Origin of the sequence: Agrobacterium deltaense RV3, from assembly GCF_900013505.1 — a bacterium.
Lineage (GTDB): Bacteria > Pseudomonadota > Alphaproteobacteria > Rhizobiales > Rhizobiaceae > Agrobacterium > Agrobacterium leguminum.
The window spans coordinates 305,192-535,877 of record NZ_LT009746.1; the positions used below are offsets into that span (position 1 = coordinate 305,192).

204 protein-coding genes, 1 pseudogene and 1 riboswitch (2 of these 206 cut by a window edge) are annotated in these 230,686 nt (G+C 60.4%); of the genes and pseudogenes, 82 read left to right on the forward strand and 123 right to left on the reverse strand.

Features of this window, described 5'->3' with window-relative positions:
- Positions 1-1,882, reverse strand: partial view of a UDP-forming cellulose synthase catalytic subunit gene (bcsA, locus tag AGR7B_RS15770; RefSeq protein WP_080857271.1) — the 5' portion only. It extends 308 nt beyond the left edge of the window; the window shows 1,882 of its 2,190 coding nt (coding positions 1-1,882); the start codon lies at positions 1,880-1,882; its stop codon lies beyond the left edge, outside the window.
- 94 nt (positions 1,883-1,976) lie between these two features.
- Complete coding sequence (gene bcsN, locus AGR7B_RS15775; RefSeq protein WP_078052597.1) at positions 1,977-2,879, reverse strand: cellulose biosynthesis protein BcsN; 903 nt, start codon at positions 2,877-2,879, stop codon at positions 1,977-1,979.
- A 432-nt stretch (positions 2,880-3,311) separates the two neighbouring features.
- On the opposite strand from bcsN, the gene AGR7B_RS15780 reads away from it, so the two are divergent.
- A complete protein-coding gene (locus AGR7B_RS15780; RefSeq protein WP_080857272.1) occupies positions 3,312-4,496 on the forward strand; it encodes an AGE family epimerase/isomerase in 1,185 nt (394 codons plus the stop codon).
- Positions 4,497-4,550: 54 nt separating this feature from the next.
- Here the strand turns inward: AGR7B_RS15780 and AGR7B_RS15785 are convergent, their stop codons facing one another.
- Genes AGR7B_RS15785 through AGR7B_RS15805 form a run of 5 tightly spaced genes read right to left on the reverse strand, consistent with a single transcriptional unit; the run spans position 4,551 to position 9,986 of the window.
- Positions 4,551-5,513 carry a glycoside hydrolase family 26 protein gene (locus tag AGR7B_RS15785; protein WP_065656277.1) on the reverse strand — a complete coding sequence of 321 codons (963 nt, stop codon included), beginning with the start codon at positions 5,511-5,513 and terminating at the stop codon, positions 4,551-4,553.
- Positions 5,514-5,526: 13 nt separating this feature from the next.
- Positions 5,527-6,030, reverse strand: a complete 504-nt coding sequence (locus AGR7B_RS15790) for a DUF995 domain-containing protein (protein WP_003523821.1) — start codon at positions 6,028-6,030, stop codon at positions 5,527-5,529.
- Between the two features lie 14 nt (positions 6,031-6,044).
- A complete protein-coding gene (locus tag AGR7B_RS15795) occupies positions 6,045-7,982 on the reverse strand; it encodes a glycosyltransferase family 2 protein (protein ID WP_080857273.1) in 1,938 nt (645 codons plus the stop codon).
- Positions 7,979-8,962 (reverse strand): UDP-glucose 4-epimerase GalE, encoded by a 984-nt coding sequence (galE, locus tag AGR7B_RS15800; protein WP_080857274.1) that lies wholly within the window; start codon positions 8,960-8,962, stop codon positions 7,979-7,981. Before galE ends, AGR7B_RS15795 begins: the two co-directional genes overlap by 4 nt.
- Position 8,963: 1 nt before the next feature.
- The gene (locus AGR7B_RS15805; RefSeq protein WP_080857275.1) at positions 8,964-9,986 is read right to left on the reverse strand and encodes a UDP-glucuronic acid decarboxylase family protein; all 1,023 of its coding nucleotides are present in this window, start codon (positions 9,984-9,986) and stop codon (positions 8,964-8,966) included.
- Positions 9,987-10,369: 383 nt separating this feature from the next.
- Between AGR7B_RS15805 and AGR7B_RS15810 the strand changes: the two genes are divergently transcribed.
- Complete coding sequence (locus tag AGR7B_RS15810; RefSeq protein ID WP_065656281.1) at positions 10,370-10,720, forward strand: hypothetical protein; 351 nt, start codon at positions 10,370-10,372, stop codon at positions 10,718-10,720.
- Between the two features lie 59 nt (positions 10,721-10,779).
- On the opposite strand, the gene AGR7B_RS15815 is transcribed toward AGR7B_RS15810, so the two are convergent.
- Positions 10,780-11,553 carry a helix-turn-helix transcriptional regulator gene (locus AGR7B_RS15815; protein WP_080857276.1) on the reverse strand — a complete coding sequence of 258 codons (774 nt, stop codon included), beginning with the start codon at positions 11,551-11,553 and terminating at the stop codon, positions 10,780-10,782.
- A gap of 911 nt (positions 11,554-12,464) precedes the next feature.
- Between AGR7B_RS15815 and AGR7B_RS15820 the strand changes: the two genes are divergently transcribed.
- From AGR7B_RS15820 to AGR7B_RS15840, 5 genes are all read left to right on the forward strand, one after another.
- Positions 12,465-13,430: a fibrinogen-binding protein gene (locus AGR7B_RS15820; protein ID WP_080857277.1), complete on the forward strand. Its 966-nt coding sequence runs from the start codon at positions 12,465-12,467 to the stop codon at positions 13,428-13,430.
- 152 nt (positions 13,431-13,582) lie between these two features.
- Entirely contained in the window at positions 13,583-15,601 is a 2,019-nt protein-coding gene (locus AGR7B_RS15825; RefSeq protein WP_080857278.1) for a hypothetical protein, read from the forward strand.
- An 81-nt stretch (positions 15,602-15,682) separates the two neighbouring features.
- Complete coding sequence (locus AGR7B_RS15830; protein WP_065656285.1) at positions 15,683-17,887, forward strand: type I secretion system permease/ATPase; 2,205 nt, start codon at positions 15,683-15,685, stop codon at positions 17,885-17,887.
- 8 nt (positions 17,888-17,895) lie between these two features.
- Positions 17,896-19,254, forward strand: coding sequence for an HlyD family type I secretion periplasmic adaptor subunit (locus AGR7B_RS15835; protein ID WP_080857279.1), 1,359 nt, complete (start codon positions 17,896-17,898; stop codon positions 19,252-19,254).
- An 85-nt stretch (positions 19,255-19,339) separates the two neighbouring features.
- Positions 19,340-19,834, forward strand: a complete 495-nt coding sequence (locus AGR7B_RS15840) for a hypothetical protein (protein ID WP_035262271.1) — start codon at positions 19,340-19,342, stop codon at positions 19,832-19,834.
- Positions 19,835-19,912: 78 nt separating this feature from the next.
- Here AGR7B_RS15840 and AGR7B_RS15845 read toward each other — a convergent pair whose 3' ends face one another.
- From AGR7B_RS15845 to AGR7B_RS15865, 4 genes are all read right to left on the reverse strand, one after another.
- Positions 19,913-21,223 (reverse strand): O-antigen ligase family protein, encoded by a 1,311-nt coding sequence (locus AGR7B_RS15845; protein ID WP_080857280.1) that lies wholly within the window; start codon positions 21,221-21,223, stop codon positions 19,913-19,915.
- A 7-nt stretch (positions 21,224-21,230) separates the two neighbouring features.
- Positions 21,231-22,487 carry a polysaccharide biosynthesis/export family protein gene (locus tag AGR7B_RS15850; protein WP_078052538.1) on the reverse strand — a complete coding sequence of 419 codons (1,257 nt, stop codon included), beginning with the start codon at positions 22,485-22,487 and terminating at the stop codon, positions 21,231-21,233.
- A gap of 193 nt (positions 22,488-22,680) precedes the next feature.
- Positions 22,681-23,361, reverse strand: a complete 681-nt coding sequence (locus AGR7B_RS15855; protein WP_003523803.1) for a sugar transferase — start codon at positions 23,359-23,361, stop codon at positions 22,681-22,683.
- Positions 23,362-23,980: 619 nt separating this feature from the next.
- A complete protein-coding gene (locus AGR7B_RS15865; protein ID WP_003523802.1) occupies positions 23,981-24,529 on the reverse strand; it encodes a cupin domain-containing protein in 549 nt (182 codons plus the stop codon).
- Between the two features lie 145 nt (positions 24,530-24,674).
- Between AGR7B_RS15865 and aptA the strand changes: the two genes are divergently transcribed.
- Both aptA and AGR7B_RS15875 read left to right on the forward strand, forming a co-directional pair.
- Entirely contained in the window at positions 24,675-26,009 is a 1,335-nt protein-coding gene (gene aptA, locus AGR7B_RS15870) for an omega-aminotransferase AptA (protein WP_078052536.1), read from the forward strand.
- A gap of 142 nt (positions 26,010-26,151) precedes the next feature.
- Positions 26,152-27,972 carry a methyl-accepting chemotaxis protein gene (locus AGR7B_RS15875; protein WP_080857281.1) on the forward strand — a complete coding sequence of 607 codons (1,821 nt, stop codon included), beginning with the start codon at positions 26,152-26,154 and terminating at the stop codon, positions 27,970-27,972.
- A gap of 94 nt (positions 27,973-28,066) precedes the next feature.
- On the opposite strand, the gene AGR7B_RS15880 is transcribed toward AGR7B_RS15875, so the two are convergent.
- The 4 genes from AGR7B_RS15880 to AGR7B_RS25950 form a co-directional block, all read right to left on the reverse strand.
- Positions 28,067-28,852, reverse strand: coding sequence for a L,D-transpeptidase (locus tag AGR7B_RS15880; RefSeq protein WP_020811492.1), 786 nt, complete (start codon positions 28,850-28,852; stop codon positions 28,067-28,069).
- Between the two features lie 19 nt (positions 28,853-28,871).
- A complete protein-coding gene (locus AGR7B_RS15885) occupies positions 28,872-29,927 on the reverse strand; it encodes a L,D-transpeptidase family protein (RefSeq protein ID WP_162934173.1) in 1,056 nt (351 codons plus the stop codon).
- 175 nt (positions 29,928-30,102) lie between these two features.
- Positions 30,103-30,888 carry an SDR family oxidoreductase gene (locus AGR7B_RS15890; RefSeq protein ID WP_080857282.1) on the reverse strand — a complete coding sequence of 262 codons (786 nt, stop codon included), beginning with the start codon at positions 30,886-30,888 and terminating at the stop codon, positions 30,103-30,105.
- Positions 30,885-31,268, reverse strand: coding sequence for a hypothetical protein (locus AGR7B_RS25950; protein ID WP_065656293.1), 384 nt, complete (start codon positions 31,266-31,268; stop codon positions 30,885-30,887). The genes AGR7B_RS15890 and AGR7B_RS25950 overlap by 4 nt, the downstream gene beginning before the upstream one ends.
- Positions 31,269-31,365: 97 nt before the next feature.
- Here AGR7B_RS25950 and AGR7B_RS15900 point away from each other — a divergent pair, with 97 nt between their 5' ends.
- Positions 31,366-31,947, forward strand: a complete 582-nt coding sequence (locus AGR7B_RS15900) for a DNA-3-methyladenine glycosylase (RefSeq protein ID WP_080857283.1) — start codon at positions 31,366-31,368, stop codon at positions 31,945-31,947.
- Here AGR7B_RS15900 and AGR7B_RS15905 read toward each other — a convergent pair.
- From AGR7B_RS15905 to AGR7B_RS15915, 3 genes are all read right to left on the reverse strand, one after another.
- The gene (locus AGR7B_RS15905) at positions 31,897-32,211 is read right to left on the reverse strand and encodes a hypothetical protein (RefSeq protein ID WP_245317749.1); all 315 of its coding nucleotides are present in this window, start codon (positions 32,209-32,211) and stop codon (positions 31,897-31,899) included. The genes AGR7B_RS15900 and AGR7B_RS15905 overlap by 51 nt on opposite strands.
- Positions 32,212-32,338: 127 nt before the next feature.
- Entirely contained in the window at positions 32,339-32,536 is a 198-nt protein-coding gene (locus AGR7B_RS15910; RefSeq protein WP_003523793.1) for a hypothetical protein, read from the reverse strand.
- A 174-nt stretch (positions 32,537-32,710) separates the two neighbouring features.
- Positions 32,711-33,724, reverse strand: coding sequence for a substrate-binding domain-containing protein (locus AGR7B_RS15915; RefSeq protein WP_065656296.1), 1,014 nt, complete (start codon positions 33,722-33,724; stop codon positions 32,711-32,713).
- Positions 33,725-33,993: 269 nt separating this feature from the next.
- Between AGR7B_RS15915 and AGR7B_RS15920 the strand changes: the two genes are divergently transcribed.
- The 6 genes from AGR7B_RS15920 (at position 33,994) to AGR7B_RS15945 (ending at position 40,072) form a co-directional block, all read left to right on the forward strand.
- Positions 33,994-35,259 carry an ABC transporter substrate-binding protein gene (locus tag AGR7B_RS15920; RefSeq protein ID WP_080857284.1) on the forward strand — a complete coding sequence of 422 codons (1,266 nt, stop codon included), beginning with the start codon at positions 33,994-33,996 and terminating at the stop codon, positions 35,257-35,259.
- 64 nt (positions 35,260-35,323) lie between these two features.
- Entirely contained in the window at positions 35,324-36,304 is a 981-nt protein-coding gene (locus AGR7B_RS15925) for a carbohydrate ABC transporter permease (protein ID WP_080857285.1), read from the forward strand.
- A complete protein-coding gene (locus AGR7B_RS15930) occupies positions 36,301-37,134 on the forward strand; it encodes a carbohydrate ABC transporter permease (RefSeq protein ID WP_078052529.1) in 834 nt (277 codons plus the stop codon). Before AGR7B_RS15925 ends, AGR7B_RS15930 begins: the two co-directional genes overlap by 4 nt.
- Before the next feature lie 10 nt (positions 37,135-37,144).
- Positions 37,145-38,173, forward strand: a complete 1,029-nt coding sequence (locus tag AGR7B_RS15935) for an ABC transporter ATP-binding protein (protein WP_078052528.1) — start codon at positions 37,145-37,147, stop codon at positions 38,171-38,173.
- A 57-nt stretch (positions 38,174-38,230) separates the two neighbouring features.
- A complete protein-coding gene (locus AGR7B_RS15940; RefSeq protein ID WP_046801358.1) occupies positions 38,231-39,016 on the forward strand; it encodes a ThuA domain-containing protein in 786 nt (261 codons plus the stop codon).
- Between the two features lie 6 nt (positions 39,017-39,022).
- Positions 39,023-40,072, forward strand: coding sequence for a Gfo/Idh/MocA family protein (locus AGR7B_RS15945; RefSeq protein WP_080857286.1), 1,050 nt, complete (start codon positions 39,023-39,025; stop codon positions 40,070-40,072).
- 162 nt (positions 40,073-40,234) lie between these two features.
- Here the strand turns inward: AGR7B_RS15945 and queE are convergent, their stop codons facing one another.
- From queE to queC, 3 genes are read right to left on the reverse strand one after another with little or no spacing between them, the layout of a single operon-like run.
- Positions 40,235-40,990 (reverse strand): 7-carboxy-7-deazaguanine synthase QueE, encoded by a 756-nt coding sequence (gene queE / locus AGR7B_RS15950; RefSeq protein ID WP_080857287.1) that lies wholly within the window; start codon positions 40,988-40,990, stop codon positions 40,235-40,237.
- Positions 40,987-41,343, reverse strand: coding sequence for a 6-carboxytetrahydropterin synthase QueD (queD, locus tag AGR7B_RS15955; RefSeq protein ID WP_020811477.1), 357 nt, complete (start codon positions 41,341-41,343; stop codon positions 40,987-40,989). The genes queE and queD overlap by 4 nt, the downstream gene beginning before the upstream one ends.
- The gene (gene queC / locus AGR7B_RS15960) at positions 41,343-42,053 is read right to left on the reverse strand and encodes a 7-cyano-7-deazaguanine synthase QueC (protein WP_065656300.1); all 711 of its coding nucleotides are present in this window, start codon (positions 42,051-42,053) and stop codon (positions 41,343-41,345) included. The genes queD and queC overlap by 1 nt, the downstream gene beginning before the upstream one ends.
- A gap of 224 nt (positions 42,054-42,277) precedes the next feature.
- Between queC and AGR7B_RS25955 the strand changes: the two genes are divergently transcribed.
- Both AGR7B_RS25955 and AGR7B_RS25960 read left to right on the forward strand, forming a co-directional pair.
- A complete protein-coding gene (locus AGR7B_RS25955) occupies positions 42,278-42,415 on the forward strand; it encodes a hypothetical protein (protein ID WP_162934174.1) in 138 nt (45 codons plus the stop codon).
- Positions 42,408-42,578, forward strand: coding sequence for a hypothetical protein (locus AGR7B_RS25960; protein ID WP_162934175.1), 171 nt, complete (start codon positions 42,408-42,410; stop codon positions 42,576-42,578). Before AGR7B_RS25955 ends, AGR7B_RS25960 begins: the two co-directional genes overlap by 8 nt.
- A 98-nt stretch (positions 42,579-42,676) precedes the next feature.
- Here AGR7B_RS25960 and AGR7B_RS15965 read toward each other — a convergent pair whose 3' ends face one another.
- From AGR7B_RS15965 to AGR7B_RS15990, 6 genes are all read right to left on the reverse strand, one after another.
- Positions 42,677-43,810 (reverse strand): Gfo/Idh/MocA family protein, encoded by a 1,134-nt coding sequence (locus AGR7B_RS15965; protein ID WP_080857288.1) that lies wholly within the window; start codon positions 43,808-43,810, stop codon positions 42,677-42,679.
- Between the two features lie 24 nt (positions 43,811-43,834).
- The gene (locus tag AGR7B_RS15970; protein WP_065656302.1) at positions 43,835-44,599 is read right to left on the reverse strand and encodes a sugar phosphate isomerase/epimerase family protein; all 765 of its coding nucleotides are present in this window, start codon (positions 44,597-44,599) and stop codon (positions 43,835-43,837) included.
- Between the two features lie 57 nt (positions 44,600-44,656).
- A complete protein-coding gene (locus AGR7B_RS15975) occupies positions 44,657-45,745 on the reverse strand; it encodes an ABC transporter ATP-binding protein (protein ID WP_031234120.1) in 1,089 nt (362 codons plus the stop codon).
- 5 nt (positions 45,746-45,750) lie between these two features.
- On the reverse strand, positions 45,751-46,692 hold the full coding sequence (locus AGR7B_RS15980; RefSeq protein ID WP_080857289.1) for a carbohydrate ABC transporter permease: 942 nt from the start codon (positions 46,690-46,692) through the stop codon (positions 45,751-45,753).
- On the reverse strand, positions 46,685-47,587 hold the full coding sequence (locus AGR7B_RS15985) for a carbohydrate ABC transporter permease (RefSeq protein WP_059758547.1): 903 nt from the start codon (positions 47,585-47,587) through the stop codon (positions 46,685-46,687). Before AGR7B_RS15985 ends, AGR7B_RS15980 begins: the two co-directional genes overlap by 8 nt.
- A gap of 144 nt (positions 47,588-47,731) precedes the next feature.
- Positions 47,732-48,964, reverse strand: a complete 1,233-nt coding sequence (locus tag AGR7B_RS15990; RefSeq protein WP_080857290.1) for an ABC transporter substrate-binding protein — start codon at positions 48,962-48,964, stop codon at positions 47,732-47,734.
- Positions 48,965-49,186: 222 nt separating this feature from the next.
- Between AGR7B_RS15990 and AGR7B_RS15995 the strand changes: the two genes are divergently transcribed.
- Complete coding sequence (locus AGR7B_RS15995; protein WP_080857292.1) at positions 49,187-49,909, forward strand: CPBP family glutamic-type intramembrane protease; 723 nt, start codon at positions 49,187-49,189, stop codon at positions 49,907-49,909.
- Positions 49,910-49,974: 65 nt separating this feature from the next.
- On the opposite strand, the gene AGR7B_RS16000 is transcribed toward AGR7B_RS15995, so the two are convergent.
- Entirely contained in the window at positions 49,975-51,405 is a 1,431-nt protein-coding gene (locus AGR7B_RS16000; RefSeq protein WP_080857293.1) for a mannose-1-phosphate guanylyltransferase/mannose-6-phosphate isomerase, read from the reverse strand.
- A gap of 397 nt (positions 51,406-51,802) precedes the next feature.
- On the opposite strand from AGR7B_RS16000, the gene AGR7B_RS16005 reads away from it, so the two are divergent.
- From AGR7B_RS16005 to AGR7B_RS16035, 7 genes are all read left to right on the forward strand, one after another.
- A complete protein-coding gene (locus tag AGR7B_RS16005) occupies positions 51,803-54,091 on the forward strand; it encodes an NADP-dependent malic enzyme (protein WP_003524555.1) in 2,289 nt (762 codons plus the stop codon).
- 401 nt (positions 54,092-54,492) lie between these two features.
- Positions 54,493-55,332, forward strand: a complete 840-nt coding sequence (locus tag AGR7B_RS16010) for a transporter substrate-binding domain-containing protein (protein ID WP_080857294.1) — start codon at positions 54,493-54,495, stop codon at positions 55,330-55,332.
- Positions 55,333-55,525: 193 nt separating this feature from the next.
- On the forward strand, positions 55,526-56,269 hold the full coding sequence (locus AGR7B_RS16015) for an amino acid ABC transporter permease (RefSeq protein WP_003524557.1): 744 nt from the start codon (positions 55,526-55,528) through the stop codon (positions 56,267-56,269).
- On the forward strand, positions 56,266-57,048 hold the full coding sequence (locus AGR7B_RS16020) for an amino acid ABC transporter permease (RefSeq protein ID WP_080854538.1): 783 nt from the start codon (positions 56,266-56,268) through the stop codon (positions 57,046-57,048). Before AGR7B_RS16015 ends, AGR7B_RS16020 begins: the two co-directional genes overlap by 4 nt.
- Positions 57,049-57,060: 12 nt before the next feature.
- Positions 57,061-57,861, forward strand: coding sequence for an amino acid ABC transporter ATP-binding protein (locus tag AGR7B_RS16025; RefSeq protein WP_078052519.1), 801 nt, complete (start codon positions 57,061-57,063; stop codon positions 57,859-57,861).
- A 4-nt stretch (positions 57,862-57,865) separates the two neighbouring features.
- Positions 57,866-59,212, forward strand: a complete 1,347-nt coding sequence (locus AGR7B_RS16030) for an MmgE/PrpD family protein (RefSeq protein WP_080858129.1) — start codon at positions 57,866-57,868, stop codon at positions 59,210-59,212.
- A gap of 18 nt (positions 59,213-59,230) precedes the next feature.
- Positions 59,231-60,547, forward strand: a complete 1,317-nt coding sequence (locus AGR7B_RS16035) for an LLM class flavin-dependent oxidoreductase (RefSeq protein ID WP_065657273.1) — start codon at positions 59,231-59,233, stop codon at positions 60,545-60,547.
- An 82-nt stretch (positions 60,548-60,629) separates the two neighbouring features.
- On the opposite strand, the gene AGR7B_RS16040 is transcribed toward AGR7B_RS16035, so the two are convergent.
- Positions 60,630-62,366 carry a methyl-accepting chemotaxis protein gene (locus tag AGR7B_RS16040; protein ID WP_080857295.1) on the reverse strand — a complete coding sequence of 579 codons (1,737 nt, stop codon included), beginning with the start codon at positions 62,364-62,366 and terminating at the stop codon, positions 60,630-60,632.
- 319 nt (positions 62,367-62,685) lie between these two features.
- Here AGR7B_RS16040 and AGR7B_RS16045 point away from each other — a divergent pair, with 319 nt between their 5' ends.
- A complete protein-coding gene (locus tag AGR7B_RS16045) occupies positions 62,686-63,930 on the forward strand; it encodes an NAD(P)/FAD-dependent oxidoreductase (protein WP_080857296.1) in 1,245 nt (414 codons plus the stop codon).
- Between the two features lie 16 nt (positions 63,931-63,946).
- On the opposite strand, the gene AGR7B_RS16050 is transcribed toward AGR7B_RS16045, so the two are convergent.
- Together AGR7B_RS16050 and AGR7B_RS16055 are read right to left on the reverse strand one after the other, a co-directional pair.
- The gene (locus tag AGR7B_RS16050; protein ID WP_208616049.1) at positions 63,947-64,480 is read right to left on the reverse strand and encodes a hypothetical protein; all 534 of its coding nucleotides are present in this window, start codon (positions 64,478-64,480) and stop codon (positions 63,947-63,949) included.
- Between the two features lie 69 nt (positions 64,481-64,549).
- Positions 64,550-64,774, reverse strand: coding sequence for an aa3-type cytochrome c oxidase subunit IV (locus tag AGR7B_RS16055; protein ID WP_003524572.1), 225 nt, complete (start codon positions 64,772-64,774; stop codon positions 64,550-64,552).
- Positions 64,775-65,188: 414 nt separating this feature from the next.
- On the opposite strand from AGR7B_RS16055, the gene AGR7B_RS16065 reads away from it, so the two are divergent.
- Positions 65,189-65,728 carry a TRAP transporter small permease subunit gene (locus AGR7B_RS16065; protein ID WP_065657269.1) on the forward strand — a complete coding sequence of 180 codons (540 nt, stop codon included), beginning with the start codon at positions 65,189-65,191 and terminating at the stop codon, positions 65,726-65,728.
- A gap of 32 nt (positions 65,729-65,760) precedes the next feature.
- Positions 65,761-67,230, forward strand: coding sequence for a TRAP transporter large permease (locus tag AGR7B_RS16070; RefSeq protein WP_080857298.1), 1,470 nt, complete (start codon positions 65,761-65,763; stop codon positions 67,228-67,230).
- Positions 67,231-67,618: 388 nt separating this feature from the next.
- Here the strand turns inward: AGR7B_RS16070 and AGR7B_RS16075 are convergent, their stop codons facing one another.
- A complete protein-coding gene (locus tag AGR7B_RS16075) occupies positions 67,619-68,716 on the reverse strand; it encodes a TRAP transporter substrate-binding protein (protein WP_003524575.1) in 1,098 nt (365 codons plus the stop codon).
- 304 nt (positions 68,717-69,020) lie between these two features.
- On the opposite strand from AGR7B_RS16075, the gene AGR7B_RS16080 reads away from it, so the two are divergent.
- Entirely contained in the window at positions 69,021-69,776 is a 756-nt protein-coding gene (locus AGR7B_RS16080) for a gamma-glutamyl-gamma-aminobutyrate hydrolase family protein (protein WP_003524581.1), read from the forward strand.
- An 81-nt stretch (positions 69,777-69,857) separates the two neighbouring features.
- Here the strand turns inward: AGR7B_RS16080 and AGR7B_RS16085 are convergent, their stop codons facing one another.
- The 20 genes from AGR7B_RS16085 to AGR7B_RS16180 form a co-directional block, all read right to left on the reverse strand.
- Positions 69,858-70,889, reverse strand: a complete 1,032-nt coding sequence (locus tag AGR7B_RS16085) for an ABC transporter permease (protein WP_003524582.1) — start codon at positions 70,887-70,889, stop codon at positions 69,858-69,860.
- 32 nt (positions 70,890-70,921) lie between these two features.
- The gene (locus tag AGR7B_RS16090; protein WP_080857299.1) at positions 70,922-72,463 is read right to left on the reverse strand and encodes a sugar ABC transporter ATP-binding protein; all 1,542 of its coding nucleotides are present in this window, start codon (positions 72,461-72,463) and stop codon (positions 70,922-70,924) included.
- Positions 72,464-72,703: 240 nt separating this feature from the next.
- Positions 72,704-73,633, reverse strand: a complete 930-nt coding sequence (locus AGR7B_RS16095; RefSeq protein WP_003524584.1) for a sugar ABC transporter substrate-binding protein — start codon at positions 73,631-73,633, stop codon at positions 72,704-72,706.
- 280 nt (positions 73,634-73,913) lie between these two features.
- Positions 73,914-74,072 (reverse strand): hypothetical protein, encoded by a 159-nt coding sequence (locus tag AGR7B_RS25965; protein ID WP_158080268.1) that lies wholly within the window; start codon positions 74,070-74,072, stop codon positions 73,914-73,916.
- 78 nt (positions 74,073-74,150) lie between these two features.
- Positions 74,151-75,593, reverse strand: coding sequence for a M20 family metallopeptidase (locus tag AGR7B_RS16105; RefSeq protein WP_080857300.1), 1,443 nt, complete (start codon positions 75,591-75,593; stop codon positions 74,151-74,153).
- A 126-nt stretch (positions 75,594-75,719) separates the two neighbouring features.
- The gene (locus tag AGR7B_RS16110; RefSeq protein WP_162934177.1) at positions 75,720-77,264 is read right to left on the reverse strand and encodes an ABC transporter substrate-binding protein; all 1,545 of its coding nucleotides are present in this window, start codon (positions 77,262-77,264) and stop codon (positions 75,720-75,722) included.
- 29 nt (positions 77,265-77,293) lie between these two features.
- The gene (locus AGR7B_RS16115) at positions 77,294-78,136 is read right to left on the reverse strand and encodes a serine hydrolase (RefSeq protein WP_162934178.1); all 843 of its coding nucleotides are present in this window, start codon (positions 78,134-78,136) and stop codon (positions 77,294-77,296) included.
- A 13-nt stretch (positions 78,137-78,149) separates the two neighbouring features.
- A complete protein-coding gene (locus tag AGR7B_RS16120) occupies positions 78,150-79,784 on the reverse strand; it encodes an ABC transporter ATP-binding protein (protein ID WP_080857303.1) in 1,635 nt (544 codons plus the stop codon).
- Positions 79,781-80,599, reverse strand: coding sequence for an ABC transporter permease (locus AGR7B_RS16125; RefSeq protein ID WP_035221040.1), 819 nt, complete (start codon positions 80,597-80,599; stop codon positions 79,781-79,783). Before AGR7B_RS16125 ends, AGR7B_RS16120 begins: the two co-directional genes overlap by 4 nt.
- A complete protein-coding gene (locus tag AGR7B_RS16130) occupies positions 80,596-81,540 on the reverse strand; it encodes an ABC transporter permease (RefSeq protein WP_080857307.1) in 945 nt (314 codons plus the stop codon). The genes AGR7B_RS16125 and AGR7B_RS16130 overlap by 4 nt, the downstream gene beginning before the upstream one ends.
- A 180-nt stretch (positions 81,541-81,720) precedes the next feature.
- Positions 81,721-82,626, reverse strand: a complete 906-nt coding sequence (locus tag AGR7B_RS16135) for a LysR family transcriptional regulator (RefSeq protein ID WP_080857310.1) — start codon at positions 82,624-82,626, stop codon at positions 81,721-81,723.
- 115 nt (positions 82,627-82,741) lie between these two features.
- Positions 82,742-83,686, reverse strand: coding sequence for an isoaspartyl peptidase/L-asparaginase family protein (locus AGR7B_RS16140; RefSeq protein WP_080857314.1), 945 nt, complete (start codon positions 83,684-83,686; stop codon positions 82,742-82,744).
- A 45-nt stretch (positions 83,687-83,731) separates the two neighbouring features.
- Entirely contained in the window at positions 83,732-85,270 is a 1,539-nt protein-coding gene (locus AGR7B_RS16145) for a hydantoinase/oxoprolinase N-terminal domain-containing protein (protein ID WP_080857315.1), read from the reverse strand.
- Positions 85,267-86,343, reverse strand: coding sequence for an S-methyl thiohydantoin desulfurase family protein (locus AGR7B_RS16150; protein WP_080857316.1), 1,077 nt, complete (start codon positions 86,341-86,343; stop codon positions 85,267-85,269). Before AGR7B_RS16150 ends, AGR7B_RS16145 begins: the two co-directional genes overlap by 4 nt.
- Positions 86,344-86,460: 117 nt before the next feature.
- Positions 86,461-88,056 carry an ABC transporter substrate-binding protein gene (locus AGR7B_RS16155; protein ID WP_162934179.1) on the reverse strand — a complete coding sequence of 532 codons (1,596 nt, stop codon included), beginning with the start codon at positions 88,054-88,056 and terminating at the stop codon, positions 86,461-86,463.
- Positions 88,057-88,099: 43 nt separating this feature from the next.
- Positions 88,100-89,233 (reverse strand): S-methyl thiohydantoin desulfurase family protein, encoded by a 1,134-nt coding sequence (locus tag AGR7B_RS16160; protein ID WP_004438394.1) that lies wholly within the window; start codon positions 89,231-89,233, stop codon positions 88,100-88,102.
- Complete coding sequence (locus AGR7B_RS16165; protein WP_065657296.1) at positions 89,226-90,782, reverse strand: hydantoinase/oxoprolinase N-terminal domain-containing protein; 1,557 nt, start codon at positions 90,780-90,782, stop codon at positions 89,226-89,228. Before AGR7B_RS16165 ends, AGR7B_RS16160 begins: the two co-directional genes overlap by 8 nt.
- 17 nt (positions 90,783-90,799) lie before the next feature.
- Positions 90,800-92,446 carry an ATP-binding cassette domain-containing protein gene (locus AGR7B_RS16170; RefSeq protein WP_080857317.1) on the reverse strand — a complete coding sequence of 549 codons (1,647 nt, stop codon included), beginning with the start codon at positions 92,444-92,446 and terminating at the stop codon, positions 90,800-90,802.
- Positions 92,447-92,450: 4 nt separating this feature from the next.
- Positions 92,451-93,332, reverse strand: coding sequence for an ABC transporter permease (locus tag AGR7B_RS16175; RefSeq protein WP_020813268.1), 882 nt, complete (start codon positions 93,330-93,332; stop codon positions 92,451-92,453).
- Entirely contained in the window at positions 93,332-94,360 is a 1,029-nt protein-coding gene (locus AGR7B_RS16180) for an ABC transporter permease (RefSeq protein WP_059753288.1), read from the reverse strand. Before AGR7B_RS16180 ends, AGR7B_RS16175 begins: the two co-directional genes overlap by 1 nt.
- Before the next feature lie 136 nt (positions 94,361-94,496).
- On the opposite strand from AGR7B_RS16180, the gene AGR7B_RS16185 reads away from it, so the two are divergent.
- On the forward strand, positions 94,497-96,848 hold the full coding sequence (locus tag AGR7B_RS16185) for a helix-turn-helix transcriptional regulator (protein ID WP_162934180.1): 2,352 nt from the start codon (positions 94,497-94,499) through the stop codon (positions 96,846-96,848).
- A 3-nt stretch (positions 96,849-96,851) separates the two neighbouring features.
- Here AGR7B_RS16185 and AGR7B_RS16190 read toward each other — a convergent pair whose 3' ends face one another.
- Genes AGR7B_RS16190 through AGR7B_RS16235 form a run of 10 tightly spaced genes read right to left on the reverse strand, consistent with a single transcriptional unit; the run spans position 96,852 to position 107,753 of the window.
- Complete coding sequence (locus tag AGR7B_RS16190) at positions 96,852-97,562, reverse strand: ribonuclease activity regulator RraA (protein WP_065657222.1); 711 nt, start codon at positions 97,560-97,562, stop codon at positions 96,852-96,854.
- A gap of 34 nt (positions 97,563-97,596) precedes the next feature.
- Entirely contained in the window at positions 97,597-98,394 is a 798-nt protein-coding gene (locus AGR7B_RS16195) for an NAD-dependent epimerase/dehydratase family protein (protein ID WP_080857318.1), read from the reverse strand.
- A 9-nt stretch (positions 98,395-98,403) separates the two neighbouring features.
- Entirely contained in the window at positions 98,404-100,128 is a 1,725-nt protein-coding gene (araD, locus tag AGR7B_RS16200) for an L-arabinonate dehydratase (protein ID WP_080857319.1), read from the reverse strand.
- 37 nt (positions 100,129-100,165) lie between these two features.
- Positions 100,166-101,245, reverse strand: a complete 1,080-nt coding sequence (locus AGR7B_RS16205) for an ABC transporter ATP-binding protein (protein WP_080857320.1) — start codon at positions 101,243-101,245, stop codon at positions 100,166-100,168.
- Positions 101,246-101,267: 22 nt separating this feature from the next.
- Positions 101,268-102,311 carry a carbohydrate ABC transporter permease gene (locus AGR7B_RS16210; protein ID WP_121490429.1) on the reverse strand — a complete coding sequence of 348 codons (1,044 nt, stop codon included), beginning with the start codon at positions 102,309-102,311 and terminating at the stop codon, positions 101,268-101,270.
- The gene (locus AGR7B_RS16215; protein ID WP_020011947.1) at positions 102,304-103,272 is read right to left on the reverse strand and encodes a carbohydrate ABC transporter permease; all 969 of its coding nucleotides are present in this window, start codon (positions 103,270-103,272) and stop codon (positions 102,304-102,306) included. The genes AGR7B_RS16210 and AGR7B_RS16215 overlap by 8 nt, the downstream gene beginning before the upstream one ends.
- Positions 103,273-103,328: 56 nt before the next feature.
- On the reverse strand, positions 103,329-104,600 hold the full coding sequence (locus AGR7B_RS16220) for an ABC transporter substrate-binding protein (protein ID WP_080857321.1): 1,272 nt from the start codon (positions 104,598-104,600) through the stop codon (positions 103,329-103,331).
- Positions 104,601-104,621: 21 nt separating this feature from the next.
- Positions 104,622-105,695, reverse strand: coding sequence for a Gfo/Idh/MocA family protein (locus AGR7B_RS16225; protein ID WP_080857322.1), 1,074 nt, complete (start codon positions 105,693-105,695; stop codon positions 104,622-104,624).
- Positions 105,692-106,708: a Gfo/Idh/MocA family protein gene (locus AGR7B_RS16230; RefSeq protein WP_080854518.1), complete on the reverse strand. Its 1,017-nt coding sequence runs from the start codon at positions 106,706-106,708 to the stop codon at positions 105,692-105,694. Before AGR7B_RS16230 ends, AGR7B_RS16225 begins: the two co-directional genes overlap by 4 nt.
- A complete protein-coding gene (locus AGR7B_RS16235) occupies positions 106,701-107,753 on the reverse strand; it encodes a Gfo/Idh/MocA family protein (protein WP_065657215.1) in 1,053 nt (350 codons plus the stop codon). Before AGR7B_RS16235 ends, AGR7B_RS16230 begins: the two co-directional genes overlap by 8 nt.
- A gap of 103 nt (positions 107,754-107,856) precedes the next feature.
- Here AGR7B_RS16235 and AGR7B_RS16240 point away from each other — a divergent pair, with 103 nt between their 5' ends.
- Both AGR7B_RS16240 and AGR7B_RS16245 read left to right on the forward strand, forming a co-directional pair.
- A complete protein-coding gene (locus tag AGR7B_RS16240) occupies positions 107,857-108,570 on the forward strand; it encodes a GntR family transcriptional regulator (RefSeq protein ID WP_080857323.1) in 714 nt (237 codons plus the stop codon).
- 33 nt (positions 108,571-108,603) lie between these two features.
- Positions 108,604-109,524 carry an SMP-30/gluconolactonase/LRE family protein gene (locus AGR7B_RS16245; RefSeq protein WP_161987816.1) on the forward strand — a complete coding sequence of 307 codons (921 nt, stop codon included), beginning with the start codon at positions 108,604-108,606 and terminating at the stop codon, positions 109,522-109,524.
- A gap of 24 nt (positions 109,525-109,548) precedes the next feature.
- On the opposite strand, the gene AGR7B_RS16250 is transcribed toward AGR7B_RS16245, so the two are convergent.
- The 6 genes from AGR7B_RS16250 to AGR7B_RS16275 form a co-directional block, all read right to left on the reverse strand.
- Positions 109,549-110,862 (reverse strand): HlyD family type I secretion periplasmic adaptor subunit, encoded by a 1,314-nt coding sequence (locus AGR7B_RS16250; RefSeq protein ID WP_080857324.1) that lies wholly within the window; start codon positions 110,860-110,862, stop codon positions 109,549-109,551.
- Positions 110,849-112,696, reverse strand: coding sequence for a type I secretion system permease/ATPase (locus tag AGR7B_RS16255; RefSeq protein ID WP_080857325.1), 1,848 nt, complete (start codon positions 112,694-112,696; stop codon positions 110,849-110,851). The genes AGR7B_RS16250 and AGR7B_RS16255 overlap by 14 nt, the downstream gene beginning before the upstream one ends.
- Positions 112,697-112,710: 14 nt before the next feature.
- A complete protein-coding gene (locus AGR7B_RS16260; RefSeq protein ID WP_080857326.1) occupies positions 112,711-113,466 on the reverse strand; it encodes a hypothetical protein in 756 nt (251 codons plus the stop codon).
- 104 nt (positions 113,467-113,570) lie between these two features.
- Positions 113,571-116,339 carry a TonB-dependent receptor gene (locus AGR7B_RS16265; RefSeq protein ID WP_080857327.1) on the reverse strand — a complete coding sequence of 923 codons (2,769 nt, stop codon included), beginning with the start codon at positions 116,337-116,339 and terminating at the stop codon, positions 113,571-113,573.
- 149 nt (positions 116,340-116,488) lie between these two features.
- Positions 116,489-117,484, reverse strand: coding sequence for a FecR family protein (locus tag AGR7B_RS16270; protein WP_065657210.1), 996 nt, complete (start codon positions 117,482-117,484; stop codon positions 116,489-116,491).
- A gap of 111 nt (positions 117,485-117,595) precedes the next feature.
- Complete coding sequence (locus AGR7B_RS16275) at positions 117,596-118,096, reverse strand: RNA polymerase sigma factor (protein WP_003524633.1); 501 nt, start codon at positions 118,094-118,096, stop codon at positions 117,596-117,598.
- Positions 118,097-118,379: 283 nt separating this feature from the next.
- Here AGR7B_RS16275 and AGR7B_RS16280 point away from each other — a divergent pair, with 283 nt between their 5' ends.
- Positions 118,380-118,694 carry a hypothetical protein gene (locus AGR7B_RS16280; RefSeq protein WP_078052493.1) on the forward strand — a complete coding sequence of 105 codons (315 nt, stop codon included), beginning with the start codon at positions 118,380-118,382 and terminating at the stop codon, positions 118,692-118,694.
- Positions 118,695-118,769: 75 nt separating this feature from the next.
- Here the strand turns inward: AGR7B_RS16280 and AGR7B_RS16285 are convergent, their stop codons facing one another.
- From AGR7B_RS16285 to AGR7B_RS16300, 4 genes are all read right to left on the reverse strand, one after another.
- The gene (locus AGR7B_RS16285) at positions 118,770-119,522 is read right to left on the reverse strand and encodes an ABC transporter ATP-binding protein (protein ID WP_003524635.1); all 753 of its coding nucleotides are present in this window, start codon (positions 119,520-119,522) and stop codon (positions 118,770-118,772) included.
- Positions 119,516-120,583 (reverse strand): FecCD family ABC transporter permease, encoded by a 1,068-nt coding sequence (locus AGR7B_RS16290; protein ID WP_078052492.1) that lies wholly within the window; start codon positions 120,581-120,583, stop codon positions 119,516-119,518. Before AGR7B_RS16290 ends, AGR7B_RS16285 begins: the two co-directional genes overlap by 7 nt.
- On the reverse strand, positions 120,580-121,719 hold the full coding sequence (locus AGR7B_RS16295; RefSeq protein ID WP_059753331.1) for an ABC transporter substrate-binding protein: 1,140 nt from the start codon (positions 121,717-121,719) through the stop codon (positions 120,580-120,582). The genes AGR7B_RS16290 and AGR7B_RS16295 overlap by 4 nt, the downstream gene beginning before the upstream one ends.
- Before the next feature lie 96 nt (positions 121,720-121,815).
- Positions 121,816-122,949, reverse strand: a complete 1,134-nt coding sequence (locus AGR7B_RS16300; RefSeq protein ID WP_078052491.1) for an ABC transporter substrate-binding protein — start codon at positions 122,947-122,949, stop codon at positions 121,816-121,818.
- Positions 122,950-123,062: 113 nt separating this feature from the next.
- Here AGR7B_RS16300 and AGR7B_RS16305 point away from each other — a divergent pair, with 113 nt between their 5' ends.
- Entirely contained in the window at positions 123,063-123,887 is an 825-nt protein-coding gene (locus tag AGR7B_RS16305; RefSeq protein ID WP_080857328.1) for a class I SAM-dependent methyltransferase, read from the forward strand.
- Positions 123,888-124,085: 198 nt separating this feature from the next.
- On the opposite strand, the gene AGR7B_RS16315 is transcribed toward AGR7B_RS16305, so the two are convergent.
- The 5 genes from AGR7B_RS16315 to AGR7B_RS16335 all read right to left on the reverse strand — a co-directional run bounded on the left by AGR7B_RS16315 (position 124,086) and on the right by AGR7B_RS16335 (position 128,690).
- Positions 124,086-124,529 (reverse strand): pseudoazurin, encoded by a 444-nt coding sequence (locus AGR7B_RS16315; protein WP_080857330.1) that lies wholly within the window; start codon positions 124,527-124,529, stop codon positions 124,086-124,088.
- Positions 124,526-125,326, reverse strand: coding sequence for an ABC transporter ATP-binding protein (locus AGR7B_RS16320; RefSeq protein ID WP_080857331.1), 801 nt, complete (start codon positions 125,324-125,326; stop codon positions 124,526-124,528). The genes AGR7B_RS16315 and AGR7B_RS16320 overlap by 4 nt, the downstream gene beginning before the upstream one ends.
- Positions 125,323-126,351, reverse strand: coding sequence for a FecCD family ABC transporter permease (locus AGR7B_RS16325; protein WP_080857332.1), 1,029 nt, complete (start codon positions 126,349-126,351; stop codon positions 125,323-125,325). The genes AGR7B_RS16320 and AGR7B_RS16325 overlap by 4 nt, the downstream gene beginning before the upstream one ends.
- Positions 126,348-127,379: an ABC transporter substrate-binding protein gene (locus AGR7B_RS16330; protein WP_080857333.1), complete on the reverse strand. Its 1,032-nt coding sequence runs from the start codon at positions 127,377-127,379 to the stop codon at positions 126,348-126,350. The genes AGR7B_RS16325 and AGR7B_RS16330 overlap by 4 nt, the downstream gene beginning before the upstream one ends.
- Positions 127,380-127,537: 158 nt before the next feature.
- Positions 127,538-127,772: riboswitch (cobalamin riboswitch) on the reverse strand.
- Positions 127,773-127,811: 39 nt separating this feature from the next.
- Positions 127,812-128,690, reverse strand: coding sequence for a GNAT family N-acetyltransferase (locus tag AGR7B_RS16335; protein WP_078053506.1), 879 nt, complete (start codon positions 128,688-128,690; stop codon positions 127,812-127,814).
- Between the two features lie 203 nt (positions 128,691-128,893).
- On the opposite strand from AGR7B_RS16335, the gene argE reads away from it, so the two are divergent.
- The 9 genes from argE to AGR7B_RS16380 all read left to right on the forward strand — a co-directional run bounded on the left by argE (position 128,894) and on the right by AGR7B_RS16380 (position 140,077).
- Complete coding sequence (gene argE / locus AGR7B_RS16340) at positions 128,894-130,018, forward strand: acetylornithine deacetylase (RefSeq protein WP_078053505.1); 1,125 nt, start codon at positions 128,894-128,896, stop codon at positions 130,016-130,018.
- Between the two features lie 23 nt (positions 130,019-130,041).
- Positions 130,042-130,965 (forward strand): 2-hydroxyacid dehydrogenase, encoded by a 924-nt coding sequence (locus AGR7B_RS16345; protein WP_078053504.1) that lies wholly within the window; start codon positions 130,042-130,044, stop codon positions 130,963-130,965.
- 26 nt (positions 130,966-130,991) lie between these two features.
- Entirely contained in the window at positions 130,992-131,348 is a 357-nt protein-coding gene (locus AGR7B_RS16350; protein ID WP_035264219.1) for a cupin domain-containing protein, read from the forward strand.
- Positions 131,345-131,800 carry a GNAT family N-acetyltransferase gene (locus tag AGR7B_RS16355; RefSeq protein WP_078053503.1) on the forward strand — a complete coding sequence of 152 codons (456 nt, stop codon included), beginning with the start codon at positions 131,345-131,347 and terminating at the stop codon, positions 131,798-131,800. The genes AGR7B_RS16350 and AGR7B_RS16355 overlap by 4 nt, the downstream gene beginning before the upstream one ends.
- A 128-nt stretch (positions 131,801-131,928) precedes the next feature.
- Entirely contained in the window at positions 131,929-133,971 is a 2,043-nt protein-coding gene (locus AGR7B_RS16360; protein WP_080857334.1) for a hydantoinase/oxoprolinase family protein, read from the forward strand.
- Positions 133,972-133,974: 3 nt separating this feature from the next.
- A complete protein-coding gene (locus AGR7B_RS16365; protein WP_080857335.1) occupies positions 133,975-135,942 on the forward strand; it encodes a hydantoinase B/oxoprolinase family protein in 1,968 nt (655 codons plus the stop codon).
- A 141-nt stretch (positions 135,943-136,083) separates the two neighbouring features.
- Positions 136,084-137,547, forward strand: coding sequence for an aldehyde dehydrogenase family protein (locus tag AGR7B_RS16370; RefSeq protein ID WP_031234532.1), 1,464 nt, complete (start codon positions 136,084-136,086; stop codon positions 137,545-137,547).
- Positions 137,548-137,560: 13 nt separating this feature from the next.
- Positions 137,561-138,604 (forward strand): tartrate dehydrogenase, encoded by a 1,044-nt coding sequence (locus AGR7B_RS16375; protein ID WP_059753366.1) that lies wholly within the window; start codon positions 137,561-137,563, stop codon positions 138,602-138,604.
- Positions 138,605-138,619: 15 nt separating this feature from the next.
- Positions 138,620-140,077 (forward strand): NAD-dependent succinate-semialdehyde dehydrogenase, encoded by a 1,458-nt coding sequence (locus AGR7B_RS16380; protein WP_080858134.1) that lies wholly within the window; start codon positions 138,620-138,622, stop codon positions 140,075-140,077.
- A 274-nt stretch (positions 140,078-140,351) separates the two neighbouring features.
- Here AGR7B_RS16380 and AGR7B_RS16385 read toward each other — a convergent pair whose 3' ends face one another.
- Genes AGR7B_RS16385 through AGR7B_RS25970 form a run of 3 tightly spaced genes read right to left on the reverse strand, consistent with a single transcriptional unit; the run spans position 140,352 to position 142,669 of the window.
- Positions 140,352-141,626 (reverse strand): NAD(P)/FAD-dependent oxidoreductase, encoded by a 1,275-nt coding sequence (locus AGR7B_RS16385; RefSeq protein ID WP_080857336.1) that lies wholly within the window; start codon positions 141,624-141,626, stop codon positions 140,352-140,354.
- A 15-nt stretch (positions 141,627-141,641) separates the two neighbouring features.
- Positions 141,642-142,310 carry a haloacid dehalogenase type II gene (locus AGR7B_RS16390; protein ID WP_080857337.1) on the reverse strand — a complete coding sequence of 223 codons (669 nt, stop codon included), beginning with the start codon at positions 142,308-142,310 and terminating at the stop codon, positions 141,642-141,644.
- Positions 142,307-142,669, reverse strand: coding sequence for a hypothetical protein (locus AGR7B_RS25970; RefSeq protein ID WP_143240745.1), 363 nt, complete (start codon positions 142,667-142,669; stop codon positions 142,307-142,309). Before AGR7B_RS25970 ends, AGR7B_RS16390 begins: the two co-directional genes overlap by 4 nt.
- On the opposite strand from AGR7B_RS25970, the gene AGR7B_RS16395 reads away from it, so the two are divergent.
- The 7 genes from AGR7B_RS16395 (at position 142,634) to AGR7B_RS16425 (ending at position 151,082) form a co-directional block, all read left to right on the forward strand.
- On the forward strand, positions 142,634-143,470 hold the full coding sequence (locus AGR7B_RS16395) for a GNAT family N-acetyltransferase (protein WP_080857338.1): 837 nt from the start codon (positions 142,634-142,636) through the stop codon (positions 143,468-143,470). The two genes, AGR7B_RS25970 and AGR7B_RS16395, sit on opposite strands and share 36 nt — an antisense overlap.
- A gap of 14 nt (positions 143,471-143,484) precedes the next feature.
- Positions 143,485-144,858, forward strand: coding sequence for an aspartate aminotransferase family protein (locus tag AGR7B_RS16400; protein WP_080857339.1), 1,374 nt, complete (start codon positions 143,485-143,487; stop codon positions 144,856-144,858).
- 257 nt (positions 144,859-145,115) lie between these two features.
- Entirely contained in the window at positions 145,116-145,829 is a 714-nt protein-coding gene (locus tag AGR7B_RS16405) for an HAD-IA family hydrolase (RefSeq protein ID WP_162934181.1), read from the forward strand.
- 93 nt (positions 145,830-145,922) lie between these two features.
- Positions 145,923-147,533 (forward strand): ABC transporter substrate-binding protein, encoded by a 1,611-nt coding sequence (locus tag AGR7B_RS16410; RefSeq protein ID WP_080857341.1) that lies wholly within the window; start codon positions 145,923-145,925, stop codon positions 147,531-147,533.
- Between the two features lie 92 nt (positions 147,534-147,625).
- On the forward strand, positions 147,626-148,576 hold the full coding sequence (locus AGR7B_RS16415; protein WP_003524664.1) for an ABC transporter permease: 951 nt from the start codon (positions 147,626-147,628) through the stop codon (positions 148,574-148,576).
- Positions 148,576-149,427, forward strand: a complete 852-nt coding sequence (locus AGR7B_RS16420; protein ID WP_059753371.1) for an ABC transporter permease — start codon at positions 148,576-148,578, stop codon at positions 149,425-149,427. Before AGR7B_RS16415 ends, AGR7B_RS16420 begins: the two co-directional genes overlap by 1 nt.
- On the forward strand, positions 149,427-151,082 hold the full coding sequence (locus AGR7B_RS16425) for an ABC transporter ATP-binding protein (protein WP_080857342.1): 1,656 nt from the start codon (positions 149,427-149,429) through the stop codon (positions 151,080-151,082). The genes AGR7B_RS16420 and AGR7B_RS16425 overlap by 1 nt, the downstream gene beginning before the upstream one ends.
- A gap of 43 nt (positions 151,083-151,125) precedes the next feature.
- On the opposite strand, the gene AGR7B_RS16430 is transcribed toward AGR7B_RS16425, so the two are convergent.
- Positions 151,126-151,602: an Lrp/AsnC family transcriptional regulator gene (locus AGR7B_RS16430; RefSeq protein ID WP_003506856.1), complete on the reverse strand. Its 477-nt coding sequence runs from the start codon at positions 151,600-151,602 to the stop codon at positions 151,126-151,128.
- A gap of 230 nt (positions 151,603-151,832) precedes the next feature.
- Between AGR7B_RS16430 and AGR7B_RS16435 the strand changes: the two genes are divergently transcribed.
- On the forward strand, positions 151,833-153,158 hold the full coding sequence (locus AGR7B_RS16435) for an NAD(P)/FAD-dependent oxidoreductase (protein ID WP_080857343.1): 1,326 nt from the start codon (positions 151,833-151,835) through the stop codon (positions 153,156-153,158).
- Positions 153,159-153,165: 7 nt separating this feature from the next.
- On the opposite strand, the gene AGR7B_RS16440 is transcribed toward AGR7B_RS16435, so the two are convergent.
- Genes AGR7B_RS16440 through AGR7B_RS16450 form a run of 3 tightly spaced genes read right to left on the reverse strand, consistent with a single transcriptional unit; the run spans position 153,166 to position 155,982 of the window.
- Entirely contained in the window at positions 153,166-154,317 is a 1,152-nt protein-coding gene (locus tag AGR7B_RS16440) for an NAD(P)/FAD-dependent oxidoreductase (protein ID WP_080857344.1), read from the reverse strand.
- Positions 154,310-155,692 carry an FAD/NAD(P)-dependent oxidoreductase gene (locus tag AGR7B_RS16445; protein WP_080857345.1) on the reverse strand — a complete coding sequence of 461 codons (1,383 nt, stop codon included), beginning with the start codon at positions 155,690-155,692 and terminating at the stop codon, positions 154,310-154,312. Before AGR7B_RS16445 ends, AGR7B_RS16440 begins: the two co-directional genes overlap by 8 nt.
- A complete protein-coding gene (locus AGR7B_RS16450; RefSeq protein WP_080857346.1) occupies positions 155,671-155,982 on the reverse strand; it encodes a (2Fe-2S)-binding protein in 312 nt (103 codons plus the stop codon). The genes AGR7B_RS16445 and AGR7B_RS16450 overlap by 22 nt, the downstream gene beginning before the upstream one ends.
- A gap of 113 nt (positions 155,983-156,095) precedes the next feature.
- On the opposite strand from AGR7B_RS16450, the gene AGR7B_RS16455 reads away from it, so the two are divergent.
- Complete coding sequence (locus AGR7B_RS16455; RefSeq protein ID WP_080857347.1) at positions 156,096-157,019, forward strand: LysR family transcriptional regulator; 924 nt, start codon at positions 156,096-156,098, stop codon at positions 157,017-157,019.
- A 67-nt stretch (positions 157,020-157,086) separates the two neighbouring features.
- On the opposite strand, the gene AGR7B_RS16460 is transcribed toward AGR7B_RS16455, so the two are convergent.
- The 7 genes from AGR7B_RS16460 to AGR7B_RS16490 all read right to left on the reverse strand — a co-directional run bounded on the left by AGR7B_RS16460 (position 157,087) and on the right by AGR7B_RS16490 (position 165,152).
- Positions 157,087-158,022, reverse strand: coding sequence for an ABC transporter substrate-binding protein (locus AGR7B_RS16460; protein ID WP_080857348.1), 936 nt, complete (start codon positions 158,020-158,022; stop codon positions 157,087-157,089).
- A gap of 140 nt (positions 158,023-158,162) precedes the next feature.
- On the reverse strand, positions 158,163-159,101 hold the full coding sequence (locus AGR7B_RS16465; RefSeq protein WP_078053487.1) for an ABC transporter substrate-binding protein: 939 nt from the start codon (positions 159,099-159,101) through the stop codon (positions 158,163-158,165).
- A gap of 23 nt (positions 159,102-159,124) precedes the next feature.
- Positions 159,125-160,921: an amino acid ABC transporter permease/ATP-binding protein gene (locus tag AGR7B_RS26445; protein ID WP_080857349.1), complete on the reverse strand. Its 1,797-nt coding sequence runs from the start codon at positions 160,919-160,921 to the stop codon at positions 159,125-159,127.
- A gap of 14 nt (positions 160,922-160,935) precedes the next feature.
- Positions 160,936-161,493, reverse strand: a complete 558-nt coding sequence (locus tag AGR7B_RS16475) for a GNAT family N-acetyltransferase (protein ID WP_080857350.1) — start codon at positions 161,491-161,493, stop codon at positions 160,936-160,938.
- 21 nt (positions 161,494-161,514) lie between these two features.
- Positions 161,515-162,702 (reverse strand): M20 aminoacylase family protein, encoded by a 1,188-nt coding sequence (locus tag AGR7B_RS16480; RefSeq protein ID WP_080857351.1) that lies wholly within the window; start codon positions 162,700-162,702, stop codon positions 161,515-161,517.
- 82 nt (positions 162,703-162,784) lie between these two features.
- Entirely contained in the window at positions 162,785-164,125 is a 1,341-nt protein-coding gene (locus tag AGR7B_RS16485) for an LLM class flavin-dependent oxidoreductase (RefSeq protein ID WP_078053483.1), read from the reverse strand.
- A 22-nt stretch (positions 164,126-164,147) separates the two neighbouring features.
- Positions 164,148-165,152 (reverse strand): LLM class flavin-dependent oxidoreductase, encoded by a 1,005-nt coding sequence (locus tag AGR7B_RS16490; RefSeq protein ID WP_162934182.1) that lies wholly within the window; start codon positions 165,150-165,152, stop codon positions 164,148-164,150.
- 301 nt (positions 165,153-165,453) lie between these two features.
- On the opposite strand from AGR7B_RS16490, the gene AGR7B_RS16495 reads away from it, so the two are divergent.
- Positions 165,454-165,903, forward strand: a complete 450-nt coding sequence (locus AGR7B_RS16495; protein ID WP_059753414.1) for an RrF2 family transcriptional regulator — start codon at positions 165,454-165,456, stop codon at positions 165,901-165,903.
- A gap of 31 nt (positions 165,904-165,934) precedes the next feature.
- Here AGR7B_RS16495 and AGR7B_RS16500 read toward each other — a convergent pair whose 3' ends face one another.
- The 5 genes from AGR7B_RS16500 to AGR7B_RS16520 form a co-directional block, all read right to left on the reverse strand.
- Complete coding sequence (locus AGR7B_RS16500; protein ID WP_080857352.1) at positions 165,935-166,879, reverse strand: acyl-CoA dehydrogenase family protein; 945 nt, start codon at positions 166,877-166,879, stop codon at positions 165,935-165,937.
- Positions 166,880-166,929: 50 nt separating this feature from the next.
- Positions 166,930-167,475 carry a flavin reductase family protein gene (locus tag AGR7B_RS16505; protein WP_003524682.1) on the reverse strand — a complete coding sequence of 182 codons (546 nt, stop codon included), beginning with the start codon at positions 167,473-167,475 and terminating at the stop codon, positions 166,930-166,932.
- Between the two features lie 189 nt (positions 167,476-167,664).
- Positions 167,665-168,834, reverse strand: a complete 1,170-nt coding sequence (gene ssuD / locus AGR7B_RS16510) for an FMNH2-dependent alkanesulfonate monooxygenase (protein ID WP_020808882.1) — start codon at positions 168,832-168,834, stop codon at positions 167,665-167,667.
- 167 nt (positions 168,835-169,001) lie between these two features.
- Positions 169,002-169,199: a hypothetical protein gene (locus AGR7B_RS25975; protein ID WP_080857353.1), complete on the reverse strand. Its 198-nt coding sequence runs from the start codon at positions 169,197-169,199 to the stop codon at positions 169,002-169,004.
- Positions 169,200-169,386: 187 nt separating this feature from the next.
- Positions 169,387-169,989, reverse strand: coding sequence for an alpha/beta hydrolase (locus AGR7B_RS16520; RefSeq protein WP_080857354.1), 603 nt, complete (start codon positions 169,987-169,989; stop codon positions 169,387-169,389).
- Positions 169,990-170,388: 399 nt separating this feature from the next.
- On the opposite strand from AGR7B_RS16520, the gene AGR7B_RS16525 reads away from it, so the two are divergent.
- The gene (locus AGR7B_RS16525; RefSeq protein ID WP_080857355.1) at positions 170,389-171,459 is read left to right on the forward strand and encodes an LLM class flavin-dependent oxidoreductase; all 1,071 of its coding nucleotides are present in this window, start codon (positions 170,389-170,391) and stop codon (positions 171,457-171,459) included.
- A 54-nt stretch (positions 171,460-171,513) separates the two neighbouring features.
- On the opposite strand, the gene AGR7B_RS16530 is transcribed toward AGR7B_RS16525, so the two are convergent.
- From AGR7B_RS16530 to AGR7B_RS16540, 3 genes are all read right to left on the reverse strand, one after another.
- Complete coding sequence (locus AGR7B_RS16530; protein ID WP_080857356.1) at positions 171,514-172,692, reverse strand: acyl-CoA dehydrogenase family protein; 1,179 nt, start codon at positions 172,690-172,692, stop codon at positions 171,514-171,516.
- Entirely contained in the window at positions 172,689-173,720 is a 1,032-nt protein-coding gene (locus tag AGR7B_RS16535) for an ABC transporter substrate-binding protein (protein WP_078053477.1), read from the reverse strand. The genes AGR7B_RS16530 and AGR7B_RS16535 overlap by 4 nt, the downstream gene beginning before the upstream one ends.
- A 69-nt stretch (positions 173,721-173,789) precedes the next feature.
- Complete coding sequence (locus AGR7B_RS16540) at positions 173,790-175,397, reverse strand: ABC transporter substrate-binding protein (protein WP_078053476.1); 1,608 nt, start codon at positions 175,395-175,397, stop codon at positions 173,790-173,792.
- Positions 175,398-175,666: 269 nt separating this feature from the next.
- Between AGR7B_RS16540 and AGR7B_RS16545 the strand changes: the two genes are divergently transcribed.
- The 7 genes from AGR7B_RS16545 to AGR7B_RS16575 all read left to right on the forward strand — a co-directional run bounded on the left by AGR7B_RS16545 (position 175,667) and on the right by AGR7B_RS16575 (position 182,947).
- Complete coding sequence (locus AGR7B_RS16545) at positions 175,667-176,656, forward strand: ABC transporter permease (RefSeq protein ID WP_078053475.1); 990 nt, start codon at positions 175,667-175,669, stop codon at positions 176,654-176,656.
- Positions 176,653-177,648 carry an ABC transporter permease gene (locus AGR7B_RS16550; RefSeq protein WP_080857357.1) on the forward strand — a complete coding sequence of 332 codons (996 nt, stop codon included), beginning with the start codon at positions 176,653-176,655 and terminating at the stop codon, positions 177,646-177,648. Before AGR7B_RS16545 ends, AGR7B_RS16550 begins: the two co-directional genes overlap by 4 nt.
- Positions 177,645-178,643, forward strand: coding sequence for an ABC transporter ATP-binding protein (locus AGR7B_RS16555; RefSeq protein WP_080857358.1), 999 nt, complete (start codon positions 177,645-177,647; stop codon positions 178,641-178,643). Before AGR7B_RS16550 ends, AGR7B_RS16555 begins: the two co-directional genes overlap by 4 nt.
- A complete protein-coding gene (locus AGR7B_RS16560; protein WP_080857359.1) occupies positions 178,621-179,556 on the forward strand; it encodes an ABC transporter ATP-binding protein in 936 nt (311 codons plus the stop codon). The genes AGR7B_RS16555 and AGR7B_RS16560 overlap by 23 nt, the downstream gene beginning before the upstream one ends.
- Positions 179,557-179,574: 18 nt before the next feature.
- The gene (locus tag AGR7B_RS16565; RefSeq protein ID WP_080857360.1) at positions 179,575-180,630 is read left to right on the forward strand and encodes an aldo/keto reductase; all 1,056 of its coding nucleotides are present in this window, start codon (positions 179,575-179,577) and stop codon (positions 180,628-180,630) included.
- Between the two features lie 69 nt (positions 180,631-180,699).
- A complete protein-coding gene (locus tag AGR7B_RS16570; RefSeq protein WP_080857361.1) occupies positions 180,700-181,938 on the forward strand; it encodes an acyl-CoA dehydrogenase family protein in 1,239 nt (412 codons plus the stop codon).
- A 37-nt stretch (positions 181,939-181,975) separates the two neighbouring features.
- Positions 181,976-182,947 (forward strand): LysR substrate-binding domain-containing protein, encoded by a 972-nt coding sequence (locus AGR7B_RS16575; RefSeq protein WP_080857362.1) that lies wholly within the window; start codon positions 181,976-181,978, stop codon positions 182,945-182,947.
- 16 nt (positions 182,948-182,963) lie between these two features.
- On the opposite strand, the gene AGR7B_RS16580 is transcribed toward AGR7B_RS16575, so the two are convergent.
- The 8 genes from AGR7B_RS16580 to AGR7B_RS16620 form a co-directional block, all read right to left on the reverse strand.
- On the reverse strand, positions 182,964-184,316 hold the full coding sequence (locus AGR7B_RS16580) for an LLM class flavin-dependent oxidoreductase (protein WP_080857363.1): 1,353 nt from the start codon (positions 184,314-184,316) through the stop codon (positions 182,964-182,966).
- A 45-nt stretch (positions 184,317-184,361) separates the two neighbouring features.
- Positions 184,362-185,957 (reverse strand): ABC transporter substrate-binding protein, encoded by a 1,596-nt coding sequence (locus AGR7B_RS16585; RefSeq protein ID WP_080857364.1) that lies wholly within the window; start codon positions 185,955-185,957, stop codon positions 184,362-184,364.
- 39 nt (positions 185,958-185,996) lie between these two features.
- Positions 185,997-186,347, reverse strand: a complete 351-nt coding sequence (locus tag AGR7B_RS16590; protein WP_080857365.1) for a DUF3088 domain-containing protein — start codon at positions 186,345-186,347, stop codon at positions 185,997-185,999.
- A gap of 430 nt (positions 186,348-186,777) precedes the next feature.
- Entirely contained in the window at positions 186,778-188,367 is a 1,590-nt protein-coding gene (locus AGR7B_RS16600; protein WP_162934183.1) for an ABC transporter substrate-binding protein, read from the reverse strand.
- A gap of 34 nt (positions 188,368-188,401) precedes the next feature.
- Complete coding sequence (locus tag AGR7B_RS16605) at positions 188,402-189,601, reverse strand: M20 aminoacylase family protein (RefSeq protein WP_078053465.1); 1,200 nt, start codon at positions 189,599-189,601, stop codon at positions 188,402-188,404.
- Positions 189,602-189,693: 92 nt separating this feature from the next.
- Positions 189,694-190,878, reverse strand: a complete 1,185-nt coding sequence (locus AGR7B_RS16610; RefSeq protein ID WP_078053464.1) for an LLM class flavin-dependent oxidoreductase — start codon at positions 190,876-190,878, stop codon at positions 189,694-189,696.
- Positions 190,869-191,759: an NmrA family NAD(P)-binding protein gene (locus AGR7B_RS16615; protein ID WP_078053463.1), complete on the reverse strand. Its 891-nt coding sequence runs from the start codon at positions 191,757-191,759 to the stop codon at positions 190,869-190,871. The genes AGR7B_RS16610 and AGR7B_RS16615 overlap by 10 nt, the downstream gene beginning before the upstream one ends.
- Before the next feature lie 7 nt (positions 191,760-191,766).
- Positions 191,767-192,834, reverse strand: coding sequence for an ABC transporter substrate-binding protein (locus AGR7B_RS16620; protein WP_078053462.1), 1,068 nt, complete (start codon positions 192,832-192,834; stop codon positions 191,767-191,769).
- Between the two features lie 359 nt (positions 192,835-193,193).
- On the opposite strand from AGR7B_RS16620, the gene AGR7B_RS16625 reads away from it, so the two are divergent.
- Complete coding sequence (locus AGR7B_RS16625; protein ID WP_065657154.1) at positions 193,194-194,501, forward strand: NtaA/DmoA family FMN-dependent monooxygenase; 1,308 nt, start codon at positions 193,194-193,196, stop codon at positions 194,499-194,501.
- Between the two features lie 78 nt (positions 194,502-194,579).
- Here the strand turns inward: AGR7B_RS16625 and AGR7B_RS16630 are convergent, their stop codons facing one another.
- Complete coding sequence (locus tag AGR7B_RS16630) at positions 194,580-195,608, reverse strand: LLM class flavin-dependent oxidoreductase (protein ID WP_080857368.1); 1,029 nt, start codon at positions 195,606-195,608, stop codon at positions 194,580-194,582.
- Positions 195,609-196,043: 435 nt separating this feature from the next.
- Here AGR7B_RS16630 and AGR7B_RS16635 point away from each other — a divergent pair, with 435 nt between their 5' ends.
- The 3 genes from AGR7B_RS16635 to AGR7B_RS16645 all read left to right on the forward strand — a co-directional run bounded on the left by AGR7B_RS16635 (position 196,044) and on the right by AGR7B_RS16645 (position 199,508).
- Positions 196,044-197,192 (forward strand): mandelate racemase family protein, encoded by a 1,149-nt coding sequence (locus AGR7B_RS16635; RefSeq protein WP_065657151.1) that lies wholly within the window; start codon positions 196,044-196,046, stop codon positions 197,190-197,192.
- Positions 197,193-197,198: 6 nt separating this feature from the next.
- Positions 197,199-197,828, forward strand: a complete 630-nt coding sequence (locus AGR7B_RS16640) for an SGNH/GDSL hydrolase family protein (protein ID WP_080857369.1) — start codon at positions 197,199-197,201, stop codon at positions 197,826-197,828.
- An 81-nt stretch (positions 197,829-197,909) separates the two neighbouring features.
- Positions 197,910-199,508, forward strand: a complete 1,599-nt coding sequence (locus tag AGR7B_RS16645; RefSeq protein WP_080857370.1) for an ABC transporter substrate-binding protein — start codon at positions 197,910-197,912, stop codon at positions 199,506-199,508.
- Between the two features lie 384 nt (positions 199,509-199,892).
- Here the strand turns inward: AGR7B_RS16645 and AGR7B_RS16650 are convergent, their stop codons facing one another.
- Genes AGR7B_RS16650 through AGR7B_RS16665 form a run of 4 tightly spaced genes read right to left on the reverse strand, consistent with a single transcriptional unit; the run spans position 199,893 to position 203,401 of the window.
- Positions 199,893-200,651 (reverse strand): ABC transporter ATP-binding protein, encoded by a 759-nt coding sequence (locus AGR7B_RS16650; RefSeq protein ID WP_065657148.1) that lies wholly within the window; start codon positions 200,649-200,651, stop codon positions 199,893-199,895.
- Positions 200,651-201,487 (reverse strand): ABC transporter ATP-binding protein, encoded by an 837-nt coding sequence (locus AGR7B_RS16655; protein ID WP_065657147.1) that lies wholly within the window; start codon positions 201,485-201,487, stop codon positions 200,651-200,653. The genes AGR7B_RS16650 and AGR7B_RS16655 overlap by 1 nt, the downstream gene beginning before the upstream one ends.
- 4 nt (positions 201,488-201,491) lie before the next feature.
- Positions 201,492-202,379 (reverse strand): ABC transporter permease, encoded by an 888-nt coding sequence (locus AGR7B_RS16660; RefSeq protein ID WP_003524723.1) that lies wholly within the window; start codon positions 202,377-202,379, stop codon positions 201,492-201,494.
- On the reverse strand, positions 202,379-203,401 hold the full coding sequence (locus AGR7B_RS16665) for an ABC transporter permease (protein ID WP_020813122.1): 1,023 nt from the start codon (positions 203,399-203,401) through the stop codon (positions 202,379-202,381). The genes AGR7B_RS16660 and AGR7B_RS16665 overlap by 1 nt, the downstream gene beginning before the upstream one ends.
- A 312-nt stretch (positions 203,402-203,713) precedes the next feature.
- Here AGR7B_RS16665 and AGR7B_RS26210 point away from each other — a divergent pair.
- Positions 203,714-203,898 (forward strand): annotated as a pseudogene (locus AGR7B_RS26210) (LysE family translocator); the annotation flags it as partial.
- A gap of 50 nt (positions 203,899-203,948) precedes the next feature.
- Here AGR7B_RS26210 and AGR7B_RS16675 read toward each other — a convergent pair.
- Together AGR7B_RS16675 and AGR7B_RS16680 are read right to left on the reverse strand one after the other, a co-directional pair.
- Positions 203,949-204,680: a FadR/GntR family transcriptional regulator gene (locus AGR7B_RS16675; RefSeq protein ID WP_035261197.1), complete on the reverse strand. Its 732-nt coding sequence runs from the start codon at positions 204,678-204,680 to the stop codon at positions 203,949-203,951.
- 96 nt (positions 204,681-204,776) lie between these two features.
- Positions 204,777-205,763 (reverse strand): GlxA family transcriptional regulator, encoded by a 987-nt coding sequence (locus tag AGR7B_RS16680; RefSeq protein WP_078053457.1) that lies wholly within the window; start codon positions 205,761-205,763, stop codon positions 204,777-204,779.
- Positions 205,764-205,893: 130 nt separating this feature from the next.
- Here AGR7B_RS16680 and AGR7B_RS16685 point away from each other — a divergent pair, with 130 nt between their 5' ends.
- The 7 genes from AGR7B_RS16685 to AGR7B_RS16715 all read left to right on the forward strand — a co-directional run bounded on the left by AGR7B_RS16685 (position 205,894) and on the right by AGR7B_RS16715 (position 210,786).
- Positions 205,894-206,721, forward strand: a complete 828-nt coding sequence (locus AGR7B_RS16685; protein WP_080857371.1) for an alpha/beta fold hydrolase — start codon at positions 205,894-205,896, stop codon at positions 206,719-206,721.
- 26 nt (positions 206,722-206,747) lie between these two features.
- Entirely contained in the window at positions 206,748-207,539 is a 792-nt protein-coding gene (locus AGR7B_RS16690; RefSeq protein WP_080857372.1) for an SDR family NAD(P)-dependent oxidoreductase, read from the forward strand.
- A gap of 13 nt (positions 207,540-207,552) precedes the next feature.
- On the forward strand, positions 207,553-208,038 hold the full coding sequence (locus AGR7B_RS16695) for a hypothetical protein (protein ID WP_003524730.1): 486 nt from the start codon (positions 207,553-207,555) through the stop codon (positions 208,036-208,038).
- 264 nt (positions 208,039-208,302) lie between these two features.
- A complete protein-coding gene (gene blh / locus AGR7B_RS16700) occupies positions 208,303-209,598 on the forward strand; it encodes a bifunctional sulfur transferase/dioxygenase Blh (RefSeq protein WP_080857373.1) in 1,296 nt (431 codons plus the stop codon).
- On the forward strand, positions 209,592-209,948 hold the full coding sequence (gene bigR / locus AGR7B_RS16705; RefSeq protein ID WP_059753505.1) for a sulfite-sensing transcriptional repressor BigR: 357 nt from the start codon (positions 209,592-209,594) through the stop codon (positions 209,946-209,948). Before blh ends, bigR begins: the two co-directional genes overlap by 7 nt.
- Entirely contained in the window at positions 209,945-210,352 is a 408-nt protein-coding gene (locus tag AGR7B_RS16710) for a YeeE/YedE family protein (protein WP_121490430.1), read from the forward strand. Before bigR ends, AGR7B_RS16710 begins: the two co-directional genes overlap by 4 nt.
- A complete protein-coding gene (locus AGR7B_RS16715; RefSeq protein WP_078053452.1) occupies positions 210,349-210,786 on the forward strand; it encodes a YeeE/YedE family protein in 438 nt (145 codons plus the stop codon). Before AGR7B_RS16710 ends, AGR7B_RS16715 begins: the two co-directional genes overlap by 4 nt.
- Before the next feature lie 74 nt (positions 210,787-210,860).
- On the opposite strand, the gene gpmI is transcribed toward AGR7B_RS16715, so the two are convergent.
- From gpmI to AGR7B_RS16750, 6 genes are all read right to left on the reverse strand, one after another.
- On the reverse strand, positions 210,861-212,378 hold the full coding sequence (gpmI, locus tag AGR7B_RS16720; protein WP_080857374.1) for a 2,3-bisphosphoglycerate-independent phosphoglycerate mutase: 1,518 nt from the start codon (positions 212,376-212,378) through the stop codon (positions 210,861-210,863).
- A 347-nt stretch (positions 212,379-212,725) separates the two neighbouring features.
- Positions 212,726-213,997 carry a dihydrolipoamide acetyltransferase family protein gene (locus tag AGR7B_RS16730; protein ID WP_080857375.1) on the reverse strand — a complete coding sequence of 424 codons (1,272 nt, stop codon included), beginning with the start codon at positions 213,995-213,997 and terminating at the stop codon, positions 212,726-212,728.
- A gap of 2 nt (positions 213,998-213,999) precedes the next feature.
- On the reverse strand, positions 214,000-215,013 hold the full coding sequence (locus AGR7B_RS16735; protein ID WP_080857376.1) for an alpha-ketoacid dehydrogenase subunit beta: 1,014 nt from the start codon (positions 215,011-215,013) through the stop codon (positions 214,000-214,002).
- Between the two features lie 3 nt (positions 215,014-215,016).
- Positions 215,017-216,255 carry a 3-methyl-2-oxobutanoate dehydrogenase (2-methylpropanoyl-transferring) subunit alpha gene (locus tag AGR7B_RS16740; protein WP_078053448.1) on the reverse strand — a complete coding sequence of 413 codons (1,239 nt, stop codon included), beginning with the start codon at positions 216,253-216,255 and terminating at the stop codon, positions 215,017-215,019.
- Positions 216,256-216,299: 44 nt separating this feature from the next.
- Positions 216,300-217,427, reverse strand: coding sequence for an acyl-CoA dehydrogenase family protein (locus tag AGR7B_RS16745; protein ID WP_080857377.1), 1,128 nt, complete (start codon positions 217,425-217,427; stop codon positions 216,300-216,302).
- 12 nt (positions 217,428-217,439) lie between these two features.
- The gene (locus AGR7B_RS16750) at positions 217,440-218,555 is read right to left on the reverse strand and encodes an acetyl-CoA C-acyltransferase (RefSeq protein ID WP_245317742.1); all 1,116 of its coding nucleotides are present in this window, start codon (positions 218,553-218,555) and stop codon (positions 217,440-217,442) included.
- A gap of 231 nt (positions 218,556-218,786) precedes the next feature.
- On the opposite strand from AGR7B_RS16750, the gene AGR7B_RS16755 reads away from it, so the two are divergent.
- The 8 genes from AGR7B_RS16755 (at position 218,787) to panB (ending at position 227,672) form a co-directional block, all read left to right on the forward strand.
- Positions 218,787-219,260, forward strand: coding sequence for an Lrp/AsnC family transcriptional regulator (locus tag AGR7B_RS16755; RefSeq protein WP_035221263.1), 474 nt, complete (start codon positions 218,787-218,789; stop codon positions 219,258-219,260).
- A gap of 80 nt (positions 219,261-219,340) precedes the next feature.
- On the forward strand, positions 219,341-220,513 hold the full coding sequence (locus AGR7B_RS16760; protein WP_080857379.1) for an isovaleryl-CoA dehydrogenase: 1,173 nt from the start codon (positions 219,341-219,343) through the stop codon (positions 220,511-220,513).
- 7 nt (positions 220,514-220,520) lie between these two features.
- Positions 220,521-222,122: a carboxyl transferase domain-containing protein gene (locus tag AGR7B_RS16765; protein WP_080857380.1), complete on the forward strand. Its 1,602-nt coding sequence runs from the start codon at positions 220,521-220,523 to the stop codon at positions 222,120-222,122.
- A gap of 7 nt (positions 222,123-222,129) precedes the next feature.
- Entirely contained in the window at positions 222,130-224,121 is a 1,992-nt protein-coding gene (locus tag AGR7B_RS16770; RefSeq protein WP_080857381.1) for an acetyl-CoA carboxylase biotin carboxylase subunit, read from the forward strand.
- 1 nt (position 224,122) lies between these two features.
- Positions 224,123-225,049: a hydroxymethylglutaryl-CoA lyase gene (locus AGR7B_RS16775; RefSeq protein WP_080857382.1), complete on the forward strand. Its 927-nt coding sequence runs from the start codon at positions 224,123-224,125 to the stop codon at positions 225,047-225,049.
- Complete coding sequence (locus tag AGR7B_RS16780) at positions 225,039-225,809, forward strand: enoyl-CoA hydratase-related protein (protein WP_080857383.1); 771 nt, start codon at positions 225,039-225,041, stop codon at positions 225,807-225,809. Before AGR7B_RS16775 ends, AGR7B_RS16780 begins: the two co-directional genes overlap by 11 nt.
- Positions 225,810-225,957: 148 nt before the next feature.
- Positions 225,958-226,836 carry a pantoate--beta-alanine ligase gene (gene panC, locus AGR7B_RS16785; RefSeq protein WP_080857384.1) on the forward strand — a complete coding sequence of 293 codons (879 nt, stop codon included), beginning with the start codon at positions 225,958-225,960 and terminating at the stop codon, positions 226,834-226,836.
- Positions 226,833-227,672, forward strand: coding sequence for a 3-methyl-2-oxobutanoate hydroxymethyltransferase (gene panB, locus AGR7B_RS16790; protein ID WP_080857385.1), 840 nt, complete (start codon positions 226,833-226,835; stop codon positions 227,670-227,672). The genes panC and panB overlap by 4 nt, the downstream gene beginning before the upstream one ends.
- 139 nt (positions 227,673-227,811) lie before the next feature.
- Here panB and rhaI read toward each other — a convergent pair whose 3' ends face one another.
- The gene (gene rhaI / locus AGR7B_RS16795) at positions 227,812-229,104 is read right to left on the reverse strand and encodes an L-rhamnose catabolism isomerase (RefSeq protein WP_080858136.1); all 1,293 of its coding nucleotides are present in this window, start codon (positions 229,102-229,104) and stop codon (positions 227,812-227,814) included.
- A 233-nt stretch (positions 229,105-229,337) separates the two neighbouring features.
- Positions 229,338-230,686: the 3' portion of a bifunctional rhamnulose-1-phosphate aldolase/short-chain dehydrogenase gene (locus AGR7B_RS16800; protein WP_080857386.1), read on the reverse strand. It continues 748 nt past the right edge of the window; only the last 1,349 of its 2,097 coding nucleotides appear in the window; its start codon lies off the right edge, out of view — the gene reads right to left on this strand; its stop codon occupies positions 229,338-229,340.

The following is a 230,686-nucleotide window of genomic DNA, read 5'->3' on the forward strand; positions in this document are numbered from 1 at the left end:
CGCTATGCGGCTTGACCTTCACGATGGCCGTCGCGCCTTTTTCGATGGTTGTCGCGTTGTCGAAGAGATTGATCAGCAGGCCATGCACCGAGACGTTATCGATGGAAGCCGGCACCCAGGCGTCGCTACCCTCGAGCTTGACTTCGCAACGCCGTTTAACCGTGATGCGCCGCGACGCGGATTTGTCGCCACGCTCGGAAACGACACCGAGCGCACAGCCCGCAAAGATCAGATTGAGTAGGTTCCAGCCGCCGACCACAAGCGTGACATCCGCCTTGTAGGGCTCGCTGTAGATGCGCCAGGCGGCAAAGGCCATCGCCACCAGCAGCAGCGCGAAAATGACGAAGAACGGCCGGCTGATTTCCGAAAGCCGTGCCTCGGCAATGGATTCATCCTTCGCCGTCACCTTGAAGGTGGGCTTGCTGGGATTGAAAATCACCGAAACGACGGCAGGCAGGAGGTGAACCGTCTGCACATATTCGTAAAGTTCCGAAATCCACGGCCAGCGGAAGCTGCCATAGAGATAGTTCTGCATCATCAGGTTCACGAGCATATAGGCCGCCGTATAGGCCAAAAACTCGCCGCCCGAGGCCACGAAAATCTGAAGGTCGAAGAACAGGTAGAACAGCGGTGCGAACAGGAAGATGGTGCGCGGGAACGGAAACAGCCAGAACAGCGTCGACGACATGTAGCAGAGACGCTGCGTAAACGAGAGACCGCGCCGGAAAAGGGGCTGGCGGAAGATCAGGATCTGCATCATGCCCTGCGCCCAACGGCTGCGCTGGCCGATGAAGCTTGCGAAGGTGGCCGGCTGCAACCCGGCGATCAGCGGCTTGTCGACATAGATACTGTTCCAGCCGCGCGAATGCAGCGCCAGCGCCGTTTCGCAATCTTCCGTGATGCTGACGCCACTGAAACCTTCGGTATCCTGCAATGCCTCACGCCGCAGCACGGCGGCCGAACCGCAGAAGAATGCACCGTTCCACTTGTCGAGGCCGCGCTGGATGATGCCGTAAAACATCTCGTTTTCGCTCGGCATCGTCTCGAAGGTGCGCAGATTGCGCTCGATGGGATCGGGATTCACGAAGAAATGCGGTGTCTGCACCAGAAAGAGCCGCGGATCCTCTTCGAAATAACCAACCGTTTCCAGAAGGAAGTCGCGGGCGGGCGCGTGGTCGGCGTCGAACACGGTCACGAGCTCGCCGGTCGAATGGGCAAGACCGTTATTGAGATTTCCGGCCTTGGCGTGGACGTTGCGCTCGCGCGTCAGATAGCGCACGTCGAGGTCCTCGCAGAGCTTCTTCAACTCCTCGTGGCGGCGCTGCGCTGCCTGCGCCTCGACGATATTGCTGGCGTTGCGCTTCTGCACCGAGCCGCCATCGTCCAGCAGCCAGACGGTGAACCGGTCGGCCGGATAATCCATGTTCTTGGCCGCTGCGAGCGTGTTGGCGAGAAGCTCAGCGTCCTCGTTATAGCTCGGCACGAAGACGTCGACCGTCGGCCGGTAGTCGGGTGAACCGGGCCTCGTCTTGCGCGACGGCAGCGGCATCGACACGATGACGAGACTGAGCGCCAGCATCACAACGCTGTACATTTCCGCCAGATAGAGCAGAAAACCGGGAATGAAGTTCTCGAGCTGGTTGACGGGCGGCAACGTGCTGGTGGTGCGCCAGTAGACATAGCGCAGCACGATGGCCGTGCCGAAACCGAGCGCTACCAGACGCCAGGCCCCCTGCCCATTGAAGCTCTTGATCGTCGCCAGCAGGATGAGCGAAATCGCCGTAGCGACCAGATGCGTCTGCAGGCTGACCGGCATCGTGACGATGGCCAGAACGCAAAGCGACACAAGTAACCAGACAATGATTGTGATGGCCTTGCTCATCCAGAAACTTTCCGTTGTCTTCCCCACCCGGAATTTTGGTCCGGAATTTTTGCGATCTGCGCCTTGGCGTGCTCTTTCCCGCTGGTTCCGGCAATCACCTGCATCCTGACGCCACCCCCGAACCGGACAGACATGCGGGCGACGGAATGGAAACCTGCGGGACCTGCGACGGTTGCCGGCCACTATCTGCCGGCACACCATCCAGGCGCCTGCCCGCCACCGTGGGCCTTGCAGGCTGGAGGGGTGCGCCAGCCGATGCGGGCGACGGGATACTGACTGCAGCAACGGGTGGAAGCGGCTGCGGTTCCGGCTGGGCGGGCGGTGCAACGGCAGCCGTGCGACGAACGGGCCGGGGCGGCACGCTCGCGGTCACCTCGCTGCCGGGCCGCATCGGCACCTCATCCGCCTTTATGGGATAGACCGGATGGCCCGGACGCCCGAGATTTTTATCCACCGCCTGCGGCGTGCCGTAAGGGTTCCAGCTGGGCGAGGCATAGGTGCCGGTGATCGTGTAATTATACATGACCGCCAGCAGCCGCTCGACGCTGGCGCCCGACTGGCAAAGGCGCAGCCTCACCTTGATGCGCCCGAGATTGCGGAAATCCTGCCGCATGCTTTCCGGCGAGCGTATGTCCTGCCAGCCATAAAGGCAGGTATCGTCGCCACGGCCGCTGCCGGCGGCATAGGAGAACGCGCCATAACCGTTTTGCAGGTAATTTGCCGACATGGCGATATTTTCGCCCGGAAACTCGGCGCGGATTTCCCGCGCGACGGAAGATGCCCTGAAACCGGAAAAAGCCAAAGCGTCGCCATCGGTATCGCCGGCTTGTTGCGGGCCGAAAAACTCCGCCTTGATGTAGTTCTGCCCGGGGGTGGTGGCCTCGGAGCGCAAGATGACCTGCTGCGCCACGGCATTGGAATAGGTGCGGTTGACCACGGTCACGATTTCAGGACCACCGGGCGGCGGGAAAACCAGCGCCTCGGAAGGAGACAGCATCTGGGATCCCCCGAAGGACCGAACGCCCGCGGGAGTATTGCAGCCCGATAGAACCGCAATGGAGAACAGCAATAAAGTATAGGCAGAAAAATTCACTGCCTTACGCCCCTTTATTTCCCCAACGCCGCCCAGGTTACAAGGAGACCGAATCACTAATGAGCAGACCATCGTTACGAAATACGTGAGGACTACGAATAAGCAATCTTAAATTTGCGTTGTAATTTCTGACACTTTATGGCTGGCGAATCGCCATTGCCGCCCATGTTCGCCATGGAACAAGGTGGAACCAATCGCGCTGCCGGGGGTTGGCTTTCTGTCAGGTCGATAATTTTACGGTTGCAGCGCAATATGTCCCATGGTCTACTTGCCTGCATAATGACGTATTTTTATTGGTCCGCTTTTTATTCAACTGTAAAAACAGAGAGTTGACGCATGACATTGCAATTTCCGAGCATCGCGCAGACGCTTGCCGAAGAGATCGGAAGATTACGCAAATGGCTGGATGAGGACGCCCTGCCCCTGTGGTGGGAGGCGGGTTCGGCCCGGCCGGATGGCGGCTTTTACGAACGTCTCGGTCAGGATGCGAAACCGGTTTTTTCCGATGACCGCCGCGCCCGCGTACAGCCGCGCCAGGCCTATTGTTTCGCCGCCGCCGGCCAGCATGGCTGGCAGGGACCGTGGAAGGACGCGCTCCTGCACGGGCTTTCCTGGTTCGAGAAGGTCTATCGCCTTGAAAACGGCCTTTACGGCAACCTTGCCGACCAGACGGGCCGGCTGATCGATCCCTCCTTCGATCTCTACAATCAGGCCTTTGCGCTGTTTGCCGCCGCACAGGCGGCTGCAAGCCTTCCCGAGCGCCGGGACGAGATGCGCGGCCGGGCGCTCGATATCCTTGCCATCCTCGAACGCGACTACAGACATCCGGTCGCCGGCTTCGAGGAAGCGAACCCGCCGCGCACCCCGCTCTGCTCCAATCCGCACATGCATCTCTTCGAGGCGATGCTGGCCTGGGAAGTGCAGGATCCGGACGGCCCGTGGTCGGCACTTGCGGACGAGATTGCCGGCCTTGCACTTTCCCGCTTTATCGATGGCACCAATGGCGGCCTGCGCGAATTCTTCGCCCATGACTGGACGCCCTATGAGGGCGAGAAAGGCCGCATCATGGAGCCGGGGCACCAGTTCGAATGGGCCTGGCTTCTGGTGCGCTGGGGCAGCCTGCGCGGGAATGATGAAGCGATCAGGAAGGCAAAACGCCTGTTCGAGATCGGCGAAGAACACGGCATATGCCCGCGCCGCAAGGTGGCGATCATGAGCCTCTACGACGATTTTTCGGTGCATGACGGGCTGGCGCGGCTATGGCCGCAGACGGAATGGCTGAAGGCTTCGGTGCGGCTTGCGAGCGTCACGGGCGGTGAGGAGCGTCAGCGTTACCTCGCCTCCGGTCTCAGCGCCATCGGCGCGCTGCAGCCTTTCCTCGACACGCCGGTCAAGGGCCTGTGGTTCGACAAATGGCCGGCCGACAGGCCGATGCTCGACGAACCGGCGCCGGCAAGCACGTTTTATCACATCGTCTGCGCCATATATGAGGCAGAGGCTGTGCTGGCGACGGCCAACTAGTATCGCGCCACCGGACGGACGAGCGGCATCGCCGCTCGCCGGTTTGGGCGTAGATCAGACCTTGGCCGGGCGCACGACGCGCCAGTCCGGTCTGCCGAGATTGTGCGGCCAGGGGTGAACATCCTTATCGTTAAAATAGACGACCTCTTCCAACTTCGGAAAATCCGCCTGTTTCAGCGTCACATCATTCATCCACGGACGAACATAGGAATCGCCGCCTTCATAACCCAGTTCGGCAACCCAGACCGGCTTGTTGAAGGTTTCGACAAGTCCATAGCCCTTGCGCAGCAGATCGGTGAAGGTCTTCGGTCCGCCATATTCGATCTTGTCGTACTCCTCGAGACCGAAGACCGAGAGGCCCACCAGATCGGCGTAGCTGTCACCGGGGTAGTAGGCCTGCAGACCGTCCAGACCTTTCGGTGACCACATCACCTTGACGCTGGGAACCGCCTTGCGGGTCATGTCCACCATGCGCTTATACGCCGTGATGTAATCACGCGGGTTCCAGCCCGACCACGAGAAGCGGCCGGACGTGTCTTCCATTTCCTGTCCCCAGCGCAGGATCAGCGGACTTTTCATCGCCGACATGCGTGCGGCGATCGCCTGCATGTTCTGGTCGTAGTCGCCTCTCATCACTTTGCGGCGCAACTCGTCGGAGGTGAGCCGCCAGTTAACGTCCCAGGACCAGGGTTCTACGGTGATCAGCACGTTGCGCTTGCGCTCCAGAGCGTAGGCATCCGCAAGTGCGAGACTGTCGAGATCCACGTCTTCCCAGGGCAGGAACAGATGTTCCGTCGCCACCCCGGTCTGGGCCGTGAAATCGCCGTGCGGATCGTACGCACCGAAACGGATGCCGTCCGCATGCAGTGTCGGTCTTTTGTCGGCAAGTGTCTTCATGCCCGTCGACGTCATGGGGGCGACACCCTGCGCGTCGAGCTTGAGCACCGGATACATGCCGGCGGTAAAGGCTGCGGCGGCACCACCTGCGAACAGAAGTTTTCTTCTTGTTATCTGCATGACACCTTACTCCCTACCTTGTTGCCGTCATCGCCTTGTCGTAAGCGGCGATCTGCGGCGTGACATCGTCCTTGCGGACGAGCTTGAGGAATTCATCGCCAGGGCGTGGCGGGTTGTGCCGGAACACGTACCATGGCCCGCCCTGCTTGCGCTGGTAGAGCACCTTGCCAATGCGACCGTGGTCGAAGCAGGTATCGGCCTTGCCGTTTCCTGCCGCGCTTTTCCAGGTGGCGCGCATGCACAGGGTGCCGTTGGCATCGACGGTCCAGCGGCCTTCACCGATGGACTTCTTGCCCTTTTCTTCCGTTGCGGCGATGAACTTGCGGTCTTGGGCGATGAAGCGTCCACCGCCCGTTTCCCATTTCCAGGTCTTGTCGAAGTACATGTCCACGACTTCGCTGGTTCTGAGCGGTTTCGGCGTCTTCGTGCCGCCTGCAGCGTGGACCGCGCTTGGCACGACCACCGCAAGACAGAGTACGAAAGCGGAGAATCCGCATTTGCTTATTGTTGTTTTCATCACAGCCTCCTCCTTCATTGTCCGACCCTATTGTCGGCCAGCATGATCTCTCCGGTCGCCACCGCCGGCGGCGGCGCCACGATGGGTTCCGCCTGCATTTCCTGCGGTCCGCGCAATCCCGGTACGGTAATGCGCAGTTTCAGACGCACCGATCTCGCACCTTCCACGCCCGCACCGGCGACCGTGAACCGCGTTTCGGTAAAACTGACATAGGGCTGCCCGTGCGACAGGGCCTCCAGCCCGCCGATCGCATGGGAGCTGAGCTGTACGGCACTGCCCGCCACCAGCAGCAATGAACAGGCGGCGGCAGTCGCTCCCCCGCGCAATGCCGGCAGCTTTGGCAAGCCGTTTTCCATCGCATGGCGGATGAGCAGAAACACCGAAAGGCCCGCATAGATCGCCACATTGATGGCGGCGAAGACGAAGAAGCCCTCCGCCCCGTTTTCCCGCGGCGCCAGAACCATGGCCACGAGGCTGAGCGCCGCCAGAAGAATGTAGGGTGCCACGACCCTCAGCGGCAGCGGCGGTTTTGCCTGCGTGCCCTTGGGGGTGATGCGGAAATCGACGAAATCGCCACGGATCGTGTCTCGTATCGCTGCCAGCACGCCCATCAGCGACCAGGGCCAGCGCAGGAACAGAAATACCATGGCCTCCCAGCTGAAGAGCTTCGCATCATGCGGGCGGAACGCGCCCGTGGCCCGCCAGAAAAAGGCAAACACGATCATGATCAGCGAAACCGGCAGGAAATGCGCCAGGAACGCCGGATAGGATGCGTTGACCAGCACATCGCCGCGCATCAACGCAACGGCGGGAAGCACGAACATCAGCGCCATGAAGCCGGAAAACAGCGGATACCAGAGCTGCGAAAACAGGAACTGGAACTTCAGCCGCGGCGGCAGCTTCGGCACATAGTGCCTTGAATATTGCAGCAGAATGGTCATCAGGCTGCGCGACCACTGAAATTCCTGCACGATGAGATCGGCAAAGGTCACCGGTCCGTCGCCATGGGCGATGGCGTTGACGGCGTGAACGCCACGCCAGCCGCCGGCATTCATCAAAAGCGTGGTGGAATGATCCTCGGCAAGCTCCGGCCCAAGGCCGCCGACCTCCCGCAGGGCTTTCGTGCGCACGGCATAATGAGAACCGATACAGAGAGGCGCCCAGCCATTATTGTAACCCAGTTGCAGCGCGCCATGCAGGCTCGCCTCAGCATAAAGCCTGCCGCGCGCGGCCCAGCTTTCACCGGCATTGGCGTCGCAGATGCTCGGGGCCGAAACATATCCAACCTTCGGATCGGCAAAGGGACGAATGATCTCGCGCAGATAATCCGGTTCCGGAACATGATCCGCATCGAACTGGGCGACGAAATCATAACGCTCGTAACCGTAGTGATCGTAGAAATAAGCGAGATTGCCTTCCTTGCAGCGTGTGCGCCGCGGCCAGGTCTTGCGATGATACTCCGCAACGCCCTGTCGGGTGGAAACGAAAACGCCGTGCGCTCCACACCATTTCAGCGTTTCCGCATCCGGAGCCTCATCCGCGAGCCAGACATCGAATTCCAGACCCTTTTGTTCGAGCATGGCCAGCAGCGTCTTCTGCACCACCGAGAAAGGTTCCGACGGCGCCTTGGTGACGACCATCGCCACCCTGCCCCGTGGCAGAGGGGAGCGCCGGTCGACAACCTTCGCGTTCAGAAAGATGAAGATGAAATAGGATGGCAGAAGCGTGATCCACGCGAGCGTTATCGTCACGACGGTATAATAGGGCCAGTCGATGACGCGATCGCGATCGAGCCACCAGATCCAGAAATAGGCGAGCGTCACCAGCCAGCCGCCAATGCCGAGAAGATAGGCCGTGCGGTTCCAGCCGGCAAAGACCGGCAGCATTCGCAAGTCACTGGCGACTGCAACCGCACTGGCCGATGGAACGGAAGGGGTGGAATGGGCTTTCATGACCGCACCTCCAGTCCGAAACCGGGACCTGCCGTCCGGATGATGGTGTCGATATCCGAACGCTTCGGTATAAAACCGAGCGTTTCTTCCGCACGTTTGATATCCGCAAACAGGGCTGGCGGATCTCCGGCGCGCCTTGCGCCGAAATGCACCGGAACTTCCTGCCCCGTCACGCGGTGGATCGCCCGGATGATATCGCCGACCGATGTACCGTGACCTGAACCGAGATTGACGCGCAGCGTCTCTCCGCCCTCGGCAAGATAATTGACGGCAGCCACATGGGCATCGGCCAGATCGCTGACATGGATATAATCGCGAATGCAGGTGCCGTCGCTGGTGTCGTAATCCGCCCCGAAGACATCCAGTTGCGGAAGCTTTGCGGCAGCCGCCATCAGTGCCCGCGGGATCAGATGGGTTTCAGGTTCATGGCGCTCGTAAAGCTCACCGTCCGGGTCGGCCCCGGCGGCATTGAAATAACGCAGCGCCACGAAACGCAAACCATAGGCAGCGGCATAATCCTCCAGCGCCATTTCGAAGATCAGCTTCGTGCGCCCGTAAGGATTGACCGGCATTTGAGCCGTTTCCTCACGGATGGGCAATTGCGGCGGCACGCCATAGGTGGCGCAGCTGGAAGAAAACACCAGCCCGCCGATATTCTGGTCGAGACAGGCATCCAGCAGCGCAAGACTGCCGCCGACATTGTTGCGGTAATATTTGCGTGGATCCTCGACGGACTCACCGACATAGGCATTGGCGGCGCAATGGATAACGAAGGCCGGCGAGAACTCCTTGAGCGTGGCTTTCAAGAGGCCACGATCCAGAATGTCGCCGTCGATGAAGGGACCCCACCGAACCGAATCCGCGTGACCCGTCGAGAGATTGTCGTAAGCGATAGGCTTGAAGCCGGATTGGGCCAGCGCCTTGCAGATGTGGCTGCCTATGAATCCGGCCCCGCCCGTGACGAGGATTGTGCAAGGCATCTCATACGGCCTCCGCCACAGCCTTGCCGGCCAGCAATGCATCGAAATAGACGATGGTTTTTTCCAGGCCGATTTCGAGCGGCACGCGCGGCTGCCATCTCAACAATTCCTTTGCCCGCGAAATATCGGGGCGGCGCTGCTGCGGATCGTCGATCGCGGCGGGCAGATGCACGATGCGCGAACGGGAACCCGTCATGCGGATGACGATATCGGCGAGCTGCCGCACCGGAATTTCGCTCGGGTTGCCGAGATTGATCGGCCCGGTGCAATCCTTCGGCTTGGCCGAAAAGCGCAGGAAACCGTCGATCAGGTCATCGACATAGCAGAAGGAACGGGTCTGGCTGCCATCGCCGTAAATGGTGATGTCGGTGCCCTTCAGCGCCTGGACGATGAAGTTCGAAACCACACGCCCGTCATCGGGTCGCATGCGCGGCCCATAGGTGTTGAAGATGCGTCCCACCTTGATATCGACACCGAAACTACGGTGATAATCGAAAAACAGCGTTTCGGCGCTGCGCTTCCCTTCATCGTAACAAGCTCGCGGCCCGATTGTATTTACATTGCCGAAATAGGTTTCCGGCTGCGGATTGACGTGCGGATCGCCATAGACTTCCGATGTCGACGACTGCACGACGGTTGCACCACATCTGCGCGCCACTTCCAGCACATTGACCGCACCAAGGACATTGGTGAGCAGCGTGCCGACCGGATCGCGCTGATAGTCGGGCGGTGAAGCCGGCGAAGCGAAGTTGAAGATCAGCGAGACATCGATGTCATACGGTTTGCGCACATCGTGCTCGACCAGCAAAAACCGCTTATTGTCCCGCAAATGCGCCACATTCGCGGTGCGTCCGGTCGAAAGATCGTCGAGACAGATCACCTCGTGGCCGCAGCTCAACAGGCGTTCGCAAAGATGGGAACCGAGAAAACCGGCGCCGCCATTGACGAGAACGCGTTGGCCAGGTCTCCATTCGGAGTAGATGGTGACGCCGTTGTCGTGTTCGTTGGGAACGAAATTACGCATTACACACTCCTCCCCATGAGGAATCAGCGCAGCTGATTCATCTAAACTGGATCAAACTCCCGATTGTACGATATCCTGAATATCATCCTCCGGTTTTTACTTCTTCTGGAGGTTTAATATTTCGGTCAGATAAATTTCAACTTTCATGATAGGCGCAGAAGAAAACAGGTCAACTTCATTTTATCAAAATATTACAATTGATTACCCAAAATAGCCCCTTGATTTAATACTTTTTAACTATGCCTCTATTATGCCTTTCTTATTGAGCATTAGCGCAAGCTTCGCTCAACCAGTCGGGGCTATCCTGGTTTTGTAAGGCTCGGTCCACCGGGAGCAAAACCGCCCGGCGAGATGCGACAGACAGTCGATTTCAGGGGACACACATGACGAATGAAATGCCTTATTCCCATAGCGGCAAAGCAGCCCGCCATTGTCGCTTCGCGCTTGTTGCCGCAGCACTTGTAACTTTCACCTTCGCGACGGCTTCATGCTCCGTGGTTGAAGACGCCGTTCTCATCAAGACCGCGTCGGCCAATACCGCCACGACCAAAAGCAGCGTCGTTCCGGCGAAGGCGTCCTACGGTTATCAAAAACCCGGCAACGCGGCCGTTACGCTTGTTGCCGATGCCTCGGGCGCACCCGCGGTATCTCGGCAGTCTTACTCGGGCTCCTCTCCCTACATCTGCTCACCGAGCGGATTCGGGCAGAAATCCCGCTGCTTCCTGAGGCCCTGAGCCTCCTGGAGAAATACCGGAGGGAACTGGCGTCCGGACGGCCCTAGCCGCCCTGACGCTCAGTTCTTCCAGCCGCCGGAGAACGTCGTGTCTTCATCTTTGTTGAAGAAGCGCGACGCCGCTTCCGTGCGGTTGCGCACGTTCATTTTCTTATAGATATTGCGAACGTGAACCTTGACGGTGTTCTCGGACAGATGCAGCCGATCAGCGATGATCTTGTTTTGCGTTCCCTTGCAAAGCAGGTCGAGGATTTGCACCTCGCGTGTCGTCAGCGCCGCCACGTCGCCCCTGCTTGCGGCAAGGGCATCGGCGCGGTTGGCGATCACGGCATCGCTTTGAACGCTCTTGCTGTTGACCGAAGGCGAATAGGGCGTGAGCTTGCCGAGAAGAGCGGCAGGAAAATGTTCCCCGCCCTTCATGAGCAGATCGACAGCCGCCATGAAAACATCGAGCCTGAGATTGAGCGGCAGCACGCCATCGATAACGCGCATTCCCACCAGCCTTTTCAGCGGCTCCTCGAATTTATCGATGGTTTCGACGACGAGCGCGATCGGCGCATCGGGATGTTTTTCCCGAACCTCCGAAAGAACGGCATGAAGACGGTCCCCCGACATCCTGTAAGGCAAAACCAGCCGTACATTGTTACCGTAGTCGTCCTCGATGCCCGCCGACGACCTTACGCCCACCACCGCGAATGTGGGGAACTTTTTGCCCAGCGCCTCCATGAGGCACTCGGAAAACAGGTCCGGATCCGCTATGACCAATAAAGTTCCATTTATAGGAGCAACGGCGTTTTTTTGTTTTGCCGCATAATCTGACGTTCCCATGAACATTGACGCCTCCCTCAAGCGCTTACGCATTACTTTCTTTTGGTTGTGCAGTCTGTCGTCCGCCGGCTATCTTTCCCCTGAATACTTGGGGGCGATTCTCCGCTTTAGGCCATGTCAACTATCATTAATTACCCGTTAATTAACACACGCTAATACGAAAAGCTGTGTAAATAAATGGCCCAAACGGGTTATTTTTTACAATTGACATACAAAATAGGTTACACGGGGATAGAATCATTCATTCTGTAACCGCTGCAAAAACAAACACATCGGAAAAGCTTTCGCTGTGGTTTTGCCTTCCGGGAAAATATAACTTTTAGTTGATATCCCTTTACATAGCTCGCCGGCGAAGCACGCTGCAGCCTGTTCCTTTTCGGGATAAAGGCCTTTGTCCACCGAAATAAACCATGTTTCTGGAAAACGCCGCCTTGCCCTGACGAAGCGGCATTTTTTTGAGGCCAGACCGGCGAAACGACCCGCCGGACAATCTCCTGCGACATATATATTCGGGTAAAGCGCCGATATGTTTAACCCGAATTGATATCTAGGAAGCGCAATTTTTCTACGGCACAGTCTGACCGTCGCTGAACGGCGGCCGATGGAAAGACACCTCCGGCCTTACGTGTGTTTGAAAAACGCCGGTCCCTTTTCAAGAAAACATGCAAGCGAAAAGACGAAGCCACCGCGCTCTCCTTATGGAGCGAGGAACGGATTTGTGCGCCGTTTTACCGAGTAGCGCACAAGGGCTGAACGAAAAGAGCCCGATCACGGGCCACTACCGAACCGCAGATGATGCGTACCGAGTGCATCTGCAAACATCAATCTTCATGCTACCCGGGGCAAGCGCGAAAAAATCCCGTTTGAGATGAGAGGGATTTCGAAAGCTGCTCCGAGCTTTTTCGGAGGAAATCGAAATGGGTTACGATCACAAGGCATCCGGCAGCGACGACGACATCACCAAGATCGGCGCGCTTTCCGATGGTTTCGCCAACACGTCTACCAATGACGCCAAGGTGGAAGACAGCAACGTCGGCACCGCAAACGGTGAAAACCGCAACAACGACAACAGCGACAACAGCACCAATGTGGATGTTGACGCCAAGATCGATGTTGAAGCCAATAACGGTGACAATCGCGACAACGACTATGACTGGAGCTATGACAGCAAGTCCTATAGCGACAACGACACGACCACCAAGACCAGCACCGAAACCAACACCGATATCAAGGTCGACTACGACTGGAGCTATGAAAGCAAGTCGTACAGCGACAACGACACCAATGTAAAAACGATCACGGATACGGACACAAAGACGTCCAACTATTCCGACAACGACACCTCCACCAAGACCACGACGACCTCCGACAGCTTCAACTCCGCAGACAGTTTCTACAAGTCGGATGACGACTTCGGCAACATCACGGGCGTCAAGGATGTCGGCAATCTCGGCATCGCCGGCGGAGACCTCACCTTCAATCTGGGTGACGACTTCTCGTTCACTCTCGATGTCGACAATATCCTCAACGGCTCGCTCAATGGCGATGGTAACGACACCGGCTTCAGCATGGTGCAGGCCAACCACCTGGCAGACCAGGATGAGGCCTACGACATCAAGATGCAGAATGGCGGTGCGGAAAACCACCTCAGCGCCAATGCCGGTGACGCCTATGGCGCCGAGGGCATCGACGGCAAGGGATGGGATCTCAAGGCCGGCGACGACGCAGCAGGTACCAGCACTGCGGATGCATCGGCAATCCTTGCAAATTCCGGCTTCCATCTGGAACTGGTGCAGGGTGCCAACATGCTCTCCAACGCAGTTGATGTCACGATCACAGGCGGTAACTCGCATGTGTCTGATGTCGGTGAGGATCACTCCTGATAACCACCTCTTGACGAAAAGAGCTGCACCGGCACCCGCCGGTGCAGTTCGCGGTTGAAGGACCGGGGTTGCGTAAAACGAAGCACCGCCTCCAGGACGTGTGCCATCCGCAGCCTTAAGGCTCTGCCGCGATGATCAGGGAGGGACCTCCAATGCATATCGACAAGATTTCGGACATGATTGCGCATTTCATCGGCCTGTTCGACACGGTGATCGAGGAAGCGCGTCTGAGAGCCAACTATACCGAAGGCCCGGCGCATTCCAATCCGGACCGTTTGCCGGACGATGAAGCAGCAAAGCTGCTCGACAAGAACTATGACGTTGCGCTCAAGGACTACGATCCCGGCGTCAACTACCGCGCCGGCTATTATGATTTCGATTATCTGCAGCCGCATTTCGCGCGCATGGTCGAACACGACATGCAGCGGCTCGCAGATGCCATCCCTGTCGATATTGCCGGCGTCAATTTCCGTTTTCCCGGCCGTCTTTCCTTTGAGGAGGAATATGAACTGGTGGTTCACACCGGTCCCGGTTCGGTCATCGCGCATGTGGCGCAGGTCAATATTCTTCAGGACGACGACTATCTGAACATGACGGACGGCCCTTTTGTGTGGCGCGACACCAGCTTCGCCACAGAGCGCGCCGTCGAGTTCTACAATGAAGCGTCCGTCTTCACACCTTTTTCCAATTTCCAGCGGACCGACAGCTACGACGCCCTGCAGGCGCTCGCCAAATCCGCGCACGACTATATCGACCATGCCCGCGAAAACGACGTGACGTCGCTCGGCACCGGTGCGGATCAGGATTTCGTTTTGGCCGGCAATGACATCGACGGGCTTTACATCAATGGCTCGATAGCCAGCGAAAAGCCAATGCTCGACGACTACATGCCCGATCGCGGCATCGCCAAGCCGGCGGAAGAGCCGGAAAAGAGCGATGTTTCGCTGCATGAGGACAGCCCTGCCGGCAACAGCCTCGATGTCGCCGCAGGCGCCAATGTGGTCGCCAACATCGCCACGCTGGTCAATACCGGCGTCATGACGTCGGTAACCGCCGTCATGGGCGACTATCATCAGATCGACGCGATCACCCAGGCCTATATCTATAGCGACCGGGACGAGATCGACTCCGTTTTCACACGGTCGGAAGATCAGGCGTCAACGGTAGCCTTCAATATCGCCAGCTTCGAGCGCAGCGTCTATCCGGGCGCGGAAAACACGGAAAACAGCAGCCAGGAAAACGGCGAACCGCCGATATTTCCCACCGCCTGGCGCGTCAGCGTGCTGGAAGGCGACGTTTCCTTCGTGCACTGGATCGAGCAATACCAGTTCGTCAGCGACAACGACACGATGACGATAACGACCTCGGGCGCCACCGTCAGCCTGCTGACCGGCGGCAACGCCGCCCTCAACATTGCGAATTTCCTCGGCATCGGCATGCAATACGACCTGATCATCGTCGGCGGCAATGTGCTGGACATGAACATCATCAGCCAGATCGCCGTGCTCTACGACAATGACTGGGCACGCGCCAATCCCGATGCGCCGGAAGGCGCCACCATCCAGTCCGGCAACAACCTGCTGTGGAACGACGCCGCCATTCACAATGTCGGCAGCAACGACCGTTTCGAAACCATGCCGGACTATATGAACCAGACGGTGAACGCCATCAACGAGCGCGATCCCAACATGCCGGATGCGCTTGCCCATGACGTCAATTTCGCCGGCTATGAGGGTCTGAACGTCCTCTATATCACCGGCAATCTCTACGATGTCAGCATCATCAAACAGGTGAGCGTGCTCGGCGATTCCGACGATGTGACGCAGGCCGCCGCCAAGGTTCTCGAAAATAACGAGGGCGCCACCATTCATATCGATACCGGCAGCAACGCCGTGGTCAATCTGGCGCAGATCGTCGACTATGACAGCTTCGGCTCCACCACCTATGTCGCCGGCGGCGTTTATTCCGATGCCATACTGATACAGGGCGGCATCATCGAAAACGACACCTCGCAACCCCAGCAAGGCCAACTGGCGAACGAGGTCATCGCCTTTCTTCACGACGATCCCGCCACCATCGAAAACGAATCCAATGGCGTCATCAATGCCGGTCACGACCTGTCATGGTCGAACGGGCATTCGGCCGACGTCATGCAGGCGGTGACCGCGTAGATTTGGCTGGCGGGGCGATAACCGCGTCCCGTCACGGCCGAACCGCAAACACCGTGAGATCACCGAGGGGACAGATATAAAATGGATCATATTTCTAGAAAAACCATTGCCGACGGACGCTCGCTGGACTTGCCGCTGGATCAGGACGCGGAAGACAGCAAACTGACGGACGCCTGTATTTCAGCAATTAATGAAGCCGTCGAAAACCTGCGCCAATTATCCGGCGCGGAACAGACGGCAAAAGAAGTTTCCACCCCTGCACAGACCGCCTCCCCACAAGTTCTCTCCCAACCGCATGCAAAAACGGAGCAGGCGGAACAGTTGCGGGATGTTCCCGCAGAAAGGCCGGCGCCGCAACGGGACCGGCAACCCGCCTCCCCGCCGGAACCGCAGGCCAAGATCGACAATGCCGACCTGCCTTTCGTCAAGACCATCGACAATAATGACGGACCGATCCGTGAAAACGAACGCCGGCCGGTGACGGGCGGCGGCGGCAAGGAGCCGACGGACAATGGCGGTGGCGGCGGTGGTGGCGGCGGCGGTGGAAGCCAGAGCGGTTTTCACAAACGCAGCGAGCCGATCAATTTCGCCGCAAGCCTTGCCAAGGGCATCGCCGCCGTGCGGCGCAACATGGTGGTGGTGATGCTGTTCACGGTCGCCATCAATGTCCTGCTGCTCGCCATCCCGCTTTATCTGTTCCAGATTTCCGACCGGGTGCTGACCAGCCGCTCGATGGATACCCTGGTGATGCTGACGGTCGCCGTCCTCGGCGCGGTTCTGCTGCAGGCCTTCATGGACGCCATTCGCCGCTTCATCCTGATGCGCACCGCCGTCGAACTCGAGGTACAGCTTGGCGCGCCGATCCTGTCCGCCGCCGCCCGCGCTTCCCTGCATGGCAGCGGCAAGGACTACCAGACCTTGCAGGATCTCCAGCAATTGCGCTCCTTCCTCACCTCCGGCACGCTCATCGCCTTTCTCGATGCGCCGCTGATGCCGCTCTTCATCGTGGTGGTCTATCTCGTCCATCCACATCTCGGCATCATCATCATGGTCTGCTGCGCCGTGCTGTTCGGCATCGCCTGGCTGAACCAGCGCTTCACCGCAAGACAGTTCTCCGAGGCTTCCGGTTATTTGAGCCGCGCCAACTTTCACCTCGATTCCATGTCGCGCAATTCGCAGATCATCAATGCGCTCGCCATGATCCCCGAAGCGGTGAAGATGTGGGGCCGCGAAACAGCAGGCTCGCTGAAATCGCATGTGGCGGCGCAGGATCGCAACATCATGTTCTCCGGCGTATCGAAGGCGGCGCGCATGATTACCCAGGTGGCGCTGCTCGGCTGGGGCGCGCATCTGTCGCTATCCGGCGAACTGACCGGCGGCATGGTGATTGCAGCCTCCATCATTTCCGGCCGGGCGCTGGCGCCCATCGAAGGCGCCATAGAAGGCTGGCACCAGTTCAACAAATCTGCCGCCTCCTATGGCCGCATCAAGCAGCTTCTCATCAATTCGCCGCTCAATTTCCCGCGTCTGCGCCTCCCCAATCCGGAAGGGCGTCTCGATGTGGAGCGCATCCTCTTCGTGCCGCCGCCGCAGAAGAAGGTGATTTTGAATGGCATTTCCTTTTCGCTGAAAAAGGGGGAGTCGCTCGCCATCATCGGCAATTCCGGCTCCGGCAAGACGACGCTCGGCAAGATGCTGGTCGGCTCCATCCTGCCCACGTCAGGCAATGTGCGCCTCGATCTCATGGATCTGCGCAACTGGGACCAGCGGCAATTCGGTGAAAGTATCGGTTATCTGCCACAGGACGTGCAGCTTTTCCCCGGCACCATCAAAGCCAATATCTGCCGCATGCGCGACGATATCGAGGACCGGCAGATTTATGAGGCGGCGGTGCTGGCCGATGTGCACGAGCTGATCGCCGGTTTCCCGCAGGGCTATGAAACCGTGGTCGCCGCCGATGGCGCCCCGCTTTCCGGCGGCCAGAAACAGCGCATCGCGCTTGCCCGCGCCTTTTTCGGCGATCCGAAATTCGTGGTGCTGGATGAGCCGAACTCCAATCTGGATACGCAGGGCGAACAGGCGCTGGCCAAGGCGCTGCTGCATGCCAAAAGACAGGGCATCACCACCGTCACCATCACCCAGCGGCCGGCGCTGCTTCAATGCGTCGACAAGATCATGGTGCTCAAGGACGGATCGGTCGCCATGTTCGGCGAAAGGATGGACGTGCTGAAGGCGCTTTCCGGCAATGGCCGCCAGGCCAACCAGTCCCCGCAGATCGAGGGTTGAGAACCGTCATGTTCAAAAAGAAAAACGCCATTGCCGAAGTCAAACCCCAGGGCCAGCTCGAATGGTACACCGAGGTGCCGCGCTCGATCCGCCTGCATAGCTCGATCGGTCTTGCCGTGCTGCTCGCCTCCTTCGGCGGTTTCGGATTCTGGGCCGGCACCGCACCGCTCTCCTCCGCCATCATCGCCCAGGGCAGTTTCGTCGCCACCGGCAACAACAAGGTGGTCCAGCATCTGGAAGGCGGCATCATCAAGGAAATGATGGTCAGCGAAGGCGACACGGTCAAGGAAGGCGACGTTCTTCTGACGCTGGACAAGACGGCGGCGCTTGCCAACGAGCGCATGTTGCAGTTGCGGCGGCTTCGCCTAGAAACCATCGTGGTGCGCCTGCGCGCCGAGGCCCAGGGCGCAAAAAGCTTCAAGGTGCCGGATATCGTCATGAAGGAAGCCGGCGATCCGGATATCAATTCCATCATCCAGAGCCAGAACATCGTGTTCCACAGCAAGCTCATCAAGCTTGAGGAACAGATGAACCTGATCGACAAGAATATCCGGTCGCTGGAGTTCCGCTATGCGGGCTATGACGGCCAAAAACAGTCCTTCGACCGGCAATTGGCGCTTTTGACACAGGAGCGCGACTCCAAGGAGCGGCTCGCCAAGGACGGCGTCATCCGCAAGACCGACATGCTGGCGCTGGAGCGCGCCATCGCCGACGCCATGGGCGATATCGCCCGGCTGAGCGGCGAAATGAACCAGAGCGAGGCGGAAATCGCCAAGTTCCGGCAGGAAGCGGTCATTGCCGTCAACGCCAACAAGCAGGCGGCGCTCGATGCGCTGGAAACCGCCGAGTCCGATCTGGACAGCGTGCGCGAACAGGTGCGTGGCGCCGCCGAAGTGCTGGAACGCACCGTCATCCGCTCCCCCGTCAACGGAACCGTGGTGCGCGCCTATTATCATACGCCCGGCGGCGTTATCACCACCGGCAAGCCGATCATGGAAATCCTGCCCGCTCATGTGCCCCTTATTCTGGAGGCGCAGGTGCTGCGAACCTCCATCGACCAGCTGCATGAGGGGCAGACGGCCGCGATCCGCCTTTCGGCGCTCAACCGCCGCACCACACCGGTTCTGAACGGCAAGGTCTTTTACGTTTCAGCCGACAGCATCGAGGAAAATGCCGGCCTTCAGGTCAAGGACGTCTACATCGTGCGGGTGCAGATACCCGACGAGGAAATCGCCAAGGTTCACAATTTCCACCCCGTGCCCGGCATGCCGGCCGACGTGCTGATCCAGACTTCGGAGCGCACTTTCTTCGAATATCTGACCAAGCCGATCTCCGACAGCATGTCCCGTGCTTTCAAGGAAAGATGAAGAAATATCAGTAACCTACACTGTCTTTTCCGCAGCGGTCGGCATATAATATCCAAATATGTTTCGTCGGGGCGGGAGAAGCAGCATGGCGGCGATGTCGGATGTATTGCTGCTGGTCGGCAGGCTGAATTACGTGTGGACCAACACGGAAAGCCTGATGATCTATCTGATCGTCCATCTCCTGAAAGTGGAAAAGGAAGCGGCCATCGTCGTGTTCCTGACGCTCAACACCACGCGGGCGCGCATGGATCTGATCGAGCGCCTGGCGAAGCTTCCCTCCACCGATGCGAAGGACCGCAAGACCATCCTCTCCATCATGGCGCGGCTGAAGAAGGAAGCGAAGACGCGCAACAAATATAATCACTGCATCTATTCCTTCGACGAAAAAGGCGAAATCGCCAGCACGCAGCTCATGCGGCTGGTGGAGGATGACAGCCAGGTGCGCTACGGCAAGGTGGAGCGCATGGACGAGAAGGAAATCGGACAGCTTGAAAAATCGATCGCCGACATCGTCGAGGTCAGCAAGGACATGTGGAGTTTCATCCATGCCAGTCCGCATGTCTCGGCGGATTATCTCTAAAACCACCTCGCCTTCGTCATCCCGGCCTTGAGCCGGAATTCAGCCGACGCGGCTCGCGCGCGGCGAAGACGGGTTCTTTCAGCCCAAGGACTTGGGCTGGCTGGATACCGGCTCAAGGCCGGAATGACGGAGAGAGAAGCCGCCACGAACTCCAGTTAGGTGAACGCTGCCTTCCGCAGCCCTTGCCGGAAGGCACAGTTTACCGGCTGCGAAATAAAGCAGGAACGAGCCGATCTGGTAGGGGAAGATGATGTCGATCTCCACGAAGGAACGCACGACAAACAGGGCGCAGATCGAAAACAGGATGACGCCCTGCGGATCGCTCTTGCGCATCAGCACCGAGCGCAGATGCCCGAGCAACGTTCCGTAAAGCACCATGCCAAGCAGCAGCATGCCAACGAAGCCGTTTTCCACCACGGTTTCGATATAGGTATTATGGAAATGGAAGCCGCTGCGGCCGGTAATGAAGAAATCGTTCCACAGACGTTCGGCATCGGGAAAACCCGCGACCCAGAACCCCTGATAACCGACGCCGAGGATCGGCGTCTGTTTCGCCGCCTCGATGCCCTGCTGCCAGAGGTAAGTTCGGCCGGTCAGCGTCGAATCCTTGCCGAAAATGCCGAGAATTGCGTCCAGCAGGCCGAATTGCAGGGATGCGACAGCCAGCAATGCGCCGAGACCACCGAGCACAAAAAACGTCATCTTTCGGTTCGCCGGCGAAAGCATGCCGATGGGAATGAAGCCGATGATGAGCGCGACCACCGCCGCCGTGGTAATCGTGGATGTGGCCGATTGGGACGCAAGGAGGCTATAGGCCGACAGGAGCCCGGTGACGCCGGCAATCGGCAACCAGATGCCCCTTTGCTTGAGCACCAGTACCGATGCGGCGGCAAAAATGACGCCGAGCGAGGCATAAAAACCGAGCTGGTTCTTGGAAGAGAAAGCGCCGACGAAACTATAGGTGCCATCCAGCGCATCGAAGAGATAAATGCCGAACAGCAACGAATAGAGCAGAACGACGGCGATGCCGATCAGCGCACCGCGCGTCAGCGTCCGGATGGAGATCACCCGCATGGCGATCAGCGCGCAGACGATATGTGTCATATACTGGATGGAAGCGCGCATGGTCACCGACGCCGCTTCCGACCAGAAGCTGGACAGAACCGTCAAGATGCCGAAGGCGAATATCCAGAGATAGCGCGGATAATTGCCGAGCACGCGCCGATAATCGACCACCACCAGCGGCAGCCACATGCCATAATAGGCCAGAACCGAGATTTGCCCGAAACGCGACGAGTAAGCGAAGACGAAGAATGACAGCGCAACCGCTGCCATTCCATAAATCTCATTGCGTTCGGGATCGATCAGCGCCGATTTGGCGATCCGCATTGGAACCTCACTGCATCAGGATTTCAGACGAGACCTTGATGACATCGCCGGGCTGGAGCATGGCGTTTTCATCCACCTTCAGCTCCTTCGGCTTGCCGTTTTCCTCACGCACCACGACATAGCTGATTGTCGCTGATTTGCCCGAGGGATCGAAACGGATCGCCTCGGCCGATTGCGCCAGCGCTTCCGACATCAATTCGCGGCTGGTGGTCAGTTGCAGATTGAGCTTGTCCAGTTCCGCTTCCGTGTCCTGCAATTCCTTGGAGCGCTGCGCCACCCAATCGTTACGCAGGTTGATCTCGTCCTGCGTCGCCTTGTTGATATCCTGTTTGGCGCGCAGCGACTGCGTATCGATATCGAGCAGGTTGGATTCCACTTCGGCCGCGCGTTCTTCCGCGGAAATACGCCGCTGCGACAGCGCGAGCCCCTGCTCGTTCAGCCGGTTGACCCGATCGCGGTCCTCGTTGGCAAGCTGGAGCTGACGATTCTGCGTCTCTGATTTCTTCTTCAGGGATTCGACTTCGCTCTGCAGAAGGGCGTGCAGGTCCGTCAGCGCCTTGAGCTGCAGGGTGTAACGTTCGGTGCGCGATTTCATCAGCGCGCTTTCGCTGGCCAGCAGCACGTCGATCTCGCCGATCTTTTCCATTTCAGGCGTCTTGGCGATGGTCGCATCACCCTTGACCTCGGCGACCAGCCGCGCCTGACGGGCGAGCAGCCTTGCGCGCTGGTTGTCATAGACGGCGGCGTCACCGCGGGCATTGATGAAGTCGCGGGCAAAACGCTGCCCGGCATCCGAGCGCCGCAGGCCGCCGGCAAGGCTGACGGCCTTCAGCACGGTGAGATTGGCGGCATAGGGATATTCGCCCGGCGTCTGCACGTCGCCGCTCAAGAAGATCGGTCGGAACTGTGCGATCTCGACGGAGGCCGAAGGCAGGTTGCGAAGGGCGAACTTGCTCTGAAGCTGGGCTCCAATCTCTTCGCTGACCTCCGATGGGGTCTTGCCCGCAACATCCAGCTGACCGATGAAAGGCAGCGACAGCGCCCCAGACGGACCGACGGAATAATCGCCGTTGATCACATCCCAGTTGCGGATGCTGCCATCCGCCGGCTGCCATTCGGCAACACGGATACGCAGCTTGTCAGCGGTACCGAGCTTATATTGAGCGCCATCCGCAGCCATGGCGGAGAGCGGCGCGGTAAGGGCGACGGAAGCGGCAAATACGAAGGCCACAAACGGGCGGCGGGCGGCAGACAAGCCGTTCATCGGGAAACTCCCTGTTAGCGGATCGCCACACGGGCGATCCGGCCGTCGCGCAACTGGGCAGGGCCGGCTGCACAGTGCCGCGAAAACGGCCGGTATGATTAGCACCAATGACGCACCCAAAGACCGGACTTGGGATCCCGGTCGGGGTGCGTGTCGAAACGAAGATCGATAAAGCCGAACTCAATATCGGTTTTCAGTAGCTTCCGCGTGAAAGGCACACGGCGGGAATGGTCTTGACGATGATGAAGACATCCTGCCGCATCGACCAGTTCTGCACATAGTGCGTGTCGAACGCGACGCGGGTCTTGTAGGATACGTCGTTGCGACCGCTGATCTGCCACAGGCCGGTCAGGCCAGGACGGGTGCTGAGATAATAAGCGGCAGCGCTTTCATAATAGCTCAGTTCCTCATCCACGACCGGGCGTGGACCAACCACGCTCATTTCACCGCGAATAATGTTGAGGAGCTGCGGCAGTTCGTCGAGCGAGAGCTTGCGCAGCACGGCGCCGACAGCCGTAACACGCGGGTCGTTCTTGAGCTTGCGGGTAGCGCGCCATTCCTCGGCGGCTTCCGGATTGGCGGCAAGATACTGCCGCAGAATTTCATCGCCGTTCATCGCCATCGTCCTGAATTTCAGGCAATGGAAATAGCGGCCATTATGTCCCACACGCCGGTGGCCATAAAAGATCGGGCCGGGATCGGACAATTTCACCAGCGCGGCGATCAACAGGAATATCGGGCTGAAGATGAGCAGCGCAAGCGCAGCCGATGTCATATCGAAGCTGCGCTTTGCGATGCCCCCGATAGGGAAACTGACATCGAAGTCTTCGGAGCTGCTGAGTGTCTGTTCAGCCGATTGGGTCGCGGACTTCATAGAGAGAACTCCATTTATGTTTTGCGATTGGTCGGTGCCCGGAGGCGCGTCTTTCCGTCTAAAAGAGATAACAAGTCTGTGTTCGGAATTTGATGCTAATGGATTTTTTGTAAGGCACATTGGCCATAACCGTCTATGCGATTTCTTGCGCGAGCGGCCGATCAACGTCCGGGCAATATTAACGGTTGCATAAAAAAGCAACAAATGTGCCGGCGGCCATGTGTTGAGAGCATGGGTACCGGCCCGGCATGTATTGGGTTTTGTGCCGGCGACAGTCTTTTCTTATGTGTTTCTTATGACTTGGCGAGATGAGACAGGAACGTTAAGAACAGCCGCGTCCGTAACAGACTATAAAAATTTTTTGCATCGCAGCAAGATTGTGGCAATGCATATAAAATTTGACATATCGGTAAGGATTTTTTTGCCGGACATTGCCAAGCCGCCAAGAAAAAGCGATGGAAAAATTGCTAAAAGGGCGCAAACACGGCAAAAGAGTGGCAAGAAACTGCATTCTAGTCATGGCAGCCACGCAAAATTGCCGTAGCTGCCGGCCATTTTTTACCGAATCGCCGCGACCTGGCCGTTCTATGCGCGTTACGAAGCGCAAAAACCGCTGGAATCAGAAGGTTGGCGGTGTGCAGGCGCTGATGACCTCACACGGCACGGGACCGACGCAACGGAAACGATGCGGCCTGCGGCTTTCGAAATAATAGGCGTCGCCCGGCCCGAGCACCCGCCTCTCCTCGTCGACCGTCACTTCCAGCCGCCCGGAGAGAATGATTCCTCCTTCCTCGCCATCGTGAACGAGCGGAACCTTGCCGGTATCGGCGCCCGGCTGGTAACATTCCTTGAGGATTTGCAGGCTGCGGCCGAAGACATTCTCGCCCACCTGCCGGAAGGATATCGGCCCCTTGCCGATTTCAACCAGCTCATCCGCCCGGTAAAAAGCCTTGCGGCTCGTCTCCGGCTCGAAAGCGAAAAACTCAGCAAGGCCGATCGGTATGCCGTCGAGAATGCGTTTCAGCGCGCCGACGGAAGGGTTCGAGGTATTGGATTCGATCAGAGAAATCGTCGAATTGGTGACACCGGCACGCCTTGCCAGTTCTCGCTGGGAAATATTGTGGCGCAGCCGCAAATGGCGCAAACGCCCGCCTATATCCACCGACATGCCTGAGCCCCCGTTGCCCTTGTTCGAAATATCGAAAACCCGAGTTCAGGCCTATAGCATTTTCAATGGCTTGGCCACAGAGAGAAAAGGGCTTGTTCAGTCGCGAAAATAGCATTCAATCACCGGCAACGAACAGGAGACCACCATGGACAACCCGAGCCGATCCAATTCCACCTCGCTTGACAGCTACTGGATGCCGTTTACCGCCAACCGGCAGTTCAAGGCCAATCCCCGCCTGCTGACGAGCGCCGAAGGCATGTATTACACCAGCAATGACGGTCGCCAGGTTCTCGACGGCACGGCTGGCCTTTGGTGCGTCAATGCCGGCCACGGCCGCCAGCAGATCGCGTCTGCCGTCAAGCACCAGCTTTCGACAATGGATTACGCGCCCTCCTTCCAGATGGGCCACCCGGTTGCCTTTGAATTCGCCGAGCGGCTGGCGGAGATTGCGCCCGGCCCGGAAGGTGCGAAACTGGACCGTGTCTTCTATACGGGCTCCGGATCGGAATCGGTCGATACGGCGCTGAAGATCGCCATTGCCTATCAGCGCGCCATCGGCCAAGGCACCCGCAGCCGGTTGATCGGTCGTGAGCGCGGTTATCATGGCGTCGGTTTCGGCGGCATCTCCGTGGGCGGCCTCGTCAACAACCGTCGTGTTTTCCCGCAAATTCCCGCAGACCACCTGCGTCATACCCATGATCCTGCGAAGAACAGCTTCGTGAAGGGCCAGCCCGAGCACGGCGCCGAGCTTGCGGACGATCTGGAACGTCTGGTCGCCCTGCATGGCGCGGAAACCATCGCCGCCTGCATCGTCGAGCCGGTCGCCGGCTCCACCGGCGTGCTGGTGCCGCCGAAGGGTTATCTGGAGCGGCTGCGCGCCATCTGCGACAAGCACGGCATCCTCTTGATCTTCGATGAGGTCATCACCGGTTTCGGCCGCATGGGCTCCACCTTCGCCACCAAATATTTTGGCGTTACGCCAGATATCGTCACCACCGCCAAGGGGCTGACCAACGGCGCGATCCCGATGGGCGCGGTCTTCACCAGCCGCAAGGTGCACGATGCGCTGATGCATGGGCCGGAAAACCAGATCGAGCTGTTCCACGGCTATACCTATTCCGGCCACCCCGTCGCCTGCGCCGCTGGCATCGCGACGCTCGACATCTATCGCGATGAGGGCCTTTTCACCCGCGCGGCCGAATTGCAGGATGTCTGGCACGACGCCATCCATTCCCTGAAGGGCCTGCCGAATGTCATCGACATCCGCACCATCGGCTTCATCGCCGGCATCGAGCTGCAATCGCGCGACGGTGCTACCGGCGCACGCGCCTATGATGTCTTCGTGGATTGCTTCGAGCGCGGCCTGCTCATTCGCGTCACCGGCGACATCATCGCCCTTTCGCCGCCGCTGATCGCCGAAAAATCCCATTTCGACGATATTGTTTCGATCCTCGGCGACGCCCTGAAACGCGCGCAATAAAAGTACAAATTCTAATATAGAAAGGGCTGCAATACAAAATGCAGCCTTTTTTGCATTTATCGAGCCTTCAGCGGAAATAGAACATTTATTAAGCATGTTCTATTATGTTCCTAAAGTATAACAATTGCGTGGGAACGCTCATATGGCCTCGATTCAAAAAAAGATAATATTGGCAGGCATTGCAATCTTTTCCATCACCGGCAGCGCCGCGGGTGTCGGCATATGGGCGGCGGAGACGTTGAACCGTAACAGCGAATATGTGGCGCTTTCGGCGGACGTGCTTCGCAACCACATGCAGGCGGACATGATGCATGACGCGCTGCGGTCAGACGTGCTTGCCGCCATTCTTTCCGCCGATGCCAGAATGGACCTCGACCTCAAGGCCGTTAAGGCCGATCTTGCCGAACACGAAGCCAGTTTTCGCGAAGTGATCGAGGCAAACAAGTCACTGTCATCAGACACGAATGTCAAAGCCGTCATAGACGGGGTCGAAAAGCCGCTTCTCGCCTATATTGATGCCGCCAACGCGGTGGTCGGACTTGCCGAATCCAGCCCCGAAGAGGCCATCAAGCTGATGCCGGAATTCATGCAGCAATTCTCCGCGCTTGAAAAAGCGATGGAAGCGGCTGGCGACCAGATTCAGGCGCTTTCCGACACTGCATCGGCCGAAAGTGAAAAGACCAAGGCGGCAATCAACCTCGCCTTACAGGGACTTCTGGTTCTGGCGGCGCTTTTCTCCACCGGGCTTTTTCTGCTCACCCGCAAATCGATTATCCGTCCCATCCTGCAATTGTCGAAAAATATGGAGACGCTGGCGGGCGGCGATACGTCTCAACCGCCCTCAGGCACGGACCGCAAGGACGAGATCGGCTCCATGTCCAGCGCTGTCGAGATTTTCCGACAGGCCGCCATCGCCAACCGGGCACTAGAGGAGCAGGCAGCGGCGGCCCGCAGGCAGGCGGAAGCCGATCAGGAAGCAACGCGGCGGCAGGCGGAAGAAGACGCTTCGGAAAGGCTGCGCATCGCAACCTCCGGCCTTGCGGCCGGCCTCAAGCGGCTCGCCTCCGGTGATCTGGCCTTCCAGTTGAATGACGCCTTCGCCCCACAATTCGAGGCCCTGCGTCATGATTTCAACACCTCGGTCCGGCAATTGGCCGAGACCCTTTTTGCCATTTCCGACGGGATAGGCACAATCGACGGCAGCAGCCGGGAAATCGCCGCAGGTGCCGGCGATCTTTCCCGCCGCACCGAAAATCAAGCCGTTTCCCTTGAGCAGACGGCAGCGGCGCTCGATGAAATCACCGTCAATGTCTCGAATGCCAACAAGCGGGCCGCAGAAGCGCGGCTCGCTGCCACCGATGCCAACCATAGCGCCCTGAAATCGGTGGAGGTGGTAAGCCATGCCGAGGAAGCGATGCGCCGTATCGAGGCCTCGTCGCGGCAGATCACCGGCATCATCGGCGTCATTGACGAAATCGCCTTCCAGACCAATCTTCTGGCGCTGAATGCCGGGGTTGAGGCTGCCCGCGCCGGCGAGAGCGGCAAGGGCTTTGCGGTTGTTGCACAGGAGGTGCGTGATCTCGCCCAGCGCTCGGCAAAGGCCGCAAGCGAAATCCGTGACCATATTCGGCAATCGTCCGTGGAGGTCGAGAGCGGCGTGAAGCTGGTTCTCGATACCGGCACAGCACTGAAGGATATCAGTGAACGCATCGCCGGCATCGACCGCCATATGAATGCCATCGCCACATCGGCCACCGAGCAATCGACCGGTCTGTCCGAAATCAACGCGGCGGTGAACTCCATGGATCACGCCACCCAGCAAAATGCGGCCATGGTGGAGCAATCCACCGCCGCGTCAGCCACGCTTGCCTCGGAAACAGCAAAGTTGCGTGCCCTGGTGTCGCGCTTCCGCCTGGAAATGGAAACGGCCGGCAGTCAGGATCAGCCACGCCGAGTAGCTTGATGTCTGCGACGAGGCGCGGATATCTCCGCCAGATGCAGGAAATCAGCCAGCACGCACCCACGGCGAGCCTCCGCCGTGGGTGGAACTCCAGCGATCAATAAGTCTGCATCGGTTGCGAGAGGCCGTCGCCGATCACGCCGTTACCATATTGCGCCACAGGCACACCTTCCTGGCCGATCGGCACGCCCTGCTGTGCGGGGCCGAGCGCCGTCACCACGATCGGCGTGCCATCGGGCACACGGTTGTAAAGGTCGATGATATCCTGGTTGAGCAGGCGCACGCAGCCGGAGGATACCGACTTGCCGATGGTCCACCATTCCGGCGAGCCATGCAGGCGGTAGATCGTGTCCTTGCCATCCTTGAAGATATAGAGCGCACGCGCACCGAGGGGGTTCTTGAGCCCCGGCTCCATGCCGCCGTTGCGGCTGCTATAGGGTTCCAGTTCCGGCTGGCGCGCAATCATCTCATCGGGCGGCGTCCAGCGCGGCCATTGCCGCTTGTACTGAATGACACCGCGACCGGCCCATTCAAAGCCCGCGCGGCCGAGGCCGACGCCATAACGCATGGCCTGATTGTTCTCATAGGTGAGATAGAGGAAATGATTGGCTGTATCGACGACGATGACGCCGGGGCGTTCACCCGTCGGGTTCGCCACCATCTGCCGCAGGAACTGACGCGGAATCCGCTTGTAGGGGATTTCCGGCAGCGGGAACTGCTCGTCCGGCTTGGGACCGTACATCAGGGCATACATCGGGTCGTCCGCGGGTGCTGCAGGCCGGGCGGCCTCACGCGCAGTTGTGTTGCAGCCCGCAAGGCCGGCAAGCGCCAGTCCACCTGCTCCAAGCAGGAAACCCCGCCGGGTCGTCGTCGTCTCGTTCAATTGAAAAACCTCATTTACGTCATCTCACGCCGGCAAAGGGATCTGCCAGCGCCGCCTCTGGGCGGCTGATAGGGTACTTCGTGCCGGAAACCTGCGATGCCATGGCCTTGGCGCCGTTCGATTTCAAAATGGCCCGGAAGCTCGGATGCATGCCGCCGTCTACATACGCGCTGAGCGGGCTGGAAGTTCCCTCACTCATGGCGGCGGCAAATTTTTGTTGCTCTTGGGCCAGTTTCGAAGCCACCAGCGGATCCTGCTGGTTGATGGCCGGCGGGCAAGCCGCCAGCGGATCGGCAGGTTCGCCTTCGGCAAATTCACTGTTGAAGACATAACGACGGCCGCAGACGGAAACCTTGGGCTGGCGGCGCGTCACCTCGAAATAGTCATAGCCTTCCTTCAGCGTCTTCCAGAACGGCATATTGGGGTCGTCCCGATGCGCCACCATATTCCGGGCGCTCATGCGGAAGGGATAGGCCTGTACCTGAAAGCGGTCCTGCCCGCCCTGAAGTGCCCGCGCCACGATGGCGTAGATCTCGCCGACCTGCTGGTCGGTCATGGCGTAACAGCCGGAAGAGGAGCAGGCGCCATGCACCATCAACGCCTCACCGGTGTAACCGAGCGCCGATTCCAGCCGGTTGGGATAACCGAGATTGAAGGAGACGTAATATTGTGAATTCGGGTTCAACATGCCGGCCGAGACGTGATAAAACCCTTCCGGCGCCTGCCGGTCGCCCATCTTCATCTTGGGGCCGAGCTTTCCGGACCAGCGGCACATGGGATAGGCCTTGAGCAAGGCGTAATTTCCGGTCTTGTCGACCTTCCAGACCTCAAGCTCGCTTTCCTGCTTGAAAATGCGAACGAGAACCGGGCTTTCCGGGCGCATGCTCTTGGCCGACATCTGCGCCATCATCTTGGACGACAGTTTCGGCGGGTCTTTCTTGACACTGTCGAGCCCCATGGAAGTGCACGCGGCAAGGCCGCCACCGATCGCAACGATCGCGGCCATTCTTGCCCCTGCCCTTACCTTCTGCCGCAACCCCGCAACCGCGAAATCCAGCCATGCCTGCATGCCCATGGATCGTTCTGCCCGCCTGATTTGCCCGCCTTTCCGGCAGACGCTTAGCTATCGAAGGTGGCCACAACACGGCAACCTCGCTCATGGACAAAGTCTCGTGAACAGACGTTACCCATTCGTTAATCATAAGGACACAAGCCCGTGATGGGGTGGCCAATGAAAGTGCGAGCCGCGATTATCGCAGCAGCCCCTGGCCCCCATCGATCCATACCGGCGTGCCGGTAATGTGGCGGGACGCATCCGACGCCAGGAAACCGATCAGCGCGGCGACATCGTCGCTCGTCCCGGCCACGCCGCCGGTTACCGGAATATCCCCAGCCGGAAAACGAACTGGAACCTCCGTTTTTTCCCGCCCGCGTATATCGGTATTTTCATCGATTGCCGTTTCGATTTCGCCCGGACACACCGCATTGACGCGGATACGGTGACGCCCCAGTTCCAGCGCCAGTTGTTGCGCCATGGCGAATTGCCCGGCCTTCGTCACGGAATAGGCCGTGGCACCGGGCGATGTGAAGGTGCGGGTGCCATTGATCGACGAAATGATGACGATGGACCCGCCACCGGCCGCTTTCAGATGCGGCACGCTGACGTGGACGGTGAGATAGGTGCCGCGCAGGTTGATGCGGATCGTATCGTCCCATTCGGACGGTTTCAGCTCATCGATGGGCGCCCAGACGCCGTTGACGCCGGCATTGGCCACCACGACATCAAGCCGGCCGAAATTCTCAACCAGCGCTGCGACCGCGTGAGGCATCGCCGCTTCATCCGCCACATCGGCGACGAGCACCTTCGAAGAACCGGATGCGGCACCTATTTCCCGGGCCACATCGTTCAATTCCGATTCGGTGCGGCCCAACAGACCGACCGCGAAACCCTGCGCCGACAGATGACGAGCGGCGGCGCGCCCAATGCCGGAGCCAGCGCCGGTTACCAGAGCAACTTTGCGAACGGTCAATGTCATTGCCCTCCTTTTCGGGAAGCAATGGATGTGACCGTCGCCGAGACGGGATCACTCGCCGGAAAGCTGTCCTCCAGCCCCTCTTCCAACTCTTCCTCCAGAATGTCGCGATCCTTCGATGTGCGGGCGCTCGCCTGTCCGTGCGGAGCTTCATCCTGCGCCGTACCTAGAGCGGAAAATTGCGAAGGCGCATCTGCCCCATGGCGCGTTCCGAACGCGGTCAGTTGCACCATCACCGCGCTCGCCCGTTTGATGGCCTCGGCATCGTCGATCCCTTCAAGACCGTCGGCAAGGCGAACCGAGACCTGATCGCCGTCGTTGCCGACGAACTCGATTGAGATAACCCCGTTATTGCGTTTTACATAGGTCGTCGAAAGTTGCATGACATGCCCTCCGGCTTGGAAAGCACCGGTACGAGTCCGATGCTGGAAAACGGTTAGAACCTGAATTCCAAACGACGGCAGAGCGGAAGGGTTCCAGATGAATCAGGCCTTTGGCCCGGAAATCCAGGAGAGTTTTTTCCTGCGCGACGCGCTGGATGTGGCCCGCGCCCTCATTGGCGCGGAGTTCCGCATCGGCAATACCGGCGGCATCATCGTGGAGACCGAAGCCTATCATCCGGACGACCCGGCATCCCACAGTTTTAACGGGCAGACCCCGCGCAACAGGGCAATGTTCGGCCCGGCCGGCCGTCTTTATGTCTACCGGTCCTATGGTATTCACTGGTGCGCCAACTTTGTCTGCGCCCCGGGTTCCGCCGTACTTCTGCGCGCCATCGAACCCCTGACCGGCATAGACTTGATGAAACTGCGACGGGGAACTGACAAGCCAAAACTTCTCTGCTCAGGCCCGGGCAGGCTCTGTCAGGCGCTGGCGATTACGGGGGAAATGGACGGCGCGCCACTGAACGCAGCGCCGTTTTTGCTGCGGTTGCCGAAAGAAGCCGCAGCCGTCACCAGCGGCAGACGAATCGGCATCAGCCGCGCGACGGAATATCCGTGGCGCTTCGGCCTAAAGGGCTCGGCTTTCGTCAGCAAGAAATTCGAGAACGGAGAGACCTGACAGGCGCAGCACCTTCGGCGGCCCGTCATTTTCGTCGGGATTGGGTGTCGGCACCTCGTCCGGCAACCGGTCGGGTTCCGGTTCTTCCACCGGCGGGATATCCGGCTGCGGCGGCACGGGCATCGGCGGTTCGGGATAGGGTTCGACGGGAACGGCTGGCATCGCGGCCTCCTGATAAACACGCTTGGCCACGATGGGCACAAGCTGCGTTTTTATCTCGTGCGACAGCGCCTTTGCGCTGTCGTCAATCAGGCGGCGCAACACCCAATTCGCCCACCGGTCAAATGCCGGTCAGGTCCTTTCGGTCCGGTTGCGCCGCCCTGCGGGTCGTCCAGGAAAACGCGGGCACGGCCTGTCCGTTCCGTTTTTTTAGGAATGTTTTTGAAATGGCTCAGGCGAAACCGAGGGCGCTGCGGGAAATATCTCGATTTTCGCAATAGTCGCGGGAGTGAGCCTCGTGACCATGCTCGCGGGCGGTCGAACGGTTTAGTTCCGGGCTCGGAACGTTGAGCAGCGCATCGGCATAGGTGCCGGTCGCCTCGACATCATCGATCACAGTCTGCTGTTGCGGTTTTAAAAATTCAAACATCCGTCCACCTCCTTAGACACGTCCCCTCAACGCGCCGGCCCGGGTCCTGTTCCATAACGCCCGTGACTGTTCCGATTATACATGAGACGGCGCGGACGTATAGATGACGAAAGGCGAACGTTATCAACTGACGTTCACAAAATGGAGTGGAATCAGTGAGCTATGGCGACAAGTTCAGGCGGGGCCGACGGATTCCCGCAAGATGAGTTCGACCGGCCACAATTCCTGAACCTCGCGGACGGGACGGCCGCCGATGATCTGCAAAAGCAGGTCCGTCACCCGCATGCCCGCCATGCGCATGGGCGAGCGGGTGGTGGAAAGCGGCGGCATCATGCTTTCCGGCGTAAGATAAGGAAACACGTCGTCATGGGCGATGACGGAGACATCCTTGCCGATCGTCAGCCCCATCTGCGTCGCGGCGCGATAGACACCCTGCGCCGTCATCATCGCACCCGCCACAAAGGCCGTCGGGCGCGGCGTCTGTTCCAGCAGCGAGCGGGCGAAACGAAAGGCCGTCTCCTCGCTGAAGTGCTCATTCATCATGAAACGCGGATCCGGCGTAATGCCGTGCGTGGCCAGCGCCTCGCGAAAACCCTGCTCGCGGTCCTGCACAAAGGTGCGGCCGACCGGACCATTGATAAGGGCGATGCGCCTGTGTCCGCGCTCCAGAAAATGGATCGTCGGACGATAGGTCACATCGTGATTGTCGATATCGAGCCAGGCATGTTCGAACGGCGTCTTTGAGCGACCATGCACGATGAAGGGCACGCCCAACCGGTTGAGCAGCGCGATGCGTTCATCTTCCGGACGCGGCGAATGCACGATGATGCCATCCACCCGGCCGCTCGCCGCCAGCCGGCTGAAAATCGCCAGTTCCTCATCGAGATTATTATCGACGGTAACGCTGACGAGAATATCGGTCTCCTCCCGTTCCAGACGCGTCGCCATGCCGCCCATGAATTCGGAGAAGAAGTGCCCGCCGCCCGAACGGCCCATGACGACACCGATGGCGCCCGCCCTGCCCGTCGCCAGCCTGACAGCATTGGCATTCGGCCGGTAGCCATATTTCAGCGCAGCCTCCATCACCCGCTGGCGCGTTTCCTCGCGCACCTCGGGGTAGCCGCCCAGCGCCCGGCTGACGGTGGTGGGCGAGAGCCCGACTTTCTCTGCGAATTCCTTGAGCTTCATAATTTTTTGCCAATTTGCCCCTGCATGCGTCGCCGCCGCGGATTTTTCAAGCCGACAAAAATTGAAAACGATTTCAATTTTCCTCCACCTGAAACCTTACAGTTGATCATTCCCAAAGGCAAACGCCGAAAAATTGCAGGCGAAAACGGCCGATTTCCGGGGGATTAGAAAGAGTATTGACAGATTGCTCGGCTTTTGAGAGCCTCGCGTCGGTCAAAAGCGCTTTCAATTTTGAGGACAATCGGAAGCGTCAACGGAGGAGTTTGACAATGAATATTTCCATGAAGACTTTGTTCCTGTGCGGAGCGGCGTTTTCCGCCGCTGTTTCGGCTGAGGCGGCCGAGCTTTCCATCGCCGCCAATTCGACAGGCAAGAACGTCGCGTTCTTCCGCGAACGGATCGCCGCCTTCGAGAAAGAGACCGGTCACAAGGTCAATCTCGTCACCATGCCGTCATCGTCCAGCGAACAGTTCAGCCAGTACCGGCTGTGGCTTGCCGCCGGCAACAAGGATGTCGACGTCTACCAGACGGACGTGATCTGGGCGCCGCAGCTGGCCGACCAGTTCGTGGATCTGACCGCAGCGACGAAGGATGTCATCGGCGATCATTTCCCTTCCATCGTCGCCTCGCAGACGGTTGACGGCAAGCTCGTCGCCATGCCGATGTTCACCGACGCGCCGGCGCTTTTCTATCGCAAGGACCTTCTGGAAAAATACGGCAAGCAGCCGCCGAAGACCTGGAAGGAACTGAGCGAGACCGCCAAGGAAATCCAGGACAAGGAGCGCGAGGCAGGCCAGAAGGACCTCTGGGGCTTCGTTTTCCAGGGCAGCGCCTATGAAGGCCTGACCTGCAACGCGCTGGAATGGATCGCTTCCGCCGGCGGCGGCCATATTGTCGAGACCAACGGCGATATCTCCATCAACAATGAGAAGGCCGCAGCCGCCATCGAAACCGCCAAGGGCTGGGTCGGCACCATCGCGCCGCAGGGCGTGCTCGCTTATAAGGAAGAGGAAGCGCGCGGCGTCTGGCAGACCGGCAATTCCGTCTTCATGCGCAACTGGCCCTACGCCTATGCACTGGGTAATGGCGACGACAGCGCCATCAAGGGCAAGTTCGGCGTCACCCCGCTGCCGGCGGGCGCGGAAGGCGAAGCCCCTGCTTCGACACTTGGCGGCTGGAATCTCGCCGTTTCGAAATATTCCGACGATCAGGAAGCGGCCATTCAGCTCGTGAAATTCCTGGCATCAAAAGACACCCAGAAGATGCGCGCGATCCAGCTTTCCAACATGCCGACCATCGCATCCCTTTACGACGACAAGGATGTCGCTGCTGCGCAGCCCTTCATGCCGACATGGAAGCCGATCTTCCAGACCGCCGTTCCGCGTCCTTCCGCCTCGGCCAAGGTGAAATATAACGAGGTTTCCGCCAAGTTCTGGGGCGCCGTGCACAACACGCTCTCCGGCAACGGCACGGCAGCGGAAAATCTCGAACTTCTCGAGGTTGAACTGACCGATCTCAAAGGCAACGGCTGGTAATCCGCCCCGCGCGGGAGGCGGTCTTGACTGATCGTCTCCCGCGCCCCAACCGCGAGATATCCCCATGAACGACATCGCCCTTCAAAGACCGGTCGCGGCATCCGACGCCGGCACCGGCTCTGACCTGCAGTCGGAAAGACTGAAATCCGCCTGGCTGTTTCTTGCCCCTACATTTATGGTGCTGTCGCTGGTGGCGGGCTGGCCGCTGGTGCGCACCGTGTGGTTCAGCCTCACCGACGCCTCGCTTACCAATCTCGACGGGGCGCAGTTCGTCGGCCTCAAGAACTACCTCGCCTGGATCACGCTCAGCAGCGGCCGCACCATCTATCGCGGCCTGCTTGCCGATCCCGCATGGTGGGGCGCGGTTCTCAACACGCTCAAATTCACCATCCTTTCCGTCAGCTTCGAAACCGTGCTCGGCCTCATCGTCGCACTGGTACTGAATGCCGAATTCAAGGGACGCGGCCTCGTGCGCGCCGCGATCCTCGTGCCCTGGGCCATTCCCACCATCGTTTCGGCGCAGATGTGGGCGTGGATGCTGAACGACCAGTTCGGCATATTGAACGACCTGTTCCTCAATCTCGGGCTGATCTCCAACAAGATCGCCTGGACGGCCAATCCCGAAACCGCGATGATCGCCGTGCTGATCGTCGATATCTGGAAGACCACGCCCTTCATGGCGCTGCTCATCCTCGCCGGTCTACAGATGGTGCCGAAGGACATGTATGAGGCGGCAAAGGTGGATGGCATTCATCCCATCAAGGTGTTCTTCCGCGTCACTTTGCCGATGATCCGCCCGGCCCTCATGGTCGCCGTCATCTTCCGCATGCTGGATGCGATGCGCGTCTTCGATCTCATCTATATCCTGACGCCCAACAACGCCCAGACTCGCACCATGTCGGTGCTGGCGCGTGAGAACCTGTTCGATTTCGACAAGTTCTCCTATGGCGCCGCCGCCTCAACCATGCTGTTCCTCATCATCGCCTCGATCACGGTCATCTATATGTGGCTCGGGCGCGTCAACACCGATGGAGCCGCGCGATGACCCTGCCAAGCATCCTGAAAACCACCGCTTTTTATGCGCTGGTCGCCATCATAATGGTGATTTCGGTATTCCCGTTTTATTACGCGATCCTGACGAGCCTGAAATCCGGCTCGGCGCTGTTCCAGGTCAATTATTGGCCGCGTGACTTCTCGCTGACCAATTACAGCTTCGTCATCGGCAACGGCACGTTTCTGCGCAATCTCGGCAATTCGCTGTTCGTTGCATCTTCGGTTGTCGTGCTATCGCTGTTTCTTGCGGTAACGGCCTCCTATGCTCTCGCCCGCGTCCGCTTCCGTGGCCGCGCGCTGCTTCTGCTTACCATCCTGTCGGTTTCGATGTTCCCGCAGATCGCCGTTCTCGCCGGCCTGTTCGAACTGATCCGCTGGGCTGGAATCTTCAACACGCCCTTGGCGCTGATCTTTTCCTACATGATCTTCACCCTGCCCTTCACGGTCTGGGTGCTGACAACCTTCATGCGCGACCTGCCGATCGAGATCGAGGAAGCGGCGATTGTCGATGGTGCAACGCCGTGGGTTATCATCACCCAGGTATTCATGCCGCTGATGTGGCCGGCGCTTGTTACCACAGGGCTTCTCGCCTTCATCGCGGCGTGGAATGAGTTCCTCTTCGCGCTCACCTTCACCTCATCGAACGAGCAGCGCACGGTGCCTGTCGCCATCGCGCTTTTGTCGGGCGGCTCGCAGTTCGAAATTCCATGGGGAACGATCATGGCAGCGTCCGTCATCGTCACAGCACCCCTCGTCGTCCTCGTTCTGATCTTCCAGCGACGCATCATCTCCGGCCTCACCGCCGGCGGCGTCAAAGGCTAGGAGAAACCAAATGACCACCATTCAACTGCGCGATCTTCGCAAATCCTTCGGCGCCTTCGATGTCATCAAGGGCATCGACATGGATATCCGCTCCGGCGAATTCATGGTCTTCGTCGGCCCTTCCGGCTGCGGCAAGTCCACGCTGCTGCGCCTCATCTGCGGGCTGGAGGAAATTACCAGTGGCACGCTCTCCTTCGATGGCGAGACGGTGAACCGCCTGCCGCCCGCCAAGCGTGGCGTCGCCATGGTCTTCCAGTCCTATGCGCTTTATCCGCACATGACCGTGTTCGAGAACATGGCCTTCGGCATGAAACTGTCAGGCGCGGACAAGGAACAGCGCAGGAAACGCGTGGAAGCGGCGGCCGAGATGCTGCAGCTCACACCCTATCTGGAACGTCTGCCGAAGCAGCTTTCCGGCGGCCAGCGCCAGCGTGTCGCCATCGGCCGCGCCATCGTGCGCGATCCGAAGGTCTTCCTGTTCGACGAGCCGCTCTCCAACCTCGATGCGGCATTGCGCGTTGCCACGCGTCTGGAAATCGCCAAGCTGCATCGCTCGATGCATGACACGACGATGATCTACGTCACCCACGACCAGGTGGAGGCGATGACACTCGCCGACCGTATCTGCGTTTTGCGGGACGGCAGGGTCGAGCAGATCGGCACGCCGCTGGAGCTTTACGAAAGCCCGGTCAACACCTTCGTCGCCGGCTTCATCGGCTCACCGAAGATGAACTTCCTCACCGGCAAATATGCGGAGGCCGAAGGGGCGAAAACCATCGGCATCCGCCCCGAACACATCACCATCGCCACCGATGGCAGCGGCTGGAGCGGCGAGATCGTGCATTCGGAAATGCTGGGATCGGACAGCTATATCTATGTCGAGATCGGCGCGGGTGAACCCGTCGTCGTTCGTGAAGAGGGCGTGACCGGCCGCACGGCCGGTGAACGCATCGCCATTGCGCCGGATGCGGCGCAGATACATCGTTTCGACGCAGACGGCCGGGCGCTTGCCCGCAACCCTGCCCGGGGTGCCGCCTGAACATTCAACTTTCGCCGGGCTCACCCAAGGTCCCGGCTTTCACCGAGGAGCATGACAATGACCATCAACACCGTTGTATGGGGCGAAAATATCCACGAACACATCAATGAGACGGTGCGTTCTATCTATCCGAACGGCATGCACAATACCATTGCCGACGCGCTGAACCAGAATCCTGAGATCAACGCCACGACCGCCACGCTGCAGGAGCCGGAACACGGGCTTTCGCAGGAGCGCCTCGACAAGACCGACGTGCTGGTCTGGTGGGGCCACAAGGACCATGGCGCGGTGCAGGACGAGATCGTCGAGCGTGTCGCCAAGCGCGTTTGGGAAGGCATGGGCCTCATCGTCCTGCATTCCGGCCACTTTTCCAAGCCGTTCAAGCGCCTGATGGGCACGCCTTGCGCGCTTAAATGGCGTGAGGCGGGCGAGCGTGAACGCCTGTGGACCATCAATCCGCGCCACCCGATTGCAGCCGGCCTGCCCGAGCATTTCGAGCTGGAAAACGAGGAAATGTATGGCGAGCAGTTTTCCGTGCCGGAGCCGCTGGAAACCGTCTTCATCTCCTGGTTCCAGGGCGGCGAAGTCTTCCGGTCCGGTCTTACCTGGCGCCGTGGTGCAGGCAATATCTTCTATTTCCGCCCCGGCCACGAGACCTATCCCACCTATCACGACGCCAATGTGCAGAAGGTCATCAGCAACTCGGTGAAATGGGCCTATAATCCGGTTGGCGCACTGAAAAGCATTCACGACGCCCCCAATGTTCCCGTCGACAAGGCGCTGGAGCCCATCGAAGAACGCGGCCCCAAGCTGCACAAGGCAGGCGAAGCAGGTTACAGGTAAAAAGCCATGAGACTTCTCATTCTCGGAACCGGCGGCATGGCCAACAACCATGCCACCTATTTCTCGCAAATCCCCGGCGTCGAACTGGTCGCGGCAGTGGATGTGGACGATGTGGTGGTGCGGGGCTTTGCGCTGCGCCACAACATTCCACTCTCCTTCACCTCACTGGATGACGCCATTGCCTGGGGTGAATTCGATGCGGCGGCGAATGTCACGCCGGACGCGATCCACCACCCCACCAGCCTTAAACTGCTGGCGGCCGGCAAACATGTCTTCTGCGAAAAGCCGCTGGCGGAAAACTACGCCAAGGCGGCCGAAATGGCCGATGCCGCCGAAAGGGCCGGCCTCATTGCCATGGTCAACCTCACCTATCGCAACGTTGCCCCCTTGCAGGCGGCGCGTGAGATGGTGCTGGCAGGCAAGATCGGCAAGGTGCGGCATCTGGAAGCCTCCTATCTCCAGAGCTGGCTCGTTTCCAAGGCCTGGGGCGACTGGATGACGGAGAGCAAGTGGCTGTGGCGGCTTTCCACCAAGCATGGCTCGAACGGCGTGCTGGGCGATGTCGGCATCCACATTCTCGACTTCGCATCTTACGGTGCGGGCAGCGATGTGGAACGCATCTTCACGCGGCTGAAGACCTTCGACAAATATGAAGGCAACAAAATTGGCGTCTACGACCTCGACGCCAATGACAGCTTCACCATGACCGCCGAGCTTGAAAACGGTGCCATGGGCGTCATCCATGCCAGCCGCTGGGCGACGGGTCACTTGAACGAACTTCGTCTGCGTATCCATGGCGACAAGGGAGCATTGGAAGTGATCCACACCCCGGATTATTCCAGCCTGCGCGCCTGCATCGGCGAGGATGTGGAAAAGGCGATCTGGAAGACCATCGATGTCGACCCGGTGCCGACGAATTACGAAAAATTCGCCAGGGCCGTCATGGAAGGCGGCCCCGCCGATCCGGATTTCCGTCATGCCGCCAATCTGCAGAAGGTGCTCGATCTGTCGATCATTGCGGATCGGGAACGGCGCGAGCTGGCCGTTTCGGCTTGATTTGCGAAAGTGCGGCGGCACAAACCGCCGCATGGATTGCTGCAAAGGGCGCTCCTCGCTCTCCGTCAGCGAGGACTTGATCCGGGGTCCAGCCACGGCGCAGACGCGCCTTGGCTGGATGCCGGATCAGGTCCGTCATGACGGAGGGAACTTATAACTCCCTCAAACCCCGCGCTTATTCCCCCACAACAGCACATGCAGCTGCGGCAGCACCCGGGCGGAAAACCAGCGGTCTTCGCTCACCTTGTCCACCAGCCACAACATCCGGTCCATCACCCCGTCGATATCCACCCGCGCATCGTCGTCATCCGGCGGCGGCGGAGTATGGTTGCCGGGCTGGAGATAGACAGGCAAATGCGGGAAACGCGCGGATGCCGCCTTGGCATAGGCATAATCCGCATCGTCGAACACCACGATCTTTAGCGCCACCTGCGGTTCGTCGCCGGCGGCGGCAAGACAGTCTTCGAAGGCCTGCCAGTCCGTTTCCATGCCGCTCGATGGCGGCTTGGGGCTCAGCACCAGATGGTCGAGATCGGCAAACCAGTCTTTCGCGATGCTGCCCTGCGTTTCCAGCGCGAAACGATACCCTTCGCCCTGCCCCTTCGCAATCAAGGCTCCGAGCGGTTGAATGGCCGGGTTGCCGCCTGAAAGCGAGACCGTCAGCGGCACGCCGCCCGAGAGCCGCCGTACCTCCTGCCAGATCGCCTCGACCGGCATTGGCTTCCATGTATCGCGGTACTCGCTGTCAACGGCATGCAGCGTATCGCACCAGGAACAACGATAGTCGCAGCCACCGGTGCGCACGAAAACGGTCGGCAGACCGATCAGCAGGCCTTCACCCTGAATGGTCGGGCCGAAGATTTCGCTGATGCGGATCGTGGTCTCCTTGGCTGCAATCTTGTGTGCAACCGCCGTCATGGCCGGTATTCCGCCCAGGTCTTGGCGGTTTCGCTGACCCGCACGGCGCTGGTTTCCGGCAGGCGATCCTTGCACCAGTCGTAAAAATGCTTCGCCAGACATTCCGCCGTCACCCGGTCATGGCCAAGAACGTCGTTCAGGTGGCGATGGTCGAAATGATCGTCGATATAGCGTTTCAGCGGTGCAAGCTCGTGATAGTCGCGCACAAAACCGTGCTCGTTCAGCGCTTCGCCTGCCAGCTCGATCTCGACGATGTAATTATGCCCGTGGAGGCGATTGCATTGGTGATCCGACGGCAGGCTTTTTAACTGGTGCGAGGCGGAGAAGTGAAATTCCTTGGTGATGCGGAACATCAGCGCACCTCCTGCGCCGCATAGGCATGGGTGGCCGCCACCCAGAAATCCGGGTCCTCATAGTCGGTCGGATCGGTGACACCGGCCAGATGAAAGGCCTCGCGCCGTTCCACGCAGGTGCCGCAGCGGCCGCAGTGGCGCAAGCCGCCCTTGTAACAGGACCATGTTTCGCCAAAGGGCGTGCCGTATTTCGCACCATCGGTCACAATCGCCGCCTTGGAAACGGTGACATAGGGGGCGAAGAGCTTGACGTCGGCATAACCTTCCAGCGCATGCGCCTGCATGGCATTGAAACTGTCGATGAAACCCGGCCGGCAATCGGGGTAGATGAAGTGATCGCCGCCATGCACGGCAATCGCCACGGCATCCGCCTGCTGCGCGGCGGCCAGCCCAAAAGCGATGGTGAGCATGATGGCGTTGCGGTTCGGCACCACGGTGGAGCGCATGGTCTCTTCCGCATAATGCCCGTCCGGCACCTCCACGTCGTCGGTCAGCGCCGAACCGGTGAGATGGGCGCCGATGGTTCTGATATCGATGATATGATGCGGCACGCCGAGACGCCTTGCGCAATCGGCCGCGTATTCCAGCTCCTTCCTGTGGCGCTGGCCATAATCGAAGGAGACGAGAGCAAGAAGTTCGTGTTCCGCCGCGATTTTATGCGCAAGCGAAACGGAGTCCAGTCCGCCGGAGCAGATGACGATGGTTTTCATAATTTGGGATCCCTTGTTTTGACCGGGTGGGCTGCGACCGGATTACGGGGAGCGGCTTTAAACCAAACCGACGGGCTTGTGAAGGGCTTTGCGGAAATCGCGCAAAGCCACGCCATCACGAAAACGCCCCTCGGCAGCAACAAGATGAAACAATCGGGACATATGCGGGAAACCGGCACGATCTAGAACGATGCGAAATCTGCTGTTCTTGAAGGGTCTTGCCAATGGTGGCGGCTGATACATTTCTGTTTTCGCTGAGCAACCTCAGCTCTCTCGGCACCGGCCTGCTGATGGCGATGGCGGGCATGCTTTATGTCACGCTCACCATTCGCGGGCTGATCACCGCCATACGTCATGGATAAGGCTCTCGACACAAAACGCCACCGGTTCAAGCGCAATCTCACCACAGCGCTCGTTGTCGCCTCGGCGGCGCTCGTCGCGGCTGTTGGCATAGCCCCTTTCGTGTTCCTGATCTGGATGGTCAGGACCGTTGCGCGCTGGCTGGGTCTTTTTGTCGGCCTATGAAAATCTGATGAACACGCGACGCTCGCCATTAAATGGCTGAGCGGAAAAGGCCCGGCGAACTGGCAGTGCGCCGGGCCTTTTTTGCGTTGGCTTTGCGCTCAGCGCAGCAGCGCCTGCGCCTCCTCGATGCCGAGTGCCGCCGGCTGGGTGCAGGTCGTCGTCATTTCGATGAAACGGCCCTCCTCCCCGGATTTGAGGATCGAGGTCATCACATCGATACCGTGCAGGGAGCGATCCAGCGAGCAGCGGGCATCACGCCCCTCCAAAATCGCAATCGCCATATCGGCAAGGCCCGCCGTGCGGTAATTGGCGCGCGGACCGTTCGGGCTTTCCTGATTGGCAATGCCGAAGGGATGCGCCCAGTCTTCCAGCGGCTGGATATTCTTGTCGCGACCGCTCGCTTCCACCGCGCCGCCGAAGAAGTTCGGGTCCGGTACGTAGATCGAGCCTTCCGTGCCGTAAAGCTCCATATTGGCGTGGCGATGCGACCAGACATCCCAGCTTGCCGAAAGCGTGATCGTCGCGCCGTTCACGAATTCCAGCAGGGCATGGATATTGGTCGGTGTTTCGACCGGGATGATTTCGCCGTTCAGCGGCTGGCTGGTCACCGTACGGGTGGGGTTCGCCATGCTGGTCAGCGCACCGACGCGCTTCACCGGACCGATGAGGTTGATGAGATTGGCGACGTAATAGGGACCGAGATCGAGGATCGGCCCGCCGCCCTTCAGGAAGAAGAAGCCCGGATTGGGGTGCCACATCTCCATGCCGGGGCTCATCACATGGCAGGTGCCTGATGTGATGCGCCCGACCTTACCGTCATCGATATATTGCCGGGCAAGCTGATGCGCGCCGCCGAGGAAGGTATCCGGCGCGCAGCCGACGGAGAGGTTCTTCTCCCGGGCGATGCGCCGCAGCTCCTCGCCTTCCTCGAGCGAAAGCACCAGCGGCTTTTCCGAATAGACGTGCTTGCCCGCCTCCAGGGCGGCTTTCGACACCGGAAAATGCGCGGCGGGAATGGTGAGATTCACCACCACATCGATATCCTTGTTGGCGAGCAGTTCATCGATGGACTGCGCGACAACACCGAATTCTTCCGCCCTCAGCTCCGCCGCATTGCGGTTGAGATCGGCGCAGGCAAGCACCTTGATGCCCTTGAAGAGCGGTGCCAGCGAAAAGTAAGCAGACGAGATATTGCCGCATCCGATGATGCCGACGCCAAGATCCCTGGCCATGATGGAAACTCCGAAAATTGAAACTTAGTAGGTTTTGAAAGATGCGATCGAGCGGGTGATCAGCCGGTCGATATCCTTGGGATTGTCGTGCTCGACCACGAAATGTTTCGTGGCGGATTTCGCCTTCAGCGCCGCGACGAGGCCCTTCCAGTCCACGGTCCCATGGCCGACATCGGCCCAGCCATCCTCGTCCGCATTCTCGCCTGCTGGTGCGATATCCTTCACATGTACCGCAGTAATGCGCTTGCCGTAGCTTTCGATCCAGGCGAGCGGATCGGCATTGCCGCGAATGATCCAGGCGATATCCGCCTCCCATTTCAAATCCGGGCCACCGGCAAAAATCTGCTCCTGTGGGGTGGAACCGTCACCAAGCGTCTTGAACTCGAAATCGTGGTTATGCCAGCCGAAGACCAGCCCGGCATCGACGAAAGGCTTGCCCGCTTCCTGCAGGCGCTTGCCGAAAGCGAACCAGCCTGCGGCATCTGTCGGGCGCTGGTCAGGCATCAGATAAGGGCAATAGATCGCCTCAACACCCAGAACTTTCGCAATGTTCAACGCCTTTTTCGGGTCGCCCTCAAGAAGATCGAGGCCGAAATGGCCGGTCGGCATGGCAAGGCCATTGGCGTCGAGTTCGGCGCGCAGGCCTTTCAAACCGGCATCATCCAGCGAAGCGTACATCGCGCCATAACCTTCGACATGTTTATAACCCGCCGCCGAAAGCTTCTTCAGAATGTTGGAAAAAGGCTGGAAATTACGGGCGCTGTAAAGCTGGAAACCGAGTTCTGTCATTGTCTCCTCCATAGAGATCTGGGTCTTGGGATTGTGTGGGGGTAAATGGAAGCTGTTCTAGAGCCGGTCCTCGCTTTGTGCGTCGAACAGCGAGGCCATCGTCATGTCGAGGCCGAGGCGCACCTTGGTGCCGGGTGAAAACCGCCTGTGGCCGCCGACACGCACGGACATGGTATGCCCGGCATGTTTCAGCCAGATCAGATTGTCGGCGCCCATCGGTTCCTCGATATCGACAACCGCCTCATGCACTTCACCGCCGACAATATCGGCATCGACGCGCACATGTTCGGGGCGGACACCCAGAACCACGGCACGGCCGGCGGCGAGCGGCGTTTCCGCATGATAGCCATCCAGCGCGAAAGTCACGCCATTGGTGGTGAAGACCACCTTGCCGTCCTTTTCGATCAACTCGCCGCGCAGGAAATTCATCGACGGCGAGCCGATGAAACCGGCGACGAAGAGGTTTCGCGGCTTGTTGTAGATGGTGACGGGATCGGCAAGCTGCTGGATGACGCCGCTTTTCATGATGGCGATGCGGTCCGCCAGCGTCAGCGCCTCGATCTGATCATGCGTCACATAGATCATGGTGTTCTTCAGCGACTGGTGCAGCCGCTTGATTTCGACGCGCAGTTCCGAGCGCAGCTTGGCGTCGAGGTTGGAGAGCGGCTCGTCGAACAGGAAAACATCCACATCCCGCACCAGCGCCCGGCCGATGGCCACACGCTGACGCTGGCCGCCGGAAAGCTCGGCGGGCTTGCGCTTCAACAGCGGCTCGATCTGCAATATGCCGGCCGCCCTTTTGACGCGGCGGTCGATTTCCTCTTTCGGCACCTTGGCGACCTGAAGGCCGAAGGACAGGTTTTTCTCCACCGTCATCTGCGGATAAAGCGCATAGGACTGGAACACCATGCCAATGCCGCGATCCTTCGGCTCTTCCCAGGTTACGTTGCGGTCCTTGATGAATATCTGTCCGTCGGTCGGCTCCAGAAGACCCGCGATGCAGTTCAGAAGAGTCGACTTTCCGCAGCCGGAAGAACCGAGCAGCACGAGGAATTCGCCGTCGTAAATATCGAGATTGAGGTCTTTCAGCACGGTAACGGCGCCGAAGGACAGGGAAAGATCGCGGATGGAAACGCTTTTGTTCATATAGCTCAACCTTTTACTGCGCCTGCGGCAATGCCGCGGACGAAAAGTCTGCCGGAGACGAAATAGACGATCAGCGGCACGGCACCCGTCAGAAGGGTTGCGGCCATGTTGACGTTATATTCCTTCACGCCCTGCACGGAGTTGACGATATTATTGAGCTGCACCGTCATCGGGTAATATTCCGGCCGCGTGAACACCACGCCGAACAGGAAGTCGTTCCAGATGCCGGTCACCTGCAGGATCATCGCCACGACGAAGATCGGCAGCGACATGGGCAGCATGATGCGGAAATAGATCTGCCAGAAATTGGCGCCATCGATGCGCGCCGCCTTGAACAATTCCTCCGGCAGCGAGGCGAAGTAGTTACGGAACAGCAGCGTCAGGATCGGCATGCCGAAAATGGTGTGCACGATGACGAGGCCGGTCAGCGTGCCATAAACACCCATTTCGCGCAGCACGATGACGATCGGATAGATCATCACCTGATAGGGAATGAAGGCACCGATGATGAGGATGGAGAAGAACAGTTCCGATCCCTTGAACTTCCAGTTCGCCATGGCGTAGCCGCTGACGGAGGCGACGACGATCGAGATCACCACCGAAGGCACGAGGATGCGCACCGAATTCCAGAAGCCGCGTGAAAGCCCGTCGCAGTTCAAGCCCGTGCAGGCATTGGCCCAGGCCTTTACCCAGGGCTCGAAAGTGATTTCCACCGGCGGCGCGAAGATGTTGCCGAGCCGGATTTCCGGCATGCCCTTCAGCGAGGTGACGACCATCACGTAAAGCGGCAGCAGGTAATAGGCGGCGGCCACAAACAGCGTGCCGTAAAGAATGATGTTGCGGCGGGAAAAGGTTTTCCTCGGCTTCCTGCCGCGCGGGCCGGAAAGGTCTTTGGCAACCGCATCGCTGGCGGCAACAACCGTGTTCAATGTGCTGATATTAGCCACGCTTCTTGCCTCCGAATTCGAGGTAGGCCCATGGAATGATGATGATCGCGACGGTCAGAAGCATCATGGTCGAGGCGGCAAAGCCCTGCCCCAGATTCTGTGCCTGGAACATGTAGTCATAGACATATTTCGCCGGCACTTCAGATGCGATACCCGGCCCGCCGCTGGTCTGCGCCACGACGAGATCGTAGACCTTGACGATGCCGCTGGCGATGATGACCAGCGTGGTGATGAAGACCGGCCGCATCATGGGAATGATGATGAGAATATAGGTCTTCCACATCGGAATGCCGTCGACACGCGTCGCCTTCCAGATGTCCTCATCGATACCGCGAAGGCCCGCCAGCATCAGGCACATGACGAGCCCCGTGCCCTGCCAGAGTGCCGCGATCAGGATGCCGTAGATAACGATCTGGGAATTATAGAGCGGATCGAAGGTGAAACTTTCCCAGCCCATCGAGCGAACCACGGACTGGATGCCGAATTCCGGATTCAGCAGCCATTGCCAGACGAGGCCGGTGACGATGAAGGACAGGGCGAAAGGATAGAGGAAAATGGTGCGGAAGGTGTTTTCGAAACGAATTTTCTGATCCATCAGCGCCGCCAGAACGAAACCGATGACGAGGCTGAAAATAAGCGACAACACGCCGTAGATCGCCAGATTCTGGATGGATACGATCCAGCGTGGTGCTGCCCACAAACGCTCATATTGATCGAAACCGATGAAACTCGCGCGCGGCAGAAGCTTTGAATTGGTGAAGGAATAAACCACCGTCCAGATCGTTCCGCCGAGGAAGATCACCATGGCGGTCAGTATCATGGGAATGGAGGCAATCTTGGAATTGAGATTGCGGAAAAGCTGGTTGGGGCGCCCCGAGCGCGCTTGACCTGCCATGTTACCTCCTCCTGTAACGTTACAGTCAACAGTCAGGCAAAAAGCCTCACCGCATGAAACCCCTGCCCGTGCTGATGATTGTTGCACAGGCAGGACGCTGGGAAGGAAAGCGGCGAACCGCTTTCCCACCCGGAGAGATCACACTCAGTCCGCTGAACCGATAATGTCCGCGAAGCGCTTCTGCCCGTCTTCCGCTGACATCGAGCCCGCGAAGAATTCCGCCATCAGGTCTTCCTTCTGTTTCTGCGTATCGGCGGAAATCAGCTGGTCGGTGCTGGTGAGGGCATTGCCCTTGGCCAGAATTGCCAGACCCTTTTTCATGCAGTCATTGGCTGCATTCAGATCGACGTCGCCGCGGATCGGCAGCGAGCCTTTCTTCAGGTTAAAGGCCACCTGCGTTTTTGGATCGACGATGGTTGCGGCGAGAACGTCCTGCGCCTTGGTTTTCGCCTCGTCCTTCAAAACAGGGAAATAAAAGGCGTCGCCACCCGTGGTGAGATATTCACTGAGGCCAAGACCGGGAAGGCAGGAATAATCCGTGCCGGCCTTCTGGTTGGCCAGCTGGAATTCACCCTGCGCCCAGTCACCCATGATCTGGCCGCCGGCCTTGCCGGTGATGACCATGTTGGTGGCCTGGTTCCAGTCCTGAACATTGGTGCCCTTGGCCATGTCGCGCGCCTCGACAGCAGCCGCGAAAATCTTCGCCATCTCGGGCCCGGCTGCCGCCTCGGCATCCTTGTCGCCATAGACCTTCTGATAAAGGTCCTTGCCACCGATCGAAAGCGTCAGCGTGTCGAACAGGCCGTTGGCCTGCCATGCCTGCCCACCGAGCGCGAGCGGCTGGATGCCGGCCTTTTTCAGCGCCGGCGCGGCGGCAACGAATTCCGTCCAGCTCTTCGGAACTTCGACGCCCGCCTTCTTGAAGGCTTCATTGGAAAGCCATAGCCATTGCCAGGAATGGATGTTTACCGGCGCGCAGTAAATCTTACCGTCGATAGTGCAGCTGTCGAGCAGGCTTGCCGGCTTGATGACGTCCTTCCAGTTGCCCTTTGCGGCAACATCGGACAGGTCGCGCATCAGGCCCGCCTGCACCAGCTCTTCCGCCTGACGGCCGTGGTTGAACTGGGTCGCGCCCATCGGGTCGCCGCCGGTGATACGGCTGATCATGATCGGACGGGCCGTGCCGCCCGAACCGGCAATCGCGCCATCCACCCATTTGTTGCCGGTTGCGTCGAAAGCCTTGGCCAATTCGGCGACCGCTGCGGCTTCGCCGCCCGATGTCCACCAATGGGTCACCTCAAGATCGGTGGCCCCGGCGATACCCGCCGGAATCATGACGCTGGCCAGAAAAGCCGCAGAAATAACACGCATTCGCATGAGTCTCCTCCCTCACTGAAACGTTGCAGTTGGAACGTATGCGAAGATTTTTGATTAGGCAACCGCCTAAAATACGAATCTCACAGCGCCCCTCAGGAGGTATTTCGAAAGATTGGAAAATGCGTCGGATAGGTATGCGGCACAGGGGATTGCGCTGCGTAATGCACACGCAATGCCAGTCGCTTACAAAACTTCGAGGTGAGTAAAACAGGCGAAGAGACCATGAAGCGCTGGCATATTCTTTTGGTCATCGGACTAGCCGGCGTCGCATCGCTTTTATTGGCGACATTTGAGCAGCTTGTACCGGGACAGCAAGTTTCATTCGGAATGCGCCTGCTGATCCTCATCCAGCCAACAATACTGACCGTTGCGGCGGTTGCAATCGGTCAGGCTCTGGCCGCAAAACTCGGGCTTGGCGCGCCCTTGGTCGATAGCTGGCTGACGGGCGGCAACCCGCGCGCGGTGCTGCGAACACAGGTGCCGCCCGCACTGGCGGTGGGCATTGCCGTCGGCCTGCTGATGATCGCCTATTCATCGGCGATCCTGCCATCGGTCGCGGATGCGACCACCATGGCAAAAATGACCGCTTTTAATGTCCCGCTGGCGACCCGGATTCTCTATGGCGGAATAACGGAGGAGCTATTGACCCGATGGGGCCTGATGTCGTTTCTCGCCTGGGCTCTCTGGCGCATGACAGGAAGAGGACAGATTAGACCGGTGATTTTGTGGGCCGCCATCCTTCTGGCGGCGGCGCTCTTCGCCGCCGGTCATCTGCCGTTTCTGTTTGCGATTGTCGCTCGGCCGCAGGCGGCGCTGATCCTTGCGGTCCTGCTCACCAATTTCATTCCCGGCCTGCTGTTCGGATGGCTGTTCTGGCGTCGGGGGCTGGAGGCGGCGATGCTTTCCCATGCCCTTGCCCATTGCGTGAACGCGCTGATCTCCTGAGCCGAAAAGGTGAGCCGGACAATATCCGTCTCACCTTCCCTAACCCTTCGGCGCTGGCAGCAATTCTATTGCCTTTTATAATCGTCCTCGATGCGGATGACATCGTCCTCGCCGATATAGGCTCCGGTCTGGATTTCGACCAGTTCGAGCGGGATCTGCCCCTCATTGGCAAGCCGGTGCGGCTGGCCGATCGGGATATAGACCGACTGGTTCTCCGTCAGCAACTTCGTCTCTTCGCCGATCGTCACCGTCGCCGTACCCTTGACGACGATCCAGTGTTCCGAGCGGTGATAATGTTTCTGGAACGAGATGCGGTGGCCGGGATCGACCGTGATATGACCCACCCGGTAACGCTCGTCCACATACATGTGTTCGATATAACCCCAGGGGCGATAGACGCGCTTGTGGGTCTGCGTCTGCGGCGCATGTTCGCCGTCCTTCAGCGTCTCCACCAGACCCTTCACATCCTGCACCCGGTTTTTCGGCACCACCAGAACCGCATCCTTGGTGGCCACCACCACCATGTCCTTCGCGCCAACCACCGTCGTCAGCAATTGCGTCGAATGGATGAGGCAGCCTTCGGAATCGATGAAGACGCCGTTGCCTTCCAGCGCATTGTCGTTGCCGCGCTTGCCGGCAATTTCCCAGATCGCATCCCAGCTGCCGATATCCGACCAGCGGAAATGACCATGCACCACCGCCATGCGTCTGGTCTTCTCGATCACCGCATAGTCGATGGAGTTTTTCGGGGAAGCCTCGAAGCTTGCCTGATGCAGGCGCACGAAACCGAGGTCGCTTTCATATTGCTCGACCGCCTGCGTCACCGCCGCCAGGATTTCCGGGGCGAAGGCCTTCAGTTCGGCGATCATCACATCGGAGCGGAACAGGAAGTTGCCGGAATTCCAGAGATAACCCTTTTCCAGATAGGAGATCGCCGTCTTCATATCCGGCTTTTCCACGAAGGCATCGACGGTGCTGAGGTCTTTTTCGCCATCGATCGCCTCACCCGGCTTGATATAACCGTAGGAGGTGCGCGGTTCGGTCGGCACCAGGCCGAAGACGACGATATTGCCCTGATCGGCGGCTTTTGCGCCGAGTTTCACGGCCTCTGAAAACTTGTCGGCATCGAGCACCACATGGTCGGCGGCAAGCGCCAGCACCAGGCATCCGGGCTCGCGGCGCTCGGCCAGCACGGCGGCGGCGGCCATGGCGGCGGCGCTGTCGCGGCGGGCGGGCTCCAGCACCACCGTTGCCGGCAGATCGATCTCTTCGGCCTGACGGCGGGCGAAGAACCGGAAATCCTCATTGGTGATCACCAGCGGCTCGGCATAAAGGCCCTTGTCGCCCACCCGCTGCAGTGTCTGCTGATAGGTCGAAAGATTGCCGACCAGCGGCTGGAACTGCTTGGGCAACTGATCGCGCGATACCGGCCAAAGCCGCGAACCAGCACCGCCAGCCAGAAGAACCGGCGTGATCTTTCGAGAGTGTTCCTTCACAACAAAACCTTTCCAACTCTAAAAATTTCCCGGCGCGCCGGACAATATACATATTTCGAAATACCGCCATCATCGGTTCACGGGCGGATAAGCGCAAGCTCATAAATTCGCCTTGTGAAAGCTTGGTGAACGGACGATGGTGCATTTAGAGGCATGTCGATTGCCTGCTGACCCACCCCGCTAACGCCAGGCGGCGGGCGAGGTTCCACGCGTGACAGGCACGGCAGGCGGCGAAGCGGATGGTGAGCGAGAATTAATCGATTGAATCGGCCGCAAATTTCATCACGCTTAAATTTGCTGCACTGAACAACATTCAAGGCTTGGCAGGCGCGCGAAAAATACAATAACAACGGCGGATATTTTTACACTGTTATCGACACGAAAGCACGCTCAGCCCATGTCCGACACAACGAAACCCGCCAGCACCCGAACATCGGTTACGGATCAGGAAGCCCTGGATTTCCACGCGGAAGGCCGGCCGGGGAAACTGGAAATCACCCCGACCAAACCGATGGCGACGCAGCGGGACCTGTCGCTCGCCTATTCGCCGGGCGTGGCCGTGCCGGTGAAAGCCATCGCCGAAAATCCGGCGACCGCTTACGATTATACAACGCGCGGCAACATGGTTGCGGTCATCTCCAACGGCACCGCCATCCTCGGCCTCGGCAATCTCGGCGCGCTCGCCTCCAAGCCGGTCATGGAAGGCAAGTCGGTCCTTTTCAAGCGCTTCGCCGATGTCGATTCCATCGATCTCGAGGTCGATACCGAAGACGCCGATGAGTTCATCAACTGCGTGCGTTACCTCGGCCCCTCTTTCGGCGGCATCAATCTGGAAGACATCAAGGCGCCGGAATGTTTCATCATCGAAAGCCGCCTGCGCGAGCTGATGGACATTCCCGTCTTCCATGACGATCAGCATGGCACCGCCATCATCGCCGCCGCTGGCCTCATCAACGCCATCGAACTGACGGGCCGCGACTTCAAGACAACGAAGCTCGTCTGCAACGGCGCGGGTGCGGCGGCAATCGCCTGTATGGACCTCATCAAGGCCATGGGGTTCAATCCTGAAAACATCACGCTCTGCGATACCAAGGGCGTGATCTATCAGGGCCGTACCGAAGGCATGAACCAGTGGAAATCCGCCCACGCGGTGAAAACCAACAACCGCACGCTGGCGGAAGCCATGAAGGGCGCTGATGTGGTATTCGGCCTCTCCCAGAAGGGCGCGTTCAGCGAAGAGATGATCCGTTCCATGGCGCCGAAGCCGATCATCTTCGCCATGGCCAATCCGGACCCGGAAATCACCCCCGAGGAAGTATCGCGCATCCGCGACGACGCCATCATGGCGACCGGGCGTTCGGATTACCCGAACCAGGTCAACAACGTCCTCGGCTTCCCCTATATCTTCCGCGGCGCGCTCGATGTCCGCGCCAGCCAGATCAATGACGCGATGAAGATCGCGGCGGCACAGGCGCTGGCCGATCTTGCCCGCGAGGATGTTCCTGATGATGTGGCCGCCGCCTATCAGGGCAACCGCCCGCGCTTCGGATCGCAATATATCATTCCGGTTCCCTTCGATCCGCGCCTGATCTCGGCCATTCCGGTGGCCGTGGCCAAAGCCGCCATCGAAACCGGCGTCGCCCGCCGCGAATTGCCCGATCTCGACGCCTATGCCCGCGAGCTTTCCGCCCGCCGCGACCCGATGGCCTCCACCACGCAGCGCCTTTACGAGCGGGTGCGCCGCTCGCCGAAGCGGGTCGTTTTTGCGGAAGCCGAAGAAGAACAGGTCATGCGCGCGGCGATTTCGTTCACCGCGCAGGGCCTCGGCACCGCCATCCTGCTCGGCCGTGACGATATCATCAAGGCCAATGCGGAACGCGCGGGCATCGATCTCGACCGCGCCAATATCGAGATTACCAACGCGCGCCTTTCCAGCCGCGTCGATGCCTATGTCGATTATCTCTATGCGCGTTTGCAGCGCGGCGGTTTCCTGCTGCGCGACGTGCAGCGTCTGGTCCACAACGACCGCAACCATTTCGCCGCCTGCATGGTGGCGATGGGCGATGCGGACGCCGTGGTGACCGGCGTTACCCGTAACTATTCAACGGCGCTGGAGGATATCCGCCGCTGCATCAACACCAAGCCTGGCCATCGCGTCATCGGCGTTTCGCTGGTCGTCTCGCGCAACCGCACCGTCTTCGTTGCCGATACCGCCGTGCATGATATGCCGAATGCGGAAGACCTTGCCGATATCGCCGAAGAAGCAGCCGGCCTCGCCCGCCGTTTCGGTTACGAGCCGCGCGTTGCCATGCTCGCCTATTCCACCTTCGGCCAGCCGACCGGCGAACGCTCCGACAAGGTGCGCGAGGCGGTGAAAATTCTCGACAGGCGCAACGTCAATTTCGAGGTCGACGGCGAAATGTCGGCCGATGTGGCGCTGAACCATCACCGCATGCAGAGCCAGTATCCCTTCGCCCGGCTTTCCGGCCCGGCCAATGTGTTGGTCATGCCCGCCATCCATTCCGCCTCCATTTCCACCAAGATGCTGCAGGAACTGGGCGGCGCAACCGTCATCGGCCCGCTTCTTGTCGGTCTCGACAAATCGGTACAGATCACCTCGATGGGCGCGAAGGACAGCGACATCGTCAACATGGCGGCAATCGCGGCCTATAATGCCGGACGATAAGAACAGGGCGTGCGGCTTTTTTCTTCTCCCCGCCGGGGAGAAGATGCCCCAAAGGGGCAGATGAGGGGGCACGCTCTCCGCATATCGCTGGCCTCGCCCCCTCATCCCGCTGCCGCGACCTTCTCCCCGACGGGGAGAAGAGACGAGCCGGATGCGCTCGCTCCGCACATGGCCATCCGGTCCTCAGCGACATCCGGACTACTCTCCCGCTCCTGACAAACCGGCACATAGCAAGGGAGGAAAAGAACAAGATTCTACAATTCAAAATTATTAGGATAATTTTTCCCTCCAAAAGATTTATTGGAACCGGATTTTATTCATACTATTTTTCACGCAATGCCAATTCTCGCTCTTGGCGGGTGCCTCATGTAGTTTCCACCTACAATCAAAAGGAAATATCCATGGCCCTCTCTTTCTCCAGATTTGCCGCAAAACTCATTGCCGGAACCGTTGTCATCGCTTCGATGGCCACTGCCGCTCACGCGGATGCAACGCTCGACCGGATTAAGGGTCGCGGCAAGCTCACTGTCGGCGTTATCCTTTCCGGCGCGCCTTTCGGCTTTATCGATCCGAAGACGCAGGAGCAGAAGGGTCTCAACATCGACGTCGCCAAGGCGCTGGCCGCCGGCCTCGGTGTCGAGCTGGTCACCGAAACCGTGACCCCGCCCAACCGCGTGCAGTTCCTGCAGCAGGGCAAGGTCGATATTCTGATCGCCAACATGCAGTACACGGAAGAGCGCGCCAAAACGCTCGATTACGTACCGACCCCCTATGACCGCCAGGGCGGCGCCGCCATCGGCCGCAAGGACAGTGGCATCAAGGACTGGTTGGACCTGAAGGGCAAGATCGCCTGCGTTTCGCAAGGCTCCAACTACACCCAGCCGCTGATCGAGCAATATGGCGCGCAGGTAAAGGCGCTGCCAAGCCAGCCGGAATCGCTGCTGGCGCTCAAGGGCGGCAATTGCGACGTCTCCGTTCACGTCAACGGCACGCTGAGCCTGATGCTTCAGGACCGCGCCGATGAGTGGAAGGATTACGGCATCCTCATCCCGACCGACCTCATCCCGTCGGACTCCGTGATCTGGCTGCGCAAGGGCGAAAGCGACACGCAGGCCGCTCTCGACAAGATCGTCAAGGAACTGCACGCCTCCGGCAAGATGCTCGAATTCGCCAAGGCCAACCGTCTGCCGAGCATCGGCTATATGGAAGAGCAGCAGAAGAAGCTTTCTGCCGCCCAATAAGGACAGGTGCAGGACTTTTCCGTTATCTGCACGTCCCCATCGCAGGTGAGGACGGCGGCAAAAGGGCGGAGTGATTTCCCCTGACCATCAGGAACGGCCGGTTTCGCCTGCCGTTCTTTTCTGCTTTATAACAAGGCAGGCCATTCTGGCGCCGCCCGCCGGGCGGCACCCGCAATAACAGCATGGATTTCCGATGCAGGATGGATTTACAGCGCGCTTCATAGAACTGGCCGCGCATCTGGGCCTCAACTATGACTTTCTGAACAGCGGTTACGAGGTTCAGATCTGGCTCGACGGCATGAAGATGACGTTGATCCTCGTCGCCGTCACTTTGCCGCTCAGCCTCGTCTTCGGCTTCATTTTCGCGGCCATGCTGACTTCGGGCAAGGTCTGGCTTGCCGGCCCCGTCCGCGCCTATGTGGAACTGACGCGCAACACACCGACGCTGGTGCAGCTGATGTGCGGTTTCCTCGTGCTCAACATGCTGATTTCCAATGCGCTGGGCGGCGCGCAGAACAATCCGCTGACACCCTTTTTCTGGGTGGTCGCCATCACCGGCCTGCACATTGCCGCTTTCCATGCGGAAGCGTTGCGCGGCGGCATCGAGGCGGTGCCGGCCACCACCATCGAGGCGGCGCGTGCAATCGGTTTCAGTTCCTTCGAGATTTTACGTTATGTGGAGTTTCCGCTGGCCATCCGCACGGCGCTGCCCTCCATCATCAACAACCTCGTCAATCTGGTGAAGCTCACCACGGTCGGCTCGGCAATTGCGGTGGGTGAAATCACCTATGCCTCGATCCTGATCTGGACACAGCGCGACAATGTGGTCGAGCTGATGATCGTCATCCTGATCTTCTTCAGCGTCATCAATTTTATCGTCGCAAGGGCCGGTCTCTGGCTTGAGCGGCGTCTTGCGGTTCCGGGGTTCGGTCAATGAGTGCGGTGGTCTCTCCAACACAGGCGGTGAAGAAGCCCCCTTTCGGCACCATTCTGCTGCTCGGCGTGTTGATTGCCGTCATTCTGTGGCTGATCCTCGACCCGTCCCTCGGTCAGGTGCTGCTGCAATGGCTGCCCTATCTGGCCAAGGGTTTTGCCATGAATGTGCTGATCAGCATCCTTGCAATCGCCATCGGCACCTTCATCGGCGTCCTCCTCGGCATCATGGAGCTTGCGCCCTACCGCCTCGTGCGCGCGCCTGCGCTCACCTATGTGCAGATATTCCGCAATGCCCCGCATCTGGTGCTGATCTTTGCCGCGACCTACATCTTCCCCTTCGAGATCGTCGCTTTCGGCAACTACATTCCGTTTCCGGACTGGATCAAGGCCGTCGTCGGGCTTGCCATTCCGGCCAGCGCCCATATCGCCGAAATCACCCGTGGCGCCATCCAGTCCATTCCGACGGCGCAATGGGAAGCGGCGCAGGGGCTGGGCTTTTCGCGCAACCAGACACTGCGCTGGATCATCCTGCCGCAATGCGTGAAGCGCTCGCTGCCGCCATGGATGAACCTTTATGCGTCGATCACCATGGGTACGGCGCTCGCCTCGCTGGTCGGCGTGCATGAACTTCTGCACGCCGCGACAGACGCCAGCACCGCCGTGCAGCGCAACGATTTTACCGTCGTGGTCTATCTCACCGTTCTGATGGCGTTCTTCCTGTTCTGCTATCCCGTATCCCGTTTCACGCAGCGCCTCGAGCGGCGCTTCGCTTCCCGCTGATTGGAACAAGCCATGTCCGCACCCGCACCACAAACCGCCGCAAAAGCACTGGTTGAACTGGAAGGCATACACCTGTCCTTCGGTGACAATCAGGTCCTGAAGGGCATCGACCTCACCGTGAACAAGGGCGACGCCGTCTCCATCATCGGCCCTTCCGGCTCCGGCAAGTCCACCATCCTGCGCTGCATCAACGGCCTGCTCATTCCGCAATCGGGCAAGATCACCGTCGGCGGCACACGAGTGGACCTGCTGAAAACCGAGGCTGAACGCATCGCGCTGCGCAAGCGCATCGGCATCGTGTTCCAGCAATTCAACCTCTTTCCGCATCTGACGGTGATGGAAAATATCACCATCGCGCCCATCAAAATCCTCGGCACGCCGAAAGCTGAAGCCGAGCGCCATGCCCGCGAATTGCTGGAAAAGGTCCGCCTTTCCCAGAAGGTCGATGCCTATCCCGGCCAGCTTTCCGGCGGCCAGCAGCAGCGCGTGGCCATTGCCCGCGCGCTTGCCATGCGGCCGGAACTGGTGTTGTTCGATGAGGTCACATCCGCACTCGACCCCGAAACCGTGGGCGAAGTGCTCGCCGTCATCCGCGATCTCGTCAATGATGGCATGACCAGCATTCTCGTCACGCACGAAATGCGTTTTGCCGAAGAAATCAGCGACAATATCGTCTTCACCGAAAATGGCCTGATCGTCGATCAGGGCACGCCCGAGCACATCTTCTACAAGTCGACAAATCCGCGCATCAACGCCTTCGTCAAGGGTCTTGGCGGACAGGTGGCACGGGTGAATGACGGCGAAGGGATCTGATGCCATGACCGCAGACGAAAAGCTCACCCTTCATCTTGCAGAAGCGATTGCCGCCTCCGATCCCCTGCGTGATGAGGATGCGGTGGCCATCGCCCGCACGGCGCTCATCGATTTTTTCGCCTGCGTGCTGGGCGGCGCTGCCGACAGAAGCACGAAAATCCTGATCGACAGCTTTACACCCGGAACGTCAGGCACGGCGGGCATTATCGGCCACGATCTGCGCACGGATACCTTCACCGCCGCCCTCATCAACGGCCACGCCGGGCATGTGCTTGACTATGACGATGTGCACGGCAGCGTGCGCGGCCACCCGACTGTCGCCATCATTCCCGCTTTGCTGGCTGTCGCGGTCGAAGAGGGCTCCACGGCGGATGCCTTCATTGCCGCCTATATTGTCGGGCTGGAAACCATGGCGCGTCTCGGCCTCTCGCTAGGAACGAAGCATTACGAAAACGGCTTCCACGCCACCGCCACGCTCGGCCCCATCGGCGCTGTAGCAGCGATTGCCCATCTCCTGAAATTCGATCCGCAGACAACGGCCGTTGCGCTCGGCCTTGCCGCCACGCAATCGGCCGGGCTTCGCCTGCAATTCGGTTATGACGCCAAGCCGCTGCATGCCGGGCTTGCCACGCGCGCCGGCCTCACCGCCGCGCGGCTGGCGCGATCCGGCTTTCAGGGCGCTCCGGATTTTCTGGAAAACCCCATCGGTTTTTATTCCGCCTTCGCCTTTGGCGCCGAGCAGCCGAAACGCGTTCTCTCCGGCTGGGGCGCACCCTGGCAGATCGTCTCGCCCGGCCTCACCCTAAAGGCCTTTCCCTGCTGCACCGCCAGCCATCCCGTTGCCGTCGGCGCGCTGGCGCTGCGCAACAGCAATAATCTGACGCCGGACGAGATAGAGACGGTCACCATCACCTTCCCGCCGGGCGGCGATGCCGCCCTCGTCGGGCCGGCAACGCCCACGACCGGCATCGATGCGCGCTTCAGCGCCGAATATGTCTTTGCCGCAGCGCTGACGGAGGGAGCGCTCGGCATCGGCCATTTCGACGAACGCCCGACGCGCGACGACCTGCTTGCCCTTTCCGCCAAAGTCTCACGCCGGCATGACGAGACCGCCCGCCGCCTCTCGCCCGATCCGACCACCCGGTTCGTGGTCATCGACGTGACGAGGAAGGACGGCACGGTGCTGTCGCGCCGTGTCGACGGCCTTCCTGGCATCGATGACCCGACCGAAAAATTTGCCGACGCGACCGGCGGCAATGAGAAATTCGCCGGCATTCCGGCACTGGTGCGGTCCATGAAAACCGCAGCTGACCTCAGAAAGCTCGAAACGCTTCTGGTATCGCAAATATAACTCGACCGACATGAAGGCATGATCACCATGACCACCACGACACGCAAAAGACAGATGCATCTCGGCCTTTTCCTGCAGGGCGCGGGGCACCACGTTTCCGGCTGGCGTCACCCCGATGCCGAAGCCGGCAGCGAAAATTTCGATCTCCTCACCCGTGTTACGAAAATGGCCGAAGCCGCGAAGTTCGACATGGTATTCTTGGCCGATGGCCTTACCAGCGGCGTCGACGCCCATCCCTCGATGATCGCGCGTTTCGAGCCGTTGACCCTGCTTGCCGCGCTGGCCATGGTCACCGACAAGATCGGGCTGGCCGCGACCGCCTCCACCACCTATGGCGAGCCCTACCACACCGCCCGCGCCTTCGCTTCCATCGATCATCTGAGCCACGGCCGCGCGGCGTGGAACATCGTCACCACATCCTATGCCCGCACGGCGGCGAATTTTTCCAAGGACCATCCCGAGCATGACGAGCGTTATGCGGTGGCGGAAGAATATGTGAATGTCGTTCGCGGCCTGTGGGACAGCTGGGATGACGACGCCTTTGTCAAGGACAAGCAGGCGGGCCGCTACGTCGATCCGGAAAAGGTCCATATCCTCAACCACGAGGGCAAATATTTCACGGTCAAGGGACCGCTCAATATTCCGCGTTCGCCGCAGGGCCACCCGGTTCTCATCCAGGCCGGATCTTCCGGTCCGGGGCAGGATCTCGCCGCCCGCACCGCCGATATCGTCTTCACCGCCCAGCAGGCGATTTCCGAAGCGCAGGCCTTCTATACGAGCCTTAAAGCCCGCGTGGAAAAATTCGGCCGCGATCCGGCGAGCGTCGCCGTGATGCCCGGCTTCATGCCGATCATCGGCAGGAGCTTTGAAGAGGCTGGCGAAAAACTGAAGGAACTGAACCGCTGGACCGATATCAAGAGCGCAATGCCGCTGCTTGAAGAACGCATCGGCCACAGCCTCACTGATTACGATCTCGACGGTCCGCTGCCGGACCTGCCGATTTCCGACCAGCTGCGCAGCCGCGCCGAACTTCTGACCGAACTGGCGCGCCGCGAAAAGTTGACGATCCGGGAGCTGGCGCTGCGCGTCGCCGCCGGCCGCGGCCACCATATCGTCATGGGCACGGCCAAGGATGTGGCGGACCGAATGCAGGAATGGTTCGAAAACGGTGCGGCCGACGGTTTCAACGTCATGCCGCCCTTCTTCCCCGGCGGGCTGGAGGAATTCAACCGCGAGGTCGTTCCCCTGCTGCAGGAGCGCGGCCTGTTCCGCAAGGACTACGAAGGCTCGACGCTGCGCGACCACCTCGGTATCGAACGACCGGCGCTGCGGTGAAAAAGCAATGCGGATGCCCGTTCAAAGGCATCCGCATCCACCGAATCTCATTCTCAAGCTGAAGCGGGCCTGAGCCCGCTCCTTACGCGGCCGCTCTTGCCGACGTCTGGTCGCGCCGGGCCGTATTCGGAGCATCCGGGCGGGTGGACGATCCGTCTTCCCGCTGCACCGTACGGCGGTTCAGCTTGAACAGGCTGACAAGCTGCGCCAGCGCATCCGCGCCCTGCGCCAGCGTCGTGCTGATCACCGTGGTACGGGCGCTCATCGCCGCATTCTCCTGCGTCATCCGGTCCAGCCGGCTGACCGCCTTGTTGATCTCGCTGATGCCGACGGCCTGCTCGTCCGCCGCCTTGGCGATCATGTCGACATTGCCGTCAATGTGCCTGACCAGCGCGTCGATCTGCTTCAGCGCTTCGCCGGTTTCGCCCACCAGCCTGACGCCTTCCAGAACCTCGGTGCCGGAATTGTTGATCAGCGCCTTGATTTCCTTCGCGGCATTGGCGGAACGCTGCGCCAGCTCGCGCACTTCCTGCGCCACGACAGCAAAACCCTTGCCCGCGTCACCCGCACGCGCAGCTTCCACGCCGGCATTCAGCGCCAGCAGGTTCGTCTGGAAGGCGATTTCGTCAATCACACCGATGATCTGGCTGATTTCCCGCGAAGCCGTCTCGATACGCTGCATGGCATCGACCGTCCGCTCCACGACCTCGGTGGAAGCCACGGTAGATGTCCGCGCGCTCTGAACGAGCTTGCGCGTCTCTTGCATATTTTCTGTCGAGGAACGGACCGTCGCGGTGATTTCTTCGAGTGCTGCCGAAGTCTCCTCGAGCGCCACGGCCTGCTCACGCGAACGTTCGGCGAGATTGACGGAGGCTTCGCTGACTTCCTGGCTGCTGCGGGTCAGGTCTCCGGTCTGGCCGAGAACGTTTTCCAGCGTCTTCTGGAATTCGGCGATGGATTTATTGAAATCGTGGCGCAGCCGTTCGAACTCGCCGACGAAGGGTTTGTCCAGCGTAATACGGATATTGCATTGAGAAAGCCGCTCGAGCGCAGCACCAAGTTCCTCGACCGCATGCATCCGGTCCGTCACATCGAAAGCGAATTTCACTACCTTGAAGACGCGGCCTCGATCATCGATGATCGGATTATAGGAGGCCTGAATGAAGACGCGTTTGCCATCCTTGCCAAGGCGCATGAACTGCCCCGTCGAGAAGTGGCCCTTTCCGAGTTCCTTCCAGAAATCCCGATAGTCCTGAGACTGGGCATAGGCAGGCTCGCAGAACATCGAATGATGTTTGCCGATGATGTCTTCCGCCGTGTAACCGAGCGTCGCGAGGAAATTTTCGTTGGCGCTGAGAATTTTCCCTTCGGGCGTAAATTCGATTATGGCCTGCGCGTGGGAGAGCGCCGCCAGTTTCCCGTCATCCTCAGCGCTCTTGCGCTTGATCGAGGTGATGTCGGTTGCAATCTTGACCACCTTGTAGGGCTTGCCGAAACGGAACACGGGATTGTAGGAAGCTTCGATCCAGATTTCGTCGCCATTCCGGGCCCGACGTCGATACTGACCCTGATCGTATTCGCCACGCGACAGTCTCGCCCAGAAGCTCTTGTATTCAGGCGAGGCCGCATCTTCGGGAGACAGGAACATGCTGTGGGTACGCCCAACGATTTCAGACTGCTGATAGCCGACGGCCTTGCAGAAATTATCGTTCGCTTTCAAAATCTTGCCGGTCAGATCGAACTCGATGATGGCCTGTGAGCGGCTAAGCGCATCAAGCACCGCAGAAGCGTCAAGACCAAGTTTAGAAAAGTAAGACATCTTTTTGAAACCCCCAAACAGTAATCCATATGCAGACCTGCTCCACCCTCGAAATATAGAGATGAAAAACGGTCGGCCCGCCTGCACGCGAAACTAGCCGGACACTGTTAAATAGCGATTAATAATGAACTATAACTATTGATCCGGAACATCAATCGACCGCGAGTATGCTTCATCGCGAATATATTCGCCTTGTTTATTTCGGACCGCTTATTTGCCACAGTGCTGATATTTCTGCGCCGGCAATACGATACGGCCTTTCATCGGGGCGGCATTCATTGTTATGCGGGGTTGAAAGATTTGTGTTGCAGGAGCGCCGATGACCAAAACCCTGAAATGCGATGTGCTGGTGATCGGCACCGGCATTATCGGTTCCATGGCGGCGCTTTATCTGCAGAATGCCGGACGCGAGGTGGTGCTGCTGGAGCGCGGCGAGGTTGCCCGGGGCGCGAGTTCCGGCAATGCCGGCATTCTGGCCTTCCCCGAAATCATCCCCATTCCCGCTCCCGGCATCATGAAAAAAGCGCCGCGCTGGCTGTTCGATCCGCTCGGCCCGCTCAGCGTGCCGCCCGCCTATGCGGCACCCTGGCTGTGGCGTTTCTGGCGCGCGAGCGCCGAGCGCAACTTTCGCCATGGGCTGAAGTCACTCACGGACATCAACCGGCTGGCTGCCATGGAAATGGCCCATGTCGCGGCGATGCCGGAACTCTCGCATCTCGTTTCGAAAACCGGCACGCTCGATCTTTATGACAGCGAGGCAAGTCTCAATGCTGCCCGCAGGGACTGGGACGAAAAGGAAAGCGCAGGCTTCACCTTTCAGCACGTCGGCCGCCCCGAAATCGAGGAACTGCAGCCGGGTCTCGCGCCCCAGTTCCGCCATGCCATGTTTTCGCCGGATGGCCTGCAGGTCTCCGACCCTTACGATTTCACCCGCGCCATTTTCGATCTGGTAATGGCCCGCGGCGCCAGCCTGCGCAAAGGCGAGGCCGAACGCATCGATGCCGTGGGCGAAAGTACGATCGTGACGCTGGAAAATGGCGACAAGATCGATGCCGACAAAGTGGTGATCGCCTGCGGCGCCTGGTCGAGAAAACTTGCCGCGACGCTCGGCAACGTCGTGCCGCTGGAAACCGAACGTGGTTATAACACCACGCTTTCCCCCGAGGCTTTCAACCTGACGCGCCAGCTTTATTTCAACGATCATGGCTTCGTCGTCACTCCGCTATCGACGGGCATCCGTATCGGCGGCGCGGTCGAACTCGGCGGGCTGGAACTGAAGCCGAATTTCCGCCGTGCGGAAGCCATGCTGAAGAAAGCAGGACGTTTCCTGCCCGGCCTCAAACTGGAAGGCGGGAAACAATGGATGGGGTTCCGCCCATCCATGCCGGACTGTCTTCCCGTCATCGGCACGGCACGCGCCACGCCCTCCGTCATCTATGCCTTCGGCCATGGCCATCTGGGGCTGACACAATCGGCAGCAACCGCCCGTCTGGTGACGCAACTGGCCAGCGGAGAGGAGACGGAAATCTCGATCGATCCTTTCCGGCCGGGACGTTTTTCCTGAGTTCGGGAAAAAGAACCTATTTCACCGGCTGCATGGAACCGTCCGGAAACACCACCTCGGCGAAGGACGGATAGACCTTGCGCAGGATCGTGACCTGCTGCTGGTCGCTCACCCGCAGCAAATACCAGTCCGCACCGTCCATCAGCGCCAGCGTGTGGGATTTCGCCTCTATCGTCTGGCCGCCGGTTTCCATCACCGTCCTGGTCGGAATGAGCGCATAGGGCGTTCCATCAGACGTTTGCGCAAGGCTGATCGCCTGCGTATCCATGGTAAACTCGGTTATCTTGACCGCCGCGAGCGTCATCTGCATCTGCGCGGTCAAGGCGCCACGCAATTGCTCTGCGGTAATACCCGCTTCGCCTGCGATGAATTCGAAGATTTTCGGCGGCGCCGTCTTGCCGACGACATCGAAATCCTGCGTGCTCAAAGCCGTCTGAAATCGCTCTATCTGCGTGCGAAGACTATCCTGCTCGGCAGGTGAGAGATCGCGTGACAAAGCGGGATGCGCAATCGCCACCAGCAGAAACAGACAATATAACAGACGCTTCATGGCTTGGCCTTTCCGGTTATCCGGCATCGCCCGGTCCCCGGCACGGGAACCGCTCATGAACGGGATCGTTCAGCGCAGCAAAAAGAAACCCGCAGCCGACAGCACGACGAAGACGACCAGGCCACCAAGGAAGCCGGCGGTGGTGAAGAAACCCGCGACCATGGCCAGCATCAGCACGCACAGCATCATGGTGCCGTACTTCGTCAAGGCCAGAAAACCGTTATAGGTCTTTTCGTGCTCGGCATAGTTCATCTCGGCGCCGACTTCGACAGGACCCGTGTGGTGTTCGCTCATTCCGCTTCCCCTTGTGCTCCATCCGTCATGCCCGTCACACGGTAAATCTGCCCGTGGACGATCACGGGCCAATGCCGGATTCTCCGTAACCAGAGGTAACATGAAGTCGCCGAAAAGCGCAATGCGTTCTCAGCGAAAGAGCGGCAATGGCATGCACCGTGACAGCTCAACCGGGCAAAACATGTCATTGGGCAACATTCTTTCGCAAACGGTTGAAAACGGCTGTCCGCCAAGCTGTTTCATGGTGGTTTTGGTTGCTTTTCGAACCGCCTGACCATACACGGGATTCTGTGGGGAGGAACTCTGGAGCCTGTGGCAGCGGAAGCACGTGGAGGCGTGGCCGCAGCAGGGGCACCGGGCTTTGCTCTCCGCCATAAACCCGCAAAGGGCCCGAAAAGGGAAGAGGGGAAAGTTATGAAATCGCTTTTAAAACTAAGCGCGCTGATAGACCTTGCAAGCGAAGCTCTGGGCAAGGTTGCCGGTTATCTCGTGCTCATCTGCTGCCTCGTCAGCGCCGGCAATGCCATGGTCCGTTATGCCTTCAATTACAGTTCGAACGGCTGGCTGGAAATCCAGTGGTACATGTTCGCTTTCATCGTGCTGATCGGCGCATCCTACACGCTGCGCATGAATGAACATGTGCGAGTGGACATCATTTATGGCGCGATTTCACCGCGCAGCCGCATCTGGGTGGACATTATCGGCATCGTGCTGTTCCTGCTTCCCGGCTGCTTTTACCTCGCCTGGCTTTCCTGGCCTATGTTCACGCTATCCTGGCATCAGAGCGAAATGTCCTCCAATGCCGGCGGCCTCATCCGCTGGCCGGTGAAATTCATCATCTTCGCCGGTTTCGCACTTCTGGTTCTTCAGGGTTTTTCCGAACTCATCAAGCGCATAGGCGCCCTCAACGGGCTTTATGCGCTCGATACGAAGTACGAAAAACCCCTGCAATGATCGCACCGATCTGAACCTTCAGGATATTTCCCATGTTCGAATATGGTATTCTTCCGCCACTGATGTTCCTCGGCATGATCATCTTCATGCTTTACGGATTTCCGGTTGCTTTCTCGCTCGCCACCGTAGGTCTCGTTTTCGGTGTCATCGGCATCTTCACGGAGCATTTTTCGCCGGCCTTTCTTCAGGCCCTGCCGCTGCGCATCTTCGGCATCGTCTCGAACGACCTTCTGCTGGCCATCCCCTTCTTCACCTTCATGGGCGCGATCCTCGAGCGATGCGGGCTTGCGGAAGATTTGCTTGAAGGGACGGGCAAGCTGTTCGGCGCCATTCCCGGCGGTCTCGCCTATGCCGTCATCATCGTCGGCGCGATCCTTGGTGCGATTACCGGCACGGTTGCCGCCTCGGTCATCACCATGGGCGTCATCTCACTGCCGATCATGCTGAAATATGGTTACAACCCGCGACTTGCCACCGGCGTCATCGCCGCATCGGGAACGATCACGCAGGTCATCCCGCCTTCGCTGGTGCTGATCGTGCTTGCCGACCAGCTCGGCAAATCCGTTGGCGACATGTACCTGGGCGCCATCGGCCCCTCGATCCTGCAGGTCGCCATCTTCATGCTCTTCATCCTGTTCATGTCGGTCGTGCGGCCGAAGGACCTGCCGGCGCTGCCGCCGGAAGCGCGGGGAGAACTCAACCGGGCGCTGGTGTTCCGCGTGCTGGCGGGCATGATCCCGTCCATCGTGCTGATCTTCCTCGTGCTGGGCACCATCTTCCTCGGCCTCGCAACGCCCACCGAAGCCGGTGCGCTCGGGGTCGTGGGCGCCATGGCGCTGGCCGCCGCGCACCGCCGCCTCACCTGGGACCTCATCAAGCAGGGCATGCATTCCACCATGCATATCACCTCCATGGTGGTGTTCATTCTGGTCGGCGCCACCTGCTTCTCCCTCGTCTTTCAGGGCATGGACGGTTCGCTCTGGATCGAGCATATGCTGTCGGGCATTCCGGGCGGCCCCATCGGCTTCCTGATCTTCGTCAACATCTTCATCTTCTTCCTCGCCTTCTTCCTCGATTTCTTCGAAATCGCCTTCATCGTCATTCCGATGCTGGCGCCGATCGCCCAGTCGCTCGGTATCGACCTCATCTGGTTCGGCGTTCTGATCTGCATCAACATGCAGACGAGCTTCATGCATCCGCCCTTCGGATTTGCGCTGTTCTACCTGCGCTCCATCGCGCCGGGCACGGTCAAGACATCGGATATCTACATGGGCGCGATTCCCTGGCTCGGCATGCAGCTCATCCTCGTCGCCATCGTGATCTTCTGGCCGGAATCCGTCACCTACTGGCTGGACAAGGCGCCCGAAGTCGATCTGAATTCCATCAAGATCGAAGTGCCCGCCTTCGGCAATCAGGGTGGCAACACCATGCCCAATTTCAGCCAGCCGGGTGGGTTACCGGGCATGCCGAATCTTGGCGAGCCCCCGAAGATCGGACCCTGATCGGCGTCTTGTAAGGGCTAGGCGAAACGCTTATAGTTGCGGAGTGGAAGACGGGAGTGCACACCCGTCTTCCGTTTGCTTATCTGCTTAGAAAATTGAACCGGACGGAGACAGACCAGCCCGTCCGGTTCTTCCTAAACCAAAGCGTAATGCTCAGCGTTTTCCACATCGCATCACCTCCACAGTTGAGAGCAAGGCCTTTGCCGAGGTCGGCGTGGCCAATCCTCGCCGACACTCCGGCTGGCCCCGGAGCCTGCTGCTTTTGCCCACAACGGAATTGATCGTAAATCATCCTTTGTTGTCGGATGCGTGAAGGCATGCGCACACAACAAAAACCCCGGAGACCGAAATCCCCAGGGCCTTTGCTCGGTCCGCCGTCACCGAATAATCAGAGCTTGCCGTTACGCTGCTGGATCATCATGAAAGTATCGAACGTGTATTCCGCAAGCTGCATCCACAGATAACCTTCGCGCTTGAAGGCGACCTGATCTTCGTAGATCTTCTTGAAGTCCGGATTGGAGGCCGAAATATTGGCATAGACCTCCAGCGCAGCCTTGTAGCAAGCCTCGAGGATTTCCTGGCTGAACGGCCTGAGCACCGCACCTTCAGAGACGAGCTGCTTGATGGCGATCGGGTTTTTCGCGTCGTATTTCGCCATCATGCTCGTGTTGGCGAAGGCGCAGGCGTCCTGCAGCGCCGTCTGGTAGTTTTTCGGCAGGCTGTTCCACTTCTCCAGATTGACGAAGGAATGGATGACCGGGCCACCTTCCCAGAAGGCGGGATAATAGTAATATTTCGCCACCTTCTGGAAGCCGAGCTTGTGGTCGTCATAGGGACCGACCCATTCCGCCGCGTCGATGGTGCCTTTTTCCAGCGCCGGATAGATATCGCCGCCGGCGATCTGCTGCGGCACCACGCCGAGCTTTTCCACCACCTTGCCGGCGAGACCGGCAATGCGCATCTTCACGCCCTTGAAATCGTCGACGGTGTTGATTTCCTTGCGGAACCAGCCGCCCATCTGCGCGCCGGTATTGCCAGAAATCATGCCGTAGAGATTGTGCTTGGCGTAAAACTCGTTGAGCAGCTTGTTGCCGTTGCCTTCATAGAACCATGAGTTCGTGAGGCGGGCATTGAGGCCGAAAGGTATTGCCGTGCCGATGGCGAAGGTCGGGTCCTTGCCGACGTAATAATAGGAGCAGGTGTGGCACATTTCCACCGTGCCGGACGATACAGCATCGGCCGCCTGCAGGCCGGGCACGATTTCACCGGCGGCAAAGGGCTGGATAGTGAAATTGCCGTCGGTTGCGGCGGCGACATGCTTGGCAATATCTTCCGCGCCGCCATAGATCGTGTCGAGCGACTTCGGAAACGACGACGTCAGGCGCCAGTTGATCTTGGTATTCTGCTGTGCAATGGCGGGCGCGGCCAGCGCTGCCGTAGCAGCTCCCGCAAGCGCACCTTTTTTCATAAAGGAACGGCGATCCATCTATATCCTCCCAGATATGAACGCTGCCCGCAGCTTTGAATTCCCCTCGTTGCTGTTCAGGCATCGCAGCAAAGTAAGCACGGTTACGGCCCGGCTGACAAGCACCCGCACCAAGAATTAATCGCGGAAAAACCGGCCTTTCGGGGAATTTTCGGAAACTCTGCTTCGTATTTTATTTCCAACTGAAATATCCCGGCATCGCCTTATACTTTAGGCGCATAAAGGATCCTCATAACGCAAAACGCGTGCTTGACTTGGTCAGCCGGCAGTCGCACAAATTTCGAAGATTCGTCCCGGAGCCACCATGCCAAAACCCATTATTGCCGTTCCCGCCGACATCCGGCATTTCACCGGAGCCGACTGGCACGCCGCGCAGAACCAGTATGTTTCCGCCGCGCTGAAGGTGGCTGGTGTCATGTCCTTCATTGTCCCGGCCTTCGAGGACGGAAACGAGGTCGACGCTATTCTCGACCGGGTGGATGGCCTGCTCGTGTCCGGCTCCGCCACCAATGTGCATCCTTCCCTTTACGGAAAAGAGGCGCAGGAAAGCGACGGCCCGTTCGATCAGGCCCGCGACGCCACCAGCCTGCCGCTCATTCGCCGCGCTATCGAACGCGGCATCCCGATGCTGGCCATCTGCCGCGGCATTCAGGAGCTGAACGTCGCGCTGGGCGGTACGCTTGCGTCCGAAATTCAGGAGCAGCCTGGCATATGGGACCACCGCAAGCCGGAACATGACGACCGCGACGTGGCCTTCGCCATCCGCCAGCCGGTGCATGTGCGCGAAGGCTCCTGCATCGCGCAGCATCTCGGCATGTCGGGCGAAATCCAGATCAATTCGCTGCACCGGCAGGCAATCGCCGAGACCGCTCCACGCCTGCAGGTGGAGGCGACGGCGGCGGACGGCACAATCGAGGCCGTTTCAGTCATCGACGCCAAAGGATTTGCTGTCGGCGTGCAATGGCATCCGGAATATTGGGCTGAGACGGACGCGCCCTCCCGGGCACTGTTCGAGGCCTTCGGCAAGGCCGTCCACGACTATCGGAACAGCAAGGCATGAACCTTAGCCGATCCCCCTCGGCTCACGGGAACACAAAAAAGGGGCAAGCCTGAAGGCCTGCCCCAAGTCTGGGAGGAGGATTTAGCGCTTTGCGCGTTTCTTCTGTCGGTAGACGTCGGCAACGACCGCGGCCACGATGATCAGGCCCTTGACGATTTCCTGGTAATAGGCGTCCACCCGGAGGAAGGTGAAGCCCGACGTCATGACACCGAGGATGATGGTGCCGATCACCGTTCCGGTGATGCGGCCTGCACCGCCGGCGAGCGATGTGCCGCCGATAACGGCTGCGGCGATGGCGTCGAGTTCATACATCACGCCCATGCCGGCCTGCGCCGTCTGTGCGCGGGCGGCGGTGACGACACCGGCGAGACCGGCGAGCAGGCCAGCAATGGCATAGACCTTGATCAGATGCGCCTCGATATTGATACCGGACACGCGTGCCGCCTGCTGGTTGGCGCCGATGGCATAGGTGAACTTGCCGTAGCGGGTGTAACGCAGCGCCACGTGGAAGATGACGGCGACGACGAGGAACACCACGACCGGCCAGATGCCCGTGCCGATGAAGTTGAAACCGTCCGTCAGACCGGAGATCGGCTGACCCTTAGTATACCACTTGGAAAGACCACGCGCCGTCACCATCATGCCAAGCGTTGCGATGAAGGGCGGAATTTTGGTGCGGGCGATGAGTTGCCCGTTTATGAAGCCCGCAAGGGCGCCAGCCAATATGCCGACGGCGAGCGGTATGAAGAAGGGCAGATCGGTCAACCCCGGATAAAGCGCCCGCGGCCATGTGGACGATTGCGCCACGCTGGCGGACAGCATCGCCGTCAGGCCGACGACGGAACCGGAAGAGAGATCGATACCCCCGGTGATAATGACCTGCGTGACACCGACCGCGATGATGCCGATCACCGAGACCTGCAGGATCATGATCGTCAGGCGCTGCTGGTTCATCAGGAAGCTCTGGCCGATGAAAATCCAGCCGAGAATTTCATAAACCAGCGCGATGCCGATCAGCACGAAAAAGATATTGGCCTCCGGCGGGATGCGCCGGTGCGGCTTGCGTCCGGATTTTGCGTCCAACTCTGTGTTGGCGGCGGCGTTCGTATTCATAGTCATTCCTCCTCGAGAAATCCCGGCGCGCCTCACCGCGATGCGAGATCCATCACTTTAACCTGCGTGGCTTCACTTCTATCAAGGAAGCCCGTCACCCGACCTTCATGCATGACCATGACACGGTCGCTCATACCCAGAACCTCCGGCATTTCGGAGGAAATCATGATGACGGCGACGCCCTGGCGCGCCATCTCGCAAACCAGCTTATGAATTTCCGCCTTGGCTCCGACATCGATGCCGCGTGTCGGCTCATCCAGAATCAGAATGCGCGGCTTGGTCAGCATCCAGCGGCCGATCAGCACCTTTTGCTGGTTCCCGCCCGAGAGATTCTCGATGCGCTCGTAAAGATGCGGCGTCTTGACCCGGAGCTTGCGGCACATCTCCTCGCAGGCATCCGACAGCGCATTTTCCTGCACAAAGCCATTGGCGACATATTTGTCCTGCAGGACGGCGATCTGCATGTTCTCCAGAATATTCAGGATCAGCAGGCATCCCGTATCCTTGCGATCCTCCGTCAGAAACGCCATGCGGTGACTGATCGCCTTCGTCGGGCTGTCGATCGATACCGGCTTGCCGTCGATTGCAATCGTGCCCGAGGATGCGGGCGTTACACCGAACACCGTTTCCGCCACATTGGAGCGGCCCGATCCGACAAGGCCGGCAACGCCGAGAATTTCGCCGGCGCGCACCTCGAAGGAAACGTCGTGGAAAACGCCGTCGAGCGTGAGATTCTTGACCGAAAGCACCACGTCGCCGATCGGAACCTCTTCCTTCGGGAACATCTGGGTTATTTCACGGCCCACCATCATGCGGATAATGTCGTCACGCGTTACATCGGTCGAGGCGTGGGTGCCGATATATTTGCCGTCGCGGAAAACCGAAAATTCATCGGCTATCTCGAACAGCTCGTTCATCTTGTGGGTGATGTAGACGATACCGATACCGCGTTCCCGGAGATCGCGGATGATGCGGAAGAGATGCTCGACCTCGCGCTCCGTCAGTGCGGATGTCGGCTCGTCCATGATGAGAACGTCGGAATCATAGGAAACCGCCTTGGCGATCTCGACCATCTGGCGACTTGCCACCGAAAGCTCGCCGACGCGGGTTTCCGGATCAAGATCGATGCCCAGCCTTTCCAGCAGCGTTTCGGTGCGGCGATACATTTCGCCATGGTCGATGAGACCCAGCCGGTTCTTCGGCTCGCGGCGTATCCAGATGTTTTCCGCCACCGTCATATACGCCATCAGGTTCAGTTCCTGATGGATCATGGCAATGCCGTTTTCCAGCGCATCGAGCGGGGAATCGAGACGTATGTCGGCGCCTTTCAGGCGAATTTCGCCACTGTCCGGCTGGTAGATGCCGGCCAGGATTTTCATCAGCGTCGATTTTCCGGCGCCATTCTCGCCCATCAGCGCATGCACGGTGCCGCGCTTCAGCTTGAACTGCACATCATCAAGCGCCACGACGCCGGGAAATTCCTTGCGTATGCCTTCCGCCGCGAGAAGATACTCCGCATTCGGCACGGCTCCGCTGGCGCGCACGGCGGCCATTGTCGATGGACTGACGACCATCTCATCCTCCACAATAGACAAAAATGACCGGAAACAGGCTTTGCCAGATGGCGCACCCTTGCCTCCGGGGAGGCTTGCAGCGCCATGTCGATCACGACATGGAAGGCGCTGCAACACTTGGAATTCACTGAAATTCAATCGTAATCCGCTCACGCACCGAAGCTTGTCTTCGGCGCCGTCGGAAACCGGCATCTGCCTCCAATATCAATCTGAACGGGCGCAGATGCCGGAAGGCGGCCGTTAGTTCTTGGCCACGTAGTCCTTGACGTTTTCAGGCGTGACGAGCTGGAAAGGAATGTAGACCTTCTTCTCCACCTTGTCGCCCTTGACGAGCTTCAGCGCAGCATCGAGAGCGCCTTTGCCCTGCCCTGCCGCATCCTGGAACACCGTCACATCCAGATCGCCCGCCTGCATCGCGGCAAGGGCGTCCTGCGTGGCGTCAACGCCGGCGACGACATAGCTCTTCATGTCCTTGCCTGCGGCCTTCAGGGCCTGGATCGCGCCAATCGCCATTTCATCGTTGTTGGCGATGACGGCATTGAATTCGATACCGCTGGAGAGCCAGTTGGTGACGAGGTCGGAACCCTGCGTGCGCTGCCAGTTCGCGGTCTGCTCTTCAACAACCGAAATGCCCTTGCATTCGTCGGTCTTCAGAACGTCCTTGGCAGACTGCGTGCGCATGCGTGCCGCCTGGTTGGAAAGCTCACCCATCATGATGACCGCATTGCCCTTGCCACCGAGAAGGCGGCAAACTTCTTTCGCTTCAAGCGTGCCGGCCACCGTCTCGTCGGAGGCGACGAATGCCTGGCCGTCCGGCAGGCTATCGACGTTAACCGGCTGGCGGTTGACGTAAACCAGCGGAATCTTGGCGTCGGCGGCGAGCTTGGACATCGCCGCCGTCGCATCCGTATCAACCGGGTTGACGATGATCGCGTCGACCTTGGACGCGATGAAATTCTGAATCTGGCTCTGCTGCTTGGCAACGTCGTTCTGCGCGTCCTCGACCTGCAGGGTCACGCCCTTCAGCTCCTTGGAATAATCCTGCATGCCGTTGCGCAGCACGGTCAGGAAGTTGTCGTCGAACAGCGCCATCGAGACACCTACGGTCTCCGCATGCGCCGCCGTGCCCAGAAGCACAGACATGGCTGCGCCGATGATAAATTTCTTCATTGTTTTCTCCTCCTCGGTGTCCGGCGCCACCTCTCCCAGCCGGAGGCGAACCCGAGAGCCCGCCGCTACCTCCTCACAACCAGAAAACGGAATAATGAAACCGATTTTCTGTCTGTTCGATATATTTATTCCATTTTTGGTCCAAACGTCAATGCTTTCTTCACGGCAAGGCGGCGAAGCGGCACACAAGGCGGTGATGAGGCAGGATTTCAGGAGGAAGGAGTTTCGTGGCGGATTGCCGGGAACTGCGCCGAAGCTTCTTCAACGTTACCCGCACTCGTCAGGCGGGGATCGATAAGCCGTTGAAATCATGGATGCGCGGGCCGAAACAGAGGATCACGAAGAATATGGCGGAAGGTCCGTTTTCAATGCCGGACCCGCAGACCCCGCCATTGGCAAAGCCACCGGCGGGTCTCATCTTTTCGCTTAGCGCGCTCATGGGAGGCACCATTCCACCGGCGAAAATACGCGAGAAGGGAACAGGTTCAGCAGAATGGGCGTGTTGGTGCACCACGTTCTATCGATGGGAACCGGGCATGACATCGGCGGGAATCGGGCAGACATATTTGCTGCCCTCGGTTTTTTCCTGCCATTCCCTTTTAGCATTCGCGAGCAGTTCCGGCGAGGTCATCAGCGCAAAGCCGGTCGATGCGAGTGTTTTGGCGGCATGGGCCATGGCCTTGTGGGCGGCGGGGCTTTTGCCCTGCGCCACCACCTGCCAGGTATGCGGATTGGTGCCGATCGCCCAGGCGGGCGTCCAGCACTGCGCGGTTGGCGTCACCCAGCTGACATCACCGACATCGGTGGAACCCGCCCGAAAATGCGACTGACCCTCGAAATCGCGCAGGCCGAGATGCAGGGGTGTCGACCCGTCAATCTTCCGGTTGGAAAAGACATCGCCCTTGATCTGATAGAGCCTGATGCTGCTTTTGATCGCCTCGTCGGTGAAAGTGTCCTGAATGCGTTTGGCAAAAGCGATATCCGCCTCGTCGAAGGCGATGGGGCCTAGCGCCACCATGTTTTCATGCATCGCCGTTTCCAGCGTGATGTTGGGCAGGAGATTGGTGGAGGCGGTATCGAAGACGATTTCCACCTCTGTTTCGGTCATCATCGCCGCGCCGCGCGCGACTTTGTCCACCCGCGCGGCAAGATCGAGCGCCTGGCGCATTTCCGGGGCTCGGATCAGATAGAGCACTTCTGCCCTGGCCTGCACCACATTCGCCGCCTTGCCGCCGGTATCGGTGATTGCGTAATGCACCCGACAATCCTGCGGCATGTGTTCGCGTAGGAAATTGACGCCGACATTCATCAGTTCGACGGCATCGAGCGCCGAGCGCCCCAGATGGGCAGCGTTGGAGGCATGAGCCGCGACACCCTTGAAACGGTAAAAATATTCCAGCACGGCCAGGTTATTGGTGGAGCGCACGCCGTTGAAGGGCGCGGGGTGCCACGTCAAAGCCGCATCGACATCGTCGAACAGGCCGGCGCGCACCATGAAGGTCTTGCCGGAACCGCCCTCCTCGCCGGGGCAACCGTAATAGCGTACGGTGCCGTGCAGATTATTGGCTTTCAGATGCCGGGCGAGCGCAATAGCGGCCATCAATGAGCCGACGCCGAGCAGGTTGTGGCCGCAGCCATGGCCGGTGGCGCCCACCTCACGCGGCTGCGCCTCAGCCACATCGGCCACCTGGCTCATGCCGGCCAGCGCATCGAATTCACCGAGAAAAGCGATGACCGGCTTGCCGCTGCCGAATTCGCCGATGAAGGCCGTCTCCATGCCTGCCATGCCGCGGCGAACCGCAAAGCCGTTTTCCTCAAGCGCGCCCGCCAGAACGCCGGCAGATTGCTGTTCCTCGAATTTGAGTTCGGCAAAATCCCAGATGCTGTCGCTCAAGGTGGTGAAATCGGGCTTTATCGCCTCGACTTCGGCGGCAATCGACATCACGGCGTCACGGGTCATGGCTTGTCCTCGCATTTTTGCCCTTTACGGGCACGCGCAAACGTTTCGGCGGATGCACCGCCAAAGTCCTGCGCTTCATATTGGAAAGCCCGCGCCGAGGTCCGCTTCCGGCGCGGGCATAATGAATCAGTTGTCGACCGAGACTTCCCAGAGGCGGGCGTTCGACTGCCAGACTGGCTGGCCCTTTAGCTTCTTCGTCGCGCCCCAGACATCGACCATGTCGTAAAGGAAGATGCCCGGCATTTCCTTCAGCATCAGTTCGTGGAACTCGTCGAAAATCTTCTGGCGCTTCGTCTGGTCGGCTTCGACATAAGCCGCCTTCATCAGTTCTATCGCCTTCGGATCGTCCCACATCAGCGAGGCGTTCTTGTCCTTGTTGCCGACATAAAAGGCATACATCAGCGCCGGATCGAGGCGCGGAGCGACCGACTGAGAGATCACCTGATAATTGCCGGAACGGCGGCGATCCACCTGCGTGGCATAGTCCAGCACCTCGATCTGCACGTTGAGACCCGCCTGCTGCATCATCGCCTGCGCCATGACGGCGGCCGGGAAGCTCGGCACGTTGCCACGCTTGTTGGCGATGATGGAAATCGGCTCGCCCTTGTAACCGGCGGCCTCCAGCTCCTTCTTCGCCGCCTCGACATCATAGGCCGGGCGCTTTTTCTGGGCCTCGTCATAATAAACCGAGTCCTGCGAGACCATCGAACCGTTGGCTTCACCCGTGCCGTTCGATGCGGCGGCGACCAGTTCATCGAGATCGAGCGCCATCGCCATGGCGCGGCGCACGCCGGGATTGCTCAGAACCTTGTCGCGGGTTTGAATGTAGAAAAGGTTCTTGCCGTTGTTGCGGGCAACGATGAGCTGCATCTTATCATTAGTCTTGAACTCCGGAATGAGATCGGGAGAAATCTCGGCCGTATCGAGCACACCGGATTCAAGGCCCGCCTTCACCGTCGAAGCATCGGGAATGACCATGAACTTGATGCCATCGGCGAGCGGGCGCTTGGAGCCGACCATGCCGTCCGGCTTGCCGTCATTTGCCGGCGAAACATAATCGGCAAATTTGGCGAGGCGGATATATTCTCCTTTCTTCCACTCGTCCCACTGGAACGGCCCGGTGCCGATGGGCTTGGCGAAACTGCCATCGGCAGCAACCGATTCCGGCGAGATCATGCCGGTATAACCGCATTCCGGCCGCGACATCAGGCCAAGGAAAACGGCGGAGGGTTTTTCGAGGGTAATCTCGACCGTGGATGCATCCGTGGCCTTGACGCCGGTGACGTGCGCTGCCCCGCCTTCCGCGAAATCGTTGAGGCAGGTCCACTTCGTTTCCGGCTTCAGGTAGCGCGTCCAGTTCCAGACGACGTCCTCTGCGGTAAGCGGCTTACCATTGTGGAATTTCACGTCCTTGCGCAGCTTGAACGTATAGGTCAGGCCATCGGGCGAAACGTCGACGCTCTCGGCCAGAAGCGGCTTCACCTCACCGGCGTTGTTGTAGCCGACAAGACCTTCGACGATGTGCAGGATAACCCCATCCGTATTGCCGTCGCGGTTCACGCCGGGATTGTTGCTGCGAAGATCCGAGCTTTGGGCGATGGTGATGTCGCGGGCCGCCGCGATATTGGCCGTTACCAGCAGGGCAACGCCTGCGAGAAGAAGTTTTTTCACTGTTCTACCCTCTTTGTTGTCATTGATTGTCATTGGTGAAAGCCGTCCCAGCAGGCCTGTGCCAGCCGGCCGATCGTTTCGAGCGCGATGGTGTATCCCGGCGTACCGTCAGGCATCACCTGCGGCACCTCGTCGGTATAAGTGGTGATGATGAAGGACGGCGCGCCGTTTCTGTAGACGATGCCGGCATCCATGCGCCCGCGCTTGCCGCGACCGCTCTTGCTGGCCACCACAGCCTCAAAGGGCAGGCGGGAGCGGATACCATACCGCAAAATCTGGTTCTTCAGCGTCTGCATGGCCCATTCGCACAATTGCGGGCTGCAACCGAGCTTTGCCTGCGCCACCTGCGAGGACTGCGCATCGAGAATAGTCTGCAGCAGCAGCACCTGATCCGCCGCCGAGGTGGTGGTGACGGTTTTCAGCGGATGGTCGGCCGCCAGCGCCAGCGGCGGAATGAGGAAACGGTGATGGGTATTGGCCATGCCAAGCGATTTGCAATAGCCGTCCACCTCTTCCAGCGTCAGCCTCTCCAGCACCATCTTGGTGCAGACGTTGTCGCTCAGCACCATCATGCCAGCGACGGCATCGCGTAGCGAAATGACGATGCCTGGCGTCATATAACGGAACATGCCGCTCGCAACCTCTTCCGCCAGCCGCTTTTCATAGGTGACGGGCTGGCCGAGATCGATCCGCCCTTCGCTGGCGGCCTTGAGTACGGCCATCATGATCGACGTCTTGCGGGTGCTGCCCGATGGCGTCTCCTCGTTTTCCCCCCGGCCGATCTCTTCTCCGGTCAGGAGATTGCGCACCATGAAGCGTGTCACGAAAGGCTGTGCATCGCAGATCGCATTCAGTTGGGCAGCAACGGTCATAGTCATCTTCCTGTTAAACTTCATCTTCCAGACGCCATTTCAGTGTCACGCCGCCCTTTTCATTCTGGTCGAGGGCGGGAATGGCCGAGAGCAGCCGGCGCGTATAGGCCTCCCTCGGACTGTCGAAAATCGTGTCGCGGTCACCCTCTTCGATGATGCGACCGTCCTGCATGACGACGACACGGTCGGCCACCTGCTCCACCACACCGAGATCGTGGCTGATGAACAGGCAGGAAAAGCCGTAACGTTTCTGCAGATCGGAAAAGAGATCGAGCACCTGCGCCCGCACTGTCACGTCGAGCGCCGAGACCGGCTCGTCGGCGATCAGGAACCGCGGACGGCGGGCAATGGCGCGGGCAATCGCCACGCGCTGGCGCTGGCCGCCGGAAAGCTCGTGCGGATAGCGGGCGGCAAAATCAGCGCCGAGCCCCACCTCCTCCAGGGTTTCCAGCGCCCGCTTGCGCTTGGCGGCCTGGTCGAGGCCCAGCACGAGGCGCAGCGCCTCCTCCACCAGCGCCTGAATGGTCATGCGCGGATCAAGCGAGGAATAGGGATCCTGAAACACCATCTGGCAATTCAGGCGGTAATCCTTCCAGTCCTCGTTGCGCTCGCGGCCCTGAAAGCGGATATGTCCCTCGCTCTCCTGCACGAGCCCGGCGATGGTGCGGCCGAGCGTCGTCTTGCCGGAACCGGAACCGCCAACGAGCGCCACGACCTCGCCCTCATGAATGTCGATGCTGACGCCATGCAGCGCCCGCTTCGGTTTGGCCTTCTTCAGCAGAGATTTGCGGCCGGCATAATCCACAACGATATCGCGGGCCGAAACCATTGGCGCCTTGGAGGTGTCGATATTGCGTGGCTCGCCGCGGAATGGCAGGGAGGAAAGCAGTTTTTTCGTATAGGGGTGCTGCGGCGCATCCAGCAGGTCCTCGGTGCGGCCCTGTTCGACGATAGCGCCTTTTTCCATCACCACGATACGGCTGGTATAACGTGCCACCATCGGCAGATCGTGGCTGATGAGGAGAACGGCGGTGCCTTCCGCCCGCGTCAGCTCCACCATCAGTTCCATGACATCGCGCTGGATGACCGCGTCCAGCGCCGTCGTCGGCTCATCGGCGATCAGCAAAGCGGGTTTCAGCAGCATGACCGAGGCCAGCATGATGCGCTGGCGCATGCCGCCGGAGAACTCGTGCGGATAGGCCGTCAGCGCACCTTCCGGATCGCGGATGCCCACACGCCGCAGCATGTCGAGAATTTTCTCGCGGCGCTCTTCCGGCGACAATTTGGTATGAAGGATCAAGCCCTCTTCCAGTTGCCGGCCTATCGTCATCGATGGGTTTAGGGAGGTCATCGGCTCCTGAAACACGACGCCGATCTCCGCGCCGCGCAGACGCCGAAGCTCCTTCACCGGCAGGGACATGACATCCTGCCCCTTGTAGATGATCGACCCGCCGGTGACGGCGATGGCCGGTGGCAGAAGCGAGATGAGCGCGCGGGTGGCGAGCGTCTTGCCCGACCCGCTTTCGCCGACGATGCCGAAGATTTCGCCCGCCGCAATATCGAAGGAAACATCCTTGACCACCCGGTGGCCGGTTCTGGCGACTTCGAGCGAAAGGCCGCGAACGGTGAGAAGTGTATTATCCGTCATTTGAGACCTCTCATGCGCGGGTCAAGCCTGTCGCGAAGGGCATCTCCCAGAAGATTGATGCCAAGCAGCGTCAGCGCGATGCACAGACCGGGGAAAAGCCCTAGCCAGACGGCCTGCTGGATGAAGGGCCGGCCGGCGGCCAGCATGTTGCCCCAGGTGGGGGCCGGCGGCGGCACGCCGAGGCCGAGGAAGGAGAGCGCGCTTTCCGACAGGATGGCCCAGCCGAACATGGAGGTGGCAAGAACCGTGATCGGCGCGATGCAATTGGGCAGGATATGGCGGAACATGGTGTAGATCTCACCATTGCCCATCACCAGCGACGCCTCGATGAATTCCCGCTCACGCAATGAGAGGACCGCACCGCGCACCACGCGGGCCATGGATGGCGTATAGGCGATGCCGAGTGCGAAGATGATGCCATACTGGTTTGCGCCGAAAACCGCGAGCAGGCCGAGCGCTAGCAGAATGCCCGGAAAGGCAAGAAGCGCATTGTTGATGGCCATGATGACGCCATCCACCCAGCCGCGCGCATAACCGCTGACAAGGCCGATCAGCGTGCCGCAGATCGTTGCGAAGCTGACCGTCAGGAAGCCGATCCAGACGCTGGCGCGGGCACCCACCATCAGGCGGCTCAAAACATCGCGCCCGAATTCATCGGTGCCGAGAAGATGGCTGGCGCTTGGGCCGGCCAGACGCGAGGCAAAGCCGAGCTTCATCGGGTCATAGGGCGTCCAGAACAGACCGGTTGCGGCGGTGATGAGCAGGAGGGCGATGAGAAAGCCGCCGATAAGCCCGTTAAGTGTGAACTTTTTCATTCGGCAACCACACGCGGATCGAAGAGGGGATAAAGAAGGTCGACGAAGAGGTTGACCAGCACATAGGACAGCGAGACGAACAGCAGGCATCCCTGAATGACGGGGTAATCGCGGGCGAAAATACTGTCGACCATCAGCCGTCCGAGCCCCGGAATGGTGAACACTGTCTCGATGACGGCGATGCCGCCGAGAAGATTGCCGAGGATAAGGCCGATCATCGTCCATGTCGGGCCGAAGGCGTTCTTGAAGGCGTGCCGCCAGAGAACGGCGCTTTCCGAAAGGCCCTTGGCGCGGGCATGGGTGATGTAATCCAGCCGCAGCACTTCCAGCGTGGAGGCACGCGCCATGCGGATCAGAACGCCCATTTCATGGATCACCAGCGTCATGACGGGCAGGACGAGATAGAGTAGGCCACCGACGAAATTGTCGCTGATCGACACATATCCCAGCACCGGCAACCAGCCGAGCTTGAGGCCGAAAAACAGAAGAAGCAGAAGACCCAGCCAGAATGTCGGAATGGACAGAAGCAGGGTCGCCGTTCCCACCAGCGCAAGATCGGTGAGGCTGTTCTGTTTCCAGGCGGCGATAACACCCGCCGGAACGGCAATCAGGCTGGCTAGCAGCACCGCGACCACGACGATCTCGGCACTGACGAGAAAACGCGACACGACCAGCGGCAGCACCGCCTCATCATTGACAATGGAGCGGCCGAAATCGCCCTGCACCACATTGCCGGCCCAGATGATGAACTGTTGCGGCATGGATTTGTCGAGGCCGAGTTCGGTCCTCATCGCCTCGATCTGCTCCGGTTGCGCCATGTCGCCCAGCATCAGGGCAGCCGGATCGCCCGGAATGAAGCGGATGAGCGCAAAGACCGTGATCGACACGAATGCGATCGTCGGCAGCGCCATCAAAAGACGGCTCAGTATGAATCTTATCATCGGTTCCCCACGATTGATGGCGGGGAATGGTATCCCGCCTCTATCGGTTTCGTTGCTGGTGACTATGACGGATTGAGAAATATCACGCAATATTATGCATAAACGTCATATATCTATGCAGAATGACGGCGCGTTTCATCCTGATGAGGACAATGAGATTTTCCGCTCAAAATCCCGTTTTCAGTCGATTTTTTGCGAAAGCTGGATTTCCCGCTTCAAGGCATCGCTCAGCGCCTGCGCAGCGATGGACAGCGGTGCGCCGGAAGCACGGGCTAAACCGAATTCCTGTGTGGCCTGCGGGACGAATGGCCGGGCGACAACGGGAAGGTGCCGGTAGAGGTTAGCATAAAAACTGCTGATGATCGTTACCCCCAACCCGTGCGCCACATAGGCGCAGGCGGAACTGTTGGTGTGGGTCTCGATCTTCACCATCGGCTTGACGCCGGCCTTCTTGAACACCTGATCGAGCGCCATGCGGTTCGGCCGCTGCCGGCCGATCAGGATGAGCGGAACATTGCGCAGATCCTTGACGGTGATTTCGGTGAGTTTAGCCAGCGGATGATCCTCCCGGACCACGCAGACGCTTTTGCCGGTCGCGACACGTTCGACATCGATGCCCGGTCCGATCTCGCCTTCCATCCGCAGGAAACCGAGATCGATCACCCGTTCGCCCACCAGCTTGTTGATGGCGGTGGTCGTCTCGAAGAAGGTTTCGATACGCACGCCGGGAAAATCCCGGACATAGTCGATCAGCATGGCGGGCGCGAAATTTTCCCACATGCTGCTCGGCAGTCCGATACGGACGATTTCCGGACCGGCTGCACCATTGCGCAAATCCTCGGCGTGGCCGGACATGCGATCGACCGCAAGCAGCACGTTTTCCGCATCCCGGGCGAGAAGCACCGCCTCCGGCGTCGGTATCAGTCGCCCCTTGTCGCGGGCAAACAGCGTCAGCGACAGGTCTGCCTCAAGTTGGGCCAGAAGCCGGCTGATACCGGACTGGCTGAGACCCATGGCCTTGGCGGTGGCGATGGTGGAGCCGGTGGAAAGAAGCGTGCGCAGGACTTCGAGCTGCTTGATGTTCATGAGGCCAGCACCATGGGTGGAGAGACGAGCCGGTTTCGGTTCAAACGTTTTGCCGCCGATAGACCTTGATGTCACCGGTTTTTTTACGCCGCCACTTGGCCGGCACCGTCGCCGGTTACAATTCCACCTCATAGACCGCGTAATGGGTGGCCACACGCGCCTCTCCCGATGGCGTCACCCAGCCGCGAAACATGCCTGATGTATTATAGGGCGCGGATATGCCGCCTTCGGCATCGATTGCGACGAGGCCCGCGCCGATATCATAGGGCGCCAGATCCTTGTGGACGAGATTCCCGGCGGCGGTCTCCAGATCCTGCCCGAGATAGGCAACGCGGGACGCGATCTCGTGGCCGACGACATAACGGATGAAAAACTCGCCCTTGCCGGTACCGGAAACGGCGCAGGCCCCATCCCGCGCATAGGTGCCAGCCCCGATCACCGGGCTATCGCCCACCCGGCCATCAGGCTTGTTGGTGTAACCGCCGGTCGAAGTAGCCGCCGCGAGATGCCCCGCCGCATCGAGCGCCACCGCGCCGACGGTTCCGTGTTTTTCGTTTTCCGTCGCTTCCGTACCGGCGGAGGCATGGCGCTTCATCGCCGCCAGCGCCTCAAGGCGCTTTTGGGTGGTGAAATAGGATTGCGGCTCGGTGGCGAGTCCCTTTTCCTTCGCGAAGCGGTCGGCCGCCTCTCCCGTCAGATAGACGGCACGCTCATCCGCCATCAGCGCACGGGCCGCCTTTACCGGGTTGCGGATGGCGCGAGAGGCGCTGATCGCACCTGCCGCCAGCGTTTCACCATCCATGATCGAGGCATCGAGTTCGTGAATGCCGTTTTCGTTGAGCGCCGCCCCGTGGCCGGCATTGAAATGCGGACTGTCCTCCATGACGACGACCGCCGCCTCAACCGCTTCAAGCGCCGTTCCGCCAGCCTTCAGCACGCCATAACCGGCACGCAGGGCCGCTGCCAGATCGTCGCGCGCAGCAGCCCACTCCCCGGCCGTCATGCTGTCTTCCGGCATCACGCCGCAACCACCGTGAATGGCCAGTGCGATCTTCGTCATGTGCTCACTCCCTCGTCGCCCCACCAGCGGCAGGGCCTCTTAGCATCAATTAAAGGCGATATCGCCGATGACCCGCACGCGGACCCGCCGCGCGCCGCCAGGCAAATAGGCGATCGGAATATCTTCCACCTCAAGCGTCTTGAGGCTCGCCCGCTCCGCGCCCGAAGCGACCGCCGCGTTCTGCGCCTCGGTCTCGGCTTTCGCAAGGGCTTCATCGCGGCTCAGGCCGGAAAAGACCTGATCGACCTCGCCGGAAACCTGCGCCATCGCCGCGCCCAGCGCATTGGCAACGCCGGCATTTTCCACACGCAGCACTTCCGACGCACCCGGAACCGTCTCGGGGATCAGGAACGCCCCGCCGCCTACAGCAACCAACGGTACGTCTTCGGCTGATGTCTTCATCTGGTCGAAGCTGTCGGCCACCATGTCACGGATGCGTTGAAGCGTGGCCTGCACGAAAGCCGGATCGAGGTCTTTTACACGGTCGCGATCACCCATTTCGATCAAGCCTGCGGCAACGGCGATATCCGATGTCGTCAGCGTCTCACCGCCGAAAACGCGGGCTTCTGTGAGGATGCGATAACCGACCGAGCGCGGACCGATCTTGCCCGTCTCAGGGTCGACAATGGTGCCGCCGCCGAGCGCAATCGGCAGAAGATCGGGCATACGGAAGAGCGTGCGCACCCCTCCGATATGGACGATATTGTTCGCCTCCCGCGGAAAACCGCCGACAAGGCAGCCGATATCGGAGGTGGTGCCGCCAACATCCACCACCATGGCGTCGGAAAGCCCGGTGAGGAAGGCCGCACCACGCATCGAGTTGGTCGGGCCGGAAGCGAAGCTGTGCACCGGGTTGGCAGCCGCGACATCCGCCAGCGCCACCGTGCCGTCATTCTGGGTCAGATAAAACGGCGCTTTTACGCCGGCTTCGCGCAACGCATCCGAAAATGCCTGAACGGTAGTCTTGCCCAGGGTTTGCAGCGCTGCGTTCAGCAGGGCGACGTTTTCCCGCTCCAGAAGCCCGATGCGGCCAAGCGTATGGGAAAGCGTGATGCGTGCATCGGGAATGACCGAACGGACGATTTCCGCCGCCCGCACCTCGCACTCCGTCGTCAACGGCGAGAAGGTTGCCGAAATGGCGATGGAGGTGATGCCTGCATCGCGGATTTTCATCGCCGCCTCCCGAATTTCATCGGGAATCATCTGCACCAACGGGCTGCCGTCATATTCATGGCCACCATGGACCATGAAGATCAACGGATCGACAGCATCGTACAAATCTTTTGGCCAGTCGCACATGGGCGGCAGCGAAGAACCGGTCGGCAGAGCGATGCGGATAGCGGCAACCCGTTCCAGCCGGGCGCGCTCCACCACCGCATTGGTGAAATGGGTGGTGCCGATCATCACCGCGTCAATCGGGCGATCCGCCGCGCCGACATGGCCAGCCACATGGGCAAGCGCCGCCTTTACGCCGGACAGGACATCCTGCGTGGTCGGGACCTTGATGGAAGCGACGATGGTGTCGCCATCGATGAGAACGGCGTCCGTATTGGTGCCGCCAACGTCAATACCGATGCGTTTCATGGGAATACCGATCTGAAGTCAATGTCATAACCGAAGGCGCGCGGGCCGACGGCGGCGATGCCGGCAGGCGTCGTCAAGAGTTCCGGCGCGGGCAGCGCGACGACCGTCACGCGTTGACCGTAACGCACCGATTCCGTGCCGATGGCGCCGCCCGAGACAGTGTCGAGAAGGCAAAGCAGGTCCGGCGTCATGGCGACCGGCTGGCCATCGCGGAAGGCGACCGCCCATTCGTTCTGGAAGGCCAGCTCCATGCGCGAACCGCGTTCGGCATCAATGCCTTCAATGGTCGTGCTGCCGCGCAGGAAACCGCCGGTGGTCTCGCGGGCCACGTCCACCACCTTGCCGCGGAACAGCTGCTTGCCGCCCTCGTGGTCGAGAACCGCCTGAACCGGATCGTCATGGCGTTGACGCGCCGCCATCACCGCGCGCCCGAGTTCGGTCGCCTTGGTAACGGTGTAATGAATACCCCACTCCTTCACCTCCTTGCCGGTGCGCGGCGCCTTGCACGTGGCGGCGGTGGAACCGACTTCGGTGCAGACCTTGCGCGAGATGCGCTCCATCCATTTCCACGAAGCAGCACGCGTCACGATCACCTCATTGTCGCGCACATCGACCAGCGACAGCGGAAACATCGGCAGGTTGCCGATGGCGAAAGATGTCATCTGCGCTTCGGGATAGGCGCGTCCCATGGCATCGGCATTCACGACCGGCCGGTCGAGAACGGCAGCGGCGAGGAAGGAAGAAAGCGCATTCGAGCCGCCGATTTCAACGCTCATGATCGCCCGGAACGGCTTGCCGAGATAATCCTCCATCACCTCGACGGCACGGGCGAGATGCACGGGATCCCCCAGTCGTTCCTGACCGACAAGCGGCGCACCCATCTTGGAGACGACGGCAACCATATCGTCATCGGCAAGCGCCATGGGGTCCATGACTTTCACCCGCCGCCCCTCGGCATAGAGATGGCGCAGGTTGAGCGTCGAGATATAGGGGTTGCCTCCACCGCCGGTTCCAAGGATCCAGGCGCCGGTGGCCAGAGGTTCGATATCGTCTTCGGAAAATTCCTGGATCATGCGTCATCCTCGGGCATGCCGCAGCCTTTCCGGCCGCAGGCAATGCTCCTTCCCTTTGAAGTTCCAAGTCTGGCCAACCCCGCCTTTGCGGCGGGGCCGGTTTTCATGAGGCGAAGATCACTCCGCCTTGCAGTCCCAATGGAAGTTGGAGAAGTTCAGGTCCCAGCTCTGCATGGGAATGAACTCGTAACCCTGAAGGCACTTGTTCGCCGCGTAACGGCGGTTCGGCGCAACCGCCCAGACGTCAGGCTGAAGATCGGCGATCTTCGTCTGCAGTTCCTTGTAGGTGGCGTTCTGCTCGTTGACATCCGTGGTGGCGCGGACCTTGTCGATCAACCCGTCGATCTCCGCATTCTGCAACCATTCCATCGACATCCAGGTACCGGAGGCCTTGGAGTGATACTGGTTGTAGAACATCGAATCCGGCGACGGATAGGTCGGCGAGATGTTCACCTGCGTCGATGCCGGCGTCGTTTCCGGCTTGGAAGAAAGCTCGACGATCCGGTTCCATGGCTCCGGCTTGATATCGAGCGTGATGCCGATCTGTTCGAGGCTGGATTGCAGAAGCAGCGCCACTTCCGCCTCAAAGGCCAGCGAAGCGACATAGCTGTTGACCAGCGTGATCTTCTGGCCGGCATATTTCGACTTCGCCAGCTCTTCCTTGGCCTTTTCCAGATCGTAGACGCCCGGCTGGATATCGCCGTTATGCGCGTCCTTGAACGCGTCTGAGAGCGGTCCCTTCATATCGAAGCCCGGATAGATCACTTCCTGGATCGTCTTGTAGTCGGTCGCATAGGCGATGGCGCGGCGCACGTGGACGTCGTCCGTCGGATAGACCTTGGTGTTGAGCTTGATGACGAAACCGCCGGCGGTGCGGGTCTGGATCAGCTTGTAACCCTTCATCCGGCCGATGGACTCATAGGTGTCGTTGCCAAGCCCGTGCGAGGAAAGGCCGAGTTCGCCCTTTTCCGCCAGCGCCTTGACGGTGGCGTCGTCGCTGGTCTGCACGAAGCGTACTTCGTCGATGGGCTTGCCCTTCGTCCAGCCGAGGAAATAATCGGCATTGCGGGCGATGACCATATCGGCCGAACGATTGTAGCTGACCAGCTTGTAGGGGCCGGAGCCGGCGGAATGTTCGCCGACATAGGCCTCGCCCCATTTGTCTTCCGGCTTGGCATTGGCTTCGATCAGCGTCTTGTTCATCGCCATCATCAGCGGCGTCGCCGCCATGAAGGGCGAGAACTGGCGCTCGATCTTCATGACCAGCGTGGCATCGTCAGGCGCGGTAACGTTTTCGGGCTTCAGCACGCCGACGATGAGGTTCGACGGGCCCTTGTTGATTCCGAGCAGGCGCTGGATCGACCAGGCAAGATCGGCAGCCTTCACCGCCGTGCCATCCTGGAACTTCGCATCGTTGCGCAGGTGGAAGGTATAGGTCAGGCCGTCCGGCGAAATATCCCAGGATTTTGCCAGATGCGGCACGATTTCGCCCTTGGCGTTCACCGTGGTCAGGCCGTCATACATGTTCACGATGGCCATGTAGCCGGTGTAATCGGTCACCTTCGCCGGGTCGAGCGAGCTGAATATCTGCATGGTGTTGACCGCAACTGATACCTTGTCTTCCGCAATGGCTGCGGAAGAAACAAACGGCAGCACGAGCGCCGTGCCGAGCGCCAGCGCGGCGAGACGGGAAGAAAGTACAGGCATTTTCATTATCGTTCTCCTCTTTATTGCGGGGCGTTGGCCCCGCTTATGGTTAGGCAGCCTTGCTGACCGGGACGGGCAGCGGTGAGAAAGGAATGTCCGGATAACCGAAGGCCGCCGGCCCGACGACCTCAAGCGCGCGGGCGCTGCGCAACAGGTCGTGGCAGGGGATGGCGATGACGGCCACGCGCTGGCCGTAGCGCAGCACTTCGGTGGTGATCGGATAACCGGTGTCGACATCGAGCAGGACGATCAAATCGGGCACCGTCACTTCCACTTTGCCGTCACGGGAAAACAGCAGGAATTCGTTCTGGATGGCGACGCCTGCCGTCTGACCGGCGCAATCATCAAAGCCGGAAAGCGTGAGATCGCCAACCGCGAAACCGCCGCGAAGATGGCGCTTCAGATCGGTGATCTTGCCGTTGAAGATGCGCCGCCCGCCTTCGAGCGCGCAGACTGCGGCAATCGGGTCTTCCTGCTGCTTGCGGGCGCGGATAACGGCCTCACCGATGGCAATCGCCTTGGTGTAGGTTTTCGGTATGCCATACTGGTGCACGTAATGCGCCTGCATCGGAGCCGTCGCCAGCATCGCGCCGCCGCCCTGCGAAACGACGCAGGCGCGCGCCATTCGCTCGTGCCAGACCTCGGAAACGGCATGGCTGAAGATGACGGCATTGCCGTGCAGATCGCACATCACCGATGGCGTGGAACTATGGCCGTAGATGGAGAAGGTGGTCATCTGCATTTCCGGGAATGCCCGGCCCATGCCGTCGCAATCAAGGATCGGCAGGCCGCCCAGCGCCGCCGTCACCAGCGGGTTCATGGAATTGGAACCGCCGATCTCCTCGCAGACGATGGCGTCGACGGGTGTGCGGATCAGCTCTTCCATCGCCCGCAGGCAGCGCAGGCCCTCGCGCCCTTCGCGAATGCGCTCGACGCCGACGACAGGCGCGCCGATGCCGCCGATGGACATGCAGAGCGCGTCCGGCTCGATGGCGTCGGTTGCCAGAATCTTCATCTCGTAACCGGCCTTCATGGCCTCCAGCGCCAGCAGCTTGCCAAGATAGGGATTACCGCCGCCGCCCGTGCCGAGAATGCCTGCGCCGATTTCCAGCGCGTCGAGATCTTCACGGGTCAGCGTCCGCAATGCCGCTTCGTCATATTTCAGCTTGCGTGTCTCAGCCATGATTGGCTCCCATTTCTCCAACAACTTTCACATGAATGCGGGTGGCGTTGCCGGGCAGATAGGCAAGCGGCATGTCCTCACGCTCGATGACTTCCAGCGTCGCGGCAATCGCACCGGCGGAAATTGCCTTTTCGCGTGCCTCGGCTTCCGCCTCGGCCAGTGCGCTCTCGCGCGTGCGTCCGTCCACCAGTGAGAAGACCCGGTCGGTCTCGCCGCTGATCTGCGCAATCGCCGCGCCAACGGCATTGGCCACCGCGAAATTCTCAGGCCGGATGACCTCCAGCTCACCGATACGATCCGGCATCAGGATGGAACCGCCGCCAACAGCGATCACCGGCACCGGTGACGACGAAATGCGGCTGCGCTCCACACAGGCCTCAAGCATGTCGTTAATCTTGTCGACCGCGGCATTCACGAGTTTTTTGTCGAGACTGGAGACCAGCGCCTTCTCGCCCACATCCGCCTTGCCGGAGGCAACCGCGATATCGGTCGCTGTCAGGGTCGAGCCACCGAAGCAGAGCGCCTCGCGGCGAACCCGGTAACCGACGGATTTCGGCCCGACAGTCAGGCCATGGTCGCCATTGACCACGAGGGAACCGCCGCCGAGACCGATGGAGAAAACGTCAGGCATGCGGAAATTGGTGCGCACGCCGCCAATATCCACCGTGGTCGAGGCCTGACGCGGGAAGCCGTGTGAAAGCGAGCCGACGTCCGACGTGGTACCGCCGACATCCACGACGACGGCATCCTTGAGACCGGTGAGGAAGGCCGCACCACGCATGGAATTCGTCGGGCCGGACGCGAAAGTGAGCACGGGGAAACCGCGCACCACATCAGCCGCCATCAGCGTGCCGTCGTTCTGGGTGATATAAAACGGGCAGGTAATGCCCGCGGACTTCAGCGCTTCGCCGAAAGCCGCAACGGTGCGGTCGGCCAGCGACAGCAGGCTGGCATTCATGATCGCCGCACTTTCACGCGCAAGCAGACCGTGACGGCCAATATCCTTGGACATGACCACCGGCAGGCCGGGGCAGCGTTCCTGCAGGATTTCCTTCGCCCGCAGCTCCATTGCTTCGTTGATGCCGCTAAAAACGCAGGTAACGGCAGCCGCCTTTAAGCCCTTGGCGCGGATATCGGCGGCGATGCGGACGATTTCGTCCTCATCGAGCGGCGAAATTTCGCGTCCGTCGAATTCATAACCGCCACGCACCTGATAACCGTGGTTGCCGACGATTTCACGGAGATCGTCCGGCCAGTCCACCATGGGCGGCAGGCCGGCACCGGAAGGCAGGCCGAGCCGGATGGCGGCGACCTCGTCCATATGCCGGCGCTCGATCACCGCATTGGTGAAATGCGTGGTGCCGATCATCACGGCGCCGATGCGCGCCCTGTCTATGCCCGAAGCCTCGATGACCTTTTCAAGGGCTTCGATGACACCGGATGTCACATCCTCTGTCGTGGAGGCCTTCACCCCCGCCAGAACGGTTTTATCCTGCAACACAACGGCATCGGTATTCGTGCCGCCGACGTCAATTCCAACGCGATACACGTCAGGCTCCTCTTTCATCAATCGGTCGTTTTTACGAGGAAGCGCATGCGCTCTTCCTCGGTCACCGTGGGTTTGAGACGTTCTTCCTCGTCGGTGACGACGGGGATGGCCGCGATCAGGGCGCGGGTATAGGGATGGGCCGGTTCGGCGAAGACCGCCGACGTCACACCCTCTTCGACAATCTCGCCGCGCAGCATGATGGCGATGCGCGAGCAGAAATTGCGCATTAGCGACAGGTCGTGCGAGATCATCAGATAGGTGAGGCCAAGCTCCTCGCGCAGCTGCAGCAGAAGGTCGATAACCGTCTTCTGCACGGAGACATCAAGTGCGGCCGTCGGCTCATCGAGGATGAGGATTTTCGGCTCGGCCGCGAGCGCCCGGGCAATCGCCACGCGCTGCTTCTGACCACCGGAAAGCTCGTGCGGATATTTGCCGAGATAGGATTGCGGCAGCCGCACCAGCCCCATCAGTTCCTGCATGCGGCTTTCACGCGCAGGCCCGTCCATGCCTATGGATTTCAGCGGCAGGGCAAGCGTCTGTTTCACCGTGCGCTTCGGATTGAGCGAGGTGCCCGGATTTTGATAGACAATCTGCGTCAGCCGCTTGCCGCGCTCAGGTGCCGGGGCGTCAATGACAAGATTGCCAGACGTGGGACGCGAAAGACCCATGATCATGCGCGCGACCGAGGTCTTGCCGGAACCGGATTCGCCCGCAAGGCCAAAAACCTCGCCTTCCTTCAGCGTCAGGTTCACATCCCGCACGGCGTGATAACCGTTGCGGCGGCCGTAAATCTTATTCAGCCCTTCGATGGTGACGATGGGCGAGCGCGTGCTCTGCGCCAGATCGGTAACGCGTGGGCCATAAAGCGGCGGCACGGCATCCAGCAGCGAACGCGTATAATCCTCGGCAGGAGCATGTAGGATTTGCGTGCAAGGACCGGTCTCGACGATATCGCCGTGATGCATGACCACGACCCTGTCCGCCACCTTGCGCACGACGCCGAGATTGTGGGTGATCATCAGCAGCGCCATGTTTTCTTCGGCAACCAGCTGGTTGATGAGGTTGAGGATTTCATCCTGCGTCGTCACGTCAAGCGCCGTGCCCGGTTCGTCGGCGATCAGGAGCTTCGGCTGGTGCAGCAGCGCAAGTCCTATCAGCACGCGCTGGCGCATGCCGCCCGAAAGTTCGGAGGGATAGGCGTTCATGACCCGTTCGGTATCCGCGAGCTGTACCCGACGCAGCACGGCCGCGATACGGTTGCGGCGCTCGGCCTTGGACGAGTTGATGCCGTCGCGCTTGTCGGCAAAACGCATGACATCATCGAGATGCGTGCCGATCTTGAAGACCGGATTGAAGGACGATAGCGGGTCCTGCATGATCAGTGAAAACGCGGTCCCCTTCAGCGCCTCACGCTCCCTGCGCGGCATGGACAGCACATCCCGGCCATCGATGATGATGGCACCTGATGTGATCGCGGCGTTTTTCGGCAGGGTGCCGATGATCGCCTTGGCGGAGACCGATTTGCCCGACCCGGTTTCGCCGATCAATGCTACGCGTTCGCCGGCGGCAACCGTGAAGGCGACATCGCGCAGCACCTGCCGGGTGCGGCCGTAATTGGTGAAGGTGACGTTGAGGTTTTCGACCTTGAGAAGCGGTTCAGTCATGGCCTTAGCTTTCCACGTCGAACATGTCACGCAGGCCGTCGCCCAGCAGGTTGAAACCCAGCGTCACGTAAAGCACGGCCGCACCGGGGCAGAGCACTTCCCACCAGAAATCCGGCATGAACTGGCGCCCGTCGGCGACCATCGATCCAAGGTCAGGCGTCGGCGGTTTGACGCCGAAACCGAGGAAGCTCAGCGTCGCCCCGAACAGGATGACGAAGGCGGCATCGAGCGTCGTCTTGACCGAAATGACCGAAACGCAGTTGGGCAGTATTTCGCGGAAGAGGATGTGTAACGGGCCGGCACCGGCAAGACGCGCCGCCTCGATGTAATCTTCCGAAGCGATGGACTTCGACACCGAATAGATCAGCCGCGCATGCCAGGTCCACCACAGCAGCGTGATCGCGATCATGGCGTTCATCAGCGTCGGTTCCAGCAGGTTGGAGACCGCGAGCGCCATGACGAGTGGCGGCATGGCCAGCATCACATTCGTCAGGCCGCTGATAAGTTTTTCAGTCCAGCCGCCGAAATAACCGGCGATGAGGCCAAGTACGGTTCCGACCGGCACCGAAATTCCGAGCACGCCGATGACGAGAAGCAGCGAGACCCGAAGCCCGAAGATGGTGCGGGAAAAGATATCGCGCCCTGCCTTGTCGGTGCCGAACCAGTGTTCGAGATCCGGCGGCATGTGGCGGGCGCGGAAATCGACGACCGCGCCGATATGTTTCGGATAGGGCGTAAGCCATGGCGCGAAGACCGCCAGTACCAGCACCGACAGAAGGATCAACGAGCCGATGACCGCCGCCGGATTGCGGCTGAAGCGATACCACATCATGTAACCGGCGCTTAAGCCTCGATCAGTGGGTTCGAGCATTTTCATATCGGCCATCAGCGAGCCTCCTTGCGGCGCAGGCGCGGGTCGATGATCGAGATCAGAACATCCACGATCAGGTTCGCAACGATGAAGAACAGGCCGGCCACCAGCACCACGGCGGTCACGGCGTTGAGGTCTTTCTGCAGGATGGCGTTGAGCCCATAGGAAGCAAAACCGCCCCAGGCGAAGACCATCTCGATCACGAAGGCATTGCCGATCAGCGACGCGAATTCGAGACCCATGATCGTCAGCGGCGCTATGGAAGAGAGCTTCAGCAGGTAACGGAAGATGATGACCCGCTCCGGCACGCCGAAGCTTTGCAGGGTGAGCACATGGTCCTTGCGCTGGTTCTCGATCATCGAGGAGCGCGTGATGCGGGTGATCTGGCCGATGCCGGCCATGGAAAGTGCGAAGGCCGGCAGTGCGAGATGCTTCAGCGCATCGAGCACGACGTCGAAACGTCCGGCCAGCGTGCCGTCGATGAGGATGAAGCCCGTCGGGCCGCCCTGCCAGCCAAGCCCGTGATCGAGCCTGCCGATGATCGGCCAGCCGGAGAGAAACCGGGCGGCCAGCAATTGCAGCGTGATGGCGAAAAGAAAGCTCGGGATCGTGACCCCGGTGAGCGAGAGGATGCGACCGATATGGTCAAGCGGCCGATCGCGGTAATGCGCAGTGATGACGCCGAGCGGGATGGCAACGGCAAACATGAAGATGACCGAGACAAGTACCAGCTCCACGGTAGCCGGAACGGTCTGCGCCAGATCGGTAGTCACCGGGCGTTGCGACACCAGCGAGAAACCAAGATCGCCGTGCAGGGCATTGCCGATATAGTCGAGATATTGGACGGCGAGCGGCTTATCGAGGCCCATCTCGCCGCGCAGCGCGTCCACCTGCTCCTGCGTTGCCGCAGGACCGAGCGCCATGCGGGCGGGATCGCCCGGCACCACTCGGGCGAGCACGAAAATCATGATGGACAGGGCGATCATGACCAGCACGAAGGTGCCGAGCCTGTTCAAAATCGCGACCAGCGGATGTTGCTGCATCGGTGGAACGTTCCTTGTGCATCGGTTGCGTGAGCACAAGTTTTCACCACATGTCCCTTTGAACAATCTGGAAAAGGTATAGTTTTTTGAAAGATGAGTATAGGTTTTTAAGATTAAATCCCCTATGCCTTTGCGAATGACGCTGCTTCCCCGCACCCGCCTCTGCCGTCGCATCGCCAGCGAGACCGCCGGCGTGGTCTTTCTGCGGGCGCCTGCGGGTGCGGGAAAAAGCGTGTTGCTGGAAATGCTCGCAAAAGAGCTCGGAACCGAAGTGTGCCGCACGCACCAGCCGCGAAGCGACGAGACCGCGAATGGCTGTCTCCTGTGGGACGTGCCGGTTTTCGCACGGGCCGCGCGCATGCCGGCCGCCATTCTGGAAGCGGTGCGTCTGGTGGTGATCGCCTGCAGGCCGGATCAACGGATCAGCGGACTGGCCCGGCAAATCCTGCATCGCGGTTCGCTTACCATCGGATCGAATGAACTGCTTCTTGGTGAGGACGAGGTGAAAGACCTGCCACCTGAGCAGAAACGTCTCGCACTCAACGACTATGCGAGTTGGCCGGCTTTTCTGTCACTGGCGCGTTTTCCGAATGAAACGCTGTGTGTCGACTATCTGCGGGAAAACTACCTGCCGCATCTTTCTCCCGCCCAGACGGTTGAGCTTTTGTTCTGGCTGGAAAACCCCTCTGCGGAGCCAGAGGCGGACTGGACCGAACTGCTGCCGCCTTTCCTGACGGGAAACCCCGAAAACCACCCCACTCTGATACGGCTTCTGAGCGTGGCTGCTCGGGAACGTCTCGCCACCCTGCAGGCAGGCAGCGCCGTGGTGGAGGTCGCATCGGCTTTCGAAAAGGAAGGACGGGCGCTTGCGGCCATGGCGATGCTGCTCGACCGTGGTTATGAGACCCATGCCGCGCAAATCCTTGAACGCGCCCATGGCCGCGAACTCATCTACAGGAGCAGCGTCGACAGGTTTCGCGAGATCATCATGCGGTTTTCGCAGGATATGATCGCAACGAATGAAACCGTGCTCTTCGCCGTTACCCGCGCCCTGCTGAAACAGGGGGAGTTGCAGCGCGTGCGCCATCTGCTCGGCAAAAGCCTCGGATCGGACTACCTCGATCCACTGAAAGTGCTTGCCCGTGGCTCACGCTTTTCCTTCGCCGCCCGCACCTTCCGGCTGAATCTGATGATTGCCGAGGATCTGACCCCAAACGACGCGGTAATCACGCGTCTGGGGGAATTCATGGCCGACTATCCCATGAACGATCACGGCAAATGGGCGGCCTATTACAACGCACTGCTGGAATTCGAAATCCGCCGCCGCAATTTCCGCGAGGCGGAGGCCGCCGCCGCACGCGCTCTGATCTATCTGCGCAAGATGGGCGGTCAGCCGCTGCTCGAATTTTTCATCCATCTGCACCAGATCGTGCTGCGGCTGATGAGCGGCGATACGCTTCTGGCACGCCACGCGGCACAGGAGGCGCGTGCGCGGCTGGAACAGGTGCCGCATGACGCCGTGCAGGAGTTCCGGATGCTGCGGCTGGCGGAAGCCTGCCTCGCCTATGAGGCGGGAAAACCGCGCGACCTGCTGCATTTCGTCGAACATGAATTCGATCATTTCGCTGCGGCCGAGATATGGCCGAGCCTGATGCAGTTCGCCCTGCATTATGCCTCGCAGGTGCTGATCGATCATTTTCCGATGACTGTGCGCCCCGGTTTTCTAGACGGTCTGTGGATCCACCTTTCGGAAGGGCTGCAATTCCATGCGATGATGGAGATCAGGACGGCCATCGCCTATCAGAACGCCAACCGCTGGGCGGATGCGGCCGCGACGCTTTCGGCGATCCGCATGCCCATGGGCCGCAACTGGGTGGAGAGCGCGCATGAGGATCTTTCCCGCCTGACGCGGCGCGATGAAATCGCCTATGTCATGGCCTGGCTGCGCGATGCGGTGCATCTTTTCACGCCGCGCGCCTATCTCTCCCGCCAGATCGACGCGATGATCGCCAATCCCAAGGTCACCAACCGCGAGAAGGTCGCGCTGAGAATCTGGCAGAGCTATGCCGCGCACCAGCGCCGCGACAACGCCGCCGCCCGCGCCCATATCCTCACCGCCCTTGAATCGGCGACCCGCCTTGGCTGCAGCGGTGTCCTGTCGGAGGAGCGCGTCTTCCTCTCACCGCTCCTGAACAATCGCCGCATCCGCAGCTTTATCGAAACCTCGTCCGATGTCCGCACCGCGCTGTCGATTTTCGCCGCCTCGGTGAATTCACCGCAAGCGCGCGCCCTGCATGGCGGGCTTTCGCAGCGGGAAGCGCAGATGCTGCAACTGCTCGCCAGCGGCATGTCGAACAAGAAGATCGCCCAGACGCTCAACATCTCGGAAGTGACGGTGAAGTTTCACCTCGGCAACCTGTTCCGCAAGCTGGATTGCAAACGCCGCGCGGAGGCGATCCGCGCGGCGAAAGCACTGGGCTGGCTATAAGACTCAGCGGTTGTTCTTCTTGCGCCATTCGGCAAAAGCCGTCTGGTGCTCTTCCTTCGTGCAGGGGTAAAGCCCGATGATCGTCTGGCCGGCCTTGACCTGTTCCACCACGAAATCCTCATAAGCCGTCATTTCCACCGCCTCGGTCGCAACGTCGTCGGCAATGCCCGCGGGGATGACGATGACGCAATCGGCGTCGCCGACAATGATGTCACCCGGAAACACCGGCGCATCGCCGCAGCCAATCGGGCCGTTGATCTCGATTGCCTCGTGTTTGGTGAGGTTGGTGGGGCTGGAAGGGCGGGTGTGGTATGCTGGAATATCCAGCTCGGCAATGGTGGCCGCATCCCGGAAACCGCCATCGGAAACGATGCCGGCACCGCCGCGAACCATCAGGCGGGTCACAAGAATATCGCCGGCCGAGGCGGCGGTCGCATCCTTGCGGCTGTCCATGACGAGCACATGGCCCGGCGGGCATGTTTCGATGGCGACACGCTGCGGATGGGCGGGATTGCGGAATTCAACAAGCTGGTTGCGGTCTTCGCGGGCCGGCATGTAGCGCAGGGTAAAGGCCGGACCCACCATGTTCTTGCCCTTGTAGCCCAGCGGGCGCACACCCTGAATGACCTGGTTGCGCAGACCCCGTTTGTAAAGCGCCGTCGCCAGGGTAGCGACGGAAATCGTCATCAGTTTTTCGCGCGTTTCATTGTTCATGTCTGTCTCCTCGCAATGGGCGGATGGATGTGTTTCAAGTCCTGTGAATGGGCTCGTCTGTGAAGACGCCGCCCTGATATTTCGCTATCGCGGCCTCCGGGTCGGGGTGCGGTACGTCGCGTTCGATTTCCGCCCGGTAATGTGCAGCATTGTCGCGCCGCTGCCAGCCGAGAAAATCGACATGGGAATTGTCCCACCAGCTGTCGTCATTGGCCGAAACGCCCCAGATGACCGGGCAACCGAGTTTCTGCACGCGGAAGGTGGCCTCGATCAGCGAAACGAAGTCACCGTGGCTGAGCCAGGTCGACAGCATCCGCCAGTTGGAGGGCTTTTCTTCGCAAGACCCTATACGGACGATGGCCGTCTCCTGGCCGAATTTGGAGTGGTAGAGGCTTGCCATCGCTTCACCGAAAATCTTCGAGACGCCGTAAAGGCCGTCCGGCAGAAAGGGCGTTTCCGGCTCGAGCTGCTGTCCCTGCGGATAATAACCGATCGTGTGGTTGCTGGAAGCGAAGAGAATGCGCGGCAGGCCGTTCTGCCTCGCCGCTTCGTAAAGATTGTAGACGCCGCGAAGATTGGCGGCCTCGATGGGATCAAAAGCCTTTTCCACCGAAATACCGCCGAGATGGACGATGCCATCGCAGCCCTTCACCAGTTCATGAACCGCCGCCTCGTCTTCGAGCCGGCAGCGAACAAGCTCCTCATGGGGTGCTGCCTCACCGAGATCGACGACGTCGGAAAGACGGATCGTCTCGGCGACATGGCCAAGCCGCCCGCGCAGCATGCTGCCAAGCTTGCCGCCGGCGCCGGTGATGAGTAATCGCTTTAACATGTCGCGTCCTCAGAAAATATCGGGCTCGCCGGCGGTGCGGCCGAAATCCGTCTGCAGGAAGTCGAAATCGCAGCCTTGATCGGCCTGCGTGACATGCTTGGAGAAGAGATAACCATAACCGCGTTCATAACGCGCTGCCGGCGCCTGCCAGGCGGCGCGGCGGCTGGCGATTTCCTCTTCGCTGACCAGCATGTCGAGACGACGCTGCGGCAGATCGAGGCGCACGATATCGCCGGTCTTCAGGAGCGCCAGCGGGCCGCCGACGAAGCTCTCCGGTGCGACATGCAGCACGCAGGCGCCATAGGAGGTGCCGGACATGCGGGCATCGGAAATGCGCACCATGTCGCGGTGACCCTTCTTGATCAGCGCCTTGGGGATGGGCAGCATGCCCCATTCCGGAAAACCGGGACCGCCGAGCGGACCGGCATTGCGCAGCACCAGCACATGATCCGGCGTGACATCGAGGTTTTCGTCGTCAATCGCCTTCTTCATCTCCGGATAGCTGTCGAAGACCAGCGCCGGGCCCTCGTGAACATGATACTTCGGATCGCAGGCGGCGGGCTTGATGACCGCGCCATCCGGACAAAGATTGCCGCGCAGCACCGCAAGCGAGCCTTCCGCATAAACGGGATTATCGAGCGAGCGAATGACGTCGTCATTATAGACCTTCGCACCCTCGAGGTTTTCGCCCATGCTGCGGCCGGTCACGGTCAACGCCGAACAGTCGAGACGGCTTTCGAGCTGCTTCATCAGCGCCCGCAGGCCGCCGGCGTAATAGAAGTCCTCCATCAGATAGTCTTTGCCGGAGGGGCGGACATTGGCGATGAGCGGCGTGACCCGGCCAAGCTCGTCCAGTTCATCCAGCGTCATCGGCACGCCGGCGCGGCGGGCCATGGCGATTAGATGCACGACGGCATTGGTGGAGCAACCGGTCGCCATGGCGACGATGGCGGCGTTGCGAAAGGCGATCGCGGTCAGAATACGGTCCGGCGTCAACTCCTCGGTCACCATCTCCACGATACGCCGGCCGCAACCCGCCGACATGCGCTGGTGTTCGGCATCCACCGCTGGAATGGAGGAAGCTCCCGGCAGGGTGAGGCCAAGGGCGTCGGTAATGGCGGTCATGGTCGAGGCGGTGCCCATGGTCATGCACACACCGGCGGAGCGGGCGATGCCGCCCTGTACACCACGCCATTCCTCGTCCGTGACGTTGCCGGCGCGGCGCTCGTCCCAATATTTCCAGGCGTCCGAACCCGAACCCAGCACCTTGCCGGCATAATTGCCGCGCAGCATCGGCCCGGCAGGCAGATAGATCATCGGCACACCGGCCGAGATCGCGCCCATGACGAGGCCGGGGGTCGTCTTGTCGCAACCGCCCATCAGCACCACACCGTCGAGCGGATGCGAGCGGATCATTTCCTCCGTCTCCATAGCCAGCATGTTGCGATAGAGCATCGATGTCGGCTTGGTGAAGCTCTCATCGACCGAAAGCGAGGGCATTTCGACGGGGAAACCGCCAGCCTGCAGCACACCGCGTTTCACATCCTGCACGCGCTCGGGAAAATGCGAATGACAGGTATTCAGCTCCGACCAGGTGTTCAGGATACCGATGACGGGTTTGCCGACAAAATCCTCCTCCGCATAACCGAGCTGCATCATGCGTGAGCGGTGGCCGAAGCTGCGCAGGTCGTCGGGAGCAAACCAGCGGTCGGAACGGAGTTTTTTATCGGTCATGTCAATGGTCCTGCGTTGCGGGTTGCGCCAAAGGCTGTCAGTCCTGCCGGAGCGTCAGCCCGCTCGTCGTATCGAAAAGATGAATGTGTTCCAGCGGCGCCGACAGGCGGATAACTTCCCCCGCCGAAGTCGAGGTCTGGCCGGAAAGATGCAGCGTTACCGGAGTGCCATCACCGAGATTACCATAGAGATAGGATTCCCCACCCAGCTGTTCTGCGGTGCGCACAGACATGGTCAGCGCGCCGCCCTCACCCGGCTGCACATGGTTCGGGCGGACGCCGAGCGTCACCTTCTGGCCGGGCTTGTAGGAAAAGCCGGTCTGCGGTAGCGGGATCAATTCGCCGGTGGCGATCTTCAGGGATGGCGTTGCATCCGAGGTCACTTCGCCGGCAAAAAAGTTCATCTTCGGCGAACCGATGAAGCCTGCCACGAAGAGATTGGCCGGGCGGTTATAAAGATCGAGCGGCACACCGAATTGCTCGAGCTTGCCGGCGCGCAGGACGGCGATCTTGTCGGCCATGGTCATGGCTTCCACCTGATCGTGCGTCACATAGATCATGGTATTGCCGAGGCGCCGGTGCAGGCTTGAAATCTCGCCGCGCATGTCGACGCGAAGTTCCGCATCGAGGTTGGAAAGCGGCTCGTCGAAAAGGAACACACGAGGCTCGCGCACGACGGCGCGGCCGATGGCGACGCGCTGGCGTTGGCCACCCGACAGGTCCTTGGGGCGGCGCTCGAGAAGCTGGTCGATTTGCAGCATCTTGGAAACCTGGGAGATCTTTTTGGCGATATCCTTTTTGGAGGTGCCGATGTTCTCAAGCCCGAAGGACAGGTTTTCGCGCACCGTCATATGCGGATAAAGGGCATAGGACTGGAATACCATGGCAAGGCCACGATCTGCGGCCGGCACCGTGTTGACCACATCACCGCCGATGACGATATCGCCGCCGCTCAGTTCTTCGAGACCGGAGATCATGCGCAGCAGGGTCGACTTGCCGCAGCCGGAAGGGCCGACGAAAACACAGAACTCGCCGTGTTTGATATCGAGATCGACACCCTTGATCACATCGAGGGCACCATATGTCTTTTTGACCTGACGAAGCTCTATACTTGCCATTGTCGTGTTTCCTCCCTGAGGATTATTTGCCGCCCGTCGATGCAATGCCGGTGGCGATGTATTTTTGCAGGAACATGAAGACCAGCGCGATCGGGGCGAGTGTCAGCACCGTCATGGCCAGAAGATTGCTCCATTCCGTCGTCATCTCCCCCTGGAAGGAGTTGAGCGCCAGTTGCAGGGTGAAGTTGTCGTTGCGGGTCAGCACGATCAGCGGCCAGAGGAAGTCGTTCCAGCGCCACATGATCGCAAGGATGGCAAGAACGGCAAGCGCCGGAGCCGAAAGCGGCAGGATGATGCGCCAGTAAATCTTCCACTCGCTCGCCTTGTCCATACGCGCTGCATCGAGGATTTCATCCGGGATCGTCAGCATATATTGCCGCAGCAGGAAGACGCCCGTGGGTGTCGCTGCACCGGGAATGATGACGCCCCAGAGACTATTGATCATGCCCAGCTGGCTGGTGATGAGAAACAGCGGCACGAGCACGACGGTCTGCGGGATCATCAGCGTGCCGACAACCAGCGCCAGCACCGCACCCCTGCCCTTGAACTGGTATTTCGAGAGCGCGAAGGCCGCCATGGAATTGACGATCAGCATGATGATGGTGGAGGTCACCGTGATGAAGGTCGAGTTCCAGAAATAGAGCGGAAAATTGAAGCGCTGGAAAAGCTCGGTGTAGTTTTCCGTCGCCAGCGCCACTTTTTCAGCCGGTTTCAGCTCGTTGAACGGCATCTTCAGGACTTCGGTTGGCTTGGCCGGGTCAACCACCTGGGCCACGAGGCCGATGCGGCGGACCATGCCGAACTTGCGGCCATCCTTATCGACATAGGCCGGCAGCGGCGCTGCCTGCCCATCCACCACCACAGTTTCCTGGCTATAGGGCAGAAGGCGCGGCGGAAACCGCTGGAGATCGGCTTCCGTCTTGAACGACGAGAGCACCAGCCAAACGACGGGACCGAACATCATCAGCACGGCCACGCCGAGATAGGCATAGGACAGCCAGTCGGTCCAGTGCAGCTTGCCGTTACGGCCGCGGGTACGGGTCAGAAATGCGCCAATCCTAGCCATCGACCTTGCTCCTGTTTGCCCGGAATTGCAGGGCGGTCAGCACCACCAACACCACAGCGAGCAGCAGCGAAGCGGCAGCCGCAAGGCCAAAATTGCGGGGCGTCCCGGCAAAACCGGTCTGATAGATGAACTGAATGATGAAGGTGGTCGCCGAACCCGGGCCGCCACCCGTGAAGGCAAAGACTTCATCGAAGGTCTGTACGCCCTTGATGAGCGAGAGGACGAGAACGACGAGCATGGTGGGCGCCAGCAGCGGCAGCGTGATGCGCCGGAAGATGCGCCAAGGGCTTGCCTTGTCGAGCTGCGCCGCCTCATAGACATCACGCGGGATCGCCTGCAGGCCGGCCAGAAGAATGAGCGTGTAAAAGCCCATATGCGCCCAGACCGACAGGAAGACCGACCAGCCGAAGGCAAGATTGGCTTCGAGCAACCAGTCCACCGAGCCGAGGCCCAGCCCCTCCATCGCCGCATTGAGAACGCCGAAACGCTGGAGAATCCACTTCCAGATCAAGGCCACAACGACAGGCGACAGCAGCACGGGGAAGAAGAAGACGGCCCGGAAGAACCCGCGCGCCCGGATATCGCGGTTGAGCACGATGGCCGTGATCAGCGAGAAGCCGACCATGAATCCAACCTGCAGCACCACGAAGAAAACCGTGTTCCAGACGGAGCGCCAGAACAGGTCACGCTGACAGGAATTGGGGTCGAGGTAATTCTGACAGGAAAGAAGGACCGAGAAATTTTCGCCGCCCACGGCAGGGCGTTCGGAAAGCAATATGTGTTCGCTGCCTGTCACGGAATAGGCCATGTTCAGCACGATCGGCAGAAAGGCGAAGACCGCAAACAGGATCAGGTTGGGTGTGAGAAACACCCAGGCAATCCGCCGATGGCCGAGAACCTTCTGCAGAAAGGCAAAGGGCAGTTCGACGATGCCCATGACGGGCGCAAGAAATTTATACATGAGGGTCCTCCTTCGATCCGGCGCGGCGCAGTATGCCCGCGCCGGAAGGCGATGGATCACTTCGCCTGTTTCAACGCTTCCTCGAGGTCCGTCTTCGCGCGGGCCATGGCCTCATCATCGGTGCTTTCACCGACGATGGCCTGCGTGATGCGCTGGACGGAGATGTTGAACATGGCGCGATTGTTCTTGTAGCCCTGGTAGGCATAGGCAATCGGGCTGAGGCCGGGGATCTGGTCCAGCCAGGCGTTCATGGCCTTCTGCGTCGCAGGCGTCGCACCGGTATAGGTCACGCCCTTGTCGGCAACGGCCTTATGGGCCGGAACGTTGCGGGTGCGAACGGTGAAGTCGAGATAATTCTCGTCCTGAGCCATGAAGTTCAGGATATCGGCAACGATCTTCGGGTTTTTGGTCTGCTTGAAGCCGACGATGCCGGTACCACCAGGCATGCCGGTGCAGGCTGCGCCACCGCAGGGCTGCGGCACGACTTCCCAGTCGAACGCATCGCCGACCTGGCTGTCGAAACGCGCGGTCTGCCAGCTGCCCGAGTAATAATAGACCAGCTGCCCGTTGATGAATTCCTGCGCGGCGTCACGATAGGTATTGCCGCCCTGCCCGGCCCAGACGTCACGCGCCATGGTGCCGTCCTTGTTCCACTCCACGAATTTCTTCACGAAAGTCGTGAAGCCTTCATCGACGAGAATGGGCTTACCATCAGCATCGAAAATCTTCGCGCCGTAGGAAATGGCCGGGCCGGCAATACGGTGGCCGGAACGGTCGATGGCCATCGGGTAAGGCGTGCCGGTTGCCTTGGCGACGGCATTGGCTGCCTTCGCCCAGTCATCCAGCGTCGCATCCTTGCCGGGTACGGCGACATTGGCCTGATCGAACAAAGTGCGGTTGATGAAGGCGCCGGTGATGGTGAGCTGGGTATGCATGCCGTAGATGCCCTTGTCGTCAGGGCCGCTGCGATACCATTTCAGCACGTTGGAGAAATTGTCTTCCCAATATTTCGCGTCCACATAGGGCGTGAGATCGAGATAATAGCGGTTGAGGCCGCCAAGGTCGGTCACGGTTGCGAAATCCGGGCCGCTGCCGCCGGCAAGCTGCACGGGCAGGCCTTCCAGCAGCGCCTTGTAGGGCACGACGTCGGTGACGATCTTCACGTCCGGATGCTGCTTTTCGTAACGCGCGAGAATGTCTTTCAGAATTTCGCAGCCGTTGCCGTCATAAGCGCAGGTGAAGCGCACTTCCTCAGCTGCCTGAGCGGCGCCTGCAAAGGACGCCGCGCCAATGGCGAGCGCCAATGCCATGCTGTATTTACCGATCATCTCTTTTCCTCCCTTAGATGATTATGCGTTGGCGGATGCGCGCGGAGCCCAGCCCTTGATCCATTCGCCTTCTGCGGCGTCGGACAGGCGGACCAGCTTTCCTTCCCGCACCGAGCGATAAATGGCGGTGACGAGCTCGATGGACTGCAAGCCATCGTTCACAGTCACTTCCTTACCGCCGCGTCCTTCCATCGCGTCGGCAATGGCTTCCACAAAACCGGCAAAGCCGTTTTCGCCATCGCCGACCGTCGCCAGAACGGCGTCGATCTGGTCCTGCGTGGTCGGTGCACGGGCGATGAAACGCCATGTGTCTTCGGCCGGGCGATAGGGCAGCGTGCCGCTCTCGGCCGTGAAGCCTTCGAAGCAGAAGCGGAGTCGGGACGTATCTTCGGCGGCACCGAGCGTCACCGAGCTCGTCGCCAGCGCACCGCTTTTCATGCGGAAGCTGAGCGCCGCGCAATCTTCGGTTTCGATCGTGTTGACGCGCGTATCGGCCATGGCGAACACTTCGTCGACCGGGCCGAGAACGTGGCAGAGGAGATCATGGGCGTGGATGGCATGGCCAAGGATAGCGCCGCCGCATTCGCCCTTCCACGTACCGCGCCACGGAATGTCGTAATAGCTGGCGCCACGGTTCCAGTGAACTTCCGAACTTGCAACAAAGGCCTTGCCCGCAAGGCCGGCATCGATGAGCGCGCGAAGCTGCCGCATCGCATGTCCGAAACGGTACTGGAAGACGGGAAACACGCCACGGCCGGTCTTTTTGACGGAGTCGATCAGCGCATTTGCCTCCTCAAGCGAGCGGACGAGCGGCTTTTCGCAGACCACATCCTTGCCCGCCGCATGTGCCTTCAGCGTCACGGGAAAATGCAGGTGCGGCGGCAGGCAGACGTCGATGAGCTGAATGCTCTCATCGGCCAGAATCTCATCGAGATCGGTCGTCAGACGGATGGAGGTATCGTCACCCGCCACGGAGCGGGCGCGCTCCAGATCGAGGTCGCAGATCGCCTTGACGGAGAAGCGCTCCGGCAACGCCTGATAACCCTTCAGATGCAGGGCGCCGATGCCGGCACCAACGATTGCAACGCCGATCATGCCTTTGCTCCTTCGGCCTTGGCCTGCGCCTGAAGCGACAGGTCGCATACCTTGAACACATGCTCCTGCGTCATCGCCGTTTCGGTGCGGTTGCGGATGTCGTCGCACAGGCGGCCGAAATAGGGCAGGCCGGCACCGGAGGCATCGATATATTCGCAGCGGTCCCCATTCACGAGAATGAGACGGTCGGTGCCTTCCTTGTTGCCGACATCGACATATTTACGCAGTTCGATGTAACCCTCGGTGCCGAGGATGGTGAGGCGGCCGTCGCCCCAGGTCGGCAGCGCATCGGGCGTGTACCAGTCGACGCGGATATAGCCGTGGCCCTTGTCGCCGCGCAGCACCACTTCGCCGAAATCCTGCAAGCCCGGATCGCGCGGGTTGGCATAGTTGGCAACGGTGGCAGCCACAATCTCCACTTCGGTCGAGCCGGTGAAGAACATGAACTGGTCGATCTGGTGGCTGGCGATATCGGTGATGATGCCGCCGTAAGCTTCACGCTCGAAGAACCACTTCGGGCGGATCTGGCGGTTCAGGCGGTGCGGGCCGAGGCCGACGGTCTGGATCACACGGCCAATCGCACCCTGCGCAACGAGTTCAGCGGCCTTGGTCACGCTCGGAACTTCAAAACGCTCGGAGAAATCGACAGTCCAGATGCGCTTGGTCTTCGCCACGGTCTGACGAAGGCGATCAAGCTGTTCGAATGTGGTGCAGCCGGGCTTGTCGGACATGACGTCCTTGCCGGCTTCCATGGCGGCGATGGCGAGATCGGCGCGCTTGGAGGGAATATCGGCGATCAGCACGAGATCGATGCTGCCATCGGCCAGCAGAGCTTCCTTGGAGGCCGCGCGCGGCACATCCGGGAAGCGCTTGACGAAGCCTTCCACCACGTCTGGCTCGCCTTCGGTCCACCAGCCGGCGAATTCCGCGCCGGCATCCAGCATGTTCTGGGCCATGCCGAAAATGTGCCGGTGCTCTATGCCGAGAGCGACGAACTTGATTGCTTTAGTCATCCTGCAGTTCCACTTCCTTGCCGGTGTCGGCCGAGTTGATGATCGCGTCGATCAATCTGTGAGACAAAAGAGCCGCTTCACCGGTGACGACCGGGGCGCGCCCTGAGGAGATGGCGTCTGCGAAATCTTCGAAGACGCCCTGATGCCATTCATGCGTGAAAGCCATGGGGTCGGCGCCGCCACCCGTGCCGGATGCCGCACCGCCAAAGGTCTCCTGCCGGCCATCGCGCCAGTCGACATGCAGGAGGCCCGAGGCGAGCCGCAGGCTGGCATTGTCGAAATGCAGGACAATCGATTCCGGAGCACCGGGGAAACTTGCGGTGCTTGCGACCAGCGAGCCGACAGCGCCATTCTTGAAGCGCAGGCCGGCCGCGACATAATCCTCGGTTTCCATGCGATGAAACCGCGTCGTCGCCGCCATGGCCTGAACGCGCGAGACCGGCCCTGTAAGGCTCAGCGCCAGATCGATGGTGTGGATTGCCTGGGAGATCAGAACACCGCCGCCGTCACGCGCCAGGGTGCCGCGACCGGGTTCATCATAATAGGATTGCGCGCGCCACCACGGCACGGAAATTTCGCAGAGACCGAGCGCTCCGAGCGTCCCGCCATCCACAAGCTCGCGGGCTTTTTGCGATGCAGCCCGCATGCGGTGCTGGAAGATGATGCCAAGCGTGACGCCGGCTTCACGACATAGGGCGACAAGCCCGCCGGCTTCCTTCGTGTTACGGGCAACGGGCTTTTCCATCAGAATGTGTTTGCCCGCCTTTGCGAGCTGTCCGACGAGATCGATGCGGGCATTCGGCGGCGTTGCGATGATGGCGAAATCGACATCCGCATCGCGCGCTGCTTCCTCGACCGAGGAATAAACGACGACCTCATATCCGGCATGTTTCGACGCTTCGGCGGCCAGCGCCCTGGCGCGGCCGGAGCCGCTATCGACTAAACCCTTCAGGCGAATTTTTTCCGGACTTGCCGCACAGGCAAGCACATGCGTCTTCGCCACCATTCCGGCGCCAACGATGACGCAGGTCTTGATATTTTGCATTTCGGGAGCCTCCTTCCCAATACGCGATCATTTGCATACCGGTATGCCGGTTGTCAACAGACTTGTGTTCCGGTATACCGGTTATGAAAGTGCTGGAGGGTATATGCCAAAAATTCCCGTAACAGGTGGGACCGTGCCGACAATGGAGCGATTGGATCTTAATCGTCCGGTCGTGGACCAGATCTATTCCGCGTTGAAATCGGCCATCCTTTCCCGGGAGCTTTTTCCCGGCCAGGCGGTTTCGGAGAACGAGATTGGACAGTTGTTCAATTCCAGCCGCACGCCAGTGCGCGAAGCGCTGAGCCGCCTGCGGGATGACGGCCTGATCGTCACCCTGCCAAGCCGCGGCACCTATGTCTCCAGATTATCGGAAAAGCACATTCGCAGCGCGCAGTTCATCCGCGAGGCGCTGGAGGTCGCTGCGGTTTGCAGGCTATGCCAGATCGGCATAACGGCGGAGGCCGAGCACGAGATCGAACACGCCCTCACCGGCCAACGTGCAGCCATGCACCTCGGGGACAGAAAGGCTTTCCGTGTGCATGACGACCAGTTCCACAGCGCGCTTGCCGCCGCGACGGGGCTTGAGAGGCTGGAGACGCTATTGATCCGCGAAAAGGCGGGGCTGGACCGCCTGCGCGCGCTCGCCATCACCGACGAGGCGCATATGGCGCGGCTGCTCTCCGAACATGAAGCGGTTTACGATGCGATCAAGGCCGGGGACGAAGCCCGTGCGACCGATGGTTTGCGCAAACACCTGAGACGCGTCCTCGGCATTCTTTCGCAGGTTTTCGAGAACCATCAGGACTATTTCGAATAAATCTGCGCCATCATCTTCAACGGTTCGAGCATCATGAATACGGCAACTCCTGAAAAAGCGCCTGCCATGTCGCAGGCGAAACTTCTGTGCGACACGATGAGCACGCTTGCGGAATCCCCCGTTTGGGATGAGCGGCGACAGGTGCTTTTCTGGTGCGATATACTCGGAAAGGCGGTGCGGTCCGCAGCGCTTGAGCCTGGCCTTTATCGCGAATGGGCGTTTCCCCATACGGTCTCGAGTCTCGGTCTCTGTCGGAACGGCGACCTCATCGTCGCCTGCGGCATGGATATCGTCATCCTCGATCCGGAGAGCGGCGAAACACGCCTTCTCCACTCCCTGCCGTCACCGGACGGCATTCCCTGCCGGCTCAACGACGGACGAATCGGCCCCGACGGCGCCTTCTGGGTGGGAACCATGCACAATGTGCCACTCGCGGACATGGAGCCCCATGGTGAACTTTGGCGGATCACCGAAAAAAGCGCCGAGCGCATGCAGACCGGCCTGACATGCCCGAACGGCCTCGCCTTTTCCCCAGACGGCTCCATCATGTGGCAGAGCGATTCCGTCCAGAAATGGATACGCCGGCGAAAATTCGACAGCAGAAACGGCACATTTGATGAGGGCGTGCTGGTGGCCTGGATGACGGAAGAGACGGGAAGACCCGATGGCGGCTGTCTCGACAGCAGCGGCACCTATTACAGCGCGGGCGTTTCCGCTGGCCTGTTGAACGTTTTCACGGCCGACGGCAGGCATGCGGAGGTGCTCGCAGCGCCCGTCCCGCACCCCACCATGCCGTGCTTCGGAGGACCTGATTTCAGCCTCCTTTTCCTGACGTCACACCGCCACAACATGTCCGAAGACAGGCTGGCGAAAGCACCATTTTCGGGCGGCGTCTGGGCGATCCCGACAAAAACGAAAGGCTTTGCCGCCTTTCGTTTTGGCGAAGGCGGATAAAGCCCGGAAACCGGACCAGGATTCCTACTCTTCCCGGAAGGCGCGGCTGATCTGGTCGGTCAGCGGCTTGGCGATATAGGACAGCGCCGTCCTTTCGCTGGTCTGAATGAACGCCTCGGCCGGCATGCCCGGCACCAGCGGCGCATTGTTCAGCTTCTGCCGCTCGGAAACCGGCACGGAAATCCGCGCCAGATAATAGGAGAGACCGCTGCGCTGATCGGTGGTGATATCCGCCGCGATGCGACTGACATGGCCTTCCAGTTCCGGCGTGACACGCTGGTTGAAAGCGGTCATGCGCAGCATGGCCTTTTGCCCCACCTGAAGCTGATCGATATCCTTCGGCACGATCTGCACCTCCAGCGCCAGCTCGTCTCCGTCAGGCACGATGAACATGATCGGATCCGCCGGCGTCACCACGCCGCCCACCGTGTGCACGGCCATTTCATGCACCACGCCGGATTGCGGCGCGACGATATCGATGCGCTTCAGCTCGTCTTCGGCGGCAACCTTGCGCTCGACGAATTCGCCCATCTGCGCCTGTATTTCCCGCAGTTCCCGCCCGACCTCGGTGCGCAATTCCTGATCGATCTGCAGGATTTGCAGCCTGGTTTCGGTGATGCGCCCTGCCGTCTGCGCCTGATAGGCGATTTTTTCGCCGCGCTCGCCGCCGAATGTCGCGGCCTGCGTCTGCAGGCTGTTCAGCCTCTGCACCGAAACGATACCCTGTTCGCGCAGCGATTTCTGCGAGGTGATTTCAGCCTCCAGCACGGCAAGGCCGTTATCATAGGCGACTTCCTGCGCCTTCAGCCCCTCAATCTCATGTTCGAACTGAGTGATGCGTTCGGAAAGCTGTGCTTTGCGCCCTTCGCGATAGGATTTGCGGAATTCGAACAGCTTGGTCTCGCTGCGCATGGCGGAAGCGACATCGGCATCGTCTTTTCGCGTCATCAGCGCCCGCGGAAAAACGAGTTCCGGCAGATCGTCGCGCTCGGCCTCCAGCCTTGCCATGCGCGCATTCAGCTCATCCAGACGCTTGGTCACGATGGCGAGATTGGCGCGGGTCTGGGTCGCATCAAGGCGCATGACCACATCGCCGGCCTTTACCCTGTCGCCCTCATTCACCAGAATTTCGCCGACGACACCGCCGCTCGGGTGCTGCACCTTCTTGCTGTAGGAATCCACAACCAGATGGCCGGAGGCGACAACCGCGCCGGCGAGATTGGTCGTCGCAGCCCATCCGCCGACGCCGGCCAGCAGCGCTACACCTGCAGCGAGGCCGGCAACAAGATGTTTGCGGATGGAGCGGGACACATGGCTGCGCTGGTCAATGTTTGACATCCGCATCTCCTTCCTGGCTGTTCTCTTCACGGACGTCTTCCAGCACCAACGCCTGCGGCTGGGTATTGGCGACGACGCGCAGCGGCGAGATCGTCTGGGCGGATGCGGTAAATCCCTTGGCCGCCTGCGCCTGCGGAACGCGCAGTACCTTCGACAGAACCTCGTCGCGCGGGCCGAAGGCCTTCATCCGCCCCTCTTCCATCATCAGAATAAAATCGACAGCACCGATGGCACTCGGCCGGTGGGCAACGACGACGGCAATGCCGCCTCGCGCCTTGACCGAGGCAATCGCCTTGACCACGGCGGCTTCGCCTTCCGCATCGAGATTGGCGTTGGGTTCGTCCAGCACGACGATGAAAGGATCGCGGTATAGCGCGCGGGCAAGGCCGATGCGCTGGCGCTGCCCGGCGGAAAGCGCCGAACCCGCCTCGCCGATATCGCTGTCATAACCCTTTTCGAAACGCAGGATCAGTTCATGCGCACCCGCAGCCCTGGCCGCCGCGATGATGGCGTCAGGATCGGGATTATCCTCGAAACGGGAGATATTTTCACCGATCGTGCCGTCGAACAGCTCCACGCCCTGCGGCAGATAGCCGATATGGCGGCCCAGCGCCTCACGGTCCCATTGCTCGAAACTTGCACCGTCCAGCCGTACCTTGCCGGCCGCCGGCATCCACGCGCCGGTGAGAATGCGCGCGAGCGTGGATTTACCCGAGCCGGAGGGACCGATGACGCCGAGCGCGTTTCCGGCGGTCACGATGAAGCCAAGCCCGGTGACGGTCGGTTTTCTTTCTCCCGGCGGAACGATGGCGACGTTTTCGACCCGCAGTTCCTTTTCAGGCTTCGGCAGGGCCATGGCGGCGGCATTGGCCGGCATCTGTGCAAAAAGCTCCCTCAGCCGCGCCCAGCTCTGCCGGGCGGCCACGAAGGACTTCCAGTTGGAAATGGCGAGATCAACGGGCGCGAGCGCCCGGCCCATCATGATCGAACTGGCGATCATCACGCCGCCGGAGGCCTCCTGATTGATGACGAGCCACGCGCCGACCGCCAGAATGGCCGATTGCAGCACGACCCGCAAAGACTTCGCGATGTTGCCGAGACCGCCGGCCACATCTCCGGCCTTGCGATTGGCGGCGAGATAGGCCTCGTTGGAAATTTGCCAGCGTTTTCCGAGCCGGCCGCCAAGCCCCATGGCCTGCACGACTTCGGCATTGCGGCGCGAGGCCTCCAGCTGCCGGTTGCGGGCCATATTCTCGACCATGGTGTCGCGGATCGGCTTCTGCGAGAAGATATTGGTGAGGATCGTCAGGGAGACAAGCAATATCGCGCCGGCAAGCGCCGTCACGCCAATCCAGAAATGAAACAGAAAACATATGCCGAGATAAAGCGGCATCCACGGCAGATCGAAAAAGGCGGTCGGCCCCGTGCCTGAGAGAAAACCGCGCACATTATCGAGATCGCGCAGCGGCTGCAGACCGTCGCCCGGCATGCGGTTGACGAGCGGCAGACGCACCACCGCATCATGCACCCTGCCGGAATAACGCATGTCGAAATCTTCACCGATGCGGATCAGAACGCGGGCGCGGATGATATCGAGCAGGCACTGGAAGCCGTAAAGGCCAAGCGCGAGAATGGCGAGCCCGACCAGCGTCGGCAGGCTGCCGCTTGCCAGGACCCGGTCATAAACCTGCAGCATGAAGAGCGGCGACGTGAGCGCGAGTATATTGACCACGCCGCTGACCAGCGCAACGCCGAGAAATGTGCTTTTAAGGGGCGAAACAACCGCCGCAGTGAGGGACTGCGGCGGCGTCTGCTGGTGGTTTTGAAAGCCCACAGCCTGATTTTCCTTTACGCGGCAAGCGCCGATGCGCTGGCGAAAATGAAGTCCGATGCGTCGAGCACATTTGCATCGACGCCATTCAGTGTGACGGAGACGGACGTGTCTGTAGCCGAAAGGATAACGGCATTTCCGTTATCGTTATACCACAACAAATCGTCCACCGAAGTTGCCCCCCAGGCGGAAACGTCAAGCGTATCCGTGCCATCCTGGTAGCCGTAGGTGCCGGTCGGGCCAGCCGCCACAACGTCGTTGCCGCCGGAGAATACAAAGGTGTCTGCGCCGGCAAAGCCGGTCAGGGTGTTGGAGGCAGCCGTATCCTCGATGACCGTGCCAGTGGCGGCAAAGTAATCATAGAAGCCGGCCAGCGAACCGAAACGGGCAAGCTGATAAACGGCAAGATCGAGAAGATCGCGGGCACCGGCGAGCGAATAGGCGCTGTCGGGATCGATCAGCAGTTCCTGCTGGCTGACGGCGATGCCGCTGGTGGACTGGCTGTAGCCGGTGCCCAGAACGATGCTGTCGACCGAACCGGTCAGGTTGCCCTGGGAGTACTGCAGAGCGCCGCTCATGACGATGCCCTTGCCGCCGGTGCTGCCATCGCCCCACGCCTCATAGGTCGTGTTCGGATCGATGGTGGTGGTGGCGAGAGAGCTGGTCTGAGCGTCGTAGAACGCACCATAGGTCGAACCGAAACCGCTCGTCCAACCGTTGAGGTAGCCGATCAGATCGGAGGAAGACTGCGTCAGTTGAATTGTGGTAGCCATAGGTGTACTCCTTTGCTGGCCAATATCGATACCTTCGTCCTGTGGCGAAGGCGTTTCATCTCCGGGACGGGCTGCAACCCAGCCCGGAGAATTTCTTCCACGGTTCAGAACTTCACGTTCATCGTCGCGATAAAGGTGCGGCCCGGCGCCGTGTAAGCGCTGGCTGCCGGGATGTATTTGCGGTCCGTCAGGTTGTTAACGGCGAAGCGAAGCGTGGCCTTGTCGTTGAAGGCATAGGAACCGTAGAGATCCACCGTCGTGTAGGGATCGGTCACCTCCCGCAGATTGCCTTCCGTATCCAGCGTGCGCGACTGTGTCGGCGTAACGTGGTTGAGCCTTGCGCCCAGCGAGAATTTTTCATCGAAGAAACGCATGCCGCCATCGAGCGTCAGCTTCACCTTGGGCGCGACGTCGCCCGGCCAGGCAACGATTTCGCCCGTTGTGGTGGTCGTGCCGTTGGAAAAAACCTGCGTCTTTTCAGGCCATTCTGTTTTCAGAAAGGTTGCCGAACCGCCGATCCAGAAACTGCGGGCATCGTAATTGCCCTCGAATTCAAGCCCGCGCATATAGGTCGTGCCGTCCAGATTGACGAAGCTGGTATAGGTGCGGTCGAGCACCTGATCCGTAACGAGATAACCGAGCGCGATATAGTCCTTCACCTCGCGGCGAAAGGCAGCCATTTTTATGCGAATGGAATCGTCGTCCAGCAGCACGCCGTCGAAGCTCATATTCGCGCCGATTTCATAGGTCGTCGCCTTTTCGGCACGCAGGGCCTGGTTCGGAGCGTATTCGTATCCGGGGCTGTCGCCCGGACGCGCACCGGCGAAAAACGCCTCGAGAATTGTCGGCGGACGCAAGCTCTGGGAATAGCTCACATAGGGGCGGAACCAGTCGACGGGTTTCAGCTCGATGGTGGCGGAGGGCAGCCAGGCGCTATAGGTGCGATCGATATCGACATTGTGCTCAGGGTACTCGGTGACCGGCGTATTGGTGGTTGTACCGGTGCCCGGCATGCAGTTGGCCGAGGTTGTGGGCCAGACGCGCGCAAGATAGAGGGCATAACGCGCCGCCCAGCTGGGGTTAGCGGGGGCAAAGACCCGATTGAAATAATCGAGAGCCGTATAGTGATTGCGGATCGCATCGCAGGGTACGGTCGTGGTCACCATGTAATCGCGAACGCTATAATAGGTCGCCGATCCCTTGAGACGCGACCAGTCGTAACGCACGCCGCCACTCAGCGTGATCCAATCGGCCGGCTCAAGCTCACCATTCAGGAACAGGCTGGCGACATCGCGCCGCCCGGCAGGGCTGAATGACGTGTAGCTGCTGGCGAAAGAGGGATTTTCCGCGATTTTGGCGCTCGTCGCGACGGATGTGGCAATGTCCCGGAAAGCTTCGGCCCCATAGTTCAGACTGAGCGCACCCGCCACCGTGTCAAAGCGGCTGGTATTTTCCATGCTGCCGCCGAAGCTGCGCAGACCCATATCGAGGTTCGTTTCCACCGCATATTTGCGCGCCGCCCGCAGTTCATGCGTCATATTATCGTTCAGCCACAGCGACGACTTGAAGTCGATGAGTTCGCTCTCCGGATCCCAGTCCAGCTTCGCGACGACGCTGTCGTTTCGCACGCTTTCCCGGTCGATCACCTCAGATGCGCCCTGAACGAAGTCATTCTCCTGATGCATCCAGGAAAGCGAGGCCTTGACGTCGCCGAAATCGCCTTCGCCCTTAAAAAAGGTCGACCAACCGTCGCGGCCGAGCAAATCCTTCATTGTGAGCGCGGTGCTGCGGGCCTCGCCTTTTGTGCCGACCTTGTATTCATCCATGATCGTGCGGCTGTAGCCGGCGACGAAGGAGAGAGGACCATCCGGCGAGCGAACGGCGCCGAGAACCGAGCCCTGAAAATCATAACCATTGGTGCCGCGGGAAACATTCGCTTCCCCGCCCTTGTTTTCACCCTCGGCGATGAGATCGTCGGCGCTGACGGTTCGGAACTCGACCTTGCCGCCCAGAGAGCCGGCATTGCCTGAGCGCGCATTGGTTATTTTCTCGATCTCGACGGCACGGATGAAAGCGACATCCACATAACCCTGCCCGGCGCTTGCGGTGTAGCTGGTGGCGCCGCCAAATGCCGCACCACGCTGCGCATTCTGCCGCGCCCCGTCGATGGAGACGACCACGCGGCCGCTTTCCTGCAAACCGCGCACATTGGGCGAAACGGTCGGGAAGCTGCCATTGCCCTCGCCGGCATAAACACCGGAAACCCGATTGAAAACATCGCGCGTGTTGCGCACGCCTGCCGACTGGATCGCCTCACGGCCGACCACGCTGACACTGGCGGGCGTCTCATAAACCCAGTCGGGCGTCCCCTGATAACCGGAACCGGCAATGGAGTTGCGCCCGGTCTTGCCGGTCAGGGTAATGGTTTCCAGAACCGTCGTACCCTCCGCCGCGGAAAGATCGACGGTCGATTGCCCCGTGCCGATGACGACGGTTCTGCCATTGCCGGCGATACGGAAATTGACGCCCGTTCCCGCCAGCAACCGCGACAGCGCCTCCCGCACCGTGAAACTGCCGGTGACGGCATTGGTGCGCACATTGCCCGCCGCGGGCGTGGCAAGCGTGACCTGAAGGCCGGATTGCCGCCCGAAAGCACCCACGACCGATGACAGCGACTGGGCGGGAATATTGAACGGCCGCGTCGCCCCCTGCTCGCCGCCTGGACGCTGGGAATTGGCGGTATCTGCTCCGGTCTGGGCCAGAAGGGGCGTCGCGAATGAAACGGCGACCGCCGTTGTCGCCAGCAGCATGGCCCTGCGAGCCTGCTTTGCTGCTTTTTCCCCTGAACCGGTCTTGCATGTCTGGAGGCGCATATTGCTTTTGTCTTCCTGTCTTTCGCTCCGGATATATCTTGACCGGATTACTCAACAAAAAGACGATTGCCTCGTCGATTTTTTTCAGGCTTTCAGAAGAAATTTTATAAGCTTCTGAAAATAAATATGATTTTTTGTTGCGGACTGTTTCAGAAGCGGGTGATGATGCGCGCGCTGCCGCCAATCGCATGCACCTTGCCCTTGTAGGGTTCGACCAGGGCCTCCAGCGCGCGATCCGGGTCGCGCAGATCGTAAAAGCCCGTCACCCTCTGCTCGGCAAGCCGCTTGTCGGCCATGGTCAGCCATGCCGGATGGTAGCGCTGGATCTGCTCCACGACCGAGCCTATCGTCGCATCGACCACATAGAGTTCGCCGTTGCGCCAGCCGCCAATATCCTCGACGGAAACAGTCTCTTTGCGGATTGCGCCCGAAGCGTCGACAATCAGCATCTCGCCCGGCACCAGCCGCGTTGGCGGCGCATTGCGGAAAGACGCCTCCACGGAACCGTGCGCCAGCGCCACCTGGGTTACGCCATCCGTCAGGTCGACGTCGAAAGCCGTGCCCAGCACCTGAACGGTCACGTTTTTTGCCTCCACGACGAAGGGACGCGTTTTATCCGGCACGACGTCGAAAAAGGCTTCCCCCTTCAGCACCGTCACATTGCGGCGGCCATTCGTGAAATCCGTTGACAGCGCGCTCGCGGCGGCAAGCTGTACTTTGCTGCCGTCCTCGAGGATGATCGTGCGGCTTTCGGCAGTGGTGGTCTGATAGTCCGCCTCCAGACGAACGAAAAATGCCGGAACGAACAGTACCGCAAGACAGAGGGACGCCGCCGCCACAGCCGCGCCGGCATAATGTCGCACGGACCAGCGCCGCCGCTGCGGCTTTGTCGCGGCCTTGCCGGGCAGATGCGGTGCATCTTCCCAGAGGTTCTTGAATTCTGGCTCCACCAGGCCGAGATTGCGCCACGTCTTGCATGTTCGTTCCCAGGCGAGACGGTTTGCCGGCGCTGCCGCCAGCCATTGCTCGAATTCCGCCTTCAGCCGCGGCTCCGCCGAGCCAGACTGCAAGCGCAGCAGCCAGTCGGCCGCCTCCTCCGCCTTACCGGCCGGCAATTCAATTTTTTTCTCTGGATCAATGGTCATTGAACCGGGCCAGTTCCTTTGCGGGGCGGAGGAGAAGCGTCGTCTTCTGCATTGCTATAAAGACGTTTGAGCAAGAGATTTTTTTCACAAGGCGGGACAATCGGGACTATTTTACTTCATTTCTTTGGTAATCGCGGCAATGCTGCCCTTGATCAGACGATGTGCGCTGGCCACGGACACGCCAAGGTGACGCGCAATCTCTTCCATATTGTAACCACCGAATCTGTGCATTTCCAATGCCACCCGCGCCTGAACCGGCAGGCCGGCCAAAATAGTCCGCATCTGGCGAACTTCGTCGCAGAAAAGGGCATGCTCTTCCGGCGTACCATTGTCCTGCGGCACACCCCAGAACGGCGTATCGTCCGGCCGTTCCCGAAGGTCCTGGCGGCTGCGCCGGCGATTGTCGAGCGCAAGATTGCGAACGATGCGGAAGAGATAGGATTTGAGATTGGAAGGATTGCCGGAGGCCTCCGGAACGAATTTCAGGAATGCTTCCTGAACCACGTCCTCCGCATCCGCCCGCGACCCCAGAATGAGGGTGGCGTATTTGATCAGGTCGACCCTATGCGCGACGTAAGCGTTATAACGCTTGTCATCTTCCCGTATGCCCATGTCTCAACCGAGAGAAATTTCAAGGATCGACGAGACCTGCCGCCCCCCGAATGGCCGCACAGCTCTGCCGCTCAAAGCTCTAGCATCCAAACCGTGGATCGAACAGATATTTCATGATTATTATTATCAAGAATTTGTGCGGGCTGCGGCTCATGCAACAGCCTGTGCGTGACGGACCTGCGGACCCGACACCGGACGCCGCCGGGTATTGACGTGTCAGAGTCTCTTCGAGAAAACGAGGACGAATATGACATGAGAAGCCCTATGGCGGGAAATCAAATCAATGACCTATGATGCTCTCAAAATCCCCAAGTTCCTTAGCGTGTTGACTGTGTTGGTCACGGGGCTGCTCTCTGGCTGCGCGAGAATCCCACCGGTGTTTTCGGACGATGGCGCGACAATTTCATTCAAGGGTGAAAAGTTTAAGTACCGTGCTCCCGGTCACGCCGAAGCGTCCTGCAAATTTGACGATCAGAGAAAATTGGCAGTTTGTGACAACGGCCTAACCTCCAGGTTGGTAGTGGCCGGGCTTCCCTTCCATGGCGTCGTATTAGTTGAATTCGACGGGCGGATTTTTAGGCCCACGGAACATCCCTAAACGATTGAGCCGTTCAAAAGCTGATCACCGCAATGACGCCAATCCTTAGAACCAGCACCGTTCTTGGATGGACACTCAGATGGCCCCGTCGACAATGACCATGGGTCTGCCCTGCGAGCAGGGCTCGATACGGGCATCGATGCGATAGATATCGCGCAGCATCTCCGGGGTTATAACCGCCTCCGTGCTGCCGCTCACCACCATTTCACCGCGCGCGATAACCATCGTATTTGCGCAATAACGAAGCGCGTGGTTGAGGTCATGGAGAGCGATCAGCACGATCATGCCGGTCTTCTGCGCCAGATCGGTAACGAAGCCCAGAACCTCGATCTGCCGGTGAAGATCGAGCGCAGACGTCGGCTCGTCCATCAGCAGCACTTCCGGCTTTCGCGCGAGTGCCTGCGCCAGCGAAACAAGCTGCCGCTGACCGCCCGACAATTCGCCAAGCCCGCGGAAAGCAAGGTCATGGATTTTCAGCGCCTTGAGAATGGCGTCGATCTCGAACAGCTCATCGTCATGGACCCGCCAGCCGCCGCCCTGCTTGGCGGAAAGAAGCACGGATTCATAGACGGTCAGAACGGCATTGGCGCCGGTATCCTGCGGCATGTAGCAGATGGCGCGGTTGCCGCGAGCCGTATCGGAGAGCTCGACCAGTCCGGGACCGGAAATCAGGCTGGCGATACGTTTGAAAAGCGTGGACTTGCCGGCGGCATTCGGGCCGATCACGGCCGTCACACTGCCGCTTTCCAGCGTATCGATGCCGACCTTGGAGAGAACCGTGATGCGCCCATAGGCGGCGCCGACATCTTTCAGTGCGAGCGCTACCATGCGCGCCTCCTGTTGCCGAAAATAAGCGCGAAGAAGAACGGAACACCGACGAGCGCCGTGATGACGCCGATAGGCAGAATAGCGCCTGGAATGAGAATCTTGCTGATGACCGAGGTTGCCGACAGAAGCAGCGCGCCGCAGATCACCGAGCCGGGCAGGAAGAAACGCTGGTCCTCACCCACCACCATGCGGGCGATGTGCGGACCGACCAGCCCGACGAAACCGATTGTGCCGACAAAGGAAACCGGAATGGCCGCCAGCAGGCTGACCGTCAGCATGGTCGTCAACCGCAGCCGCCGGACATTGATGCCCATGCTGGCCGCCTTGTCATCGCCGAGCCTGAGTGCCGTCAGCGCCCAGGCATTGCGCATGAACAACGGCACGGTGACGAGGAGGATGGCGGCGGTGATATAGACCTTGTCCCAGGTCGCCTTCGTCAGGCTGCCCATGGTCCAGAAAACCACGGCGGCAAGCGCCTGTTCGGAGGCCAGATATTCGAGCAGCGACAGCGCCGCATTGAAGGTGAACACCAGCGCGATGCCAAGCAACACGATGGTTTCGACCGTCACCCCGCGAAGCGTCGAGGCGAAATGGATGAAGAGAGCCGCGACCATGGCCATGATGAAGGCGTTGATCGGCACCATGTAATGCACGGCGCCCGGAAAGATCGCCACGCCGCCAACCAGCGCCAGCGCCGCACCGAAGCTTGCCGCCGCCGAAATGCCGAGCGTGAAGGGGCTGGCGAGCGGGTTCGACAGGATGGTCTGCATCTGCGCCCCCGCAACCGAAAGCGACGCTCCGACGGTCACCGCCATCAGCGCGATCGGCATGCGAATATCCCAGATCACCACCCGAAGCTGGTTTCCCACGGCGGCCGGATCGGCAATCGTCGCCAGAACCTCGGAGAGCGTGTAGCGCGCCGGACCGAGCGCCATGTCGGCGGCCATGCTGAAACACAGCGCGATAAAAAGCCCGAAGAGGATGATTATCCTGCGCGCGGCAAGGGCGCGATATTGATCGCGCCCACTGATGCCAACCGCGCTTTCATTCACCGAACTCATTGGTTCAAACCTTTTTCGAGCGAGGCGAAATAGCCCGGCTTGTAGGTGACGGGGAGGAATTTGCGGTGAAACTCCTCAAAATTCTTTTCCGGATCGAGATCGGCGAAGAGATCGGGATGGAACCACTTGGCGAATTGCTGGATCGGGAAGAATTCGTAGGGCGCGCCATAGAACTGGTGCCAGACGGCATGGACATTGCCTTGCTTCACGGCCTTCAGTTCCGGAAACGGCGTGCGCTTCATCAGATTGGCCAGCCGCTCACGGGAGAGAGCCATATCCGCCCCGCGTCCGACAGGAACGAACTGGTTGATGTCGGATTCGGCGGCCCAGTTGGAGCCGGTGACGATGACGTGGTCAGGATCGGCAACGACGAGCTGTTCGGGATTGAGATCGCCGAAGGTCGTCTTGATGATGCCGTCGGCGATGTTGTGGCCGCCGGCAAGATCGACCATCGCGCCGAAATTGACGGGTCCGAAAGTGCGGCAGCAATTGTTTTCGCCGGAAATGCCGGGCGCGCGTTCGATGAAGACGTTCGGTCGCTTCAAGTCCTTGACGCTGGCGAGCCGGTCGGTCACGCGGGCGATTTCGGCACGGCGATAGGCGATGAATTCCTTCGCCCGCTCTTCGGCGCCGAAGAGTTTGCCGAGAATTTCGACCGAGGCTTCGCTGTTCTTTTCAGGATCGATGCGGAAATCGAGATAGATGATCTTGATGCCGGCGGCGGCGGCCTTTTCTTCGAAACCGCTCTCCTTGGCGGATTTCTCCGCTTCCAGATTGAGGGTGATCACATCGGGCGAGAGGGTGATGGCCGTTTCCAGGCTGAAATCGCCCTGCGGCACATAACCGAAGCGCGGCAGTTTCTCGATCTGCGGAAAACGCTCGACATAGGCGGTGTAGCTGTCGGGGTCCTTCTTGAGAAGATCGTCACGCCAGCCGACGATGGTGTCGAAGGTCTTGTCGCCCTTGAGCGCGGCAATGACATGCACCTGGCGCGCCTCACCGACGATGACGCGTCTGGCCGGCAAATCCAGCTCGACTTTACGTCCAGTGACATCGGTAATCTCAGCCGCCAGAACCGGCACGGCGAGAAGGGAGAAAGCCAGCACCGCAAGATGCCTGAGAGCGTTGAGCCGCATGAGCAGTCCTCATTGAGTTCCAAAACAAAGCGATAAAGCCGCATGGCTGCGGCTTTATCCATCGGTCGGACGGCGCTCCCCTTCACCGTCCCTTTATTACCTGGCGTCCTTCAGCGAAACGAAGTAGCCGGGCTTGTAGTCGAGCGGCAGGAAGCGGGCATGCAGTTCCTTGAAGGTCGCCTCGGGGTCGAGGTCCTTGAAGAGGTCCGGATGCAGCCACTTGGCGATTTCCTGAACGGCCACGAACTGATAGGGATTGTTGTAGAACTGATGCCAGATGGCGTGGACATTACCGTCCTTCACCGCCTGCACGCCGGTGAAAGCCGGGCGCTTGGTCAGGTTTTCAAGCTTGCGATGGGCTTCCTTCAAATCCGCGCCATAACCGACGCCGACCCAGTTGCCGCCCGGAACATAACCGTTCCAGTTGCCGCCGGTGATGATGATCTGCTCCGGGTTGGAGGCAATGATCTGTTCCGGATTGACGGTGCCGAAAGTGCCGGGAATGATGTCCTTGGCCATGTTGATGCCGCCGGCAAGCTCCACCATCTTGCCGAAGTTCTCGTTGCCGAAGGACATGCAGCAATCGTCGGAATAACCGCCGGCGCGCTCCATGAACACCACAGGCTTCTTCGGATTGGCCTTTTCGAGCGTATCGGTGACCTTGGCGATGGAGTCGGCGCGGAACTTGATGAAGTCCTCGGCGATCTTCTCCTTGCCCGTAAGCTGGCCCATGAGGCGCATGCTCGGCTCGGTATTTTCCATCGGCTTTTCACGGAAATCGACGTAGACCAGCGGAATGCCGACCTTGGCGAGCTTTTCGATATAGCCCGCTTCTTCGGTCGCCGTCTTGGCGTCGATATTCATCAGGATCACGTCAGGCTTCAGGGCAACAGCCTGTTCTATGTCGAAAGTGCCGTCCTTCATGCCGCCGAAAGTCGGCAGCTTGGCGATCTCCGGATACTTGGCGAGATAGGCAGCATAGGTTTCCGGGTCGGCTTTCGCCAGATCGTCGCGCCAGCCAACCACGTGCTGGAAAGGGTTTTCCTTGTCGAGTGCAGCCAGGAAATAAATCTGGCGGCCTTCACCGAGGATGACGTGCGATACCGGCACATTCACTTCGACATCGCGGCCCGTCACATCCTTGACGGTGACCTTTTCGGCGAATGCCGGCCATGCGGCGGATACGAGAAGGCCAAGGGCAAGTGCCGCAGATTTGGCTGAGATGCGCATCGGATATTGCTCTCCAGTGTTGACTGGCGCGGCTGTATTATTTTCTGACTGTACTAGTCAACATTTATGTTTTAGAGCCATTCTTAACTGACCGGTACATGAGTTGAAGACCGATGATCGACACAATCCAATATGGCAAAAACGACAGTCTAAGAGACGAAATCAAATCCTACTGGTCCGGCCGCGCCGCGACTTTCGACCTTTCCCCCGGACATGAAATTTTTTCCGAAGACGAGCGCGAGGCCTGGCACGCGCTTATCCTGAAACATCTCGGCCGCGGAGAAGGCCGCAGGGCGCTCGATCTTGCCAGCGGCACCGGCGTCATCTCGCACCTGATGGACGATCTCGGTTTTCAGGTCACCGGCATGGACTGGTCGGAAACCATGCTGGCGCTTGCCCGTGAAAAAGCGAAAAGCCGTGGCCGCAGCATCCGCTTTTTCGTCGGCGATGCCGAAAACACGATGGAGCCGGATGAAAGCGCCGATGTCATCATCACCCGTCATCTGGTCTGGACGCTGGTGGACCCGCAGGCAAGCTTCGCCGAATGGTTCCGCGTTCTGAAACCGGGCGGACGGCTTCTGATCGTCGACGGCGATTTCGTGAATACCGGCTGGCGCGAAAAACTGGTGAAGAAACTGGCGGCCGGTCTCGAAAGCATCGGCCTCGTCAAACCGGACCAGCCGCACAAGCCGGCGGATCCGGAAAACACCTTCAACAGCATTCTTTCCCGCGTCTATTTTTCGAAGGGCGCAAGGGCCGGCGATGTCGCGGCGCTGTTGCGTGCGACCGGCTTCGAACCTGTGGCAATCGATCAGGAGCTTCAGGCCATTCACCGCGCCCAGGCGAAAAATTTCAGCCTGCTGAAAGGCATTCTGCGCGGGCTGCAGCATCGTTATGCTGTGTGCGCGGTGAAGCCGGATGTTTCCGGAAAGGCGTGAGGGAAACCATAGCCGCCTTCACTATCCGCATATACTACGTCATCCTCGGGCTTGTCCCGAGGATCTGCCAACGTGTCGTAAAATCAATCGGTTGCAGATGCTCGGGCCAGGCCCGAGCATGACGGAGGGAAGGTCTGCGGACTTTGCAAGCACCCTTCCGGACGATCTGAACCGCCTCCCAAGACTTCCGCCGACACCTCATTTTCCCGCCCGCTCGAATAATTCCTCCAAGCGCGGCTTCGCCCGGCCGGGCACATCCACCGTCCTATAGCTTTGCGGCAAGGCCGCCTCGCCCACCTTGATCAGCATGACCATGCCCATACCGTAATGCGGCGAGCATTTGATGCCGTAAAAGCCCGGTTTTTCGAAACCGGTTTCGAACTCATCGTTGATCCGGCTTTTGAAGCCTTCGACACCTTCAGGAACCATGCCGTCAATGATCGCGGCATTGTGGCTCTTGTGGGTGGGCACGAAGCGCACACGGTCGCCGGGGGCGATTTCCAGAAAGTCGGGTTCGAACACCATCGGGCCTTTTTCTCCCCGGTTCAGCATTTTCACCTCGAAGGTCTCGGCGGAAGCATGAAAGGGAAAACCCATGCTTATCGCCACGGCAATCCCGGCAAAATTCAGCAATTTCATCATCGTGCCAGCACTTTCCTTGCATGCTCGGCCCGCCCATGGGCCGGCAGAAAACGAATATGGGAAAAGCCGCCCTCATCCGTGGTGACAACGCATTCCACCCCGAAGACGGCGGCTATTCTCGCCGGTGTCAGAACCTCGCGCGGCGGACCGACCGCAATCATCTCGCCCCGATGCATGATGGCGACCCGGTCACAGAACATGGCGGCGTGATTGAGATCGTGCAGCGCCGCCACAACGGTCAGACCCTGCCGGCGCACCAGATCGAGCAGGCCGATCTGATGACCGATATCGAGGTGATTGGTCGGTTCGTCCAGAAGCAGGATATGCGGCTCTTGCGTCAATGCCCGGGCGATATGCAGGCGCTGGCGTTCGCCGCCGGAAAGATGGTGCCAGTTGCGCTCCGCCTTGTCGGCCATGTCGACATTGGCAAGTGCTGCATCAACGATGGCGTCATCCTGCTGCGACCAGGCGGAAAGCGGCCCGAGATAGGGGGTGCGTCCAAGCTCCACCGCCTGTCGTGCGGTGATGCGTTCGGTAGTTTCGGCCTGCTGCTCCACGAAGGCAAGCCGGCGGGCAAGGTCTCGCCGTCCCAATGAGGCAAGCGGCTCATCCCCAAGCGTAACGTGCCCCCGGCGCGGCCTGCGAATGCCTGCCAGCATGGAAAGCAGCGTGCTTTTGCCGGAACCGTTCGGTCCGATGATGCCGAGAAACTCACCCGAACCGACATCGAGCGAGACCCCACGCACGATATCGATATTGCCGGCGTGGAAATGCAGGTCGTGAGCGGATAACTTCATGAACGCCCCCTCTTCTGCCCGAGAATGAAGGCAAAGGCGGGCGCGCCGACGAGCGCGGTGATGACACCGATGGGCAGCACCTGTCCCGGAATGACAATGCGCGAGAGAATATCCGCGATGATCATGAAAACCGCGCCGGTCAGCGCCGTCACCGGCAGCAATATGCCATGGCGAACGCCGACGAAGATGCGCGCGGCATGCGGAATGACGAGGCCCACGAAGCCAATGGAGCCTACCAGCGACACCATCGCAGCCGTCATGATCGCCGAAACGGAGATCAGCACCGCATAGACCCAGCGCACCGGAATGCCGAGCGAGGCAGCAGCCTGACCGCCGAAGGCGAAGGCATCGAGCGCCCGGGCATACCAGAGACACACCGCAAGTCCCGCAAGACTGACCGGCAGCGCCAGCCAGACATCCGGCCAGCGCACGCCCGAGAGGTTGCCCAGCAGCCAGAACATGATGCCGCGCGCCTGTTCGGCATTGGCGGATTTGGTGACGATGAAAGAGGTCATGGCATTAAACAGCTGCGACCCGGCCACCCCGGCCAGAATGATGGCGCTGTTGCCGTGTCCCGCCCGCACCGCCAGAAGACTGACCAGCGAAAACGCGACGAAGGCACCGATGAGCGCCCCGGCCGGCATCGTCAGGAACCCCGCTCCGAAGCCAAGCAGCGCGACAGCGACGGCACCGGTGGAGGCGCCAGCGGAAATGCCGAGAATATAAGGATCGGCAAGCGGATTGCGCAAAAGCGATTGCAGCACCGCCCCGGCCAGCGCCAAAGAAGCGCCGCAACAGGCGGCGACGACCGCGCGGCTGAGACGATAACTCCAGACGATGCCCTCATCCAGCGGCTCCAGCGGATAGGCCGCATGGAAGACGCGGTTGGCGATTGTTTTCGCCACGACGTCAAAAGGAATGGCGGTCTCGCCGATGGCCGCCCCGGCCATCAGCGCGACAAGCAGCAGGGCGAGCGCAGCAAAAGCCAGCCCTACCCTGCCGAGATGGATGGAAAGACCGTTCACTTGGCGAGGCCGGCAGCCGAAATCGCCTCGGCCAGCGTTTCGATGCCTTCAATGGTGCGAATGGTCGGGTTCATCGCCTGCGCGTCCATCTCGAACACATGTCCTTCCTTGACGGCGGGCATGATGCTGGCCACGGGATCGGTGGCGAGGAACTTCAGCTTGACGGCGACGTCATCGGCGGGGAAACGGCGGCGATCCATCTTGCCGGCAACGATGATGGACGGATTGGCCTTGGCGATGGTTTCCCAGCCGACGGTCGGCCATTCTTCATCGCTTTCGATGACGTTCTTTAAGCCCAGCGCGGACATGATGTAGCCGGGAGCGCCATTGCGGCCGGCCACATAGGGATCGATATCCAGCTCGGCGCTGGAGAACCAGAAGACAGCCGAAAGCTTGCCATTTGCCGAGGCGATCTTGGCGCGGGCGGCTTCTTCACGCTTTTTCAGGTCGGCAACGACCTCTTCACCGCGATCCTGCACGTTGAAGATTTTGGCGAGATCGCGGATTTCCTGGTAGATCAGATCCATGGTGAAGACGGTGTTGCGCACGCCGTCGCCGCCGCCGGAATTGTCCTTGCCCATGCAATCGGCGGGCGAGGTATAAACGGGAACGCCAAGCTCGGCGAATTGCGCCGGTGTTCCGACAACGCCTTCCGGGCCGATCTGCCACTGGAACTGCGTCGTCACGAGGTCCGGCTTCTTGCCGATGACCGCCTCGAAGCTCGGATCATTGTCAGCCAGCCGCTCGACCCTGGCATTGGCCTCTTCGTAGCCCTTCAGAACCGGACCGATCCACAGCGCCGTGCCGACCACCTTGTCGGAAAGGCCGAGGAGGTAAAGAACCTCGGTCGTGCTCTGGCCGACGGACACGGTGCGGGCGGGTGCCTGCTGGAAGGTGATCTCCTGACCGCAGCTGTTGATCGTCAGGGGATAGGTGGTTTCGGCAGCATTGGCGCCGGCGACAGGCAAAACCGCAAGCACAGCGGCCAGAAAACCGGCATGGACCGGCAGGCGTCTAGAATGAAACATGTGTTCTCCAGTCGAAAGTAAATCTTATTCCAGAGCAGCAGGCGTCAGAACGCGCAGCAACAGCGGGACGTCTTGTACGGAGAACGGCAATAGGACGCAAACGAAATGTTATGAAATAACATTACAATCTCCTCCTCCGGGCTTCCCCGCCCGTAACGATGGTTTATATTTCGACGGCAGGTCTCCTGGCTCACGGATTTGCGTCACTCATCTGCCTTCCCGCATTCCGGAGAATACAGTGGCATGACGCCTTGAAGCGTCACGGGGATGAACGACAATCCGCTTACAGTTGCGGGGGCAGCCACGGCATTGGGCGAAAAAGATCGCCCGCACCATGTTCCCTATTAATCCCTTCGCCTTTCGGCTGCAGGAACCGTCGCTTTCTCACATAAGGGGCAAGAGGCGGGGCGTCAATTGCGATAGTGCCTCACCTCAGCACAAAGACGGGCTTGCCAGGGCGAAAATCTTTGCGGAACCGGAGCCTGCCGGTTGCGGCGCGCCCTTCGACATGGCGGTGAGCGTTTCGATCCCCACCAGCCCGGATTGCGTCAGAAACTCGGTCAGAAGACCGTTATCCCGCACGGTATCGAGACGGACAAGCTGATCGTCGAGATCGGAAAAATGTCGCCTCACCAACGCAATCGCATCCGCCTGGTCACCGGCGATGACCGGGCCGACAATATGGCCCCGGCCCGCTGCACGCCGCAATGCAAAGGCGGCAAGACGATCGGCCTCGAACAGGCCGTAACCCGTATTTTCCTGAACAAGGCGTTGCAGGACGCCCCGGCGCGAAACACCGAAAGCCGCCCGATCCAGATCCACCACGGCGGACAAATGATCCTCGGACAACGGCTCGATTCTCTGCTTTCTTCCAAGCGTCGGCATCTCGGCAGGGCAACGTGCCTTGCCGCGCAGGAGATGTACTTTCTCCGTATCTCCGGCAAAACCCAGCCGTGCGAAAAGCCGTCGCGAGGCTTCCGTGGCGTTCAACCGCAGGGCGGCGTCGGGGTAGCCCGCGATGAGTTGGCCCACCAGCCACGGTGAAACGCCTTGCCCCTGCAAACGGGGAGAAACGATGACCATGCCGACCGTCGCGAAACCCTCATCATAAGGAAACAGCATTGCCGTTGCGACAACACGATCGATCTCGTCAAGCGCGGCAAGGCCGACGCCGCACTGCCGCAGGAAACACCATTCGTTCGCGTGATATCGCCATCCGACAGCCATGGACAAAGCATGCAGATGATCGGCCTCCACATCGGCGATATCCACTGTCCGTAACTCGAAACTATCGACTTTGAGCAGCTCCATGACAAACGGCTCTCATTCCCTCCGGCGCGGAACCTAGATCCCGGCAGCCCAGCTCACGACATCCGAAGATAACCAGCCTCGCCAGCAGGAATTTTCCGAAAGCGCTGGAAGGACACAACAATCTACTGAAATCACCCGTATTTCAGCAGATAAACGCCGCAGGCCGCTCTAAGCTTTTCGGCGTTGAAGCGACGGAGACAGCCATGAACGCAATCGACATTCTGGAGCGTCTTGTCGGCTTCCCGTCGGTGGTCGGAACCGCCAATGGCGACATCGCAGGATGGATCGCCAATTATCTGGAAAGCCACGGCGCAAAAGTATCGCTGCTTGCCGGCCCGGAAGGCGACCGCGCCAATCTCTTCGCCAGCTTCGGCCCGACCGATGCCAGCGGATACATCCTTTCCGGCCATATGGATGTGGTGCCTGCCGGTGAGCCGGAATGGTCCTCCGATCCCTTTACGCTGGCAACCGAAGGCGAGCGTCTCTACGGACGCGGAACCACCGACATGAAAGGGTTTCTGGCCACGGTTCTCGCCGCAGCACCGGCATTTTCACGCATGGCGCTGAAGCGGCCCATTCACATCGCCTTTTCCTATGACGAGGAGGCGGGCTGCCGCGGCGTTCCGCATCTCATCGCCCGCTTGCCGGAACTATGCGCAAAACCGGCGGGCGCAATCATCGGCGAACCGAGCAATCTGCGCGCCGTGCGCGCCCACAAGGGTAAGGCCGCCGCACGCATCACCATTCGCGGCCGCTCCGGCCATTCCTCGCGGCCGGATCAGGGCGTGAACGCCATTCATCTGATGACCGGCATCATGGCAAAGGCGGTCGAGACCGCACAGGCTCTCACCGAGGGGCCTTTCGAAGCGACATTCGAGCCGCCCTATTCCTCCCTGCAGATCGGCACGGCGAAAGGCGGACAGGCGATCAATATCATCCCCGATCTCTGCGCCATCGAACTGGAGGCGCGGGCGATTGCTGGCGTATCGCCGATCGCTCTGCTCCAGCCGGTGCGCGACCGTGTCGAAGCGCTCGCCGCCGAGGGCATCGACGTAGAATGGACGCCAATGAGCGATTATCCGGCGCTGTCCCTTGCCGCCGATGCACCGCTCGTGAAGCTTCTGGAAGAGTTGACCGACGCGCCCTGCATCGCCGCCGTCAGCTATGGCACGGAGGCCGGGCTTTTTCAGGCGGCCGGCATCGACGCCATCATCTGCGGCCCGGGCGATATCGGCCGCGCCCACAAACCGGACGAATTCATAACGGCCGACGAACTTTCGGCCTGCCAGTCAATGCTGGAAACACTGGCGAACCGCTGCACGGTTTAAACCTTCGGAACCACGGATTTCAGATGACTTTCTTCTTCAATTCCGACGCGAAGCGCGGCGAGATTTTCCGGCAGGCCCTGGCCCGCGAGCTGCCGGAACTACCTTTTTCGATGGATGCCGAAAGCGTCGATCCGGATGCGGTTCGGTACCTCATTACCTGGACCGTGCCTGATGATATCGGCCGCTACCGCAATCTCGAAATCCTGTTTTCCATCGGTGCGGGCGTCGATCAGTTCCACATCGACACCGTCCCTGCGCATGTGAAGGTCGTGCGCATGGTGGATGAAGGCATCATCCGCATGATGCAGGAATATGTGAGCCTTGGCGTGCTTTCGCTGCACCGCAACCTGCCAGTCTATTTGAAGCAGCAGCGCCAGCAACTCTGGAAGGCCCTGCCGCAGCGTCAGGCGGAAGACTGCCGGGTGGGCGTTCTCGGCCTCGGCATGTTGGGCGTTGCGGCGCTCGAACGGCTGAAACCCTTCGGTTTTCCGCTTTCCGGCTGGAGCCGTTCACCGCGCGAGATCGAAGGCGTGACCTGCCATCATGGCGAAGCCGGATTGTCCACGATCCTTTCGACCAGCGATATTCTTGTTTGCCTGCTGCCGCTGACCGACGAAACGACGGGGCTTCTGAATGGCGAACGCCTGGGGATGCTTCCCGAGGGTGCGGGGCTGGTTCACGCCGGGCGTGGCAAACAGCTCGACCACGACGCCCTCATCAATGCGCTGGACAGCGGCAGGCTTTCGGGTGCGGTGATCGACGTCACCGATCCGGAACCCCTGCCGGAAGACCATCCCTTCTGGACGCATCCGAAAATTCTCCTGACGCCGCACATTGCCAGCGTCACCCAGCCGCATTCGGCAGCACGCACCGTTGTCGAGAACATCAAACGATACCAGTCCGGCCTCGAGCCGCTCGGCGTCGTCGACCGCAATCGCGGATATTGATCATCCCGTTCCAAGAAAGGACGCCCATGCCACTTCTCAAGACCATCGACACGCACCCCGCCTTCGAACCGAAAGCCTCCAAGGCCCTGCCGGAACGCCTCATTTCCGGCGATCCGTCCTTCAAGACCTGGCCGCTAGACGAAGCCCGCAACGGCACCGTCCACACCGGCATCTGGGAAGCGACGCCGGGCGAAAGCCGTTCGATCAAGGGCGAAACCTTCGAATTCTGCCATATTCTCGAAGGTGTCATCGAAATCACGCCGGAAGGCGGCGAACCGCTGCGTTATACAGCTGGCGACAGTTTCGTCATGAAGCCGGGCTTCGTCGGCGTGTGGAAAACCATTGAAACCGTCCGCAAAATCTATGTTACGGTGAACGGATGAACTGGGAACCGGCCATTTTCGAAATCACCCGCGACGGCTATGTGCTGAGCACCGATCCGGCACGGGTGGATTTCGATCTGGTCCATGGTTTTCTCGCGCGCGATTCCTACTGGGCGCAGGGAATGACCGCCGACCGGCTGAAGCGGGCGCTTTCGCATTCGTTGCCGGTCGGCGTTTACGCCCCTGACGGTTCCATGGCCGCCTTCGCCCGTCTGGTGACGGATTACGCCGTTTTCGGCTATCTGCGCGATGTCTTCACGGTGGAGGATCATCGCGGTCGCGGCCTTGCGTCCTGGATCGCCACCGAGATACGCAAACACCCGGAGCTTTCGACGGTATCGAGCTGGATGCTGGCGACCCGCGACGCCCATGGTGTTTACGAAAAGGCCGGTTATCGCGCAGCACCGCATCCCGAATATTACATGACGGTGCCGAAACCCGGCGAGGGTTGAACAACCCTCCCAATGGGCCACCCCAGCCCTCCTCATAACCTGGGGCTATGACCCTTACCCCATAAATGCTTGGCCCTTTTCCGGTCCCGATGACAGCATCGTCCGCATTGGAAAAGGAGACGGAAGAGATGGGATATCGCATTGGCGTCGATGTTGGCGGGTCGTTTACGGATTTTGCCGTGTTCGACGATGGGACCGGCGCGCTTTCCACCCTGAAGGTGTTTTCCCGCCCCGATGCGCCCGGAGAAGAAATCCTTCTCGCGCTGGACACGCTGAAAAAGCGCGACGGCATCGAAGCGAAGGACGTTTCCTATTTCACCCATGGCACCACCGTCGGCGTCAACACCGTCATCCAGCGCAACGGCCAGAATGTCGCGCTGTTCACCACCGAAAATTTCGAGGATGTGCTGGGCGTTGCACGCCTCAAAATTCCGCAGATCCACAATCTCTATTCCGTGCGGCCGGAACCGCTCATCCCGCGCGAACGGGTTTTTGGCATAGCCGAGCGCATGCTGGCGACCGGCGAGGTAAAGCTCGCCCCGAACGAAGAGAATGTGGCACAGGCTGTCGCCGGCGCCCTTGCAGACGGTTGCGACGGAATTGTGCTCGCCTTCCTGCATTCCTACCGCAATCCCGAAAACGAACGGGCCGTGAAGGCGATGATCGAACGCATCGCGCCGCAATTGCCGGTGGTCTCCTCTGCCGAGACATGGCCGATCATCCGCGAATATGAGCGCACCGTCACCGCCGTCATCAGCGGTTATGTCCAGCCGCGCGTCGCACATTACCTCGACCGTTTCGAAACGGTGCTGCGCGGGCAAGGCATTGCCTGCCCGCTGCTCATCACCAAGACCAATGGGGGCGTCATGGGCATCGATCAGGCGCGGCGGGAATGTGTGCAGATGATCCTGTCGGGCACAGCTTCCGGCGTCATCGGCGCGGGTTATCTGGCAAAGGCCAGCGGCTTTGACCGGGTGATGAGCCTCGATATCGGCGGCACCAGCGCCGATGTGGCCGTTATCCTTGATGGCGAGGCCCAATATGGGGTCGGCGAACTGATCGGCGATTTCCAGATCCATGTCCCTTCCGTTTCCGTCAGTTCCGTCGGCCAGGGCGGCGGCTCGGTCGCATGGGTCGACAGTCTCGGCCTGTTGCAGGTGGGGCCGGAAAGTGCCGGCTCGACGCCGGGGCCGGCCTGTTACGGACGCGGCGGTAACCGCCCGACGATCACAGACGCCATGGCGGCCGCCAATCTCATCGGCCATATGCCGCTCGGTTATGGCGTGGTGACCGTCGATCACGGCGCATCGCGCGCCGCGCTCTCGCCGCTCGCGGAAAAGCTCGGCCTTTCCGTCGAGGCGCTGGCCGGCAACATCGTCGATATCGCCGTCTCCGGCATGTATGCGGAGGTGAACGCCCTCACCTCCCGTTTCGCCATCGACCCACGCGAATTTCACCTCTTCGCTTTCGGCGGCGCCGGCGCGATGCTCGCCTGCTTCCTCGCCCGCGAGCTGGACATGAAGGGTGTGGTGGTGCCGCCTACCCCCGGCGTCGTTTCCGCGCTCGGCGGCCTGATTGCCGATCTGAAGAACGATTTCATCCGAACCACCTATTGCGATGTGAACGACAGGGAGGCCTCCGATCTCGCCCCCCTTCTCGCCGAAATGCAGGAAACCGGCCGCAATTGGTTGAAAGAACAGGGTTTTAACGGCGATTGCGAGATGCGGCTTTCCGCCGACATGCGCTATCGCGGCCAATCCTACGAAATCGAAACCACGCTCCAGCCGGAATGGCTGGGCAGCGGCGACGCCGGCGCGATAAACAGGGCTTTCCATGAGGAACATGCCCGCCTCTACGGTCATTCCGATGAGCGGGCGGCGGTGCAGATGGTTAATCTCAGGCTCGTCGTCTCCGGGAAAACACCGAAGCCGCCGCTTCGCGAGACAGGCGTGGCCACAGGCCCCGCAAAGCCGCGCTTTCACACGAAAGGCTGGTTTGGCGGCATGGAACACGACATGGCGATCTATCACCGTGACGATCTGGCGGCCGGCCACGATTTCAACGGTCCCGCCATCGTCCTTCAGGACGACACCACCACCGTCGTGCCGCCCGGCTTTACGGTCCATGTGGACCGTTTCGGCAATCTCGTCATTACCAAGCGGGAGTTTTGACCTATGACCATCGATCGCCGCAATCTCAAGGTGCTCGCCAATTTCTGCTCGGCCGCCGCCGATGCCATGGCCTTTACGCTGATGCGCACCGCCCATTCCGCCTTCGTCAAGGAAACCGAGGATTTTTCCTGCCAGGTGGTGACGCGTGAGGGGCTGGCCTTCGCCAATCCCCGGCAATTCGGTGCGCCCTGGTATAGCGGCATCGATTACGCGCCGCTGCTTTCCATGTTCGATGAGTATGAAGAGGGCGATATCTGCATCACCAACGATCCCTATAGCGGTTTCGTCGCCACCCACTCGCCGGATATCCACATCTGGAAACCGGTCTTCCATGAGGGCAAAATTGCCTGTTTCGTGGTTGGGCACATCCACAATACCGATGTCGGCGGCGCGGTTCCCGCCTCATTGTCCCGCTCGCTTTCCGAAATCGAGCAGGAAGGCCTGCGCATTCCGCCGGTCAAGCTCGTTCGCAAAGGCAGGCTCGATCCCTTCATCATCGACATGATGAAGGCCAATGTCCGCATGCCGGAGCAGAATATCGGCGACCTCCACGCCCAGATCGCCTCCGTCAATATCGGCGAACGCAAGATGCAGGAGATCATCGCCCGCTTCGGCTTTGACGATTTTCTGGACGGGGTGCGCCAGATTTTCGACTATGCGGAAGAGCAGACCCGGCAAATCCTCACCCGGGTGCCCGATGGCGACTATTTTTTTGCCGATTATGCCGATGAGGATTCCGTCGGCGGCCGGCCATGCCGCGTGGCGCTGACGCTGAAAATCCGCGGCGGCGAAGCCGTCCTCGACTATACCGGCAGCGACCCGCAGCTCGGCTCGTCGCTGAACATGCCGACCGGCGGCCGCGAGCGGCATTCACTCGTCATGGTCGGACTGACCTATGTGCTTTATACGCTCGATAACAGCCTGCTCCTGAATGCCGGCACCCTGCGTCCGGCGCGGGCGGTACTGCCGGAAGGCACGATCGTCAATTGCCAGCGCCCGGCCGCCGTCGGCATGCGTTCGCTGACCTGCGCCATGACCCAGATTGTCACCATCGGCGCTTTTGCAAAGGCCCTGCCGGAGCTTATTCCCGCCGCCTCACCCGGCGGAAACGCCATCATGAACATCAAGACCAGCGACAGGAACGGCCGCCCGGTCATGGCCTCCATCGGCCCGGTTGGCGGCGGCGGCGGCGGCACGCCCTTCTGCGACGGCAGCGACGGCGCGGGCGGCGCCACCGGTTTTCTGCGCAACACGCCGATTGAAATCAGCGAAGCGGAAGTACCGATCCTCTTCCGTCGTTATGGGCTGCAACGCGACACCGGCGGGGCGGGTCGTTTTCGCGGCGGGCTTTCGGCTGTCATGGAGTTTGAAATATCCTCGCCGGAAACGGTGGTCACGGCCCGCAACCGCAACCGTTCGGTGATGGCGAGTTGGGGTGTCAACGGCGCAGGTCCGGGGCTGATTTCCCGCTTCCTCCGCAATCCCGATACCGAGGGCGAAATCTCGCTCGGCAATACCGATATCGTCCATTGCGGCCCGGGCGATGTCATTCGTGTCATAGGACCGGGAGCCGGCGGTTACGGCGACCCCTTCACCCGCCCGCCGCAGGCCGTGCTGCGCGATGTACGGCGTGGTGCGGTCTCAGCAGAAAATGCTGCAAGGCACTATGGAGTAGCGCTCGACGGTGATGATATCGACGAAGAGGCGACGGCTGCCCTGCGCGCCACGCCGCGCCGGAAGACGGACGATATTATCAGCTACGGACCGGAGCGGCTCGCCTTCGAGGCGGTCTGGACCCGGGAACGTTATGATCTTCTGACGCAATTCCTGCAAAAATCGCCCGTGGGATGGCGCTTCTTCCTGAAACACCGGGTGTTTGAAGCGGTGGAAAACGAGGGCGATGACCACCGCCCCCTTAGCGAGCGGATGGCCGGGATTTTCGACCGGATAAGCGCCCGCTACGGTGTTTGACCTGCGGCACATACCGGCCGCCGAAGATTGCGCTGTCTGCCGGTGGCAAAACAGGATTTTCATTCACCGCCCGCGCCGCAGTCGGTCGATGCTGCTTGCCATCAGGGATTAGCGTTGGGGCATATCCAAAGAGGATTCCACATGACGCTCAGCTTCGATCCAGACAGCTTATCCCTGCCGATCGGCCACTTCATCGGCGACCGGCTGGTTCCGGCGGCAAACGGCATCGACATGCACCGCCCTTCGGACGGCATCGAATATGCCGGTTGTCCCAAGGCGGATGCGGCGCTGGTCGATGAGGCTGTGCAGACTGCCAAGGCCGCGTTGAAGAGCAGCAACTGGGGCGGCGTGCGCCCGCGCGAGCGCACGAAGGTCTTGCAGCGCTGGGCCGACCTGATCGAACAGGAAGCCGAGACGCTGGCGAAAATCGAGGCGCTCTCCTCGACGCGACCGGTGGGCCAGCTGATCGCCGGCGATATCGCCGTCACCGCCGAACAGATCCGTTTCTTTGCCGAATTCGCGGACAAGGAAGGCGGCGATCTGGTGCCGACAGACGATGCAAGCCTCGGCATGATCATGACCGAACCCTATGGCGTCGTCGGCGCCATCACGCCGTGGAATTTCCCCGTCTCCATGGCCGGCTGGAAGCTTGGTCCGGCGCTCGCCGCAGGCAATGCCGTGGTGCTGAAACCTTCTGAAATGACGCCCTTCTCCAGCATCTTCATGGCGCAGCTGGCGATCAAGGCCGGATTGCCGGCAGGTCTCATCAACATCGTGCTGGGCGACGGGCCCGTGACCGGCAATGCCATCACCGGACACCCTGATATCTCCAAGGTCAGCTTCACCGGCTCCACGGCCGCGGGCGCCGCCATCATGGCCAACATCGCCCGCACCGGCATCAAGCCCATGACGCTGGAACTTGGCGGCAAGAGCCCGCAACTGGTCTTCGCCGATGCCGATATCGAGAAGGCGGCAGCGGCCATCGCCGGAAATATCCTCTCCAATGCCGGGCAGGCCTGTGTGGCGGGCTCGCGCATCATCGTCGAAGAAAGTGCTGCGGATGCCCTTTCCACCGCGATCATCGCCCGCATGAAGGCGGTGAAGCCCGGCCCGACCTGGGACGAGACGACGCAATATTCGCCGATCATCTCCGAGGTGCAGCGCAAGCGCATCGACGGCATCGTGCAGGCGGCGGTCGCCCATGGCGGCGAATGCCTGACCGGCGGCGCGATCATGGACGGTCCCGGCTATTTCTACCAGCCGACGCTGATCGCCAATGTCGACCAGACCTCCCCTGCCGTCACTGAGGAAATCTTCGGGCCGGTGCTGACGCTGCAGACCTTCCGCACGGAAGAAGAGGCTCTGGCGCTTTCCGACCATCCGACCTACGGTCTGGCGGCGGGTCTTTTCAGCCGTGACGTCTCGCGCGTCATGCGCCTGTCCCGCGCCATCCAGGCGGGCACGATCTGGGTCAACCGTTACGGCCGCTCGCGCGACCACATATTGCCGACTGGTGGTTACAAACGCTCCGGCATCGGCAAGGATCTCGGACGCGAGGCCTATCTCGCCAACCGCAAGAGCAAAAGCGTCCTTATCGGACTGTAACAGGGGTAATGTCTTGAAAACGCATCGCATCGCACTCATTCCCGGAGACGGCATCGGCAAAAGCGTAACGGACGCCGCATGGCAGGTGCTCAACGCCGCCGCCAAAACCTCCGGTTTTGCGCTTGAAGGAACAGAATTCCCCTGGTCGTGCGCCTTCTACAAGGAAACCGGCGCGATGATGCCCAAGGACGGCATCGAAACACTGCGCGGCTTCGACGCCATTCTGCTCGGTGCAGTCGGCTGGCCGGCGGAAGTGCCGGACTCTGTCTCGCTGCACGGCCTGCTGCTGCCGATCCGCAAGGCTTTCGTGCAATATGCCAATATCCGCCCGCACCGGCTTCTGCCCGGCGTGCAGGGGCCTTTGAAGGCCGATGGCTTCGACATTCTCTGCATCCGTGAAAACACGGAGGGCGAATATTCCGGCGCCGGTGGCCGCGTGCATCAGGGCACCGATGATGAAGTTGCCGTCGAAACCTCGATCTTCACCCGCAAGGGCGTGGAGCGCATCCTGCGCTTCGGCTTCGAACAGGCGCAGAAGCGTCGCGGCAAGCTTGCCTCCATCACCAAGTCCAATGCCCAGAAATATTCGATGGTGTTCTGGGACGAGGTGACCCACAAGCTCGCTGCCGAATATCCCGACGTCGAGGTTTCCAGCTATCACATCGACGCCATGGCGGCCCGCATGGTCATGGCCCCGGAAAGCCTCGATGTCGTGGTCGCCTCCAACCTCTTCGGCGATATTCTGACCGACCTCGGCGCAGCCATTCAGGGCGGCCTCGGCTTTGCCGCCTCCGCCAATATCAATCCTGACCGCAGCGCGCCGTCCATGTTCGAGCCGGTGCACGGTTCGGCCCCTGATATCGCCCATCTCGGCATCGCCAACCCAATCGCCGCCATCTGGTCCGGCGCGATGATGCTCGAGCATCTCGGCGAAAAAGACGCGGCTGTGCGTATCATGACGGCGCTCGAAACGGCGACCGGCCGGGGTATCGGCACGGTGCCGGGCAAGGACAAGACAGACGCCATCACCGCCGCGGTTCTTGCGGCACTCGACTGATTTCGGAGACAGATGATGCAAGGTTTGAAGGACAAGGAACTCTTTCGCCAGACGGGCTTGATCGGCGGCGCCTGGAAGGCGGCGGCATCGGGCAAGGCGGTCGATGTGATCGATCCGGCGACGCAGGCGGTCATCGGCACCGTGCCGGATATGGACGGCGCAGAAACCCGCGCGGCCATCGAAGCCGCCAACGCCGCCTTCGGCCCGTGGAAGAAAAAGACCCACGCGGAGCGCGCAGCGCTTCTGGAAAAATGGTTCGCGCTGATGATCGAGAATATCGACGATCTCGGCCTGATCCTGACCACCGAACAGGGCAAGCCGCTTGAGGAGGCCAAAGGCGAGATCCGCTACGGCGCATCCTTCGTCAAATGGTTTGCCGAAGAGGCCCGGCGTATCGGCGGCGGTACCATCCCTTCACCGACGCCGGACAGGCGCATCGTGGTGCTGAAGGAACCGGTCGGCGTCTGCGGCATCATAACGCCGTGGAATTTCCCGAATGCGATGATCACCCGCAAGGTCGCGCCGGCACTCGCCACCGGCTGCACCGTCGTCATCAAGCCTTCGGAATTCACACCCTATTCGGCGCTCGCGCTTGGCGTGCTTGCCGAACGGGCCGGCATTCCCGCGGGCGTCATCAACATCGTCACCGGCATGCCGACAGAAATTGGCAACGAAATCATGGCCAACGAGACGGTTCGGAAAATTTCCTTCACCGGCTCCACCCGCGTCGGTTCGCTTTTGATGCGCGGCGCTGCCGACAGCGTCAAACGGCTGTCGCTGGAACTGGGCGGCAATGCGCCCTTCATCGTTTTTGACGATGCCGATCTCGATCTTGCCATTGAAGGCGCGCTGGTTTCGAAATTCCGCAATGGTGGCCAGACCTGCGTGTGCGCTAACCGGATTCTGGTGCAGTCGAGCGTTTACGACGCCTTTGCGAAGAAGCTGGCGGATCGCGTCGACGCCATGCGCGTTGGTCCCGGAACGGAAGCGGGCGTCTCCATTGGCCCGATGATCAACCAACCGGCGATCGCGAAAATCCGCGCCCATATCGATGACGCCGTTTCCAAGGGTGCCACAGTCATCACCAAGCCGCGCAATCTGCCGGAAGGTCCGCAATATACAGCGCCCGTGGTGCTGACGGGCGCAACGACGGCGATGCAGCTGGCAAGCGAGGAGACTTTCGGACCGGTCGCTCCGCTCTTCCGTTTCGAGACGGAAGAAGAGGCGCTCGCCATCGCCAATGGAACACCCTTCGGCCTTGCCGCCTATTTCTACACCGAGAACCTCAAGCGCGCCTGGCGTGTGGGCGAAGCGCTGGAATTCGGCATGGTCGGTCTCAATACCGGGTTGATCTCCACCGAGGTCGCCCCTTTCGGCGGCGTCAAGCAATCCGGTCTCGGCCGCGAGGGCGCGCAGATCGGGATCGAAGAATATCTGGAGACCAAGGCCTTTCATATCGGTGGGCTTGCCTGACGCCCACTTCTTTCCTCCCCGCCTAAAGGGCCGCTCTGCGGCCCTTCTTTTTTTTGAAGCGCGGAATTGAAAAAGCGGCATTGCGGGAATTGGAAATACAGTCCTGACACAAATAGGTTTGGAAAAGTCGCAGCATTTACACTCCGTCACCCCGGACTTGGTCCGGGGTCCAGCGCAATCAAGTCCTTGATCGCAGAAGACTCTTTCACCGCGCAGACGCGCGGTGGCTGGATGCCGGATCAAGTCCGGCATGACGGAAAAACGAACAGCCCTTCTACTGAATCTTGTCCAGCATCTTGTAATAAAAGCCCACCAGCGGCAGGAACCACGGCTTGCCGAAATGACCGGGAACCGCCGGCCAATCAAGCCCCTTCAGCGGGTTCTTGTCCGGCCGTCCCAGAATGGCGTCAGCCATAATCATCCCGAGATGCGTCGAGAGCTGCGCTCCGTGGCCGGAGTAACCCATCGCGTACCACACACCGTCATGAAAACCGGCGCGCGGATAACGGTCCTTGGTCATGTCCACCAGACCGCCCCAGCAATAATCGATCGGCACATGGGAAAGCTGCGGGAAGATGCGATGCAGACTTTCCGTCAGGATCGCACCGCTTTTGGCGTCCGAACGCTGGTCCGACGTGGCGGAAAAGCGGGCGCGACCGCCGAAGATCAAGCGATTGTCCGGCGCAAGCCGGAAATAATTGCCGATATTCATGGAGTTGACATAGGTGCGGTTACCCGGAACCGAGGCCTGAACCTCGGCATCCGTCAGCGGCCGCGTGGCGATGATGAAACTGCCGACCGCGATGATGCGGCGACGGAAATAACCGAAGCCGGACGGCGTGTAGGCGCCGGTCGCCACCAGAACATTGTCGGCCGTCACCTTGCCGCGCGGAGTTTCCAGTTCATGGGTCCTGCCGTTCTGGATGTGCTTCGTCACCGCCGCATTTTCGAAGATCACGGCGCCATGACGGCTGGCGGCTTCGGCGAGGCCGGCCACATAGCGGCCCATATGCATCATGGCGCTCTTCTTCGAGAGCATGGCGCCATAAAAGGGCGAGCCGATCTCCGACTTTAGATCGGCCGAGGAAAGAAGCGCCGTATCGGGATCGACCTCGGCGTGAACCGCTTCGAAATTCTTCGCCAGACCTTCGAAATGCTGCGGTTTCGACGCCATTTTCAGCTTGCCTGCCCGGCGGAAATTGCACTCGATCCCCTCCTCCGCAATCAACGCCTCCAGCGTATCGATGGAGGAATCGAGCGCCTTGTAGAGCGCGATAGCCCGCTCCTTGCCGAGTTCCGCCTTGGCGGAGAGATAGGAATGGGCAAGGCCATTGTTGAGATGGCCACCGTTGCGGCCCGAAGCGCCCCAGCCCACGCGCTGCCCTTCCAGAACGACAACGCGCGCACCGGCTTTCGCAAGCTGGCGCGCGGCACCGAGACCCGTGAAGCCGCCACCGATGACGGCCACATCATAATGGCCTTCGACAGGACCTTGCGCCGCCCCGGAAAACTGGGGCGCCGTGTCGTGCCAATAGGAGACGAGCTTCATGATCAATGTCCTCTCTTACAGTCCGACAACGCCCGCAAGGCCGGAAATGTCTGAAATTTCCGTGTAACCGTAATAGGGATTTGCAGGTTCATGGCCACGGTTGACCCAGACCTTGTTCTTGATGCCGAGGTCATGGGCGGACATCAGATCGTAGCGGAAGGAGGACGACACGTGCAGGATGTCCTCCGGGCCGCAACCGAGCATGTCGAACAGATATTCGAAAGCCTTGAAATGCGGTTTATAGGCCTGTGCCTGCTCTGCCGTATAGACGGCATGGAACGGTGCGCCGAGTTTGGCGACATTCGACATGATCTGTGAGTTCATGGCGTTGGACAGAATGACCAGCGGGATCTCCTTGGCGACCTTGGAAAGACCCGCCGGAACGTCGGCATGCGGCCCCCACGTCGGAACCCGCTCATAGACAATTGCTGCATCTTCATCCTTAAAGGCTACACCATTGCGCTTGCAGGTGCGCGACAGGGCATTGTGGACGACCTCTGCATAAGGCTTCCAGTCATGCATGACCTCGTCCAGACGATAGGCGGAAAAATTCTTGATGAACTCTTCCATCTCCGCCTCTCCCAGACGATCACCGTAGAGATCGCGGGCAGCCTCTGCCATCTGGAAATGAATGAGCGTGCCGTGGCAATCGAAAGTGATGTATTTAGGGCGGAAGATGGTCATGTCGTCGTCATCCTTGCTTGGGGATTGGTGGTGGCTGCAATAATCAGATCATAGAAAGCCTTTGCCCCGTCGGCGCACCGCAATTGCCATTCGCGGAAGCAGATTGTTGCGTATGCAGCCGCCAGTTTGGCAGAGAGTTGCGTTGAGGCAAACCGGAAGCCGCCGCCAGTCCCCGGTTTACGGCCGGATGCGAACAGGACGCGGCATAAGATGCGGCGGCGGATAAAAGCAACAGCGAAACATATCGAACCTTCCCATTTGTCGGGACAATCTTCTTTCGGCATCGGTCTATCAATGAATAAGCAGAAAAACGGAGTTCCGGCATGCAGGCGAGCCTGATCGATATCCAAACGTTTCAACCGGACCACCTCGACGCGGCCGTTGAACTTTCCCGCCAGGCCGGCTGGCCGCACCGGAAAGAAGACTGGGCGCTGGTCCTTTCCCTGAGCAAGGGTTTCGTCGCCCTGGAAAACGGGCGTGTCGTCGGAACCGCCATGGCGACGATTCTTGGAGACACCTGCGCCACCGTCAATATGGTGATCGTGGACGAGAGCATCCGCGGCCGCGGCCTTGGACGCCAGCTGATGGGCGCGGCATTGGACGCAGCAGAAAATCGCGAGTGCCGTCTTGTAGCCACGGCCGACGGCCTGCCCCTTTATGAAAAGCTGGGCTTCGCCGCCTGCGGCGAGGTGCTCCAGCATCAGGGCATTCCGGCGGTGACCGACAGACCGGAAGGTGTCACCTGGGCGGAAACCATCGATCCGGCCGAACTCGCCGTGCTCGATGCGCAGGCTTTCGGTGTGGATCGTACAGCCCTCTTTGCAGCACTTGCCGACAGGGCGCGTTTCGCCCTCGTGCAGGAACAGGGCGTCATCAAGGGGTTTGCAGCACTTCGCGCCTTCGGGCGCGGCGAAGTCATCGGCCCGGTTGTGGCGGAAAACGCTGAAATCGCGAAAGATCTGATCGCATTCGTGTTTTCTGAACGTCCCGGCGCATTCCTTCGTGTGGACACCACAGCCGATACGGGGCTTGCCTCCTGGCTTGCCGAACGCGGTCTTGGCCATGTCGGCGGCGGCATCGCCATGCGCCGGTCGAAAACCGAAATCCCCGCCGACAAAAAACTGAAAACATTCGCATTGACCAGCCAGGCGCTGGGCTGAATCCGGAGAGACCCATGTTAAGCAATTCACTGATCGAACTGGATCGCGCCCATCTGGTGCACCCTGTCTCCTCCTTCCGCGGCCATGAGAAGCTGGGCGTGCGGGTGCTGCAATCGGCACGCGGCGCCATCGTCACCGATATGACCGGCCATCAGCTCATCGACGGCTTTGCCGGCCTATGGTGCGTCAATGCCGGCTACGGCCATGACAGCATCGTCGAGGCGGCGGCAAAGCAGATGCGGGAATTGCCTTATGCCACCGCCTATTTCGACATTGGCAGCGAACCGGCCATCCGGCTGGCCTCCGAGCTTGCAGACCGCGCGCCGGGCGATCTCAACCACGTCTATTTCACGCTTGGCGGCTCCGATGCGGTGGACAGCACCATTCGGTTCATCCGCTATTACTGGCATGCCAAGGGCCAGTCGCAGCGCGACCAGTTCATTTCCATCGAACAGGGTTATCACGGCTCCACCACCGCCGGTTCGGGCCTCACCGCCCTGCCCGCTTTCCATGCCGGTTTCGGCGTGCCCTACGACTGGCAGCACAAAATCCCGTCGCACTACGCCTACCGTAACCCGGTGGGAAGCGACCCGGCCGCCATTATCGCATCCTCCCTGCAAATCCTGAAGGACAAGATCGAGACGATCGGTCCAGACCGCGTCGCCGCCTTCTATGCGGAACCGATCCAGGGTTCCGGCGGGGTTCTCGTGCCGCCTCCCGGCTGGATCAAGGCCATGCGTGACCTCTGCCGGTCCTATGGCATCCTCTTCGTCGCCGACGAGGTCATCACCGGCTTTGGCCGCACGGGGCCGCTGTTTGCCTGTTCCGACGAGGATATTGTGCCGGACTTCATCACCACCGCCAAGGGCCTCACCTCCGGCTACGTGCCGATGGGCGCCGTCTTCATGGCGGACCACGTCTATGATACAATAGCCGACTTCGCAGGCGAGGCCGCAATCGGGCATGGCTACACCTATTCGGCCCATCCCGTCAGCGCCGCCGTCGGTCTCGAAGTGCTGAAACTTTACGAGGGCGGGCTGCTGGAAAACGGCCGCCGCGCCGGTCAAAAGCTGATGGCGGGGCTTGAGAGCCTGAGAAGCCATCCGCTGGTCGGCGATGTCCGCGGGCGCGGCATGCTCGCCGCCATCGAACTCGTGACCGACAAGGACAAGAAAACGCCGCTGCCGGCCGCTGCGGCACCCGCACGCAAGGTTTTCGACCGCGCCTGGGAAAACGGTCTGATCGTGCGCGCCTTTGCGAACGGTATTCTGGGTTACGCGCCGCCGCTCTGCTGCACCGACAGCGAGATCGACGCCATCATCGAGCGGACGCTGAAGACCCTCGACCAGACGCTCGAAGACCCCGCGGTACGGGCCGCCATGGCCTGAGGCGATAGCCGGGTGGCGTTGCGGCATCCTCTCGAAATGTCGCAACGCACCGCATATTCGCAATATTCTGCTGAAGAGCCGATCCATTTCGGCGAATCCGGTGTGACGAAAGTGCCAAACTATTAATGCAAACGGCACTAAACGCCATAAAAAAGGGCGTAATCGTAAATGGGAACGGGGCAAGGATCCCGTCCGGGAACAGAATAATCTGCCGCAGGCTCCCCAAGAGGCTTAAGGCGGCAAAGCGGAGACCGACATTGCCCAAAAAACTGAGCGACTTCAAATATTTGAGCTTCGACGTGGTGGGAACCCTCATCGATTTCGAAGGCGGCATGAAATCGACGCTGGCCGCAATCGGCGCGGAAAACGGCGTGGAGGTGGATGGTGAAAAGGCGCTCGCGCTTTACCGCGCGGCCCGTTATTCCGACGCGACCGACCTGTTTCCGGATGACCTCGTCCGCGTATACCTGATCATCGCTCCCGAACTCGGCCTGCCGGCGGAACGCGCATTCGGTGAACGCCTGCGCGATGCGGCAAAAAGCTGGAAAGGCTTTGAAGACAGCCGCGCCGCCATGGCCGAACTTGCCAAGACGCATCGCCTCATCGCCATGACCAACGCCCAGCGCTGGGCCTTCGAATATTTCTCGAAGGAACTCGGCAATCCCTTTCATGCCGCTTTCACGGCGGATGACACCGGCACCGAAAAACCCGATCCCGCCTTCTTCGAAAAGGTCTTTGCCTTTGTGGAAAGCGAAGGCGCATCGAAGGACGACATTCTGCACGTCGCGCAAAGCCAGTACCACGATATCGGCATTTCCCGGAAACTGGGCATGACCAATTGCTGGATCGAGCGTCGCCACGCCCAGAAAGGATATGGCGGTACGATCGAGCCGGAAAACTTTACCGAGCCTGACTACCACTTCACCTCGATGGCCGGCCTTGCCGAAGCAGTGAAACAGACGGGCGGCTGAGCCGCCCCGCCAATGGCGTGCCGCGAACTGGGATGCGGCATGCCGGAAATTTCTTCAGACGCATTTCAACAAATCATACAAAAGGGGAAGACCATGAGTGACAGGATTACAAACTGGACCCGCTCCGACGATGCCGCCGTTGAACAGGCGATCCGGCGCGGCGCAACGCGGCGTGAGCTGCTTCACATGCTGCTGGCGGGCGGCGTCGCCCTTTCCGCCGGTTCGGCCATCCTCGGCCGCGCTTCAAATGCCGTGGCCGCAACGCCGGTCTCTGGCGGCACGCTGAAAGCTGCCGGCTGGTCCTCCTCCACCGCCGATACGCTCGATCCGGCAAAGGCCTCGCTTTCGACGGACTATGTTCGTTGCTGCGCGCTCTATAACCGTTTGAGCTTCCTCGATGTTTCCGGAACACCACAGCTGGAGCTGGCCGAAGCTATCGAAACGAAGGACGCCAAAACCTGGACGGTGAAGCTGCGTTCCGGCGTCACCTTCCACGACGGCAGGGCCCTGACGGCCGACGACGTGGTTTATTCGCTCAAGCGACATCTCGATCCGGCCGTCGGTTCCAAGGTCGCAAAGATTGCCGCGCAGATGACCGGCTTCAAGGCTCTCGACAAGAGCACAGTCGAAATCACGCTGGCGAACGCGAATGCGGACCTGCCATCCATTCTGGCCCTGCACCATTTCATGATCGTTGCCGACGGCACCACGGATTTCTCCAAGGGCAACGGCACTGGCGCTTTCAAGCTCGAAAAATTCGAGCCGGGCGTGCGTTCGATCATGAGCAAGAACACCAATTACTGGAAGTCTGGCGGCCCGCACATCGACAGCTTCGAATTCATGGCGATTTCGGACGACAATGCACGCGTCAACGCCCTTCTTTCCGGCGATATCCAGCTCGCGGCTTCCATCAACCCGCGTGCACTTCGCCTGCTCGACAAGCAGGACGGTGTCGTTCTGTCCAAGACGACATCGGGGAACTACACCAACCTCAACATGCGTCTTGACCAGGCGCCCGGTAATAACGCCGATTTCGTCGCCGGCATGAAGTCGATCGTCAATCGCGAGCAGATCGTCAAGGCGGCCCTGCGCGGTCTCGGTGAAGTCGGCAACGACCAGCCGGTTCCGCCGATGAGCCCCTATCACAATCCGGACCTCAAGCCCAAAGCCTTCGATCCTGACAAGGCGAAGTTCCACTTCCAGAAGGCCGGCCTCATTGGCCAATCCATTCCGGTCATCGCATCGGATGCGGCAAGCTCTTCCGTCGACATGGCGATGATCATCCAGGCTTCCGCCGCCGAAATCGGCGTCAAACTGGATGTGCAGCGCGTGCCTTCGGACGGTTACTGGAGCAATTACTGGCTGAAGGCGCCTGTCCATTTCGGCAACATCAACCCGCGCCCGACACCGGATATCCTGTTCTCGCTGCTCTACGCTTCCGACGCACCGTGGAACGAAAGCCAGTACAAGTCGCCGAAATTCGACAAGCTGATGCTCGAAGCACGCGGCATGCTCGATATGGACAAGCGCAAGCAGATCTACTTCGAACTGGAAACGATGATCGCCGACGAAGCCGGCACCATTATTCCCGCCTATATTTCGAATGTCGACGCCATCAGTTCCAAGCTCAAGGGTCTGGAAGCCAATCCGCTCGGCGGCATGATGGGTTACGCCTTTGCGGAATACGTCTGGCTCGAAGCCTGATAGACCATGGAGCCGGGCGCGAAAATGCGCCCGGCAGCCTTTCCGTCGTTGCGGAAAGCCTCCACAATCAGGCACGTCGCAGGAGCATGTGAATGAACAGCCGGATATTATCCCTTATCGCCAGGCGGCTGGTCGTCATGCTGACGACGCTGCTTATCGTGTCGTTTATCGTCTTTTCCGCCACCAGCCTGCTGCCCGGCGACACGGCGACGATCCTGCTTGGCCAGGCGGCGACGCCGGAGGCCGTGGCCGGCCTGCGCACCGCCATGCATCTCGACGATCCGGCCCTCCTGCGTTTCGTCCGCTGGCTTCTCGGCCTGCTGCAGGGTGAACTCGGCACGTCCTACGCCAACAACATGGCGATTGCCGATCTTATCGGGCCGCGCTTCGTCAACTCCATGAAGCTTGCCGGCATTACCACCATCATCGCCGTGCCGCTGGCCCTGACCCTCGGCATCAGCTCCGCCATGCTGCGCGGAACGCTTTATGACCGGGCCGTAACCGTGCTGACCATCGGCGTCATCTCGGTGCCGGAATTCATGATCGCCACACTCGCCGTGCTGCTTTTCGCCGTCTATCTGAAATGGCTTCCGGCGCTGTCGCTGGTCAGCGAGGTTCACACGCTTTTCGATGTGCTGCGGGTCTATGCCATGCCGGTCATCACGCTGACCTTCGTCGTTTCCGCACAGATGATCCGCATGAGCCGCGCCGCCGTCATCGAGACGCTGGATACGCCCTATGTGGAAATGGCGCTTTTGAAGGGCGCGCCGCGCATGCGCATCGTGCTTCGCCATGCGCTTCCCAATGCGCTCGGTCCCATCGTCAATGCGGTGGCGCTATCACTTTCCTATCTCGTCGGCGGCGTCATCATCGTCGAGACAATCTTCAATTATCCCGGCATTGCCAAGCTGATGGTCGATGGCGTCGCAACCCGCGACCTGCCGCTGATCCAGAGCTGCGCGATGATCTTCTGCGTCGGTTATCTCCTCCTCATCACGACGGCGGATATCATCGCCATCATGTCCAATCCGAGGCTGCGCTGATGGCCGACAATATCAAAACAACTTCGGGGACCTCGCGTTTGGGCTACAAGATCAACGCAGTCGGTGTTTTCGGCTTTCTCGTCATTTTTTTCTGGGCCATGGTCGCAATCTTCGCGCCCTATCTCATTCCGCATCCGGTCGGTGAGATCGTCGATCTCGATTATTTCGGGCCGATGACCTCCGACCTCTGGCTCGGTTCCGATTATCTCGGCCGTGACGTATTCTCCCGCATTCTCATGGGCGCGCGTTTCACGGTCGGTATATCGCTCGCCGCCGTCACCATCGCCTGCACCTCCGGCGTCGTGCTCGGCATGTGCGCCGCCGTCATCGGCGGCTGGTTCGATGCGGCGCTCAGCCGGTTTCTCGATGCCGTAAATTCCATTCCGAGCAAACTTTTCGGCCTCGTGGTCGTCGCCGCCGTCGGCTCTTCCATTCCGGTGCTGATCATCACGCTGTCGGTCATCTATACGCCGGGCGCCTATCGTTTCGCCCGGGCGCTCGCCGTCAACGTCAACACAATGGATTTCGTCACCGTCGCCCGGGTGCGCGGCGAAAGCCTGTTCTACCTCATCGGCTCTGAAATCCTGCCGAACATCGTCCGGCCCGTCCTGGCCGATCTTGGCGTGCGCTTCGTGTTCATCGTGCTGCTTCTGTCGGGCCTTTCCTTCCTCGGCCTCGGCCTGCAGCCGCCGAATGCGGACTGGGGCGCGCTGGTGCGTGAGAACATCGGCGGCCTGCCGTTTGCGGCCCCCGCCGTCATCTTCCCGTCGCTGGCCATTGCCAGCCTGACGATCAGCGTCAACCTGCTGATCGACAATCTGCCGCAGAAAATCCGCGACAGGAGCGAATAATGAGCAATCTTGTTGAAATCCGTGGACTGAAAGTCGAGGCCACCACCGATTCCGGCCGCCGTATCGACATCATCAAAGGCGTGGACATCGACATCGCCGATGGCGAAATCGTCGCGCTGATCGGCGAAAGCGGCTCCGGCAAGACTACCATCGCGCTGACCCTGATGGGCTATGCCCGGCCGGGCTGCCGCATTTCCGGCGGCAGCGTCAAGGTGGCGGGCCAGGACATGGTGCAGCTTTCCGAAGTCGAACGCGCCAAAGTCCGCGGCACAAAAGTGGCCTATGTGCCGCAGAGCGCCGCCGCCGCCTTCAACCCGGCGCAGAAGATCATCGACCAGGTCATCGAAGTCACCCGCATCCACCATCTGATGCCACCGCAGGAAGCACGCACGCGGGCGGTTGAACTTTTCAAGGCGCTGTCGCTGCCCAACCCCGAGACCATCGGCGAGCGTTACCCGCATCAGGTGTCCGGCGGCCAGCTTCAGCGCCTCTCCGCCGCAATGGCGCTGATCGGCAATCCGAAGCTGGTGATCTTCGACGAGCCGACCACCGCTCTCGACGTCACGACCCAGATCGAGGTTCTGCGTGCCTTCAAATCGGCAATGCGCAAGAACGGCATCGGCGGCGTTTATGTTTCGCACGATCTCGCCGTCGTCGCCCAGATCGCCGATCGGATCGTTGTGCTGAAAGGCGGCGAGGTTCAGGAAACCGGTACGACCACCGATATCCTCGAAAATGCCCAGCATCCCTACACGAAGGAACTGCTGACGGCCTTTCATGACAAGGCGCGTGTCATCACACCCGCCAGACAGGAGCAGGCAACGCCGCTGCTGGACATCGAAAAGCTGATCGCCGGTTACGGAACGAAGGGCGAAGACAAGATGCCGCTGGTGCGGGCGGTGGATAGCGTCAGCCTCTCGGTCTATCCCGGTCGTAATCTCGGCATCATCGGCGAATCCGGTTGCGGAAAATCGACGCTGGCGCGCGCCATCGCCGGCATTCTGCCGGCGGCCGGCGGCCATGTCGTCTTCGAAGGCCGGGAACTGGATGCGGATGCCCGGCGTCGAACCGGCGACCAGCTGCGCCGGATGCAGATCGTGTTCCAATATGCCGATACCGCACTCAACCCCTCGAAACCCATCGAGGATATTCTCGGCCGGCCGCTGACCTTCTATCACGGCATGAAAGGCAAGGCGCGCGACGCCCGGATCGATGAACTTCTCGATATGGTGAAGTTGCCGCGCTCGGTGCGTCACCGCCACCCTTCCGGTCTTTCCGGCGGCCAGAAACAACGCGTCAATTTCGCCCGCGCACTTGCCGCCGAACCCTCGCTCATCATCTGCGACGAAATCACCTCGGCACTCGATACCGTGGTGGCGGCCGCGATCATCGATCTTCTCGGAGAGCTGCAGCGGGAGCTGAACCTCTCCTATATCTTCATCAGCCACGATCTCTCGATGGTGGAAACCATCTGCGACGAGATTGTCGTGATGTATGGCGGGCAGAAGGTGGAGCATCTGGAAACCGAAGCGATCAAATCGCCCTCCCACCCCTATTCGAAACTGCTGTTTTCCTCGGTGCCGAAACTCGACCCGACATGGCTCGACAATCTCCAGCAGGATGCGGAGCTGGTGCGGGCGTTTTCGAAAAGGTGAGAATGAAATGATACGGCCCGGCAACGGGCCGTTTTCTCACACCTCACAGCGGAAACAGGCTGGTCAGCGGCATATGCGATTTGATGATCGGCGATTTCAGCACCACGAAGCTGAAATATTTGTCGATGCCCACATCCATATCGGTCAGCCGCTCCATGATCGACTGATATTCGACGATGCCAGAGGTGACGAATTTCAGCAGGTAATCGTAACCGCCCGAAACGAGGTGGCATTCCACCACCTGGTCGATCTTTTCGACAACGCCGAGGAAGCGGGCGAAATCGATCTGGCGATGGTTCTTCAGCGTGATTTCCGTAAACACCGTCAGCGTCTGGCCGAGCTTGTTGATGTTGATCTGCGCCGAATAACCCTCGATATAACCTTCCGCCTGCAGCTTCTTCACCCGCATCAGGCAGGGGCTTGGCGACAGATTGACAAGTTCCGCCAGCTCGACATTGGTGATGCGACCGTTTTTCTGCAATTCGTAGAGGATCTTGATATCGATCCGGTCAAGTTTCATCACGTGCGGAACCCCTTTTTTGTTTTTTGAACACGCGGCATAAAATTCTGGCGCGGCAAAGGAAATCTTACCACATGGGCGAGCCCTGTCGACGTGGGGATATTTTTTTGATGCAGCATAAAGAGTTGCAGAGGCCTCGCCCAACAGCAGGAGATTCCGGCAAGAGGCCCAGTCTGGCAGCGTTTACACGCCGGCTGAGGTAAATTAGGACGAATATAAGGAGTCCGACCATGCCCGCCCCGCTACAACAGATCACGACATCGCCGGAACTGCCGACATCCGCAGACGCCGTCATTATCGGCGGCGGCATCGTCGGTGTCTTCGCCGCCTATTATCTCGCCCGGCGCGGCCTGAAAGTGGCGCTGGTCGAAAAAGGCCTGATCGGAGCGGAGCAATCCAGCCGCAACTGGGGCTGGTGCCGCCAGCAGAACCGCGACGCCCGCGAATTGCCGATTTCCACCAAGAGCCTGGCGCTCTGGGAAGAGTTTGGCGCAGAGAGCGGCGAGGACACGGGTTTTCGCCGCTGCGGGCTGTTTTATCTGAGCGACAATGAGGCCGAACTTGCCGGCTGGGCGCGCTGGCGCGACCTTGCCATTACCGCAGGCGTGACGACCCATATGCTGAGCGCCGATGAGGCGAGCGAACGCGGCCGATCCACGGGAAAGCGCTGGAAAGGCGGCGTGTTTTCGCCGACGGACGGCACGGCCGATCCTTCCATGGCGGCACCCGCCGTGGCGCGCGCCATCATCAAGCTAGGCGGCACGGTGCATCAGAATTGCGCCGCACGCGGGCTTGAGACGGAAGGCGGCCGGGTCAGCGCCGTCGTCACCGAAAAAGGCACGATCCGCACCAAAACCGCCATCATGTCCGGCGGGGCCTGGGCGTCGTCCTTTTGCCGGCAGCTCGGCATTCGTTTCCCGCAGGCCTCCGTCCGCTCTTCCATCCTCTCCGTCACACCGGGTGCGGAAGGGCTGCCGGATGCGCTGCACACCGCCGCCGTTTCGGCAACGAAGAGAAAAGACGGCGGTTACACACTCGCCATCAGCGGGCTGGGGCGCATTGACCCGACGGCGCAGCAGATGCGGTTTGCCCGTGAATTCATCCCGATGTTCCTCAAGCGCTGGCGAAGCCTGCGGCCGGGCGGGCTGGAAGGCATTCGCGGCGGCCACGAGACGTTGAAACGCTGGCGGCTCGATGCGCCGACGCCGATGGAACGGGTTCGTATTCTCGACCCGAAACCCAACGCCGCCGCCATCCGCGAGACTCATCGAAGGGCGCTTGAGCTTCTGCCCGCCCTCGGCAAAACGCAGATTTCCGCTGCCTGGGCCGGTTTCATCGACAGCACGCCCGATGGCGTGCCCGCCATCGGCGAAACCAGCGAATTGCCCGGCTTCATTCTCGCCGCCGGCTTCAGCGGCCATGGTTTCGGCATAGGGCCGGGCGCCGGCCATCTGATCGCCGATATCGTGACGGGCTCGAACCCGATCGTCGATGCCGCCCCCTATCACCCCAGCCGTTTCCTGAATTCGTCCTGGGGCAAGGTCGCGGATTTCTGATCCTCGCTTAGTGGGATGCGACAGGCTGACCACGACGGAAACGGCCGATGTGAAAATCCGCAATCGGCGTCGTGGTCTTCCCGGTCGCTATCAGCTCCGCCATCACGTCGCCGACACCCGGGCCGATCTGGAAACCGTGACCGCTGAAGCCGAAAGCGTAATAAAGGCCGGAGGTTGCGGCACTGTCTCCCATCACCGGCAGATCGTCGGCCATATAGCCTTCCACGCCGGACCAGGTGCGGATCAGCCGGGCATGGCGCAAGGCGGGTGCCAGCCGCAGAAGCTGACGCAGCTGGGCATCGAGCCCGGCGGGATCGTATTTCGCCCGGCGTTCATCCAGCGCGGCGACGCATCGTTTCACCCCACCGAAAATGACATTTCCGCGCGGGATTTGCCGCATATAGATCACTTCGCCGGGAATTTTGGTGGAAACGCCAACGACCGGGTGAATGAACCATGGCAAGGGTTCCGTCACGCACATTTGCGGGCCGGCAACCTCCAGCGGCACCGCCTCGCCCAAAGCCCCGGCAAAACCGCCGCCCCATGCGCCGCTGGCGACCAGCACCACGGGCGCGCGATAATCCCCTTTCGCCGTCATCACCCGGAAATCCTCACCGGCCTTTTCGATGGCCAGAACCTCGCAATTTTCCACGATCCTTGCACCGTCCCGCCGCGCCGCACGGGCGAAGGCGGGCGCGACGAGGCGCGGATTGGCGTGACCATCATGCGGCGACCATGATCCGGCAACCGCTTCCGGTCCGATGAAGGGAAATTTCTGCCGGATGACCTCGCGCGGGAGGATATGCAGCTCCAGACCATATTGCGCGGCATCGTCGCGGTATTTCTCGACTGTGGCGATCTGTTCTTCCGTCCAGAGAAACCGGATATGGCCGACGGGCATGAATTCCACATCCGCACCGGTCAGTTGCGGGATGCGGCTCCAGATATCCCGCGATCTGTTGGCGAGCGGAAGCTGCCCGAGGTAACGGCCCTGACGGCGGACATTGCCGAAATTGGTGCCGCTCGCCTGCTGACCGACAAGGAAACGCTCCAGCAGAATGACGCTGACGCCCCGTTGCCGCAGGAAAAACGCCGTGGCGGTTCCGACAATGCCGCCGCCGACAATAATGACATCCGCCTCCGCAAGCGTGTTACGCATCATCGTCTCCCCTCACAATCGCCAGCGGCAACGGTTTTACCGGCGCCTGCCCGCGCAGCCGTCCCGCCGATTCCACCGGCAGACCAGAGGCGGCGGCGACAATCTCCTGCCCTGCCTGCCCGCAGAACCGCCCCTGGCACCGGCCCATGCCGGCCCGCGAGAAAGCTTTCGAGCGATTGACCTCCGTTGCACCCTTGCCGGTCACGCTCGCGCGCAGCTCTCCCGCCGTTACCACCTCACAGCGGCAGATGATCGTGTCGTCGGCAAGTGTCTGCGCCAACTGGTGCGGCCAGGGGAAGGCCCGGGCCATTCCCTGCGCAAAACGCCTCGCAGTTCTCAATTGCTTCCGACAGCGGCCGATCTCCGCGCGGGGTGGCTTCAAACCCTGATCCTCAAGAAGCGCGAAGGCGGCAAGCCGGCCGGAGGCTTCCGCACCATCTGCACCGAGAATCCGCACGCCGTCGCCCGCCAGATAGACATTCCGCACCGAACTGCGCCCCATATCGTCCACATCCGGCAACCATTGCCGTATCGGCGGATGAAAGGAGAAGCGACAACCAGCAAGATCGGCAAGCTGGCTTTCCGCCCGCAGATGATAACCCATACCGACCGCATCGCAGGCGAGGCGTGTTTCCTCACCGGAGGGATTCCGGTAGCGGATACCGGTCACACCGCCCTCGGCGTCACCGATAATCTCTAACGGGACGATACCCCGCTCGATCCTTGCCCCGCCGGCCAACAGCGCCCCAACGAGCCGCATGCCCTTGAGGAGCTGCAACGGCCGCGCCGTCATCCCCGGCAGACCCTTGATCTGCGTGGAAAACGGCGTGGTATCCAGCACCGCCACGGGCGCCGCACCTGCCTTCATATATTGATAGGCCACGAGATAAAGCAGCGGTCCCGTGCCCATAAAAACCACACGACGCCCTATCGCGCAGGCCTGCGCCTTCAGGGATATCTGCGCGGCGCCAAGCGAAAAACATCCCGGTCTCGTCCAGCCCGGCAAAGGCATGATGCGGTCGGTCGCACCCGATGCGATGATAAGGGCATCGAAATTGAGAGCTTCGGATGTCTCGGCGCGCTGAATATGAATGCGATTGTCGCGGATTGCCCATGCCAGGGTCTGCGGGCGGTAATCGATGTGGTCCGAAAGCCCATCGAATGCCTCGTGCGAAGCCTTCGCCTTGTCCGCTTCCGTGCCGTAAAGGGCCGCATAGGAACGCCGGAAATTTTGCGGCTGGCGGCGATAGATCTGGCCGCCGCTGCGATCTCCCTCATCGATGACGACGGGGCGGAGCCCCGCCCGCACCAACGCCTCGGCGGCACGCGTACCGGCGGGGCCGGCACCCACGATCACGACCCGCAAATCGGCCATAACCCCTCCGGAATCTCGGTTCTGATATCCATGCCCGGGAGTACGGCGGTGGAACACGCACGCAGCCGCTCACCTTCACCCGTCCAGACCAAGCAATCCTGACAGGCGCCCATCAGGCAGAACCCCGCCCGCTCGCCATCGGCGAACTCGGACAAACGGGCAAAGCCGCGCGAGAGCATCAGCGCCGTCAGCACTGTGTCTCCCTCCAGCGCCTCGACCGGCATGCCGTCAATCAGGACAGGGCAAGCCGCGCGTCGCTCTTCGGCGATGCGCCTGAATCTGGCCAGCATCCGCGTTTCCTTTCCCGAAATCTTCGCAGGCACCTCTCCTGCACCTTCACAGATTTCCACGGCAGAAGGTTTCCCGCCAATCGCAAATGGTCGCTTGAACAGAACCTTGGGTTATGGAAGAGATGACGCTGGAGGTTTCCATGAACGCCCGACAGCTTGAAATTTTCCGCGCCATCATGCGCGACGGCTCCGTGACGGCGGCCGCCAATTCGCTTGCCGTTTCCCAGCCCGGCGTCAGCAAGGTGCTGCACCATCTGGAAAGCCAACTGGGTTACAAGCTGTTCGAGCGCATCGGCGGGCGGCTGGTGCCGACGATGGAAGCGCATCTGATCTATGAGGATGCCGACCGGGTTTTTCGCGAACTTGAGGTTCTGAAAAAACTGACGCGCACGATTGGCGAGCGCAAGCTTGGCCTTCTGCGCATCGGCGCCAGCCTGCCGGTCACCTATTCCGTGCTACCCGAGGCGCTGCTGGCATTCCGGCAAGCGCATCCGACCGTCAAAATCCACCTCAACGCCCTGCCCAAAAAAGAGATTGCCGAACAATTGCTGCTGGGCGACATCGATTTTGCGGTAACGCTTTCCACCATTCAGGCGCCGACGGTGCGCAGCGAAATCCTCGCCTCCGTACCGGTCGTGGCAGTAATGCGGCATGATGATGCTCTCGCCGAAATGATGACGGTCACGCCCCGCGACCTCGCCGGCAGGCCGCTGATTTCCTATGGCAACCATGCGGACGAGATCGGCCCGCAGCTGAACGAGGTCTTCGAACGCGACGGGCTTGTGCGCGACGTTTCGGTGCAGGTCACCTCATCGGTCGGTGCCGTGCCGCTGGTGCGCGGCGGCATCGGCATCGCCCTTGTCGACGGCCTGGTGCGCTGGAACAGTTTCGAGGGGGTGACGGTGCGCCCTTTCATGCCTGAAGTAACGATGAATGTCGCCGTTTCCACCAACACGGCCCGGCCGCTCTCGCGCTTCTTCAAACCCTTCGTCGGTGAATTGCGAAAGCTCTTTCGCGCCCTTCCCGCCCAGAATTGACGGACAAAACAATACCCGCAAGGCCTGAGCCTGCGGGTATTACAGTCCGCCGCATGTGTTCGACCGGTCAGCTTTTCGGCAGGCCGGGAGGGTTGGTCCGCGATTCCGGCAGGGCTTCTTCCGATAGCTGCCAGCGATCCAGAATCTTCGCGTAAGCGCCGCTCTTGATCAGGTCGTTGGTGGCAAGCGTCAGCGCATCGGCCAGTCCCGATCCCTTGCGGGTGGTGATGGCGACATCGGACCGCTCCGGCCAGCCGGCCGAGAGCGTGCCGACACGCTTGATGGTCTTGTCACGCGCGGCGATGAAGACCAGCTGCGCATGCGGCTGGACGATCACATCCGCCCGCCCCGCTGAAAGCGCCACAAGCCGGGTCGCTTCATCATCGTAATATTGCAGCTCGATCGGCTTCAATCCCGCGGCGACGTTTTCGTCGCTCCATTTCAGCAGAATACGCTCCTGATTGGTGCCGGCGCCGACGATGATCCTCAGGCCGGCCGCGTCCTTCGGCTCGCGGATGGCGGTTATGCCGCTGTCTGCCTTGACGAAAAATCCGTGCAAGCCCTGACGATAGGTGGAGAAATCGAACTTTTCCTTGCGCTGCTCGGTAACGCCAACATTCGAGATCACCGCATCGTATTTGCCGGAGGCAAGCCCCAGCGGCCAGTCCGCCCAGGCCACCGCCACCAGTTCCAGCTCCAAGCCGAGGCTGTCGGCCACCGCAAGCGCATAATCGGGATCTGCGCCGACCACCGTTTTTGCATCCGTCGCATAGGTCGCGAGCGGCGGTCCGCCGGGTGCGACCGCGACGGTGAGTTTGCCCGGCGTGACGAATTTGAAATCCTTCGGAACGGCTGCAATCGCGCCGGGGTCTTTTTCAACCCGGATGCGGCCGGGCTGATCCGGCGACAGGTCGAAAACATCCGTTGCCGAAGCCGACCCAAGACCGACGATGGAGAGAAAGACGCCGAGCGTGGCCGTGGCGAGACGAGAGGTGAAGGTCATTGTGGTTTCCCGATAGAATGCCCGATAGAATGACTGCGGGACGGAGGTAGCGCGGACGGGAGGATGCCCGCGCTACCGGCTGAGTGATGTCCCACCTTCAACTCAGCTTTTGGCAACTCAGCTTTTTCGAAAATCTGGCCTCAGCTCTTGGGCAGGCCGGGCGGATTGGTGCGGGATTCGGTGATGGCTTCGGAACCGAGATTCCAGCGGGCGAGAACCTTGCCGTAATTGCCGTTCTTGATCTGGGCGTTCAGCGCGGCGGTGATGGCCTCGGCTATGCCTGCGTCCTTTTTCGAAGCGACGGCGATCTCGGCCGCTTCCGGCCAGCCGCCGGAGAAGGTGCCGACAAGCTTCGTCTTCTTCTGGCTTGCCGCCTGAAAGGCAGAGGTCGCATTAGGGCCGAGATAGGCATCCGCACGGCCGGATTGCAGGGCGACGTCAAGCACGGCCTGATCGTCATAATATTGCACCTCGGTATCGGCCAGTCCCTTCGCCTTGTTGTCCTTGATCCATTTCAGCAGGATCTGCTCCTGATTGGTGGCGGCCCCGACGATGACCTTTAGCCCTGCGACATCCTCCGGCTTGCCGATGGATGTGACCTTGCTGTTATTGCCGACATAGAAGCCGAGCAGATCGTTGCGGTAGCTGGAAAAATCGAACTTTTCCTTGCGGGCTTCCGTCACCGTGATGTTGGAAGTAACGGCGTCATATTTGCCGGATGCAAGACCGAGCGGCCAGTCCGCCCAGGCGATGGGCACAAGCTGCAGCTCAAGGCCAAGGCTGTCGGCGACCAGCTGGGCGATATCCGGTTCCACGCCGATCGGCGTTTTTGTGTCGCTCGCATAATCCACCAGCGGCAGCCGGAAGGGAACGGTCGCGACCGTCAGCTTTCCGTCGGCGATGAATTTGTGGCCGGCGGGCAGAAGCTTGATTGCCTCTTCCACCTTTTCGACGCGCACCCGCCCCTTCTGTTCAGGCGACAGGTCAACCTCCTGCGCATGCACGACCGGGATGAGCGCAGCAGTGGCGGTGAAAAGACCGCCGGCAAGCAGGGACAATAATTTCGATGAAAATGCCATGTGAGTGTTTCCTTTGTTGTTGATTAGAGAACTTTTGCGAGAAATTCGGCCGTGCGCGGGTGGTCCGGCTTGTTGAACACTTTCTCCGGCGTGCCCGTTTCGAGAATGCGGCCCTGTTCCATGAAGACGACCCTGTCGGAGACTTCGCGGGCAAAGCCGATTTCGTGGGTGACGATGATGAGAGTGACGCCGGAGCGGGACAGCTCCTTGATGACATCCAGCACCTCATTGACAAGCTCCGGGTCGAGCGCGGATGTCGGCTCGTCGAAGAGCAGCACCTTCGGCCGCAGCGCTAAGGCCCGGGCAATCGCCACACGCTGCTGCTGCCCGCCGGAAAGCTGGCGGGGGTAAGCACCGGCCTTTTCGGCAAGGCCGACGCGGGCCAGAAGATCGCGCGCCTCGGCTTCCGCCTGTTCTTTCGATATGCCGCGAACAACGACGGGCGCTTCGGCGATGTTTTCAAGCGCCGTCAGATGCGGGAACAGGTTGAAGCTCTGGAACACCATGCCCACTTCGACGCGGCGCTTCAGAATGTCCTTTTCCTTCAGCTCATAAAGCGTGTCGCCTTTCTGGCGATATCCGACCAGCTCGCCGTCGATGGCGATGAAGCCGTCGTCGACACGCTCCAGATGATTGATGGAGCGCAGCAATGTGGACTTGCCGGAGCCGGACTGACCGAGAATGGTGGTGACGCTGCCTGCCGGAATGGAGAGCGTGACATCGTCCAGCACCTTCAGTGTTCCGAAGGACTTGGAAACGCCGTGGATATTGACCGAACCGCCACGATTGCCGAGCTGGAAACTTCCCGTCCTGGCGGCAGCCGGTCTTTCAATGGGGGGCCCTGGCGTCTCCACCGCTTCCGGCAAAGGCTTGCGCGGCAGGAATGTGCGATAGAGCGTGGCAAACAGCGAGGGCGGCGGATTGCGCAGCGCGCCGCGCGAAAAGTGGCGTTCGATGTGGTGCTGAACAATGGAAAGCGCGGTCAGGATCACCAGATACCAGACGGTGGCGACCATCAGCAGCGGGATCACTTCCAGATTGCGGCGATAGATGATCTGGATCGTATAGAACAGCTCCGGCAGCGCGAGGATATAGACCTGCGACGTGCCCTTGGCCAAGCCGATAATATCGTTGAAGGCCGTGGGCAGGATAGAGCGCATCGCCTGCGGCAGGACGATGCGGGACGCCTGCCGCCTGCGCGGAAGGCCGAGCGCGGCGGCAGCTTCGAGCTGCCCCTGATCGACTGAAAGGATTCCGCCGCGAACGATTTCGGAGGCGAAAGCGGCCTGATTGAGCGTCAGCCCCAAAACGGCCGCCGCAAAGGGAGTCATCAGCTGTGTCGTATTCCAGCTGAAGAAATTGATGCCGGTATAGGGCACACCGATTGTCACGGTTTCATAGAGATAGCCGAGATTGTTGAGGATCAGCAAAAGCACGATCAGCGGGATGGAGCGAAAAATCCAGATATAGGTCCAGGAGACAGCGACCAGCAGCGGCGAACGGGAAACACGGGCAAGCGCCAGCAGGGTTCCCAACACAAAACCAAACAACGCACCGAGCGCGGTCAGGAGCAGCGTCCGGCCGAGACCCACCAGCACCGGTTCGGCGAAGAACCATTCGGCAAACACATCCCAGCCCCAGCGCGGGTTGCCGAAAACGGAATGCACGACGGCGGCAATGATGATGACGGAGAAAACCGTGCCCACCGTCCGCAGCGGGTAGCGGGCCGGAACGATGCGGAAATGGGAGTAACCGCCCGTGATCGGTTCACTCTTCTTGTCGCCCACGGCGAGATGCGGAAAATCAGAGGCTATCGTCATCGGAAAAAAGCCTTTCACGGATGTGCGGAAGAGGGTTGCGGCCGGACAGTGGCTATCGGCGCTCCTCCCGGAACAGAGACGGGTGCGGGTTCGGACAGCCATTTTTCGAAGGGCAACGACCGGATCGTCTCGGGATCGGCCGTGGTATCGAACAAAGCGCGATAACCATTGGTGAGATAAAGACCGACCGCTTCCGGCTGACGGAAGCCGGTGGTCAGATAGACGCGTCCATAACCCTGCCGGATCGCCTGCTGCTCCAGTTCCCGGAGCACGATTTTCGCAAGCCCCTGCCGGCGATGGGCGGAATGGGTCCAGACCCGTTTGAATTCCGCCGTTTCGTCGTCGTAACGCATGAAGGCGCCGCCGGCGATCGCTTTGCCGTCGCGCAGGAGCAGCAGGAAATTGCCCGATGGCGGGCTGAAGGCTTCCGGCGGATATTTGTTCAGCTCCGCCTTCGCCCCTTCCGCATTGAAGAACGTGCCGTAGCGGCTGTCATATTCGAACAGCAACTCCTCCAGAAGCGGCGTTGCGAGCGGATCCTTGACGGATGTGTAGAAAAAACTGTCGCTCATGTCCTTGTCCTAATTTTCGCGTCAGGAGAGATAGGCTTCCGCCAGCCGCACCCAGAAGCGTGCTGCCGGCGCGATGATCGCGTCGTTGAAATCGTAGTGGGGGCTGTGCAGCGGCGCGCTATCGCCATTGCCGACGAAGAGGTAAGAGCCGGGGCGCTCCTGCAGCATGAAGGCGAAATCCTCGCTCGCCGTGCGCGGCTGGAACGCTTCGGCGATCTGCCCGGCGGCGAAATGCCGTCTGGCGACATCGCGGGCGAAGACCGTCTGAGAGGTGTGGTTGATGACCGGCGGGAAACCGCGGGAATAGGCGACCTCTGCCTTCGCGCCGAAGCTCTCGGCCTGCGCTTTGGCCAGCGCCGGGAGCCGCTCCTCCAGCCTGTCACGCACGGCAGGCGAGAACGCCCGGGCGGAGATCTGAAGCTCGACGCTTTCGGGAATGACGTTGGAGGCGGTTCCGCCATGGATGGAGCCGACCGTCAGCACCGCCATCTCGCGCGGATCGACATTGCGCGAAACGATGCTCTGCAGGGCGGTGACGAAACTTGCCGATGCGAGAACCGGATCGACCGTCTCATGCGGCGCGGCGCCATGCCCGCCCTTGCCGACGATCCGCACCTTCGCCTTGTCGACGGAGGCCATGGCGGGGCCTTCGACGAAGCCAAACTGTCCGGTGTCGACACCCGGCCAATTATGCAGGCCGAAGACGGCATCGACCGGAAACCGCTCGAAAAGCCGGTCCTTTATCATCGCCCTTGCCCCGGCGCCGATCTCCTCGGCCGGCTGGAAGATCAGCGTCAGCGTGCCGGAAAAACTCGATGTTTCGGCAATATACCGGGCAGCGGCAAGCAGGATCGTCGTATGGCCATCGTGACCGCACGCATGCATGACGCCCTGCGTCTGGCTGGCATAGGCAAGGCCGGTTTCCTCGACAATCGGCAGGGCGTCGATATCGGCGCGAATGCCGACGCGTTTTTCGCCATGACCGCGTTTCAACGTGGCGACAACGCCGTGGCCGCCGACACCTTCCGTCACCTCATATCCGAACGACAAGAGATAGCGGGCAATGAGCGCCGCCGTGCGTTTTTCCTTGAGCGAAAGCTCGGGATTCCGGTGGAGATCATGCCGGATGGCGATGCTCTCGTCGATGAAGGCAAGGATTCCCCGTTCGGTGTCGTCCTGCGGACGCGCGCCGTCAATGCGGATATTCATGGTTCTGTCTCCTGCGCGGCTCGCTACGCGCCGCGTCTTGAAATCTGCACCGGGCGGCAATCGTCTCCGCCCTGCAGCAAGCTCAGGCGATGGCCTTGTTCGACCCGTTTTCGCGGCGGGAATAGACGCTTTCCCTGAAAGGCAGGCCGAGATGGTCGCGCAGCGTCGCCCCTTCCAGATGCGGATCGAAATAACCGCGCCGTTGCAGGACTGGAATGACGAGGCGGATGAAATCGTCCAATCCCTCGGCAATCACCGGGAAGCCCAGAATGAAGCCATCGGCCGCATCGTGCTCCACCCAGCGGATGATTTCGTCAGCCACCTTGTCCGGGGTGCCGATAAAACCTTCACGCGGGGTCGCTGCCTCCAGCGCCGCCTCGCGCAGCGTCTGGTTCTTTTCCTTGGCGCGCCGCTTGATGCGGTCGGTCGTGGAGCGGAAACTGTTCTTGCCGATCTCGCCGAGTTCGGGGAAAGGCTCATCCAGCGGATAGGCGCTGAAATCATGATGATCGAAGAAGCGGCCGAGATAAGCAAGCGCGTCCTCGATGGTGATGAGGTTGCGAATGACGTCGTATTTCGCCTCCGCTTCCTCCTGCGTCTCGCCGACAATCGGGCCGATGCCGGGGAAAATCTTCACATCGGCAGCGGACCTGCCCTGCGCAACGGCGCTCTGTTTTACACGCTTGAGGAAGGTCTGGTTTTCCTCCAGCGAAGCGGAATTGGTGAAGACCGCATCCGCATGTTTGCCCGCAAGACCGATGCCGGCATCGGAGGAACCGGCCTGGAACACCACCGGCTGCCCCTGCGGCGAACGCTGGATATTGAGCGGGCCTTCCACCTGGAAGAAGCGGCCCTTATGGCCGAGCGTGTGGAGTTTGGCGCGGTCGAAGAACTGTCCCGTCTCGCGGTTGCGCAGGAAAGCGTCATCGTCCCAGCTGTCCCACAGGCCCTTGATCACTTCGAGATATTCGTCGGCAATCTCGTAACGCAGCGCATGTTCGGGGTGGTTGCGGCTGTAATTCTTCGCCGTACCTTCAAGCGGCGTCGTCACGGCATTCCACCCGGCGCGGCCGCCGCTCAGCAGATCGAGCGAGGCGAACTGACGGGCAATGGTGAAGGGGTCGCTATAGGAGGTCGAAACGGTGCCGGCGAGACCGATCTTCGAGGTCACGGAGGCGAGCGCCGAAAGGATCGTCAGCGGCTCGAACCGGTTGAGGAAATGCGGGATCGACTTGTCATTGATATAGAGCCCATCCGCCACGAAAGCGAAGGCGATGCCCGCCGCTTCCGCCTTCAGCGCGGTCTTCCTGAAGAAGTCGAAATTGACGCTGGCATCCACCGGGCTTTTGGGGTGCCGCCAGGCATTCATGTGCCCGCCGGGGCCCTGTAGCATGATGCCGAAACGGATTTTCTTTCTCGTCATGTCATTCCCTCCTCAGAGAAAATTACGCCGCCCGGGAAAGGCGATGCGTGGCAAGCAGTTCTATCGAGGCAAGCCGCTGATCGGCACCGACATGCGGCGGCTCGATGATGAATTCCTCGATGCCGTGCTCTTCGGAAAGCGCACGAAGCGCCTTGTGAATATCCTCCGGCCCGCCATGCAGGACGTTGGGTTTTCGCTCTTCGATGCGGTAATCGGTATCGCCGGACTGCCGGGCGAATTCCTCCGCCTGTTCTCGGCGGCCGAGGTTGAACGCCCTGCCGTCGCTGAGGAATACCCGGTAGATGCGCTGACCTTCCACCTGTCTCGCGGCATGGGCGGGGTCGCTGGCCGCAAAAGCCGACAAAGCAAGGATCGGAGCGCTTCCGCCGCTTTCTTCCCGAAAAGCCGAGAGGCTGCGGCGGAGAACCTCCGCATCGCCATTGAGATGGCCGGCAAAGACGAAATTCCATCCCCTTGAAGCCGCAAGCCTTGCGCTTTCCGGGCTGGCGCCGAGCAGAAATCGTTCCGCAGCGACCGGTGGCGCAGGTGTCGCCTGCAGTCCGGCCTGTGCGTGGTCCTGCGGCGCGGCGCCGGACAAAAACGTGGTGAGTTCACTGAAGGCCGTTTCGAAATCCGGTTTGCGGGCAGGATCATAGGCCTGCTGCAAGGCCGAAGTCGCCAGCGGCAACCCGCCCGGTGTCTTGCCGATGCCGAGATCGACCCGGCCGGGCGCAAGCGACGACAGCACGTTGAAAACCTCGGCGACCTTGTAAGGGCTATAGTGTTGCAACATGACGCCGCCCGAGCCGACGCGGATGTGGGAGGTTTTCGCCAATATCCACGCCACCAGCGCTTCCGGTGCGGAACCGGCAAGCTCCGGCGAATTGTGATGTTCGGCCACCCAGAAACGGCGGTAACCCAGCTCTTCGGCGCGCCTGGCAAGATTGATCGTGTCGCGGAATGCACTCGCCGCGTCCTCACCCGTTGGAACCGGGCTCTTGTCAAGCAAACTGAGCGTATACATCATCACCTCGCGTGTCTTTGATGCATACTTTGTCTACCGATTTTATATTCTAATAAAGGATGATCGTTCCACGTTGCAGCGCGATCAGAGAAAATATTGTTTTCAGTGATGTTTTCCGAAGCCAGCCCTGGCAAAGCCATCGGTAAGGCAGGAGGAATGACCAAAATGGGCGCAACAGGCCGCTTTCAACGCCAAACCCGGACGAAACGGGCTTGCGCCGGAATTCGCTAAAAACTACTTAGTAAGTTAGGAATAATATGGCTCGGCGCTGCAAAACGTGCCGACTCTCTTTTCGGACCATGCGATGTTGACCAAAAAAGGCAAATACGGATTAAAGGCTCTTGTCGATCTGGCGCGGTTGCCCCAGGGCGAGACCGCCTTCGTGACCGAAATTGCAACCCGCAACAATATCCCGAAAAAATTCCTGGACACTATTCTTCTGGAGCTGCGCAATAGCGGCATTCTGCGCTCCAAGAAGGGCCCGAATGGCGGTTATTCGCTGTCGAAAATGCCATCGGAAATCATGATCGGGCAGGTCATCCGCACGCTGGACGGACCTCTGGCCCCCATCCGCTGTGCAAGCCGCACGGCTTTTGAAGCCTGTGACGACTGTGATGATCCGGAGACCTGTCAGGTTAGGGTTTCGATGACGGACGTGCGTGACGCCATCGCAACCATTCTGGACAACATGACACTCGCACAATTCGTGGCCAAGGACGGGCAGAACGCCCGCTCCATTCCGGCCGGCGAATAGGATTCCGCACGGCCCTTCATCCGAGATTTGCCTATTGCCTGCGCAGATCGTCGTCCAGCGACGCGATCAGCCCGGCTTCACTGACGCCTTCGACAAGACCGAGGCGCGCCATCAGGATTTCAAGCGTGATGGCATTGTTGCGAACCGAACGAAAGGTGACGTTTTCCGCTCCCACCTGCGCCGCATCGATATTGGCCGCAAGGCTGGATATCTGCGCCTTCAGGAGCTCGATGGCGAGAAATATTTCGCCTATCACGGGTCGCGCCGCGCCATCGCCGGCCAGCCTGTCGATCAGCAGCGCCGAAAGTTCACGCTGCTTCTGCCCAAGAGCCACGGCGGCTTTCAAAAGGGTGGAAACGGAAACGGCCAGATTTCCGGCGCCCTGAGCCAGAAACACCACCTGATCGGCGCGTAACAGACCTTCCCATGACGTATTGGGGCGGTTGCGCAGAACGACGAGCAAAGGCTGCCCGGCCGTGTTGACGGCCGGCACGACAATCCAGTCCGCGTGGTCCCTCACCGACCCCGCAACGTCGTCGGGAAGCCGCAGGGCGTAGTCGTCTTCCGTCACCGTAACCGCCTGATCCAGATCCGCGGCAGATATTGCCAGTGCAAAGGTCTCGCCAAGATCGAGACGGGCGAAGAGCGCCTTGCGCTGGTCTTCGCTGCCGGCATTCCTGATGAATTCAAGCGCGGTGAAATGTTCGACGAGATCATGCGCCGCCGCCGCATCGGCTGCGGAAATGATGGCGAGCGCCTGCGAGAGAACATCGTTGGTGATGTCCGTCCCGCCCAGTTCCGTTGGAACGGAAAGAGCAAGAAGACCGGAACGGGCGATCCGCGCATGGATTTGCCCCGGACTTTCAACGGCGCAGTTTTCGGCGATCGTGCGGGCAACGGTCAGCACATCGATATCCGCGCCGAGGCGTGGAGGAACGAAACGAAGTCTTTCGCCGAGAGGCGTGACGGATCCCATGCTCAACTCCCTCAAAGAATGACAAAGTGAAAGCGCCGAACGACCGGCGCTCAGTCCAGAGAATGATAACGCCCGTTTTGATAGAGCAGCGAATGGCCGGAGCCGATGCGGATCGCCTCCACCTTGCCGATGACGATGACATGGCTGTGCCGTTCGATCGTCTCTTCAATGGTGCAATCGATCGCGGCAACAGCATCTTCGAGAATGGGCGCACCGCTCGACAGCCGGGTCCATTCCGCACCGCGATACCGGTCCGGGCCCTTCAGGCCGCCGATGCCGGCAAACTGATTGGCGACAAACTGATGGTTCGCCCCAACGATGTTGACGGCGAGATGACCGAAACGCTGCACCACCGGCCATGTGGATGAGGAGCGGTTGAGCGCCACCAGAATGCGCGGCGGATCGACCGACAAAGCGGTGGCCGAGGTCACGGTCGCGCCCGTTCGTTCGTCGCCCTCACCCGCCGTAATCACGCTCACACCGCCGCCCAGCGTTCTCAGCGCCGCCTTGAGACTATCGGCATCCGCCGCCTTGCCGGCGACCGGGTCGCGGAGGTTGATGAATTGTTGATCCTTGGCCGCATATTGCAATGTCATCGGGTTGCTCCTGAAAACAGCTGAATTGTTCAATAGCTAGCAGCGGCGGCGGGGGGTGAAATAGACATCGTTTTCCATAATGATAATATTCTATAGAAATAATGTTTTATGTGTCGCCGTCCGATTTAGCCCCGCCGCAAGGATATCTGCCGAAAAGGTGGGAGGCAGAGGTCGCCTCCCGTCGAAGGATCAGGATCCGGACACCAGCTTGACGTTGCCGCCATGACCGCCGCCACCGAAAACCTGTTTCGCGCCGAAAGAAGATCGTATCTGGTTGCGAGGCCCGCCAAGCCCGATTTCCGGAAACAGCAGTTCGGATAGCCGATAGGCTTCCTCCAGATGCGGATAACCCGAGGCAATGACGGTATCGATGCCCAGCGCCTGATATTCCCTGAGCCGCGCCGCTACCGTCTTCGGCGAACCGACCAGTGCCGTCCCCGCACCCGAACGGACGAGACCGATGCCCGCCCACAAATTCGGAGAGACTTCCAGCCGGTCGCGCCGGCCATTGTGCAGCGCCTGCATTCTCGCCTGCCCGACGGAATCCGAAGCCCTGGAGAAGACTTCCTGAGCGGATGCGATGGTTTCGTCGGAGAGCTTCGAGATCAACCGCTCTGCATCTGCCCATGCTTCCTCGTCGGTTTCACGAACGATGAAATGCAGACGGATGCCGAAGGTAACCTTGCGCCCCTTTTTGGCGGCGGCGGCGCGCACCTTGGCGATTTTTTCCGCCACCTGCGCCGGCGGTTCGCCCCAGGTGAGATATTTGTCGGTGATACCGGCGGAAAACTCGATGCCGGCATCGGAAGAGCCGCCAAAATAAAGCGGCGGGCGCGGTTCCTGCACCGGCGGCAGCCCGAGTTTCGCGTCCACCGCCTTGATATATTTGCCGTCGAGGCTTCCCTTGCCGGTTTCGATCAGCGAATTGAACACCTGGAAGAACTCATCGGCGTGGTCGTAACGCTCGTCATGCGGCAGGAAGATGCCGTCACCGGCCAATTCCTGCGCGCTGCCGCCAACCACGATGTTGAGAAGCAGCCGGCCATGGGAAACGCGATCGAGCGTCGAAGCAAGCCGCGCATAATAGGCGGGCGAAGCGACGCCCGGACGGATGGCGACGAGGAATTTCAGCTTCTCGGTATAGGCAGCGAGATTGGCCGCAAGGATGAAGGATTCTTCACAGGCGACACCGGTGGGGATGAGCACGCCTGAATAACCGAGCCGATCGGCAGCCTGGGCTATTTCCCGGAAATAGCCGGGATCGGCAGGACGCGAAAGATCATCCGAGCCGAGATAGCTGCCATCGCCTGAGGTAGGTATGAACCATAGAAAATCGAGTGGTTTATCGGATGTGCTCATCGGCAGGTCCTTTGCAATCTGCCCTTGGGCAATGCGCTTGATGATAAAAGGGTAGCCAATTCCCCGGCGCGTTTAAGAAATTTTGTTCCAATTTCCATCCGGCGAGGAGAGTTTCTCTCCCGGATGAACCGCGCTGCAAAGGGAAAAGGAACCCTCGCTGATGGTCGTCAGAAGACCGGATAAAGGCCGAGCATCGCAAAGTTCATTTCGCAGATCTCTTCCCGTTCGAGTTCGAGATCGCTTTTCTCCTGCCTGATGCGTCCGGAATGATCCAGGGGATGAAGGCTGACCTGTCCCTCTTCCCTCGGCTGACGCCGGGTCAAGCCGAACAGATCGAAAGTAAACGCATGAAGTCCCTGTGGCATGTGCGCCTCCTTTGCTCAACTCCCCCTATCCTCAGGCGACCGTCCTAAATCGTCAATATTTTCCATAAAATTACTATTCTATAATTGGAGGATCGCCGGCAAATGTGGACTAAGGTTGCGGCGGCGGGAAAAAATCCGTTTCCGGCTACCAGTAATCGGGCACGGAACCGAACGATCAGTCATTTCCTCAAAAATGTGCTTCGCCCAGGGCAATCAATCTACGCAATCTCGATCCGGCCACCGCCTTTGTCGATGCGCCATCTGCCTTCAACCGCTCGAAAAGAGCATAACCCTCAGGCCATCGTCCGTAGCCGCTGGCAATATTGATATGTCCGACGGCGCCGAGATTGATGAGATCGCTCCCCCAAAGGCTCGCACTGCGCGCAAGCTCTTCGGCATCCATGTAGGGATCGTTCATGCTGCCCACGACTAGGCTGGGGAAAGCAAGCGGTTGCTGCGGAAACGCGCCGAACCGGACGATACAGGGATGCATCGCCTCGACGCGGTCGAGATGGGCGGGTGCGACCAGAAGCGCGCCCTTTATCTTGGCGGCCGAGAGACGAGACGCCATATTCGCCACCAGCAGGCAACCGAGGCTGTGGGCGACGATATAAGCGCTTTCGACTGTCGCCAGCGCGGCCTCGAGACGATCGAGCCAGTCCGCGAGAACCGGGCATTGCCAATTGTCCTGATCGACCAGCCGCGAGTCGGGATCATCCAGCAACCAGTGCCGCTGCCAATGTCCTTCATCCGAACCATTCAGGCCAGGGACAATCAAGGTGGTACACATGCCTGCTCCATGGGTTGTGGGCGGTATGCCGCAAGCATGGTGAATTTCGCGATTTCCGTCGACTATTGCCTTGCTCACCTTTCGAAGCCTCGCGGAAAATCGATCCATCCAATTTAGATCATGCAGAAAATGCGTTCTCCAGGTCGGAAATAATTTCGTCCAGAGGGAATCATTTCCTCAAATTTTTTATATAGAAAATATATGCAATATAGTCCTTCCAGACGGAAAGCTTTTCCTCCGCCGCATGACAAAAGAAACATCGCTGCTTCGCCGGGCCGCCGCCGCTTTGCCATTCTCGCAGCTGCGGAGGATTGCGCCTCCCGTAGGCCCAAGCGGTGAAGGCCAAACGTCAGCAGCGCCATTCCACTGCAAGATAAAACGAAAATTCAGGCGGTTAATGTGAGCAGCGCGAGCGAATTTCTCTGGTACATCCCCAATGACGTCAAACCAGGCCACCGGGGCGACGCCGTCAGCGAAAACCACAATAGTCTCGATACATTGACGAGCCATGCCAAAGCGCTTGAAACCCATGGCTGGAAAGGCGCGCTGATCGGCACCGGCTGGGGACGTCCGGATACATTTACAGTGGCGGCGGCGCTTGCGGCGCGCACCACCACATTCGAGCCGCTGATCGCCATCCGTCCCGGCTACTGGAAGCCGGCCAACCTCGCATCGGCCGCCGCCACGCTCGACCAGCTTTCCGGCGGTCGAGTTCGGATCAACATCGTTTCCGGCAGGGATGAGCTTGCCGCCTATGGCGATGAAGAAGGCGATCAGGCGCAGCGTTATGCCCGCACGAAAGAATTCATGCGGCTGGTGCGGCGGCTCTGGACCGAAGAAAACGTCACTTTTAATGGCGATCATTTCCGGGTGGCGAACTCCACGGTTTCGCCGCGCATCTCCACGCGCGAGGGCCGGCCGCATCCCAAACTCTATTTCGGCGGCGCTTCCGAAGCAGCCGAGGAGGTGGCCGCAACCGAGGCCGATGTGCAGCTTTTCTGGGGAGAACCGCTCGCCGGCGTGCGCGAAAGGATCGAGCGGCTGAGGCACTTCAGCGAAAAGCTCGGCCGCGATCTCCCGCCGCTGCAATTCGGCCTGCGGATCACCACGCTGGTGCGAAAAACCACGGCCGAGGCATGGCGCGATGCGGAAGCGAAAGTTGCCGAGATGGCCGCAAACAATGGCGTACGCTGGAACGACCATCTTCAGGCCGTGGCGGTCGGCCAGCGCCGCCTGCTGGATTTGCACCGTCAGAGCGACGTGCTGGACGACAATCTCTATACCGCGCCGGGCAAATTCGGCGGCGGCGGGGCGGGAACCACATGGCTTGTCGGCTCGGCGGAAGATGTCGCGGCGTCACTGCGCAAATACCGCGCGCTGGGCATCAGCCATTTCGTGCTTTCCGACACGCCCTATCTCAAGGAAATCGAGCGGCAGGGCGAGAGATTGCTGCCGCTGCTGCGGGATTGATGGGCGTAACCTGAAAATGGGCGGCCCACCTCGGACAGGGCCGCCCTTTTGCTTTCAGCCGCCCGCCGCCTTGATGCTCTGACGACCGAGAATCGTTCGGATCATATGGCTCTGCGGCGCATGCGCCCTTGCCGTTATGGCGTCGCGGTGATGGCGCTCAAGGTCGTAATCCCGGCGCAGGCCGCGATTGCCGCCAAGCTCCAGCGCCAGATCAGTCACCCCCACGGCATTGTCGATAACCAAATGACGAACGGCCAGTGCATCGGTTCCCACCCTCTCCCCCGCATCGACATCGCGGGCGACGGAGAGAAGGAGGCGTCGGTTCGCCGCCAGCAGCACTTCGATCTGGCCGAGACCTTCCTGAATGCGGGGGATGGAGGACAGCGGTGCGCCAAGGCTTGCCGGAACATGGCCATTCAGATGGCGCAACAAATCGTCCCGCGCCGAAAGCGCGACACCGTGATAGACGGAGGCCAGCAGAACGAAGAAATTATACCCGTCCGCTTCATCGCGCCGCAGTGGCTCATCCGCCGGCTGCTCGGCGACGATATCGGCAAGCGGCACCTTCACGTCTTCCAGCACCAGATCATGGCTGGCTGTGGCGTACATGCCGGTCGCCTCCCATGCTTTTTCCTGGGCGATGCCAACCGCATCGAGAGGAACAAGAAGCTGGATGAGGCGCGGCGTCTCTTCCGTCGTCACGGCAAGCACGATCGCCCATTTCAGACCCGGCAGGCCGGTGACGAAGCTCTTGCGGCCATTGACCACCCAGAAATCGCCCTCGATCCGCGCCGTCGTTTCCGGCAGGCCGCCATGGGCGGGCGAACCCACACCCGGCTCCGCCTGCGCATTGTTCAAGAGCGCCGGTTCCCTGCTATTGGCGGCCAGTACCTTTGCAGCAAGTGCTGCCGGCCACTTGCCGCGCCGGATCGCGGCATGAACACTATAGTGCATGGCGAGGATGAGAGCGGTCGACGGATCGCCTTTGGCAATGGCCGTAATGACGGCATGTGCCGTCTCCATGCCCTCGCCCCACCCGCCATCCTTTTCAGCCGTGACGAGACCCAGCAGGCCGGACTTGAAAAGCGCCTCGAAATTACCGGCGGCGAATTCGCCGCTTTTGTCGTGGTCCGCAGCGGTCAGGCTGAAATCCGCGGCCAGCGCGGTTGCAACGGCGACGGGATCTGGCCGCTGCGCCGGTGCGGTCGCAACGGCGGAAAGTGCAACGCTCATGCCACCGCCCTTTCATTTGCCGTGACGAAACGGTCGTCGATCCAGTCGCCCAGATCGAAGTCGTTTTCAAGGAAGCCCCATTGATGCAGGAAGTCCTTGTAATGGCCGACGGCGCCGACAAGATCGGCATCGAGGCCGAGACCGAGATGGCGGTGAACCTCAGCGCCATTGGCGGCCAGAACCTGTTCCTCCGTCGCGCCGGCCTCGCGCGCGATGAAACGACGCGTTTCCTCCGGGTGCTGTTCCGCCCATAGCGAGGCCCGGCCGATGGCGTCAACCAGCCGCTGCACCAGATCGGGGCGCTCATCGGCAAGCCGCCCGTCAACCGTCAGCACCCGTGGCGAACCGGAATTGATGCGTATCTTAGGATCGGGATGAAAACCGAACTCCGCCACTTGCACCGCACCGATCAGGTTCGCGGCGGCAATGCCAGCCGTTCCCTTGACAAAAATCGCATCGACCTCACCCCGCAACAGCGCGATGATCTCCTCACCGAAGGATTGCCGACGCTTCAGGCCGAACAACGACGGCCCTTCCTGCGAGGCCAGCACCGAATCCTTGATGACGATGTCCTTGAGTTCGACATCCTCTATCTTCAGCCCTTCCAGCGAAAGCGCCGATACGATGCCCTTCAGCGCCGTCGCGCGCATGAAATCGACAATGCCTTCCGGTCTGCGCGGCACGCCGAAACGGCGGCCAACGAGATCGGCAAGCGAGCGGATACCGGTTTCCGGCAGGGTGATGATTGCCTGAAACTCATCCGTCCACGTCACCCCGATGAGACGCGTATTGCGCCCCTCCGAACGGGCGCGGATGGGAGGCACATTGCCGCCATGGCGGAAGGACCATTCCAGCGTGTGGTTGAAATGGCTCTGCCGGACGGAACGGTCAGGCGAATCGATGATGGATTTCAACGCTATACCGACCTCCTCGAAGGTCTGCTCGAGATAACCGAGCTGTGCCGCCAGCCCCACCGGTGTGGGCACCGGGCAGCGTGTGTACCAGATTTCAGAAAGTGTCGTGCTCATGGCTTTGGCCTCGATGAAAGGGAAAGGTCCCGGCCCGCCGCAAGGGGCGAGCCGGGTCTGGCGAGACGATCAGGATGCGGCGATATGCGCGAAGGCGAGGCTTCCCGCCACGCCTTCCGCGCCGATGGTGTGATCGGCAATGCGCTTGTTGTAGATGGTGATCTCCGGAGCTGCGACAATGTCGATGGCCGGCACGTCCTCGACGAGAATCTGCTGGATTTCCTTCCATTGCGCGACGCGCTTGTCCGGATCGATCTCGATGGCGGCGGCTTCGAGAAGCGCATCCACCTTCGGATTGCTGTAAGCCGCTCCATTGGAGAAGGGCACGCCCTTCTTGAAGTTCTTCGACCAGTAGAGCCGCTGCACGCCGACAGTCGGATCGAAGAGATTGCTCATGCCCTCATAGGCAAAATCGAAATCGCGATCCGTGTAGATGCGTTTGGTATAGGTGGCGAAATCCTGCGTCCGCACCGTCACCTCCACGCCGACCTTCGCCAGCGCCTGACGAATATAGTCCGCACCGCGCGGATAGGCCTCGGTGCTCGGCACATAGTCCAGATTGAGCTTGAAACGGATGCCATCCGCACCGCGCTTGTATCCGGCCTCATCCAGCAGCGCTTCCGCCGCCTTCAGATCGATCGGATAGGTCTTCAGATCGTCCACGAACCATTTCGTCAGCTTCGGATTGATCGGCCCGGTGATCGTTGCACCATAACCGAAATTGACCGTGTTGAAGATGACGTTGCGGTCAATCACATGCGCGAAGGCGCGGCGGACGCGGACATCCTTGAACACGTCCTTTTCGAGGTTGAATTCCACGCGGCTGATCGAATTGGTATATTGATAGCCATTGGTCTCGAAGCCGAGGCTCGGCAGCTCTTTCAGCCGGTCCAGATCGCTATAGGCGACCGGCGTGCTGGGCGCGAGATCGATTTCACCGGTTTCGATGGCAATCGCGCGAGCCGAAGCATCAGGAATGAAGCGAACAATCAGCTTGTCGAGATAGGGGCGCGGCGCATCCCAATAGTCGGCATTGCGCTCAAAAACGATATGACTGCCCCGCACCCACTCCTTGAACTTGAACGGACCCGTGCCGATAGGCGCGAGATTGACCGGATTTTCGGTCACCTTCGTACCCTCATAAAGATGTTTCGGCACGATGGGCGTTTCGGCGGCGGCAAGCGCGGTTATCAGATAGGGCGCGGGTTTGGAAAGAACCAGAACCGCCGTCAGCTCGTCCGGCGTCTCGACAGCAGTGAGGTTCAGGAATGTATTGCGGCCGCGCGGATGCACTTCCTTGATGGTATTGATGGAGAACGCCACGTCAGCGGAGGTGAATGGCTTGCCGTCATGCCATTTCACGCCGGGCCTCAGATTGAAGGTGTAACGCAGACCATCCGCGCTCACATTCCATGATTTCGCCAGCAGCGGCTTGGGATTGAGGTCGAAATCATAGGTCAGCAGACCTTCGGTGACCTTGGGCGATATATAGACGGAATTATAGGCTGTGTGTGCGATCGTCGTCAGCACCGGCGGCTCCGATGAGATGAGCAGGGTGGCTGTGCCACCGCTTGCCGGCTCCGCCGCGTTGAGCTTCAGCCCCGGCAGCGACACCACGCCAAGCGCCACGGACGCCAGCAGAAATCCACGCCGCGTCGTCTGGTTGAAAATAGTCATGCGATACCCTCTCCTTGATTGAACCGGCCAAAAACCGGCAAACTGAACGGCCGCGTTTAGGAAGAAGTTTGTTCCGCAGACGAGAGCGAACTTGGCATGAAGAACCAATCATTCTCATTAACGGGAATTATCTTTTCTTTATGGCGCATATTTCCGTAAATTTCAGAAAATTATTCTATTACTCTTTGACAAATTCCATAAAATTAGTCAACTAATACCAGCGCCTTCAGGGGCCGATTTCATATTTCCACGCTTACGGACTGGAGCCGATGTCGAATTCGAAACGGATTTTATCGCAGGCAAAAAGGGTGGCCATTCAGGCCGTCCCGACGGTCCTCGGTATTGTCATCCTGAACTTTTTCCTGCTGCAACTGGCGCCAGGCGATGCCGCCGATGTGCTGGCCGCGGAAGCGGGTTCGGCGACCGTCGAAACCATGGCGGAAATCCGCAATCGCTTCGGGCTCGATCTGCCGGTTCTGCATCAGCTGATGAATTATCTCGGCAATCTTGCGCAATTCAGCCTCGGCTTTTCGCCGCGATACGGCATGCCGGTGGCAGACCTCATCGGCCAGCGTCTGCCCGGCACACTCGCCCTGATGGGCGCAGCACTTGGCATTGCGATTTTCGTCGGCGTGTTCCTCGGCTCGATCATGGCGCTTTTCTCCGGCAAGCTGCCGGACCGGATCATTTCCATCGGTTCGCTGATCTTTTATTCCGTGCCGGGTTTCTGGATCGGCCTGATGTTGATCCTGACCTTCTCAGTGAAGCTCGGCTGGCTTCCCTCGGGCGGCGACAGCACCATCGGCAGCAGCCTCACCGGTCTCGACGCCCTGCTGGACAGGCTGCGTTATATCGTTCTCCCCGCCCTTTCGCTGGCGCTCTATTTTCTGGCCATCTATGCCCGCCTTACCCGCGCGGCGATGCTGGAAGTGAGATCCCAGGACTATGTGCGCACGGCGCGCGCCAAGGGCGTCTCTCCGCTCCGTCTCACCACGCGCCATATCCTGCGCAACGCGCTCATCCCCATCACCACCATGGCCGGCATGCATATCGGCGGCCTCCTCGGCGGCGCGGTCGTCGTCGAAACCGTCTTCAGCTGGCCGGGCCTTGGCCGTCTTGCTTTCGAAGCCGTCATGGCGCGGGATTTCAGCGTGCTGCTCGGCATTCTGCTTCTCTCCTCCCTCGTCGTCATCATCGTCAATGCAGCCGTGGACCTGTTGCAGGCATGGCTTGACCCCCGCATCGGAGAAAGCCGATGAATTCATCTCAGACCACCGCTGTCCTCGGCGCAGCCGAACTCGGCGCCGAAGACAACAATCCCAAACCGAAAAAGCCGGAAGAAAAAGCCTGGCCCTATATCCATGCGCCGGATGCGCTTTCGGCCCGCTCCGTCTCCGTGCCACGGCGCGGCCTGCGGCGGGAACTGAAAATCTTCCTCACCAATCCAAACGCCATCGTCGGGCTGCTGTTTCTCGCAACCGTCATCGTCACCGCACTGATCGCCCCCTTGATCTATCCCGGTGATCCCCTGGAGATGGTGGCGCGCCCGTTCCTGTGGCCCGGCCAGAATGCCGCCTATCCGCTCGGCACAGATTCCATGGGCAGGGATGTTCTGGCCGGCATCGTGCATGGCGCGCGCATCTCGCTCACGGTCGGGGTCGTGGCGACGCTGATCGGGCTCACGATCGGCATCGCGGTCGGCGCTTTCGCCGGTTATTTCGGCGGCGTCATTGACGATATTCTCGTCAAGCTGATCGAAATCTTTCAGACCCTGCCGAATTTCGTGCTGCTGGTGGTGCTCGTCGCCATCGCCCAGCCTTCGGTCACCACGGTCACGTCGGCCATCGGCATCATCACCTGGCCGCTCGTTGCACGTCTTACCCGTGCGGAATTCCGCGCCATCCGCGAGAAGGATTATGTGCTTGCCGCCCGCAGCCTGGGTTATGGCCATGCCCGCATCGTTTTTCAGGAAGTCCTGCCCAATGCGCTGCCACCGATCATCGTCACCTCATCCGTCATGGTGGCAGGCGCGATCCTCATGGAAGCAGCGCTTTCCTTCATGGGGCTTGGCGATCCGAACCGGGTTTCCTGGGGTTCGATGATCGGTTCGGGTCGCGATGTCATCCGCACCGCCTGGTATCTGACAGCCCTTCCCGGCCTCGCCATCGTCTTCACCGTCATTTCGCTAAACCTCATCAGCGATGGCCTCAACGATGCGCTCAACCCCCGTTTTTCGGAGGAACGCCGATGAGCAAACTGATCGAAGTCCATGATCTCTCCGTCAGCTTCGGCTCCGCCCAGCCGGTCAAAGGCGTCAGTTTCGATGTCAGCCCCGGCGAAATGCTGGCCATCGTCGGCGAAAGCGGCTCCGGCAAATCCCTGACCGCGCTCGGCCTCATCGGCCTCTTACCCTCCCACGCCAAGACCGGCGGCCGGGTGCTGCTTGAGGGTCGCGACCTGCTGCCGCTTTCCGAGCGGCAATGGCGCGGCATTCGCGGCCGGGATATTGGCATGATCTTTCAGGAGCCGATGACCTCGCTGAACCCGGTCCTGACGGTCGGCGAACAGATCATCGAGGTGCTGCGCATCCATGAAAAGATCGACCGGCATCAGGCCCGCAAACGCGCCATCGAGCTTCTGGAACTGGTCAATATTCCAGACGCCCGCCGCAGGGTGGACGATTATCCGCACCAGCTTTCCGGCGGCATGCGCCAACGTGTGATGATCGCCATCGGCGTTGCCTGCAATCCGAAACTCCTGGTCGCCGACGAGGCAACGACAGCGCTCGACGTGACGATACAGGCGCAAATCCTGCAACTGCTCGACAATCTGCGCCGCGATCTCAACATGGCGGTCATCCTCATCACCCACGATCTCGGCATCGTGGCGCAATGGGCGGACCGGGTGATGGTCATGTATGCCGGCCGCAAGGTGGAAGAGGGTTTGCCGGAACCGGTTTTCTCCAACCCCTACCATCCCTATACGCGCGGCCTGCTCGCGGCCTCACCGAGGGCGGAAGACGGTCAGCATTATCGCGACGGGCCGCTCATCGAGATTCCGGGCTCCATCGTTTCCGCCACGGGGGAACGCGGTTGCGCCTTCCGTCCGCGCTGTCCGAGCGCCCGCGGCTTCTGTGGGCAATATGTACCACCGCTGAGGGAAATTTCGGACGGCCGCTACGCCGCCTGCCCCTTCGTTGCCACCACATCCCAGAAGGTATCCGATGACGCTCTTGTCAGTGCATAGTCTTTCCACCCACTATACGGGCGGACGCGGCACCGTGCGCGCCGTCGATGACGTCTCGCTCGATATCGAGGCGGGTGAAACCGTGGCCCTGGTCGGCGAATCCGGCTGCGGCAAATCCTCGCTCGGCAAATCGCTGATGCGACTGGTCGAACCGTCGTCCGGCAGGATCACCTTCAAGGGTGTGGATGTCACGGCAATGACATCGTCCGAACTGCGCGGCATTCGCCGCCGCATCCAGATGATCTTTCAGGATCCCTTTGCCTCGCTCAATCCGCGCCAGACGGTGCGCACCATCCTTACCGGGCCGTTGAAGGTACATGGCATAGGAGACCGGGTGCGCCAGCGGGAGATCGTTGAAGCCATCGTCGCGCAGGTGGGCCTGCCGGCGGATTCGCTCGACCGTTATCCGCATGAATTCTCCGGTGGCCAGCGCCAGCGCATCGGCATTGCCCGCGCGCTGGTTCTGGAACCGGAACTGGTGGTCTGCGACGAGCCGGTTTCGGCACTCGATCTTTCGATACAGGCGCAAATCCTCAATCTTCTGGTGGAGATGAAGAAGCGGCTTTCGCTCTCCTATCTCTTCGTGTCCCACGACCTTTCCGTGGTGCGTTATTTCTCCGACCGCGTGCTGGTCATGTATCTCGGCAAGATCGTCGAAAGCGCGTCGACATCGGAACTCTGGGCTTCTCCGAAGCATCCTTATACTCGCGCGCTTCTCGCTGCCGTTCCCGATCCCGCTCGCCGCAAGCAGGCGGCACCGATTTCCGGCGATCTGCCGAGCCCGCACGATCCGCCATCCGGCTGCCGGTTTCACACACGCTGCCCGCTCGCCACCGATCTCTGTCGCGAAAAAGCGCCTGACTATACCCTTTTCGGCAGGAACCACGCCGTGGCCTGCCACCATGCCCAATAACTTAAAGGAGCAACCATAATGGTCGACTATCGCTATCTCGGACGCAGCGCGCTGAAAGTTTCACCGCTGAGCCTCGGCACGATGATGTTCGGAGGCCCGACACCGGATGACGTGGCCTTCCGCATCATAGACAAGGCGCGCGAACAGGGCATCAACTTCATCGATACCGCCGACGTCTATCACGACGGCAAGTCGGAAGAGGTCGTTGGCCGCGGCATCAAGTCCACGCGCGATCACTGGGTTCTGGCGACGAAATTCGTCAATTCCCACACCAAGGGCCCGAACCTCGGCGGCCATTCGCGCAAATGGGTGATCGAGACCGTCGAAAATTCGCTGCGCCGTCTCAACACCGATTATATCGACATCCTATATTTCCACCGCGCCGTCTTCGATGCGCCGCTGGAAGAGCCGGTGCGCGCCATCGCCGATCTCATCCGCGCCGGCAAGCTGCGTTATTTCGGCGTGTCGAATTTCCGTGGCTGGCGCATCGCCGAAATCTCGCATCTGGCCGATCAGCTTGGCATCGACCGGCCGGTTGCCAGTCAGCCGCTCTACAACATCGTCAACCGCACGGCCGAAGCCGAGCAGCTGCCGGCGGCTAATCATTATGGCCTTGGCGTCGTGTCCTATTCACCGCTCGCACGCGGCGTACTGACCGGCAAATATCAGCCGGGCGAACAGCCGGGTGCCGATACCCGCGTCGGCCGTGGCGACAAGCGTGTTCTGGAAACGGAATGGCGTCCGGAATCGGTCGAGATCGCCCAGAAGGTCGCGGCCCATGCCGCTTCGAAGGGTGTTTCGGCGGCGGATTTCGCGCTCGCCTGGGTGCTGAACAACAAATTCGTCACCGCCGCCATCACCGGCCCGCGCACCGAAGAGCACTGGGATGGATATATCCGCGCGCTCGATGTGAAGATTGATGCCGAAGATGAAGCACTGGTCGACAGCCTTGTGACGACCGGCCATCCCTCGACACCCGGTTTCAACGATCCGAGCCATCCCGTCGAAGGCCGCGTGCCGCGCAATCTCGAGCCCGCGCACCGCCCGGCGCTCAAGCCGCGCGCGGTCGCCTGATCGCCCAAAAGACCATGCCTGCGGCGCACCCGTGCCGCAGGCTATCACATTCGCTCAGGGAAAACCGCAATGTCCACTCCGAAACTACAGACAACCACCACCAATAATTCCGGCGTGCCGAACCGGGACGAGATTCTGGCCCGGGCAAAGGACATTGCGACCATCGCGGCCAAGGATGCCGCCCGTCGCGAACGCCAGCGGGAACTTCCTTTCGATATCTTCGCCCTTATCAAGGAGGCGAAGATCGGCACGTTGCGTATTCCCGAAGCCAAGGGCGGACCGGGCGGCTCGATTGCTGATTATATCGAAGTGCTGATGATCCTCGGCGAAGCCGACAGCAATATTCCGCATGCGCTTCGCAGCCATTTCAATTTCACCGAAAACCTTGCTCTTGCACCCATCGAGCTGGAGGACCGGCGGCACCTCGAACATGTGCTTGCCGGCAAGCTCTTTGCGGGAGCCAGCACCGAACAGGGCACCAAACGCCCCGGCGAAATCACCACGCGGCTGAGTGCGGATGGTGACCGTTACCGGCTGAACGGCCGCAAATGGTATGCGACCGGCACAGCTTTTGCCGATTTCGGCACCTTCAGCGCCATTGGCGATGACGAGCAGCCGATCGGCGTGCTCATTCCGCTCGATCGCTCTGGCATCACCATCCTCGATGACTGGGACAGCATGGGCCAGCGCATGACGGCGAGCGGCGGTGTTCTGCTGGAGAATGTCGAGGTACTGCCGCATGAGCTGACGACCCGCAAGCTCGGCAGCCAGATCGGCCGCCACAGCTCGGCCATGCGGCAGCTGCATCTCGCCGCCTCGGCCGCCGGCGCCGTTCAGGGCGCGCTGAATGACGGTGTGGAGTATGTTTTACGCCAGGCGCGCACCACGCTCCACAGCAGCGCCGAAACCGCCAATCAGGACCCCTTCGTGCAGAAGATGCTCGGCGAAATCAGCGCCGGCGCTTTCGCCGTGAAGACGCTGATCCGCGAAGCGGCAAGAACGCTCGACCGCACCGCCGCCGCCTTTGCGAGCGGTGACGAAGAGGCGATAGAGGCGGCCCTGCTGGAAGGTTCGCTCGCCACAGCCCGCACCCAGATCATCGCATCGCAGCTTTCGCTGACGGTCGCCACCAATCTTTACGAACTCGGCGGCGGCTCGGCGACATCGAGCGAGCGGAATTTCGACCGCCACTGGCGTAATATCCGCACGGTCTACAATCACAATCCGCTCGCCCACAAGGCGCGGGTAATCGGTGACTATTACCTGAACGGCACCACGACCCACCTCAGGGAAGGCCGGGTGTTCTGACTATGCGGAAGATGCAGGCGGCAAAGGAGGAACAGCAATGAGAACGGAGTTTATCGCTCCCGCCGCGAGCCGGGCAGCTTTTCGCCTGCCCACACTTTCCCGCCTGCCACCGCTGACCGCCTTGCGCGCCTTTGTCGTCGCCGCCCGTCATGCAAGCTTTTCGCGGGCGGCGGAGGAACTGCATGTCTCGACCGCTGCCATCGGACAGCAGGTGCGAATTCTCGAGACCCATCTCGGCCAGCCGCTTTTCAGCCGCCAGCGCGGTGAATTGCTGCTGACGGATGCCGGCAGTGCGCTTTATCCCGGCCTTGCCGATGCTTTCGAGACCATGATCGGCAGTCTTTCCGACCTGATGGTTTCAAACGCCCGGCCGCAGCTGAAGGTGCTGGCGGAAGGTTGCTTTGCCGCCCGCTGGCTGGCGCCGCGGCTGGGCAGCATCGTTCCGGCGCTCGGAGACGTGGAGCTTTCCATTGAATCCCTCGAGAGCGAAACAATCGACCTCCCCCATTTCGACGCCGATTGCGCCATCGTTGCCACCCATGCGCAGATTCCGGGCTTCATTCATGAGCCGCTTTTCGCCGATACCGTCAACGCCGTCTGCACCCCCGAATTCGCTGCCCGCCATGGGCTTGCAGACGAACCGGAGCGCTTGCGGGATCTCGGTTTTGCGATGTTGCGTGGCAATGGCCTGGACCCGGCCTTCGAATGGGCGAACTGGCTTCGCGCCTGCCGCATTCCACTCAGGCTCTCTGTGACAGGCCCACGTTTTTCACGCCAGACGGCGCTGATAGAGGCAATCTCCTCCGGCCACGGTATCGGCCTCGTGCGCCATTCCCTGATCTCGGAAGAGCTGAAAAACGGCCGGCTGATCGCTCCTTTTGGCGCACCGCAGCCGACCGCAAGCCGTTATCACCTGCTGACCAGTCCTGACAGGCGGCGGCTGCCGGAGGTCGCATCTCTACTCGCCCTGTTGCGCGAGGATATGCGCTCTCTCGAGGCCGCCGCCTGAACACGCCCGTCCCACCTCAGGCGCGTTCCCTTTGCAACTCTCTGGCCGCAAAGATATTTTCCGGCCGAGGCAGGCCATAGTGATCGCGCAGCGTATCGCCCTCATAATCTTCGCGGAACAGCCCACGCTGTTTGAGGATCGGCACGACCCCGTCGACGAAGTTATCGAACCCGCCATTCAGCCATGGCGGCATGATATTGAAGCCGTCGGCCGCGCCCTCGCGGAACCAGGTCTCTATCCAGTCCGCCACCTGTTCCGGCGTTCCGGAAATCACCTTGTGGCCACGTCCGCCAGCAAGCCGGTGCAGCAATTGCCGGATCGTCGGATTTTCCCGGTCGATGACATCGAGAACCAGCTGATGGCGGCTGCTATCCGCCTGCGCCCGTGTCGCCTCGACGGCCTCCTTCGGCAAAGGCTGGTCGAGATCGGCCGATGAGAGATCGATGCCGGTGATGCGCTGCAATTGCCCGAGCGAAAAGGCTGGCTGGATGAGATCGTTGAAAGATGCCTCGAGCCTGCGCGCCTCCTCTTCGGTTGACGCGATGAAGGGGCTGATGCCTGGCAGGATTTTCACATGGGCGGGATTGCGCCCCGTGGCCGCGACGCGCCGCTTGATGTCGGAATAAAAAGACCGCGCACTCTCCAGAGTCTGATGCGCGGTAAAGATTGCCTCGGCATAATGGGCGGCAAAACCGCGCCCTTCCTCCGAGGAGCCGGCCTGCACATAGACCGGCCGGCCCTGCGGTGAACGCGGCACGTTGAGCGCGCCCCGCACCCGATAAAATTCGCCGTCGTGATTGGCGGGATGAATGCGGTCGATATCGGCGAAAAGGCCGCTTTCCTTATCCGCAACAATGGCGTCATCTTCCCAGCTATCCCAGAGCTTCGTCACCACATCGACGAACTCGATTGCCTGACGGTAACGGTCGGCATGCGGCGGATGCTTCTGGAGATTGAAATTGCCGGCCGCAGCATCCGCCGACGTCGTCACGATGTTCCAGCCCACCCGACCGCCGCTGATATGATCGACCGACGCGAAGAGCCGCGCGAGATTATACGGCTCGTAATAGGTCGTAGAGGCCGTGGCGATGAAGCCGATCTTTTCGGTGACGGCGGCGAGGGCCGCCAGCATGGTGATCGGCTCCAGCCGGTGGCGGGCGGCGTAGCGGATATTGGCGTCCAGCACCGGCGCATCGGCAAAGAAGATGGCATCGAGCTTCGCCGCCTCGGCCTTGCGGGCAATATCCTGATAGAGCTTTATATCGGTGACGCGGTGCGGCTCGGAGTCCGGATGCCGCCAGGCCGCCTCGTGATGTCCGCCCGGATAGATGAAGGCGTTAAGAACCAGCTTTTCGGATTTTCTGCTCATGGAAATGACCTCTTATTCGCACTAAACCGAAGGGTTGGGAGGCTCTCACGCCTCCTTCGTCACCCAGGCCTTGGCGAGATTGCCGCTCAGCCCCTCCGCCCCGGTCGCATAATCCTTGATGCGCACGCTGCCGACGACCGGCTGGATGGGGGAAACAAGATTGATGACGGGAAGATCTTTTGCGATAACCGCCTGAAACTCCTTGAAGAAGGCGGCGCGTTTTTCGATATCCGGCTCCACCGCCGCTGCTTCCAGCAGCCGGTCCACTTCCGGATTGGCGTAGTGGCTGGCATTGGAGAATGGCAGGCCGATCTTGAAGTTCTTGCTCCAGTAAACGCGCTGCACGCCCGCAGTCGGATCGAAGGTATTGGAGAGGGATTCCACCGAAAGGTCCCAGGCGCGGTCGGTATAGACCACCTTCACATAGGTGCCGAAATCGAATTTCTGGATATCCGCCTCAATGCCGATCTTCGACAGCGCCTGCGCGATGAAATCCGAATAGGTCTGCGGGTTGAACGGGTTGGTGGTAACCCGAAGCTTGAAACGCTTGCCGCCATCCTTACGCGGAAAGCCCGCCTCATCCAGCAGCTTTTCAGCCTGTGCGACATCGAACTTGGCAAACCCGATATCGGGATTGTGGAACTTCGCAAGGCCGGGGCTGATCGGCGTCGGCGATGGCACGGCGTAACCGTAAAGCACGGTATCGATGAGCGCCGGAACATCAATAGCATGGGCAATGGCCTGCCTCACCTTCAATTCCTTGAGATATTCGTTCTCAAGGTTGATCACCAACTGGTTCTGCTGGCCGGCATAGGCATAGATGCGGTCATCCACCTTCAGCGTCGGAATGGATTTCAGCCGTTCCAGATCGGCAAGCGCCACCGGGTTGGGGCCGATGTCGCCTTCCCCGGTTTCCAGCGCCGCAGCGCGTGCGCCCGCATCGTTGATGAGGCGGATGATGACGCGGTCGAGATAGGGGCGCGGCGCATCCCAGTAGTCCGCATTTTTCTCCAGCAGGATATGACTGCCCGGCACCCATTCCTTCAGCACGAAGGGACCGCTGCCGATGATCTGGGCCGGTTTCGGATTATCTGTCGGCTTGAAGGTCTCGAAAATGTGCTTCGGCACAATTGGCGATTCCGACGAGGCGAGCGCCGTGATCAGGCCCGGCGCCGGCTTGGAAAGCTTCACTTTCGCGACCAGCGGATCGGAGGCATCGACACTTTCAACATGCGAGAAAGTAGCGCGGCCGCGCGGATGCGCTTCCTTCAGCCGCAGAATGGAAAATTCCACGTCTGCCGATGTCACCGGTTTGCCATCGTGAAACTTCGCCTTCGGCTGCAGGTGGAAGACATATTCCAGCCCATCGGCCGACACGCTCCATTCCCTGGCGAGGCTCGGCTTGGGCGAAAGCTCGTAATCATAGGTCAAAAGCCCGTCGTAAATCTTCGAGCCGATAAACTGCGGACCGCCCGCACTGGTATTGATCGCCACCAGCTGGGTCGGCTCGGGAAAATAAACAATCTTGAGCGTGCCGCCCGAAACCGGCTCTTCGGCAGCGGCAAAGGAACCGCCTGGAAGCGCGACGAAAGCGCCGGCGGCAAGTGCAATTTTGTGAAACTGGCGTCTGGAAATGGTCATGTCTGTCTCCGAAAAAATCCGATATGCGGGCGCGGCAACTCAGTGCAGCTGCGGGAACCCGTGGCGCTCGGCGAGGATTTGCAAAATGCGTTTGGTGTCCTGAATGAAATGCGTCTCGCCCTTGGCCGTAGCGTCGCTGGGTGCGTCGCCGGCAAAGATGAACAGCGGCAGCGACTGATTTTCCTCTCCCACGGCGGCGATGACAGCCTCACGCGGGCGCTGGAAACCGACGCGATGGACATCGATCCCGGCGGCAAGGTCCGGAAAGGCGGCGAGCAGGCCTTCGATCTGGTTGCAATGCGGGCAGACGAACCGGACACCGGGGTGCTTTGGGTCCTCAAAACCGGGGGCGATCAAAAAAAGCGTATCCTTGGCCATGGCATCCATCATGTGAGGGTGAGATTTCCAGCTCACAGTGCAGGCGGCCATAGCGTCGGTCCAGAAAGCAATTCTTGCTTTGAAACGAAGAATTACTTTGCGCTAAATTATTGATGAAACTTATTTTTTCGAAATTTTCGCGAATGGCATCGCTGTTTCGTCCGACCTGTTCCATGCGCAAAGTTTTTCCCTGAAACGGGCGTGCCGCGCGAAGGTGGAAAAAGGATGGAAGGCGGATTTCGGCAATAAAAAACCCGGCAGAATTGCCGGGTTAATGTTGGTGATCGTAGACCCTTCATCCGTCATGCCGGGCTTGACCCGGCATCCAGCCACGGCGCGTCCGCGCCGTGAAGAGAGTCTTTTGCGATCAAGGACTTGATCGCACTGGACCCCGGATCCAGTCCGGGGTGACGGAGCTTAGATGCCTTTTTTTGACAAACGCTCACTCGTCTTTCCAGGCCGTCGCCAGATCGCCATAAGCAATATCGATGGTCGTCACGAGCGATTTCAGGCTGGTATTTCGCAGAATGACGGTCGGCAAGGCGACGATGGAAAAATTCGGCAGGTCATCGCCGACGACTTTCTGGATCTCATGGAACTGCCCGGCTCGCTTCGTTTCATCCACCTCGATGGCGGCCGCCCGGAAAAGATTGTCCACGGTGGGATTGTTATAGTGGGCGGCGTTGACATAAGGCGCGGGGTTCTTGATGCCATCGGACCAGTAAAGGCGCTGCACGCCCGCCGTCGGATCGAACAACCGGCTGATGCCGTTCACCGTCAGGTCAAAACCGCGCTCGGTATAAACGCGCTTGATGAAGGTGGCGAGATCGCCCTCCACGATATCCACCTTCACGCCGAGTTTGCCGAAGGATGAGCGGAGATATTCGGACGTCTTACGGAAGACGTCGGACGGCAGAAAGGCGAGCCGCAGCGAAAAGCGGGTGCCATCCGCGCCCTTTGGGTAACCGGCCTTGTCCAGCAGCTCATTCGCCTTGGCGAGATCGAAGGCATAGGTGAAGGGCTTTTCGTCATTATAGGCGGTGAAGACTGCCGGGATGTTTGAGCCGGCAGGTTTCGCCGTCCCGAAGAAGATGGCGTCATTGATGAAATCGCGGTCGATGGCATGGGCCAGCGCGTGACGCACCTCCTTCTTCGCCAGAATTGGGTTCTCCAGATTGAACTCAAACACGGCCGCATTGTTGAGATAAGCGTCGGTATAGACCTCCACTGCCAGTTTCGGATTTTGCCGCAGGCGCTCAAGGTCGCTGTAGGAGACATCGGCGGTGTAATCCGCCTCACCCGTCTCCACGGAAATGGTGGTAGACGCCGCATCGGCAACGAACCGTGCCACGAAACCATCGAGGTAAGGTAGATCGGCCTGCCAATAATCCGGGTTCTTCTTCAGCTTCACGTAGCTGCCGCGTTTCCATTCCTCGAACACGAAGGGGCCTGTGCCGATTGGCGCATTGCCGTTCGGGCTTTCATTGTAGTTTTCTGAAGCATAGGCATGGGCTGGCAATATGGGCGTTTCGCCGCCCGTCAGCGCCCGCAAAAGATACGGCGCGGGTTTGGAAAGCACCACCACGGCCGTCAGCGGATCGGGCGTTTCGATATCGGCAACATTGGCGAAGGTAATGCGTCCGCGTGGACCGACCTTCTTGAAGGCCAGCAGGGAAAATTTGACGTCCTGCGACGTGAAATCCTTGCCGTCATGCCATTTGACGCCCTTGCGCAGCTTGAAAGTGTGGCGCAGCCCGTCGGCCGATGTTTCCCAGCTTTCAGCCAGAACCGGGTGCGGTTTGAACTCGCTGTCGAACCGCACCAGCCCTTCGAGGATTTTCGTGGAAATGGCGCGGGTGCGCGTATTGGAATCGGAAAGCGGCACCAGCGTCGTCGGCTCTCCAAGGCCTGCAAGGGTGACGATCCCGCCCTTTTTCGGCGTTTCGGCCGCCAGAGCCGGCAGGGAGGGCAACAGCATGGCCCCGGTTAGCGCTGCACTCAAAAGCAATGTCTTACGTCTTGTAATATCCATGGATGTTTCCTTTTGCAGGCTTGTTTTTAAATGTTCACGCAGGTTTCAGCCGGGTTTCCACCAGCCGGGCAAACAGGGTGGCGCCAACCGGCAGAATGGCGTCGTCAACGATGAAACCGGGATTATGGGCGGGCACCGTGCCGGAATGGCCGAGGGTGAAAAACGCGCCGGGCGCGTGTTTCAGGAGATCGGCAAAATCCTCGCTGCCCATGAAGCGGCCGGGCTCGGTGGAAACGCGCTCGTCTCCAAGAATCTCGCGCGCGACACCGGCGACGATCTCCACAGATGCATCGTCATTGGTGAGAACCGAGAATATGTCGCGAATATCCACCTCGGCGGTGAGGCCGTGCGCCGCGGCAATGTGATCGGAAATCGTGCGGATGCGCTCCCTTATGTTTTCGCGCACGCTGTCGGAGAAGGCCCGCACGGTGCCTGCAATCGCGGCCGTTTCGGGAATGACGTTATAGGCCGATCCCGCCTCGATGCGGGTGATCGACAGCACGGCAGGATCGGTCGGCGGCACGTTGCGGCTGACGATGGTTTGCAGCGCCTGTATCAGTTCACCCGTCGCCGGCACCGGGTCACGCGAAACATCGGGGTGAGCAGCGTGGGCACCCCTGCCCTTCAACCGGATATCGAAGAAATCCGCCCCCGCCAGAATGGTGCCGGGCGAAACCTTGAGGTGATTGGGCGCCGCATGGGAGGAATTGTGCAGCCCGTAAATCTCATCGACGGGGAAGTCCTTGAACAGCCCGTCGGCGATCATGGCGCGCGCCCCGCCGAGACCTTCCTCGGCCGGCTGGAAAATGAACACCACCGTGCCGGCGAAATCGCGGGTTTCGGCCAGATAACGGGCGGTGCCGAGCAGGATGGTGGTGTGCACATCATGCCCGCAGCCGTGGAATTTGCCGGGATAGACCGACGCATAGGGCAGACCGGTCTCCTCCGGCATCGGCAGGGCATCCATATCCGCCCGCAGCCCGATGGAACGATTGCCCGCATGGCGGCCGCGCAGCACGCCGACCACGCCGGTCGTGCCATAACCGCGATGCACCTCAATGCCCCAGGAGGCGAGCTTTTCGGCGACGATGCCGGAGGTGCGGACCTCCTCGAAACCGATTTCCGGATGCCGGTGCAGATCGTGGCGGATGGAGACGAGTTCGGGAACATAGGTCCCGATCCGATCCAGAATTTTAGGAGCGGGCGTTTTGACGGGATCGACGGCGATATTCACGGTATCTCCTCAGGGCAAAAAAATATCGTTCTCGCAATCGGGGCGATTGCGAAGGGTGGTTTTCGGGACTGGAAAATGCAGCGGGAGAGGCGTCAGAGCCTCAGGCCCGCCTCCTTCATCAGCGGCAGAATGCGCTCTGCGAAATAATCGAGGTCTTCGCGGAAATCGTAGAAATTCAGCTGAACCCCATCGATCCCTGCCTTTTTCAGACCGACAAGCTGCTCGACTACCTGCTCTGGCGAACCGATGATTTCGATATTGCCGCCAAGATTGCGCCCCTGCTTGTGGCGCGCATCGCCGCGGCCGCGCCAGGCATGGGCATCGCTGTCATAATTATTGGTGGCGAAGGCGCGGGTGCCGGGCTGCGGTTTTCCAGCCTCGATGGCATCCGCATAGGCGATTGCCTCCTTCTCCGTATCGCGGCTGACGATGATCGGGTTGATGATCGTCTTCACCTGCCGGCCATAGGCCTTTGCGCGGGTTTTAATGTTTGCGACATGATCTGGAAGCGTTTCCAGCGCGCTGTCTATATGCGCACCGCCGGGCGAGGTGACGAAAACCAGATCGGAATGGCGGGCGGCGAAATCGATGCCGGCGGGCGAACCTGTCGCCGTCACCAACGGCGGACGTCCGAAAGCAGGCTTCGGCGTGATCCAGCCATTGTTGATCGCCCAGGGATTGAGTTTTCCCTCATAGGAAAAATTCTCAGTCTCCCCCCACAGACGATGCAGCACATCGAACAATTCGCCGGCCATATCGTAACGCTTGTCGTGGTCGATACGCTGCCAGCCGAACATTTCATGCTCGATGGCGCGGTGGCCGGTGACGATGTTGATGCCCCAGCGTCCCTTGGCGATATGATCCAGCGTCGCACCATATTTGGCGAGATGCAGCGGATGCAGAGGCCCATAAAGCACATGGATGGTGGAGATCAGCAGAATGCTCTTCGTGACGGCCGCCATGGCGCCAAGCGCGATGAAACTGTCGAGCGAGGATTCGCCGTCATAACCGCCCTTCGGCAGCCATTGCGTGCGGCTGAAGGCGATCTCGAAACCTAACTCCTCTGCGCGCTTCACCAGTTCGACATTATAATCGAAGGTCCAGCTGTTGCTGGTCGGCAGGCTGGAGAAATTGATGTCCTGCAGATTGAGGAAGAGGCCCAGCATCAGTGGCTGTTTCACCGCCCGGCTAAGCGGGCTGTCTTCGAAATCGGTCGGACTTTTCAGGTCGAGACTTTTCAGCTCAGAACCTTCAGGCAGCGGAACAGTCAACGCCATGTCTTTTCTCCCTCGGAATGATCCTGCGGGGTGGTTGCCAGCCGGACACGGAGATAGTCCTCCACGCTGCGGGGCAAACGGCCGGTAATCTGCTGGACGGTATTGTTGACGGACGCCGCTAGACCTTTGCGGATGAGTTGACCGAATTCGCCGACCGCCTTCTGTTCAAACGCGCTGATATGCGGCGGAAAGGCCGGGGCGGCATTGTCCGAAATTCCCACGGGCCGATGCTGGATGCGCGCCGCGATGCGGGCGATTTCCAGCGCCGACAAGGCTTCGCCACCGGTCAGCACCAAGACGCCGGAAAAAGGCGCGCTTGTGGTGAGCGCATGAACCGCGACATCGGCAATATCGTCCGCATCGATGAAGGAGACAGCCGCGTCGCCGAAGCGGGCGGGCACATCCTCTCCCTTGCGCAGCGCGGAGACAACGGGTTCCAGTGCAACCTGCATCCAGGCATTCGGCCGCAGCACCGTATACGCGACACCGCTTGCGGCCAGATGCGCTTCCACCTCGGCATGCGCCGCTCCCGAAATGGAATGTACGGCATTCTCAATGGTCCAGTCGGAGCCGGATATTTTCACGATCCGCGATGCACCGGCGGAGATGGCGGCATCGATGACCGCCTTCTGGTCCGCCGCCAGCATTTCACCGATGGGGGAAAGCAGAAAGACGGTCTCGATACCGCGCAAGGCCTCCTTCAGGCTGGCCGGATCGGAAAAATTACCCTCCGCAATCTCGACCCTGTCGCCCCAGAGCTTGAGCGCGTCCTCGCGCCTGCGGGTCAGCACCCGAACCTTCACCGCTTTCTGCAAGAGACGGCTGACGACACGTCTGCCGAGCTTGCCGGTTGCGCCCGTTACAAGAATGGTGGCTGTCATGACGCCCTCACTTTCCCGCACTGCGTTGCGCAGCATCTTGCTGTGAATAAAGGGCGCGTGGATCGGCCCAATCCTGCACATCGAAATCCGCCGGAATGAATTTCCATTCCAGCAGGAAATCCTTGAAATGGCTGAGTGCATCCAGCTCGGCCGGATCGAGATCGAGCCTCAGATTGCGGTGCACATCCGGGCCATTCGCAGCCAGAACCGCCTCCTCGCTGACGCCGATCTCACGGGCGATGAAACGCACGGCTTCCGCCGGATTGTCATTTGCCCATTGGGCAACCCGATGGACGGTGGCCACCAGTTCCGCCACCAGATCGGGCCGCTCATCGGCAAAGGTGGCGTCCACCGTCAAGGGGCGCGGCGTGCCGTTGTTGATGCGGATTTTCGGATCGGGGTGAAATCCCGTCGACACCACGACCTGCGCACCGATCAGATTAGCGACCGTGACGCCTTCCGCCCCCTTGACGAAAAACGCATCGATCTGGCCCCGATGCAGCGCTGCAATCTCCTCGCCATAAGGAAACCGTCGGCGCAGACCATGGAACCTGTCGTCAGAGGGATCGAGCAACACCGGCTCTTTCGCCGTGAGATCGACAAGCTCGATATCCGCAACGGCGAGGCCCGAGATCGTCAGCGCCGAAACGATGCCCTTCAGGGATGTCGCACGCTGGAAATCGATGGTTTCATTCGGCCGTTTCGGCAGGCCGATGCGCCGTCCCTTCAGGTCGCTGCCCCTGCTTATTCCGCTTGCTGGCAAAGCGATGACGGCCTGAAATTCGTCGGTTCTCGTCAGCCCCACCAGCCGTGTTTTCCGGCCGCCTGATTTCGCCCAGATCGGCGGAATATTGCCGCCCTGACGGAAGGACCAGTCCAGACGGTGATCGAAATGGCTCTGGCGAATGGCCGGATCGGCCGCATCGCGAATGGAGGAAACAGAGATTCCATGGGTGCCGAAACTGTCCTCGATCCAGCCCAGTTGCGCCGCGATCGAAAGCGGCGTGGGCGCCGGGCAGCGTGTGTACCACACGGTTACGGGTTGGGTTATCTGGCGAAGGGCGGCATCAGCCATGGCGTTCGTCCTCGAAATTGCGATCTGGACGGCACGCTACACGCCATAAAATATTTTCTATAGATAAAGTGTACTATTTCAGGCGCGATTGGCGAAATTCGTTTCCATCTTATTCACGATATACCGAGATGACGGAATATCCTTTCGATAATGGCAAGATTCTGGGTCGCATCCCTACCCCCGCCTCGGCCGTTATCTCCTTTCAACCGTAGCTTGGGTGCTGCCACGAATAAAAGTTTTTCTTCTCCGCGCAGCAAGGATTTTTAACTCGCGACCGGACCCCCGGCTGTTACCCTTCCCGCAATTGCGCCGGTCAATACAGGCCGGCAATCCAACAGACCTGAAAGAAACGTGGCAGCATGAGCAAGACCAAACGCCGGCTTAATCTCAATGTCGGCATCAACACCACCGGATACCTCGCCAATGCCTGGAAATACCGGAGCGGAGACCGGCACGACATCAATGACATAGGCTATTATCGCCGGCTGACGGAACTGGCGCATAAGGGCCGGTTCGACGCGGTTTTCCTTTCCGACCACCCGGCACTGCTGACCGACCCGGCAAGCCGCCCGTTTCACACCATCGATCCGCTCATTCTCTCGACATCGCTTGCCGCACAGGTGCCGGATATCGGTTTTGTGGCAACGGTATCCTCCACCTATAATTCGCCCTATAATTTCGCCAGACGAACCCAATCCATCGACCTTGTCACCGGCGGCAGGCTGATCGTCAACATCGTCTCTTCCTTCAATCCCAATGTCGCCGCCAATTTCGGCAACGATCCGCTGCCGCCGCGCAGCGAGAGATATGCCAAGGCCACCGAATTTCTCGATGTGGCGAAAAAACTCTGGTCAAGCTGGGATCCGCGCCGCGAAGGCCAGGTGCCGGAAGAGCGTTTCTGGGATGCGGCGACCGCCGAAACCATCGATCACGAGGGGCAATATTTCCATGTCAAAGGCCCGCTCAACGTTCCGCGTGGGCCGCAGGGGCATCCCGTCATCGCGCAGGCCGGCGCCTCCGAAGGCGGCATCGATCTGGCGGCACGCCATGGCGAGATTATCTATTGCAACATCCTGTCACGCCCGGCGGGCCAGGCCTTTGGCAAGAAGGTCCGCGACCGAGCCATCTCCCTCGGCCGCGATCCCTCCGGCGTCCGCATCGTTCCGGGCCTCGTTGTCATTCTCGGCGAGACCCGCGAGGAAGCATTGCGTAAACACGAACTGTATAGCGGAACAGGCTCCGAAGACGGTCTGCTGGCGCGCTTCGCTAGGGAAAACGGCATCGATCCCCGCGATTTCAATCCCGATGTGAAACTCGATGCGGAACGTTTCGTCCCGGACCAGAACCGGCAATGGGCGGTGGGCATGGGGCTTGGCCTTTCCGACCTGCTGACCCACGAAAAGCTCACCGCCCGCGAGGCCGTGCGCCGCTCGGAAGGACATCACCGGCTGCTGCTCGGCACGCCGGAAGAGGTGGCGGATGGCATTATCGACCTCTGGCAGGATGGCACGGTGGATGGTTATACCCTGCAGCCGCCGCGAGCACCCGACGACATTGCTGAATTCGTCGAAAAGGTCGTGCCGGTGCTTCAGGATCGGGGTGTTTACCCGCGCCAATATGAAGGCGCGACGATCCGCGACCGCTATGGCCTGCCTTATCCAGATTGAATAGCAGCGGTGGCGCTATCGCAAATGTCGATCTCCCGCCCCTCCCGCATGAGGCGGGAATGGCGGGAACGGAACATATTATTGGCCCGTCGCCACTTTCAAAACCGGCTGCCCGCCTGAGAGCTGCGGCAGGACGGAGGCGAAATCCGTGACGATCTGGCGATAATCTTCCGGCTGGAATTCATAGGGCAGTTCGAGGCGGAATTCCGAGACGTGCGGCAGAACGGGATCGCGCGACAGTCTCTCCAGAATTTCGTCCGTCGTTCCAACGATATCGGGCAGGAAAAGCGTGCGGCGCGCGCCATGCGGCGTGGTCGTGCGCTTGTCACGCTCGGCGGCGAATTCCTTGTAACGGCGGCGGGTCGCAGGGCTCGCGCTATCCGTCGGCAGGATCACGCGGCCAAGAGCCACACGCGGCTGGCGCTCATGCGCCCATTCCTGTCGGAAGCGGCTGACCAGCGCCGCCTGCGCGGTCAGAAAATCATCGGTATTTTCGCCGCTGACGATATTCCCTGTCAGAAGATTGAAGCCAGCCTTGCCGGCCCAGCGCGCGGAATTCTGCGATCCGCCGCCGTACCACAGCCGGTCCGTCAGCCCCCTGGCGACTGGACGCAGGCGCGGCACCTGCGCGCCGGCCACATTACCCGCTTCCGTCTCGCTGGATAGCGGTTCCGACCGCAGGGCCCTTGCCAGCTTTTCGGCGCGGGCATGGCTGTAATCGGCATCGGGAACCGTATCGACATAATCCGAAATAAGATGGGCGAAGGGTGGCGCGCCTACCGAAACCCCAACATTCAGCCGCCCGCGCGACAGGACATCCACGGTGGCCAGATCTTCCGCCAGCCTGAAGGGATTTTCATAACCAAGCTGAATGACGGCGGTGCCGAGGCCGATCCGTTTCGTGCGCTGCGATGCCGCCGCGAGGAAAGTGGCCGCCGATGATACGCCCCGCTCAAGATGGCGCTGGCGAACCCAGGCGCTTTGATAACCCAGCGCCTCTCCGGCTTCGAAAAGCTGCAGGGTTTCTTCCAGCCCCCGTGCCGGATCGTCGTCCTGATAATTGCCGGGAACCAGAAATGCGAAGTGGGAGATATGGGAAAGAGGCATGGCTGTACATCCGGAAATGACTGTTGAAGCTCAGCAGCGCAGATGCAGCCATCCCTGTCCCGGACAGCCGTTCAATGCTGCGCATTTCCACGCAGAATGCATGATGACAGGCACGGCTGGCACGGCATGTTCGTTTATAGTCCCGGCCTTTGTTGAAAGATCATTGCGCGATTCAATAGTCTACTAAAATTATGGATTACATCCCATTCGGCATAGGTCGCGCTCATGCCTCCCGTCAGATTTTCTTTCGCCAAGGCGCAAAATTTCCCTCAGGAGCCCGGTCTCACCGATGACCTGTGCAACGCCGTGCGCAAATGGCCTTGATTTTTGGCACTAACATGTAATACAGATTATCATACATGTTGACAAATAACGCATACATGTATGACATTGCAGCAATCGCAAACGCTGCCATACCTGCATGAGGGAGGAATTATGATCATCACCGACGTCGAGGTCCGTGTTTTCCGCACGACGACCCGTCGGCACTCGGACAGTGCCGGTCACGCGCATCCGGGTCCGGCGCATCAGGTGGAACAGGCCATGCTGACAATCCGCACCGAGGACGGTCAGGAAGGCCATTCTTTCACCGCGCCGGAGATCGTTCGCCCGCATGTCATCGAAAAATTCGTCAAGAAAGTCCTGATCGGTGAAGACCATCGCGACCGCGAACGGCTATGGCAGGACCTTGCTCACTGGCAACGCGGTTCGGCCGCGCAGCTGACCGACCGCACATTGGCGGTGGTGGATTGCGCACTGTGGGATCTTGCCGGCCGCTCGCTCAATCAACCTGTATACAAGTTGATCGGCGGCTATCGCGACAAGGTGCTCGCCTATGGCTCCATCATGTGCGGCGATGAGCTGGAAGGCGGGCTGGCGACGCCGGAAGATTACGGTCGCTTTGCCGAAACGCTGGTGAAGCGTGGCTACAAGGGCATCAAGCTGCACACATGGATGCCGCCCGTCAGCTGGGCACCGGATGTGAAGATGGATCTCAAGGCCTGCGCGGCCGTGCGCGAGGCGGTCGGCCCCGATATTCGCCTGATGATCGACGCCTTCCACTGGTATTCCCGCACCGATGCGCTGGCGCTTGGCCGTGGTCTCGAAAAACTCGGTTTCGACTGGATCGAGGAACCGATGGATGAGCAGTCGCTGTCTTCCTACAAATGGCTTTCCGACAATCTCGATATTCCGGTCGTCGGCCCCGAAAGTGCGGCCGGCAAACATTGGCACCGGGCCGAATGGATCAAATCCGGCGCCTGCGATATTCTGCGCACCGGCGTCAATGATGTCGGCGGCATCACCCCGGCGCTGAAGACCATGCATCTGGCTGAAGCCTTCGGCATGGAGTGCGAGGTGCATGGCAACACGGCCATGAACCTTCATGTTGTCGCCGCCACCAAGAATTGCCGCTGGTATGAGCGCGGCCTGTTGCACCCCTTCCTCGAATATGATGACGGCCACGATTATCTGAAGTCGCTGTCCGACCCGATGGACCGCGACGGCTTCGTCCACGTCCCTGACCGGCCGGGCCTTGGCGAGGACATCGATTTTACCTTCATCGACAACAACCGGGTGAGGTAACGTGCGATGAAAACGGTGCTCGCCTTCGGAGACAGCCTCACCTGGGGCGCGGACCCGGCAACGGGTCTGCGGCACCCCGCCGAACACCGCTGGCCAGAGGTGCTGGAGGCCGCGCTTTCCGGAAAGGCAAAGGTTCACCCCGAGGGGCTTGGCGGGCGCACGACCTGTTACGACGACCATGCCGGCCCGGCCTGCCGCAATGGCGCGCGGGCGCTTGAAGTCGCGCTGTCCTGCCACATGCCACTCGATCTCGTCATCGTCATGCTCGGCACCAACGATATCAAACCGGTGCATGGCGGGCGTGCGGAAGCCGCCGTTTCCGGCATGCGGCGGCTGGCGCAGATTGTCGAGACCTTCATTTACAAACCGCGTGAGGCCATTCCGAAACTGCTGATCGTCTCCCCGCCGCCCTGCGTCGCGGGCCCGGGCGGCGAACCGGCGGGCGGGCGGGATATCGGGCAATCGCTCAGGCTTGCGCCGCTTTATCGCAAACTCGCCGCCGAACTCGGACATGCCTTTTTCGATGCCGGGTCGGTCGCCAGCGCCTCACCGGTGGATGGCGTGCATCTGGACGCGCCGGCAACGGCGGCAATCGGTCGGGCGCTCGCAGCTCCGGTCAGAGAGATTCTTGGCTGATCCTGCGACGCCCGAGGAGGAACCGGGCGTGTGGATCAAAACGTGGAAAGGCCGTATTAACCGGCCGTATTGGGAGGAAAGATGAAACATTTTCTTGCAACCGCAGCACTTGGCGCCCTGCTGATCGGCGCCATGCCGCTTAGCGCCTTTGCCGAAACGCCGAAAGACCAGCTCATCGTCGCCACGACCATGAGCAATATCCTCACCCTCGATCCCGCCGCCATTACCGGCCGCGAGACCGTGCAGGTGCTGAACAATGTCTATGACACGCTGGTCGTGCTTTCCCCGAAAGATCGCAGCGTTCAGCCTCGCCTTGCCGAACGCTGGGAGATTGCCGAAGACCGGAAATCGATCCGCTTCCATCTGCGTGCCGATGCCAAATTCGCTTCCGGCAACGCCGTGACGGCCAAGGACGTGGCGTGGAGCCTGAAGCGGCTGCTTGCCCGCAACCTGGCGCAATCCTCCTTCCTGAAAACCCGCGGCTTCAAGCTGGAAGAGGCCGACAAGCTGTTCGTTGCCGAAAACGACCAGACCTTCGTGCTGAATATCCCGAAGCCCGACGATCCCAACCTTCTGCTGATGATCCTTGCGCAGAACGGCCCCGGCTCGATCATCGACAGCAAGACGGCGCTTGAGAATGAAAAGGACGGCGATCTGGGCGGCGCATGGCTGACGCTGAATTCCGCCGGCTCCGGCCCCTTCAAGTTGACGCAGTGGAAATCCAACGAATATATCATCCTTACCCGCAACGACGATTACTGGGGTGAGAAGGCAAAGATGAAGCGCATTCTGATGCGTCATCTGCCGGAATCGCAGTCGCAGCGGCTGATGCTGGAAAAAGGCGATATCGACGTTGCCTACTCCCTGCAGGCCCCGGACCTCAAATCGCTTGAGGCCGATAAGGCCGTCACCATCGAATCCACACCCGGTTCCGGTTTTTATTACCTCAGCGTTTCGATGAAGGATGAGCGCTTCGCGAACAAGAAGGTGCGCGAGGCCCTGCGTTACCTGATCGACTACGACGGTCTCGACAAGGCGGTCATGCCCTATTACGGCAAGCTGCATCAGCGCTCCCTCAGCACTGGCGTCATGGGCGCGCTGCCGGATCAGGGCTACAAGCTCGACATCGAAAAAGCCAAGTCGCTTCTGGCAGAAGCTGGTTATCCTAACGGTTTCAAGACCACGCTGCGCGTGCTTTCGGAAGACCCCTTCATGAAGGCGGCAACGGCGATCCAGAACACGCTGGCGCAGGCCGGCATTCAAGCCGAGCTGATCAGCGGCTCCGGCGACCAGATCTATGGCGCCATGCGCGAGCGGAATTTCGAACTGCTGCTCGGCCGCGGCGGCGGCGGCCAGCAGCCGCACCCGGACAACAACCTGCGCTCCATCGCCTATAATCCCAACAATGCCGATGATGCCAAGCTCACCAATTACCAGAGCTGGCGCACCAGCTTCTTCGATGAGAAGCTGAACAAGATGATCGAGGCAGCGCTGGTCGAGCGCGACGCGGCGAAACAGACGAAGCTTTATGAGGAGCTGCAGGGCTATATGGACGAGATCGTCATGTCCATTCAGCCCTTCTCCGAAGTCATCGACACCGCCGCCTTCCGCAGTGACGTCAAGGGCATGATCGTCAGCCCCTGGCTTTCGCGGTTTGAAGAGGTGAGCAAGGAGCGGTAATTCGCCGCCTATTCTCGAATAAGAAAAGGCGCGGTTAACTCCCGCGCCTTTTTGCTGTAACAAAGCCCCACTCACTCAATGTGTTAGGCGCAAGCGAAACCTCCGCACTCCGTCACCCCGGACTAGATCCGGGGTCTAGTGCGATCAAGTCCTTGATCGCGTAAGACTCCTCTCACGGCGCAGACGCGCCGTGGCTGGATGCCGGATCTAGTCCGGCATGACGGAAGGCGGGTCTCGCACTATGTCAGTAGCCTATGCGTAATTGGCGGCCCGCCATCCCCGCCGTAGCCATTCCAAAAAAATGCCCGGCAGGGGGGCCGGGCAAGGAAGGAGGATGTTATTATCCGTGACGCCCCGGAGGAGGACGGCACGGTCTTGGAGCCGTCACGCGCCTTCATATTCCAGCGAGGCGCCGATCAGTTCGCGCGCATAGGGATGCGTCGCGCCATTGCCGGCGATAGCCTCGCGCGGCAGGATTTCGGTGATTTCGCCGCGCAGCATCACCGCGAAGCGGTCGCACATGTGGTCGACGACGGCGAGATCGTGGGTCACCATGATATAGGTGAAGCCACGCTCTTCCCGCAGGCGCTGGAGGAGATTGAGGATTTCCGCCTGCACCGAGACGTCGAGCGCAGACGTCGGCTCGTCTAGCAGCAGCAGCGACGGTTCGAGGATCAGCGCCCGGGCAATCGCCACGCGCTGCCGCTGACCGCCGGAAAGCTGATGCGGGAAGCGGTCGAGGAAAGAGATGGGCAGTCCGACATCCGTGATGACCTTGCGCATCCGCTCTTCACGGTCGCCGAGCTTGTGGATCGCAAGCGATTCCGAAAGCACGGTGCGCACCGACTGGCGAGGATGCAGCGATCCGTAGGGGTCCTGAAACACCATTTGCAGCATGCGGCACCGCTCGATCAGCGGCATATCGCGCACCGACCTGCCGTCGATGAGGATATCGCCGGTCCAGAAATCGTTGAGCATGGAGACGCAGCGAAGCACGGTGGATTTGCCCGATCCGCTTTCGCCGACCAGCCCGAAGCACTCACCCGGCTCGACGCGGAAGGATACGGAAGGCAGCACTTTCAGCGCCGTATGGCCGCTGCCGAAGGTGATGGAGAGATCGCGGGTTTCAACGGAAACGGCCATTATACGTTCTCCTCCAGCCATTCGGGGCGGCGATCGAGCACCGCAAGCGGCGCACGCGAGCCGCCGATACGCGGCTGCGCCGCCAGCAGGCCGCGCGTATAGGGGTGCTGCGCCTGATCGAGATCGCGTGCGGCGAGCGTTTCCACCACCCGGCCGGAATACATGATGAGCACACGGTCGCAGAAATTGCGCACGAGATTGAGGTCGTGGCTGATCATGATGAGGCCGATGCCGCGATCGCGCACGAGACCGTCGAGAATATTCAGCACCTGCAGCCGCACCGTCACATCGAGCGCCGAGGTCGGCTCATCGGCGATGACGAGATCGGGATCGGCAAGCAGCATCATGGCGATCATGACACGCTGGCCCATGCCGCCGGAAATCTCATGCGGATATTGTTCGTAAACACGGGCGGCATCGCGGATTTTCACCGCATCGAGCATGGCCAGCGCCTTTTCCCGGGCCTCGGCTTTCGAAGCCTTGAAGTGGCGCAGATAAGTCTCCGTCACCTGGTCGCCGACCCGGCGGATGGGGTTGAGGGAGAATTTCGGATCCTGAAGGATCATCGACATGCGCCGGCCGCGAACCTTCAACATCTCCTTCTCATCAAGCGAGAGAAGATCGAGACCATCGAAATCCAGCCTGTCGGCGGTGATCGTCGCCGACGGCAGGAGGCGCAGCAGGGCGCGACCGACGGTGGATTTGCCCGAGCCGCTTTCACCGACGATGCCGAGCCGTTCCCGGCCAAGGGTGAAGGAGATGCCGCGCACCGCCTCAGTCGGCGAGCCGCCATAACGGATACGGAGATTTTCGACGTCGAGGATTGGTTTTTCCATGGCCCTATCTCCGGTTCATCTGCTTCGGATCGAGCGCATCCCGCAGGCCGTCGCCGAGGAGATTGAAGGCGAGGCTGACGGAGAGGATCGCAATGCCGGGGAAGGTGACGAGCCACCAGCTATCCAGCATGTAACGCCGGCCGGTGGCGATCATCGCCCCCCATTCCGGCAGCGGCGGTTGCGCGCCGAGGCCGAGGAAGCCGAGGCCGGCGGCGGTGAGGATGACGGTCGCCATGTTTAGCGTCAGGCGGATGAGGACCGAGGGCAGGCACATGGGCATGATCGACTTGACGATGATGCGCAGCGGCGATGCGCCCTGAAGCCGCGCGGCGGCAATATAATCCGCCTTGCGAAAAGTCATGGCTTCGGCGCGGGCAAGGCGCGCAATCGGCGGCCAGGAGGTGAGTGCAATGGCGATGATCGCATTGTTGAGGCTCGGGCCGAGCGCTGCGACGAAGGCGAGCGACAGGATTAGGCTCGGGAAGGACAGGAAGATATCCGTGATGCGCATCATCACCGTATCGAACTTGCCGCCGAGATAACCGGAAGCCGTGCCGACCAGAAGGCCAACGGGACCGACGATGATCGAGACCAGGGAGATGATGGTGAGTGTGATGCGTGCGCCCCAGAGAAGGCGGCTGTAGATATCGCGTCCCAGCTCATCCGTGCCGAAGACGTGGCCATTACCCGGCGCCTTCAACGTGTTGGCGAGATCCTGCGCGTAGGGGTCATGCGTCGCAAGCCAGGGCGCGAAAATCGCGGCGATGACCAGAAGCAGCAACACAGCTAGGCCGAAGGCCGATGTCGGGCTCTTCAGGAGGAAAACCACGATGTTCTTCAGCGCATTCAAGGGCACCGGAAGGCGGAAGGAGGTTTCTGTACGGGCCGTCATCAGCGGGTCCTCGGATCGAAAAAGCGGTAGAGAATGTCGGACAGGAGATTGAGTCCGATGAAGATGACGCCAACGATGAGAACGCAGGTCATCACGGCATTCATGTCGCCGATGATAAGATTGCTGGTGAGATATTGCCCGAAACCCGGCCAGGCGAAGACGGTTTCAATGAGAACCGCCCCTTCCAGCAGCGAGCCGTAAGCAAGCGCAATGATGGTGACGAGCTGCACGCGGATATTGCCGAAAGCATGCAGCCACACCGTCTGCCGCTGCGACAGGCCTTTAACGCGAGCGGTCGTCACATATTCCTGGCCCAGCTGGTCCAGCATGAAGCTGCGCGTCATGCGGGTGATATAGGCCGAGGAGGAATAACCGAGCAAAGCGGCGGGAAGGATGAGGTGGTTGATGGCCGACCAGAAGACCTCCATATCGCCCGCAAGCAGGCTGTCGATGAGCAGAAAGCCCGTCCGCTCCTCGACCAGACCGATATAGAACTGGTCCATGCGACCACCCCCGCCGACAAGGCCGAGATGGGCGTAAAAAACGATCAGCGCGATCATGCCGGTCCAGAAGATCGGCATGGAATGGCCGAACAGGCTGAGCACGCGCACCAGATGATCCTGCCAGCGGTCTTTATTGACGGCGGCATAAACGCCCATGGGAATGCCGAGGCCGGCGCCGATCAGGATCGCGAAGGTCGCCAGCTCCATCGTCGCCGGCATGACCCTGATGATGTCTTCGATGACCGGACGCCCGGTGCGGATCGAGGTTCCGAAATCGCCGGTGAACACGTCTCCCAGATAATAGAAGAACTGTTGCCACAGCGGACGGTCGAAACCGAGCGCGTGATAGACCTGTTCATAGGTTTCGCGCGTCGCATCCTCGCCCACGATCGCCCGCACGGGATCGGCGGGCATCAGGCGGCCGATAAAAAAGGTCAGCAGCAGCAATCCAAGCAGCGTAACCGCAATACTTCCGATCTGGCCGGACAGGCCATATAGCGAAAGGCGTCTTTTTGACATGATTCCTCCCTTGCCAGAGATCGACCGCGCAAGTGACCAGGGCGCAATCCTGTCTGACAACTATCCGCAAGTTGTCACAGGTGTTGGAAGCTGTCAAGCGCATGCCAGCGGAATCCGTGTTGGACGAGGTTCCTAAATATGTGTCCCGGGTGGAAATTTCGGACCGGGCTCACCCCGCTTTCGTTTTTTTTGGGGGAAAAGGGCCTGCGTTGCGCAACCGCAAAAGCCTGTATTCTCCGCCTTGCGGAATGCGCCGATACCTGTCCCTGGCTATGATACCAATGAGGTGCGTACCTTCAGGGGGAGGAAAATATGGCTGACATGACGCTTCTGGCTTTGCCGTGGTCGCCATTATCGGAATTGCGACACCCGGCCCCACCGTTTTACTGGCGCTTGCCAATGGCTCGAGATTCGGAATACACCGCGCCATGATCGGCATGGCCGGCGCTGTTCTCTCGGATTTCGTCCTGATCGGCGTGGTTGCACTAGGATTGGGCTGGCCTTCTATCGGCGGGCAACTGTGTAAACCATTGATATATGGTCGGGATCACTCCACCGCTGTGCGGGAGCGCAGAAGCACCTTGTAGCGCTCAAGGCTGCCGCGCAGATGCGCCGCCATATATTGGCGGGCGGCATCGGCATCGCCTTCGATGATGGCGTCGACGATCTTCGCATGCTCCTCCTGGAGATGCAGGTTGTAGTCCTTCGGACGCGACCCGGGCGCCGCACCCTGCAATTCGCCGCGGGGAATTATGCCGGAGCGAATGAGCTGAAGAAACTCTGGAAACCGCCTGTTCTGCGTCGCCTGTGCAATGGCCAGATGGAACTCGAAATCGGCGTCCCGCGTCGGCAGGCCGGCGGCGAGACAATCACCAACGCGCCGATGCGCATCCACAATCGCCTCCACCTGCACGGCGGAACGGCGCGATGCCGCAAGCCCGGCGGATTCGACCTCGAAAACGGTGCGCAATTCCAGTAATTCGATCACCGAGGAAATTCGCCCGACGGCCAGATCGTTAAAGGGCAGCTCCTTGGCCGGTTTTACTTCGACAGCAAAAACACCCGCGCCCTTGCGCGCTTCAACAAGGCCATCGGCGCGCAGAATGGCGATGGCCTCGCGCACCACGGTTCGGCTGACGGAATATTCACGCGTCAGTTCGCTTTCGCTTGGAAGACGGTCGCCGGGGCGGAACACACCCTCCGACAGATCCCGCCGTAATGCCGAACTGATTTTCGCCGCGAGCGATACCCCCTGCTTCGTGCTGCTCTCAACGTCCATTCCGGCCCACCTGTTTTAAACTTGTCTGGCATGTTAGCAAACGTCCGCTACATTGCAAGGGCCGGGCCTGCGCACCACCGGGACGAATGGCCGCCCTCACGCTGCAGCCATGGCCGAACTGCTGGAAAAGCGGCTCCTATATTCACCCGGTGAGAGGCCAAGAATACGGTGAAACACCCGGCGAAAGGCGGCTGAATCCTCATAGCCCACCGACCAGGCGATCTGATCGACCGAACGGCGGGTGAATTCCAGCAATTCCCGCGCCTTGCCGACCCGCAGATGCTGAACATATTCGATGGGCTTCATGCCGGTGGCCGCCTTGAAGCGGCGTAGGAAGGTCCGCTCCTCCAGCCCGGCATGGCCGGCCATGTCGGTAACGCTCGTCGCCCGCCCGGCGCGGGCCTGCAGCCAGTGCTGCACCTTCAGGATCGGCTCATCGCCATGCGTCAGCCTCGGAGCAAAGCTGCTATAATGACGCTGTTCACGCCCCGAGGGATCGATCAGCAGGAACTTTCCGGTTTCTATCATCACCGAAGGTCCGAGCAGTCGGTCGACGATGCGCAGGCCAAGATCGGTCCACGCCATCAACCCGCCAGCCGTGATGATATCGCCATCCTCGATGACGATCTTGTCGATCTCCAGCCGGATATCGGGGAAACGTTCGCGGAACCGCTCGGCAAACAGCCAGTGGGTAGTGGCCGGGCGACCGGACAGGAGACCCGTCGCGGCGACAATGAAGGAACCGCCGCAACTGGCGGCGAGCGTCGCCCCTTGCGCATGCCGATCCAGCAGCCAGCGGGCGTAAGGCTCGGCTTCCGCGATTTCGGCCGGCCCGGTCAACCGGCCCGGCACAACGAAGATATCGGGATGTCCCGGCCTGCCGGGCTCGGTGTCGTGACAGCGGGAAAATTCACCGCCCTCGCCCATGCTCCAGTGGCTGACCCGCAATTTAGGCCCGCCGCGATCCTGTGAAAATACCGACGCGATGGCGAAAAGATCGGTGATGCCATGCACCATGGCAATCTGACAGTCCCGATAGAGGACCAGCCCCACTTCCAGCGCGCTTCCCGTTACACCTGCCATGCGCCCCACACCCCGTTTTGTCAGTTTCGGCTCGTTTTCTGTCAGAAGCGCCAATCCAGCCCCGGCACCCTCCAGAGTATCTCTATTCCCACGGGACGCAAGCAAGCTCCCTGCAACAGGAGAGAGAGCCATGACAACGATCACCACCAGAGACGGAACGCATATTTTCTACAAGGACTGGGGCCGCAAAGACGGCCAGCCCATCATCTTCTCCCATGGCTGGCCGCTCAGCGCCGATACATGGGATGCACAGATGGTGTTCTTCGCTAACAACGGTTTCCGCACCATCGCCCATGACCGGCGCAGCCACGGCCGCTCCGATCAGGTCTGGCATAACAATACCATGGATCAATATGCCGACGATCTGGCCGAGCTGATCGAACAGCTCGATCTTCACGACATCATTCTGGTCGGCCATTCCACCGGCGGCGGCGAGGTCACCCGTTATATCGGCCGCCACGGCACGGCCCGCGTCGCGAAAATCGCCCTCATCGGCGCGGTGCCGCCGCTGATGCTGAAGACGGAAAGCAATGCCATCGGCCTGCCGATCAATGTTTTTGACGGTATCCGCAAGGGCACCTATGACAATCGCAGCCAGTTCTTCAAGGATCTGACCATTCCCTTTTACGGCTACAACCGTGAAGGCGCCGTGATATCCGAAGGCATCCGCGAGGAATTCTGGCGGCAGGGCATGATGGGCGGCCTGAAGGGCCAACTCGACAGTATTCGCGCCTTTTCGGAAAGCGATTTCCATCAGGACCTGAAGGCCTTCGACAAACCGACGCTGGTTCTGCACGGCGATGACGACCAGATCGTGCCAGTTGGTGCATCCGCGCTTTCCACGGTCAAAATCGTCAAACACGCGGTCCTCAAAATCTATGAAGGCGCCGACCATGGCCTGACGCAGACCCATCAGGACCGGTTCAACGCCGACCTTCTCGCCTTCATCAACGCCTGAAACCGCCGCACAAAGGAGACACGGACATGACACGGAATACATTTCTCATCACCGGCGCATCCGACGGCATCGGCGCGGTCTATGCCGAACGTCTGGCAAAACGCGGCCATGATCTCATTCTTGTGGCTCGGCGCGCCGAAAAGCTGAAGGCGCTCGCCGCACAGCTGGAAAAGGATCATCGCATCGCGGTCGAGGTTCTCTCCGCCGATCTTTCCAGGGCGGAAGACCTCGAAAAGGTGGAGGTGCGGCTGCGTGAGGACCGGCGGATTACCGGCCTCGTCAACAATGCCGGCATTGCCGGCGAGGGCGCAATCACGGCGCTGGACCCGGCCTATGTCACGACGATGATCAACCTGAACATTCTTGCCGTCACCCGGCTTGCGGCAGCCATCGCACCGCGCCTTGCCGCCGATGGCAGGGGCACGATCATCAACATCACCTCGGTCACAGCTTTGATGCCGGCGGCGTTCACCGCCGTCTACCCGGCCACAAAGGCCTTCGTGCTTGCCTTCACCGAGGCGCTGCAGGCGCAGCTTTCGCCCTCCGGTGTGCGGGTTCAGGCCGTCCTGCCGGGCATCACCCGCACGGCGATCTGGGAAGAGGAACGGCTCGAAGCCATTCCGGCCGCCATGGTCATGGATGTTTACGAGATGGTGGATGCGGCCCTTGCCGGGCTCGACCTCGGCGAAGCGCTGACCATTCCTTCCCTGCCGGATACGGCCGATCTTGAAAATTTCCTTGCGGCGCGCGCGGCGTTAAGGCCCAATCTGTCGCATGCACTTGCCGCCAGCCGGTATCGTGCAGCCAAAACCGAATAGAGGGAGACGTATCATGATCCTCGGACTGACAATTCCCCAATTCACGGCATTGCATGTGGGCTTAAGCTTCATCGGCATTGCCACCGGACTGATCGCCCTGCCCGCTTATGCGGCGGGGCGGTGGATGCCCCGCATGATGGCGATTTTCCTCGTCACCACGCTCGCCACCACACTTACCGGCTTCCTGTTTCCAATCGGAAATTTCACACCGGCACTCGGCGTCGGCATCATCTCGACCCTCGTTCTGGCTATCGCACTGGTTGCGCTTTATGGATACGGTCTGAATGGCAGGGCGCGCATCATTTATACGATCACCGCCACGATCAGCCTTTATCTCAATATGTTCGTGTTGATCGTTCAGGCTTTTCTCAAAGTAGAAACACTCAACAACCTGGCGCCGAACGGCAATGAACCGCCCTTCGTGGTCGCCCAGACGGTTCTGCTTGTTGCAGCCATCTGTCTTGGCTGGAAGGCGACACGCCGCAGGCTCGCCGTCTGAAGCGAGCCTGAATTCGAACCGGTTTTCGCGAACATGCCCTGTGCCCAATATTTCGGGCGCAAGGCATGTTTTTGCATGTCCGATACAGGCAATCTCAGCCCACCCGTCACAAAACGAAGAAATCCCGTCTCTAGGATTTCTTTCCGAACCTTTCCTGAAAATACGGCTGGAGACATTCGGAAACGAGGGCGGTCCGCGCCCTTGCAAACATACAATATACATTATATAATAATATATATTAAATTATTACAACAGGAGGTGCCGATGAATGCCGTGAAGATCAACGAGCGTCTGACAGTTGCGGGCCAGCCCATGATCGCCGATTTCCCATCACTCTCCGCCCAGGGTTATAAAAGCATCATCAACGTCCGGCCTGATGGTGAAGAGCCCGGCCAGCCGGGCAATGCGCAGGAAAAAAGCGCCGCCAGCGCGGCCGGCATGGATTATGGTTTCATCCCGGTAAGCGGCCCTACTATTACCGAAGCCGATATCCGCGCCTTCCAGCAGAAAATGGCGGAAGCGGAAGGCCCCGTTTTTGCCCATTGCAAGGGCGGCACCCGCGCGCTCACGCTTCATGTTCTCGGGGAAGCGCTGGATGGACGCATCGAAAGAGACGATATCGAGGCTTTCGGCAAGGCGCATGGCTTTGACCTTTCCGGCGCCACCCGCTGGCTGGACCGGCGCGCTGCGGCGGTTCCGCACGTCAAGGCATTCTTCGATCCGCGCACATGGAGCGTGCAATATATCGTGTCCGATCCCTCCACCGGGCGCTGCGCCATTATCGACCCGGTCTATGATTTCGATGAGAAATCCGGCGCGACCGGAACGATGAATGCCGACGCCATTCTGGACTATGTGGAGAGCCAGGGTCTGTCGGTGGAATGGATTCTCGATACCCATCCGCATGCCGACCATTTTTCCGCCGCCCATTATCTGAAGCAGAAGACCGGCGCGCAGACGGCGATCGGCGCGAAGGTCACCGGCGTGCAGAAGCTCTGGCAGGAGAAATACAACTGGCCGGATTTCAAAACCGATGGCTCGCAATGGGACCGGCTGTTCGAGGCGGGGGACAGGTTCAATATCGGCTCCCTTGAAGCGCGCGTGCTGTTTTCGCCCGGCCACACGCTCGCTTCCGTGACCTATGTGGTGGGTGATGCCGCCTTTGTGCACGATACGCTTTTCATGCCCGATTCCGGCACCGCGCGCGCCGATTTCCCCGGCGGTAGCGCCAGGGAACTCTGGGCGTCGATCCAGGACATTCTCGCCCTTCCCGATGAAACACGGCTTTTCACCGGCCACGATTATCAGCCCGGCGGCCGCGCGCCTAAATGGGAAAGCACGGTCGGCGAACAGAAACGCAGCAATCCGCATCTTGCCGGCATGACGGAGGAGGGCTTCATCCGTCTCAGGGAAGCGCGGGATCGCACATTGCCGATGCCGAAGCTCATTCTCCACGCCCTGCAGGTCAATATTCGCGGCGGCCGCCTGCCGGAGCCGGAAGCGAATGGCAAACGTTACCTGAAATTCCCGCTCGACGTGCTGGGGGGCAGCATATGGTAAAGGAAAACGCGCTGGAAAAGCTCCGGCATATTGCAGAAATCCCTCTCCCCGCCATGGAAGAGCGGGCTGTCGAGGTCGCGCTGCTTCTGAAAACGCTTGCCCATCCCGCGCGGCTGATGCTCGCCTGCACGCTGGCGCAGGGGGAATTTTCCGTCGGCGAGCTGGAGGTGAAGCTGGATATTCGCCAGCCGACGCTTTCCCAGCAGCTGGGCGTCCTGCGGGAAGCCGGTGTGGTCGAAACCCGGCGCGATGCCAAGCAAATCTTCTACCAACTGAGCGAAGCGAAAGCGGCGCAACTGATAGAGGCCCTTTACACCATATTCTGCGCGCCGGAGGAGGAGACCCCGTGAGCCCCTATTGGCCCTCTCTTTTCGGCGGCATGCTGCTCGGTCTTGCCAGCATTCTGCTGTTTCTTTTCAACGGCCGCATTGCCGGCATCAGCGGGATCATGGGCAAAATGCTCGGCAGGGAGCGGCGTCTTGCCGATCTCGCCTTCGTCGCCGGCTTGCTGGCCGGGCCTTATATCCATGCAGCCGCATTCAGCCGGCTGCCTGCCGTCACCATAGTTTCACCATGGCCGCTCATCCTCATTGCCGGCCTGCTGGTGGGTTTTGGCACGCGCATGGGCTCCGGCTGCACGTCCGGCCATGGCATCATCGGGCTGGCGCGATTTTCCCGGCGCTCCATCGCCGCGACCGCCACCTTCCTGATCACCGGCATTTGCGTCGCGACGATAGTAGGAGCCCTGTCATGAAAAATCCGGCCGTGGCGCGTGTTGTCCTGGCATTGGCCGCCGGAGCGCTGTTCGGCTTCGGCCTCTCGCTCTCCGGCATGGTCGATCCGGCCCGTGTTTCCGGTTTTCTCGACGTGGCGAGCGGCCATTGGGACCCGAGCCTGATGTTCGTTCTCGGCGGTGCCGTGATGGTCGCCGTGCCGGGTGTGCTGCTCAGCCGACGTCTCGCCAAACCGGTCCTCGCAGAGGATTTCAGCCTTCCAGTAAAAACCCGCATCGACCGGCCGCTCATAACAGGCTCGGCCATTTTCGGCGTCGGTTGGGGGCTTGCCGGTTTCTGCCCCGGCCCGGCACTATCGGCTCTCGCCCTCGGGCTTGTGCCGGTCGTTCTTTTCGTCAGCGCCATGATTGCCGGCATGCTGGTCCACGACCGCCTCTACGCAAAGCAGCCATAATGCAAACGCTGGTTCGGCGCGCGGGGAACGGGCCGTCGCGCGGGGCTGGAACGCTCCCGCGCGACTGCGTGTGATTAGAGGTCGATGAGGCTTTTGCCTGTCATTTCGGGCGGCAGCGGCACATTCATCAGTTGCAGCAGGGTGGGGGCGACATCGGCGAGAATGCCGTCATGCAGCTTCGCACCTTCCGGGCCACCGAAAAGGATCACCGGCACCGGATTGGTGGTGTGCGCCGTATGCGGGCCACCGGTCACCGGGTCGACCATGGTTTCGCAATTGCCGTGGTCGGCAATGACAAGCATAGCGCCACCCACTTTTTCGAGGGCGGCAACGACCGCACCAAGCCCACGATCCACGGCTTCACAGGCCTTGATTGCGGCCTGCAGATCGCCGGTATGGCCGACCATATCGGGGTTGGCGTAATTGGTGACGATCAGATCGTAACCCTTGCCGATTGCCTCAACGAATTTTTCCGTCACTTCCGGCGCGCTCATCTCCGGCTGCAGATCGTAGGTCGCAACCTTCGGGGATTTCGGCATGAAGCGGTCTTCGCCGACCTCCGGCTCTTCCTTGCCGCCATTCAGGAAGAAGGTGACATGCGGATATTTTTCCGTCTCGGCAAGGCGGAACTGCGTAAGCCCCTGCTTCGCCACCCATGCGCCCAGCGTATTGACGATATCGCGCTTGGGATAAGCCGTGGTCATGAAATCATTGTGCCGGGTGGAATATTCCACCATGCCGAGCAGCGCCGAAAGGACTGGCTTTTCGCGCGAAAAACCATCGAAATCGTCCGCCCCTATGGCAAGCAGGATTTCACGGGCACGGTCGGCGCGGAAATTCAGGCAGAACAGGCCGTCGCCGGCCTTGAAGCCCTCATAGCCGTCGATCACCGTCGGCAGGATGAATTCGTCGGTGACATTGTTTTTGTAGCTCTGGGCAACGGCGCTCACCGCATCCCGCGCATGCTCGCCTTTCGCCAGAACCATGGCGTCATAGGCTTTCTCGACGCGCTCCCAGCGATTGTCGCGATCCATCGCATAATAGCGGCCGATCACCGTGCCGATGCTTGCCCCCTGCGGCAGGCTTGCCACCAGAGCCGCCACAAAATCTTCAGCCGATTGCGGCGCGACATCGCGGCCGTCGGTGATGGCATGTACCACCACCTTCAGGCCGTGGCTGATCATCAGCTTCACCGCCGCCTGACCGTGGAGGATATGGCCATGGACGCCGCCATCGGAAACGACGCACATCAGATGTGCCACACCACCCGCGGCCTTCACCGTGGCGGCGAAATCAAGCATCGCCGCATTGCGGAAAAAGCTGCCATCCTCGATAGCCAGATCGATCTGGCCGAGATCCATGGCGACGATGCGGCCGGCGCCGATATTGGTGTGGCCAACTTCGGAATTGCCCATCTGCCCGGTGGGCAGGCCGACATTCGGGCCAAAAGTGGTGAGCCTCGCATTCGGGCAGGTGGCGAAAAGCCGGTCCATGGTGGGCGTATTCGCCAGCACCGGCGCATTGCTGGAGGTGTCCTCGTTCAGCCCCCAGCCATCGAGAATAGTCAGGACAACGGGTTTGGGAGTGCTCATGGGAGGACCTTCTTCTTCATTCGGTTGCCGGCGGAGGGCGGACCGCCGGGCACCGGAGCGCCCTCTTCCGCCACTATGATCATGATGAGAAAACATGCTTCTCGTTCTTCTCTTCTATACCCGAAGATGACGAACGCAAGCCTATACCGACAGCGAAACAGTTCCGTGATGGTCGAAAACGCGGGCTAAGAAATGCTGTCATGACACGAATACGCCCTCATTCCTGTGCTTGTCACAGGAATCCAGCCGACGCGCGTCTGCGCGGTGGAGAGACTCCTTTCAGCCCAAGGACTTGGGCTGACTGGATCCCTGTGACAAGCACAGGGATGAGGGAGCACGGATCGCCTTCACTCGATAAAAATAAGCGCGGGCTTCTCCAGCAATGCCTTGACGGCCTGGATGAAGACTGCCGCATCCCACCCATCGACAACCCGGTGATCGAAGCTCGATGAGAGGTTCATCATCTTGCGCGGCACAAACCGCGTCCCGTCCCACACCGGCCGCGTCATGATCTTGTTGACGCCGATGATCGCCACTTCGGGGTGATTGATGATGGGTGTCGAGACCACACCGCCCAAGGCTCCCAGCGAACTGATGGTGATCGTGGAGCCCATCAGCTCTTCCCGATGCGCAGTGCCGGTGCGGGCGGCTTCGGCGACGCGTGCGACTTCGTCCGCGCATTCCCAAAGACCGAGCGTTTCCGTGTGGCGCACGACCGGAACGGTGAGGCCCGACGGCGTCTGCGTGGCGATGCCGATATGAACCGCTTCATAGTGGCTGACGACCCCTTTGTCGTCGTCGAAGGTGGCATTCATGCCGGGATGATCGGCAACGGCCTTCACCAGCGCGCGCATCAGGAACGGCAGGATCGTCAGCTTCGGTTGCCCGGAACGGCGGTTGCCGTTCATGGTCGCGCGCAAATCCTCCAGATCGGTCACGTCGACTTCCTCGACATAGGTGATGTGGGGAATGCGGGAGGCGGAAAGCACCATCTTCTCGGCAATCTTGCGCCTGAGCCCGGTCACCTTCACCTCCTCGACAGCGCTATCGTGGGGCGCTATCGGCTCGGGGCGTTCCGGCCGACCCCGTACCGTTAAAAACCCATCGAGATCGGCATGGGTGATATGCCCGTCCGGCCCCGTGCCCTTGATCTTGGTGAGATCAATATCGAGATCATCGGCACGCTGGCGAACGGCGGGGGATGCGAGCGGCTTGTGATGCGGTTCGGCGGCGGGCGGCGGCGGCGGCTCCTCGGGCTCTCGCGCCGTCGGCTGGGCTTCAACGGGTGGCGGCGTGTCCGTCATGTCGGCAGGCGCTTCCGTCATTTGTGTCGGTACTTCCGCTTCCGGCACGCTGCCATTGGGAGCGGCGGCGGCGACATCGGTTTCAATGCGCAGGAGCGGTGCCTTTACCGGCACAGTATTTCCTACCGTCACGGCAAGCCAGGTGACGACGCCCGCCACCGGGGATGGGATTTCCACAGTCGCCTTGTCCGTCATCACCGCGGCCAGCACCATGTCCTCATGGACGATATCGCCCGGTTTGACGTTCCATTCCACCAGTTCGGCTTCCGCCACACCTTCACCGACATCGGGCATCGTGAGAACAAATTCCGCCATAATCAGGCCTCCATGACTTCAACAAGGGCGCGCCCGACACGGACAGGTCCCGGAAAATAGTCCCACTCCTGCGCATGGGGATAAGGCGTATCCCAGCCCGCGACGCGGACGACGGGGGCCTCAAGGTGATAAAAACAATGTTCCTGCACCAGGGAAACGACTTCGGCCCCGAAGCCGGAGGTCAGCGTCGCCTCATGCACCATGACGCAGCGGCCGGTCTTGGAAACGGACTTCACGATGGTATCTAGATCGAGCGGCAGCAGGCTGCGAAGGTCGATGATCTCGGCATCCACGCCTGTCTCTTCCGCCGCCGCCAGCGCCACATGCACCATGGTGCCATAAGCGATGACGGTGACAGCGTTTCCGGGACGGCGTATCTCCGCCTTGCCGATGGGAATGGTGTAGTGCCCTTCCGGCACCTCGCCCATCTCGTGCTTGGACCAGGGCGTTACCGGCCGGTCGTGATGCCCATCGAAGGGACCGTTATAAAGCCGCTTCGGCTCCAGAAACATCACCGGGTCGGGGTCTTCAATGGAGGCGATCAGCAGCCCCTTGGCGTCATAAGGATTTGAAGGAACCACCACCTTCAACCCGCAGACATGGGTAAAAAGCGCTTCCGGGCTCTGGCTGTGCGTCTGCCCGCCAAAAATGCCCCCGCCGGTCGGCATTCTGAGAACGATGGGGCAGGTGAAATCGCCATTGGAGCGATAGCGGATACGCGCCGCCTCCTGGGTGATCTGGTCATAGGCGGGATACATGTAATCGGCGAACTGGATTTCGACACAGGGCCGCAGGCCATAAGCGGCCATGCCGATGGCGGTGCCGACAATGCCGGATTCGCTGATCGGAGCATCGAAACAGCGGGTCTTGCCGTATTTTCCCTGCAGCCCCTGCGTGGCGCGGAACACGCCGCCGAAATAGCCCACATCCTCGCCGAACACCACGACCTCGTCGCTGCGCTCCATGGACACATCCATGGCGCTGCGGACGGCTTCAATCATCGTCATTCTTGCCATGTCTTACCATCCTGCCTTCTGGCGCTGGCGGGCGAGATGCGGCGGCATCTCCTCGTAAACGCCTTCGAAAATATCCTTTTTCGGCGGTTTGCCGCCCTCATGCAGCGTGCCGTGGCTTTCCGCCTCGCGCTGCGCATCAAGCACCTCATCGGCAATTTCCGCCTCCGTCTGCCGGTGCCTTTCCTCCGACCAGACGCCGCGCAGGATGAGGTGTTTTTTGAGCCTCAGAACCGGGTCGCCCAGCGGCCATGCCTCGGATTCCGTCTTGGGACGATAGGCGCTCGGATCGTCCGACGTGGAATGGGCGCCGACACGATAGGTCACATATTCGATCAGCGTCGGGCCGAGATTGCGGCGCGCCCGTTCCACCGCCCAGCGCGCCACGGCATAAACGGCGAGATAATCATTGCCGTCGACCCGCAGTGCGGGAATGCCGAAGCCCAGGCCGCGCGCCGCAAAGGTGCCGGAGCCGCCGCGCGCGATGCCCTGAAAGGTGGAAATCGCCCATTGGTTATTGACGATATTGAGAACCACCGGGGCCTTGTAGGTGGAGGCAAAGACCATCGCCGAGTGAAAATCCGACTCCGCCGTCGAACCGTCGCCGATCCAGGCGGCTGCGATCTTCGTATCGCCCTTGATGGCCGACGCCATCGCCCAGCCGACCGCCTGCACATATTGCGTGGCGAGATTGCCGGAGACGGTGAAGAAACCATGCTCCTTCGAGGAATAAAGCACCGGCAACTGCCGCCCGTGCAGCGGATCCAGTTCGTTGGAATAGATCTGGTTCATCATGGTGACGAGCGGATAATCATCGGCGATCAGTAAGCCCGCCTGCCGGTAGGTCGGGAAATTCATGTCGCCCTTGGAAAGCGCCTTGCGGAAGGCGCAGCTCACCGCCTCTTCACCCAGATGCTGCATGTAGAAGGAGGTCTTGCCCTGCCGCTGCGCCATCAGCATGCGCGCATCGAAAGCCCGAAGCCGCATCATGTTTTTGAGGCCTACCAGCAAGTCTTCATCCGAAAGCAGCCCGGCCCAGGGTCCGACGGCCTCGCCCTGATGATTGAGGACACGGATGATCGAATAGGCGAGATCGCGCATGCTTTCCGGCGCGGCGTCAACCTCCGGGCGCGGCACGGAACCGGCCTTGGGTATTTTCACATTGGAGAAATCCGGCTCCCCGCCGGGCCGCACCGCAGGTTCGGGAACATGCAGGCTGAGACGTGGCGTTTCGGTTATATCCATTCTACTCCTCCCGTCGCGATCTCCTCCAGACCGCGAAACAACTCTCAAAGGTTCCGCGCGATCACCATCCGCTGGACATCGCTGGTCCCCTCGTAAATCTGGCAGATGCGCACATCGCGATAGATCCGCTCCACCGGATAATCCGCCATGTAGCCGTAACCGCCGTGAATCTGGATGGCGTCCGAGCAGACGCGCTCGGCCATTTCGGAGGCGAAGAGCTTGGCCATCGAGGCCTCCGAAAGACAGGGCTCTCCCGCCTCCTTCAGCGCCGCCGCATGCAGCACCAGCTGCCGCGCCGCCGTAATCCGCGTCGCCATGTCCGCGAGGCGAAACGCCACCGCCTGATGCTCCACGATTGCCTGCCCGAAGGCCTTGCGCTCGCGGGCATAATCCCGCGCCGCCTCGAAGGCGGCCTGCGCCATGCCGACCGCCTGCGCGGCGATGCCGATGCGCCCACCTTCCAGATTGGCAAGCGCGATGCGATACCCCTGCCCCTCTTCGCCCAGCCGCAGTTCGGCCGGTACCGCCATCTCGGTAAAGGCAATCTGGCAGGTGTCGGATGAATGCAGGCCGAGCTTTTCTTCGACCCTTATGACCTCGTAACCCGGCGTATCGGTCGGCACGATAAACGCGCTGATGCCCTTCTTGCCCGCCGCCGCATCGGTAACTGCAAAGACGATGACGACATCGCCATTCTTGCCCGAGGTGATGAACTGCTTCGCGCCATCGAGAATATATCGGTCGCCTTCGCGCCGGGCGCGGGTCTTGAGGTTGGACGCATCTGAACCGGCCTGCGGTTCGGTCAGCGCAAAACCACCGATCCATTCGCCGGAGGCCAGTTTCGGCAGGAAACGCTGCTTCTGGTCTTCGGTCCCGAATTTCAGGATCGGCACGCAACCGACCGAATTATGCACACTCATGATGGTGGAACAGGCGCCGTCGCCGGCAGCGATTTCCTCCAGCGCCAGAGCATAAGCGACGGCACCGGTTTCCGAGCCGCCATAGTCCTCGGAGACCAGCATGCCAAGGAAACCTAGCTCTCCCATTTCCTTCAGTTCGTCTTTCGGGAACCGGCTTTCCCGATCACGCGAAGCTGCGCCAGGGGCGAGCCGCTCGCGGGTAAAATCTCGGGCCATGTCCCTGATCTGCTGCTGGAATTCGTTCAGGATCATCACCGCCTCCCCTCAATGCCGCTCGATGCCGAGCGCGGTTGCTTCACCGCCGCCGATACAGACGGCAGCCACGCCGCGCTTCAGCCCGTGACGCTGCAGGGCGGCCAGCAGGGTGACAACGATCCTCGCGCCGGAAGCGCCGATCGGATGGCCGAGCGCACAGGCGCCGCCATGCACATTCACCTTCTCATGCGGCAGATCGAGATCGCGCATTGCCGCCATCGCCACCACGGCAAAGGCCTCGTTGATTTCGAACAGATCGATATCCTTCGCCGCCCAGCCGGTTTTATCGAACAGCTTTTTCATCGCGCCGATGGGAGCCGTTGGATATCCGGCGGGTGCATCCGCATAAGAGGTTTGGCCGATAATGGTCGCCAGCGGTGAAAGGCCCCGCCTTTCCGCTTCGGAGCGACGCATGAGAACGAGAACGGCAGCGCCATCGGAAATCGAACTGGAATTGGCCGCCGTCACCGTTCCGCCATCGCGGAAGGCGGGCTTCAGTTGCGGGATCTTTTCCGGCTTCGCCTTGCCCGGCTGCTCGTCCACGGCAACATCGCCGAGAGGCGCGATCTCCGCTTCGAAAGCCCCCTCAGCGATGGCACGCCGGGCGCGCTCCAGCGAGGTCAGCGCATAGTCATCCTGCATGGCACGGGTGAATTGGTAGGCTTCAGCACAATCTTCCGCGAAAGTGCCCATCAGCCGACCCTTGTCATAAGCGTCTTCGAGGCCATCCAAAAACATGTGGTCAGTGAGCTTGCCGTGGCCGAGACGATAGCCGTTCCGGGCGCGATCCAAGAGATAGGGCGCATTGCTCATGCTTTCCATACCGCCCGCAAGTACGATGGAAGAGCTTCCCGCCGCAAGCTGATCATGCGCCAGCATGATCGCTTTCATGCCCGAGCCGCACATCTTGTTGATGGTCGTCGCGCCAACCGAGTTAGGGATTCCGGCGGCAATGGCAGCCTGTCTGGCCGGAGCCTGCCCCTGCCCGGCCGTGAGCACACAGCCCATCAGCACATCGTCAATATCAGAAGGCGGAACCGCAGCCCGCTCAACAGCCGTGCGGATCGCCGCCGCACCGAGATCGGGCGCGGCCAGCGATTTGAATTCGCCCTGGAACCCACCCATAGCAGTACGGGCGGCCCCGACGATCACGACAGGGTCATGCACAGCCAAATTCACCTCCCTTGGCCATCCTCCCGCTTGAGAGAACGACCGTCATCGCAATCTCCTCCAGACCGCGACTGAGGTGAACGCTATCACTATCTCGAATTCATTTCAAAGCTATTTTGATTGACAGTTTTTTGATTGGCGATATCTTTGATCCAATAAATAGTCATATCATAGAGCAAATGATCCATGATTGAGCTCGACAGTTTCGACCGGAAGATTCTGCATGTGCTCGGCGATGACGGGCGGGTGAGCTGGCGTGACCTGGCAGCGCGGATAGGTCTTTCCTTCACGCCGACGCTGCGACGCGTGCGCAAGCTGGAAGAGGAAGGCATCATTCGCGGTTATACTGCCGTGTTCGATGAGAACCGGCTGCTCGGCAATATGGGCGTCTTCATCTCCGTCACGCTGGAACGGCAGATCAAGGAGGCGCTGACGACCTTCGAACACCATGTCGCCTCCATTCCGGAAGTGGTGGGCGGTTATCAGACCAGCGGCAGTTCGGATTATCTGATCCACGCCATGGTGCGGGATTTGCCGCATTATCAGGAGCTTCTGGATTTCCTGACCACGGTTCCCGGCGTGTCGCGTATCCAGTCCAATTTCGCCATCAAGACATTCGTGCGCCGTTCCGCCGCGTTCACCGGGGGTGACGCGCCGTAAATCAAGGTTGCCGGCGCGGAGGAGTTGCCGGCTGCTGACAAAAGGGACGGTGGCAAAGGCCGTCCGGAGGAGGAGACGCGATGAGTTTGAACCTCGCCGCCATTTTCGATGCCGATCTCGGCCCGGAAATCGCAGCATTGCGCGACAGCGCAAGCGCATTTGCAGATGATAAAATTGCCCCCTTGGCGGCGGAGATCGACCGCGACGACCGTTTTCCACGTAAGCTCTGGCCGCAAATGGGTGAACTCGGCCTGCACGGTATCACTGTTTCGGAGGAATTCGGCGGTGCCGACATGGGTTATCTCGCCCATTGCGTGGCGATGGAGGAAATAAGCCGGGCTTCGGCTTCCATCGGCCTTTCCTATGGCGCCCATTCCAACCTCTGCATCAACCAGATCCACCGCTGGGGAACGGATAAGCAGAAGCACAGATATCTGCCGAAACTCGTCTCCGGCGAACATGTCGGCTCGCTCGCCATGAGCGAGACGGAAGCCGGTTCGGATGTCGTGTCGATGCGGCTGAAGGCCGAACGTAAGGGTGACCGCTACGTGCTGAACGGCTCGAAAATGTGGATCACCAATGGCCACGAGGCCGATACGCTGGTGGTCTACGCCAAGACGGATATGTCGGCCGGCCCTCGCGGTATCACCGCCTTCCTGATCGAAAAAGGCTTCAAAGGGTTTCGCCCGGCCCAGAAACTCGACAAGCTTGGCATGCGCGGCTCGCCCACGTCAGAACTGGTGTTCGAGGATTGCGAGGTGCCGGAAGAGAACATTCTCGGCCGCCTCAATGACGGCGTGACGGTGCTGATGAGCGGGCTGGATTACGAGCGCGCCGTGCTGGCCGCCGGCCCGGTCGGCATCATGCAGGCGGCCATCGATCTGGTGCTGCCCTATGCGCGTGAGCGTAAGCAGTTTGGCAAGCCTATCGGCGAATTCCAGCTGGTGCAGGGCAAGCTTGCCGATATCTACTCGTCCATGAATGCGTCGCGCGCCTATGTCTATGCCGTTGCGCGAGCCTGCGACAATGGCCGCATCACAAGGCAGGATGCGGCGGGCGCGATCCTCTTTGCCGCCGAACGGGCGACGCAGGTGGCGCTGGATGCCATCCAGCTTCTCGGCGGTTCCGGTTATGTCAATGAAAGCCCGGCCGGAAGGCTGCTGCGCGACGCCAAGCTTTATGAGATCGGCGCAGGCACCAGCGAAATTCGCCGGATGCTGATCGGCCGCGAACTGGTCAAGGACAACGGGTGAGGACACGATGAAGCTTACTTCAAGTCTGAACCGCGACCCGACCTTCGCTGCCAATGTCGATTTCATGTCGGGGCTGGTGGATGACCTGCGCCAACACGTCGAAAAAATCTCCAGAGGCGGCGGCGACAAGGCCCGTGAACGGCATCTTTCCCGCGGCAAATTGCTGGCGCGCGACCGGATCGAAGCCCTTCTCGATCCCGGCAGCCCGTTTCTCGAATTCTCGCAATTCGCGGCATACGAGGTCTATGACGAACCCGTTCCCGCCGCGGGCATCGTCACCGGCATCGGCCGGGTCTCCGGCCGCGAATGTGTGATCGTCGCCAATGATGCGACGGTAAAGGGCGGCACCTATTATCCGCTGACGGTGAAGAAACATCTGCGCGCGCAGGAAATCGCCACGGAGAACCGCCTGCCCTGCATTTACCTCGTGGATTCCGGCGGCGCGAACCTGCCTAATCAGGACGAAGTATTTCCCGACCGCGATCATTTCGGCCGCATCTTCTACAATCAGGCCAATATGTCGGCGCAAGGTATCGCCCAGATTGCCGTGGTGATGGGCAGTTGCACGGCGGGCGGGGCCTATGTGCCCGCCATGAGCGACCAGTCCGTCATCGTCAAAAATCAGGGCACGATCTTCCTCGGCGGCCCGCCGCTGGTAAAGGCCGCGACCGGCGAGGTGGTGAGTGCGGAAGAGCTGGGCGGCGCGGATGTGCATTCGCGGCAATCCGGCGTCACCGATCATTATGCCCACGACGACCGCCACGCGCTGGCACTGACCCGACGGATCGTTTCCACCCTCAATCGTTGCAAGCAGATGGAACTCGATATCCGCGAACCGGTGGAGCCGCTTTACCCGGCCGACGAGCTTTATGGCATCGTTCCTGCCGACACGCGAAAACCTTTCGAGGTGCGTGAGATCATCGCTCGTCTGGTGGATGGTTCCGAATTCGATGAGTTCAAGGCGCTTTACGGCACGACGCTCGTCTGCGGTTTCGCCCATATCCATGGCTATCCCGTTGGCATCATCGCCAATAATGGTATCCTTTTTTCGGAATCGGCGCTGAAGGGCGCGCATTTCATCGAGCTCTGCTGCCAGCGCGGCATCCCGCTGGTTTTCCTGCAAAACATCACCGGCTTCATGGTCGGCAAGGCCTATGAGGCTGGTGGTATCGCCAAGGATGGCGCGAAGCTCGTTACCGCCGTCGCTTCAGCCAAAGTGCCGAAATTCACCGTCATCATCGGCGGCTCCTTCGGGGCCGGCAATTACGGTATGTGCGGGCGGGCCTATTCACCGCGCTTTTTGTGGATGTGGCCGAATGCCCGCATTTCCGTGATGGGTGGCGAACAGGCGGCGTCCGTTCTGGCGCAAATCCGCCGCGACGGCATCGAAGCCGATGGCCGCCACTGGTCGAAGGAAGGCGAAGAGGCGTTCAAGCAGCCGATCCGGGAAAAATACGAACGGGAAGGCCATCCCTATTATGCCAGTGCAAGGCTGTGGGACGACGGCATCATCGATCCGAAGGATACCCGCCTCGTGCTCGGCCTCGGTCTTTCCGCCGCGCTTAACGCACCAATTGAACCCACCCGTTTTGGCATATTCAGGATGTGAGGCGACGATGTTCTCGAAAATACTGATCGCCAATCGCGGCGAAATCGCCTGCCGCATCATCCGCACCGCCGCTAGGATGGGCATCCGCACCGTCACGGTCTATTCGGAGGCCGACCGCAATTCCATGCATGTGGCGTTGGCCGATGAGGCCATCGCGATTGGCCCCGCGCCGGCGCGCGCCTCCTATCTCGATGCGGAAAAAATCATCGAGGCTGCAAAAACAACCGGCACGGAGGCGATCCATCCGGGTTACGGCTTTCTCTCCGAAAATGCCGCGTTCGCCGAAGCCTGTGCCACCGCCGGCCTGATTTTCATAGGCCCGACACCGCAGGCAATCCGCGCCATGGGCGGAAAAAGCGAGGCGAAGGCCTTGATGGCGAAAGCAGGCGTTCCCATCGTTCCGGGCTATCACGGTGACGAACAGTCCGAAAAACGGTTGACGAGCGAGGCGGACAAGATCGGTTATCCGGTGCTGCTGAAGGCCTCGGCCGGCGGCGGCGGCAAGGGCATGCGCGTCGTCAGGCAAAAGCGCGACTTCGCAGCCGAGCTTGCCGGCGCGAAACGCGAAGCGCTGGCCGCCTTCGGCAATGACCGCATGCTGATCGAAAAATACCTGGAGCGTCCACGCCATGTGGAAGTGCAGGTCTTTGCCGATGGCCACGGCAAGTGTGTTTCGCTTTTCGAGCGCGATTGCTCGATCCAGCGCCGGCACCAGAAGGTCATAGAGGAAGCCCCTGCCCCCGGCCTGCCCGACGCACTTCGGCAGCGCATGTATGAAGCGGCGGTCGCCGCCGCCCGCGCCATCGATTATCGCGGCGCGGGAACGGTGGAATTCCTGCTCGACCCTTCCGGCGACTTCTATTTCATGGAAATGAATACGAGGCTCCAGGTCGAACATCCGGTCACGGAATATATTACCGGTCTCGATCTGGTCGAATGGCAGATCCGCGTCGCCAACGGAGAGGCCCTGCCGGAAGACTGGGCGAATCTGAGCATAAACGGCCATGCCATCGAGGCACGGATTTATGCCGAAGACCCGGCGCATGATTTCCTGCCGTCGATCGGCACCATCAGCCATCTGGTTTTTCCCGATCAGGGCCCTCACGTCCGGATCGACAGCGGCATCCGCGCCGGCGACGCCATCACCGTGCATTACGATCCGGTGATCGCCAAGCTGATCGTCTGGGACCGAGATCGCCCCTCGGCGGTGCGGCGTCTGCGGTTGGCGCTCGAAAATCTGGCGATCTGCGGCGTCACCAGCAATGCCGCCTTTCTTATGCGGCTTGCGGGACTGGAGGCCTTCGCGAACGCCGATCTCGACACCGGTTTCATCGCCCGTAACGAAGCGGCGCTGTTTGCTCCGACAGCAACGGACGGGAACGAGATAGCCATGGCCGCGCTTGGCCTGCTGCTTGCGCGGCAGAAAAACGGAAAGCCAGGTTCGCAGGCCGATCCCCATAGCCCTTGGAACATGACGGCCGCCTTCCGCCTCAACGCGCCAGCGCGGGAAACGCTGTATTTCGTGTTTGACAACCAGCCGCTTGGCGTCGGCGTCACGCATGAGGCGGACGGTTTTTCGCTGGAGATCGACGGACGGGCGATCAGCGCCTATGGCAACCTTTTCGAGGACGGTAAATTCCGTGCGACGGTGGAAGGCAGGAAAAGGCAGGGCCATTTCTTTGCAGAGGATGGCCGTTACGCACTTTTTCTGGATGGTGAGCATTATCGCATCAACCAGCCGGATCCGGTCGATATCGCGGATTCCGCTCCCCATACCGGCGGTCTGGAAGCACCTATGCCCGGCGTCATCCGCGCCTTGCTGAGCAGCAACGGTGCCGCGGTTGAGGCCGGCGAGGCGCTTGTGGTGATGGAGGCGATGAAAATGGAGCACACGATCCGCGCGCCGGCGAAAGGCACCGTCACGGCCATCAATTGCAACGAGGGCGATATGGTCGCCGCCGGTGCGGTGCTGGTGGATTTCGAGCCGGAGGGCGGCTGAGATGAGTTGGCCTCAAACCGTCAAAATCGTCGAAGTGGGCGCGCGTGACGGCTTACAGAACGAAAGCGCCGAGGTTCCAGCCGCCATCAAGATCGAGCTGATCGAACGGCTGGCCGCAGCCGGATTGGCGGCGGTGGAAGCGGGTGCTTTCGTCTCACCCAAAAAAGTGCCGCAAATGGCGGGTTCGAAAGAGGTGTTCCAGGGCCTCGAAAGGCGACCCGGCACCGCCTATCCGGCACTCGTTCCCAATATGAAAGGTTTCGAGGCCGCCCTTGAAGCCGGCGTGACGGAAATCGCCGTTTTCGTCTCCGCATCCGAAGGTTTCAGCCAGCACAATATCGGCTGCTCGCGCGCCGAAAGCCTCGAGCGCCTGCGCGATGTCGCATCAGCCGCGGCCGGCCGGAGCATCCTCATGCGCGGTTACGTCTCCTGCATAGCTGGCTGCGCCTACGACGGTACGGTTGCGCCCGATGAGGTGGCGGCGATGGCCGAGGCGCTCGTCGCGCTAGGCTGTTACGAAATTTCGCTTGGCGATACGATCGGCATCGGCACGGCGGAGCAGATTCGCAATCTCATCAAGCGGGTGTCTGCCCGCATCCCGCGTGAAAAACTCGCCATGCATTTCCACGATACCTATGGGCAGGGCGTCGCCAATGTGCTGGCCTCGCTGGATGAAGGTATCTCCGTCTTCGACAGTTCGGTGGCCGGGCTGGGCGGCTGCCCCTTTGCACCGGGGGCGAGCGGCAATGTCGCCACCGAAGACGTCGTTTATCTGCTGCAGGGGCTTGGCATTAAAACCGGTATCGACCTGATGGCGGTGGCAAAAACCGGAGACTGGATCAGCCGGCATCTCGGCAGACCGAATGCGGCCCGCGCCGGCAAGGCGCTGCTTGCAGCAAGACAGGAGGGGGACGCGCATGGCGGATGAGTTGCTGAGCGAAAGGTGCAGAGACGTTCTCTGGCTGACGCTCAACCGGCCGGAGGTGCACAATGCCTTGAATGCCGCGATGACGGACGCCCTGACGACGGCCATCCGCACTGCATGCGGTGATGGCGGCCTGCGCGCCGTGGTAATAACGGCCGCGGGAGACCGCAGCTTCTGCTCGGGGGCCGATCTGAAAGAAAGCGCCGGCGGCATGTTCCTCTCGCGGGATGGAACCAACCCCATTGCCGATGTGATGCGCGCCATCGAGGGCTGCGACAGGCCCGTCATCGCCCGCATCAACGGTCGGGTTCTGGCCGGCGGGCTTGGCCTCATCGCCGCCTGCGATCTCGCCTATGCCGCCGACCATGCCGAATTCGGCCTGCCGGAAGTCCGCGTCGGGCTTTTCCCGGCCATGGTGGCGGCGAAGCTTCTGGCGAAGATACCTCTGAGCCAGCTTCAGGAAATGGCCTATCTTGGAGCCGCGATAAACGCCGCTGATGCGGAGCGCCTTGGCCTCGTCAATCGGGTCGTCCCGTCGGCCGAACTCGACGGCGTGGTCGAGGATGTTCTCGCCCGGTTGCGGCAGAATGCGCCAGGCGCCATCGCGGCCGGAAAGGCGGCGTTGCTGAAGATGCGCGATATGCCCTCCAGCGAGCGGCTCGCCTTTGCCGAAAACGTCATCGCCACGATCAGCGGCAGCAACGAGGCGCGGGAGGGGCGATTGGCCTTTGCCGAAAAAAGGAAACCGCTCTGGGTGGAGTGATCGCCGCCATCTGGCCGAGCACCGGTTTTCTTAAAAGTCGTCATAGGGTTAATCGATAGTCCCGATGCGTCCGTTGACCCCGTTCGGCAAATCGAGTTCTATCCAGCACCTTTCGCCGGGCGGCGATTGGGGAAGCCGGAGGAGACCCATGCAGCTTGTAAAAACCGTCGCCGAATTGCGGGATGCCACCGCTACTTTTCGCCGTGCGGGCAAAACCATCGGCTTCGTACCGACAATGGGCTTTCTCCATATCGGCCATCTGACGCTCGTTGCCCAATCCAAGGCGGAAAACGACGTGACGGTGGTTTCGATCTTCGTTAACCCACTGCAATTCGGTGCGAATGAGGATCTGGCCCGTTACCCCCGCGATCTCGCCCGGGACAGCGCATTGCTGGAAGAGGCGGGCATCGACATTCTTTTCGCACCGGAAGTCTCCGAGATGTATCCGCGCCCGATGCAGACCGTGGTGGATGTGCCCGAACTGGGAAGCCAGCTGGAAGGCGCGGTGCGGCCGGGGCATTTCGCCGGTGTTGCGACCGTCGTGACCAAGCTTTTTAACCTCGTCCAGCCGGACGCCGCCTATTTCGGCGAGAAGGATTATCAGCAGGTAACGCTGATCCGCCGCATGGTCGAGGACCTTGCCCAGCCGGTCAGGGTCGTGCCAGTCGCTACGGTGCGCGAAGCCGATGGGCTGGCCTGTTCGTCACGTAACGTTTATCTGAGCCATGCGGAACGCGCCGCCGCGGTGATCGTGCCGCGCGCACTCGATGAGGCGGAACGGCTTTATGGCGAGGGTTTCGACGACCCCGCCGCATTCGAAGCCGCGATAGAAAAATTCATCGCCGCCGAGCCGCTGGCCTTGCCGGAAGTTGTTGCAGTGCGCGATCCCGATACGCTCGCCCCCGTCGCTTCATTGCAGGCGGGGCCGGTGCTGGTGGCGCTGTTCGTCAGGCTCGGCAGCACGAGGCTCCTCGACAACCGCGTCATCGGGCGCGACAGGATCAATCAACGGGAGGCGGCCGAATGAGCGCCCATGGAAAACACAAGCGGCTGACGACGGCCTCCATTCGGCAGATGAAGGGCGAGGCGCGCATCGTCTGCCTGACCGCCTATACCACGCCGATTGCCCGCCTTCTCGATCCGCATTGCGATCTGCTTCTGGTCGGCGATTCCCTCGGCATGGTGCTTTACGGCATGGACACGACGGTCGGCGTCACGCTGGATATGATGATCGCCCATGGCCGCGCCGTCATGCGCGGCGTCGAACATGCCTGCGTCATCGTCGATCTTCCCTTCGGTACCTATCAGGAATCCAAGGAACAGGCGTTCCGCAATGCCGTGCGGCTGATGCAGGAAACCGGCTGCGACGGCGTGAAGCTGGAAGGCGGCGAGGAAATGGCGGAGACCGTCGCCTTTCTGGTGGCGCGCGGCATTCCGGTGTTCGGCCATGTCGGGCTCATGCCGCAGCTGGTGCACACCGCCGGCGGCTTCCGCTCGCTCGGGCATTCGGATGCGGAAACGCAAAAAATCTGGCGCGATGCGATTGCGGTCGATCAGGCGGGCGCCTTCGCCATCGTGGTGGAAGGCACCGTCGAGCCGCTCGCCCGCGAACTGACCGAAAAACTCGCCGCACCCACGGTTGGCATCGGCGCATCGCCGGCCTGCGACGGGCAGGTGCTCGTTTCCGACGACATGCTTGGCCTTTTCACCGATTTCAAACCGAAATTCGTCAAGCGTTTCGCCGATCTGGGCCCGGCGGTTTCGGAAGCAGCGGCCGCTTATGCCGATGAGGTTCGCTCGGGGGCGTTTCCCGGGCCGGAGCATACGTTTCAGGTGCGACGGCAATCGCCTTCGGGGAAGTGAGACTATTTCCGTCATGCCGGACTCGATCCGGCATCCAGCCACGGCGCGTCTGCGCCGTGAAAGACTCTTGCGCGATCAAGGACTTGATCGCACACTAGACCCCGGATCAAGTCCGGGGTGACGGGTGTGAGGGACGTCCCTATACAATCCCGCCGCTGCCGCCAACCGAAGCCGGGCGCTTCGCCGCAACATGGCTGCGATAGCCGCTCGCACGATAAGTCGCGACCGGATCGATAGCGCCGCCCGCCAATTGCCGGGCCTGCGCAAGAATCGGTTCCACATCGGTGCGATAGGCCCGCTTCAGCATATCGGAAGCCATCAGCGCATCATTGTCCTGCTGGTAACCGTCGAGAGCCGCGCGATCCACCAGCAATGCCTGCGCATAGGCGCGGCGGATTTCATTGGCGCTGGAGATCAGGCTTTCAATCGGGTCCGTCACATTATGCGACTGGTCGATCATATGGGCCGGATGGAAACCTTTCACGCCGCGATATTCCGCATCCACCAGCTCGTTGAAAACGAGGAACAGGCGGTATGGCTCGATCGAGCCGGCATCCAGATCATCATCGCCATATTTGCTGTCGTTGAAATGGAAACCCCCGAGCTTGCCGAACTGGATGAGCCGGGCGACGATCATTTCGATATTGGTGTTCGGCGCATGATGGCCGAGGTCGACGAGGCAGAAGGCCTTTTCGCCGAGCGTATTGGCGATGAGGTAATTGGTGCCCCAGTCCTGCACGACGGTGGAATAAAAGGCCGGCTCGTACATCTTGTGTTCGGAAAAGATGCGCCAGTCATCCGGCAGCGCCTTGTAGATATCGGCCATGGCGGCGAGATAACGCTCGAAACTTCTGGTGAAATTGCTCTGGCCGGGGAAATTCGAACCATCACCCACCCACACCGTCAGCGCCTTCGAGCCGATGGCATTGCCGATCTCAATACACTCTATGTTGTGCTCGACGGCCTGCCGGCGCGTAGCGGCATCCGTGTGGCTGAGCGAACCGTATTTGTAGGAATGGCTCTGGCCGGGCGCATCCGAAAACGTGTTGGAATTCATGGCGTCGAAGCCGAGACCCAGCGCATCGGCATGGCTCTTCAGCCGCTTCGGGTCTTCCTTGTCCCACGGAATATGCAGGGAAACATTGGGCGTCGCCCGTGTCAGCTGGTTGATGACGGCGCAATCATCCAGCTTGTCGAAAATGCCGCGCGGCTCGCCCGTGCCGGGAAAACGGGCAAAACGGGTGCCGCCGGTGCCAACGCCCCAGGAGGGCACGGCGACGAAAAATTCCGCGACCTTGGCAGTAACGGCCTCGATATCGATATTGCGGCGCGCAAGCTGGTTGCCCAGCGCCTGATAATCGTCCTTCAGCGCAGCAGCACGCTTGTCGTTTTCCGCCGCGATGACATCGGCAGCGATTTTCGTCTCGGTCATTTCTTCCTCCCAGGCAATGAACACAACAGGTGCTTCGGCCCGCGACGCCACCACCCCGTCCTTCCGGCCTTGAGCCGGAATCCAGCCAGCCCAAGTCTTTGGGCTGAGAAGACTCTCTCGCCGCGCAGACGCGCGACTGCTGGATTCCGGCTCAAGGCCGGAATGACGAAGGTGGGACTTTCGCCACTTCTCAAAGCATCGTGTCTTTTTATATGTCGATATCCACCGACACCCTACCGCGTAAAACTCTGCGCATTACCGGCATCGACATTGATGATGTTGCCGGTGGACTTGGCGGAGGCGTCGGACGCCAGGAAGTAGATCGCCTCGGCGATATCTTCCGGGAAGACATTGAGCTTCAGCATGGAACGCTTGCGGTAATGTTCCTCCAGATCGGTCACTTCGATCTTCGAGGAAGCCGCGCGCTGCTCGCGCCACTCGCCGCTCCAGATTTTCGAACCGCGCAGCACGGCATCGGGATTGACGGTGTTAACGCGAATGCCCGCTTCCGCTCCTTCGAGCGCGAGGCAACGGGCGAGATGAATTTCCGCAGCCTTGGCCGTGCAATAGGCGGATGCATTGGGCGAGGAAGCGAGACCGTTTTTCGAGGCGACGAACACCACGTTGCCGCCGAGATTCTGACGCCGTAGCAGCCGGAACGCTTCCCGCGAAACGAGGAAATAGCCGGTGGCGAGAATGTCGATATTCTTGTTCCACATGGCAAGCGTCGTGTCTTCCACCGGCGCTGAGGAAGCGATACCGGCATTGGAGACGAGAATATCCACGCCGCCGAATTCCACGCTCGCTTCCGCGAAGGCTGCGATGACGGCATCCTCTTTCGTCACATCAAGCTTGACGGTACGCACCGAGTCAGTGCTGTAGCGCTTGACGAAATCGGCCTTGGCGGCTTCCAGCGCCGCTTCGTCAATATCCGCCAGAACCACGCAGGCGCCCTCGCCCGCCAGCCTTTCCGCCGTCGCCCGGCCGATACCGCCAGCACCGCCGGTGACGAAGGCCACCCGGCCGGCAAGGCTCTTCGGCTTCGGCATGCGCTGAAGTTTTGCCTCTTCCAGCAGCCAATATTCGATATCGAAAGCCTCCTGCTCCGGCAGGCCCTGATATTCGGACACGGTGGAAGCACCACGCATGACGTTGATGGCGTTGACGTAAAATTCGCCGGCGATGCGGGCAGTGGCCTTGTCCTTGGCGAAGGACAACATGCCAACGCCGGGGATCAGGAAAATCACCGGATTCGGATCGCGCATCTTCGGCGAATTGTCGTGGCGGCAGGCCTCGTAGTAGCGGGTATAATCGGCGCGGTAAGCTTCAAGCGCCTTGTCGAGACCCGCCGTCAGCGCGTCCACATCCGGCTTCGCCGTATCGAGATCGAGGATCAGTGGGCGGATTTTGGTGCGCAGGAAGTGATCCGGGCAGGATGTGCCGAGTGCGCCGAGCGGCTTCAGGTCCTTCGAGTTGACGAATTCGAGAACTGCCTCCTGATCGTCGAAATGGCCGAGCTTGCGTTCCTCACGGCCGATGCGGCCACGGATTTCCGGCATCAGCCGGGCGGCGATGGCGCGGC

Coding starts and splice junctions, on each gene's coding strand:
- galE (WP_080857274.1), bottom strand. CDS start 8,962: ATGCCTTGCACAATCCTCGTCACGGGCGGGGCCGGATTCATAGGCAGC.
- AGR7B_RS16620 (WP_078053462.1), bottom strand. CDS start 192,834: ATGGCTGATGCCGCCCTTCGCCAGATAACCCAACCCGTAACCGTGTGG.
- queC (WP_065656300.1), bottom strand. CDS start 42,053: ATGAAAACCATCGTCATCTGCTCCGGCGGACTGGACTCCGTTTCGCTT.
- AGR7B_RS16170 (WP_080857317.1), bottom strand. CDS start 92,446: ATGACTGAACCGCTTCTCAAGGTCGAAAACCTCAACGTCACCTTCACC.
- AGR7B_RS16765 (WP_080857380.1), top strand. CDS start 220,521: ATGAAGCTTACTTCAAGTCTGAACCGCGACCCGACCTTCGCTGCCAAT.
- AGR7B_RS16400 (WP_080857339.1), top strand. CDS start 143,485: ATGTTAAGCAATTCACTGATCGAACTGGATCGCGCCCATCTGGTGCAC.
- AGR7B_RS16370 (WP_031234532.1), top strand. CDS start 136,084: ATGACGCTCAGCTTCGATCCAGACAGCTTATCCCTGCCGATCGGCCAC.
- AGR7B_RS16690 (WP_080857372.1), top strand. CDS start 206,748: ATGACACGGAATACATTTCTCATCACCGGCGCATCCGACGGCATCGGC.
- AGR7B_RS25955 (WP_162934174.1), top strand. CDS start 42,278: ATGGTGGCGGCTGATACATTTCTGTTTTCGCTGAGCAACCTCAGCTCT.
- AGR7B_RS15790 (WP_003523821.1), bottom strand. CDS start 6,030: ATGAAAACAACAATAAGCAAATGCGGATTCTCCGCTTTCGTACTCTGT.
- AGR7B_RS16520 (WP_080857354.1), bottom strand. CDS start 169,989: ATGTGTACCACCTTGATTGTCCCTGGCCTGAATGGTTCGGATGAAGGA.
- AGR7B_RS15855 (WP_003523803.1), bottom strand. CDS start 23,361: ATGAAGTCCGCGACCCAATCGGCTGAACAGACACTCAGCAGCTCCGAA.
- AGR7B_RS16385 (WP_080857336.1), bottom strand. CDS start 141,626: ATGAAGCTCGTCTCCTATTGGCACGACACGGCGCCCCAGTTTTCCGGG.
- AGR7B_RS16175 (WP_020813268.1), bottom strand. CDS start 93,332: ATGGCCGATATGAAAATGCTCGAACCCACTGATCGAGGCTTAAGCGCC.
- AGR7B_RS16140 (WP_080857314.1), bottom strand. CDS start 83,686: ATGACGAAGATCGCACTGGCCATTCACGGTGGTTGCGGCGTGATGCCG.
- AGR7B_RS16285 (WP_003524635.1), bottom strand. CDS start 119,522: ATGGTAGCGCTCGCACTGAAAGATGTCGGCGCCGCCTATGGGCGCATC.
- AGR7B_RS16695 (WP_003524730.1), top strand. CDS start 207,553: ATGATCCTCGGACTGACAATTCCCCAATTCACGGCATTGCATGTGGGC.
- AGR7B_RS15990 (WP_080857290.1), bottom strand. CDS start 48,964: ATGCGAATGCGTGTTATTTCTGCGGCTTTTCTGGCCAGCGTCATGATT.
- AGR7B_RS16665 (WP_020813122.1), bottom strand. CDS start 203,401: ATGTCAAAAAGACGCCTTTCGCTATATGGCCTGTCCGGCCAGATCGGA.
- AGR7B_RS16465 (WP_078053487.1), bottom strand. CDS start 159,101: ATGGCATTTTCATCGAAATTATTGTCCCTGCTTGCCGGCGGTCTTTTC.
- AGR7B_RS25975 (WP_080857353.1), bottom strand. CDS start 169,199: ATGCCACAGGGACTTCATGCGTTTACTTTCGATCTGTTCGGCTTGACC.
- AGR7B_RS15820 (WP_080857277.1), top strand. CDS start 12,465: ATGGGTTACGATCACAAGGCATCCGGCAGCGACGACGACATCACCAAG.
- AGR7B_RS16105 (WP_080857300.1), bottom strand. CDS start 75,593: ATGACCCGTGACGCCGTGATGTCGATTGCCGCCGAAGTCGAGGCGATA.
- aptA (WP_078052536.1), top strand. CDS start 24,675: ATGGACAACCCGAGCCGATCCAATTCCACCTCGCTTGACAGCTACTGG.
- AGR7B_RS16055 (WP_003524572.1), bottom strand. CDS start 64,774: ATGAGCGAACACCACACGGGTCCTGTCGAAGTCGGCGCCGAGATGAAC.
- AGR7B_RS15825 (WP_080857278.1), top strand. CDS start 13,583: ATGCATATCGACAAGATTTCGGACATGATTGCGCATTTCATCGGCCTG.
- AGR7B_RS15940 (WP_046801358.1), top strand. CDS start 38,231: ATGACCATCAACACCGTTGTATGGGGCGAAAATATCCACGAACACATC.
- AGR7B_RS16185 (WP_162934180.1), top strand. CDS start 94,497: ATGACGCTGCTTCCCCGCACCCGCCTCTGCCGTCGCATCGCCAGCGAG.
- AGR7B_RS16770 (WP_080857381.1), top strand. CDS start 222,130: ATGTTCTCGAAAATACTGATCGCCAATCGCGGCGAAATCGCCTGCCGC.
- AGR7B_RS16750 (WP_245317742.1), bottom strand. CDS start 218,555: ATGGGTGGGTTCCAGGGCGAATTCAAATCGCTGGCCGCGCCCGATCTC.
- AGR7B_RS15845 (WP_080857280.1), bottom strand. CDS start 21,223: ATGCGGATCGCCAAATCGGCGCTGATCGATCCCGAACGCAATGAGATT.
- AGR7B_RS15865 (WP_003523802.1), bottom strand. CDS start 24,529: ATGTCGGTGGATATAGGCGGGCGTTTGCGCCATTTGCGGCTGCGCCAC.
- AGR7B_RS16345 (WP_078053504.1), top strand. CDS start 130,042: ATGACTTTCTTCTTCAATTCCGACGCGAAGCGCGGCGAGATTTTCCGG.
- AGR7B_RS16260 (WP_080857326.1), bottom strand. CDS start 113,466: ATGGCTACCACAATTCAACTGACGCAGTCTTCCTCCGATCTGATCGGC.
- AGR7B_RS16425 (WP_080857342.1), top strand. CDS start 149,427: ATGAGCAATCTTGTTGAAATCCGTGGACTGAAAGTCGAGGCCACCACC.
- AGR7B_RS16075 (WP_003524575.1), bottom strand. CDS start 68,716: ATGGATCGCCGTTCCTTTATGAAAAAAGGTGCGCTTGCGGGAGCTGCT.
- AGR7B_RS16655 (WP_065657147.1), bottom strand. CDS start 201,487: ATGGAAAAACCAATCCTCGACGTCGAAAATCTCCGTATCCGTTATGGC.
- AGR7B_RS16415 (WP_003524664.1), top strand. CDS start 147,626: ATGAACAGCCGGATATTATCCCTTATCGCCAGGCGGCTGGTCGTCATG.
- AGR7B_RS16760 (WP_080857379.1), top strand. CDS start 219,341: ATGAGTTTGAACCTCGCCGCCATTTTCGATGCCGATCTCGGCCCGGAA.
- AGR7B_RS16085 (WP_003524582.1), bottom strand. CDS start 70,889: ATGAATACGAACGCCGCCGCCAACACAGAGTTGGACGCAAAATCCGGA.
- AGR7B_RS16315 (WP_080857330.1), bottom strand. CDS start 124,529: ATGATGAAATTGCTGAATTTTGCCGGGATTGCCGTGGCGATAAGCATG.
- AGR7B_RS15920 (WP_080857284.1), top strand. CDS start 33,994: ATGAATATTTCCATGAAGACTTTGTTCCTGTGCGGAGCGGCGTTTTCC.
- AGR7B_RS15810 (WP_065656281.1), top strand. CDS start 10,370: ATGACGAATGAAATGCCTTATTCCCATAGCGGCAAAGCAGCCCGCCAT.
- AGR7B_RS16115 (WP_162934178.1), bottom strand. CDS start 78,136: ATGACCGTTGCTGCCCAACTGAATGCGATCTGCGATGCACAGCCTTTC.
- AGR7B_RS16685 (WP_080857371.1), top strand. CDS start 205,894: ATGACAACGATCACCACCAGAGACGGAACGCATATTTTCTACAAGGAC.
- AGR7B_RS15915 (WP_065656296.1), bottom strand. CDS start 33,724: ATGAAGCTCAAGGAATTCGCAGAGAAAGTCGGGCTCTCGCCCACCACC.
- AGR7B_RS16180 (WP_059753288.1), bottom strand. CDS start 94,360: ATGCAGCAACATCCGCTGGTCGCGATTTTGAACAGGCTCGGCACCTTC.
- AGR7B_RS16555 (WP_080857358.1), top strand. CDS start 177,645: ATGAGCAAACTGATCGAAGTCCATGATCTCTCCGTCAGCTTCGGCTCC.
- AGR7B_RS25960 (WP_162934175.1), top strand. CDS start 42,408: ATGGATAAGGCTCTCGACACAAAACGCCACCGGTTCAAGCGCAATCTC.
- AGR7B_RS16070 (WP_080857298.1), top strand. CDS start 65,761: ATGTTCGAATATGGTATTCTTCCGCCACTGATGTTCCTCGGCATGATC.
- AGR7B_RS16560 (WP_080857359.1), top strand. CDS start 178,621: ATGACGCTCTTGTCAGTGCATAGTCTTTCCACCCACTATACGGGCGGA.
- AGR7B_RS25965 (WP_158080268.1), bottom strand. CDS start 74,072: ATGAGCGCGCTAAGCGAAAAGATGAGACCCGCCGGTGGCTTTGCCAAT.
- AGR7B_RS16475 (WP_080857350.1), bottom strand. CDS start 161,493: ATGAGCGACAGTTTTTTCTACACATCCGTCAAGGATCCGCTCGCAACG.
- AGR7B_RS15780 (WP_080857272.1), top strand. CDS start 3,312: ATGACATTGCAATTTCCGAGCATCGCGCAGACGCTTGCCGAAGAGATC.
- rhaI (WP_080858136.1), bottom strand. CDS start 229,104: ATGACCGAGACGAAAATCGCTGCCGATGTCATCGCGGCGGAAAACGAC.
- AGR7B_RS16035 (WP_065657273.1), top strand. CDS start 59,231: ATGATCACCATGACCACCACGACACGCAAAAGACAGATGCATCTCGGC.
- AGR7B_RS16205 (WP_080857320.1), bottom strand. CDS start 101,245: ATGGCAAGTATAGAGCTTCGTCAGGTCAAAAAGACATATGGTGCCCTC.
- AGR7B_RS15840 (WP_035262271.1), top strand. CDS start 19,340: ATGGCGGCGATGTCGGATGTATTGCTGCTGGTCGGCAGGCTGAATTAC.
- AGR7B_RS15930 (WP_078052529.1), top strand. CDS start 36,301: ATGACCCTGCCAAGCATCCTGAAAACCACCGCTTTTTATGCGCTGGTC.
- AGR7B_RS16125 (WP_035221040.1), bottom strand. CDS start 80,599: ATGAAAAAGTTCACACTTAACGGGCTTATCGGCGGCTTTCTCATCGCC.
- AGR7B_RS16210 (WP_121490429.1), bottom strand. CDS start 102,311: ATGGCTAGGATTGGCGCATTTCTGACCCGTACCCGCGGCCGTAACGGC.
- AGR7B_RS16755 (WP_035221263.1), top strand. CDS start 218,787: ATGATTGAGCTCGACAGTTTCGACCGGAAGATTCTGCATGTGCTCGGC.
- AGR7B_RS16120 (WP_080857303.1), bottom strand. CDS start 79,784: ATGACGGATAATACACTTCTCACCGTTCGCGGCCTTTCGCTCGAAGTC.
- AGR7B_RS16355 (WP_078053503.1), top strand. CDS start 131,345: ATGAACTGGGAACCGGCCATTTTCGAAATCACCCGCGACGGCTATGTG.
- AGR7B_RS16485 (WP_078053483.1), bottom strand. CDS start 164,125: ATGACGAGAAAGAAAATCCGTTTCGGCATCATGCTACAGGGCCCCGGC.
- AGR7B_RS16440 (WP_080857344.1), bottom strand. CDS start 154,317: ATGCGTAACACGCTTGCGGAGGCGGATGTCATTATTGTCGGCGGCGGC.
- AGR7B_RS16150 (WP_080857316.1), bottom strand. CDS start 86,343: ATGATCCAGGAATTTTCCGAAGACGATATCGAACCTCTGGCCACCGGC.
- queE (WP_080857287.1), bottom strand. CDS start 40,990: ATGACGGCGGTTGCACACAAGATTGCAGCCAAGGAGACCACGATCCGC.
- AGR7B_RS16645 (WP_080857370.1), top strand. CDS start 197,910: ATGAAACATTTTCTTGCAACCGCAGCACTTGGCGCCCTGCTGATCGGC.
- AGR7B_RS16480 (WP_080857351.1), bottom strand. CDS start 162,702: ATGAATATCCGCATTGACGGCGCGCGTCCGCAGGACGACACCGAACGG.
- AGR7B_RS16030 (WP_080858129.1), top strand. CDS start 57,866: ATGACCGCAGACGAAAAGCTCACCCTTCATCTTGCAGAAGCGATTGCC.
- AGR7B_RS16360 (WP_080857334.1), top strand. CDS start 131,929: ATGGGATATCGCATTGGCGTCGATGTTGGCGGGTCGTTTACGGATTTT.
- AGR7B_RS15970 (WP_065656302.1), bottom strand. CDS start 44,599: ATGACAGAACTCGGTTTCCAGCTTTACAGCGCCCGTAATTTCCAGCCT.
- blh (WP_080857373.1), top strand. CDS start 208,303: ATGAATGCCGTGAAGATCAACGAGCGTCTGACAGTTGCGGGCCAGCCC.
- AGR7B_RS16680 (WP_078053457.1), bottom strand. CDS start 205,763: ATGGCAGGTGTAACGGGAAGCGCGCTGGAAGTGGGGCTGGTCCTCTAT.
- AGR7B_RS16590 (WP_080857365.1), bottom strand. CDS start 186,347: ATGATGGATGCCATGGCCAAGGATACGCTTTTTTTGATCGCCCCCGGT.
- AGR7B_RS16065 (WP_065657269.1), top strand. CDS start 65,189: ATGAAATCGCTTTTAAAACTAAGCGCGCTGATAGACCTTGCAAGCGAA.
- AGR7B_RS16430 (WP_003506856.1), bottom strand. CDS start 151,602: ATGAAACTTGACCGGATCGATATCAAGATCCTCTACGAATTGCAGAAA.
- gpmI (WP_080857374.1), bottom strand. CDS start 212,378: ATGAGCACTCCCAAACCCGTTGTCCTGACTATTCTCGATGGCTGGGGG.
- AGR7B_RS16490 (WP_162934182.1), bottom strand. CDS start 165,152: ATGATGTATACGCTCAGTTTGCTTGACAAGAGCCCGGTTCCAACGGGT.
- AGR7B_RS16570 (WP_080857361.1), top strand. CDS start 180,700: ATGTCCACTCCGAAACTACAGACAACCACCACCAATAATTCCGGCGTG.
- AGR7B_RS16775 (WP_080857382.1), top strand. CDS start 224,123: ATGAGTTGGCCTCAAACCGTCAAAATCGTCGAAGTGGGCGCGCGTGAC.
- AGR7B_RS15925 (WP_080857285.1), top strand. CDS start 35,324: ATGAACGACATCGCCCTTCAAAGACCGGTCGCGGCATCCGACGCCGGC.
- AGR7B_RS16300 (WP_078052491.1), bottom strand. CDS start 122,949: ATGCGCATCTCAGCCAAATCTGCGGCACTTGCCCTTGGCCTTCTCGTA.
- AGR7B_RS16500 (WP_080857352.1), bottom strand. CDS start 166,879: ATGGGATCCGTCACGCCTCTCGGCGAAAGACTTCGTTTCGTTCCTCCA.
- AGR7B_RS16585 (WP_080857364.1), bottom strand. CDS start 185,957: ATGACCATTTCCAGACGCCAGTTTCACAAAATTGCACTTGCCGCCGGC.
- AGR7B_RS16545 (WP_078053475.1), top strand. CDS start 175,667: ATGTCGAATTCGAAACGGATTTTATCGCAGGCAAAAAGGGTGGCCATT.
- AGR7B_RS15795 (WP_080857273.1), bottom strand. CDS start 7,982: ATGAAAGCCCATTCCACCCCTTCCGTTCCATCGGCCAGTGCGGTTGCA.
- AGR7B_RS16610 (WP_078053464.1), bottom strand. CDS start 190,878: ATGGCGTTGACTGTTCCGCTGCCTGAAGGTTCTGAGCTGAAAAGTCTC.
- AGR7B_RS16445 (WP_080857345.1), bottom strand. CDS start 155,692: ATGGCCGATTTGCGGGTCGTGATCGTGGGTGCCGGCCCCGCCGGTACG.
- AGR7B_RS16615 (WP_078053463.1), bottom strand. CDS start 191,759: ATGACAGCCACCATTCTTGTAACGGGCGCAACCGGCAAGCTCGGCAGA.
- AGR7B_RS15830 (WP_065656285.1), top strand. CDS start 15,683: ATGGATCATATTTCTAGAAAAACCATTGCCGACGGACGCTCGCTGGAC.
- AGR7B_RS16005 (WP_003524555.1), top strand. CDS start 51,803: ATGTCCGACACAACGAAACCCGCCAGCACCCGAACATCGGTTACGGAT.
- AGR7B_RS16275 (WP_003524633.1), bottom strand. CDS start 118,096: ATGGGCATACGGGAAGATGACAAGCGTTATAACGCTTACGTCGCGCAT.
- AGR7B_RS16160 (WP_004438394.1), bottom strand. CDS start 89,233: ATGGCTGAGACACGCAAGCTGAAATATGACGAAGCGGCATTGCGGACG.
- AGR7B_RS16535 (WP_078053477.1), bottom strand. CDS start 173,720: ATGAGCACGACACTTTCTGAAATCTGGTACACACGCTGCCCGGTGCCC.
- AGR7B_RS15910 (WP_003523793.1), bottom strand. CDS start 32,536: ATGTTTGAATTTTTAAAACCGCAACAGCAGACTGTGATCGATGATGTC.
- bigR (WP_059753505.1), top strand. CDS start 209,592: ATGGTAAAGGAAAACGCGCTGGAAAAGCTCCGGCATATTGCAGAAATC.
- AGR7B_RS15975 (WP_031234120.1), bottom strand. CDS start 45,745: ATGAACAAAAGCGTTTCCATCCGCGATCTTTCCCTGTCCTTCGGCGCC.
- AGR7B_RS16230 (WP_080854518.1), bottom strand. CDS start 106,708: ATGACTAAAGCAATCAAGTTCGTCGCTCTCGGCATAGAGCACCGGCAC.
- AGR7B_RS16280 (WP_078052493.1), top strand. CDS start 118,380: ATGACCTATGATGCTCTCAAAATCCCCAAGTTCCTTAGCGTGTTGACT.
- AGR7B_RS16250 (WP_080857324.1), bottom strand. CDS start 110,862: ATGTCAAACATTGACCAGCGCAGCCATGTGTCCCGCTCCATCCGCAAA.
- AGR7B_RS16235 (WP_065657215.1), bottom strand. CDS start 107,753: ATGCAAAATATCAAGACCTGCGTCATCGTTGGCGCCGGAATGGTGGCG.
- AGR7B_RS16330 (WP_080857333.1), bottom strand. CDS start 127,379: ATGTTTCATTCTAGACGCCTGCCGGTCCATGCCGGTTTTCTGGCCGCT.
- AGR7B_RS15815 (WP_080857276.1), bottom strand. CDS start 11,553: ATGTTCATGGGAACGTCAGATTATGCGGCAAAACAAAAAAACGCCGTT.
- AGR7B_RS16130 (WP_080857307.1), bottom strand. CDS start 81,540: ATGATAAGATTCATACTGAGCCGTCTTTTGATGGCGCTGCCGACGATC.
- AGR7B_RS16635 (WP_065657151.1), top strand. CDS start 196,044: ATGATCATCACCGACGTCGAGGTCCGTGTTTTCCGCACGACGACCCGT.
- AGR7B_RS16270 (WP_065657210.1), bottom strand. CDS start 117,484: ATGACCATTGATCCAGAGAAAAAAATTGAATTGCCGGCCGGTAAGGCG.
- AGR7B_RS15900 (WP_080857283.1), top strand. CDS start 31,366: ATGAATCAGGCCTTTGGCCCGGAAATCCAGGAGAGTTTTTTCCTGCGC.
- AGR7B_RS16265 (WP_080857327.1), bottom strand. CDS start 116,339: ATGCGCCTCCAGACATGCAAGACCGGTTCAGGGGAAAAAGCAGCAAAG.
- araD (WP_080857319.1), bottom strand. CDS start 100,128: ATGACCGATAAAAAACTCCGTTCCGACCGCTGGTTTGCTCCCGACGAC.
- AGR7B_RS16020 (WP_080854538.1), top strand. CDS start 56,266: ATGAGTGCGGTGGTCTCTCCAACACAGGCGGTGAAGAAGCCCCCTTTC.
- AGR7B_RS15875 (WP_080857281.1), top strand. CDS start 26,152: ATGGCCTCGATTCAAAAAAAGATAATATTGGCAGGCATTGCAATCTTT.
- AGR7B_RS16600 (WP_162934183.1), bottom strand. CDS start 188,367: ATGGATATTACAAGACGTAAGACATTGCTTTTGAGTGCAGCGCTAACC.
- AGR7B_RS16565 (WP_080857360.1), top strand. CDS start 179,575: ATGGTCGACTATCGCTATCTCGGACGCAGCGCGCTGAAAGTTTCACCG.
- AGR7B_RS15805 (WP_080857275.1), bottom strand. CDS start 9,986: ATGCGTAATTTCGTTCCCAACGAACACGACAACGGCGTCACCATCTAC.
- AGR7B_RS16660 (WP_003524723.1), bottom strand. CDS start 202,379: ATGACGGCCCGTACAGAAACCTCCTTCCGCCTTCCGGTGCCCTTGAAT.
- AGR7B_RS15850 (WP_078052538.1), bottom strand. CDS start 22,487: ATGAACGGCTTGTCTGCCGCCCGCCGCCCGTTTGTGGCCTTCGTATTT.
- AGR7B_RS16550 (WP_080857357.1), top strand. CDS start 176,653: ATGAATTCATCTCAGACCACCGCTGTCCTCGGCGCAGCCGAACTCGGC.
- AGR7B_RS16080 (WP_003524581.1), top strand. CDS start 69,021: ATGCCAAAACCCATTATTGCCGTTCCCGCCGACATCCGGCATTTCACC.
- AGR7B_RS16240 (WP_080857323.1), top strand. CDS start 107,857: ATGCCAAAAATTCCCGTAACAGGTGGGACCGTGCCGACAATGGAGCGA.
- AGR7B_RS16015 (WP_003524557.1), top strand. CDS start 55,526: ATGCAGGATGGATTTACAGCGCGCTTCATAGAACTGGCCGCGCATCTG.
- AGR7B_RS16290 (WP_078052492.1), bottom strand. CDS start 120,583: ATGAGTTCGGTGAATGAAAGCGCGGTTGGCATCAGTGGGCGCGATCAA.
- AGR7B_RS16350 (WP_035264219.1), top strand. CDS start 130,992: ATGCCACTTCTCAAGACCATCGACACGCACCCCGCCTTCGAACCGAAA.
- AGR7B_RS16155 (WP_162934179.1), bottom strand. CDS start 88,056: ATGAAAATGCCTGTACTTTCTTCCCGTCTCGCCGCGCTGGCGCTCGGC.
- AGR7B_RS16455 (WP_080857347.1), top strand. CDS start 156,096: ATGGAAGAGATGACGCTGGAGGTTTCCATGAACGCCCGACAGCTTGAA.
- AGR7B_RS16040 (WP_080857295.1), bottom strand. CDS start 62,366: ATGTCTTACTTTTCTAAACTTGGTCTTGACGCTTCTGCGGTGCTTGAT.
- AGR7B_RS15935 (WP_078052528.1), top strand. CDS start 37,145: ATGACCACCATTCAACTGCGCGATCTTCGCAAATCCTTCGGCGCCTTC.
- AGR7B_RS16220 (WP_080857321.1), bottom strand. CDS start 104,600: ATGATCGGTAAATACAGCATGGCATTGGCGCTCGCCATTGGCGCGGCG.
- AGR7B_RS16640 (WP_080857369.1), top strand. CDS start 197,199: ATGAAAACGGTGCTCGCCTTCGGAGACAGCCTCACCTGGGGCGCGGAC.
- AGR7B_RS16245 (WP_161987816.1), top strand. CDS start 108,604: ATGAATACGGCAACTCCTGAAAAAGCGCCTGCCATGTCGCAGGCGAAA.
- AGR7B_RS15945 (WP_080857286.1), top strand. CDS start 39,023: ATGAGACTTCTCATTCTCGGAACCGGCGGCATGGCCAACAACCATGCC.
- AGR7B_RS16215 (WP_020011947.1), bottom strand. CDS start 103,272: ATGTATAAATTTCTTGCGCCCGTCATGGGCATCGTCGAACTGCCCTTT.
- AGR7B_RS16730 (WP_080857375.1), bottom strand. CDS start 213,997: ATGGCGGAATTTGTTCTCACGATGCCCGATGTCGGTGAAGGTGTGGCG.
- AGR7B_RS16145 (WP_080857315.1), bottom strand. CDS start 85,270: ATGAAACGCATCGGTATTGACGTTGGCGGCACCAATACGGACGCCGTT.
- AGR7B_RS15965 (WP_080857288.1), bottom strand. CDS start 43,810: ATGGCCAGGGATCTTGGCGTCGGCATCATCGGATGCGGCAATATCTCG.
- AGR7B_RS16410 (WP_080857341.1), top strand. CDS start 145,923: ATGAGTGACAGGATTACAAACTGGACCCGCTCCGACGATGCCGCCGTT.
- AGR7B_RS16295 (WP_059753331.1), bottom strand. CDS start 121,719: ATGCGGCTCAACGCTCTCAGGCATCTTGCGGTGCTGGCTTTCTCCCTT.
- AGR7B_RS15835 (WP_080857279.1), top strand. CDS start 17,896: ATGTTCAAAAAGAAAAACGCCATTGCCGAAGTCAAACCCCAGGGCCAG.
- AGR7B_RS16495 (WP_059753414.1), top strand. CDS start 165,454: ATGTTGACCAAAAAAGGCAAATACGGATTAAAGGCTCTTGTCGATCTG.
- AGR7B_RS15885 (WP_162934173.1), bottom strand. CDS start 29,927: ATGGGCATGCAGGCATGGCTGGATTTCGCGGTTGCGGGGTTGCGGCAG.
- AGR7B_RS16630 (WP_080857368.1), bottom strand. CDS start 195,608: ATGCCTCTTTCCCATATCTCCCACTTCGCATTTCTGGTTCCCGGCAAT.
- bcsN (WP_078052597.1), bottom strand. CDS start 2,879: ATGCTGTCTCCTTCCGAGGCGCTGGTTTTCCCGCCGCCCGGTGGTCCT.
- AGR7B_RS26445 (WP_080857349.1), bottom strand. CDS start 160,921: ATGACGATAGCCTCTGATTTTCCGCATCTCGCCGTGGGCGACAAGAAG.
- AGR7B_RS16780 (WP_080857383.1), top strand. CDS start 225,039: ATGGCGGATGAGTTGCTGAGCGAAAGGTGCAGAGACGTTCTCTGGCTG.
- AGR7B_RS16225 (WP_080857322.1), bottom strand. CDS start 105,695: ATGATCGGCGTTGCAATCGTTGGTGCCGGCATCGGCGCCCTGCATCTG.
- AGR7B_RS25950 (WP_065656293.1), bottom strand. CDS start 31,268: ATGCAACTTTCGACGACCTATGTAAAACGCAATAACGGGGTTATCTCA.
- AGR7B_RS16010 (WP_080857294.1), top strand. CDS start 54,493: ATGGCCCTCTCTTTCTCCAGATTTGCCGCAAAACTCATTGCCGGAACC.
- AGR7B_RS16540 (WP_078053476.1), bottom strand. CDS start 175,397: ATGACTATTTTCAACCAGACGACGCGGCGTGGATTTCTGCTGGCGTCC.
- panB (WP_080857385.1), top strand. CDS start 226,833: ATGAGCGCCCATGGAAAACACAAGCGGCTGACGACGGCCTCCATTCGG.
- AGR7B_RS16195 (WP_080857318.1), bottom strand. CDS start 98,394: ATGTTAAAGCGATTACTCATCACCGGCGCCGGCGGCAAGCTTGGCAGC.
- AGR7B_RS16335 (WP_078053506.1), bottom strand. CDS start 128,690: ATGGAGCTGCTCAAAGTCGATAGTTTCGAGTTACGGACAGTGGATATC.
- AGR7B_RS16390 (WP_080857337.1), bottom strand. CDS start 142,310: ATGACCATCTTCCGCCCTAAATACATCACTTTCGATTGCCACGGCACG.
- AGR7B_RS16435 (WP_080857343.1), top strand. CDS start 151,833: ATGCCCGCCCCGCTACAACAGATCACGACATCGCCGGAACTGCCGACA.
- AGR7B_RS16365 (WP_080857335.1), top strand. CDS start 133,975: ATGACCATCGATCGCCGCAATCTCAAGGTGCTCGCCAATTTCTGCTCG.
- AGR7B_RS16320 (WP_080857331.1), bottom strand. CDS start 125,326: ATGAAGTTATCCGCTCACGACCTGCATTTCCACGCCGGCAATATCGAT.
- AGR7B_RS16380 (WP_080858134.1), top strand. CDS start 138,620: ATGCAAGGTTTGAAGGACAAGGAACTCTTTCGCCAGACGGGCTTGATC.
- AGR7B_RS15985 (WP_059758547.1), bottom strand. CDS start 47,587: ATGGCAGGTCAAGCGCGCTCGGGGCGCCCCAACCAGCTTTTCCGCAAT.
- AGR7B_RS15785 (WP_065656277.1), bottom strand. CDS start 5,513: ATGCAGATAACAAGAAGAAAACTTCTGTTCGCAGGTGGTGCCGCCGCA.
- argE (WP_078053505.1), top strand. CDS start 128,894: ATGAACGCAATCGACATTCTGGAGCGTCTTGTCGGCTTCCCGTCGGTG.
- AGR7B_RS16715 (WP_078053452.1), top strand. CDS start 210,349: ATGAAAAATCCGGCCGTGGCGCGTGTTGTCCTGGCATTGGCCGCCGGA.
- AGR7B_RS16675 (WP_035261197.1), bottom strand. CDS start 204,680: ATGGACGTTGAGAGCAGCACGAAGCAGGGGGTATCGCTCGCGGCGAAA.
- AGR7B_RS16575 (WP_080857362.1), top strand. CDS start 181,976: ATGAGAACGGAGTTTATCGCTCCCGCCGCGAGCCGGGCAGCTTTTCGC.
- AGR7B_RS16190 (WP_065657222.1), bottom strand. CDS start 97,562: ATGAACAATGAAACGCGCGAAAAACTGATGACGATTTCCGTCGCTACC.
- AGR7B_RS16090 (WP_080857299.1), bottom strand. CDS start 72,463: ATGGTCGTCAGTCCATCGACAATGGCCGCCGTGCGCGCCAGCGGAGCC.
- AGR7B_RS16745 (WP_080857377.1), bottom strand. CDS start 217,427: ATGATCCTGAACGAATTCCAGCAGCAGATCAGGGACATGGCCCGAGAT.
- queD (WP_020811477.1), bottom strand. CDS start 41,343: ATGTTCCGCATCACCAAGGAATTTCACTTCTCCGCCTCGCACCAGTTA.
- AGR7B_RS16050 (WP_208616049.1), bottom strand. CDS start 64,480: ATGAAGCGTCTGTTATATTGTCTGTTTCTGCTGGTGGCGATTGCGCAT.
- ssuD (WP_020808882.1), bottom strand. CDS start 168,834: ATGAGCACATCCGATAAACCACTCGATTTTCTATGGTTCATACCTACC.
- AGR7B_RS16735 (WP_080857376.1), bottom strand. CDS start 215,013: ATGGCAAGAATGACGATGATTGAAGCCGTCCGCAGCGCCATGGATGTG.
- AGR7B_RS16650 (WP_065657148.1), bottom strand. CDS start 200,651: ATGGCCGTTTCCGTTGAAACCCGCGATCTCTCCATCACCTTCGGCAGC.
- AGR7B_RS16625 (WP_065657154.1), top strand. CDS start 193,194: ATGAGCAAGACCAAACGCCGGCTTAATCTCAATGTCGGCATCAACACC.
- AGR7B_RS16420 (WP_059753371.1), top strand. CDS start 148,576: ATGGCCGACAATATCAAAACAACTTCGGGGACCTCGCGTTTGGGCTAC.
- panC (WP_080857384.1), top strand. CDS start 225,958: ATGCAGCTTGTAAAAACCGTCGCCGAATTGCGGGATGCCACCGCTACT.
- AGR7B_RS16305 (WP_080857328.1), top strand. CDS start 123,063: ATGATCGACACAATCCAATATGGCAAAAACGACAGTCTAAGAGACGAA.
- AGR7B_RS16025 (WP_078052519.1), top strand. CDS start 57,061: ATGTCCGCACCCGCACCACAAACCGCCGCAAAAGCACTGGTTGAACTG.
- AGR7B_RS16460 (WP_080857348.1), bottom strand. CDS start 158,022: ATGACCTTCACCTCTCGTCTCGCCACGGCCACGCTCGGCGTCTTTCTC.
- AGR7B_RS15890 (WP_080857282.1), bottom strand. CDS start 30,888: ATGACATTGACCGTTCGCAAAGTTGCTCTGGTAACCGGCGCTGGCTCC.
- AGR7B_RS16450 (WP_080857346.1), bottom strand. CDS start 155,982: ATGCTGGCCAGATTCAGGCGCATCGCCGAAGAGCGACGCGCGGCTTGC.
- AGR7B_RS16395 (WP_080857338.1), top strand. CDS start 142,634: ATGCAGGCGAGCCTGATCGATATCCAAACGTTTCAACCGGACCACCTC.
- AGR7B_RS16045 (WP_080857296.1), top strand. CDS start 62,686: ATGACCAAAACCCTGAAATGCGATGTGCTGGTGATCGGCACCGGCATT.
- AGR7B_RS16095 (WP_003524584.1), bottom strand. CDS start 73,633: ATGAAGAAATTTATCATCGGCGCAGCCATGTCTGTGCTTCTGGGCACG.
- AGR7B_RS16580 (WP_080857363.1), bottom strand. CDS start 184,316: ATGAGCAGAAAATCCGAAAAGCTGGTTCTTAACGCCTTCATCTATCCG.
- AGR7B_RS16530 (WP_080857356.1), bottom strand. CDS start 172,692: ATGAGCGTTGCACTTTCCGCCGTTGCGACCGCACCGGCGCAGCGGCCA.
- AGR7B_RS16135 (WP_080857310.1), bottom strand. CDS start 82,626: ATGAACATCAAGCAGCTCGAAGTCCTGCGCACGCTTCTTTCCACCGGC.
- AGR7B_RS16740 (WP_078053448.1), bottom strand. CDS start 216,255: ATGGATATAACCGAAACGCCACGTCTCAGCCTGCATGTTCCCGAACCT.
- AGR7B_RS16505 (WP_003524682.1), bottom strand. CDS start 167,475: ATGACATTGCAATATGCGGCCAAGGATCAACAATTCATCAACCTCCGC.
- AGR7B_RS15995 (WP_080857292.1), top strand. CDS start 49,187: ATGAAGCGCTGGCATATTCTTTTGGTCATCGGACTAGCCGGCGTCGCA.